Annotated in this window: 208 protein-coding genes, 3 tRNA genes and 1 riboswitch (2 of these 212 only partly in view); of the genes, 105 read left to right on the top strand and 106 right to left on the bottom strand. The window is 64.2% G+C overall.

What is annotated here, in order from left to right:
- Positions 1 to 1,280: the 3' portion of a sulfate adenylyltransferase subunit CysN gene (cysN, locus tag I6F33_RS22600; protein ID WP_225144190.1), read on the top strand. 616 nt of this gene lie to the left of the window's left edge; only the last 1,280 of its 1,896 coding nucleotides appear in the window; the start codon falls outside the window, past its left edge; the stop codon is at positions 1,278 to 1,280.
- A 49-nt stretch (positions 1,281 to 1,329) separates the two neighbouring features.
- Here cysN and I6F33_RS22595 read toward each other — a convergent pair whose 3' ends face one another.
- On the bottom strand, positions 1,330 to 1,539 hold the full coding sequence (locus I6F33_RS22595) for a DUF1674 domain-containing protein (RefSeq protein ID WP_225144189.1): 210 nt from the start codon (positions 1,537 to 1,539) through the stop codon (positions 1,330 to 1,332).
- A gap of 188 nt (positions 1,540 to 1,727) precedes the next feature.
- Between I6F33_RS22595 and I6F33_RS22590 the strand changes: the two genes are divergently transcribed.
- The 3 genes from I6F33_RS22590 (at position 1,728) to purH (ending at position 6,708) form a co-directional block, all read left to right on the top strand.
- Entirely contained in the window at positions 1,728 to 3,074 is a 1,347-nt protein-coding gene (locus I6F33_RS22590; protein WP_109141989.1) for an RsmB/NOP family class I SAM-dependent RNA methyltransferase, read from the top strand.
- 157 nt (positions 3,075 to 3,231) lie between these two features.
- Entirely contained in the window at positions 3,232 to 4,950 is a 1,719-nt protein-coding gene (locus I6F33_RS22585; RefSeq protein WP_036038852.1) for a heparinase II/III family protein, read from the top strand.
- 59 nt (positions 4,951 to 5,009) lie between these two features.
- Positions 5,010 to 5,091, top strand: a riboswitch (ZMP/ZTP riboswitch).
- A 24-nt stretch (positions 5,092 to 5,115) separates the two neighbouring features.
- On the top strand, positions 5,116 to 6,708 hold the full coding sequence (gene purH, locus I6F33_RS22580) for a bifunctional phosphoribosylaminoimidazolecarboxamide formyltransferase/IMP cyclohydrolase (RefSeq protein ID WP_225144188.1): 1,593 nt from the start codon (positions 5,116 to 5,118) through the stop codon (positions 6,706 to 6,708).
- A 120-nt stretch (positions 6,709 to 6,828) separates the two neighbouring features.
- Here purH and I6F33_RS22575 read toward each other — a convergent pair whose 3' ends face one another.
- Complete coding sequence (locus I6F33_RS22575; protein WP_036024247.1) at positions 6,829 to 8,214, bottom strand: MFS transporter; 1,386 nt, start codon at positions 8,212 to 8,214, stop codon at positions 6,829 to 6,831.
- Between the two features lie 100 nt (positions 8,215 to 8,314).
- Between I6F33_RS22575 and ggt the strand changes: the two genes are divergently transcribed.
- Positions 8,315 to 10,066, top strand: a complete 1,752-nt coding sequence (gene ggt / locus I6F33_RS22570; RefSeq protein WP_225144187.1) for a gamma-glutamyltransferase — start codon at positions 8,315 to 8,317, stop codon at positions 10,064 to 10,066.
- Between the two features lie 30 nt (positions 10,067 to 10,096).
- Here the strand turns inward: ggt and I6F33_RS22565 are convergent, their stop codons facing one another.
- Entirely contained in the window at positions 10,097 to 10,762 is a 666-nt protein-coding gene (locus tag I6F33_RS22565) for a glutathione S-transferase family protein (protein ID WP_036038860.1), read from the bottom strand.
- A 151-nt stretch (positions 10,763 to 10,913) separates the two neighbouring features.
- On the opposite strand from I6F33_RS22565, the gene I6F33_RS22560 reads away from it, so the two are divergent.
- The 4 genes from I6F33_RS22560 (at position 10,914) to panE (ending at position 14,681) form a co-directional block, all read left to right on the top strand.
- On the top strand, positions 10,914 to 11,510 hold the full coding sequence (locus I6F33_RS22560; protein WP_109141984.1) for a DUF2239 family protein: 597 nt from the start codon (positions 10,914 to 10,916) through the stop codon (positions 11,508 to 11,510).
- Between the two features lie 88 nt (positions 11,511 to 11,598).
- On the top strand, positions 11,599 to 12,948 hold the full coding sequence (locus I6F33_RS22555) for an MATE family efflux transporter (protein ID WP_225144186.1): 1,350 nt from the start codon (positions 11,599 to 11,601) through the stop codon (positions 12,946 to 12,948).
- A gap of 101 nt (positions 12,949 to 13,049) precedes the next feature.
- Positions 13,050 to 13,658 (top strand): 2-hydroxychromene-2-carboxylate isomerase, encoded by a 609-nt coding sequence (locus tag I6F33_RS22550; RefSeq protein ID WP_225144185.1) that lies wholly within the window; start codon positions 13,050 to 13,052, stop codon positions 13,656 to 13,658.
- A 99-nt stretch (positions 13,659 to 13,757) separates the two neighbouring features.
- The gene (panE, locus tag I6F33_RS22545; RefSeq protein ID WP_225113168.1) at positions 13,758 to 14,681 is read left to right on the top strand and encodes a 2-dehydropantoate 2-reductase; all 924 of its coding nucleotides are present in this window, start codon (positions 13,758 to 13,760) and stop codon (positions 14,679 to 14,681) included.
- A gap of 90 nt (positions 14,682 to 14,771) precedes the next feature.
- Here panE and I6F33_RS22540 read toward each other — a convergent pair whose 3' ends face one another.
- The 3 genes from I6F33_RS22540 to I6F33_RS22530 form a co-directional block, all read right to left on the bottom strand.
- Entirely contained in the window at positions 14,772 to 15,365 is a 594-nt protein-coding gene (locus I6F33_RS22540; protein WP_036003005.1) for a cytochrome c, read from the bottom strand.
- A 196-nt stretch (positions 15,366 to 15,561) separates the two neighbouring features.
- Positions 15,562 to 16,836, bottom strand: coding sequence for a sorbosone dehydrogenase family protein (locus tag I6F33_RS22535; RefSeq protein WP_225144184.1), 1,275 nt, complete (start codon positions 16,834 to 16,836; stop codon positions 15,562 to 15,564).
- 381 nt (positions 16,837 to 17,217) lie between these two features.
- The gene (locus I6F33_RS22530) at positions 17,218 to 18,204 is read right to left on the bottom strand and encodes an NAD(P)-dependent oxidoreductase (RefSeq protein ID WP_225144183.1); all 987 of its coding nucleotides are present in this window, start codon (positions 18,202 to 18,204) and stop codon (positions 17,218 to 17,220) included.
- A 190-nt stretch (positions 18,205 to 18,394) separates the two neighbouring features.
- On the opposite strand from I6F33_RS22530, the gene I6F33_RS22525 reads away from it, so the two are divergent.
- Positions 18,395 to 18,655, top strand: a complete 261-nt coding sequence (locus tag I6F33_RS22525; RefSeq protein ID WP_225144182.1) for a hypothetical protein — start codon at positions 18,395 to 18,397, stop codon at positions 18,653 to 18,655.
- Positions 18,656 to 18,868: 213 nt separating this feature from the next.
- On the opposite strand, the gene I6F33_RS22520 is transcribed toward I6F33_RS22525, so the two are convergent.
- From I6F33_RS22520 to I6F33_RS22505, 4 genes are all read right to left on the bottom strand, one after another.
- On the bottom strand, positions 18,869 to 19,273 hold the full coding sequence (locus tag I6F33_RS22520; protein WP_225144181.1) for a hypothetical protein: 405 nt from the start codon (positions 19,271 to 19,273) through the stop codon (positions 18,869 to 18,871).
- Between the two features lie 25 nt (positions 19,274 to 19,298).
- Positions 19,299 to 21,653, bottom strand: a complete 2,355-nt coding sequence (locus I6F33_RS22515) for a hypothetical protein (RefSeq protein ID WP_225144180.1) — start codon at positions 21,651 to 21,653, stop codon at positions 19,299 to 19,301.
- Positions 21,654 to 21,658: 5 nt separating this feature from the next.
- Positions 21,659 to 22,888 carry a triacylglycerol lipase gene (locus I6F33_RS22510; protein ID WP_225144179.1) on the bottom strand — a complete coding sequence of 410 codons (1,230 nt, stop codon included), beginning with the start codon at positions 22,886 to 22,888 and terminating at the stop codon, positions 21,659 to 21,661.
- A gap of 657 nt (positions 22,889 to 23,545) precedes the next feature.
- Positions 23,546 to 23,620: transfer RNA gene (locus tag I6F33_RS22505), tRNA-Gly, on the bottom strand.
- A 271-nt stretch (positions 23,621 to 23,891) separates the two neighbouring features.
- On the opposite strand from I6F33_RS22505, the gene trxA (I6F33_RS22500) reads away from it, so the two are divergent.
- Together trxA (I6F33_RS22500) and I6F33_RS22495 are read left to right on the top strand one after the other, a co-directional pair.
- Complete coding sequence (gene trxA, locus I6F33_RS22500; protein WP_225144178.1) at positions 23,892 to 24,815, top strand: thioredoxin; 924 nt, start codon at positions 23,892 to 23,894, stop codon at positions 24,813 to 24,815.
- Positions 24,816 to 24,920: 105 nt separating this feature from the next.
- On the top strand, positions 24,921 to 25,598 hold the full coding sequence (locus I6F33_RS22495; protein ID WP_036003016.1) for an LON peptidase substrate-binding domain-containing protein: 678 nt from the start codon (positions 24,921 to 24,923) through the stop codon (positions 25,596 to 25,598).
- A gap of 136 nt (positions 25,599 to 25,734) precedes the next feature.
- On the opposite strand, the gene I6F33_RS22490 is transcribed toward I6F33_RS22495, so the two are convergent.
- Entirely contained in the window at positions 25,735 to 28,236 is a 2,502-nt protein-coding gene (locus I6F33_RS22490) for an EAL domain-containing protein (protein WP_225144177.1), read from the bottom strand.
- Between the two features lie 353 nt (positions 28,237 to 28,589).
- Positions 28,590 to 28,940, bottom strand: coding sequence for a hypothetical protein (locus I6F33_RS22485; protein ID WP_036003036.1), 351 nt, complete (start codon positions 28,938 to 28,940; stop codon positions 28,590 to 28,592).
- Between the two features lie 91 nt (positions 28,941 to 29,031).
- Here I6F33_RS22485 and I6F33_RS22480 point away from each other — a divergent pair, with 91 nt between their 5' ends.
- Together I6F33_RS22480 and I6F33_RS22475 are read left to right on the top strand one after the other, a co-directional pair.
- Positions 29,032 to 29,562 (top strand): TetR/AcrR family transcriptional regulator, encoded by a 531-nt coding sequence (locus I6F33_RS22480; RefSeq protein WP_225127953.1) that lies wholly within the window; start codon positions 29,032 to 29,034, stop codon positions 29,560 to 29,562.
- 57 nt (positions 29,563 to 29,619) lie between these two features.
- On the top strand, positions 29,620 to 29,817 hold the full coding sequence (locus I6F33_RS22475; protein WP_036003042.1) for a Trm112 family protein: 198 nt from the start codon (positions 29,620 to 29,622) through the stop codon (positions 29,815 to 29,817).
- A gap of 61 nt (positions 29,818 to 29,878) precedes the next feature.
- Here the strand turns inward: I6F33_RS22475 and I6F33_RS22470 are convergent, their stop codons facing one another.
- On the bottom strand, positions 29,879 to 31,099 hold the full coding sequence (locus tag I6F33_RS22470; protein WP_225144176.1) for a ubiquinone biosynthesis hydroxylase: 1,221 nt from the start codon (positions 31,097 to 31,099) through the stop codon (positions 29,879 to 29,881).
- Positions 31,100 to 31,304: 205 nt separating this feature from the next.
- Here I6F33_RS22470 and tesB point away from each other — a divergent pair, with 205 nt between their 5' ends.
- Entirely contained in the window at positions 31,305 to 32,168 is an 864-nt protein-coding gene (gene tesB / locus I6F33_RS22465) for an acyl-CoA thioesterase II (protein ID WP_036003028.1), read from the top strand.
- Positions 32,169 to 32,198: 30 nt separating this feature from the next.
- Here tesB and I6F33_RS22460 read toward each other — a convergent pair whose 3' ends face one another.
- Entirely contained in the window at positions 32,199 to 33,077 is an 879-nt protein-coding gene (locus I6F33_RS22460; RefSeq protein ID WP_225127957.1) for a DUF4339 domain-containing protein, read from the bottom strand.
- Between the two features lie 260 nt (positions 33,078 to 33,337).
- On the opposite strand from I6F33_RS22460, the gene I6F33_RS22455 reads away from it, so the two are divergent.
- The 8 genes from I6F33_RS22455 to I6F33_RS22420 all read left to right on the top strand — a co-directional run bounded on the left by I6F33_RS22455 (position 33,338) and on the right by I6F33_RS22420 (position 43,104).
- Positions 33,338 to 33,676: a P-II family nitrogen regulator gene (locus I6F33_RS22455; RefSeq protein ID WP_008142802.1), complete on the top strand. Its 339-nt coding sequence runs from the start codon at positions 33,338 to 33,340 to the stop codon at positions 33,674 to 33,676.
- Between the two features lie 75 nt (positions 33,677 to 33,751).
- Positions 33,752 to 35,053 (top strand): ammonium transporter, encoded by a 1,302-nt coding sequence (locus tag I6F33_RS22450; RefSeq protein WP_225144175.1) that lies wholly within the window; start codon positions 33,752 to 33,754, stop codon positions 35,051 to 35,053.
- Between the two features lie 309 nt (positions 35,054 to 35,362).
- Positions 35,363 to 35,701, top strand: coding sequence for a P-II family nitrogen regulator (locus tag I6F33_RS22445; protein WP_008142813.1), 339 nt, complete (start codon positions 35,363 to 35,365; stop codon positions 35,699 to 35,701).
- A gap of 37 nt (positions 35,702 to 35,738) precedes the next feature.
- A complete protein-coding gene (locus I6F33_RS22440) occupies positions 35,739 to 37,187 on the top strand; it encodes an ammonium transporter (RefSeq protein WP_036003055.1) in 1,449 nt (482 codons plus the stop codon).
- 325 nt (positions 37,188 to 37,512) lie between these two features.
- On the top strand, positions 37,513 to 38,727 hold the full coding sequence (locus I6F33_RS22435) for an aminotransferase class I/II-fold pyridoxal phosphate-dependent enzyme (protein WP_225144174.1): 1,215 nt from the start codon (positions 37,513 to 37,515) through the stop codon (positions 38,725 to 38,727).
- A gap of 9 nt (positions 38,728 to 38,736) precedes the next feature.
- Positions 38,737 to 41,217: a DNA translocase FtsK gene (locus I6F33_RS22430; RefSeq protein ID WP_225144173.1), complete on the top strand. Its 2,481-nt coding sequence runs from the start codon at positions 38,737 to 38,739 to the stop codon at positions 41,215 to 41,217.
- Between the two features lie 152 nt (positions 41,218 to 41,369).
- Complete coding sequence (locus tag I6F33_RS22425) at positions 41,370 to 42,128, top strand: outer membrane lipoprotein carrier protein LolA (protein ID WP_036003066.1); 759 nt, start codon at positions 41,370 to 41,372, stop codon at positions 42,126 to 42,128.
- A gap of 160 nt (positions 42,129 to 42,288) precedes the next feature.
- Positions 42,289 to 43,104, top strand: coding sequence for an exodeoxyribonuclease III (locus I6F33_RS22420; protein ID WP_036003067.1), 816 nt, complete (start codon positions 42,289 to 42,291; stop codon positions 43,102 to 43,104).
- 148 nt (positions 43,105 to 43,252) lie between these two features.
- Here the strand turns inward: I6F33_RS22420 and I6F33_RS22415 are convergent, their stop codons facing one another.
- Both I6F33_RS22415 and I6F33_RS22410 read right to left on the bottom strand, forming a co-directional pair.
- Complete coding sequence (locus I6F33_RS22415) at positions 43,253 to 43,696, bottom strand: Crp/Fnr family transcriptional regulator (RefSeq protein ID WP_025033074.1); 444 nt, start codon at positions 43,694 to 43,696, stop codon at positions 43,253 to 43,255.
- A gap of 58 nt (positions 43,697 to 43,754) precedes the next feature.
- Entirely contained in the window at positions 43,755 to 44,441 is a 687-nt protein-coding gene (locus I6F33_RS22410) for a response regulator transcription factor (RefSeq protein ID WP_008142830.1), read from the bottom strand.
- A 203-nt stretch (positions 44,442 to 44,644) separates the two neighbouring features.
- Here I6F33_RS22410 and I6F33_RS22405 point away from each other — a divergent pair, with 203 nt between their 5' ends.
- Positions 44,645 to 45,214, top strand: a complete 570-nt coding sequence (locus I6F33_RS22405; RefSeq protein ID WP_036003068.1) for a L,D-transpeptidase — start codon at positions 44,645 to 44,647, stop codon at positions 45,212 to 45,214.
- A 79-nt stretch (positions 45,215 to 45,293) separates the two neighbouring features.
- On the opposite strand, the gene I6F33_RS22400 is transcribed toward I6F33_RS22405, so the two are convergent.
- Positions 45,294 to 45,983: a YggS family pyridoxal phosphate-dependent enzyme gene (locus I6F33_RS22400; protein ID WP_036003069.1), complete on the bottom strand. Its 690-nt coding sequence runs from the start codon at positions 45,981 to 45,983 to the stop codon at positions 45,294 to 45,296.
- 109 nt (positions 45,984 to 46,092) lie between these two features.
- Between I6F33_RS22400 and I6F33_RS22395 the strand changes: the two genes are divergently transcribed.
- Positions 46,093 to 47,796, top strand: coding sequence for a diguanylate cyclase (locus I6F33_RS22395; RefSeq protein WP_225144172.1), 1,704 nt, complete (start codon positions 46,093 to 46,095; stop codon positions 47,794 to 47,796).
- Positions 47,797 to 47,965: 169 nt separating this feature from the next.
- On the opposite strand, the gene I6F33_RS22390 is transcribed toward I6F33_RS22395, so the two are convergent.
- Complete coding sequence (locus I6F33_RS22390; RefSeq protein WP_225144217.1) at positions 47,966 to 49,012, bottom strand: GGDEF domain-containing protein; 1,047 nt, start codon at positions 49,010 to 49,012, stop codon at positions 47,966 to 47,968.
- A 187-nt stretch (positions 49,013 to 49,199) separates the two neighbouring features.
- Between I6F33_RS22390 and leuS the strand changes: the two genes are divergently transcribed.
- The 3 genes from leuS to holA all read left to right on the top strand — a co-directional run bounded on the left by leuS (position 49,200) and on the right by holA (position 53,468).
- A complete protein-coding gene (leuS, locus tag I6F33_RS22385; protein WP_225144171.1) occupies positions 49,200 to 51,836 on the top strand; it encodes a leucine--tRNA ligase in 2,637 nt (878 codons plus the stop codon).
- The gene (lptE, locus tag I6F33_RS22380; RefSeq protein WP_036003091.1) at positions 51,823 to 52,374 is read left to right on the top strand and encodes an LPS assembly lipoprotein LptE; all 552 of its coding nucleotides are present in this window, start codon (positions 51,823 to 51,825) and stop codon (positions 52,372 to 52,374) included. The genes leuS and lptE overlap by 14 nt, the downstream gene beginning before the upstream one ends.
- A 65-nt stretch (positions 52,375 to 52,439) precedes the next feature.
- Positions 52,440 to 53,468: a DNA polymerase III subunit delta gene (gene holA / locus I6F33_RS22375; RefSeq protein WP_036024285.1), complete on the top strand. Its 1,029-nt coding sequence runs from the start codon at positions 52,440 to 52,442 to the stop codon at positions 53,466 to 53,468.
- 152 nt (positions 53,469 to 53,620) lie between these two features.
- Here the strand turns inward: holA and I6F33_RS22370 are convergent, their stop codons facing one another.
- The 7 genes from I6F33_RS22370 to hemJ all read right to left on the bottom strand — a co-directional run bounded on the left by I6F33_RS22370 (position 53,621) and on the right by hemJ (position 62,382).
- Positions 53,621 to 54,508 (bottom strand): ParB/RepB/Spo0J family partition protein, encoded by an 888-nt coding sequence (locus I6F33_RS22370; RefSeq protein WP_036024286.1) that lies wholly within the window; start codon positions 54,506 to 54,508, stop codon positions 53,621 to 53,623.
- A 149-nt stretch (positions 54,509 to 54,657) separates the two neighbouring features.
- Positions 54,658 to 55,524 (bottom strand): ParA family protein, encoded by an 867-nt coding sequence (locus I6F33_RS22365; protein ID WP_225144170.1) that lies wholly within the window; start codon positions 55,522 to 55,524, stop codon positions 54,658 to 54,660.
- A 28-nt stretch (positions 55,525 to 55,552) separates the two neighbouring features.
- On the bottom strand, positions 55,553 to 56,158 hold the full coding sequence (rsmG, locus tag I6F33_RS22360) for a 16S rRNA (guanine(527)-N(7))-methyltransferase RsmG (protein WP_225144216.1): 606 nt from the start codon (positions 56,156 to 56,158) through the stop codon (positions 55,553 to 55,555).
- A 191-nt stretch (positions 56,159 to 56,349) separates the two neighbouring features.
- Positions 56,350 to 58,230, bottom strand: a complete 1,881-nt coding sequence (gene mnmG, locus I6F33_RS22355; protein WP_225144169.1) for a tRNA uridine-5-carboxymethylaminomethyl(34) synthesis enzyme MnmG — start codon at positions 58,228 to 58,230, stop codon at positions 56,350 to 56,352.
- Between the two features lie 533 nt (positions 58,231 to 58,763).
- Positions 58,764 to 60,119: a tRNA uridine-5-carboxymethylaminomethyl(34) synthesis GTPase MnmE gene (gene mnmE / locus I6F33_RS22350; RefSeq protein WP_225144168.1), complete on the bottom strand. Its 1,356-nt coding sequence runs from the start codon at positions 60,117 to 60,119 to the stop codon at positions 58,764 to 58,766.
- A 307-nt stretch (positions 60,120 to 60,426) separates the two neighbouring features.
- Positions 60,427 to 61,692 carry a transcription termination factor Rho gene (gene rho, locus I6F33_RS22345; protein ID WP_008133567.1) on the bottom strand — a complete coding sequence of 422 codons (1,266 nt, stop codon included), beginning with the start codon at positions 61,690 to 61,692 and terminating at the stop codon, positions 60,427 to 60,429.
- A gap of 255 nt (positions 61,693 to 61,947) precedes the next feature.
- Positions 61,948 to 62,382, bottom strand: a complete 435-nt coding sequence (gene hemJ / locus I6F33_RS22340) for a protoporphyrinogen oxidase HemJ (protein ID WP_036003118.1) — start codon at positions 62,380 to 62,382, stop codon at positions 61,948 to 61,950.
- A 461-nt stretch (positions 62,383 to 62,843) separates the two neighbouring features.
- Between hemJ and I6F33_RS22335 the strand changes: the two genes are divergently transcribed.
- The 4 genes from I6F33_RS22335 to dnaQ are packed head-to-tail and all read left to right on the top strand — an operon-like array spanning position 62,844 to position 65,682.
- Positions 62,844 to 63,689: a pyruvate, water dikinase regulatory protein gene (locus tag I6F33_RS22335; RefSeq protein ID WP_036003121.1), complete on the top strand. Its 846-nt coding sequence runs from the start codon at positions 62,844 to 62,846 to the stop codon at positions 63,687 to 63,689.
- Positions 63,690 to 63,698: 9 nt separating this feature from the next.
- Positions 63,699 to 64,307 (top strand): Maf family nucleotide pyrophosphatase, encoded by a 609-nt coding sequence (locus I6F33_RS22330; protein WP_057025980.1) that lies wholly within the window; start codon positions 63,699 to 63,701, stop codon positions 64,305 to 64,307.
- 23 nt (positions 64,308 to 64,330) lie between these two features.
- Positions 64,331 to 64,930: a dephospho-CoA kinase gene (coaE, locus tag I6F33_RS22325; RefSeq protein WP_036024292.1), complete on the top strand. Its 600-nt coding sequence runs from the start codon at positions 64,331 to 64,333 to the stop codon at positions 64,928 to 64,930.
- A 29-nt stretch (positions 64,931 to 64,959) separates the two neighbouring features.
- A complete protein-coding gene (gene dnaQ, locus I6F33_RS22320; protein WP_225144167.1) occupies positions 64,960 to 65,682 on the top strand; it encodes a DNA polymerase III subunit epsilon in 723 nt (240 codons plus the stop codon).
- On the opposite strand, the gene secB is transcribed toward dnaQ, so the two are convergent.
- Entirely contained in the window at positions 65,673 to 66,161 is a 489-nt protein-coding gene (secB, locus tag I6F33_RS22315) for a protein-export chaperone SecB (protein WP_036003132.1), read from the bottom strand. The genes dnaQ and secB overlap by 10 nt on opposite strands.
- Positions 66,162 to 66,558: 397 nt before the next feature.
- On the opposite strand from secB, the gene I6F33_RS22310 reads away from it, so the two are divergent.
- The 3 genes from I6F33_RS22310 to I6F33_RS22300 are packed head-to-tail and all read left to right on the top strand — an operon-like array spanning position 66,559 to position 69,366.
- Entirely contained in the window at positions 66,559 to 67,266 is a 708-nt protein-coding gene (locus I6F33_RS22310; protein ID WP_036003134.1) for a Tim44/TimA family putative adaptor protein, read from the top strand.
- On the top strand, positions 67,244 to 68,779 hold the full coding sequence (locus I6F33_RS22305; protein WP_225113150.1) for a murein transglycosylase A: 1,536 nt from the start codon (positions 67,244 to 67,246) through the stop codon (positions 68,777 to 68,779). The genes I6F33_RS22310 and I6F33_RS22305 overlap by 23 nt, the downstream gene beginning before the upstream one ends.
- Positions 68,776 to 69,366 (top strand): Smr/MutS family protein, encoded by a 591-nt coding sequence (locus I6F33_RS22300; protein ID WP_225144166.1) that lies wholly within the window; start codon positions 68,776 to 68,778, stop codon positions 69,364 to 69,366. The genes I6F33_RS22305 and I6F33_RS22300 overlap by 4 nt, the downstream gene beginning before the upstream one ends.
- Before the next feature lie 400 nt (positions 69,367 to 69,766).
- Here I6F33_RS22300 and I6F33_RS22295 read toward each other — a convergent pair whose 3' ends face one another.
- From I6F33_RS22295 to hslV, 5 genes are read right to left on the bottom strand one after another with little or no spacing between them, the layout of a single operon-like run.
- Entirely contained in the window at positions 69,767 to 70,891 is a 1,125-nt protein-coding gene (locus tag I6F33_RS22295; protein ID WP_225144165.1) for a hypothetical protein, read from the bottom strand.
- Positions 70,892 to 70,919: 28 nt separating this feature from the next.
- Positions 70,920 to 72,224: an ATP-dependent protease ATPase subunit HslU gene (hslU, locus tag I6F33_RS22290; RefSeq protein WP_036003145.1), complete on the bottom strand. Its 1,305-nt coding sequence runs from the start codon at positions 72,222 to 72,224 to the stop codon at positions 70,920 to 70,922.
- A 49-nt stretch (positions 72,225 to 72,273) separates the two neighbouring features.
- Complete coding sequence (locus I6F33_RS22285) at positions 72,274 to 72,891, bottom strand: DUF2585 domain-containing protein (RefSeq protein WP_225144164.1); 618 nt, start codon at positions 72,889 to 72,891, stop codon at positions 72,274 to 72,276.
- A complete protein-coding gene (locus tag I6F33_RS22280; RefSeq protein WP_225144163.1) occupies positions 72,888 to 73,370 on the bottom strand; it encodes a GNAT family N-acetyltransferase in 483 nt (160 codons plus the stop codon). The genes I6F33_RS22285 and I6F33_RS22280 overlap by 4 nt, the downstream gene beginning before the upstream one ends.
- A 3-nt stretch (positions 73,371 to 73,373) precedes the next feature.
- Positions 73,374 to 73,934 (bottom strand): ATP-dependent protease subunit HslV, encoded by a 561-nt coding sequence (gene hslV / locus I6F33_RS22275; protein ID WP_225144162.1) that lies wholly within the window; start codon positions 73,932 to 73,934, stop codon positions 73,374 to 73,376.
- Positions 73,935 to 74,125: 191 nt separating this feature from the next.
- Between hslV and hisB the strand changes: the two genes are divergently transcribed.
- The 8 genes from hisB to I6F33_RS22235 all read left to right on the top strand — a co-directional run bounded on the left by hisB (position 74,126) and on the right by I6F33_RS22235 (position 79,231).
- The gene (gene hisB / locus I6F33_RS22270) at positions 74,126 to 74,719 is read left to right on the top strand and encodes an imidazoleglycerol-phosphate dehydratase HisB (protein WP_225144161.1); all 594 of its coding nucleotides are present in this window, start codon (positions 74,126 to 74,128) and stop codon (positions 74,717 to 74,719) included.
- A 64-nt stretch (positions 74,720 to 74,783) separates the two neighbouring features.
- On the top strand, positions 74,784 to 75,314 hold the full coding sequence (locus I6F33_RS22265; RefSeq protein ID WP_109141959.1) for a DUF2628 domain-containing protein: 531 nt from the start codon (positions 74,784 to 74,786) through the stop codon (positions 75,312 to 75,314).
- The gene (gene hisH, locus I6F33_RS22260) at positions 75,311 to 75,961 is read left to right on the top strand and encodes an imidazole glycerol phosphate synthase subunit HisH (protein ID WP_157285169.1); all 651 of its coding nucleotides are present in this window, start codon (positions 75,311 to 75,313) and stop codon (positions 75,959 to 75,961) included. Before I6F33_RS22265 ends, hisH begins: the two co-directional genes overlap by 4 nt.
- Positions 75,949 to 76,695, top strand: coding sequence for a 1-(5-phosphoribosyl)-5-[(5-phosphoribosylamino)methylideneamino]imidazole-4-carboxamide isomerase (gene hisA / locus I6F33_RS22255; RefSeq protein WP_225144160.1), 747 nt, complete (start codon positions 75,949 to 75,951; stop codon positions 76,693 to 76,695). The genes hisH and hisA overlap by 13 nt, the downstream gene beginning before the upstream one ends.
- A 3-nt stretch (positions 76,696 to 76,698) precedes the next feature.
- On the top strand, positions 76,699 to 77,472 hold the full coding sequence (gene hisF / locus I6F33_RS22250; protein ID WP_018646048.1) for an imidazole glycerol phosphate synthase subunit HisF: 774 nt from the start codon (positions 76,699 to 76,701) through the stop codon (positions 77,470 to 77,472).
- 101 nt (positions 77,473 to 77,573) lie between these two features.
- Positions 77,574 to 77,897, top strand: a complete 324-nt coding sequence (locus I6F33_RS22245) for a phosphoribosyl-ATP diphosphatase (protein WP_036003183.1) — start codon at positions 77,574 to 77,576, stop codon at positions 77,895 to 77,897.
- A gap of 36 nt (positions 77,898 to 77,933) precedes the next feature.
- Entirely contained in the window at positions 77,934 to 78,890 is a 957-nt protein-coding gene (gene coaA / locus I6F33_RS22240; RefSeq protein WP_036003185.1) for a type I pantothenate kinase, read from the top strand.
- Between the two features lie 101 nt (positions 78,891 to 78,991).
- Complete coding sequence (locus tag I6F33_RS22235; protein ID WP_036003274.1) at positions 78,992 to 79,231, top strand: hypothetical protein; 240 nt, start codon at positions 78,992 to 78,994, stop codon at positions 79,229 to 79,231.
- A 45-nt stretch (positions 79,232 to 79,276) separates the two neighbouring features.
- On the opposite strand, the gene I6F33_RS22230 is transcribed toward I6F33_RS22235, so the two are convergent.
- The 5 genes from I6F33_RS22230 to I6F33_RS22210 form a co-directional block, all read right to left on the bottom strand.
- Positions 79,277 to 80,335 carry an AI-2E family transporter gene (locus tag I6F33_RS22230; RefSeq protein ID WP_225113145.1) on the bottom strand — a complete coding sequence of 353 codons (1,059 nt, stop codon included), beginning with the start codon at positions 80,333 to 80,335 and terminating at the stop codon, positions 79,277 to 79,279.
- Between the two features lie 71 nt (positions 80,336 to 80,406).
- Positions 80,407 to 81,036 (bottom strand): histidine phosphatase family protein, encoded by a 630-nt coding sequence (locus I6F33_RS22225; RefSeq protein ID WP_225144159.1) that lies wholly within the window; start codon positions 81,034 to 81,036, stop codon positions 80,407 to 80,409.
- An 84-nt stretch (positions 81,037 to 81,120) separates the two neighbouring features.
- Positions 81,121 to 83,364 carry a PAS domain-containing hybrid sensor histidine kinase/response regulator gene (locus I6F33_RS22220; protein ID WP_225144158.1) on the bottom strand — a complete coding sequence of 748 codons (2,244 nt, stop codon included), beginning with the start codon at positions 83,362 to 83,364 and terminating at the stop codon, positions 81,121 to 81,123.
- 201 nt (positions 83,365 to 83,565) lie between these two features.
- On the bottom strand, positions 83,566 to 84,033 hold the full coding sequence (locus I6F33_RS22215) for a hypothetical protein (protein ID WP_225144157.1): 468 nt from the start codon (positions 84,031 to 84,033) through the stop codon (positions 83,566 to 83,568).
- Positions 84,034 to 84,141: 108 nt separating this feature from the next.
- Positions 84,142 to 85,680 (bottom strand): YifB family Mg chelatase-like AAA ATPase, encoded by a 1,539-nt coding sequence (locus I6F33_RS22210; RefSeq protein WP_036003197.1) that lies wholly within the window; start codon positions 85,678 to 85,680, stop codon positions 84,142 to 84,144.
- Between the two features lie 228 nt (positions 85,681 to 85,908).
- Between I6F33_RS22210 and I6F33_RS22205 the strand changes: the two genes are divergently transcribed.
- A complete protein-coding gene (locus I6F33_RS22205; RefSeq protein ID WP_018644993.1) occupies positions 85,909 to 86,154 on the top strand; it encodes a PilZ domain-containing protein in 246 nt (81 codons plus the stop codon).
- Between the two features lie 80 nt (positions 86,155 to 86,234).
- Positions 86,235 to 87,032 carry a tetratricopeptide repeat protein gene (locus I6F33_RS22200; protein ID WP_109141931.1) on the top strand — a complete coding sequence of 266 codons (798 nt, stop codon included), beginning with the start codon at positions 86,235 to 86,237 and terminating at the stop codon, positions 87,030 to 87,032.
- Between the two features lie 119 nt (positions 87,033 to 87,151).
- On the opposite strand, the gene I6F33_RS22195 is transcribed toward I6F33_RS22200, so the two are convergent.
- From I6F33_RS22195 to rsmI, 7 genes are all read right to left on the bottom strand, one after another.
- A complete protein-coding gene (locus tag I6F33_RS22195; RefSeq protein ID WP_036003204.1) occupies positions 87,152 to 88,441 on the bottom strand; it encodes an AAA family ATPase in 1,290 nt (429 codons plus the stop codon).
- Entirely contained in the window at positions 88,438 to 89,169 is a 732-nt protein-coding gene (locus tag I6F33_RS22190; protein WP_225144156.1) for a CpaD family pilus assembly protein, read from the bottom strand. The genes I6F33_RS22195 and I6F33_RS22190 overlap by 4 nt, the downstream gene beginning before the upstream one ends.
- Positions 89,170 to 89,218: 49 nt before the next feature.
- Positions 89,219 to 90,736, bottom strand: coding sequence for a type II and III secretion system protein family protein (locus I6F33_RS22185; RefSeq protein WP_225113139.1), 1,518 nt, complete (start codon positions 90,734 to 90,736; stop codon positions 89,219 to 89,221).
- 10 nt (positions 90,737 to 90,746) lie between these two features.
- Positions 90,747 to 91,568: a Flp pilus assembly protein CpaB gene (gene cpaB / locus I6F33_RS22180; RefSeq protein WP_057030543.1), complete on the bottom strand. Its 822-nt coding sequence runs from the start codon at positions 91,566 to 91,568 to the stop codon at positions 90,747 to 90,749.
- A gap of 285 nt (positions 91,569 to 91,853) precedes the next feature.
- Entirely contained in the window at positions 91,854 to 92,798 is a 945-nt protein-coding gene (gshB, locus tag I6F33_RS22175; protein WP_225144155.1) for a glutathione synthase, read from the bottom strand.
- Positions 92,799 to 92,808: 10 nt separating this feature from the next.
- Entirely contained in the window at positions 92,809 to 93,210 is a 402-nt protein-coding gene (locus I6F33_RS22170; RefSeq protein WP_036003220.1) for a YraN family protein, read from the bottom strand.
- Complete coding sequence (gene rsmI, locus I6F33_RS22165; RefSeq protein ID WP_225144154.1) at positions 93,197 to 94,147, bottom strand: 16S rRNA (cytidine(1402)-2'-O)-methyltransferase; 951 nt, start codon at positions 94,145 to 94,147, stop codon at positions 93,197 to 93,199. The genes I6F33_RS22170 and rsmI overlap by 14 nt, the downstream gene beginning before the upstream one ends.
- Positions 94,148 to 94,501: 354 nt before the next feature.
- Between rsmI and I6F33_RS22160 the strand changes: the two genes are divergently transcribed.
- Positions 94,502 to 95,734 carry a penicillin-binding protein activator gene (locus I6F33_RS22160; RefSeq protein WP_128265735.1) on the top strand — a complete coding sequence of 411 codons (1,233 nt, stop codon included), beginning with the start codon at positions 94,502 to 94,504 and terminating at the stop codon, positions 95,732 to 95,734.
- A gap of 100 nt (positions 95,735 to 95,834) precedes the next feature.
- Here the strand turns inward: I6F33_RS22160 and hemW are convergent, their stop codons facing one another.
- Genes hemW through rph form a run of 3 tightly spaced genes read right to left on the bottom strand, consistent with a single transcriptional unit; the run spans position 95,835 to position 98,339 of the window.
- A complete protein-coding gene (gene hemW, locus I6F33_RS22155) occupies positions 95,835 to 96,992 on the bottom strand; it encodes a radical SAM family heme chaperone HemW (protein ID WP_036024335.1) in 1,158 nt (385 codons plus the stop codon).
- Positions 96,979 to 97,614: an RdgB/HAM1 family non-canonical purine NTP pyrophosphatase gene (gene rdgB / locus I6F33_RS22150; protein ID WP_225142246.1), complete on the bottom strand. Its 636-nt coding sequence runs from the start codon at positions 97,612 to 97,614 to the stop codon at positions 96,979 to 96,981. The genes hemW and rdgB overlap by 14 nt, the downstream gene beginning before the upstream one ends.
- Positions 97,615 to 97,625: 11 nt before the next feature.
- The gene (rph, locus tag I6F33_RS22145) at positions 97,626 to 98,339 is read right to left on the bottom strand and encodes a ribonuclease PH (protein WP_036024340.1); all 714 of its coding nucleotides are present in this window, start codon (positions 98,337 to 98,339) and stop codon (positions 97,626 to 97,628) included.
- A 168-nt stretch (positions 98,340 to 98,507) separates the two neighbouring features.
- On the opposite strand from rph, the gene hrcA reads away from it, so the two are divergent.
- Together hrcA and grpE are read left to right on the top strand one after the other, a co-directional pair.
- The gene (hrcA, locus tag I6F33_RS22140) at positions 98,508 to 99,596 is read left to right on the top strand and encodes a heat-inducible transcriptional repressor HrcA (RefSeq protein WP_036003234.1); all 1,089 of its coding nucleotides are present in this window, start codon (positions 98,508 to 98,510) and stop codon (positions 99,594 to 99,596) included.
- A 94-nt stretch (positions 99,597 to 99,690) separates the two neighbouring features.
- Positions 99,691 to 100,308, top strand: coding sequence for a nucleotide exchange factor GrpE (grpE, locus tag I6F33_RS22135; RefSeq protein ID WP_036003237.1), 618 nt, complete (start codon positions 99,691 to 99,693; stop codon positions 100,306 to 100,308).
- A gap of 152 nt (positions 100,309 to 100,460) precedes the next feature.
- Here the strand turns inward: grpE and pncA are convergent, their stop codons facing one another.
- Together pncA and I6F33_RS22125 are read right to left on the bottom strand one after the other, a co-directional pair.
- The gene (gene pncA, locus I6F33_RS22130; protein WP_036003240.1) at positions 100,461 to 101,183 is read right to left on the bottom strand and encodes a bifunctional nicotinamidase/pyrazinamidase; all 723 of its coding nucleotides are present in this window, start codon (positions 101,181 to 101,183) and stop codon (positions 100,461 to 100,463) included.
- Positions 101,184 to 101,413: 230 nt separating this feature from the next.
- Positions 101,414 to 102,355 (bottom strand): hypothetical protein, encoded by a 942-nt coding sequence (locus I6F33_RS22125; RefSeq protein WP_225144153.1) that lies wholly within the window; start codon positions 102,353 to 102,355, stop codon positions 101,414 to 101,416.
- A gap of 394 nt (positions 102,356 to 102,749) precedes the next feature.
- On the opposite strand from I6F33_RS22125, the gene dnaK reads away from it, so the two are divergent.
- From dnaK to I6F33_RS22085, 8 genes are all read left to right on the top strand, one after another.
- Positions 102,750 to 104,651 carry a molecular chaperone DnaK gene (gene dnaK / locus I6F33_RS22120; RefSeq protein WP_036003245.1) on the top strand — a complete coding sequence of 634 codons (1,902 nt, stop codon included), beginning with the start codon at positions 102,750 to 102,752 and terminating at the stop codon, positions 104,649 to 104,651.
- Between the two features lie 272 nt (positions 104,652 to 104,923).
- Positions 104,924 to 106,060 (top strand): molecular chaperone DnaJ, encoded by a 1,137-nt coding sequence (gene dnaJ / locus I6F33_RS22115; protein ID WP_036003248.1) that lies wholly within the window; start codon positions 104,924 to 104,926, stop codon positions 106,058 to 106,060.
- An 87-nt stretch (positions 106,061 to 106,147) separates the two neighbouring features.
- Complete coding sequence (locus I6F33_RS22110) at positions 106,148 to 106,747, top strand: class I SAM-dependent methyltransferase (RefSeq protein WP_225144152.1); 600 nt, start codon at positions 106,148 to 106,150, stop codon at positions 106,745 to 106,747.
- A 55-nt stretch (positions 106,748 to 106,802) separates the two neighbouring features.
- On the top strand, positions 106,803 to 107,381 hold the full coding sequence (locus tag I6F33_RS22105; RefSeq protein WP_036024345.1) for an NADPH-dependent FMN reductase: 579 nt from the start codon (positions 106,803 to 106,805) through the stop codon (positions 107,379 to 107,381).
- A 6-nt stretch (positions 107,382 to 107,387) separates the two neighbouring features.
- Positions 107,388 to 108,098, top strand: coding sequence for an orotidine-5'-phosphate decarboxylase (pyrF, locus tag I6F33_RS22100; protein WP_036024347.1), 711 nt, complete (start codon positions 107,388 to 107,390; stop codon positions 108,096 to 108,098).
- A gap of 26 nt (positions 108,099 to 108,124) precedes the next feature.
- A complete protein-coding gene (locus tag I6F33_RS22095; protein WP_036003256.1) occupies positions 108,125 to 108,436 on the top strand; it encodes a DUF1330 domain-containing protein in 312 nt (103 codons plus the stop codon).
- Between the two features lie 117 nt (positions 108,437 to 108,553).
- Positions 108,554 to 109,369, top strand: coding sequence for a 4-hydroxy-tetrahydrodipicolinate reductase (dapB, locus tag I6F33_RS22090; protein ID WP_225142475.1), 816 nt, complete (start codon positions 108,554 to 108,556; stop codon positions 109,367 to 109,369).
- A gap of 26 nt (positions 109,370 to 109,395) precedes the next feature.
- Positions 109,396 to 110,019 carry a 2,3-bisphosphoglycerate-dependent phosphoglycerate mutase gene (locus I6F33_RS22085; RefSeq protein WP_036003261.1) on the top strand — a complete coding sequence of 208 codons (624 nt, stop codon included), beginning with the start codon at positions 109,396 to 109,398 and terminating at the stop codon, positions 110,017 to 110,019.
- A gap of 149 nt (positions 110,020 to 110,168) precedes the next feature.
- Here the strand turns inward: I6F33_RS22085 and I6F33_RS22080 are convergent, their stop codons facing one another.
- On the bottom strand, positions 110,169 to 111,065 hold the full coding sequence (locus I6F33_RS22080; protein ID WP_225142473.1) for a bifunctional helix-turn-helix domain-containing protein/methylated-DNA--[protein]-cysteine S-methyltransferase: 897 nt from the start codon (positions 111,063 to 111,065) through the stop codon (positions 110,169 to 110,171).
- Positions 111,066 to 111,119: 54 nt separating this feature from the next.
- Complete coding sequence (locus tag I6F33_RS22075; RefSeq protein WP_109141919.1) at positions 111,120 to 111,653, bottom strand: DUF2244 domain-containing protein; 534 nt, start codon at positions 111,651 to 111,653, stop codon at positions 111,120 to 111,122.
- A 22-nt stretch (positions 111,654 to 111,675) separates the two neighbouring features.
- On the opposite strand from I6F33_RS22075, the gene nth reads away from it, so the two are divergent.
- On the top strand, positions 111,676 to 112,428 hold the full coding sequence (gene nth / locus I6F33_RS22070; RefSeq protein ID WP_225144151.1) for an endonuclease III: 753 nt from the start codon (positions 111,676 to 111,678) through the stop codon (positions 112,426 to 112,428).
- Between the two features lie 20 nt (positions 112,429 to 112,448).
- Here nth and I6F33_RS22065 read toward each other — a convergent pair whose 3' ends face one another.
- The 3 genes from I6F33_RS22065 to I6F33_RS22055 form a co-directional block, all read right to left on the bottom strand.
- Positions 112,449 to 113,189: a sulfate transporter family protein gene (locus I6F33_RS22065; RefSeq protein ID WP_225144150.1), complete on the bottom strand. Its 741-nt coding sequence runs from the start codon at positions 113,187 to 113,189 to the stop codon at positions 112,449 to 112,451.
- Between the two features lie 136 nt (positions 113,190 to 113,325).
- Positions 113,326 to 113,772, bottom strand: coding sequence for a nickel-responsive transcriptional regulator NikR (gene nikR / locus I6F33_RS22060; RefSeq protein WP_109141916.1), 447 nt, complete (start codon positions 113,770 to 113,772; stop codon positions 113,326 to 113,328).
- Positions 113,773 to 113,896: 124 nt separating this feature from the next.
- Complete coding sequence (locus tag I6F33_RS22055; RefSeq protein WP_225144215.1) at positions 113,897 to 116,347, bottom strand: heavy metal translocating P-type ATPase; 2,451 nt, start codon at positions 116,345 to 116,347, stop codon at positions 113,897 to 113,899.
- 62 nt (positions 116,348 to 116,409) lie between these two features.
- Here I6F33_RS22055 and I6F33_RS22050 point away from each other — a divergent pair, with 62 nt between their 5' ends.
- Positions 116,410 to 116,685, top strand: coding sequence for a metal-sensitive transcriptional regulator (locus I6F33_RS22050; protein ID WP_225144149.1), 276 nt, complete (start codon positions 116,410 to 116,412; stop codon positions 116,683 to 116,685).
- A 90-nt stretch (positions 116,686 to 116,775) separates the two neighbouring features.
- On the opposite strand, the gene I6F33_RS22045 is transcribed toward I6F33_RS22050, so the two are convergent.
- Positions 116,776 to 117,741 (bottom strand): YiiX/YebB-like N1pC/P60 family cysteine hydrolase, encoded by a 966-nt coding sequence (locus I6F33_RS22045; RefSeq protein ID WP_057030555.1) that lies wholly within the window; start codon positions 117,739 to 117,741, stop codon positions 116,776 to 116,778.
- A 189-nt stretch (positions 117,742 to 117,930) separates the two neighbouring features.
- On the opposite strand from I6F33_RS22045, the gene I6F33_RS22040 reads away from it, so the two are divergent.
- Complete coding sequence (locus I6F33_RS22040; RefSeq protein WP_225144148.1) at positions 117,931 to 119,319, top strand: FAD-dependent oxidoreductase; 1,389 nt, start codon at positions 117,931 to 117,933, stop codon at positions 119,317 to 119,319.
- Positions 119,320 to 119,508: 189 nt separating this feature from the next.
- Here I6F33_RS22040 and I6F33_RS22035 read toward each other — a convergent pair whose 3' ends face one another.
- The 6 genes from I6F33_RS22035 to rpmI form a co-directional block, all read right to left on the bottom strand.
- The gene (locus I6F33_RS22035) at positions 119,509 to 120,279 is read right to left on the bottom strand and encodes a sulfite exporter TauE/SafE family protein (protein ID WP_225144147.1); all 771 of its coding nucleotides are present in this window, start codon (positions 120,277 to 120,279) and stop codon (positions 119,509 to 119,511) included.
- Positions 120,276 to 122,684, bottom strand: coding sequence for a phenylalanine--tRNA ligase subunit beta (gene pheT, locus I6F33_RS22030; RefSeq protein ID WP_225144146.1), 2,409 nt, complete (start codon positions 122,682 to 122,684; stop codon positions 120,276 to 120,278). The genes I6F33_RS22035 and pheT overlap by 4 nt, the downstream gene beginning before the upstream one ends.
- Entirely contained in the window at positions 122,681 to 123,127 is a 447-nt protein-coding gene (locus I6F33_RS22025) for an endonuclease domain-containing protein (protein ID WP_225144145.1), read from the bottom strand. The genes pheT and I6F33_RS22025 overlap by 4 nt, the downstream gene beginning before the upstream one ends.
- A gap of 221 nt (positions 123,128 to 123,348) precedes the next feature.
- On the bottom strand, positions 123,349 to 124,431 hold the full coding sequence (gene pheS / locus I6F33_RS22020; RefSeq protein WP_128265094.1) for a phenylalanine--tRNA ligase subunit alpha: 1,083 nt from the start codon (positions 124,429 to 124,431) through the stop codon (positions 123,349 to 123,351).
- 214 nt (positions 124,432 to 124,645) lie between these two features.
- Complete coding sequence (gene rplT / locus I6F33_RS22015; RefSeq protein ID WP_027550107.1) at positions 124,646 to 125,005, bottom strand: 50S ribosomal protein L20; 360 nt, start codon at positions 125,003 to 125,005, stop codon at positions 124,646 to 124,648.
- Between the two features lie 80 nt (positions 125,006 to 125,085).
- Positions 125,086 to 125,286, bottom strand: a complete 201-nt coding sequence (rpmI, locus tag I6F33_RS22010) for a 50S ribosomal protein L35 (RefSeq protein ID WP_008539890.1) — start codon at positions 125,284 to 125,286, stop codon at positions 125,086 to 125,088.
- A gap of 275 nt (positions 125,287 to 125,561) precedes the next feature.
- Between rpmI and I6F33_RS22005 the strand changes: the two genes are divergently transcribed.
- The gene (locus I6F33_RS22005) at positions 125,562 to 125,957 is read left to right on the top strand and encodes a hypothetical protein (protein ID WP_036024380.1); all 396 of its coding nucleotides are present in this window, start codon (positions 125,562 to 125,564) and stop codon (positions 125,955 to 125,957) included.
- 68 nt (positions 125,958 to 126,025) lie between these two features.
- On the opposite strand, the gene infC is transcribed toward I6F33_RS22005, so the two are convergent.
- The gene (gene infC / locus I6F33_RS22000; RefSeq protein ID WP_074447655.1) at positions 126,026 to 126,565 is read right to left on the bottom strand and encodes a translation initiation factor IF-3; all 540 of its coding nucleotides are present in this window, start codon (positions 126,563 to 126,565) and stop codon (positions 126,026 to 126,028) included.
- Positions 126,566 to 126,816: 251 nt separating this feature from the next.
- Between infC and I6F33_RS21995 the strand changes: the two genes are divergently transcribed.
- Positions 126,817 to 127,605 (top strand): carboxylesterase, encoded by a 789-nt coding sequence (locus I6F33_RS21995; protein WP_225144144.1) that lies wholly within the window; start codon positions 126,817 to 126,819, stop codon positions 127,603 to 127,605.
- A 194-nt stretch (positions 127,606 to 127,799) separates the two neighbouring features.
- A complete protein-coding gene (locus I6F33_RS21990) occupies positions 127,800 to 128,267 on the top strand; it encodes a nuclear transport factor 2 family protein (RefSeq protein WP_036024382.1) in 468 nt (155 codons plus the stop codon).
- A 129-nt stretch (positions 128,268 to 128,396) separates the two neighbouring features.
- Here the strand turns inward: I6F33_RS21990 and I6F33_RS21985 are convergent, their stop codons facing one another.
- From I6F33_RS21985 to I6F33_RS21975, 3 genes are all read right to left on the bottom strand, one after another.
- Positions 128,397 to 129,194 carry an acyl-CoA thioesterase domain-containing protein gene (locus I6F33_RS21985; protein ID WP_225142455.1) on the bottom strand — a complete coding sequence of 266 codons (798 nt, stop codon included), beginning with the start codon at positions 129,192 to 129,194 and terminating at the stop codon, positions 128,397 to 128,399.
- 181 nt (positions 129,195 to 129,375) lie between these two features.
- Entirely contained in the window at positions 129,376 to 130,551 is a 1,176-nt protein-coding gene (gene queG / locus I6F33_RS21980) for a tRNA epoxyqueuosine(34) reductase QueG (protein ID WP_225144143.1), read from the bottom strand.
- Complete coding sequence (locus tag I6F33_RS21975; RefSeq protein ID WP_225144142.1) at positions 130,500 to 131,192, bottom strand: glutathione S-transferase family protein; 693 nt, start codon at positions 131,190 to 131,192, stop codon at positions 130,500 to 130,502. Before I6F33_RS21975 ends, queG begins: the two co-directional genes overlap by 52 nt.
- 169 nt (positions 131,193 to 131,361) lie before the next feature.
- Here I6F33_RS21975 and I6F33_RS21970 point away from each other — a divergent pair, with 169 nt between their 5' ends.
- The 3 genes from I6F33_RS21970 to I6F33_RS21960 all read left to right on the top strand — a co-directional run bounded on the left by I6F33_RS21970 (position 131,362) and on the right by I6F33_RS21960 (position 134,438).
- The gene (locus tag I6F33_RS21970; RefSeq protein ID WP_225144141.1) at positions 131,362 to 132,168 is read left to right on the top strand and encodes an undecaprenyl-diphosphate phosphatase; all 807 of its coding nucleotides are present in this window, start codon (positions 131,362 to 131,364) and stop codon (positions 132,166 to 132,168) included.
- 200 nt (positions 132,169 to 132,368) lie between these two features.
- Positions 132,369 to 133,694, top strand: coding sequence for an FAD-binding protein (locus tag I6F33_RS21965; RefSeq protein WP_225144140.1), 1,326 nt, complete (start codon positions 132,369 to 132,371; stop codon positions 133,692 to 133,694).
- A gap of 3 nt (positions 133,695 to 133,697) precedes the next feature.
- The gene (locus I6F33_RS21960; protein WP_225144139.1) at positions 133,698 to 134,438 is read left to right on the top strand and encodes an SDR family oxidoreductase; all 741 of its coding nucleotides are present in this window, start codon (positions 133,698 to 133,700) and stop codon (positions 134,436 to 134,438) included.
- A gap of 189 nt (positions 134,439 to 134,627) precedes the next feature.
- On the opposite strand, the gene I6F33_RS21955 is transcribed toward I6F33_RS21960, so the two are convergent.
- Positions 134,628 to 135,593, bottom strand: coding sequence for a complex I NDUFA9 subunit family protein (locus tag I6F33_RS21955; protein WP_225144138.1), 966 nt, complete (start codon positions 135,591 to 135,593; stop codon positions 134,628 to 134,630).
- Between the two features lie 151 nt (positions 135,594 to 135,744).
- On the opposite strand from I6F33_RS21955, the gene I6F33_RS21950 reads away from it, so the two are divergent.
- The 3 genes from I6F33_RS21950 to I6F33_RS21940 all read left to right on the top strand — a co-directional run bounded on the left by I6F33_RS21950 (position 135,745) and on the right by I6F33_RS21940 (position 139,116).
- Positions 135,745 to 135,831: transfer RNA gene (locus I6F33_RS21950), tRNA-Leu, on the top strand.
- An 88-nt stretch (positions 135,832 to 135,919) separates the two neighbouring features.
- The gene (locus tag I6F33_RS21945; protein WP_225144137.1) at positions 135,920 to 137,578 is read left to right on the top strand and encodes a tyrosine-type recombinase/integrase; all 1,659 of its coding nucleotides are present in this window, start codon (positions 135,920 to 135,922) and stop codon (positions 137,576 to 137,578) included.
- A gap of 272 nt (positions 137,579 to 137,850) precedes the next feature.
- Positions 137,851 to 139,116: an adenylate/guanylate cyclase domain-containing protein gene (locus I6F33_RS21940; RefSeq protein ID WP_225144136.1), complete on the top strand. Its 1,266-nt coding sequence runs from the start codon at positions 137,851 to 137,853 to the stop codon at positions 139,114 to 139,116.
- A gap of 232 nt (positions 139,117 to 139,348) precedes the next feature.
- Here the strand turns inward: I6F33_RS21940 and I6F33_RS21935 are convergent, their stop codons facing one another.
- Positions 139,349 to 139,777 (bottom strand): hypothetical protein, encoded by a 429-nt coding sequence (locus I6F33_RS21935; RefSeq protein WP_225144135.1) that lies wholly within the window; start codon positions 139,775 to 139,777, stop codon positions 139,349 to 139,351.
- Between the two features lie 119 nt (positions 139,778 to 139,896).
- Between I6F33_RS21935 and I6F33_RS21930 the strand changes: the two genes are divergently transcribed.
- Both I6F33_RS21930 and I6F33_RS21925 read left to right on the top strand, forming a co-directional pair.
- Positions 139,897 to 140,133: a helix-turn-helix domain-containing protein gene (locus I6F33_RS21930; RefSeq protein ID WP_225144134.1), complete on the top strand. Its 237-nt coding sequence runs from the start codon at positions 139,897 to 139,899 to the stop codon at positions 140,131 to 140,133.
- A gap of 94 nt (positions 140,134 to 140,227) precedes the next feature.
- Positions 140,228 to 141,091 carry a hypothetical protein gene (locus I6F33_RS21925; protein WP_225144133.1) on the top strand — a complete coding sequence of 288 codons (864 nt, stop codon included), beginning with the start codon at positions 140,228 to 140,230 and terminating at the stop codon, positions 141,089 to 141,091.
- A gap of 226 nt (positions 141,092 to 141,317) precedes the next feature.
- On the opposite strand, the gene I6F33_RS21920 is transcribed toward I6F33_RS21925, so the two are convergent.
- The 4 genes from I6F33_RS21920 to I6F33_RS21905 all read right to left on the bottom strand — a co-directional run bounded on the left by I6F33_RS21920 (position 141,318) and on the right by I6F33_RS21905 (position 144,357).
- Positions 141,318 to 142,577 carry a hypothetical protein gene (locus I6F33_RS21920; protein ID WP_225144132.1) on the bottom strand — a complete coding sequence of 420 codons (1,260 nt, stop codon included), beginning with the start codon at positions 142,575 to 142,577 and terminating at the stop codon, positions 141,318 to 141,320.
- Between the two features lie 155 nt (positions 142,578 to 142,732).
- Complete coding sequence (locus I6F33_RS21915; protein ID WP_225144131.1) at positions 142,733 to 143,359, bottom strand: hypothetical protein; 627 nt, start codon at positions 143,357 to 143,359, stop codon at positions 142,733 to 142,735.
- A gap of 142 nt (positions 143,360 to 143,501) precedes the next feature.
- Positions 143,502 to 143,873, bottom strand: coding sequence for a hypothetical protein (locus I6F33_RS21910; RefSeq protein ID WP_225144130.1), 372 nt, complete (start codon positions 143,871 to 143,873; stop codon positions 143,502 to 143,504).
- Positions 143,874 to 143,919: 46 nt separating this feature from the next.
- Positions 143,920 to 144,357: a hypothetical protein gene (locus I6F33_RS21905; protein WP_225144129.1), complete on the bottom strand. Its 438-nt coding sequence runs from the start codon at positions 144,355 to 144,357 to the stop codon at positions 143,920 to 143,922.
- 137 nt (positions 144,358 to 144,494) lie between these two features.
- Between I6F33_RS21905 and I6F33_RS21900 the strand changes: the two genes are divergently transcribed.
- From I6F33_RS21900 to I6F33_RS21880, 5 genes are all read left to right on the top strand, one after another.
- Positions 144,495 to 145,214, top strand: coding sequence for a recombinase family protein (locus I6F33_RS21900; RefSeq protein WP_225144128.1), 720 nt, complete (start codon positions 144,495 to 144,497; stop codon positions 145,212 to 145,214).
- 189 nt (positions 145,215 to 145,403) lie between these two features.
- Complete coding sequence (locus I6F33_RS21895) at positions 145,404 to 146,960, top strand: class I SAM-dependent DNA methyltransferase (protein WP_225144127.1); 1,557 nt, start codon at positions 145,404 to 145,406, stop codon at positions 146,958 to 146,960.
- Positions 146,957 to 148,102: a restriction endonuclease subunit S gene (locus tag I6F33_RS21890; protein WP_225144126.1), complete on the top strand. Its 1,146-nt coding sequence runs from the start codon at positions 146,957 to 146,959 to the stop codon at positions 148,100 to 148,102. Before I6F33_RS21895 ends, I6F33_RS21890 begins: the two co-directional genes overlap by 4 nt.
- Positions 148,102 to 151,278, top strand: coding sequence for a type I restriction endonuclease subunit R (locus I6F33_RS21885; RefSeq protein ID WP_225144125.1), 3,177 nt, complete (start codon positions 148,102 to 148,104; stop codon positions 151,276 to 151,278). The genes I6F33_RS21890 and I6F33_RS21885 overlap by 1 nt, the downstream gene beginning before the upstream one ends.
- Positions 151,279 to 151,348: 70 nt before the next feature.
- Positions 151,349 to 152,200 (top strand): hypothetical protein, encoded by an 852-nt coding sequence (locus I6F33_RS21880; RefSeq protein ID WP_225144124.1) that lies wholly within the window; start codon positions 151,349 to 151,351, stop codon positions 152,198 to 152,200.
- A gap of 406 nt (positions 152,201 to 152,606) precedes the next feature.
- On the opposite strand, the gene I6F33_RS21875 is transcribed toward I6F33_RS21880, so the two are convergent.
- Positions 152,607 to 153,551 carry a hypothetical protein gene (locus I6F33_RS21875; RefSeq protein ID WP_225144123.1) on the bottom strand — a complete coding sequence of 315 codons (945 nt, stop codon included), beginning with the start codon at positions 153,549 to 153,551 and terminating at the stop codon, positions 152,607 to 152,609.
- A gap of 74 nt (positions 153,552 to 153,625) precedes the next feature.
- Here I6F33_RS21875 and I6F33_RS21870 point away from each other — a divergent pair, with 74 nt between their 5' ends.
- A complete protein-coding gene (locus I6F33_RS21870; protein WP_225144122.1) occupies positions 153,626 to 154,501 on the top strand; it encodes a hypothetical protein in 876 nt (291 codons plus the stop codon).
- Positions 154,502 to 154,672: 171 nt separating this feature from the next.
- Here the strand turns inward: I6F33_RS21870 and I6F33_RS21865 are convergent, their stop codons facing one another.
- The 4 genes from I6F33_RS21865 to I6F33_RS21850 form a co-directional block, all read right to left on the bottom strand.
- Positions 154,673 to 157,003 (bottom strand): AAA family ATPase, encoded by a 2,331-nt coding sequence (locus I6F33_RS21865; RefSeq protein WP_225144121.1) that lies wholly within the window; start codon positions 157,001 to 157,003, stop codon positions 154,673 to 154,675.
- Between the two features lie 579 nt (positions 157,004 to 157,582).
- Positions 157,583 to 158,080, bottom strand: coding sequence for a lysozyme inhibitor LprI family protein (locus tag I6F33_RS21860; RefSeq protein ID WP_057030568.1), 498 nt, complete (start codon positions 158,078 to 158,080; stop codon positions 157,583 to 157,585).
- A gap of 295 nt (positions 158,081 to 158,375) precedes the next feature.
- On the bottom strand, positions 158,376 to 159,329 hold the full coding sequence (locus I6F33_RS21855; protein ID WP_225144120.1) for a tripartite tricarboxylate transporter substrate binding protein: 954 nt from the start codon (positions 159,327 to 159,329) through the stop codon (positions 158,376 to 158,378).
- Positions 159,330 to 159,518: 189 nt separating this feature from the next.
- Positions 159,519 to 160,784 carry an MFS transporter gene (locus I6F33_RS21850; RefSeq protein ID WP_225144119.1) on the bottom strand — a complete coding sequence of 422 codons (1,266 nt, stop codon included), beginning with the start codon at positions 160,782 to 160,784 and terminating at the stop codon, positions 159,519 to 159,521.
- Between the two features lie 275 nt (positions 160,785 to 161,059).
- On the opposite strand from I6F33_RS21850, the gene I6F33_RS21845 reads away from it, so the two are divergent.
- The 11 genes from I6F33_RS21845 to I6F33_RS21795 all read left to right on the top strand — a co-directional run bounded on the left by I6F33_RS21845 (position 161,060) and on the right by I6F33_RS21795 (position 172,868).
- On the top strand, positions 161,060 to 162,370 hold the full coding sequence (locus I6F33_RS21845) for a UbiA family prenyltransferase (protein ID WP_225144118.1): 1,311 nt from the start codon (positions 161,060 to 161,062) through the stop codon (positions 162,368 to 162,370).
- Between the two features lie 208 nt (positions 162,371 to 162,578).
- A complete protein-coding gene (locus tag I6F33_RS21840; RefSeq protein WP_225113827.1) occupies positions 162,579 to 163,193 on the top strand; it encodes a ribonuclease D in 615 nt (204 codons plus the stop codon).
- Positions 163,194 to 163,357: 164 nt separating this feature from the next.
- The gene (gene lptC / locus I6F33_RS21835; protein ID WP_036003378.1) at positions 163,358 to 164,089 is read left to right on the top strand and encodes an LPS export ABC transporter periplasmic protein LptC; all 732 of its coding nucleotides are present in this window, start codon (positions 163,358 to 163,360) and stop codon (positions 164,087 to 164,089) included.
- Positions 164,090 to 164,094: 5 nt separating this feature from the next.
- Positions 164,095 to 164,811 carry an LptA/OstA family protein gene (locus I6F33_RS21830; RefSeq protein WP_225144117.1) on the top strand — a complete coding sequence of 239 codons (717 nt, stop codon included), beginning with the start codon at positions 164,095 to 164,097 and terminating at the stop codon, positions 164,809 to 164,811.
- Between the two features lie 224 nt (positions 164,812 to 165,035).
- Positions 165,036 to 166,037 (top strand): LPS export ABC transporter ATP-binding protein, encoded by a 1,002-nt coding sequence (gene lptB, locus I6F33_RS21825; RefSeq protein WP_225144116.1) that lies wholly within the window; start codon positions 165,036 to 165,038, stop codon positions 166,035 to 166,037.
- A 90-nt stretch (positions 166,038 to 166,127) separates the two neighbouring features.
- A complete protein-coding gene (gene rpoN / locus I6F33_RS21820; protein ID WP_225128030.1) occupies positions 166,128 to 167,765 on the top strand; it encodes an RNA polymerase factor sigma-54 in 1,638 nt (545 codons plus the stop codon).
- A gap of 81 nt (positions 167,766 to 167,846) precedes the next feature.
- Positions 167,847 to 168,452, top strand: coding sequence for a ribosome-associated translation inhibitor RaiA (raiA, locus tag I6F33_RS21815; protein WP_036009184.1), 606 nt, complete (start codon positions 167,847 to 167,849; stop codon positions 168,450 to 168,452).
- Between the two features lie 219 nt (positions 168,453 to 168,671).
- On the top strand, positions 168,672 to 169,133 hold the full coding sequence (gene ptsN / locus I6F33_RS21810; RefSeq protein ID WP_008141251.1) for a PTS IIA-like nitrogen regulatory protein PtsN: 462 nt from the start codon (positions 168,672 to 168,674) through the stop codon (positions 169,131 to 169,133).
- 347 nt (positions 169,134 to 169,480) lie between these two features.
- On the top strand, positions 169,481 to 170,764 hold the full coding sequence (locus I6F33_RS21805) for an O-antigen ligase family protein (RefSeq protein ID WP_225144115.1): 1,284 nt from the start codon (positions 169,481 to 169,483) through the stop codon (positions 170,762 to 170,764).
- Between the two features lie 13 nt (positions 170,765 to 170,777).
- A complete protein-coding gene (locus I6F33_RS21800) occupies positions 170,778 to 171,797 on the top strand; it encodes a glycoside hydrolase family 5 protein (RefSeq protein ID WP_225144114.1) in 1,020 nt (339 codons plus the stop codon).
- A 231-nt stretch (positions 171,798 to 172,028) separates the two neighbouring features.
- The gene (locus tag I6F33_RS21795; protein ID WP_036009176.1) at positions 172,029 to 172,868 is read left to right on the top strand and encodes an outer membrane protein; all 840 of its coding nucleotides are present in this window, start codon (positions 172,029 to 172,031) and stop codon (positions 172,866 to 172,868) included.
- A 36-nt stretch (positions 172,869 to 172,904) separates the two neighbouring features.
- Here the strand turns inward: I6F33_RS21795 and I6F33_RS21790 are convergent, their stop codons facing one another.
- Positions 172,905 to 173,531, bottom strand: coding sequence for a GNAT family N-acetyltransferase (locus I6F33_RS21790; protein ID WP_036009173.1), 627 nt, complete (start codon positions 173,529 to 173,531; stop codon positions 172,905 to 172,907).
- A gap of 92 nt (positions 173,532 to 173,623) precedes the next feature.
- The gene (locus tag I6F33_RS21785) at positions 173,624 to 174,259 is read right to left on the bottom strand and encodes a TetR/AcrR family transcriptional regulator (protein ID WP_050991851.1); all 636 of its coding nucleotides are present in this window, start codon (positions 174,257 to 174,259) and stop codon (positions 173,624 to 173,626) included.
- Between the two features lie 303 nt (positions 174,260 to 174,562).
- Here I6F33_RS21785 and I6F33_RS21780 point away from each other — a divergent pair, with 303 nt between their 5' ends.
- From I6F33_RS21780 to I6F33_RS21770, 3 genes are read left to right on the top strand one after another with little or no spacing between them, the layout of a single operon-like run.
- Positions 174,563 to 175,366 (top strand): SDR family NAD(P)-dependent oxidoreductase, encoded by an 804-nt coding sequence (locus tag I6F33_RS21780; protein WP_225113820.1) that lies wholly within the window; start codon positions 174,563 to 174,565, stop codon positions 175,364 to 175,366.
- A 38-nt stretch (positions 175,367 to 175,404) separates the two neighbouring features.
- Positions 175,405 to 176,535, top strand: a complete 1,131-nt coding sequence (locus I6F33_RS21775) for a DUF5938 domain-containing protein (protein WP_036024411.1) — start codon at positions 175,405 to 175,407, stop codon at positions 176,533 to 176,535.
- Positions 176,536 to 176,592: 57 nt separating this feature from the next.
- The gene (locus I6F33_RS21770) at positions 176,593 to 178,131 is read left to right on the top strand and encodes a long-chain fatty acid--CoA ligase (RefSeq protein ID WP_225144113.1); all 1,539 of its coding nucleotides are present in this window, start codon (positions 176,593 to 176,595) and stop codon (positions 178,129 to 178,131) included.
- Between the two features lie 210 nt (positions 178,132 to 178,341).
- Here the strand turns inward: I6F33_RS21770 and I6F33_RS21765 are convergent, their stop codons facing one another.
- From I6F33_RS21765 to I6F33_RS21715, 11 genes are all read right to left on the bottom strand, one after another.
- Positions 178,342 to 179,262, bottom strand: coding sequence for a xanthine dehydrogenase family protein subunit M (locus tag I6F33_RS21765; RefSeq protein ID WP_225144112.1), 921 nt, complete (start codon positions 179,260 to 179,262; stop codon positions 178,342 to 178,344).
- Entirely contained in the window at positions 179,259 to 181,946 is a 2,688-nt protein-coding gene (locus I6F33_RS21760; RefSeq protein ID WP_225144111.1) for a molybdopterin-dependent oxidoreductase, read from the bottom strand. The genes I6F33_RS21765 and I6F33_RS21760 overlap by 4 nt, the downstream gene beginning before the upstream one ends.
- Positions 181,943 to 182,605: a TetR/AcrR family transcriptional regulator gene (locus I6F33_RS21755; RefSeq protein WP_225144110.1), complete on the bottom strand. Its 663-nt coding sequence runs from the start codon at positions 182,603 to 182,605 to the stop codon at positions 181,943 to 181,945. Before I6F33_RS21755 ends, I6F33_RS21760 begins: the two co-directional genes overlap by 4 nt.
- A gap of 407 nt (positions 182,606 to 183,012) precedes the next feature.
- On the bottom strand, positions 183,013 to 183,285 hold the full coding sequence (locus I6F33_RS21750; RefSeq protein WP_007598581.1) for a DUF1150 domain-containing protein: 273 nt from the start codon (positions 183,283 to 183,285) through the stop codon (positions 183,013 to 183,015).
- Between the two features lie 50 nt (positions 183,286 to 183,335).
- Positions 183,336 to 183,761 carry an Hsp20 family protein gene (locus I6F33_RS21745; protein ID WP_024338612.1) on the bottom strand — a complete coding sequence of 142 codons (426 nt, stop codon included), beginning with the start codon at positions 183,759 to 183,761 and terminating at the stop codon, positions 183,336 to 183,338.
- 331 nt (positions 183,762 to 184,092) lie between these two features.
- Complete coding sequence (locus tag I6F33_RS21740) at positions 184,093 to 185,181, bottom strand: sn-glycerol-3-phosphate import ATP-binding protein UgpC (RefSeq protein WP_109141873.1); 1,089 nt, start codon at positions 185,179 to 185,181, stop codon at positions 184,093 to 184,095.
- 6 nt (positions 185,182 to 185,187) lie between these two features.
- Positions 185,188 to 186,036: a sn-glycerol-3-phosphate ABC transporter permease UgpE gene (gene ugpE / locus I6F33_RS21735; protein WP_225128045.1), complete on the bottom strand. Its 849-nt coding sequence runs from the start codon at positions 186,034 to 186,036 to the stop codon at positions 185,188 to 185,190.
- Positions 186,036 to 186,917, bottom strand: a complete 882-nt coding sequence (gene ugpA, locus I6F33_RS21730; RefSeq protein WP_036009149.1) for a sn-glycerol-3-phosphate ABC transporter permease UgpA — start codon at positions 186,915 to 186,917, stop codon at positions 186,036 to 186,038. Before ugpA ends, ugpE begins: the two co-directional genes overlap by 1 nt.
- A gap of 47 nt (positions 186,918 to 186,964) precedes the next feature.
- Positions 186,965 to 188,281: a sn-glycerol-3-phosphate ABC transporter substrate-binding protein UgpB gene (gene ugpB / locus I6F33_RS21725; protein ID WP_036009146.1), complete on the bottom strand. Its 1,317-nt coding sequence runs from the start codon at positions 188,279 to 188,281 to the stop codon at positions 186,965 to 186,967.
- A gap of 282 nt (positions 188,282 to 188,563) precedes the next feature.
- Positions 188,564 to 189,766, bottom strand: coding sequence for a CaiB/BaiF CoA-transferase family protein (locus I6F33_RS21720; RefSeq protein ID WP_036009143.1), 1,203 nt, complete (start codon positions 189,764 to 189,766; stop codon positions 188,564 to 188,566).
- A 180-nt stretch (positions 189,767 to 189,946) separates the two neighbouring features.
- Positions 189,947 to 190,372 carry an organic hydroperoxide resistance protein gene (locus I6F33_RS21715; protein WP_036009140.1) on the bottom strand — a complete coding sequence of 142 codons (426 nt, stop codon included), beginning with the start codon at positions 190,370 to 190,372 and terminating at the stop codon, positions 189,947 to 189,949.
- Positions 190,373 to 190,527: 155 nt separating this feature from the next.
- On the opposite strand from I6F33_RS21715, the gene I6F33_RS21710 reads away from it, so the two are divergent.
- Entirely contained in the window at positions 190,528 to 190,986 is a 459-nt protein-coding gene (locus I6F33_RS21710; RefSeq protein WP_074447577.1) for a MarR family winged helix-turn-helix transcriptional regulator, read from the top strand.
- Between the two features lie 3 nt (positions 190,987 to 190,989).
- Here the strand turns inward: I6F33_RS21710 and I6F33_RS38630 are convergent, their stop codons facing one another.
- The 3 genes from I6F33_RS38630 to I6F33_RS21695 form a co-directional block, all read right to left on the bottom strand.
- Complete coding sequence (locus tag I6F33_RS38630) at positions 190,990 to 191,301, bottom strand: GIY-YIG nuclease family protein (RefSeq protein ID WP_225144214.1); 312 nt, start codon at positions 191,299 to 191,301, stop codon at positions 190,990 to 190,992.
- Positions 191,262 to 191,337 (bottom strand) — tRNA-Ala (locus tag I6F33_RS21700). The genes I6F33_RS38630 and I6F33_RS21700 overlap by 40 nt, the downstream gene beginning before the upstream one ends.
- 94 nt (positions 191,338 to 191,431) lie before the next feature.
- A complete protein-coding gene (locus tag I6F33_RS21695) occupies positions 191,432 to 191,839 on the bottom strand; it encodes a TIGR02300 family protein (RefSeq protein ID WP_036009126.1) in 408 nt (135 codons plus the stop codon).
- A gap of 158 nt (positions 191,840 to 191,997) precedes the next feature.
- On the opposite strand from I6F33_RS21695, the gene aroA reads away from it, so the two are divergent.
- From aroA to I6F33_RS21635, 12 genes are all read left to right on the top strand, one after another.
- On the top strand, positions 191,998 to 193,335 hold the full coding sequence (gene aroA / locus I6F33_RS21690; RefSeq protein WP_225144109.1) for a 3-phosphoshikimate 1-carboxyvinyltransferase: 1,338 nt from the start codon (positions 191,998 to 192,000) through the stop codon (positions 193,333 to 193,335).
- Positions 193,332 to 193,970 (top strand): (d)CMP kinase, encoded by a 639-nt coding sequence (gene cmk, locus I6F33_RS21685; RefSeq protein WP_225142423.1) that lies wholly within the window; start codon positions 193,332 to 193,334, stop codon positions 193,968 to 193,970. The genes aroA and cmk overlap by 4 nt, the downstream gene beginning before the upstream one ends.
- Before the next feature lie 267 nt (positions 193,971 to 194,237).
- Positions 194,238 to 195,944 (top strand): 30S ribosomal protein S1, encoded by a 1,707-nt coding sequence (rpsA, locus tag I6F33_RS21680; protein WP_036009120.1) that lies wholly within the window; start codon positions 194,238 to 194,240, stop codon positions 195,942 to 195,944.
- 377 nt (positions 195,945 to 196,321) lie between these two features.
- On the top strand, positions 196,322 to 197,302 hold the full coding sequence (gene sppA / locus I6F33_RS21675) for a signal peptide peptidase SppA (RefSeq protein WP_225144108.1): 981 nt from the start codon (positions 196,322 to 196,324) through the stop codon (positions 197,300 to 197,302).
- A gap of 172 nt (positions 197,303 to 197,474) precedes the next feature.
- A complete protein-coding gene (locus tag I6F33_RS21670; protein WP_025032949.1) occupies positions 197,475 to 197,780 on the top strand; it encodes an integration host factor subunit beta in 306 nt (101 codons plus the stop codon).
- Positions 197,781 to 197,862: 82 nt separating this feature from the next.
- Positions 197,863 to 198,255: a lipopolysaccharide assembly protein LapA domain-containing protein gene (locus I6F33_RS21665; RefSeq protein ID WP_036009133.1), complete on the top strand. Its 393-nt coding sequence runs from the start codon at positions 197,863 to 197,865 to the stop codon at positions 198,253 to 198,255.
- A 67-nt stretch (positions 198,256 to 198,322) separates the two neighbouring features.
- Positions 198,323 to 198,994 (top strand): phosphoribosylanthranilate isomerase, encoded by a 672-nt coding sequence (locus I6F33_RS21660; RefSeq protein WP_036024441.1) that lies wholly within the window; start codon positions 198,323 to 198,325, stop codon positions 198,992 to 198,994.
- Complete coding sequence (gene trpB, locus I6F33_RS21655) at positions 198,991 to 200,205, top strand: tryptophan synthase subunit beta (RefSeq protein WP_225144107.1); 1,215 nt, start codon at positions 198,991 to 198,993, stop codon at positions 200,203 to 200,205. The genes I6F33_RS21660 and trpB overlap by 4 nt, the downstream gene beginning before the upstream one ends.
- Positions 200,202 to 201,038, top strand: a complete 837-nt coding sequence (trpA, locus tag I6F33_RS21650) for a tryptophan synthase subunit alpha (protein WP_225144106.1) — start codon at positions 200,202 to 200,204, stop codon at positions 201,036 to 201,038. Before trpB ends, trpA begins: the two co-directional genes overlap by 4 nt.
- A gap of 171 nt (positions 201,039 to 201,209) precedes the next feature.
- Positions 201,210 to 202,151 (top strand): acetyl-CoA carboxylase, carboxyltransferase subunit beta, encoded by a 942-nt coding sequence (gene accD / locus I6F33_RS21645; protein WP_225144105.1) that lies wholly within the window; start codon positions 201,210 to 201,212, stop codon positions 202,149 to 202,151.
- The gene (locus I6F33_RS21640) at positions 202,148 to 203,491 is read left to right on the top strand and encodes a folylpolyglutamate synthase/dihydrofolate synthase family protein (protein ID WP_225144104.1); all 1,344 of its coding nucleotides are present in this window, start codon (positions 202,148 to 202,150) and stop codon (positions 203,489 to 203,491) included. The genes accD and I6F33_RS21640 overlap by 4 nt, the downstream gene beginning before the upstream one ends.
- 104 nt (positions 203,492 to 203,595) lie before the next feature.
- Positions 203,596 to 204,336: a metallophosphoesterase gene (locus tag I6F33_RS21635; protein WP_225144103.1), complete on the top strand. Its 741-nt coding sequence runs from the start codon at positions 203,596 to 203,598 to the stop codon at positions 204,334 to 204,336.
- Between the two features lie 99 nt (positions 204,337 to 204,435).
- Here the strand turns inward: I6F33_RS21635 and I6F33_RS21630 are convergent, their stop codons facing one another.
- From I6F33_RS21630 to ubiE, 12 genes are all read right to left on the bottom strand, one after another.
- Complete coding sequence (locus tag I6F33_RS21630) at positions 204,436 to 205,443, bottom strand: ATP-dependent DNA ligase (RefSeq protein WP_225144213.1); 1,008 nt, start codon at positions 205,441 to 205,443, stop codon at positions 204,436 to 204,438.
- Between the two features lie 157 nt (positions 205,444 to 205,600).
- The gene (gene trxA / locus I6F33_RS21625) at positions 205,601 to 205,921 is read right to left on the bottom strand and encodes a thioredoxin (RefSeq protein ID WP_008540017.1); all 321 of its coding nucleotides are present in this window, start codon (positions 205,919 to 205,921) and stop codon (positions 205,601 to 205,603) included.
- Positions 205,922 to 205,991: 70 nt separating this feature from the next.
- On the bottom strand, positions 205,992 to 209,501 hold the full coding sequence (addA, locus tag I6F33_RS21620; RefSeq protein WP_225144102.1) for a double-strand break repair helicase AddA: 3,510 nt from the start codon (positions 209,499 to 209,501) through the stop codon (positions 205,992 to 205,994).
- Positions 209,495 to 212,641 carry a double-strand break repair protein AddB gene (gene addB, locus I6F33_RS21615; RefSeq protein ID WP_225144101.1) on the bottom strand — a complete coding sequence of 1,049 codons (3,147 nt, stop codon included), beginning with the start codon at positions 212,639 to 212,641 and terminating at the stop codon, positions 209,495 to 209,497. Before addB ends, addA begins: the two co-directional genes overlap by 7 nt.
- A 197-nt stretch (positions 212,642 to 212,838) precedes the next feature.
- The gene (locus I6F33_RS21610) at positions 212,839 to 213,561 is read right to left on the bottom strand and encodes a nucleotidyltransferase family protein (RefSeq protein ID WP_036024455.1); all 723 of its coding nucleotides are present in this window, start codon (positions 213,559 to 213,561) and stop codon (positions 212,839 to 212,841) included.
- A gap of 119 nt (positions 213,562 to 213,680) precedes the next feature.
- Positions 213,681 to 213,998, bottom strand: a complete 318-nt coding sequence (locus I6F33_RS21605) for a PilZ domain-containing protein (RefSeq protein ID WP_036024457.1) — start codon at positions 213,996 to 213,998, stop codon at positions 213,681 to 213,683.
- A gap of 87 nt (positions 213,999 to 214,085) precedes the next feature.
- Entirely contained in the window at positions 214,086 to 215,603 is a 1,518-nt protein-coding gene (gene tsaE, locus I6F33_RS21600) for a tRNA (adenosine(37)-N6)-threonylcarbamoyltransferase complex ATPase subunit type 1 TsaE (protein ID WP_225144100.1), read from the bottom strand.
- On the bottom strand, positions 215,600 to 218,104 hold the full coding sequence (locus I6F33_RS21595; RefSeq protein ID WP_225144099.1) for a PAS domain-containing sensor histidine kinase: 2,505 nt from the start codon (positions 218,102 to 218,104) through the stop codon (positions 215,600 to 215,602). The genes tsaE and I6F33_RS21595 overlap by 4 nt, the downstream gene beginning before the upstream one ends.
- Before the next feature lie 205 nt (positions 218,105 to 218,309).
- The gene (gene dut, locus I6F33_RS21590; RefSeq protein ID WP_225135235.1) at positions 218,310 to 218,768 is read right to left on the bottom strand and encodes a dUTP diphosphatase; all 459 of its coding nucleotides are present in this window, start codon (positions 218,766 to 218,768) and stop codon (positions 218,310 to 218,312) included.
- On the bottom strand, positions 218,765 to 220,207 hold the full coding sequence (gene coaBC / locus I6F33_RS21585) for a bifunctional phosphopantothenoylcysteine decarboxylase/phosphopantothenate--cysteine ligase CoaBC (RefSeq protein WP_225144098.1): 1,443 nt from the start codon (positions 220,205 to 220,207) through the stop codon (positions 218,765 to 218,767). Before coaBC ends, dut begins: the two co-directional genes overlap by 4 nt.
- A 56-nt stretch (positions 220,208 to 220,263) precedes the next feature.
- Positions 220,264 to 221,838, bottom strand: coding sequence for a 2-polyprenylphenol 6-hydroxylase (gene ubiB / locus I6F33_RS21580; protein WP_225142412.1), 1,575 nt, complete (start codon positions 221,836 to 221,838; stop codon positions 220,264 to 220,266).
- Complete coding sequence (gene ubiE, locus I6F33_RS21575; protein WP_225144097.1) at positions 221,835 to 222,596, bottom strand: bifunctional demethylmenaquinone methyltransferase/2-methoxy-6-polyprenyl-1,4-benzoquinol methylase UbiE; 762 nt, start codon at positions 222,594 to 222,596, stop codon at positions 221,835 to 221,837. The genes ubiB and ubiE overlap by 4 nt, the downstream gene beginning before the upstream one ends.
- An 81-nt stretch (positions 222,597 to 222,677) precedes the next feature.
- Here ubiE and mutM point away from each other — a divergent pair, with 81 nt between their 5' ends.
- A complete protein-coding gene (gene mutM / locus I6F33_RS21570) occupies positions 222,678 to 223,559 on the top strand; it encodes a bifunctional DNA-formamidopyrimidine glycosylase/DNA-(apurinic or apyrimidinic site) lyase (protein ID WP_225128061.1) in 882 nt (293 codons plus the stop codon).
- Positions 223,560 to 223,793: 234 nt separating this feature from the next.
- Here mutM and I6F33_RS21565 read toward each other — a convergent pair whose 3' ends face one another.
- Both I6F33_RS21565 and I6F33_RS21560 read right to left on the bottom strand, forming a co-directional pair.
- A complete protein-coding gene (locus tag I6F33_RS21565) occupies positions 223,794 to 224,537 on the bottom strand; it encodes a ParA family protein (RefSeq protein WP_225144096.1) in 744 nt (247 codons plus the stop codon).
- 273 nt (positions 224,538 to 224,810) lie between these two features.
- Entirely contained in the window at positions 224,811 to 226,169 is a 1,359-nt protein-coding gene (locus I6F33_RS21560; protein WP_057027886.1) for a serine protease, read from the bottom strand.
- Between the two features lie 261 nt (positions 226,170 to 226,430).
- Here I6F33_RS21560 and I6F33_RS21555 point away from each other — a divergent pair, with 261 nt between their 5' ends.
- The gene (locus I6F33_RS21555) at positions 226,431 to 227,234 is read left to right on the top strand and encodes a molybdopterin-synthase adenylyltransferase MoeB (protein WP_225144095.1); all 804 of its coding nucleotides are present in this window, start codon (positions 226,431 to 226,433) and stop codon (positions 227,232 to 227,234) included.
- Positions 227,235 to 227,243: 9 nt separating this feature from the next.
- Here the strand turns inward: I6F33_RS21555 and I6F33_RS21550 are convergent, their stop codons facing one another.
- On the bottom strand, positions 227,244 to 227,527 hold the 3' end of the coding sequence (locus I6F33_RS21550; RefSeq protein ID WP_225144094.1) for an aldo/keto reductase. Its footprint extends 724 nt past the window's final position; 284 of the gene's 1,008 nt are visible here — the last part of the coding sequence; its start codon lies beyond the right edge, outside the window; its stop codon occupies positions 227,244 to 227,246.

Genomic DNA, 227,527 nt, shown 5'->3' with positions numbered 1-227,527 from the left:
GCGACAACATCGTCGCCGCGAGCACGCGCATGCCCTGGTACGAGGGACCGACCGTTACGGCCTATCTGGAATCCGTGGACGTGGCCGGGGACACCTCGCAGCAGCCGTTCCGGCTGCCGGTGCAATGGGTGAGCCGGCCGCATGCGGATTTTCGCGGCTTCTGCGGACGGATCACGAGCGGAACGATCTCGGTGGGCGATGCCGTTCGCGCGCAACCGTCGGAACACCAGACCCGCATCGCGCGCATTCTCACGCCCGCCGGCGAGCGCAATCACGCAAGGTCGGGCGAGTCCATCACCCTAACGCTCGCCGATGAGATCGACGTCAGCCGCGGCGACGTGCTGACCGCCGGATCTGCAGCGCCGGTGTCGGATCAGCTTGCGGCCCATCTCGTCTGGTTCGATGGCGAGGCCATGGTCGCCGGCCGGCGCTATTTGCTCCGGTGCGGTACCGCCTCGACCGGCGCGGTGATCACGGAACTCAAGCACCGGATCGCCATCGACACCATGGCGCGGGAAAGCGCCGCCACGCTCGACGTCAATGAGATCGGCTATGTCCATCTCGATCTCGACCGCCCGCTGGTGTTCGAGGCCTATCGCGACAACCGCGAGATGGGCAGTTTCATCCTGATCGACCCGATCAGCCATCGCACTGCCGCGGCGGGAATGATCGACATGTCGCTCCGCTGCGCCACCAACGTTCATTGGCAGCGGCTTGCGGTCGACAAATCCGTGCGAGCCCGGCTGAAGCAGCAACGGCCCTGCGTGCTCTGGTTCACGGGGCTGAGCGGCGCCGGCAAATCGACGATCGCCAATCTCGTCGACAGCCGGCTCGCCGAGCTCGGGCGCCATGCCGCGTTGCTCGACGGCGACAATCTTCGTCACGGCATCAACCGCGACCTCGGCTTTTCCAACGCGGAGAGAACGGAGAACGTCCGGCGCGTCGCGGAGATCGCGGGGCTGTTCGTCGAGGCCGGCTTGATCGCGCTGGTGGCGCTGATCTCGCCGTTCCGCAGCGAGCGGGAGCTGGCGCGCCAGCGGCTCGAAGCGGGCGAGTTCATCGAGGTCCATGTCGCGACGCCGCTTGCCGAATGCGAGCGCCGCGATCCCAAGGGGCTCTATCGCAAGGCTAGGTCGGGCCAGCTACCGGCATTCACCGGCATCGACGCCGCCTATGAAGCGCCGCTGGCGCCCGACATCACCATCGACACCTCGGAGCTGTCGAGCGAGGCGGCCTGCGAACGCATCATCCGCTACTTGCGAGCGCACAACTACCTGTGACGACCGGGACGAGATCTGCCGGCGTTATCCAGCCGCTCCGACTGCAAGCTCAGAAGTCGGAAGCGATGCCCCTGCGCTCCCAATCGCCGTAGCGGGTGGGCTCAGGCCCCTGCGGCCCCTGCAGCTCCTTCGCCTTGGTCTCGTTCTTGGCCTCATCCTTGGCCTTGGCGGCCGCAGCCTGCCGGCGCGCCTCAGCCTCGGCCAGCGCGCGCTGGGCAGCCGGCGACAGCGGCTTGCGATCGGGAACGGGGTCACTCATCGCCGCGCTTTCTAGCGCAGGACCGCGCACAACGCGATGCCCAATAACGCATTCCTGAAATCGGCTCGGAGCGCTGAAAAACCCGCAAGCGATTCTTACATTTGGCATATTCGCGTGTCAGAGATCGCCTTCTCAAGGCATGCGCCCATCGCGGCGGAACTGCCGCTCGTTCAGAACCTTGCTGCCGCATGCCATCTCAACGTTTCGTCCCTCCGTCCGAAGTGCCCGGCCTTGCGGCGCGACGGATTGCCGCCGACATCGTCGACGGCGTGCTGCACAAGCACCGCACGCTCGACGACCAGCTCGACGGCGGCGGTGCCCATCCCGGACTGAAGACGCTGGCCGACCGCGACCGCGCGCTGATGCGGCGCCTGGTCGCCACGGTGCTGCGCCGGCTCGGCACGCTCGGCCATGTGCTGTCCCGCCTGCTCGACAAGGGCGTTCCCTCCGACGCGCCACGCGCGCAGAGCGCACTTTTGATCGGCGCCGCCCAGATCCTCTGGATGGACGTGCCGGATCACGCCGCGGTCGATCTCTCCGTCCGCCTCGTGCAATCCGACCGCCGCGCCGCGCGCTATGCCGGGCTCGTCAACGCCGTGCTGCGCCGCTGTGCGCGCGAGGGCAAGGCGCTGGTCGAGGAGGTCGCGACGCAATCGCTGGATCTGCCGCCATGGCTGCTCGCGCGCTGGAGCGCTCATTATGGCGAGGCGACCGCACGAGACATGGCATCGGCGCTCGGCCACGAGCCCTCGCTCGATCTCACGGTGAAATCGGATCCCGCCCAATGGGCAAGCCGCCTGCATGGTGAGATGCTGCCGACGGGAACGGTGCGGATGCTGCTGCATGGTGCGGTAACCATGCTGCCCGGCTTCGCCGAAGGACAATGGTGGGTACAGGACGCCGCCGCCGCGTTGCCCGCCCGGCTGTTCGGCGATGTCAAAGGCAAGTCCATTGCCGATCTCTGCGCCGCCCCTGGCGGCAAGACCGCGCAGCTGGTGCTCTCGGGCGCGCAGGTCACGGCGATCGACCGCTCGCCGGCACGGGTGGCGCGTTTGCGCGAAAACCTGGCGCGGCTGTCGCTGCAGGCCGAGACCGTCGTCGCTGACGCCGTGGAATGGGCCGGCCCGGCGGAGGCGTTCGACGGTATTCTGATCGATGCTCCCTGCACCTCCACCGGCACGATCCGCCGGCATCCCGACGTCGCATGGCTGCGGCAGGACTCCGACATCGCTACCCTGGCCGCGCTCCAGCAGCGGCTGCTGCGCAAGTCGGTGTCGCTGCTCAAGCCGGGCGGGACGCTCGTCTATTGCACCTGTTCGCTGGAACCGGAGGAGGGCGAGCAGGCGGTGGCGGCACTGCTCGCCGCCGAGCCCGCGCTTCGCCGCGCTCCGATCGTGGCATCGGAGGTTGCGGGCCTCGACGAAATCCTCAACGGGGACGGCGACCTGCGCACCCTGCCCTGCCATCTGCCGAACGCCGATCCCAGGCTCGGCGGGCTCGACGGATTTTTCGCGGCCCGGCTCGTTAAATCCTGATTTTGCACTGGATTTTGCGACCACGAGCCTGATTCGCGCCGTTCAAGGTGGTGTCAGGCGTCCGATTTTGGGATTAATAAGGATTCGTCACTGATCCTCTCCCCCATCAAGGCAAGGCGTGTCGGTCGCTCAACGCAGACGTATCTCGACGCTGGTCATGAACCGCTTCGCGCGGAACATGCTCGCGCGCGCGAGCGGCGGTTCCGTTGTGCTGTCGCGGGTCTGGCCCGGCCGCACCGACCGGCTGATCATCGCGCCGCATGACCTGCGGACCGCGGATGCGACTCGCGCTGCCGAGATCTATGCCGGTCGCTTCGTCTTCGCCGGCAAGATCGTCAATTGCCACGGCCGCTCGATCTTCGACCTCGAGCCGCCGTCGGAGGATTGGGAGGTTGCGCTGCTCGGCTTCGGCTGGCTGCGGCACTTGCGCGCCGCCGATACGGCGCTGACGCGGGCGAATGCGCGCGCGCTGATCGAGGACTGGATCTCGAATCCCGCCAACAAGCGCCGCCCCGTCGCGCGCCGTGCCGACGTGCTGGCGCGGCGCGTGATCTCGCTGCTGTCGCAGGCGCCGCTGGTGCTGAGCGAGACCGACAACAAGTTCTACCGCCGTTACTTGCGGGCGCTGGCGCGCGAGATCCGCTTCCTGCGCTATACCATGGTCGACATTCCGGACGGGGTGCCGAAGCTGCAGGTGCTGATCGCGCTGTGCTATGCGTCCCTGTGCCTCGCCAACCAGACGCGTCACATCCGCAGCGCCTCCAAGAAGCTGTCCGACGAATTGCAGCGGCAGATCCTGCCCGATGGCGGCCACATCTCGCGCAATCCGGGGGCGCTGATCGAGCTCCTGATCGACCTCTTGCCGCTGCGGCAGACTTTTGCCGCGCGCAATATCGCGCCGCCGCCGGCGCTGCTCAATGCGATCGACCGCATGATGCCGATGCTGCGCTTCTTCCGGCACGGCGACGGCAATTTCGCCCTGTTCAACGGCATGAGCGCGACATCGTCCGACCTGCTCGCCACGCTGCTCGCCTATGACGACACCCACGGCGCGCCGATGGCGAACATGCCGCATACCGGCTTTCAGCGCCTCGATGCCGGCCAGACCACTGTGATCATCGACACCGGCCCGCCGCCGCCGGCCGGCGTCAGTCACGACGCCCATGCCGGCTGCCTCTCGTTCGAATTGTCGTCCGGCATCAGCCGCATCGTCACCAATTGCGGCATGCCGACCACCGGCCGCGACAATTGGCGGCCGTTCGCACGCAGCACGGCGGCGCATTCGACCCTGACCTATCACGAGACGTCGTCATGCCAGTTCGTCGAGATGTCGGCGATGAAGCGGCTCCTGCACGGCGCGCCCGTCACCAGCGGCCCGGTCGAGGTCGAGAGCTATCGCGAGGTCGTGCAGAACGGCACGCTGCTCACGACCTCACATGACGGCTATCTCGCCAAGTTCGGCGCGATCCACCGCCGCGTGCTGATGATCGCCAATGACGGCGCGCGCATCGACGGCGAGGACGCGCTGTCGCCGCCGCAGGGCGGACGCTTCAAGGGCGCCGATGCCGATTTCGCGCTGCGCTTCCATCTGCATCCCGCAGTGAAGGCAAGCCGGCTGTCGGATGCGCGCGGCGTCATGCTGGTGCTGCCGAACCGCGACGTCTGGACCTTCGAGGCATTGGACGACAAGGTCGATCTCGAGGACAGCGTATTCCTGGCCGGCAATGACGGCCCGCGCCGCACCGCCCAGATCGTGATCCGTCAGAACGCCCGCCAGGCCCCCTCGATCCGCTGGAGCTTTGTCCGCTCCACCGCCTCGCCCGCAGTGACCAATGCCCGCCGCAACGCCCGGCGCGAGCCGGAACTTCCGTTGTAAACAGGCGCGATCCGGCCCTATCTACCCGTTGAGAGCGACGCCAAAAGCTGCTATCGAGCGCTCGCTCGCGCGACTGGCGACCTTGGATGGAGCACCATCGGGAAGCGCGGGACATATAAGCCGCGCGCCTGGGCATAGACACTCCCTGAACAGAGGATCTTGCTCATGACTGACCATCCCCGCCGCGTCACCCGCGCCCTTCTCTCCGTCTCCGACAAGACCGGCCTAATCGAGTTCGCCAAGGCGCTCGCCGCGCACGATGTCGAGCTGGTCTCGACCGGCGGCACCGCGAAAGCGATCGCCGCGGCCGGCCTTAAGGTGAAGGACGTCTCGGAGCTCACCGGCTTCCCCGAGATGATGGACGGCCGCGTCAAGACGCTGCATCCGAAGGTGCATGGCGGCTTGCTCGCGATCCGCGACAACAAGGACCATGCGGAGGCGATGCAGGCGCACGGCATCGCGCCGATCGACCTGCTCGTCGTCAATCTCTATCCGTTCGAGGCCACCGTCGACAAAGGCGCGGGCTTCGAGGATTGCATCGAGAACATCGACATCGGCGGCCCCGCGATGATCCGCGCCGCCGCCAAGAATCACGACGATGTTGCCGTCGTGGTCGAGGCGCAGGACTATCAGGCCGTGCTCGACGAGCTCGCCGCCAACAAGGGCGCGACCACGCTAAAGCTGCGCCGGCGGCTCGCCGCGAAGGCCTATGCCCGCACTGCGGCGTATGACGCCGCGATCTCGAACTGGTTCAACCGTCAGCTCGAGATCGACGCGCCCGACTTCCGCGCTTTCGGCGGCAGGCTGATCCAGTCGCTGCGCTATGGCGAGAACCCGCACCAGACCGCCGCCTTCTACGCGACGCCGGACAAGCGCCCCGGCGTCTCCACCGCGCGGCAGCTCCAGGGCAAGGAGCTCTCCTACAACAACATCAACGACACCGATGCCGCCTATGAATGCATCGGCGAGTTCGACGCCAAGCGCACCGCGGCCTGCGTCATCGTCAAGCATGCCAATCCCTGCGGCGTCGCCGAAGGTCCGAACCTCGTCGAGGCCTATCGCAGGGCGCTGGCCTGCGATTCCACCTCGGCCTTCGGCGGCATCATCGCGATGAACCGCGCCCTCGATGCCGATACCGCGCGCGAGATTACCAAGATCTTCACTGAGGTCATCATCGCGCCCGACGCCAGCGAAGAGGCGATCGCCATCATCGGCGGCAAGAAGAACCTGCGCCTGCTGCTCGCCGGCAGCCTGCCCGATCCGCGTGCGCCGGGCCTGACCGCCAAGACGGTGGCCGGCGGCCTGCTGGTGCAAAGCCGCGACAACGCCGTTGTCGACGACATGACGTTCAAGGTCGTCACCAAGCGCGCGCCGACGGATGCGGAGATGCGTGATCTGAAGTTTGCGTTCCGGGTGGCAAAACACGTCAAGTCCAACACCATCATCTACGCCAAGGATCTCGCCACCGTCGGTATCGGCGCGGGTCAGATGAGCCGGGTGGACTCAGCGCGGATCGCCGCACGCAAGGCGCAGGATGCTGCCAGCGAGCTGAAGCTCGCCGAACCGCTCACCAAGGGTTCGGTGGTGGCCTCGGATGCATTCTTCCCGTTCGCCGACGGCATGCTCGCCTGCATCGAAGCCGGCGCCACCGCCGTGGTGCAGCCCGGCGGCTCCATGCGCGACGACGAGGTGATCAAGGCCGCCGACGAGCACGGCATCGCCATGGTGTTCACGGGAACGCGGCACTTCAGGCACTGAGTTGCTGTCATTCCGGGGCGCGCGAAGCGCGAACCCGGAATCCATTGTGCAGGGTCCCATGCGGAGAAATGGATTCCGGGCTCGCGCCAAGCGGCGCGCCCCGGAATGACGATGGGGATGCTAATCCCGCACCCGCATCAACAGCCCCAATCCCGCAACGAAGAACACCACCAGCACGGCCATGCCGGCCTTCTGGCTGGCGGTCAGCGCGGTGACCAGGCCGATCAGGAGCGGGCCGATGAAGGACGTCACCTTTCCCGTCAGCGCAAACAGGCCGAAATATTGCGCGATGCGATCCTTCGGCGCGAGATGGATCAGCAGCGTGCGGGAAGCGGCCTGGAGCGGGCCGCCGGCTGCACCGATCAGGCAGCCCAGCACGAGATAGGCGCGCTCGGCCGTACTCGAGAACAGGGCAGCGCCCGCTTGCGGCGGCGCGGTCTTGACGAACAGGACGCTGTCCTTGTCGACGAGGAGAATCGCGGCCACCGACAGCAGCAGGACCAGCAGGCTGCCGGCGATGACGCGCTTCGGCCCGAGACGATCATCCAGCTTGCCGCCGAACCAGGCGCCGAGCGCGCCGGCGATCGCGAGCATGATGCCGAACGTCCCGATCTGGATGGTGTGCCAGCCGAAGGTGCCCGCGGCATAGATGCCGCCGAAGGCGAACAGCGACACCAGACCATCGGTGTAGATCATGTTGGCGAGCAGGAATGCCGCGAGCGATTTCTGCCTCGGCAGACTCTTGATCGACTGCTTCAGCTCCGACAGGCCTTCGCGCAACGCCTCGCCCAGCGGGCGCTTCGCCGGATAATCCGGCGTGAACAGGAACATCGGGGTCACGAAGATGATGAACCACAGCGCGGTCAGCGGCCCCGCGGCACGATCGCCCTGACGTGTGAGGGGATCGAGGCCGAAGAGCGGCGTGACGCCGAGCAGCGTGCGGCCGGTCTCGGGATTGGCGGCGAGCAGGCCGAGCACGATGATCAGGCTGACGATGCCGCCAATGTAGCCCGTGGCCCAGCCGGTGCCGGAGAGACGGCCGATTCGCTCCGGCGGCACCAGCGTCGGCATCATCGCGTTGTTGAAGAGCGTGGCAAATTCCGCACCAACGCTGGCGAGCGCAACTGCGGTGAGCACAAGCGGAATGACCGCATGATCGCCGGGCTTGCCGATCCAGAGCGTGCAGGACGCCAGCACCAGCACCGTACCGAAACCTGCGATCCACGGTTTCCTGCGGCCCGAAGCGTCGGCGATGGCGCCGAGCACCGGCGACAACAGCGCGATCGCAAGGCCCGCGGCCGCCATCGCAAAGCCCCACAAGGATTGACCGGCGGCGGGATTTGGCGCAATGGCCGTCGCGAAATAGGGCGCGAACACGAAGGTCGTGATCAGCGTGAAATATGGCTGCGCGGCCCAATCGAAGAAGATCCAACTCACGACGGCGGCGCGCGGCGGATAGGTCCGCGCCACGCCGGCCATGCGCGCATCCGGAGCGATTGTCGTCATCACGCAGCACCCATCACGAACAGTTTTGCCTCTCTTAGAGCAAACGGTATAGCATTACAGTGACGGGTGTGAACCGGTGCAACGCCACGGCGGGAATTCGATGATGTCGTCATATTCGACACGGCGGAGATTTTTAGCCGCCATTGCCGTCCTGGTGCTCGGTCTCGCCCCTGCGACCGCTCAGGATGCAAGGCAGGGCTATGTTCCGCCCGCACGCGAGGCAGTGCGCGCCGTCGCCGCCGAGCACGGCATGGTGGTGGCGCAGGAGAAGATCTCTGCGCAGATCGGCGCCGACATCCTGCGGCGCGGCGGCAATGCCATCGACGCTGCGGTCGCGACCGGCTTCGCGATGGCCGTGACCTATCCGCGTGCCGGCAATATCGGCGGCGGCGGCTTCATGGTGATCCATTCCGCCGATCGCAATGAAGACATCACGATCGACTATCGCGAAACCGCGCCGGCCGCGACCACGCCGCAGATCTTCCTCGGCGCCGACGGCAAGCCCGACGCGACGAAGTCACGGGATTCCGCGCTCGGCATCGGCGTGCCCGGCACCGTCGCCGGCCTTGCGCTCGCGCTCGAGAAATACGGCTCGGGTCAGTTCACGCTGGCGCAACTGCTGGCGCCTGCGATCGCGCTCGCACGCGATGGCTTCATCGTCAGCGACGACATGGCCGATACATTGCCGGGCTGGCACCGGCGGCTGGCACGCTGGCCTTCTTCGGCCAGGATATTCTCGCGTCCGGATGGCACGCCGCTGGGCGAAGGCGATCGGCTGGTGCAGGGCGATCTCGCCGAAACGCTGGCGGCCGTCGCTGCACAGGGGCCGCGGGGATTCTACGAGGGGCCGGTCGCCGAGAAGCTCGCCAAGGCCGTGACCGATGCCGGCGGCATCATGACGCCGGCCGACCTCAAGGCCTATCAGCCGGTCATCCGCACGCCGGTGCGTGGCAGCTACCGCGGCTATGACATCGTGTCGATGCCGCTACCCTCATCCGGCGGCGTCGTGCTGATGGAGACGCTCAACATCCTCGAGGGCTTCCCTCTGGCCGATCTGAAGCAGGGATCAGCGGCGTCGCTGCATCTCTTGATCGAAGCCATGAAGCGCGCTTATGCCGACCGCGCCCGCTATCTCGGTGATCCCGCCTTCGTCAACGCGCCGATCGAGACCCTCATTGCGAAGGACTATGCCGCGAAGCTGCGCGCAAACATTTCCCTCGAACGCGCCACACCGTCAAAAGAGCTCGTGACCTCTCCTGCGGCGCCACGTGAGGGCAGCAACACCACGCATTTTTCCGTCGTCGACGCCCGCGGCAATGCCGTCAGCAACACCTACACGCTGAACTTCAGCTACGGCGTCGGCCTCGTCGCCGACGGCACCGGCGTGCTGCTCAACAACGAGCTCGACGATTTCACCGCGGCAATCGGCGCCTCCAACGCCTATGGCCTGGTCGGCTTCGAAGCGAATCTTCCCGGTCCCGGTAAGCGGCCGCTGTCGTCGATGTCGCCGACCATCGTGCTGAGGGACGGCAAGCCGGTGCTGGTGACGGGCTCGCCCGGCGGCAGCCGCATCATCTCGACCGTGCTGCAGGTGATCGTGAATGTGCTCGACTACAAGATGGATGTTGCGGCCGCGGTCGCAGCGCCGCGGCTGCACCACCAATGGCTGCCGGATGAAGTGCGCGTCGAGCGCGGCTTTCCCGAGGGCGTGCTGCTCGAGCTGAAGGCGATGGGGCACCTCGTCCTCGAGCCGATGGGGCAGACATCTGCCAACTCGATTCTGGTGACGCCGAACGGAACGCTGGGCGCAGCCGATCCGCGCACGCGCGGCGCGGAGGCGGCGGGGCAGTAACCTGCTCCCGGAATGACGGAGTAAGGGAGCTTACCGCCCGACCTGATACGGCCCGCCCTTCTCCAGCGCGCGCGCATAGGCAGGCCGGGCGTGGATGCGCTCCAGGAACGCCATCGCCTTGGGATGGCCCTGCTCGAGGCCGCCGCGAGCTTGGGCGGCTTCGAGCGGAAAGCTCATCTGGATGTCAGCCGCGGTGAACTCGCTGCCGGCGAACCATTCGCTCTTGCCGAGCTCGCCTTCCCAATAGTCCATGTGTTGCTTGAGCTGCGGATTGACCAGCGCGGTCAGCGCCTGGTTGCAGACCTTGCGCACCAGCGGGCGCAGCAGGGCCGGCGCACGCTTCGGCATCAGCGTGAACAGCAGCTTGAGCAGCAGCGGCTGCATCGCGGATCCTTCCGCATAGTGAAGCCAATAGGTGTAGCGCAGCCGCTCCGGCGTGTTCGGCGGCGGGATCAGCCGCCCGTTGCCGTAGGTGGCGATGAGATATTCGATGATCGCGCCTGATTCGGCGATGGTGTTGCCGTTGTCGGTGATGACGGGCGATTTGCCGAGCGGATGGATGGCGCGCAGCTCCTTCGGCGCGCGCATGTCCGGCTGACGCTGATAGCGCACGATCTCGTAGGGAACGCCCAGCTCCTCGAGCAGCCACAGCACGCGCTGCGAGCGGGAATTGTTGAGGTGGTGAACGGTCAGCATCGCGGGGTCCTCAAGGCTTGGTCTTGGTCATCGGCCGCGCCGTTGGTGCCAGCCCGGGAACACATTGTCGAGCCGTCGCTGCTGATATTTTTATCCGGGTATATTGACGCGAGTAATTTACCCGGGTATTAAGAAACCCAGCATCGTCAAAATGGCAATGATTCCAATGCAGAAATTTTTCACCGCTTTCCAGGGACAACGCCGCCTGGTGTCCGGGCCGGCTGGAGAGGTCGCGCTGGTCGTCAAGCGGGTGGCGTCACAGCCGGACGAGCCAATCATCATCTTCGAGGACGCCACGGGCCGATCGATCGACTTCGATCTGCGTGGTGGAGATCGCGAGGTGTTGGCGCGCTTGGCGAAGCTTGTCCCGCCGTCGGCTGAGGCGACCGAAGCACCCGCAGAGCCGCGCGGTCGCGGCCGGCCGAAGCTCGGCGTGGTCGCGCGCGAGGTGACCTTGCTGCCGCGGCACTGGGAGTGGCTCAACGCACAGGCCGGCGGCGCTTCGGTCGCGCTGCGCAAGCTCGTCGACGAAGCCAGGCGCGCCAGCGGCGACAAGGACCGCGAGCGGCAGGCGCGCGATGCGGCCTACCACTTCATGTCGACCATGGCCGGCGATCTGCCGCAGTTCGAGGAAGCCTCGCGCGCCCTGTTCGCGGATGACCGGCGACGCTTCACCGGCCTGATCGCCGACTGGCCGACCGACATCCGCGACCACATCGTCAAGCTCGCCTACAGCGACCGCGCTTAAACCGCGCGCCGCTTCTCACGCTCCATCGACGGCCGAGCCGCGCATTGCGCGGCAACGGCTTCGCACGCCCTGATGAAAGGCCAATGCCATGTCTGCCGCAAAGCCGCTCTGGACCACATTCCTCCGCTTTCTCGCACCCCTGATGCTGAGCAACGCGCTGCAATCGCTGTTCGGCACCGTCAGCAACGTCTATCTCGGCCAGATGGTCGGCGTCGGCGCGCTCGCCGCGGTCTCGGCGTTCTTCCCGGTGATGTTCTTCCTGTTCGCCTTCGTCATGGGCCTCAGCACCGGCGCCACCGTGCTGATCGGCCAGGCCTTCGGCGCCGGCGAGCATGGCCGGATCAAGATCATCGTCGGCACGACACTCGCCGTCGGCCTGCTGCTCTCGATAGCGATTGCACTCGTTGGCGGGATCTTCAGCCGGCCCCTGATGGTGATGCTCGCCACGCCCGCGGACATTCTCGATGAAGCCAGCGCCTATGCGCGCATCATGCTGTTGACGATGCCGCTCGGCTTCATCTTCCTGCTGATGACGGCGATGATCCGCGGCGTCGGCGATGGACTGACGCCGCTGCTGGCGCTGGCCTTGTCGACGGCGATCGGCCTGATCCTGACGCCGATGCTGATCCGCGGCACGTTCGGATTGCCGGCCGTCGGCATCACCAGTGCTGCCTGGGCGGCTGCGATCTCGAACACGCTGACGCTGATCGTGCTGGCTGCCTATCTGCTGCGGAGAAAGCACGCGCTCGCGCCGGATGCGACGCTGCTGCGTCACCTCCGGCTGAACGGCGCCGTGCTCGGCAAAGTCCTCGGGATCGGCCTGCCGAGCGCGATCGGCATGGTGGTGATGGCGATCGCTGAGCTTGTGCTGCTCGGCCTCGTCAACGGCTTCGGCTCGAATGCCACCGCGGCCTATGGCGCCGTCAACCAGGTGATGGGCTACACCCAGTTCACGGCGATGTCGATTTCGATCGCGGTCTCGATCCTCGGCGCCCAGGCCGTCGGCGGCGGCGACCGGGCCCAGCTTGACGGCATCGTGCGGATGGGCCTTGCGTTCAATATCGTCCTGACCGGCGGGTTGGTGGCGCTGATCTACCTCGCGCCACGCGCGGTGCTCGGTATCTTCATCACCGAGGGCGCCGTGCTGGATCTGGCGAAGGGATTGCTCAACATCACCTTGTGGAGCTCGGTGCCGTTCGGGCTCGCCACGGTGTTCTCGGGCGCAATGCGCGGCGCCGGCGTCGCGTTGACGCCGATGCTGCTGTCGATCTTCGCGATCGCCGCAATCGAGCTGCCGGCTGCAATCATCCTGAGCCACACGGTCGGCCTGACCGGCGTGTGGGCCGCCTATCCCATCGTGTTCTGCGCCATGTTGATTCTGCAGATGGGCTATTACCATCTGGTGTGGCGCAAGCGGGCGATGCAGCGCCTGATCTGACGGTCAAAGTATTATGACCGTCATTAAACGATAGACCTGTGGCGCGGCCTGCGCCACAATGAGAAAAAGCCGCTCAGAAAGCCAGGCCAGGGAGAATGATTTTGACCCGCACCGCCCCGCAATTCCTGTTCGATTTCGGTAGCCCCAACGCCTATCTCAGCCATCTGGCGATTCCAGCCATCGAACAGCGGATCGGCGTCAAGTTCGAATATGTGCCGATCCTGCTCGGCGGCATCTTCAAGTCGACCAACAACAAGTCGCCGGCCGAGACGCTCGCCGGCATCAAGAACAAGCGGGAGTTCCAGCAGGTCGAGACCGAGCGCTTCATCAAACGCTTCCATGTCCAGCCCTATGTCTGGAATCCGCACTTTCCCGTCAAGACGCTGAACCTGATGCGCGCAGCGATCGCAGCGCAGCTCGAGGGCGTGTTCGAGACATATGTCGAGGCCACCTTCCACCACATGTGGCGCGAGCCGAAGAAGATGGACGATCCCGAGATCGCGGCGAAGGCGCTGGCGTCGTCTGGTCTCGATGCGCAAAAGCTGTTCGCCCGCGCCGGGGAACCCGAGGTGAAGGCCAAGCTGATCAAGAACACCGAGGAGGCGGTCGCCCGCGGCGCCTTCGGCTCGCCGACCTTCTTCGTCGGCAATGAAATGTTCTTCGGCAAGGAGCAGTTGCGCGAGGTCGAGGAGATGGTGTCGGGAAAGTGAAGCGCGCGAATGGCGGGTAGCGAATAGCGAGTGGAAATCGCGCCAACTATTCGCTACTCCCTATTCGCCATTCGCTAATAATAAAAGCGGAGTTCTCCCATGCGCATCCTCGTGGTCGGCGCCGGCGCCATCGGCGGCTATTTCGGTGGCAGGCTGTTGCAGGCCGGCCGCGACGTGACCTTCCTGGTTAGGCCGCGCCGCGCCGACGAGCTCGCGAGCGCCGGCCTCGTTATCAAGAGCCCGAACGGCGATGTGACCTTGAAGAACCCGCCGACGGTTCAGGCCGACGCAATCAAGGACACGTTCGACGTCGTGCTGCTCAGCTGCAAGGCATTCGACCTCGACGATGCCATCAAGTCGTTCGCCCCCGCGGTGGGGCCGAACACCGCGATCATCCCGATGCTCAACGGCATGAAGCATCTCGACACGCTGGACACGAGGTTCGGCAAGGAGCGCGTGCTCGGCGGCCTCTGCGCCATTGCGGCCACGCTGAACGAGAAGCGCGAGGTGGTGCAGCTCCAGCCGATGCAGTCGCTCAGCTACGGCGAGCGCGACGGCGGGATGTCGGACCGGGTGAAGGCGATCGACGAGGCCTTCAAGAGCGGCATCCATGGCGCCAGCGCCAGCCAGAACATCATGCAGGACATGTGGGAGAAGTGGGTGTTCCTGTCCTCGCTCGCTGCAAGCACCAGCCTGATGCGGACGTCTGTCGGCAATATCCTCGCCGCGCCCGGCGGCCGCGATTTCCTGCTCGGCATGCTGGATGAGACCAGCGCGGTTGCCACGGCGTCCGGCTATCCGCCGGGCGGCCCGTTCTTCGATCGCGTCAAAGGCAATCTCACCACCGAGGGCTCGCCGCTGACGGCGTCGATGTTCCGCGACATCAAGGCCGGCCTGCCTGTCGAGGCCGATCACGTCATTGGCGATCTCATCGCGCGCGCCGACTCCGCCAAGGTGCCGGTGCCGAAGCTGCGCATCGCCTATACGCATCTGAAGGCGTATGAGAGGCAGCGGGCGGGGTAGGGCGTAACCACACATTCGGTGTCGTCCCGGGGCTCGCGACTGTGTCGCGCCCCGGGGATGACGAGCTGCGATTGACGAAACAGCTCAGCGCTATTTCAAGTGCGCGAGATAGTGCGAGACGGCGGTGATCTCCTCATCGCTCATGTGATAGGCGACGTCGGCCATCGCGGCGACGCCGCCGCCGACACGCTGGCCGGCCTTGTAATCGTGCAGCGCCTTGACGAGATATTCCTCACGTTGCCCCGCGAGCCGCGCCACCGCCTTGGTGCCGGCATAGCTGTCGGTATGGCATGAGGCGCAGCGGCGGCCGGCGGCCACCTGCGCCCCCTTCTTCGACAGGTCGGGATCCCCGTCTTCGGGTCCCTTCGGCGGCGCCAGCGAGGCGAAGTAAGCGCCGAAATTGCGGATATCCTCGTTGGTGATCCCTTCCACGATCGGCTGCATCTGATCGTTCTTGCGCGCGCCGGCGCGGAAGAACACGAGCTGCCATTGCAGGAATTGATCGGGCTGGCCGGCGAGCGAGGGGATGTTCTCGGTCTGCGAAATGCCGTTCTCGCCGTGGCAGCCGGAGCAGGCGGCGGCCTTCTCCTTGATCGCGGCATTGTCGGCGGCATCGGCTGGAATGAAGGCGATCACTGCTAGCGATAGCGCGCCGATTACGGACCAAGAGAACTGACGGCGCATGATTGGAAATCCGTTCTGTACTGCGTCATTCCGAAGCGCGCCACTTAGCGCGAGCCCGGAGTCCATAATCCCCGTTCGTGGTTATGAGTTCCGGACTTGCGCGCAAGTGGCGCGCAATCCGGGACGACGGCGTGGGGCTTCAAAATGGGAGAAGCTGCGGCCGTCACCCGGTCGCAGCTTTCTCCGTCAGGTCGCGCTACTTCTTGCTGTAGCTGATGCGATAGATCGCGCCGGCCCAATCGTCGGCCACAAGGATTGATCCGTCCTTGGCGATGATGATGTCGTTGGGACGGCCGAGATAGCCCTGGTCACCCTCGAGCCAGCCGGAGGCGAAGACCTCCCGCTTCGGGTTCTTGCCGTCAGGCCCGACGATCACCCGCACGATGCGCGCGCCCTGGTACTTGTGGCGATTCCAGGAGCCGTGCTCCGCGATCAGGATGTTGTTCTTGTAGTCGGCGGGGAACTGGTCGCCGGTGTAGAACTTCATGCCGAGCGGTGCGACATGGGCACCGAGGTTCAGTACGGGCGGCGTGAACTCGGAGCATTTGTGGCCCATCGCGAACTTGTCGTCAGGCAGATTGCCCTGATGGCAATAGGGATAGCCGAAATGCTCGCCGATCCGGTTGATCATGTTCAGCTTGTCCGAGGGCAGATCATCGCTGATCCAGTCGCGGGCATTCTCCGTGAACCAGAGCTTGCCGGTGCGCGGATCGACGTCGCCGCCGACCGAGTTGCGGACGCCGAGCGCCCAGATTTCGGCGTTGCCGGTCTTGGGATCGACGCGCCGGATCTGCGACACGCTGGTCGGCGGAATGCCGATGTTGAAGGGCGGGCCGAACGGCAGGAAGAACCAGCCTTCCTTGTCGACCGAGATGTATTTCCAGCCATGCGCGGCATAGGACGGCATGTCGTCATAGACGACCTTGCCCTGGCCGAGATTGTCGAGATTGGCTTCGGCGTTGTCGTAGCGGATCAGCTTGTCGACGGCGATGACGTAGAGCGCGCCGTCCTTGAAGGCGAGACCGGTGGGCATGTTGAGGCCCTTGAGGACGGTCTTGACCTCCTTCTTTCCGTTGTTGTCCTTGATGGCATAGACGTTGCCGAGGCCGAACGAGCCGACGAACAACGTGCCCTTGTCGCCCCAGGCCATCTGCCGCGCGGCCAGCACGCCCGAGGCGTAGACCTCGATCTTGAAGCCCGGCGGCAGCTTGATCTTCTTGACGATGTTGGCGAGCTCGGCGTCGGAGGCGCCGGTCGGCGGGCCCGACGGCGGCGCGAGGCCCTTCTGCGCCTCGGTCTCGTCACCGAGGAACCAGTCATCCGGCGGATGGGTCCAGAACTCCTTGGTGCTGGAGTCGTATTTCTTCAGCGGCTTGCTCTTGTCCTGCTGCTGCGCGTTGCCGGCGCCGGTCCCCGCGAGAAGGGCCACGGCCGCAAGCGCCAACACGGATCGATGGAACATCGATGTCATCGCATCACTCCCCTAAGGCAGCCGTCAGGGCTGCGCATTATTTTCTTTTGCTAGTCGAGAGGCGAAGTCTTGAGCCCGTCGGGACGACAGGCGCAAAAAGGTTAGCACATCTGCCCATCGTGAGAAGCGCGTCGGATGCAGCGCGGCTGCGCGCAGCAAAAATTGAGACGGAATGTCAATGAACGGATGAACGCTGCGACGACCGCGCCTCGCGCTGCAACGCGGAATCAACAGCGCGCGCGCAACGTCGTCAGGCGCTCCGCCGGGGTGGGCATACAAAAGTGCGAAAACAACCCCATGCACAGTAGAACTGCGCAAGTTGATCCGCGCGCGGTGACGCCGGACAATCATTTGAAGCGTCGAGCAAAATAATCGCGGCGCTCACGAGGCGACGGGGTAGGGTCCGTCGTCGAACAGCGTGTCGTGATAGCCTTTCGATCCGACCTCACGCGCCAGCGTGCTGCGGAAGTCGCGGCCATCGCGCAGGCTGCGCAGCACATGCGCGAAGTCGAATTCGGGTCGCCAGCCGAGCTCCCGCCGCGCCCGCGCGTTGACATAGACCCGGTCGATCGCGGGGAAGAGCCGCCAGCCGCGCGCTGCATAGAGCTGCGCGCACTCCGGATAGAGCTCGCGCACGACAGTGGCGGCATCGCGCGCCAGCGCTCCGAGATGACGTTGCTCGAACGGGCTCGTCGCCGAGACGATGTAGCGGGCGAAGCCGATGCCGGGCGCACGCTCGACGGCGAGCAGATGCGCGCTCACTGCGTCCGCGATATCCAGCCGGCGGTAGAGCAGCTCGTTGGCCTGCGCGTTCTCCAGCGTGTAGGTCGACCGCATCAAAGGATCATCATCGTCCTCCGGAAAGAAGCGCGAGGTCCGCAGAACCACGATCGGTAGCGCGCGCTCGCGAAAGAACAGCTCGCAGAGGTTCTCGGCCATCAGCTTGGTCGTGCCGTAGATGTTCTTCGGCACCGATGGCAGCTCCTCGCTGACCCACACCGCCGCCTGTCCCGCCTCGGGCCGCAGCTGCGAGCCGAATGCGCTGGTGGTGCTGGTGAAGACAAAGCTCTTCACGCCGGCCGAAGCGGCCGCCTCGAGCAGATTGAGCGTGCCTGAGACGTTGGTGTCGACAAAGTCCTGCTTGGAATGGGTCGCCACATGCGGCTTGTGCAGCGTCGCGGTGTGGATCACGGCGGTGACGCCGTCCATCTGGCGCCGCACGAAATCGGGATCGACGATCGAGCCGACGACGTCGGTGAAGGGGGAGGGCTTGAGATCGATTCCGCGCGCGGGCGACCCGCGCCCGCGGAGGGTCCGGAGAATGGCTTCACCGAGGTGGCCCGCGCTGCCGGTGACCAGGATTGTCATGTTAGACTGTCTCAACCACCCGCTAACGACCCCAAAACCGCGCTCCGTTCGATACGACTGGTGGAGCTTTGCTGTGAAGCCACCGGCCGAATGGAACAAAAGGCCAACAAGTTGACCACCAAGGCTGTTAGGGGGAGTGTAAGGGCTCCATGTCAATCCTATATCGACCGAGTAGCGATTAGTGACGCAGATGAAGAGCCCCGTCCTCGTTCTGACGACCGTGAACGCGCCGTATAGCAGGAAGCTAAACGCGCAGGAGCTCGTCCATTGTCTGCTGGATCCCTCTGCGGCCAAGGCCGCCTGCGGCCCGATGTCGTCGTTTTTTGGGGACGTTGAGCCCGAATTGCAGATCGCATTCGCTGAGGCGCACGGCATCAGCCACGATCAATTGGTTGCCGCAGCGAAGGCGTTTGCCGAATTTTCGGGACAATCCTTTCCGCTCGCGGCGTAAGGAATGAGCTCACTTAGATCGGGCGCAACCTTTTCGCATCACCGACCGATCTATAAACGCCCGGCTCGGCGATCCGGCGGAGTATGATCATCCCTTGAAGGTGACCCCTGCTGGGCGACTACTGCTGACTGGAAGGCAGCACCGGATCCCGTTGATTTGGCAGACAACTCTGATTTCCACATGCGTTGCGAAAGGGCCCCCAGTCCTACCTCGCTAGGCTTGCTCTCTAGCAGCCATCGGTAACTCTGACGCGTACATCATCATAAGTGTCCCATACTCATCGGATGCTTGCTCCTGAGCGATGCGCCCCAATAGAAGCCTTGTTCGAAAGACGTTTAGCTTGGTGTACATAAGTAAGTGAAATTTCCATTTCTCTCTGAAGAGAAGACTTTTCTCCGTCCCGACCAAAACCGTGGCAACGCCTGCGAGTATTGCGGCGACTTCAGATGCGCCACTCGCCGCGAAATAGGTTGCTCCCGCGGAGCAAACAAGTGTTCCGACCGTTGTAAGAACGTAGGCGCTCATAGACAGAAGACGCCAACGCTTCTGGAAAGCGAGTTGCGAAGCTAGATCCGCGAATAACGTCGAATGCACTTCTGAAGTATCAGAAATCGACATGAGAAGCTTCCTTGAAAGCTCGGAATCAGGGTTTCGTCACGGGCCTGACGGTGCTGCCGTAAATCCACTCAGGCGTAGGGCGCTGTTCGTCAAACTCGTCAGCCGAAAATGAAAAAAGCTGAACCTGCTCTGACTTGAGATACCTGAGAAGCATCAACGACGTCGAAAAGTCGCTCAGTCTCCAAAAGTCTGGATGCATTCGCTGTAGCCAAGCCAAGGGACGCCTGATCTCAGCCTCTCCCTCAACCAAATGTTCTGCTCTATCTTCATTGGCGCCAGACGCCTCATTCAGTCGAAATAGGGAAACGGCGAATCGCCCGTCTTCGTCAGCATTTCTGCTCGCGGACGTGCGCACCGCCACAGTCGGCGCTGCGCCGTTTCGGTCTAGATCAATTATCGCGTCTTGTTCAAAAAATTGCCACGTCCCGGCTCCCTCTTTGGCGGCATCAAGAGCTCTGCGCAATTTGTTTGTTGTATGCTCGTCGGCAGCGACTGAGTTAGCTTCCTCAAAGAGCCGCTCCGTATCGTTGAACCAAAAATCGATGCGGGCCGCCGACCAAGCGAGCTCGCGTCCGTGAATGGCCGGATGGAACACGATCGAACGTGGCTGTTCTCCGTGGGTCGCCTGATATTGTTTTATCGTTTCCCGAACTGCCTCTACTGCGCTTTTGGCCGCGTCAATCTCTTTAGTCAGCTGACTCAGCTTCGCCTCAAGCTTCTTGATGTCTGCTGCTGGATTGAGGGGATCAAACTGTTTGTCAAAATCGAGCCCTTGATTGGACTTCTGAGACAACAGCGAGTGTCTTGCAGCTGAGACTGTAGCATTATACGACGCGATCAAGCCTTCGTATTTCCGGATCGCATCCTGTTCCTTGTTGGCGAGTGTCTCCAATCCTGGCGGCAACACCCAAGGATTCATGCTCATTAGTACCGTGATTTCACCCTCGACGAACTGAGCTTCTGTGTTGAAAGATCCCCATAGTAGCTGATTTGCAGCCATGAAGCTGTCAACATGTAATCGCTTTGATGCTGCGACTATTGGGTCTCCGTTACACTGGCCCAGCATTTCCCAAACGAACTTGAACCAATTTTCTTTACAAGGAGCGAAGGAGATTACCAAGCGTCCAAAGCGTTCGCTTGTTTTATCTGCGATCCAATATGCCTTAAGCGGACGTCGGGCTACCTCGCTTGTCATTTCGGCGCCAACAGCGATGCCTCTCGCCGCTCTCGGTGACATGATTGCGACTCGATAACTTCGTGGTACGGGCGGCGCGCGCGATGCCCACGCCGGAAGTGGCGGCGCACTTCCTATGTTGCTTCTTCTCTGGAAACTCTGCTCAACGTATTGCTGATGTTTTTGTGCAAGCCCAGTACCCCCGGCGGCCCGCGGTTGCGGAAAAGGACCCCCACCGCCGCCCGCTGGCGGGACATCACCGGCGGACTCTGCTGCTTTAGACAGCGCTAGGGCTATCTTTGCGTCGGACGATTTGGCATCAACCGACGACTTTGCGACACCCTGATTTATATCGTGATTTTGTTGGAAAGCTGCGTCACTTTGAACGAGTCTGTGTTCGGCGACGGTGAGTTCGCTCGAGAGGCCCTGCATAACTTTGGCTACAGCCGGGTCAACAGCGAATGCACCGCTGGATCGGGCGAAGTCCTCGATGACCCGCTGAACAGCTATTTGAAGCTTGGGAGGCGGAAGGTGAGCAGTAAACGCGGCTGCTATCACGCCTTTTCTGCTCGGGGCGCTGCGTATTAGATCGTCAAACTTGCGTGCAGCATCTTTGGCGTCCTTTGTGCTATCTAGGTTCAAGTTTCGAAGGAGAACACCCCGTAGGTGCCCCAAGCCTCGCGAACTTGTGTGCTCGCTAAGGATGGTCAGAGCATCCTGGACCGCCGGCGATATTTTCTTTGCGGTGACGTTAGCATCTATGCTGGCGATATCCGCGAAAACGATAGGCCCTGACCGCCTAGGGATGCCATCAAGAAATTTGAGCCTTGGGTCTTCGGCGAGGGCAGCTGAGGAAGGCGTTAGGGCATCTTTTAAGCGGGCCAGGAATAATTCACCTTGTCCAGATCCCCCGGCTTCGGCTCTTTGGTAAAGCATTTCAATTTGCGATCGTGCCGAAAAATTATAGTATTTGAAGTCTGTTTTCTCTTGAGCATCACGCAACGCTTGTTGAACGTCGGGTCCAAGCCGGTTGAGCACTTGACTGGTTGACTGGACCCCCTGAGCGAGCGCCTGCTCAAGCACGCCGGTGAATGATGGAGCGTCAACAAAGCTCGGTTTGACCTCTGCTGAGGCGACGGTAAAGTACGCAGAGAAAATCAGAGTAGCGGCAAAAAAGATTTGGCGAATAAATCGATTTGCAAACATCGAAGTTACTCCAGGGATTCGAGAGTTCTCCTCAATTCATTGAACGCATGCACTGCGTCTGGCCCGTACAAGGCCGGATCCGGAGCGTTTGGTGCTATCGTGAATGCAGCAAGGGTTCGCCTTGATTTGTTTCCGGCAAGCGTCAAAACCTCGGTCCAGAAGTCGATGAAATTCCCAGGCGACATGCCGAGGTCGTGGGGCTCTATGAGAATTTGTTGCTCCGTGTTGTGCTCCGGATTCAGCTTAATTCGCAGGGCATTTACACCGTTGATAAAATTCCTTGCCGCGGGCAACGTCGAGTACGTGCGAGCGAACGCTTTGATCGTCTCATAAGGTATCTCGTGCGGCTTTACGGCGGGGTAGTTCTTGATCCCCAACAGCCATTTCTCACTCTCGCTTCTGCTGCACGAGAGGCGAGACGGGTTCTCCAAGGTGGGGCTGTTAACTTGTTCCTTGGAAAGCGAATCTTGCCCATTCAATTCGGTCGAGAAGCAAGTCCAAATGAAACGCTCGATGGTCACGTATAGAAGGTCTTCGCGGGACTCAGGCTTGCATATCGTGAGATGCGTGCCGTCCAGTGGTATTGCAGCAACCGCCTCAATGGTGGGATCAGCTGCAGTCTCGTCGACGACTAGAATTCCGTGCGTTGGTTGTTTCTCGTAGAATGGAAGCGTCTTGATATTCAATCCTCGGGCAGAGTTTCGGTACCATTCATTGATATCTCGCAAGCTTGGGCTGTTTTTTGCCAGTTCTGTAATCGAAACCGAAGTGCCTAGGATCGTTCCGAGCCGGCTCAAAGTCCCAGCGATGTCAGCGCCCGTGTGAGGCGTTCCCAAAAAGACGACGCCTCTTGTTTGATCAGCAATAGCGCGCCAGTTATCGATGCCGCCTGTACTGGCCAGGCGAATCATTTGCTTTACGAGAAGTCCGCCGAGACTATGACAGATGAAAACGAGCGGCTTCTCCGAAAGGGGCTCAACCCAAGTGAGCGTTTGCTTGGCTCGATCAAATATCGGCATCGTGGTGCCCAGCCAAGCTAGCGGCGCGGCCTCGTAAGATAACGAGTAGATGTCAAGCTGCGGAAAGTCGTCGGCGAGCCATTGCGGCCAGAAAAGGCTTTCTTCTTTCCCCTTTCGCCAAGTCGCGAACGCATCGCCGCCGAGTCCATGGACAAAAATTACGGTCCCGCGTGAGGGTTGTATTCGCTTCTTCGATATTCTGTGAAGCCTGCTCAAGGGTTTCACCTGCGTTCTGATTAATAAAACAACTTAGCAATATGCAGTCTATTCGATGATTGTATTCCTAGCGAGCATGCCGCCTAGATAGTAGCACACTTTAGGGTTGTTTGGCCAGACGGTCGATTCTATGGTGATCGACTGGATGGATATCCTGGAAAAACGATTGCCGCCCCCTCGCAAAAGAAGAGCTGGGCGAGGACAGCGTAGAAGCTGACGCCGCTCATTGCTCTGGCCCAAATATCGCAATCTCAGACTCAGCGTTTCGGCCGTGGCAAATCTCCGCCCATGCCCGCTGCTTCTCTTTTTCTTTGTACGCACGCGAGAACCAAAGCGGCCTCCTCGCCAACGGCTGGTCTGTCGGGAATGCCGCACTGGAGCGAGTTCGGCATCCCGAATTCGGAGAAAATTCGATTCTCAAAGCATGTCCAAGCCCTAGCGGAGCGGCAACGAGATTTCCTTGGGAGATAAGGAGTAAGAAAACGGCCGAATTCGTTAGATCATCTCTATCCCGAAATACATGGTTTGGCTGGCAGACCGAGCAACAACGTCTCGGACTGGCGATACCCCCAAGCGCAGCAACCGCTCCCCCCAAGATCAAAAAAGAAAGGATTGCGACGGGGAATTATCTAAGACGTTCGGGAACCAAGAGAAAACTGGAGCGGGCGAAGGGGCTCGAACCCTCGACCCCGACCTTGGCAAGGTCGTGCTCTACCACTGAGCTACACCCGCATCCTGTGTCGGTCGCGTGACGCGCCGGCAACGGCTGTCGTATGCCAAAAGCGGGAGGGGAATGCAACAGCTACAGGCGGCCTCAATTCGCAATTCGGACCCCGTATGGAGCCCGAAGCCGGCCAAATCGACCGGAAACGTCTCGGAACCGGCGAATCGGGGTGCCTGGATTGAAATTCGGCCCATTCGGCCCAATTTAGGAGCCGACCACAAGCATATGACGCGGCGGCGTGCTAAAGAGCCGCCATTCCAGACATGACGAGGGAATCCCGTGACGATCATCGACCAGGGTAACGGAGCGGCGGGCCCGGCTGCGGCCGACCTGATCAAGGACACCACCACCCAGACCTTCGTGAAGGACGTCATCGAGGAATCGAAGCGCCAGCCCGTGCTGATCGATTTCTGGGCGGAATGGTGCGGCCCCTGCAAGCAGCTCACCCCCGTCCTGGAGAAGGCGGTGAAGGCGGCCAAGGGCAAGGTCAAACTGGTCAAGATGAACATCGACCATCATCCGGCGGTCCCGGGCCAGATGGGCATCCAATCGATCCCGGCCGTGATCGCCTTCGTCAACGGCCAGCCGGCCGACGGCTTCATGGGCGCGGTGCCGGAGAGCCAGGTCAACGCCTTCATCGAGCGGCTGACCAAGGGCGTCACCGCGCCGGGCGAGGTCAACGTCGCCGAGATCGTGCAGGAGGCCGACGCGGTGCTCGCCGAGGGCGACGCGGCGGCGGCGGCGCAGATCTATGCCGAGGCGCTGCAGCATGATTCCACCAACATCGCGGCGCTCGCGGGCCTTGCCAAGTGCTACGCCGTTTCCGGCGCGATGGAGCAGGCCAAGCAGACGCTGGCCATGGTGCCGGAATCCAAGCGCAACGACCCGGCCGTGAAGGCGGTGCAGACCGCGATCGATCTCGCCGAGCAGGCGAAATCGCTCGGACCGGTTGCCGAGCTGGAACAGAAAGTCGCCGCAAACCCGCTCGATCATCAGGCCCGATTCGACCTCGCCACCGCGCTCAACGCCCAAGGCAACCGCGCGGCGGCGACCGAGCAGCTGCTCGAGATCATCAAGCGCAACCGCAAATGGAACGACGACGGCGCCCGCAAGCAGCTGGTGCAGTTCTTCGAGGCCTGGGGCGGCACGGATGATGCAACCGTCGAAGGCCGCAAACGTTTGTCGACGATCCTGTTTTCGTAACGGCCTTTTTTGAGCATGATCTGTTCGGAAAACCGCTCCACACTTTGCGCTAACGCGGTCCTTCGGATCCGGATCATGCGCTAGCAACGCCAGGGGACCGGGCAGATGCCGATCAACATCGAATATCGCGGGCCCGCCGACCTCCCGGAGATCATTCCGGTCTTCCCGCTGCCGGGCGCGCTGCTGCTGCCGCGCGGCCAGATGCCGCTCAACATCTTCGAGCCGCGCTACCTTTCGATGGTCGACGATTCCTTCCGCGACGGCCATCGCCTGATCGGCATGATCCAGCCCGACATCGCGCATTCGCGGAAGGATTCCGACAAGCCGGCGCTGTTCCGCGTCGGCTGCGTCGGCCGCATCACCCAGCTCGCCGAGTCCGGCGACGGCCGCTACATCCTCGAGCTCACCGGCGTTTCGCGCTTCAAGGTGGTCGAGGAGCTCGAGGTGCTCACCCCCTATCGGCAGTGCAAGGTGGACTTCTTCGCCTACGTCGACGATTTCACCGCGCGCCGCGGCGAGGAGGAGGTCGACCGCGAGGCGCTGCTGGCGGTGCTGGCGGACTTCCTGAAGGCCAACAACCTCAAGGTCGACTGGGAGGGCGTCGAGAGCGCGCCCAATGAAGCCCTCGTCAATGCGCTCGCGATGATGTCGCCCTACGGCCCCGCGGAAAAGCAGGCCATGCTGGAGGCGCCCGACCTGAAGACCCGCGCCGAGATCCTGATCGCCGTCACCGAGATGGACCTCGCCAAGAAGCGCACTAGCGGCGACCCGCCGCTGCAGTGATCGTCAAGCGACCCAAAGCGCGATGCGATTAGGATGAATCCTCATCGCGCTTTGGGTTTTTTGGTTTGAGCATGATCTTTTCGGAAAACCGCTACACACTTTGCGCTGACGCGGCCCTTCGGGTCCGGATCATGCTCTATGCGGCAAACTCGCCGGCCTCGGCCTTTCGATCCGCAAGCCGTGCGATCGTCGAGGCTCGTATCGGCGGGCTGAGGTGGAAGCCCTGGGCCTCGACGCAGCCCTCCTGGCGCAGGATGTCCAGCTGCTCGGCGGTTTCGACGCCTTCGGCGGTGGACGTCTTACCGAGACTCGTGGCGAACTGGACCACGGCCCGCGCGATCCGATGGGGCTCCTCCATCGGACTGGACAGCTCGCTGACGAAGCTGCGATCGATCTTGATCTTATCGAAGGGAAACTTCTGCAGAAAGCTGAGCGACGAATAGCCGGTGCCGAAATCGTCGAGGGCAATCCGCACCCCGAGCTCGCGCAGCTGGCTGAGTGCTGCGAATACGGTCCCGCTGTCATGCATGATGACGGTTTCGGTGACCTCGAGCTCGAGCCGGTCTGAAGCAATCCCCGACGCCGCCAGTGCGCTCACGATCGTCGACACGAGCTCCTTGCTCCTGAATTGCGCTGGAGACAGGTTGATCGCGATCTTCAGGTCGGAACGCCATTTTGCCGCTTCGGCACAGGCGGTTCTCAACACCCATTCCCCCAGCGGCAGGATCAAGCCAGTTTCCTCCGCGACGGGAATGAATTCGCCGGGCGAGACCAGACCCCGCTCGGGGTGGTGCCAACGCAGCAACGCCTCGAAGCCACAGGTCTCGCCGCTCTTCAAATTGACGAACGGCTGGTAGTGGAGCTCGAATTCGCTCCTCGCAAGCGCCTTCCGCAGATCCCGCTCCAGGTTGCGGCGCGCATGCAGGAGCCGGTCCAGCTCCGGCTCGAAGAAGCGGAATGCACCACGTCCGCCGCTCTTGGCCGAGTAGAGGGCAAGATCTGCGCTCCTGAGGATCGTGTCGGAATCGGCGCCGTCTCGGGGCGCAAGGGCGATCCCGATGCTGGTGCCGACAATGACCTGATGATCGCCGAGATCGAACGGCTCGCTGAGCGCGCCATGGATCGCCTCGGCGAGAGAGGCCGCGTCCGCAGCCGGATTGGTCACGTAGTCGACGATTGCGAATTCGTCGCCGCCCAGTCGGGCGACGAACGTCGTCTCCCTGATGCAATCCAGCAAGCGCGCCGCGACTGAGCGCAGCAGCAGGTCGCCCGCCGGATGTCCGAGCGTGTCGTTGACCTCCTTGAAGCGGTCGAGGTCGAGCAGGAGAACCGCCAGATGGAGATTTCCGCCACGCGTATCGGCGAGTGCAGGCTCCAGACGCGCCTTGAGCAGCACGCGGTTCGGCAACTCGGTGAGCGCATCGTGTTCCGCCATGTAGGTGATCTTCGCTTCGGACCGGCGTTGCTCGGTGACATCCAGATGCGTAGCCACCCAGCCGCCGCCGGCCATCGGCTGCCGCGTCACGCAGATCAGCCGCCCATCGGCGAACGCATCGATGCGGCTCGAGACGGCATGGATCGGCAGTGCTTCGAGCCTGGCGATCTGCCGTTCGGCGGCGAAATCGCTGGCCTCGCCTTCGAGTATGCCGCTGGTGACGCGATGACGGATGATGTCGCGGTGCGGAGTTCCCGCACGCAGCAATTCCGGCGGCAGCCGGTACAAACGGGCGTAACGCTCGTTGCAGATGACGAGCCGCTTCCCGGCGTCGAACATGCAAAGGCCCTCGACCATATGGTTGATGGCCGTGTCCAGCCTCAGCTTCTGTTCCTTGAGCTCGTTCTGCGACCCTTCGAGCTGCTGCCGGGCGATGGAGAGCTGGCTGATGATCTCCTCGAACCTGGCGGTTCTGGTCGCCAGACGACGATCGGCCAGCACTCCGATCAGGCTCATGCCCAGCACGGACAATGCGACGCCGGCGATGGCGAGCGCGAGGAAGGCCGGAGACAGCGAAAGCGTATCGGTCGCGAGCGCCGGATCCGGTGTGATCTGCACGGCGCCCATGGCCGTGAAGTGATGCGACACGATGGCGAGCGTCAGCAGGGTGGCGGCTGCCAGCGTGCCGCTATAACCCTGACGGGTGAGCGCTGCCGCCAGCGCAGCGTAGCCAAAACACATGCCCAGAACGATGGAGAGGAGCACGAGGTCCACGGACCAGGAGACTCGGCCCGGCACTTCGAGCGCCCACATTCCGAGATAGTGCATGCTGGCAATGCCGCCACCGATGATGACGCCGCCAGCCGCCGCGCGCCAGCGGCCGGACGTGACGACCGCGACGCCGAAGCCGACCGAGGTCAGCAGCATTGCCGCCGCGAGAGAGGACGCCGTTAACACGATGCCGTAGCCCGTCGTGACCCCGGGCTCGTAGGCGAGCATCGCGACGAAATGCGTAGCCCAAATGCCGTATCCGATGGCCGCGCCGGCAATGGCGATCCAGATCCACCGGGTTCTCCCGAGCGTTGCGATCGCGCGGTGGAAGATGCTGACCGCGACGATGCTGGCAACGAAGCAGACCAGAGCAGCGAGCACGACGAGCCGCCAATCGTGCTCGGCCGTAAGGCAGGAGAAAACGCGGAACATTCAGTTTCGCCCCATCGTCGATATTGTTGATGTTTGTCGATGCTGGACCGGCTAATCGCCCTTCGCGTTAATTTTGTGCCGCGCCTGATCGCATGCTTAGCGGCTTGCCAACACCGTCCGTAAAATTTGATCTGTGGGGCTAACACGTTCCGCGCGCCGGTCGCGCCGGAAGCCCGCTGCGCGCGTTTGCGGATGACTGGAGATGGACGCGGATGCGCTTGCGTCCGGTGATCATCGCGCTGCAGGAGTCCCATCAGCGCCACACCAGCAACGTGGAGCACGATCGGGACGATGACGGCATCCGAAGAATGCCTGGTCGATCGGTAACGGATCTGGTCCGCTTTAGATGAGTTCTAGTACCCGGCAACCGACATCACGACGACCGCACTGAGCGCCATCCAGCCGAAATGCCGGCCCCGCGTCGCCCATGCGTTGGCGAGGGCGGAGCAGCCGAACACGCAGGCCATGGTCGCGACGATCCAGTGACGAGCCGGCTCCGATTGCATCCACGGCGCCGCGATCAGCAGCACGCCACCGCCGATCCAGGCCACGGTCGAGGCCTGCCACACCAGCCGGATCAAGGTGCGGAGGCGCTCCGGCTCGATGCGCGCGCGGGCGAAGACCTTGGCTTCGCCGAGGTAGCCGTGAACGAGCGCAACGGCGATGGTCACGACGCCCGCACACTGGAGCAGCAGATCCCGCATCGACGCCTCCATACACTCATGTATGTTTCGATAGCGTCTGGCCAAGCGCTTGTCAATACACTAGTGTATGGTGCGCTTTTCGGGAAACGACATGAACCAACAGCTCTCCGCTGACGATTGGACTGGCCAGGGCCTCAAGGCCCTGGCCAAGAGCGGCTTCACGGCCTTGAAGGCCGAGCCGCTCGCCAAGGCCATGGGCGTGTCGCGCGGCAGCTTCTATTGGCATTTCGCCGATCTCGCCGCGTTTCACGCCGCGGTGCTGAGGCGCTGGCGCGAGATCGCGGCCGAGCGGATCATCGCCGACGTCGAAGCCGCCGGCGACGAGCCGGTCAAGATGCTGCTGCGGAGATCCTTCGGCGCGCGGCTCGACCTCGAACGCGCGGTGCGCAATTGGGCGGCGTTCGATGCGAGCGCGCAAGGGGCGGTGCGTGCCATCGATCGCCGCAGGCTCGATTATATCGAGGAGCTGCTGCAGAAGCGGGGACTCGCCCCGGCAACGGCGCAGGCCCGCGCGCAGATCCTGTACTGGACATTTCTCGGTTTCGCCCTGTCAGGCCCGTCAATCCCGGCCGCGCGGCTGCGGACCATGCTCGACGAGCTCCTGGCGATGGTCTCCGCCTAAAGCGCGATGGCGGGCGCGAATTTCTATGCTAAAGGCAAGCAAGTGCCGGAGACTTCCATGAACGCGCCCACCGAACGTCCCGAAGCCAGCGTCGATCCAAAATTGCTGGAGATCCTGGTCTGCCCGCTGACCAAGGGTCCGCTGGAATTCGATGCTGAGCGGCAGGAGCTGATCTCGCGCAGCGCCAAGCTCGCTTATCCCATTCGCGACGGCATCCCGATCATGCTGCCGGAAGAGGCGCGCAAGATCGATTGAGGATGGCGAATAGGGAATGGCGAATAGCGAATGGGTCCACTCGATACTCACCATTCGCCCCTTACAACGCCTCGCCCTTCAACAGCCGCGGCACCTCGCCGGTGAGGCCTGCGGCCTGGCGGATGAAGAGGTTCTTCAGCGGCGGGGCGCGGTCGACGAGGCCGAGGCCGATGTCGCGCACCGTGCGCAACAGCGTCGACTGGTTGGAGAACAGGAAGTTCAGCGAGTTGGTGGCGACGCCCATCGCCATGGTGTCGAACCGGCGCCAGCGCTGGTAGCGTTCGAGCACGTCCGCCCCGCCGATATCCAGGCCGAGCCGCGCGGCATCGACCACCACTTCCGCCAGCGCAGCGACGTCCTTCAGGCCCATGTTGAGGCCTTGGCCCGCGATGGGGTGGATGACATGGGCAGCGTCGCCGACCAGCGCGAGGCGCTCGGCGATGAAGGACCGCGCGACGAAATAAGACAGCGGAAACGCCCGCGGCTTGTCGAGCACCTTGACCTCGCCGAGATGCAGGCCGAAGCGCTGCTCGAGCTCGGCGTGGAATTCCTCGTCGCTGAGGGCGATGATGCGCGCGGCCTCAGTGCGGCGCTCGGTCCACACCAGCGAGGAGCGTTTGCCGGTGAGCGGCAGGATCGCGAACGGGCCGGCCGGCAGGAAGTGTTCCTCGGCGCGGCCCTCGTGATCGCGCTCGTGGCCGACGGTGACGACGATGCCGGACTGGTCGTACTCCCAGCCATGAGTGACGATGCCGGCGCGCTCGCGCAGCTTCGACCGCGCGCCATCGGCGGCGACCAAGAGGCCCGCCGCGATCACGCTGCCGTCGCCGAGCGTCACCTCGATGCCGTCGGTGCGCGCATCGTAGGAGGCGACCGGGGTGGCGCGAAGATCGATGCCCTCGGCCTCGGCGCGCACCACCAGCGCATCGATCAGGCGGCGGTTCTCGATCATATGCGCGAACGGCTCGCCCGGCGCGACATCGCCGGCGAAGTTCAGGAACACCGGGCGGGTGGCGTCCTCGAGCTTGGAATCGGTGACGACCATGTCGAGGATCGGCTGGGCCTCGCCCCGGACGTCGTCCCAGGCGCCGATCGTCTCGAACAGGCGGCGGCAGGCGGCGACGATCGCGGTGGCGCGGGGGTCGCGGCTCGGCCGCGTGCCGAGCGCGGGATCGGCAACGACGATTGGGATCTCGGGCCCGAGCCCCTGGCGTAGCGCCAAGGCCAGCGCAAGGCCGGCAAACGCGCCGCCACCGATGACAATGCTACCCTGTACCGACATACCAAAGCTTCCCGGACAATTCTCGGTCTTGCTAGCAGACTTGAGCTGGGCGAAACAGTGCGGTGAAACGAGGTCCGCTAGCCCTTCGTTCCGTCATTCCGGGGCGCGCAACGCGCGTACCCGGAATCCGGAGGTTTATCAGCTCGAGATTTTCGGGTTCGCACCGCGTGCGCCCCGGAATGAGGCATCACTGGAAAGCACCATCATGTCCAAAGGACTGATCGACCTCATCGGGATCCTCGACCTCGAGCAGCTCGAGGTGAACCTGTTCCGCGGCAACAGCCCGAAGACGAGCTGGCAGCGGGTGTTCGGCGGCCAGGTGATCGGGCAGGCGATGGTCGCGGCCTGCCGCACCGTGGAGGGCCGGCTGCCGCATTCGCTGCATTGCTATTTCATCCTGCCGGGCGATCCGCAGATCCCGATCATCTATCAGGTCGAGCGCCTGCGCGACGGCAAAAGCTACTCGACCCGCCGCGTCACCGCGATCCAGCACGGCAATGCGATCTTCTCGATCATGGTGTCGTTCCACGCCGAGGAGGAGACTGCGTTCGACCACCAGGACAAGATGCCGGACGTGCCGCCGCCGGAAAAGCTCACGGCGGAGGAGGTGGCGAAGCAGCCGATGTTCAAGGAGATGCCGGACTTCATCCGCCGCTACTACGAATCCGATCGGCCGATCGAGCTGCGCCCGGTCGAGCTCGGCCGTTATTTCGGCCAGAAGATCGACGACGGCCGCATCCACGTCTGGATCAAGACCGCCGCCAAGCTGCCCGACGATCCGGCGCTGCACATGTGCGCGCTCGCTTACGCCTCGGACTTCTCGCTGCTCGATGCGATCATGGCGCGCTATGGCCGCACGCTGTTCGACAAGCGCATGATGCCGGCGAGTCTCGACCACGCGATGTGGTTCCATCGCCCGTTCCGCGCCGACGAATGGCTGCTCTACGCGCAGGATTCGCCGAGCGCGCAATCGGGCCGGGGGCTGACCCGCGGCTCGATCTTCAAGCCGGACGGCACGCTGGTCGCCTCCGTCGCGCAGGAAGGCTCGGTGCGCGAACGGAAGGCCTGATCGCTTCAAGCAGCGCCTGAAGCGTTCAGATCATGCCCCGAGCGAGCCGCGCGGCGCGAGCTCGGTCTGCGAGGCGAACCAGTTCATGATCCAGCGGTACACCCACGGGATCGGGATGATGAAGCACATCAGGATGGCGGCCACGATGCCGCGCCAGAGGATATCGAGGCCGCTGCCCTTGAAGACGATCTCGCGCCGGGTGCCCTCGACGTTGCGGCAGAACCAGCGCATCTGAGCCGCGGCCACCCAGGCCCAGCCGATGATGGTGATGATGGAAATCGCGAACAGCAGATTCCAGCCGATATAGGCCCAGACCGAACCGGTGAAGCTGAGGCCCAGCGGCTGCTCGTTGGAGGCGAGGTTCGCGACCATCCATTTGATCAGGAGCCAGTAGAGCACGATCTGCACGATGAACAGCAGATTGCTCAATATCTCGCTGCCGACGAAGCCGAGCGCGATGGCGAGAACGATGAAGCCGAAATACCACGGCACCAATGTCATCGCATTGCCGGTGAAGCTGAGGTTCGGCCGCCCAGGGACCTTCACGCAGGAGACGATCCATCTGGTGTACCAGACGAAGGCCCAAGGCGCCGGGATGACGAAGATCATTCCGATCAGCAGGACGATGCTGCGCCAGGTGAATTCGAGGATGCTGAAATCGACCGAGAGCGATCCACCGCTTGCATAGCCGGCAGCGCCGCCATAGCCACCTCCGCCCGTCGGGACCATCGGCGGCGCACCGCCGCCGATCAGGCCGGGAATTTCGGCGGCCTTCTGCCAGCCGGCCATGCCCTCGGTCCAGACCAGGGTGTCCGGACGCACGACGCCCTGCGCAACGAGGTCGCGGAATTGCCCTTCCGGAAAGGGCCCCTGCTGCTTGCCCTCGGATGCGTAAAACCAACTCGCCATGGAACGTCCCCCTCGAACTTACGTATGTACCGGCCGGGACGCTTCGGTTCACGCCTGGGTTCACCGCATCCATGCCAAAAATGCATTGTGAATGATGAACAGCTGCCCTGTACAGAGGCGGCCGTTCACATGATCGCCGTTGGCCAAACGTTTTTCCGCTTCAATCTGCAACTTTTTTGTGCCATTTGCCCGGAAAGATGCCAGATTGACGCAGCGCCGGGGACATACGGCGCGGCGCATCCCGGGGAATAGGCCTGACCATGAAACTCGTCGTCGCGATCATCAAACCCTTCAAGCTCGATGAGGTCCGCCAGGCCCTGACGGCGATCGGCGTGCACGGCATGACCGTGACCGAGGTGAAAGGCTATGGCCGGCAGAAGGGCCACACCGAGATCTATCGCGGCGCCGAATATGTCGTGAACTTCCTGCCGAAGCTGCGCATCGAGATCGCGGTCGCTTCCGACGTCGCCGACAAGGCGGTCGCCGTGATCACCGCGACGGCGCGCACCGGCCAGATCGGCGACGGCAAGATCTTCGTCACGCCGATCGACCACGCGCTGCGCATCCGCACCGGCGAGACCGACAGCGACGCGCTTTAACACAAATTATTCTTCGATCGCACCGGGCAACGACGCCACAGCGTGCGACGTAACGACTGTGCTGGGGGAAACGACATGGCGGGATATTTGCGCCGCGCAGCCGCCATGGCTGCGCCGATCGGATTTGCGTCGCTCGTTGCTGCGCCGGCGCACGCGGCGGCAAACGAGATCAGCACCGCCGACACCGCCTGGATGATCGTCGCGACAGCGCTGGTGCTGATGATGACGATCCCGGGGCTTGCGCTGTTCTACTCCGGCATGGTGCGCAAGAAGAACGTGCTCGCCACCATGGCGCAGAGCCTGGCCGCGGTGATGCTGATCTCAATCCTCTGGGTGGCGTTCGGCTATTCGCTGTGCTTCGTCGGCGACGGCCCCTGGATCGGCACGCTCGATCGCTGGTTTCTCGCCGGCATGACCATGGACAGCGTCAACCCCGCGGCGAAGACGATCCCGGAATCGCTTTTCATGCTGTACCAGATGACGTTTGCCGTCATCACGGTGGCGCTGGTCGCGGGCTCGGTCGCCGACCGCATGCGGTTCTCCGCCTATCTCCTGTTCTCGGTCGCCTGGTTCATCTTCGTCTACATTCCGCTGGCGCATTGGGTGTGGGGCGGCGGCTTCCTCGCCAGCGTGGGCGTGCTCGATTTCGCCGGCGGTCTCGTCGTGCATCTGTCGGCCGGCACCGGCGGCCTCGTTGCAGCCAAGGTGATGGGACGCCGTCACGGCTACGGTACCGAGAATCTCTCGCCGTTCGATCTGTCGCTCGCAGTGATGGGCACCGGCCTGTTGTGGGTCGGCTGGTTCGGCTTCAACGGCGGCTCGGCGCTCGGAGCGAACTCACGCGCGGTGATGGCGATCATCGCGACCCATCTGGCCGCCTGCGCGGGCGCGCTGACCTGGGGCGCGATCGAATGGGCGACGCGGCGCAAGCCCTCGGTGCTCGGCATGATCTCCGGCGCGGTCGCAGGTCTCGGCACCATCACGCCGGCCTCGGGCTTCGTCGCGCCATGGCACGGCATCGTCATCGGCATCATTGCCGGTGCGCTCTGCTACTGGGCCTGTACCTGGCTGAAGCACCGCTTCGACTACGACGATTCGCTCGACGTCTTCGGCGTCCACGGCATCGGCGGCCTGACCGGCACCCTGCTCGGCGGCGTGTTCGCCACCAGCGCCATCGGCGGCACCGCCGGCCTGCTGGAGGGCAATCCGCAGCAGCTCCTGCTCCAGTTCTATGGGGTCGCCGTGACCTTCGTCTGGTCGGCGGGCGTCAGCTTCATCCTGCTCAAGCTGGTCGGCCTGTTCGTGCCCTTGCGCGTATCCCGTGAGCACGAGCTGGAGGGTCTGGATATTTCGCAGCACGGTGAAGCCCTGCAATAGGCGCCGACGCTACGTAAATACCGCCTCGTTGCCCGACACGTGAGCAACATTGTGTCGGGAGCCTGTCTTGCCCTTATTTTCAGCAGGTGTGACCACGTTTTGAGCGCGACGTAATAGCGCACTGCATCGCAACACCCGCCAAAGGCGAAAACCCCCGTCTTCATAGTCCGTTAGGCAATCCGCCTGATCTGGCACGGCATTTGATTCTAGGGGTCCGGCTGTGCCCGCGTAGTGAAACTTCTCCCTCGTGGCGAACCAGTCGAGAACGCCCGGCCACGTCCGGACCGGGCCCAAGCGGGGATAGGACCCATGAAAATTGTTATGGCGATCATCAAGCCATTCAAGCTTGAAGAAGTCCGTGACGCCCTGACCGCCATCGGCGTTCACGGTCTCACGGTGACGGAAGTCAAGGGGTATGGCCGCCAGAAGGGCCATACGGAAATCTATCGCGGCGCCGAATATGCCGTGAGCTTCCTGCCCAAGATCAAGATCGAGGTCGCTGTCGCCTCCGACCAGGTCGACAAGACCATCGATGCCATCACGTCCGCGGCGAAAACCGGACAGATCGGCGACGGCAAGATCTTCGTCATCAACCTCGACCACGCGGTGCGTATCCGCACCGGCGAGGCCGATGCCGCGGCCCTCTGATTTCGCGCTCAACCTTATCCAAGCAGGAGTAAACAATATGACGTTCAAGCGTCCCTATGGCGCGGGACTGGCGGCTCTCGCAGTCGGCCTGTTCGCTGCGACCGCAGCCTACGCCGAGCCAACGGTCAACAAGGGAGACAACGCCTGGATGCTGACATCGACAGTGCTGGTGCTGTTGATGACGATCCCCGGCCTCGCGCTGTTCTACGGCGGTCTGGTTCGTTCCAAGAACATGCTCTCGGTCCTGATGCAGGTGTTCTACACCGTCTGCGTCGTCTGCGTGATCTGGGCCGTATACGGCTACAGCCTCACCTTCACCGGCGGCTCCGACTTCATTGGCGGCTTCTCCAAGGCCTTCATGATGGGCGTCACCACCGACACGAAGGCCGCGACCTTCTCGGTCGACGCCAACATCTCGGAGCTGATTTACGTCTGCTTCCAGATGACCTTCGCGGCGATCACGCCCGCTCTCATCGTCGGCGCCTTCGCCGAGCGCATGAAGTTCGCGGCGATCGCGCTGTTCGTTCCGCTCTGGGTGACGCTGGTCTATTTCCCGATCGCGCACATGGTCTGGTACTGGCAGGGTCCGGACCTGATCCAGGATGCGGCCAAAGCGTTGGCTGCCGCTACTGACGCGGCGGCGAAGACCGCGGCCCAGGCCAAGCTCGACGAGCTCAACGCCGATGCCGGCTGGATCTTCAAGATGGGCGCGATCGACTTCGCGGGCGGCACCGTGGTGCACATCAACGCCGGTATCGCGGGCCTCGTCGGCGCTCTCCTGATCGGCAAGCGCGTCGGCTACGGCAAGGAGCTGATGGCCCCGCACTCGCTGACCATGTCGATGATCGGCGCCTCGCTGCTCTGGGTCGGCTGGTTCGGCTTCAATGCCGGTTCCAACCTCGAGGCCAGCGGCGGCGCTGCGCTCGCCATGACCAACTCCTTCGTCGCCACCGCAGCCGCCGCGCTGTCGTGGATGTTCGCGGAGTGGATCATCAAGGGTCATCCCTCCGTGCTCGGCGTGATCTCAGGCGCCGTCGCGGGCCTCGTGGCCGTCACGCCCGCCGCCGGCTTCTCCGGCGTCATGGGAGCGATCGTCCTCGGCCTCGTCGTCGGCGTGGTCTGCCTGTTCTTCTGCACCGTGGTGAAGAACGCGCTCGGCTACGATGACTCCCTCGACGTGTTCGGCGTGCACTGCATCGGCGGCATCGTCGGCGCCATCGGCACCGGCATTCTGGTCAACCCCGCGCTCGGCGGCGCCGGCATCATCGACTATTCGGCGATCCCGCCGAAGGTCGCCGATTACGACTTCGCCACGCAGATGCTCGCCCAGATCAAGGCCGTCTGCACCACGCTGGTGTGGTCGGGCGTCGGCTCGGCGATCCTCTTCAAGGTCGTCGATGTGATCGTCGGCCTCCGCGCCAATGTCGAGAGCGAGCGTGAAGGCCTCGACATCACCGAGCACACCGAGCGCGCCTACAACATGTGACCCTCTCCTCCCGGGCGCGGTCTCTTCGGGGACCGCGTCCACAACTACGGTTCGGGCACATACCCGGCAATGCCCTGACCGTTGAGGGGCTCCAGCGCAAGCTGGAGCCCCTTTCTTTTGATGGCTCCGCCTGCAGGCACCTCCAGGGGAGGGTGGACCGTCCATGTACGCCGCTATCTCCGGCCCCATTATTCCCGCTCTGGACGCGGGCGGCGGCCGATGGTTAATCGCGTCTTAACCTCGCCCTATCTATGGTGAACTGAACCGCTTCCCGCCGGCGCCTATGGTAGCGACCGGCCGTTCCAAGAGTACTGGCGCCCAACGAATGGCTCTGACCGCTTCATCCCGTGCGCCGCAGGGCGGTAATGGCTCCGATTCCGAACGCTCGCCCTTCGTCCGGCTGAACGAGCTGCTGGCCCCGCACCAGCCGGGCAAGCCCTTGATTTCGCTTGCGGTCGGCGAGCCCCAGCATCCCGTGCCCGACTTCGTCGGCCCGGTGCTGGCCAAGCACATCGCCGATTTCGGCCGTTATCCCGCGAACAAGGGTACCGATCCGTTCCGCAACGCCGCCGGGGCCTGGCTGTCGACGCGCTTCAAGCTGCCGCGGCCGCTCGACCCCGAGAGCGAGATTCTCGTCCTCAATGGCAGCCGCGAGGGGCTGTTCCTCGCCGCGATCGCGGCCGCGCGCTATGTCGGCCCGCGTCCGGGCAAGCCCGCGATCCTGATGCCGAACCCGTTCTATCCGGTCTACGGCGCGGGCGCGCTTGCGGCCGCTTGCGAGCCGGTCCATCTGCCGACCACGGTCGAGAACGGCTTCCTGCCCGACCTCGACGCGATCGACGAAGCGACCCTGGCGCGCACGGTGGCGTTCTACCTGGCTTCGCCCGCCAATCCGCAGGGCTCGGTGGCGAGGCCCGGCTACTTCAAGCGCTTGAAGCAGCTCGCCGACCGCTACGGCTTCGTGATCCTCAGCGACGAATGTTATTCCGAGATCTACACCCGCGAGGCACCCGGCAGCGCGCTGGAATGCGCCGGCCCCGACTTCACGCGCGTGGTCGCGTTCCAGTCACTGTCGAAGCGCTCCAACCTGCCGGGCCTGCGCGTCGGCTTTGCCGCCGGCGACAAGAGGTTCATCGGCATGTTCCTCGAGCTGCGCAACATCGCCGCGCCCCAGGTGCCGGTGCCGCTGCAGCATGTCGCGACGGTCGCCTATGGCGACGAGGCGCATGTCGAGGAGAATCGGCGGCTGTACCGGATCAAGTTCGACCTCGCCGACCAGATCATCGGCAATCGTTACGGCTATCGCCGCCCCGATGCCGGCTTCTGCGTCTGGCTCAACACCTCCGAGATCGGCGACGACGTGTCGGTGACGCTCAAGCTGTTCAAGGAAGCCGGCGTGCGCGTGGTGCCCGGCAGCTTCCTGGCGCGACAGCAGCCTGACGGATTCAATCCCGGCGCAGGCTATATCCGCCTCGCACTGGTGCAGGACGGCGAGGCCACGGCGCAGGCGCTGCACCGGCTGGTCGAGACTCTGGGTTAGGCGGGGCCCGTGAGCATGTCGGCAATCGAACGCGTCATTCCTCTGGTCGGCCATCTGCCGCCCTCGATCCGCGAGGGGCTGGCGCGGCGCATGCGCGAGCTCGCCGGCCTCGGCCTGATCGCGCTGGCGGGCATCGCCGCGGCGGCGCTGATGACGTGGTCGGTGCAGGATCCCAGTCTCAGCCACGCGACCTCGCGGCCGATCCGCAACATCCTCGGCTATGCCGGCGCGATCGGCGCCGATCTCGCCATGCAGATCCTGGGGCTCGGCGCGATCATGCTGGTCCTGACCGTTGCGGTCTGGGGCTGGCGTATGATGACGCATCGGCCGTTCGACCGCGAGGCGCTGCGGCTCGGCTCCTGGATTCTCTGCACGGTGATCGCGGCAGGCTTCGTCAGTTGCTTTCAGCATGGCGGGGCCTGGCCGCTGCCGACCGGCCTCGGCGGTGTGGTCGGCGATGCGCTGGTGCGCGCGCCCGCGGTGATCTTCGGGCCGGCCGGTACGATCTATCGCATCGTGCTGGGCACGATCCTGTTCGCCGCGATGACAGCGACCTTCCTGATCGCCTGCGGCCTCGGCGCGCGCGAGCAAGACGACGAGATCGCTGAGGTCGCCGATGACGACAAGCCGCTCGACGAAGACGAGGAGAGCGATCGGGGTTCGGTCTCGCTGGGCTGGCTGTTCCATGCATTGATGAGCGCCAAGGCGCGGCTGATCTGGCTGTGTGGTGCGGCCTACCGCTCGCTGGTCTCGAGCGGACCGAAGACCAAGGCCGCCCAGTTCAGCCGGCAGGAGCCGAATCTCGGCGGCGGCCGCTCGGCGCCGTCGATCTCGCCGCAGTCTCAAGACGAGGGCTACGAGGACGAGCACGAAGACGAATTGGAGGACGAGGAGGAGGAAGAGGAGGAGCCCGCCGCGCGCGCCCCGAAGAAAAAAGCCGCGCCGAAGCCCGCTTCCAAGAAATCCTCCGACAAGTTCGACCTCCCGTCCGTCTCCATGCTGGCCGCACCAAAGGCCGGCGATCGCCAGCCGCTCAGCAAGGCCGAGCTGGAGAACAATTCCCGTTCGCTCGAAGGCGTGCTGCAGGATTTCGGCGTGCGCGGCGAGATCGTGAAGGCCAATCCCGGTCCGGTCGTTACGCTGTACGAGCTGGAGCCGGCGCCCGGCATCAAGTCCTCGCGCGTGATCGGCCTTGCCGACGACATCGCCCGCTCGATGAGCGCGCTGTCGGCACGCGTCGCCGTCGTGCCCGGCCGCAACGCGATCGGCATCGAGCTGCCGAACGCGCATCGCGAGAAAGTCTATTTGCGCGAATTGCTGGTGGCGAAGGAGGCGACCGACACGGTGGCGAAGCTGCCGCTCTGCCTCGGCAAGACCATCGGCGGCGACCCCGTCATCATCGACCTCGCGCGCACCCCGCACATGCTGATCGCCGGTACCACCGGCTCGGGCAAGTCGGTCGCGATCAACACCATGATCCTCAGCCTGGTCTACCGGCTGCGGCCGGACCAGTGCCGCCTGATCATGGTCGATCCGAAGATGCTCGAGCTCTCCGTCTATGACGGCATTCCCCATCTGCTCACGCCTGTTGTGACCGACCCCAAGAAGGCGGTGGTCGCGCTGAAATGGGCCGTGCGCGAGATGGAAGAGCGCTACAAGAACATGGCCAAGCTCGGTGTGCGCAACATCGACGGTTACAACACGCGCCTGCTCGAATTGAAGGCCAAGGGCGAGGAGCCGACGCGCACGGTGCATACCGGCTTCGACAAGGAGACCGGCAAGGCGATCTACGAGGAAGAGAAGCTCTCGCTCGATCCGCTGCCCTACATCGTCATCATCGTCGACGAAATGGCCGACCTGATGATGGTCGCCGGCAAGGACATCGAAGGCGCGGTGCAGCGTCTGGCGCAGATGGCGCGCGCCGCCGGCCTGCACGTGATCCTGGCGACGCAGCGTCCGTCGGTCGACGTCATCACCGGCACCATCAAGGCGAACTTCCCGACCCGTATCGCCTTCCAGGTCACCTCCAAGATCGACAGCCGCACCATTCTCGGCGAGATGGGCGCCGAGCAGCTGCTCGGCCAGGGCGACATGCTCTACATGGCGGGCGGCGGCCGCATCAGCCGCGTGCACGGACCGTTCGCCTCCGACGAGGAAGTCGAGAAGGTGGTGCGTCACCTCAAGACGCAGGGACAGCCGGAATATCTCGAAGCCGTCACCGCCGAAGAGCCGACCGAGGACGAGGACGGTGCCGTGTTCGACGCCACCGGCATGGGCGGCGATGGCGGCGGCGATCTCTTCCAGCAGGCGGTTGCGATCGTCAAACGCGATCGCAAGGCCTCGACCAGCTACATCCAGCGCCGTCTGCAAATCGGCTACAACCGCGCCGCATCGCTGATGGAGCGCATGGAACTGGAAGGCATCGTCGGTCCCGCCAACCATGCCGGCAAGCGCGAGATTCTGGTCGAGGAAGAAGACAGCCATATGTGAGGCGAGGAGCCTCTGAGCAACATTTCACGCAAATTCGATATCTGCTTTTGCCCGAAATCACGGTAAAAGGGCGCCCAGCCACACAGGACGACGCGTTGATCAGACATCCGGACATTCGATTCGCTGCCACGATCGCCGCGCGAAGCGCGCGCATGGCCGGCGTGCTTCTCGTCACCGCCGCGATGGTGACCGCTGCGTCTTTCGCGCAGACCGTGCCGGTGCCGAAGCCCGCGCCGAAGGGGCGTGACGGCGGCGCGACCGCCGGTGGGCCGGCCGTCACCGGCGCGACGCAGGCGCCGCCCAATCCGGTGATCCCGGATCCGCGGCGCAACGTTCCGAGCAGCATCTTCCAGACCTTCGACGCCAACCAGAAAGCGCAGGCGGCCAAGGTCAGCGCCTATCTGTCGTCGCTGCAGACGTTGGTCGGGAATTTCGTCCAGGTCGGTCCCGACGGCAGCAAGACGCAGGGCGACTTCTACATCCAGAAACCCGGCAAGGTACGCTTCGAATATGATGCGCCGAGCCCGATCGACATCGTCGCCGACGGATCCTCGCTCGTGGTGCGCGACCGCAAGCTCGCGACCCAGGACGTCTACCCGCTGTCGCAGACGCCGCTGCGCTTTCTATTGTCCGACCGCATCGACCTGATGAGGGACACCAATGTCGTTGGCGTCTCGGCCGACGACGTCTTCGTCAGCGTCACCATCGAGGAGAAGCAGGCCCTGGTCGGCACCAGCCGCTTGCTGCTGATGTTCGGCGCCAAGGACGGCCAGCTCAAGCAGTGGACCGTCACCGATCCGCAGGGCTACGACACGACGATTGCGGTGTACAATCTGGACTCGAGCAAGAAGCTCGACCCCAACATGTTCAAGATCGATTTCACCAATTACAACACGCCGTCGCGGGGTTAAGCGCTCCGCTGCCGTAGGGTGGGCAAAGGCGCTCTTGCGCCGTGCCCACCACCTCTCCTCACGGCCATCACGGTGGGCACGCTTCGCTTTGCCCACCCTACGAGAGCTCGCTGTGGACAAGCATTTTCCCCACGCCAATCCATGCTAAGACGCATTTCCTATGCGTCTTTCCCTGACAACCTGGAACATCAATTCGGTGCGGCTACGCATCGACCTGGTCGCGAAATTTCTCAAGAGCGCGCGGCCAGAAGTGCTGTGCCTGCAGGAGACCAAGTGCATCGACGATGCTTTTCCGCTGAAGCGCTTCAAGCGGCTCGGCTACGAGCACGTCGCGCTGAACGGTCAGAAGGGCTATCACGGCGTCGCCATCATCTCGAAGATCCCGTTCGAATCGAAGGACATCCGCACCTTCTGCGACAAGGTGGATTCGCGCCACATCTCGGTGTCGTTCGGTGAAAAGGCGGGCATCGCAAAACCACTGGTGCTGCATAATTTCTACGTGCCCGCGGGCGGCGACATTCCCGATCCCGCGCTGAACGAGAAATTCGACCACAAGCTCCGCTTCCTCGACGAGATGAAAGCGTGCGAGCCGCTGCATCCGCGCGGTGAGGACCGCCACATCCTGGTCGGCGATCTCAACGTCGCCCCGCACGAGAACGACGTGTGGTCGCACAAGCAGCTGCTGAAAGTGGTCTCGCACACGCCTGTCGAAACGGAGAAGCTGAAGGCGGCGCTCGCGGCCGGCGAATGGGTCGACGTCGCGCGCGAGCGCATCCCGATGTCGGAGAAGGTCTATACGTGGTGGAGCTACCGCTCCGCCGACTGGACCATCGGCGATCGCGGCCGCAGGCTCGACCACATCTGGGTCTCGCGCGCGCTGAAGGATGCAGTCAGCGATTTCAGGATTCTGCGCGATGCGCGCAGCTGGGAGCGGCCATCGGACCACGTGCCTGTGACGGTGACGCTGGAGGTGTGAGCCGCCCTCGTCATTCCGGGGCGCGCCACTTGGCGCGAGCCCGGAATCCATTCATCAACTGACTCTGCCGCTCAATGAATTCTCAGGTGCGCAATTGCGCACCATAGTTCGCGACTTCGTCGCGCCCCGGAATGACGAGTGGAGAGAGCTACGACGTCAGCTTCGCACCCGCCATCAAAATATCGCTGGCGATCTGGCTGGAGCGCACCGCGAACTCGTCGCGCAGGCGCACCGCCGCAGCGGGATCGCTTTCGAGCACGCGCTGGAACAGGCTGCGGGCGACGCGGATGACGGAGGAATGCTCCAGCGCGACCGCGCTCGACGGCCGCTTCATCGGCACCACCAGCGCGAGCTCGCCGATCAACGCGCCGGGACCGGCGATCATTTCGGCGCCGGCGCCGTCTTCAACCCGGAAGGCGCCGCGCTGGACCACGAAGCCGGCGTCGGCGTCGTCGCCGAGATTGAACAGCACGTCGCCGCGGACGAAATCACGCTGCTCCGAGCCGATCGCCAGCATGCGCAACGAGGCGTCTCCCAACAGGCGCAGTGTCGGGACACGCTCGAGAAGCGCTACATCATCGTCGATTGACATTCAGGTCCGAGGCTCGAAGGCGTGCGATCTAAAACGATTCGCACGCCATCGAAGCGTATCACGGCACCAGCTTGTAGCCACCGGCTTCCGTCACCAGGATCTCCGGGTTGGCGGCGTCCTTCTCGATCTTCTGGCGGAGGCGGTAGATGTGGGTTTCCAGCGTGTGCGTGGTGACGCCGGAATTGTAGCCCCAGACCTCCTGGAGCAGGGTCTCGCGCGACACCGGCATCTGGCCGGCCCGGTAGAGGAAGCGGAGAATCGCGGTTTCCTTCTCGGTGAGGCGGACCTTGCGGGCATTGGCCGCGGTGAGCATCTTCGAGCCGGGACGGAAGGAGTAGGGTCCGACCGAGAACACCGCGTCCTCGCTGGCTTCATGCTGACGGAGCTGGGCGCGGATGCGCGCCAGCAGCACCGCGAAACGGAAGGGCTTTGCCACATAGTCGTTGGCGCCGGATTCCAGGCCCAGGATCGTGTCGGAATCGGTGTCGTGCCCGGTCAGCATGATGATCGGGGCCTTGAAGCCGCCCTTCCGCAGCGAGCGGACAACCTCGCGGCCGTCGGTGTCGGGCAGGCCGACATCCATCAGAACCAGATCGGGGGAATTGGCCTTCGCGGCGCTGGCGCCCTTGGCGCCGGTATCGACCGCAGAGGCTTCGAATTCTTCGTGTAGCGATAATTGCTCCACCAACGTGTCGCGCAGATCGGTATCGTCATCCACGATCAGGATCTTGCGGGCATTGGCCATGGGGGGTCATCCTTTTGGGGTCCGGCTCGGCGGCACATCCATGCCGCACCCAGCCGCGAGGGGAAGTTTAAGGTCGCCGTGATTATTGTTGTTCGTGTTGAAGTAGTGGGCTGTTACCGATTCACAAGCCAGAAGCACTCTAACTCAGAATAGCAGGACGTTTTGATGAATGTCCTGTAATGAATTCGACATTGCACGTTCACATGAAAAACAAAGCAGCTTCAGTCGGTTACATCAGGAATCGAGGCCCCGGGCCGCTCTCGGCGATCCGCGTTAAGCCTGCTGCCGGCAATCCGCGCCGAGGCTGGCTGACGGCGGGAGCGCTGACCATTCCGGTTGCGCTGGGGCGAGGCGGCATTCTCGCCAACAAGCGCGAGGGTGATGGCGGCACCCCCAGAGGCAGCTTCCGGCCCAGGCAATTGTGGTGGCGGGGCGACCGGCACAGCCGTCCCCGGACGTTCCTGCCGGCCCGGATGATCACCGGCGTGGACGCCTGGTGCGAGGATCCGCGGGACCGCCGCTACAACCAGAGCATCCGGCTCGGCGAGGGGCAGGGCGGCGACCGGCTCCGGCGCGCCGACCATCTCTACGACTTCATCATCGAGATCGACCACAACACGCGGCCCCGCATCGCCGGCCGCGGCAGCGCGGTGTTCCTGCACCTTGCCCGCGACAATTTCGGCCCGACCGCCGGCTGCGTCTCCATGACGAAATCCGCCATGCTGCAATTGCTGCGGCGCCTGGGCCCGCGCACAAAGATCATCATCGGGTGAGGCACACCGCCGTCATTGCGAGGAGCCCTTGCGACAATATTGACAGCGTTCGGGCGGCATCGGCCCTCGCCAACGGCAATTACCGATGCCCGAAGATCGCGCTGCCGACGCGCACATGGGTGGCACCCAGCATGATGGCGGTCGCGAAATCGGCGCTCATGCCCATCGAGAGATTCGTCAAGCCATTGCGCGCGGCGATCTTGGCCGTGAGCGCAAAGTGGGCGGCGGGCGGCTCGTCGACCGGCGGGATGCACATCAATCCGGAGATCGTCAGCCCGTAGGTGTCGCGGCAGCTTGCAATGAAGGCATCGGCCTCGCCCGGGGCAATCCCGGCCTTCTGCGGCTCCTCGCCGGTGTTGATCTGGACGAACAGCTGCGGGTGCCTGTTCTGGGATTCGATTTCCTTGGCTAACGCTTGGCAAATGCTCGGACGGTCGACCGAATGGATGGCGTCGAACAGCGCAACCGCCTCTTTCGCCTTGTTGGATTGCAGCGGCCCGATCAGATGCAGCGCGATATCGGGGTAAGCAGACGTTAACGCCGGCCACTTGGCTTTGGCCTCCTGCACCCGATTCTCGCCAAATACGCGCTGTCCTGCGGCGATAACCGGGATAATTGCATCCGCCGCGAACGTCTTGGACACGGCGATCAGCGTGACCGAGGCGCGGTCACGCTGCGCGTCCCTGCAGGCGCGTGCAATTTCGGCTTCGACCGCGGCGAGCGCGTTTGGTGAATGGCCGGTGACCGGCGCGACGTTGGCTTCCGTCATGACGTCTCTTGGTTGTGACCTTAGCCCGAGTTAGGTCCAATTTTACCGAGTTCAAGAAACAGTTTTTGAACCCTTCGCTTTACCTTAGCCCGCGGGGTGGGTAGCGAAAATGGCAAGCGTCAGTCTCAACCGCAAGCGCGCGAAACTCAAGCAGGTTCTCGGTATCCGGGCGCGGCTTGCGTTGCTCGCGGTGATTCTCGTGACGCCCTTGATGATCGAGCGCATCCGTTCCCTCGAAGACACGCGCGCGCGGCAAGTTGCGCAGGCCGCGGCTGAATTCACCACGGTGGCGAGGCACAGCGCCGATGCGCAGCGCCAGGTAATCTCGTCGGTCGAGACCATTCTGAAATCGGAGGCCTTCATCCGCGCCTCCGCCGGCGGCATCAGCAAGAGCTGCGACGTGCTGCGCGCGAGCCTGCCGTCGAGCCTGCCCTGGATCCGCACGCTTCTGATCGCCGGCCAGGACGGCCGCATCCAATGCGCCACCAACAACATGTATGTCGGCCTCGATCTCAGCGACCGACCGTACTTCCAGCAGGCCCAGGAAACCGGCCGCTTCGTGCTGAGCGACTTCATCATGTCGCGACCGGTACCGTCGCCAACGGTGATGGCGGTCTATCCGGTCTCCGCCTTCAGCGGTGTGGCTGATGCCGTCGTGCTCGCCACCGTCAATCTCGACTGGATGTCGAAGGTCATGAACAATCTGGGCGGTCGCGCCGGCATCACTGCGGTGCTGGTCGACAGCGCGGGCACCGTGCTGGCGGCCCCGGCCGATCAGCACAGCGCGGTCGGCCGTCCGCTCGACAACATGCCGCTGATGTCCGCGATCGCCGACAAGGCGCTGCGCTCCGATCAGGATGAGGGTTCGCTGTCCTTTCTCGCCGCCGACGGCTCCCGCCGCGCGGTCAGCTATATCCGCATCGCCGGCACCAATGCCCGCCTGATCGCCAGCATCGACGAAGACAAGGTATCCGCAGCGGTCAGCCGCGACATCCGCACCGCCTATCTGCAGCTCGCCTTTGTGCTCATGTTCGTCCTGCTCGGCGCGCTGATCGCCGCCGAAAAGCTCGTGATCAAGCCGATCGAGATGCTCGCCGACATGGCCAAGCGGCTCGGCGAGGGAGACCTGTCGGCGCGCGCCGCGCGCAATCGCCTGCCCGCCGAGTTCGTGCCGCTGGCCCGCGCGTTCAACGCGATGGCCGCGCAGCTGAGCCAGCGCGAGCGCGAGCTGATCGCAAGCAACGACCGCCTGACGGTAATGGCGTCGATCGACATGCTGTCCGGTCTCGCCAACCGCCGCGGCTTCCAGAGTCGGCTGGATTTCGAATGGATGCGCGCGCAGCAATATGGCAGCGAGCTGGCGCTTCTGATGATCGACGTCGACCATTTCAAGCTGTTCAACGACACCTACGGCCATCTCGAAGGCGATTCCTGCCTGACGCGGCTCGGCGAATCACTGTCCGGCATCGCCGCCGACACGATGGGCTTCGCGGCCCGCTACGGCGGCGAGGAGTTCTGCCTGCTGCTGCCGAACACCGACGTGACGCGCGCCGTCGCGATCGGCGAGCAGGTGCGTTCGGCGGTGCTGAGGCTCTGCCTGCCTCACATCACCTCGAACCACATGATCGTCACGGTCTCGATCGGCGTCGCCGCGACCAAGCCGAACGAGTCCTTGCGTCCCGGCGACCTGATCGAAGCCGCCGACGCCGCGCTCTACGCCGCCAAGCATCGTGGCCGCAACAATGTCGTCGAGCACGGCGTGCAGGCGATCGCGACCGGCACGGCCGAGATGATGATGGTGGCGAGCGCCTAAAGCGCTGGTACTTCACCTCGCTCCGCTTGCGGCGGGCTATCGCGTATGAGATGTGGGCCATGGGCACCGACTATCTCCACGTCGTCATGGCCGAGCTTGACGCCTCTCGAAAATTCAAATGCGATTGCCCTGCCGCAAGCGGGGCGAGGGAGCATACCGTCGCTGACCGCTAGCCCGCAGCCCCGGCGCGATCGAGCTCGATCTCCGTCACCACACGATTGCGGCCGCCGCCCTTGGCGAGATAGAGCGCACGGTCGCAGCGTTCGATCAGATCCGTGATCGCCTCGCCGACCCGGTATTGCGCCACGCCGATCGACACGCTGATGCCGGGCAGGGTCTCGCCGGTCGAGCGACGCGTGAGCGTGCAATCTGCGATCGCGCGCCTGATGCGTTCGGCGATCTCGGCGCAAGCGGCGAGATCGGCGTCCGGCAGCACCGCGATCAGCTCCTCGCCGCCATAGCGGGCCGGCAGATCTTGCGCGCGAACCTTCTCGCGCAGGACCTTGGCCATCAGGCGCAGCACCTGGTCGCCGACACCGTGGCCGAAATTGTCGTTGAACGACTTGAAGTAGTCGATGTCGAGCATCAGCACGCTGAGCGGCTCGCCCCATTCCGCGGTCGTCTGCGCCTTGCGCAGGAATTCGTCGAGGGCCCGCCGATTCGCCAGCCCGGTCAGCGTGTCGGTCCGGGCGCGCTGCTCGGACCGCGACAGCGAATCGCGGATCACGTCGAGCTCGCGGGTCTTTTCCGCAAAGCCCGCCTCCAGCCGCGTCGCCCGCGTGGCCGCCCGCGCCAGCTCGTTCATGAGCTGGGCAACCAGCAGCTTTGGATCGACGCCGGCCTTGCCCTGGTCAGCCACCTGGCTGATGACCTGCATCTGCGAATGATTGTCGGCGATCGCCGTCGCCAGAAACTCCTTCGCCGTCCCCATCAGCGCCTGCAGCCGCTCGGACGTGTCGACCACGACGGCACTCACCTGCGGCGCGACGTAGGTCTCGAACAGATCCTGATTGGTTTGGGCGTCGAAGGGACGATTGTGGTCGATCAGGAGATCGATCGCGTTGCGCAGATCGTCATGGCTGCCCGCGAAATACTGGAACCAGACGGCAAAGTTGGCCGGGGTCGGTGCAATCCGCTGTTCGGCCATGCTCCGCATCGCCCGCCCGGCGACGGACGCGGCATAGTCGTAATCGGGATCGTCGAAGCTGGAATCCATGTGCGGTAACGCGGCCTTGTCGGGCTGCAACTTGGCATCGACGCCTTAATCACACCCCAACGCGGACCCTCGTAGTTATGCGGAGGGGTCAAAGTTCCAAAACGCGGCAACCCATTGACCCCTTAAGGGCTTCTATGGCCTAGTCCGCCGTCTTGAGACGGCCGAACCACGAAAACCCAACGATTCCATGACCTCCGAACGCTATAACGCCCGCGACGCCGAACCGCGCTGGCAACGCCTCTGGGACGAGCAGGCGATCTTCGTCTCCAAGAACGACGATCCGCGGCCGAAATATTACGTGCTCGAGATGTTCCCCTACCCGTCCGGGCGCATCCATATCGGCCATGTCCGGAATTACACGCTCGGCGACGTGCTGGCCCGCTTCATGCGCGCCAAGGGGTTCAACGTGCTGCATCCGATGGGCTGGGACGCCTTCGGCCTGCCGGCCGAGAACGCCGCGATCGAGCGCAAGGTGGCGCCGAAGGCCTGGACCTACGACAACATCGCCGCCATGAAGAAACAGCTCCGCTCGATCGGGCTGTCGCTGGACTGGTCCAGGGAGATCGCGACCTGCGATCCCTCCTATTACAAGCACCAGCAGAAGATGTTCCTGGACTTCCTGCGCGCAGGACTTGCCGAGCGCGAGAAGCGCAAGGTGAACTGGGACCCCGTCGACATGACCGTGCTCGCCAACGAGCAGGTGATCGACGGCCGCGGCTGGCGTTCGGGCGCCGTCGTCGAGCAGCGCGAGATGAACCAGTGGGTCTTCAAGATCACGAAGTACTCGCAGGAGCTGCTCTCGGCGCTCGACGGGCTGGACCGCTGGCCCGACAAGGTGCGCCTGATGCAGCGCAACTGGATCGGCCGCTCCGAGGGCCTGTTGATCCGCTTCGCGCTGGATGCGGCGACGACGCCGGCCGGCGAGAGCGAGCTGAAGATCTTCACGACGCGCCCGGACACGCTGTTCGGCGCGAAGTTCATGGCGATCTCGGCGGATCATCCGCTGGCGCAGGCGGCGGCAGCAAAGAACCCTGAGCTTGCGGCGTTCATCGCGGAGATCAAGAAGATCGGCACCGCGCAGGAGATCATCGACACCGCGGAGAAGCAGGGTTTCGACACCGGCATCCGCGCGTTGCATCCGTTCGATCCGTCCTGGAAGCTGCCGGTCTATGTCGCCAATTTCGTGCTGATGGAATACGGCACCGGCGCCATCTTCGGTTGCCCGGCGCACGATCAGCGCGACCTCGACTTCGTCAACAAGTACGCTCTCGGCAACACACCCGTCGTGTGCCCGGAAGGCCAGGATCCCAAGTCCTTCGTCATCACCGACACCGCCTATGACGGCGACGGCCGCATGATCAATTCGCGCTTCCTCGACGGCATGACCATCGAGCAGGCGAAGGAAGAGGTGGCGAAGCGGCTCGAGACGGAGCTGCGCGGCAACGCGCCGGTCGGCGAGCGCCAGGTGAATTTCCGCCTGCGCGACTGGGGCATCTCGCGCCAGCGCTATTGGGGCTGCCCGATTCCCGTCATTCACTGTCCGAAATGCGACGTGGTGCCGGTGCCGGATGCCGACCTGCCCGTGAAGCTGCCGGACGATGCGACCTTCGACAAGCCGGGCAACGCGCTCGATCATCATCCGAGCTGGAAGCACGTCACCTGCCCGCAATGCGGCGGCAAGGCGCAGCGCGAAACCGACACCATGGACACGTTCGTGGATTCGTCCTGGTACTTTGCGCGCTTCACCGATCCCTGGAACGAGGCTTCGCCAACCACGCCTGCGGTCGCCAACCGGATGCTGCCGGTCGACCAGTATATCGGCGGCGTCGAGCACGCGATCCTGCATCTGCTCTACAGCCGCTTCTTCACCCGCGCGATGAAAGCGACCGGGCATATCGCGCTGGACGAGCCGTTCGCCGGCATGTTCACGCAAGGCATGGTGGTGCACGAGACCTACCAGAAGGCCGACGGCAGCTATGTGCAGCCGGCCGAGGTGAAGGTCGAGGTCGGCGGCAACGGACGCCGCGCCACGCTGCTGACGACGGGCGAAGACATCGCGATCGGCCCGATCGAGAAGATGTCAAAGTCGAAGAAGAACACGGTCGACCCCGACGACATCATCGAGACCTATGGCGCCGATGTCGCCCGCTGGTTCATGCTGTCGGACTCCCCGCCCGACCGCGACGTGATCTGGAGCGACGAGCGCGTCCAGGGTGCCTCGCGCTTCGTGCAGCGGCTGTGGCGGCTGGTGAACGATGCCGCCACCCTCGGCAAGGCTGCGCCGGCGGCCCGGCCGGCCAGCTTCGGCCCGGACGCCACGGCGTTGCGCAAGGCCGCCCACGGCGCGCTGGACAAGGTCACATCAGGAATCGAGCGGCTGCACTTCAACGTTTGCCTGGCGCATATCCGCGAATTCACCAATGCATTCTCGGAGGTGCTCCAGCGCGCCGGCCAGCCCGCCCCGGATCTCGCTCCAGATTTGGCTTGGGCGATCCAGGAGGCCAGCCAAATCCTGGTCCAGCTGTTCTCGCCGATGATGCCGCACCTCGCCGAGGAGTGCTGGCAGGTTCTGGACCAAAAGGGGCTGGTTTCGGAGGCCGATTGGCCGCAAATCGAACGCGATTTGCTGGTTGAAGACAGCGTGACCCTGGTGGTGCAGGTCAACGGCAAGAAGCGGGGTGAGGTCACAGTTGCAACAGCGGCCCAAAATCCGGAAATCGAGGCTGCCGTTTTGGCCCTCGATGCGGTAAAGCTGGCCCTGGACGGCAAGCCCGTCCGCAAGGTGATCATCGTTCCCAAGAGGATCGTGAATGTTGTCGGCTAGGACCCGTATCGCAGCCCGCTTGCTGGCAGTTGCCGCACTGGCGGCGCTGACGGCCGGCTGCTTCCAGCCGATGTATGCCGAGCGCAGCGACGGCACCCCGGGCCTGCGCGAGAAGCTGATGGGGGTCGAGCTGCCCCCGATCAACAAACCCAATGCTTCCCGCGAGGCCCGCGTCGGCGTCGAGATCCGCAACGCGCTGGCCTTCAAGCTTTACGGCACGGCGACGGGCATGCCCCCGACCCACCGGCTCGACATCCGTTTCACCACCAGCCGCTCCTCCCTGATCGTCAGCTCCGCAACGGGATTGCCGACCAGCGAAAATCTCGGCATCGACGCCCAGTACAATCTGGTCGAAGTCGTAACCGGCAAGTCTGTGATGACCGGCTCGACCTTCTCGCGCGTGTCCTATGACATGCCGGGGTCCTATCAGCGTTTCTCGCGCACCCGCGCCGTGCGCGATGCCGAGGATCGCGCCGCCAACGAGATCGCCGAGAACATCACCACCCGGCTCGCCTCGTTCTTCACCGCGGGAACGTAATACGCTTCCGTCATTCCGGGTTCGCCTTCTGACGAGGCATTCCGGAATGACGAGTATCGGACGATATGGTCGCACTGCGCGGAAAAGAGATCGACGCCTTCCTCGCCCGCCCCGATGCGGGCCGTCCGATCATCCTGCTCTACGGTCCCGATGCCGGCCTCGTGCGCGAGCGCGCCGACGCGCTGATCGCGTCCGGCGTCGACGATCCCAACGATCCGTTCTCGCTGGTCAAGCTCGACGGTGACGAGCTCTCCGCCGAGCCGTCGCGCCTGGTCGACGAAGCCATGACGGTGCCGCTGTTCGGCGGCCGACGCGCCATCCGCGTTCGCGCCGGCTCGCGCAGCTTTGCCTCCGGCATCGAGACTCTGGCCGAGATGAACGTGAAGGATTGCCGCATCGTGATCGAGGCCGGCGAGCTCCGTCCGGAATCGCCGCTGCGCAAGACCTGCGAGAAAGCCAAGACCGCCGTGGCGATCGGCTGTTATCCCGACACCGAGCGCGATCTTGCCAAGCTGATGGACGACGAGCTGCGGATCGCGAATTTGCGCATCGCGCCGGACGCCCGCGCGGCGCTGATGTCGTTCCTCGGCGGCGACCGTCAGGCCTCGCGTAACGAGCTGCGCAAGCTGACGCTCTACGCCCATGGCAAGGGCGAGGTCACGCTGGATGACGTCATGGCCGTGGTCGCCGATGCCTCGGAGCTGAAGCTCGATCCGATCGTCGACGGTGCCTTCGCCGGGCGGCCCGACATCGTCGAGACCGAGTTTGCGAAAGCGATGATCGCCGGGACCTATCCCGGCGTGATCATCTCGGCCGCGCAGCGCCAGGCCGCGTGGCTGCACAAATCCGCGCTGGCGATTGCAGACGGCACGCCTGCCTCCGCCGTGCTCGACGGCGGCTTTCCGCGCCTGCATTTTTCACGAAAGCCCGCGGTCGAAACCGCGCTGCGCAATTTCAGCCCGGCGCGGCTCGCCGCTGTGATCGAGCAGCTGGCGACCGCCGCCCTCGACACGCGCAAGCAGTCCACCCTCGCCGCTGCCATCGCCCAACGTGCGCTGATGGCGATCGCCGCGAATGCGAAACGGCGGGGCTAGACCTCCGCTCTCTCCACGTCATTGCGAGCGCAGCGAAGAGTCCCTCCGCGGAAAGATTCTGGATTGCTTCGCCGCTTCAGCGCAAAATTGCTTCGCAATTTTGTCGCGAGCTCCTCGCAATGACGCGTGGAGAGAGTGGCGTGAAAATGGCTCTACAGCGCGCCCTTGGCCAGCCGCTTCATCACCTCGTCGAGCTGATCGAGGTTGCGGTAGTTGATCTGCACGGAGCCGCCGGGATCGCGGTGATTGACGGTGACCTTGAGCCCGAGCGCGTCGCTGACGCGCTTCTCCAGATCGATCGTGTCGGGATCCTTCTCCTTGCCCCCGCTGGCGCGCGCCTTCTGCGGCTTGCGCTCCGGCACGCCCTCTTCATGCGCAAGCGCCTCGGCCTGGCGGACGTTGAGACCTTCCTCGACGATGCGCTTGGCGGCGGCGAGCGGATCGGGCACGCCGATCAACGCGCGGGCGTGGCCGGCCGTCAGCTCGCCGGTCGCGATGAAGGCCTGCACCTCCGCCGGCAGCTTGGTCAGCCGCATCATGTTGGCGACGTGACTGCGGCTCTTGCCGACGACCTTGGCGATGTCCTCCTGGCTGCGTTTGAACTCGTTGGCGAGCGCATGATAGCCCTGCGCCTCTTCCATCGGGTTGAGGTCCTCGCGCTGCACGTTCTCGACGATCGCGAATTCCAGCGCATCGCTGTCGCTGATGTCGACCGGGACGATCGGCACCTCGTGCAGCCCGGCCATCTGCGAGGCGCGCCAGCGTCGTTCGCCGGCAATGATCTCGAAGCGGTCCTGCGCGCCTTTCACCGGACGCACCACGATCGGCTGGATCACGCCATGCTGCTTGATGGACTCCGAGAGCTCCTTCAGCTCGGTGTCCGAAAAGGTGCGGCGCGGGTTGCGCGGATTGGCCTTGATGAATTCGATCGGCACCTTGCGCTGCGCGCGCGGACGATCGACATGCTGAGCCTCGCCGCCGACGTCACCGATCAGACTTGCAAGACCCCGGCCCAGTCGCGAACGCGCTTCGTCGGCCATCGCCAGCTCCCTTGGATTCACGGTGCAGCACTCCAGAACTGAATTTCGAATCGTAGGGTGGGTTAGCGAAAGCGTAACCCACCTCCTCTGTTTCCACTGAGATAGACCGTGGTGGGTTACGCCTTCGGCTAACCCACCCTACGGCAGCGTCAATGCGTGGTGCGCAACTCGCGCTCGCGCTGGATCACTTCGGTGGCGAGGCGCAAGTAAGCTTCGCTGCCGACGCATTTGAGGTCGTAGACCAGCACCGGCTTGCCGTAGGACGGCGCTTCCGAGATGCGCACGTTGCGCGGGATCATGGTCTTGTAGACCTTCTCGCCCATGAACTGGCGGACGTCGGCGACGACCTGGTTCGACAGGTTGTTGCGCGAGTCGAACATGGTCAGCACGATGCCGTGGATCGACAGGTTCGGATTGAGCGTCGAGCGCACCTGCTCGACCGTCTGCAACAATTGCGACAGACCTTCGAGCGCGAAGAACTCGCATTGCAGCGGCACCAGAATCGCATCCGAGGCCGCCATCGCGTTGACCGTAAGCAGGTTGAGCGAGGGCGGGCAGTCGATCAGCACGTAGGTGTAGTCGGCGTCCGGCGAGACGTTGTTGTTGAGCGCGCCGATCGCATCGCGCAACTTGAAGGCGCGGCCGGGCGTGGTGCCGAGCTCGAGCTCGAGGCCGGAGAGATCCATGGTCGATGGTGCGATGTGCAGCCGCGGCACCGCGGTCGAGACCACCGCCTCGCGCAAGGCGGCTTCGCCGATCAGCACGTCGTAGGTCGAGCAGGAGCGGTTGCGGCGATCGATGCCGAGGCCGGTCGAGGCGTTGCCCTGAGGATCGAGATCGACGATCAGGACGCGCTCGCCGATCGCCGCGAGCGCCGTGCCCAGATTGATCGCTGTGGTTGTTTTCCCCACCCCGCCCTTTTGATTCGCCAGCGCGAGGATGCGCGGATGGCCATGGGGGACCTCGTCGGTCTTTTGGGCCGTCTGTTCTCGCTGCGGTTCGTCAATCACGCTCATCGCAATTCCCCAATCACCCCTCAACGCCTCAGCTGCGCCGTTCGGCGGCATTGAGCTCCACGATCCAGCCGTCGCCCGTGCGGCTTTGGTGGAGCTGCGGCCGAATATTCCAATATTTAGCGGCTTCGGTCAATTCAGCCTCTACATCTTGACCCTTGGGAAACAACGCTTTTGCGCCCTGGCGCATCAGCGGCTCCGCAAAGCCGATGAGTTGATGTAGCGGAGCCAGCGCACGCGCGGTGACGCAATCGACGGGGCCGGTGATTCTATCCACATTATCCCCGATCTCAGCGAGATGTACGACTCCCGGAGATGTGGTGACGCGGATCGCTTCGCGCAAAAAAGCGGCCTTCTTGGCGATTCGCTCGACCAGATGGACGCTCGCGCCAGGCGTGCCGGCCATAGCGCAGGCGAGCACGACGCCGGGAAATCCGCCGCCGCTCCCGAGATCAGCCCAGCGTTTTGCAGCCGGTGCGAGATCGACGAGCTGGAGCGAGTCAGCGATGTGCCGGGTCCAAAGGTTTGGCAAGGTCGATGGCGCGACGAGATTTGTCTTGGCCTGCCACTCCCGAAGTAGCGCGATGTAGCGATCAAGCCGCTCCTCGGTTTCACGTGAAACGGGAGCGAGCTTCATAGCGGCGGTCTTGTCAGCGGCGATGATCGAATCGAGCACCTTGTCGTTGGCCGCGGCCTTGCTGATCTTCGGGCTGGCCACTCCAGGTTCACTTCGCTGCCCGGCGCCCTCACCCGCTCCGGGTCTTCGCGATGGCGGTCGATCTCCGCCCGATCCGCGCTGTTTCACGTGAAACGCCTATGCGATTGGCTTTATGCGATTGCTTTGGAAGTCTTCCGTGCCTCGCGGCGGAGATAGGCCGCGAGAATGCCGAGCGCCGCCGGCGTCATCCCGTCGATCCGGCCGGCCTGGCCGACGGTGAACGGTCGTGCCTTCTCCAGCTTGGCGCGCACTTCATTGGAGAGACCGGGAACGAGCTGGTAATCGACATCCGCCAGCACCATGCCCTCGTCGCGCCGGAAGGCTTCGACGTCGGCGCTCTGGCGCTCCAGGTAGACGTCGTACTTCGCGTCGATCTCGAGATGGGTCGCGATGACGGGATCGATCGCCGACAGCTCAGGCCAGATCGCGCGGACCTGGCTCCAGCCGATCTCCGGATAGGCCATCAGCTCGAACGCCGAGCGGCGTTGGCCGTCCCGGTTCAGCGACAGCCCGTGCTTGATGGCTTCGTTCGGGGTGATGGTCAGGGACTTCGACAACGTCCGGGCAGCGTTCAGGGCGTCCGTCTTGGCGCGATGATGCCTGATCCGGGCGCTGCCGACACATCCCAGAGCGATCCCTTTCTCGGTCAGACGCTGGTCGGCATTGTCGGCCCGCAGGGTCAGCCGGTACTCGGCCCTGGAGGTGAACATGCGATAGGGCTCGCTGATCCCGCGGGTGACGAGGTCGTCGATCATCACACCGAGATAGCCGTCGGCACGGTTGAACACGGTGAGCGCGGCACCGCTGGCGGAGAGCGCGGCATTCAGGCCGGCGACGATGCCCTGCCCGGCGGCTTCCTCATATCCGGTGGTGCCATTGATCTGCCCGGCCAGGAAGAGACCGCGCAGATGCTTGGTCTGGAGGGTCGGATCGAGCTCGCGGGGATCGATGTGGTCGTATTCGATGGCGTAGCCGGGACGGACCATCCTCACCCGCTCCAGGCCGGGGATGCTGGCGAGGATCGCGAGCTGGACCTCTTCGGGGAGCGAGGTCGAGATGCCGTTGGGATAGACGGTCGTGTCGTCGAGCCCTTCCGGCTCCAGAAAGATCTGGTGACCGTCGCGGTCGCCGAAGCGGACGATCTTGTCCTCGATCGAGGGGCAATAGCGTGGACCGGAGCTCTTGATCTGGCCGGAGTACATCGGGGAGCGATGGACATTGGCCCGGATCACCTCATGGGTCGCGGACGTGGTCCGGGTGATCCCGCACTGGATCTGCGGCGTCGTGATCCGCTCCGTCATGACCGAGAACGGCTCCGGCGGCTCGTCGCCGGGCTGCATCTCGACTGCGGACCAGTCGATGGTGGTGCCGTCGAGACGCGGCGGCGTCCCGGTCTTGAGACGTCCAAGAGTGAAGCCGGCGCGCTCGAAGGAGCTGGAAAGGCCCATCGCAGGCGCCTCGCCGACGCGTCCGGCGGGCCAGTTCTTCTCGCCGAGATGGATGAGACCGCGGAGGAAGGTGCCGGTGGTCACGACAACGGCTCCTGCCCTGAGCTCCCGGCCGTCGGCAAGACGCAGTCCCGTCACCCTGCTATCGGTCACGACTAGCTCGTCGGCTTCGCCCTCGATGACGGAAAGACCTTCGGTCTGGCGGATCGCCGCCTGCATCGCCGCCGCATAGAGTTTTCGGTCGGCTTGGGCTCGGGGTCCACGTACAGCAGGACCTTTCCGGCGATTGAGAACGCGAAACTGGATGCCGCCGGCATCGCTCACACGGCCCATCAGGCCGTCGAGCGCATCGACCTCGCGGACCAGATGCCCTTTGCCGAGCCCGCCGATGGCGGGATTGCAGGACATCGCGCCAACGGTCGAGAAACGGTGCGTTACCAGAGCGGTCGTGGCACCCATCCGGGCAGAAGCAGCCGCGGCCTCACAGCCGGCGTGACCGCCGCCGATGACGATGACGTCGAAGCTCTCTCGCTCTGTTCGCATGGACGGACTTCTAGCTTAGCGGAGAGAAAGCCGGAAGTAGAAACTCGGGTGAAGTGTTTCACGTGAAACAAGCGCGGTCCAGGTCGGAAGCACTTTTGCGAAAACAACCCCATGCACAGTAGGAGCGGCATTGAGCCACATCGCGTTTCACGTGAAACGGAACGGGGACCTAATTCCACGACCATCGAACACAACCCCCGATCCGTCCCATTGTCTCTTTGGCGGAGCTGCCAGTCGAACGCGGGGCAACCGCGTCATACTCCGTCATTGCGAGCGCAGCGAAGCAATCCAGGGTCTCGCGGCGGAGACAATCTGAATTGCTTCGTCGCAAGGGCTCCTCGCAATGACCAGACTCGAAGCACGGCCGTCGCCTTGGCGCTCTCTCTCTCTTAGATCGGAACGGCCGACCGACACTGGGCCCCCGGTGCTGTTTCATGTGAAACGACCAGAAACCACCGTGCGGAACCGGAACCCCCGTTTCACGTGAAACAGAAGAAATGGAACAGGGCCAGTTCTACAATGAAGAACTAGCGCTACTTTCCGATGCAGAACTTCTGGAAGATGGCCCCAAGGACGTCCTCGACGTCTACCCGGCCCAAGAGCCGGCCTAGGGCATAGGCGGCCGCCCGCAGCTCTTCGGCCGCGAGCTCCTCGCCGTGTTCTACAAGGTCCAGACTCCGGCGCAAGCTGGCTGAGGTCCGGCTCAACAATTCGCGCTGGCGGGCCCGGGTCACCATGGCGCCCTCGGTGGTTCCGAAGAACTCCGAAGCGAATTTCACCAGCGCCTCGACCAGCTCAGGCATGCCGTCGCCCCGGCTTGCCGAGATCCCGAACTCGCTCGGCCTGGCTGCTCCGACCCTGCCGAGATCGATCTTGTTGCGCACGATCCAGACCGAGCCGCCGGACGGAACAGCACCATCCGCCAATGTCCAGCGCGAGCGCATTGTATCCGGATCGACGGCTTGTCCGCCCTCCACCAGCCACAGCACCAGGTCGGCGTCCTCGGCGCGCGCGCGGGCGCGGCGCACGCCTTCCTGCTCGACCGGATCGTCGGTCTCGCGGATGCCAGCGGTGTCGATGACCGTGACGGGATAGCCGTCGAGGTCGAGCTGCACCTCGATGACGTCGCGCGTCGTGCCGGCATGCGGCGAGACGATCGCGACCTCGCGGCGCGCGAGCTGGTTGATCAGCGTCGACTTGCCGACATTCGGCTCGCCGGCGATGGCAACGACAAGGCCCTCGCGCAGCCGTTCAGAATGCCCCTGTGCCGCAAGCACTTTCGCGATTTCATCGTGAAGCGCTCTGATCGCTTTCACCGCCGGCGCCCGCAGCTCCGCCGGCACGTCGCCTTCATCGGAAAAATCGATGCCGGCCTCGATCAGCGCGGAGGCCTCGATGATGCGCTCGCGCCAGTCGCGCGCGCGGTCGCCAAGCAGGCCCTGCAATTGGCGCAGCGCTTGGCGGCGCTGGCGATCGGTGTCGGCGTGAATGAGGTCGTCGAGCCCCTCGGCCTCGGTCAGGTCGAGCTTGCCATTCTCGAAGGCGCGGCGCGTGAACTCGCCGGGGTCGGCCGCACGCGTATTCGGGATATCGGAAATTGCAGCGAAGAGCGCCGCCAGCACCGCCCGGCCGCCATGAACGTGAAACTCGGCAACATCCTCGCCGGTCGCGCTGGCCGGTCCTGGAAACCAGAGCACGACCGCATCGTCGATCGGCTGGCCCGCCCCGTCCCGGAGCAGCCGACGGCTCGCCTGTCGCGGCGCCGGCAGCCGGCCCGCAAGCGCGGTCAGCGCCGCGCCGGCTTGCGAGCCGGAGACGCGGACCACGGCGATCGCGCTGGGCGCCCGCCCGGATGACAGCGCGAAAATGGTCTGGTCTCGCGGATGCATAGCCTATTTGTCCGGCTGCGGCCGAAAACGCAAACGTCCGTTTCTCGCGATCGAGAGCAACCGGATTTGCTGCACCAGGTTCTGCAGCAAATCGATTTTGCACCGCAATATAACCGCAGCATTCTGCTGCAGTTGGCCTGATCGCAGGAGGAGGCCGACTAGGATTTCAAGAGTTACTTTTCATATCAACAGGTTAGTGAGAAACCTAGGTCGAGCACCGGCTGGCGCTCATGCTGCACCTTCGCTGCAGCAAAACCGCAACAAAAAGGGCGCCCGAAGGCGCCCGGAAGTCTTTATTGCAATGCACTCAGGTATTCATCGAGTCGAAGAACTCCGAATTGCTCTTGGTCGAGCGCAGCTTGTCGAGCAGGAAGTCGATCGCGTCCATCGTCCCCATCGGATTGAGGATGCGGCGGAGCACGTACATCTTCTTGAGCACCTGCGGATCGGTGATGAGCTCCTCCTTGCGGGTGCCGGAGCGCGAGATATCGATCGCCGGGAAGGTGCGCTTGTCCGAGACCTTGCGGTCCAGGATCAGCTCCGAATTACCGGTGCCCTTGAACTCTTCGAAGATGACTTCGTCCATGCGGCTGCCGGTATCGACCAGCGCGGTCGCGATGATGGTCAGCGAGCCGCCCTCTTCGATGTTGCGGGCAGCGCCGAAGAAGCGCTTCGGACGCTGCAGCGCGTTGGCGTCGACACCGCCGGTCAGCACCTTGCCGGATGACGGCACCACGGTGTTGTAGGCGCGGCCGAGGCGCGTGATCGAATCGAGCAGGATCACGACGTCGCGACCGTGCTCGACCAGGCGTTTTGCCTTCTCGATCACCATCTCGGCGACCTGGACGTGGCGCACCGCCGGCTCGTCAAAGGTCGAGGACACGACCTCGCCCTTCACCGAGCGCTGCATGTCCGTGACTTCTTCCGGACGCTCGTCGATCAAGAGCACGATCAAATAGCATTCGGGGTGATTGTGCGTGATCGAATGCGCGATGTTCTGCATCAGCACGGTTTTACCGGTACGCGGCGGTGCCACGATCAAGGCGCGCTGGCCCTTGCCGATGGGCGCGACGATGTCGATCACGCGTGCAGACAGGTCTTTCCGCGTGGGATCGTCGATCTCCATGCGGAAACGCTGATTCGGAAACAGCGGCGTGAGGTTGTCGAAATTGACCTTGTGCTTGGCCTTTTCCGGATCCTCGAAATTGAGCGTGTTGACCTTCAGCAGCGCGAAGTAGCGCTCGCCCTCTTTCGGGCTGCGGATGTGACCTTCGATGGTGTCGCCGGTGCGCAGGCCGAAACGGCGGATCTGCGAGGGCGACACGTAGATGTCGTCAGGACCCGGCAGATAATTCGCGTCGGGCGAGCGGAGAAAGCCGAAGCCGTCGGAGAGAACTTCGACGACGCCCTGGCCGACAATATCGGTCTCGGCGAGCGCCAGCTGCTTGAGGATGGCGAACAGCAGCTCCTGCTTGCGCATGGTGCTGGCATTCTCGACCCCATTCTCCTCCGCGAACGAGACGAGCTCGGCCGGCGTTTTGGACTTGAGGTCTTCGAGTTTGATTTCCCGCATTGGGGTGGTCCTGTGGGGTAACCTGAAAAGAGGGGGTGCGAGGAGGCTCTGAAATGCGGACGCGAGCAGGTGCAGGTAAGGTCCGCAGGTCTGGCAAGGTGAACGCCGGTGAGGCTTCAATCCTGATGCGGGGTCCGGCCTCTGGAAGGCTCGGACACAACCACATCCGCCTGCGTTGGGTGGGATATCGATAATATAGAAAATCGCCTAGCGCTCCGCAAGCCGAAGCGCTGAGCGAATCGTCGCGCAGTTTGCCTAGAACGGCTTCACGATCACCATGATAACGATGAAAATCATCAGGACGGTCGGCACCTCGTTGATAATCCGATAGAATTTCTGGCTTCGCGGGCGACGATCGGCGGCGAAATCCTTGACCCAGCGTGAAAAATAGCCGTGGACCGCCGAGAGCACGAGGACCAGTGCCAGTTTGACGTGCAGCCAGCCGAACGAGAACCAATGCCCGGACCAGGCGAGATAGAGCCCGGCGAGCCAGGTGACCATCATCGCGGGGTTGATGATCGCCTTGAGCAGCCGGCGTTCCATCACCTTGAACGTCTCCGACTGCTTCGAGCCGATTTCGGCCTCGCAGTGATAGACGAACAGCCGCGGCAGGTAGAGCATGCCGGCCATCCAGGAGATGACGGCGATCACGTGCAGCGCCTTGATCCAGAGATAGACGTCTTCGAACATTTTCGGGGGTCCGGCTTGCTGCCCAGCGCAGGGAACGCTGGGGATAGTAAGAACCCGTTAAGGTCTTACCCCGCACACATATCCCTCTGTAGCGCCTTCCTCAAATCTAGAATCTTAGATTCTTAAGGTTTGAGTCTATGTGACCGTGGATTGGACTCACGCAATTCCGTCCGCGCGTTCACGCGCGCTTGTTCACATCCATCCACATATTCCGGACAGCCTTTGTCGACTTCCGATAAGTCAGCCGGCTTCAAAGGCTTGCGCGATTGTATCGGCAGCTTATCAAGGGACTTGTCCGCGCAATCCCGCTTCCCTCTCGGCGAGGCGTCGGATTTGTCCTGACCGGCAGCGGTGTGAAGAAAATCACGCCTTGTCCCGCCCCTGGTGTCGCACATCCCTTTCCGAGAGGTTAAGCTCCACAGAAATCCACAAACCACCCCAACGAAATTCAAAGGGTTTTTGTGCCGACCTCGAACAATTATTTCCATCTCCACCTGGTCTCGGACTCCACGGGTGAGACGCTCATCACCGTGGCGCGCGCGGTCGCGGCCCAATACGCCAACGTGACGCCGGTCGAGCACGTCTATCCGCTGGTGCGCAGCCAGAAGCAGCTCGACCGCGTGCTTGATGAGATCGAGGAAGCGCCAGGGATCGTGCTGTTCACGCTACTCGAGAAGGATCTGGTCGCCAGACTCGAGGATAAGTGCAAGCAGATCAATGTTCCGAGCCTGTCGATCATCGGACCGGTGATGCAGCTGTTCGAGGCCTATCTGGGAGCAGCGACCACCGGCCGTGTCGGCGCCCAGCACGTGCTCAACGCGGAATATTTCAAGCGCATCGATGCCTTGAACTACACGATGATCCATGACGACGGTCAGCATGTCGAAGGTCTCGACGAGGCCGACGTGGTACTGGTCGGGGTGTCCCGGACATCGAAGACGCCGACATCGATCTATCTCGCCAATCGCGGCATTCGCACCGCCAACGTGCCGCTGGTGCCGGGCATTCCGGTGCCCCCGCAATTGGAGACGCTGACGCGGCCGCTGGTGGTCAGCCTGCACGCGACGCCGGAACGCCTGATTCAGATCCGGCAGAACCGCCTGCTGTCCATGGGCGCCGAGTCCAGCAGCGGTAGCGATACCTACACCGACAAGCAGTCGGTCACGGAGGAGGTCGCGTTCGCGCGCAAGCTGAGCGCCAAGCATGACTGGCCGCTGCTGGACGTCACGCGCCGCTCCATCGAGGAAACCGCGGCGGCGATCATGAAGCTGTATAGCGATCGCCAGCGCAACCGGCCGTCCGAGTAAGTGTCGCCGATGAGTCTGTGGCGCGGCAAAAGTCCGTTGATCCTGGCCTCGCAAAGCAGCGCGCGCAAAATGCTGCTGGGCGATGCCGGGCTCGACTTCGAAGCCGTCACCGCCGATATCGACGAGCGTGGCATCCAGGCCGCGTCAAAGCTCTCCAACCCGCGCGAGATCGCCCTGCTGCTGGCCCGCGAAAAGGCCAAGGCTGTTTCTGCCTGTTATCCCGGACATTATGTGATCGGCGCCGACCAGACGCTGGCGCTTGGGAGCCGTCTCTTCAATAAGCCGGCAGGCCGCACCCAGGCGCTGGCGCAATTGCGCGATCTCGCCGGTCAGACGCACGAGCTGAATTCCGCCGTCGCCGTGGCGCAGGATGGCAGGATTCTCTTCGAGGACGTTTCCGTGGCGCGCATGACCATGCGGGGAATGAGCGAAGCCGATCTTTCGGCCTATCTCGACGCCGCGGGCGACGCTGTGACCAGAAGCGTCGGCGCCTATCAGCTCGAGGGCCTCGGCATCCATCTGTTCGAGCGCATCGAGGGCGACCATTTCACCATTCTCGGCCTGCCGCTGCTGCCGCTGCTTGCGTATCTGCGCAGCGAGCAGCTAATTGCGGTGTAGATGCGAGAGAAGGCTGGGTGCTGATGCGAATTCTCGGACTGACCGGCTCGATCGGGATGGGCAAATCCACCACCGCGACATTGTTCGCGGAGGCCGGCGTCCCCGTCTACGACGCCGATGCCGCCGTGCATCAGCTCTATGAGGGCGAGGCCGCTCCCGCGATCGAGGCCGCCTTCCCCGGCACCACCGCGAATGGCAAGGTCGACCGGCAAAAGCTGTCGGCGCGTGTCGTGCACGATCCCGCCGCGATCAAGCAGCTCGAGCAGATCGTTCATCCCATGCTCGGCGCGTCCCGGCAGAAATTCTTTGCCGACGCCGAGGCCGCCAAGGCGCCGGTCGTGGTGCTGGACATCCCGCTGCTGTTCGAGACCGGCGGCGAGAAGCGGGTCGATGCCGTGGTCGTGGTCTCGACCTCGCCCGAGCTGCAGCGCCAGCGGGTGCTGGCGCGCGGCACGATGGACGAGGCCAAGCTCGATGCCATCATCGCCAAGCAGATGCCGGATGCCGAGAAGCGCAAGCGGGCCGATTTCGTGGTGGATACCTCACACGGACTTGACCCCGTACGGGCCCAAATCGCGCACATCCTGGCCGAGGTCGTTAAGATGCCGCAGCGGCGGACCTGATTCGCCGCCTCACACGGCTTCCAAGAGACATGCGCGAAATCGTCCTCGACACCGAAACCACCGGCCTCGATCCGCTGCGCGGCGATCGGTTGGTCGAGATCGGCTGCGTCGAGATCTTCAACCGCATGCCGACCGGACAGACGTATCACGTCTACATCAACCCCGAGCGGGACATGCCGGCGGAAGCGTTTGCGGTACACGGATTGTCGTCCGAATTCCTGGCGACCAAGCCGTTGTTCCACGAGGTCGCCGACGACTTTCTGGCGTTCATCAGCGACGCCCCGCTGGTGATCCACAACGCCTCGTTCGACATCGGCTTCATCAACGCCGAGCTCGACCGCATCAAGCGCGCTGCGATCCCGCGCGAGCGCCTGGTCGATACGCTGCTGCTGGCGCGTCGCAAGCATCCCGGCGTGTCCAACCGGCTCGACGATCTCTGCTCGCGCTATTCGATCGACAATTCACACCGTACCAAGCACGGCGCGCTGCTGGACGCCGAGCTGCTCGCCGAGGTCTATGTCGATCTGGTTGGAGCGCGGCAGTCGCAGCTGCTGCTGGCCTCGGACGCCGAGGAGATCAGGGTCAATAGCGCCGGCGATGCGCCGCGGCGGCAACGCCCGGTGCCGCTCGCGCCGCGGATTTCCGAAGCCGAGCGCGAGGCCCATCGGGCCTTCATCGCAACGCTCGGCGACAAGGCGATCTGGAACGAGTACCTGCCCGCTCCAGTCGCGCTGGCGGCGGCTCAGGCCTGACCGGCCTGTCCGCCCTGAGCGGCCATTTGCCGCTCCATGTTCTGGCGGTACAGACCGACGAAGTCGACCGGATCCAGCATCAGCGGCGGGAACCCGCCATCGCGCACCGCCGTCGCAATGATCTCGCGTGCGAACGGGAACAACAGGCGCGGGCACTCGATCATGACCAGCGGGTGCAGGTTCTCCTTGGGCACGTTGACGATCCGGAACACGCCGGCATAGGCGAGCTCGAACGAGAACATCACTTTACCGGCGGTCTCGGCTTTGCCCTCGACCGACAACGTCACCTCGAATTCCTGTTCACTGAGATTGTTGGCGTTGACGTTGATCTGGATGTTGATCTGCGGCGGCTGGCTCTGCGGCTGCAGCGAGCTCGGCGCGTTGGGATTTTCGAACGAGAGGTCCTTGGTGTATTGCGCCAGCACGTTGAGCTGGGGAGCCTGGGCCGCCTCGGGAGGGGTACCGTTACCGTTGGTCATGAAAGTGTCTCCTTACCCGATTGGGGCTGAATTTCGCGGCGGTTGGCTAACATAGGGCCGGCTCGTTCCACAAGGACGAACGGTCCCGGACCGGGAATTCGGGCCGCAATCGCGCCTTTGACGTTCCTCCTGCCTTTTCCGCGAAATTTCGCCTTAAACGATTGAAGATGCGCCATTTCCGGGCAGGATCGGGTTTCCCCTTAAGCATAAAACGCGCTACACTTGGCGCTGTGCCAAAAGGCGCCATTGGCCGGGCCAGATTTCGTGCCTACATCCCACGGACCTGACGTGGACCCAAAATGGTGATGTAGACTTGCCGTTTCCGTAAGGAACGGTCTACTGGCCGGATTGATTTTCCCGGCAACGAGCCCTGCAAAGACCAGAAAGCGAATACGACGTGGACATCTACACCATCATATTCCTGGCGCTGGCCGTCTTCATCTTCTTGCGGCTGCGTAGCGTGCTGGGGCAGCGCACCGGCAACGAGCGGCCGCCGTTCGATCGCACCGCCGCCCGCAACGCGCTCGGAGGCGCCCAGGACAACAACGTCGTGACCATGCCGGGCAAGGTGATCGACCAGGCCCCGCTGGCGCCGACGGCCGAGCCGACCGCGCCGTCCGATCGCTGGAAGGGGCTGACCGAGCCGGGCACGCCGCTGGCGCAGGGTCTCGATGCCATCGTCGAGAAGGATTCCAGCTTCGACCCGCGCCATTTCCTCTCGGGCGCGCGCGGCGCCTACGAGATGATCGTGCTCGCTTTTGCCAATGGCGACCGCCGCGCGCTGCGCGATCTGTTGTCGTCGGACGTCTATGAAAGCTTCGACGCTGCAATCAAGGAACGCGAGAAGAACGAGCAGAAGACCGAGACGCGCTTCGTGTCGATCGACAAGGCCGAGCTCGTCGGCGCCGAGTTGCGCGATCGCAGTGCGCAGCTCACCGTGCGCTTCGTCTCGCAGATGATCTCGGCCACCCGCGACAAGGCCGGCAACATCGTCGACGGCAGCGCCGACACGGTCGCCGATATCACCGATATCTGGACTTTCGCCCGCGACACCTCCTCTCGCGATCCGAACTGGAAGCTGGTTGGCACCGGAAGCGCGAATTAAGATCTTCCTGAAGAACGGCGCGACGGCGCTTTGCGCAGCTGCCGTCGCGCTGTCGTCGTTTTCGCTCGGCGCCGAGGCGGCGCGGCGTCACCATCGCAGCCACCACCACCATCTGCCGCGAACGCCTGCCGCTCCGCCACGAGCCTTGCCCTATCCGCAGCTCACCCTGCCCTTCGAAATTCCCGGCGCGCAATATCTGCCGCTGGCCTGGGCGGACGTGAAGGGGTGGGGCGACGACAATCATCTCGCCGCGTACAAGACCTTCCGCGCCAGCTGCAAGCCGATCAATGCGCAGAACGGCGAAGCCAAGGCCGAGCCCAAAGCTTTGGGCACATCGCTGGGTGAGCCCTGCCGCGTCGCTAAAACGCTCGATCTCGCCGACGACGGCAAAGCGAAGACCTTCTTCGAGGAGAATTTCACGCCGCTGCGGATCTCGCGGCTCGGCGAGCCCGAAGGCTTCGTCACCGGCTATTACGAGCCGGTGCTGGAGGGGGCGCGCACGCAGTCCGATGTCTACAACGTGCCGGTCTATCGCCGTCCCTCGAACTTGTTTGTGCGCGGCTACAAGCAGGATGCGCTCAGCCTGCCCAACAAGGGCCCGGTCTATCGCAAGATCGGCCGCCGCAAGCTGGTGCCCTATTACGACCGCGGCGAGATCGAGGACGGCAAGATCGCCGGCCGGGGGCTCGAGATCGCCTGGCTGAAGGATCCGACCGATCTGTTGTTCGCGCAGATCCAGGGCTCGGCCCGCATCAAGTTCGACGACGGCAGCTCGGTTCGACTCAATTACGACGCCTATAACGGCTATCCCTACACGGCGGTCGGTCGCATCCTGATCGAGCGCGGCATCATCCCGAGAGAGGAGATGTCGATGCAGAAGATCAGGGAGTGGATGGCGCAGAATCCCGACGGCGCCAAGGAGCTGCGCCGCGCGAACCGCGCCTACATCTTCTTCCGCGAGGTCAATCTCTCCGACAAGGAGGAGGCAGTCGGCGCGCAAGGCATTCCCTTGACCGCGGGGCGCTCCATCGCCGTCGACAAATCGCTGCATGTCTACGGCACGCCGTTCTTCATCGAGGGCGAGCTTCCGATCGAGTCAGAACGCGCCAAGACGCCGTTCCGCCGGCTGATGATCGCGCAGGACACCGGCTCTGCCATCATCGGGCCAGCACGGGCCGATCTGTTTTTCGGCGCCGGCGCGGATGCCGGCCGTGTCTCCGGCCGGCTGCGCCACCCCATGCAATTCGTGATGCTGGTGCCGAAGAGCCTCGATCCCGCCCCGCGCGCCGCGAAGCTGCCAATCCCGGACCCAAGGCCCGCCGAGAAGATCGCAAAGCTGTTTCCGCAGACCGATCCGGCAAAGACCGGCACGCCCGTCGCCGCGGCGGCGCAAGGCAAGACCGAAACAGTCGCCGTCGCCGGCCCGGTTCCGCTGCCGGTGCCGCGTCCCGCGATCGAGCCTGCCCCTGAGCCGCGCCGTCCGGCAAAGAATCGTCCTCATCGCCCGCAATGAAACGGCCGTCCCGTCCGCCCGTGCTGGAGCCTCGCTCCTCGCCGCGCCGTCGCGCGCTGAGCGAGGAGGAGCGCGAGCTGTGGGATCTCGTCGCAAAGCATGTCAAGCCGCTGCGGAAGCATCGCGGGGCCAAGGCGCATGCTACCCCGCGCGCCGAATCTTCGCCCGGGTCCCAGGTGACGAGGACTTCGCCACCGTCAAGGCCGGTTGCCGCTGCACCGGCGCCGCGCGCTGCAAAGCCGTCGATTCCGCCGCTAGCGCCGCTCGGCAAGCGCGAGCGAACCAAGCTGTCGCGCGGCCGCAGCGAGATCGAGGCGCGGCTCGATCTGCACGGCATGACCCAGATGCGCGCCCATCGCGCACTGGCCGGCTTCCTGCACCGCGCCCATCAGGACGGCCTCACCTTCGTGCTCGTCATCACCGGCAAGGGACGCAGCGGCGGCGAAAGCGGCGTGCTCCGCCGCCAAGTGCCGGAATGGCTCAGCCTGCCGGAATTCCGCGCCTTCGTAGTCGGCTTCGAGGAAGCCGCGATCGGCCACGGCGGCGAGGGGGCGCTGTATGTGCGGATCAGGCGGGCGAGAGGGTAGCAGTCTCGGCGCATGCGGCTTCCCTTGCCTCTCCCGCTTGCTTGCGGGAGAGGCCGACGCGCGAAGCGCGGCGGGTGAGGGTTCTCTCCTCTTGGGGAATCCCTCTGTGGAGACACCCTCTCCCCAACCCTCCCCCGCAAGCGCAGGGCAATCGCATATGACTTGTGGCGGCGGTCTGCGCGCACGCCTCGTCCTTCGAGACGGCGCTGACGCGCCTCCTCAGGATGAGGCTAATCGGCGTCAGTGCCCGTTGAAACTGCCACCGCGCACTCCGACCTCATCCTGAGGAGCCCGCCTCAAGCGGGCGTCTCGAAGGATGGCCGCAGGGAAAATCTCAAATGCGATAGCCCTGTCCGCAAGCGGGTGAGGGAGCTCACCTTCTCTGAGGCTGGGTCTACCTCTAAAACGGTCGGATGATTCCGACGCGTGGGATCAACGTGAGGATCAAACCGAAAATGCTGGTCTTGCGATCCTCCGCCGGAATCGGCGCTGCTTCCTGCTTGGCCGGCAGCATCTTCACCGCGTGCAGGATCAGGAACATGCAGACCGCCCAGTTCGAGATCCAGCGTGAATAGTCGAACACCATCGCGAACATCACGAGATAGGCGACACTGATGCCGACCAGTGCTGCGATGACGAGCCGCTTGTGCAGATCGCTGGCGAGCGCGCCGATCAGGCTGGCAAAGAAGCGCCACAGCGGCGCGTGCAGCCAGATCAGAGCTGCGAACACGGGCACGCCGAGGATGTTGTGCGGCAGGCGGCCCCAGGTGTCGGCAACCTCCTTCGCCAGCGGCTGGTACCAGATGTAGGCGAATTGCAAGAGGTCGATGCGCGCAGGATCGGCCATCCGGCTTTTGAGATAGGCGACGAAGTCCGCTTCGGGGACCGGCATCGTTCCCAGAAACTGCGCGGCGAAGAACAGCGCGGAGACAATGGCGAGAGCGACCCCGCCGAAGACAACATTGCTGCGGTCACAACCGTAAGCAAGGTAATGCCGGATCACGACGATGGTGATGATCGTCGGCACGTACATCAAGAGATGAATGTGGTGGATCAGCACGAGAACGATCGAGAACAGCGCAGCCGTCGCCACGAAGACCAGCGAGCCCGCCGGCATCAGCAGCAGGATGATCGCCGGCGCGCAGCCATAGATATCGAAATGGCCGAGCGTGTGCATGAAGTTCTTCAGGAAGAACGGCGAGCCCGCGGTGAAGACGAACAGCGGCAGCGTTTTCGCGGAGAAGCCGAACGTGTTCTGGAAGAGCCTGGCATAGAGACCCAGCGTTGCCAGCCACGTCGCCCCGCCGAGCGCGAACACCGGCCATACCGGCACCTTGTCGGTGAACAGCGCGACGATTGCCCCGATCAGCGCGCGCTTGATGAAGCCGAAATGATAGTCGACCAGGAGATGGATGTAGGGGACGTAGGGCGGCAGCTGGATCTTGTGAATGAGCACGCCGACGATGACCGCCGCGTTGATCGCGAGCAGGAGCCGCCAGGGATTTTGCAGGATGCGTACGGTCACGCCGCATCAATAGCGTGACCGCTCCGAATCACAAAATGAAGCGGCTCAGATCCGCATTCTTGGCGAGGTCGCCGATGTGCTTTTGCACGTAATCCGCATCGAGCCGGACCGTCTCGCCGTTGCGGTCGGGGGCGGTGAAGGAGATCTCGTCCAGCACCCGCTCCATCACGGTCTGCAGCCGCCGGGCGCCGATATTCTCGACCGTTGAATTGACGGCAACCGCAATGTCGGCCAGCGCATCGATGGCGCTGTCGGTGATGTCGAGTGTCACGCCTTCGGTCTGCATCAGGGCGACATATTGCTTGATCAGCGAGGCCTCGGGCTCGGTCAGGATGCGGCGCATGTCGTCGCGGGTCAGCGCCTGCAATTCGACGCGGATCGGCAGGCGGCCCTGCAATTCCGGCAAGAGGTCGGACGGCTTGGCGACGTGGAAGGCGCCGGAAGCGATGAACAGGATGTGGTCGGTCTTGACCGCGCCGTGCTTGGTCGAGACCGTGGTGCCCTCGATCAGCGGCAGGAGATCGCGCTGCACGCCCTCGCGCGAGACGTCGCCGCCGACGCGGCCGTCGCGGGCGCAGATCTTGTCGATCTCGTCCAGGAACACGATGCCGTTGTTCTCGACCGCGCTGATCGCCTCCAGCGTCAGCTGCTCGGTGTCCAAGAGCTTGTCGGATTCCTCGTTGACGAGGATCTCGTGCGAGCTTTCCACTGTCAGCCGGCGAGTCTTGCTGCGGCCGCCGAGCTTGCCAAAGATGTCGCCGAGCGAGATCGCGCCCATCTGCGCGCCCGGCATGCCCGGGATCTCGAACATCGGCATGCCGCCGCCCGACGACTGCGTCTCGATCTCGATTTCCTTGTCGTTCAGTTCGCCGGCGCGCAGTTTCTTGCGGAAGGATTCCCGTGTCGCCGAGCTCGCATTGGCGCCGACCAGCGCATCCAGCACGCGCTCCTCGGCGGCAAGCTGGGCGCGCGCCTGCACGTCCTTGCGCTTTCGCTCGCGCACCTGCGCGATTGCGACCTCGACGAGATCGCGGATGATCTGCTCGACGTCGCGGCCGACATAGCCGACCTCGGTGAACTTGGTCGCTTCGACCTTCAGGAACGGCGCATTCGCGAGCTTGGCGAGTCGCCGCGCGATTTCCGTCTTGCCGACGCCGGTGGGGCCGATCATCAGGATGTTCTTCGGCAGCACCTCCTCGCGCAAGGAGCCGGTGAGCTGCTGCCGCCGCCAGCGGTTGCGCAGCGCGATCGAGACGGCGCGCTTGGCGTCGCCCTGGCCGACGATGAAACGGTCGAGTTCGGAAACGATTTCGCGGGGGGAGAAGTCTGTCATGTCTGATTAGCTAGGGCGAGAGACGGCCAAGGACAAGCCGCATTTTGGGTCAGATGATCGGCGGGCCGGATTGCCACTGCTTCACGGCATCGATCGGATGGATCAGCATCAGGATATTGAGCGTCAGATTGTCGCGAATGTGGAGCGCCAGCACGATCTCGAAGGAGATGCCCAGCAGCACGGTCGCGGTGACAGGCAGCGCGCGAGCGGCCAGGAACCCCAAGATCATGGCCAGATTGTCCGAGACCGAATTGAGGATGCTGTCGCCGTAATAATCCAGCGAGATCGTGCCGGCGCGGTAGCGCTCGATGATGAAGGGCGAGTTCTCGACGATCTCCCAGGCGCCTTCGATCAGGATGGCGATGATCAGCCGTGCGGGCCAGGAGAGAGACAGCAAGGGAAACCGCGCGAACAGCAGCCAGGTCAGGCCGTAGAACAGGAAGCCGTGCAGGACGTGTGAGAACGTGTACCAGTCTGCAATCTGCTGAGAATTCTCCGAGCTGTTCACCACGCCGTGCCACAGCTTGATGGTGCCGCAGGCGCAGATCGGCACCCGCCCCATCGCCAGCAGGATCGCGGCCTGCAGCGCCAGCAGCAACAGCGCGATGCCGGCCCAGGCGAGCGGCGGGAATGTGGTCTTGGCGGCGGGGCTTGCGGCGAGCGTCATGGGTCTCGGATCATCAGGAGTGCGGGACCATCGGGCGTGACGATCTCGTGCTGCGGCACGAAGCCAGCTTTCTCATAGGCACGAATCGCGCGCGCATTGGAAGGACTCGGGTCTATCACGATGCGCGGCACACCGCGCGCGAAGAGCTGGTCGGTGAAGGCGCGGATGAAAGCGGAGCCGTGGCCGCATCCGAGCATGTCGGCCTCGCCGATGAACTGATCGAGGCCGCGAGTGCCCACGGGCTGCGGGCCGAAGCTGATATGCCAATCGCCGAGCCGGTAGCACTGCAGGTAGGCGAAAGGCCGGCCGTCAAGGCTGACGATGAACTGCGCTAGGTCAGGATGATCGAGGTCGCCGCCGACGAATTCAAGCGTCTCCGGATCATGCCACCATTCGGCAACATGCGGTGCGGCGAGCCAGCGCCGGATCAGCGGCATGTCGGCCGCGGTCATGGGACGGAAGGCGTAGGCAGGCGCCATGACCTATCCCGTCGCCAGGCTCTCGATCGTCAGATTCCGGTTGGTGTAGACGCAGATGTCCGCGGCGATGTCGAGGGAGCGGCGGACGATGGTCTCGGCGTCCTTGTCGGTGTCGAGCAGGGCCCGGGCCGCCGCCAGCGCGTAATTGCCGCCGGAGCCGATCGCCATCACGCCGGCCTCGGGTTCGAGCACGTCGCCGGTGCCTGTGAGCACCAGGGAGACGTCCTTGTCGGCCACGATCATCATCGCTTCCAGCCGCCGCAAATAGCGGTCGGTGCGCCAGTCCTTGGCGAGCTCCACCGCCGCCCGGGTCAGCTGCCCCGGATATTGCTCGAGCTTGGATTCGAGCCGCTCGAACAGCGTGAAGGCGTCAGCCGTGGCGCCGGCAAAGCCGCCGATCACGTCGCCCTTGCCGAGCTTTCGGACCTTCTTGGCATTGGACTTGATCACGGTCTGGCCGATCGAGACCTGGCCGTCGCCGCCGACCACCACCTTGCCGCCCTTGCGGACCGTTAGAATCGTGGTGCCGTGCCAGCCCGGCGAGCTGCTCTGGGAGTCCTGCATGAATACCTCACTGTCCGGCCTGATTTAGGCGGTCGGGACGAAGGGCACAACGGGCCGTTCCGGGCCGAATTTCGCTCACCATAGGCAGAAGTAGAGGTCCGGCCGGCCGTTCCCGCAGTAGCGAAGGTGTCATTTGGCTGTTAAGAGACTGGCGTTTTCGGCTCCCTAGCTAGGATGAAAGCCAGCTTTCAATGCGCACCGCGACGATCAAGCGCAACACCAAGGAAACCGACATCGAGGTCTCCGTGAACCTCGATGGCACCGGCGTGGCCAATATCGCGACCGGCATCGGCTTTTTCGACCATATGCTCGATCTTCTCGCCCGCCATTCCCGCATCGACCTCACGGTCAAGGCGGTGGGCGACCTGCACATTGATTATCACCATACCACCGAAGACACCGGCATTGCGCTTGGCCAGGCGGTCAAGCAGGCGCTCGGCAACATGGCGGGTATCACCCGCTATGCCGGCGTGCACATGCCCATGGACGAGACGCTGACGCGCGTGGTGATCGACATCTCGGGCCGCCCGTTCCTGGTGTTCAAGGCCGACTTCCCCCGGCACAAGATCGGCGAGTTCGACACCGAGCTGGTGCGCGAGTGGTTCCAGGCTTTTGCCATCAACGCCGGCGTGACTCTCCACGTCGAGACCCTATATGGCGATAACAGCCATCATATCGCCGAGTCCTGCTTCAAGGGTCTGGCTCGGGCGCTCCGCGCGGCCGTGGCGATCGATCCGAAGGCGGCGGGCGAAATCCCGTCCACCAAGGGCTCGCTCGGCGGCTGACATCTTCCGTCTTGCGGCGATCGCTGCTGGCGGCATCACTGAATTTCGAGAACGGGGCATCACCATGCCTGTCTACACAGTTCACGCTCCCTCACCCGCAGGAGCCGACCCGCGCGCGACCGACAAGTTCGTGTTCGTGCGCGACGGCTTTCATTTCTGGGCGATGATCTTCGGTCCGTTCTGGCTGTTGTGGAATCGGCTGTGGCTGGCGCTGATCGGCTATCTGATCTTCCTGGCCGCGTTCAACGCGGGGCTGTCGAGCCTCGGCGTCGGGCGCTCCTCGATCTTCTTCGCCGATTGCATCGTCGCGGTGCTGATGGGCCTCGAAGCCTCGAGCCTGCGCCGCTGGACCTTGTCGCGCGGCAAGTGGCGGCAGCTCGACATCGTCGTCGCCGACGACAGCGATACTGCGGAGCGCCGCTTCTTCGAGCGCTGGAGCCAGAAGCAGAACGGTAGCGCTGGCGATCAATGGGCCGTCGACCGCGGCGGCCCGCCGCCGACCCGGAATGTGCCGGGTCAGCCATTCTCGAACCCGCCGCCGATTCCGGCCGGCGGCATCATTGGGTTGTTTCCAGAACCGGGAGGGTCAAGATGAGCGTCGCCATCATCGATTACGGTTCCGGCAATCTGCATTCCGCCGCGAAAGCCTTCGAGCGCGCCGCGCGCAGCCTGGAGAGCCCGCAAAAGGTCTTTGTTACCAGCGATCCGGACCAGGCTTACGAGGCTGACCGCCTGGTGCTGCCCGGTGTCGGTGCCTTCGCCGATTGCCGGCGCGGGCTCGATGCCGTCAACGGCATGGTCGAGGCCATCACCGAAGCGGTGCGCGTCAAGGCGCGGCCGTTCTTCGGCATCTGCGTCGGCATGCAGCTGATGGCGAGCCGCGGCAAGGAGCATGTCGTCACCGAAGGGCTGAACTGGATCGGCGGCGACGTCGAGAAGATCACGCCGCGCGATGAAAGCCTGAAGATTCCGCACATGGGCTGGAATACGCTCGAGGTGCTCAGGGAGCATCCGGTGCTCGACAAGCTGCCGCTCGGCCCGAAGGGCCAGCACGCTTATTTCGTGCACTCCTATCACCTCAATCCCGCCAGCGAGGCGGACGTGCTCGCGCGCGCAGACTATGGCGGACCCGTCACGGCGATCGTCGGCAAGGACACCGCCATCGGCACGCAATTCCACCCCGAGAAGAGCCAGCGTTTCGGCTTGGCCCTGATCTCGAACTTCTTGCGATGGAAACCGTGATTCTCTTTCCCGCGATCGACCTCAAGAACGGCCAGTGCGTGCGCCTCGAGCAAGGCGACATGGCGCGCGCGACCGTGTTCAATCTCAATCCGGCCGCACAGGCGCAGAGCTTTGCCGCGCAGGGCTTTGAATATCTCCACGTCGTCGACCTCGACGGCGCCTTCGCCGGCAAGCCTGTGAATGCTGACGCCGTCGAGGCGATGCTGAAGACGATCGAGATCCCGGTCCAGCTCGGCGGCGGCATTCGGGATCTCGCGACCGTCGAAGCCTGGCTCGACAAGGGCATCACCCGCGTCATCATCGGCACCGCCGCGGTGCGCGATCCCGAGCTGGTGAAGTCCGCCGCGAAGACATTCCCCGGCCGCGTCGCGGTCGGGCTCGACGCGCGCGACGGCAAGGTCGCGGTCGAGGGCTGGGCCGAGACGTCGCAGGTCACGGTGCTCGAGATCGCCAAGCGCTTCGAGGATGCGGGCGTTGCCGCCATCATCTTCACCGACATCGCGCGCGACGGCTTGCTCAAGGGCTTGAACTTAGAGGCGACCATCGCGCTGGCCGATGCCATTTCGATTCCCGTGATCGCCTCCGGCGGCCTCGCCTCGATCGAGGACGTGAAAGCCATGCTGACGCCGCGCGCGAAGAAGCTCGCCGGCGCGATCGCCGGCCGCGCGCTCTATGACGGCCGGCTCGATCCCGCCGCCGCCCTCACCTTGATCCGCGACGCGCGCAGGAGCTGACCCATGTTCAAGGTGCGCGTGATCCCCTGCCTCGACGTCAAGGACGGCCGCGTCGTCAAGGGCGTCAACTTCGTCGATCTCAGGGATGCCGGCGATCCCGTCGAAGCCGCCATCGCCTATGACGCCGCCGGCGCCGACGAGCTCACCTTCCTCGACATCACCGCGACCCACGAGAACCGCGGCATCATGCTGGACGTGGTCCGGCGCACGGCGGAAGCCTGCTTCATGCCTGTGACCGTCGGCGGCGGCGTGCGCGAGGTCAACGACATCAAGACGCTGCTGCGCGCCGGCGCCGACAAGGTCTCGATCAACAGTGCCGCGGTGTCGCGGCGCGAATTCGTCAAGGAAGCCGCTGAAAAATTCGGCGAGCAGTGCGTGGTGGTCGCGATCGACGCCAAGCGCGTCAAGCGTCCGGGCGGCGACCGCTGGGAGATCTTCACCCATGGCGGGCGCAACTCGACCGGCATCGACGCGATCGAATACGCGCAGGAGGTGGTTTCGCTCGGCGCCGGTGAAATCCTGCTCACCTCGATGGACCGCGACGGCACAAGGCAGGGATTCGATATTCCGCTGACCCGCGCGATCGCCGACAGCGTTCCCGTTCCCGTGATAGCCTCGGGCGGCGTCGGCAATCTCGACCATCTCGTCGACGGTATCCGCGACGGGCACGCCACCGCGGTGCTGGCGGCTTCGATCTTCCATTTCGGGGAATTCACCATTCGTGAGGCCAAGGAGCACATGGCGCGGCGTGGGCTGCCGATGCGCCTGGATGCCTGACGACTCCGGTTCGTAACGATGCTACATTGGCGGATGTGGATGGCCGCCGTGGCCAAATGTGTTGCCAAGCTTGCTTTCAAGCGTGTTTCCGAGTGAGTCCGATGCCGCGTTTCACGATCCATGATCTGGCCGAAACCATCGACGTCCGCGCAGCGTCCGGCGGCGAAGCATCCTATACCCGCAAGCTGCTCGACAAAGGCCCCGAGCATTGCGCCAAGAAGTTCGGCGAGGAAGCAGTCGAAACCGTAATCGCTGCAGTCGAAAACGATCGCGCGCATCTGATCGCTGAAAGTGCCGACCTGCTCTATCATTTCCTTGTGCTGCTGAAGGCGCGCGGCATAAAGCTGGAAGAGGTCGAGGCCGCGCTGGACAAGCGGACCTCGATGTCGGGGCTGGAAGAGAAGGCGTCGCGCAAGGGCGGCTAGGCAAGGGCGAATAGATCGCAACGGAAAGGCGGCGTCATGGATATCCGCGCACCCGAGCAGCAGTACAATCCCTACCGCGTTTATACGCGTGAGGAATGGGCGCGACTGCGCGACGATACGCCGATGACGCTCGAGCCGGGCGAGTTCGACCGGCTGCGTTCGCTGCACGATCGCCTCGACCTGCAGGAGGTCGAAGACATTTATCTGCCGCTGTCGCGCCTGTTGTCGATCTACGTCGATGCCATGCAGCGGCTGTATTACGCCGAGCGCCAGTTCCTCAACATCAGGGACCGCAAGGTGCCCTACATCATCGGCGTCGCCGGCTCGGTGGCGGTCGGGAAATCCACCACGGCACGCGTGCTCCAGGCCCTCTTGGCGCGCTGGTCGCCGCGGCCGAAAGTCGAGCTGATCACCACGGACGGATTTCTCTATCCCAATGCGGTGCTCGAGCGGCACGGCATCATGCAGAAGAAGGGTTTTCCGGAGAGCTACGATCTGCCGATGCTGCTCAACTTCCTCTCCGACATCAAGGCTGGCCGTCGCCACGTCCGCGCGCCGGTCTATTCGCATCTGACCTACGACATCGTGCCGAACCAATGGGCCGAGATCGACCAGCCCGACATCCTGATCGTCGAAGGCGTCAACGTGCTGCAGACCGGCAAGCTGCCGCGCGACGGCAAGGCGGTGCCGGTGGTTTCCGACTTCTTCGATTTCTCGGTCTATATCGACGCCGACGAGGCGGCGCTGCGGCAATGGTACATCAAGCGCTTCCTGGCGCTGCGCGACACCGCATTCACCAATCCAAAATCCTACTTCAACCGCTATGCTCTGTTGTCGGACGAGGAAGCCACCGCGACCGCGATCGCGATCTGGGAGCGTACCAACCTCGCCAATCTCGAGGACAACATCCTGCCGACCCGGCCCCGTGCGACGCTGATCCTCAAGAAGGGCGCCGACCACACGGTGGAGAGCGTGGCGCTCAGGCGGCTGTAATCGCCTTGGTGCCCGGGCCCTGCCCATTCGCGCAGAGTATCTTTTGATGCAGACCAACGATGGGTATTCCGCTATTCCTTGGAAAACGGCGGGGGCACACCATGGTTGATCGTCTCAGGAGCGCTGCGGAGCAGCTGGAAGCTCCGGTCTGCCCGGACTGCCATGTCGAGATGAAGTGGTTCCGCTCGGAATTGCTCACGGACGAGCCGACCCCGGTCATCGCGCATCTCTTCGTGTGCCCCCATTGCAAGCGCGCCGCGCAGGCAAATACCGTCTTCCGGGGAGGCCAGACGACGCCGGACAAGCTGTCTGCACCGCGCTTTATTGTCTCTGCTGCATGAGATTGCGCATCGGCCGGATCGCCCGCTCCAGGCCCGGCATGACGATCATTTCGGGGCCCCCTGTTTCGACTTCGAGACGACGAAGATGTGCCACGTCGTCAGAAACATTGCAGCGACGAGCGGGCCGATCACGAACCCGTTCGCTCCGAACGTCGCAAGGCCGCCCAGCGTGGCGAGCAGCACGATATAGCTCGGCATCTGGATCGACTGGCCGACCAGGATCGGGCGGAGAAAATTGTCCGCAAGGCCGATCACGAAGGTGCCGAAAGCGAGCAGGATGAGTCCCTTCGTGACCGAACCTGCCACAAGCAGGTAAAGCGCAACCGGAACCCAGACCAGCGCGGAGCCGAGCACCGGCAGCAGCGAGAGCAGCGCCATCAGCGCGCCCGCCAGCAGCGGCGCGGTGAGGCCGAGCAGCCAGAAGATGAGCCCGCCGAGTGCTCCCTGTATCAACGCGACGAGAACGATCCCCTTGATCGTTCCACGAACCGCCAGGGTGAAGACATCGAGAATTTCCGCGGTATGGTTCGGGCTCAGCGGGAGCGCCTCGCGAATGCGGGCATTGAGCTCGTCACCGTCGCGCAGCAGGAAGAACAGCAGGTACAGCATCACGAGCAGGCTTGCGACGAACTCCAGCGTCACCTGACCGATGTTGATCGCATGCCCGGCCAGCTGTTGGCCGGCAGGGACGACCAGACCCGACAGGCGCTCCCTCAGGGCCGAAAAATCGATGCCGGCCAGACGATCCCCGAGCGACGCAGCCCAGGCGGGCAGCGCGGATTTCAGCTGCTGCAGGGGATGAGCGAGGCTGATCTCCCCGCTCTGAACGCGCTGATACAGCTCCCCGCCCTGGTCGATGAGCGACGCGATGATGATCGCCACGGGGATCAGGACCATGACGACCACCACGATGACGGTGACGAGGGCGGCAAGGTTGTGCTTTTCGGGCACGGATTTCAGGATCCGTCGATAGAACGGGGCGAAGATGATGGCCAGCAGCGTGGCCCACAACACGGCACCGGAGAACGGCCAAAGCACCCAGACGAACGCGACGGAGATCGCGCCGAGCAGGATGAGGAATGAACGATTCTCCGATGTTCTCACGTGTTCGCCAGCTCTTCGCTCGTTCGCCAGATGATGTCCGTAGCACAACATCGTGGCGGAGCGGCAGGTCCTCACCTGCCCGCTTTTGCGATCCAATCCGCAAGCGTGATGCGCCCTGCGAAGGTGGCCGGACCCGAGCTGCCGGCCTTGTAGACGAAGGCCTCGCCTTCCCCGACGTTGCCGGCGTCCTTGCCGAAGGCATCGGCGATGTTGGTCTTGTGGGTGACCAGGACGGTGTTGGTGCCGGCTTGCGGCGGCGCATCGACGAGCTGACGCACGGCCTGCCCGGCCCTGGCATTGGCGCCGGTCGGGTTTGCCATTCCCGATGCGCTGGCGTTGCTGCTGTCGGTCAGGGCATCGACCGGCTTGACCTCACGGCCGGAGATCAGCTTGCCGGCCTCGACCGCGCGGTTCAGGCGGCTGGTGTAGACGTCGCCGATGGGGATCGCGAGGTCCTTGACCGCCGTCCCGATCTGGCGCGCCGCGTCCCTGCCCTTCTCGCTGAGCTGACGCTGGGCACTCATGTCGTCGAACTTGAAGGGATAGACATCCTTCTGGCTGTCGTCAGTCGCGGTGTGTCGGAAGATCAGGACGTAGCCGCCCTGCTTGAGCGACGAGATGAGGTCCGGTGTGTCGGCGGCTGCGTGGCGGGAGATTCCAGCCAGGAGAACAATCAGGGCGAGGCGGCAAAGCACGTTCATGCGCAAATCCTTTGGTTGCAAAATGCCCCCGGTGGGATCGTGACGCGCAACGCGCTCAATTTCAATTGCGATCGTCAGACGAGATCAGGTTCCCGTGAGATCCGGAACCGTCTGGTGCCGGGATGCGGCGAGGCCCGCCAGAGCCTCCTCGAGTTTCTCACGGTCGACCGGCTTGATCAGAAATCCGTTCATGCCTGCCTCGAAGCAGGCATAACGATCCTCCACCAGCGTGTTGGCGGTGAGCGCCAGGATCGGCGTCTGGGAATCGCCCAGCGCGGCCTCGTGCGCGCGGATGCGCTTTGTCGCCTCGATGCCGTCGAGCTGCGGCATCTGGATGTCCATCAGCACGAGATCGTAGGGCGTGCCGGCCGATGAGGCGGCGAGCCAGGATTCCAGCGCGGCCTCGCCTTGGACGGCAATGACGACGCGGTGGCCGAGCTTGGTCAGCAGCGAGCGCATCAGCAAGGCGTTGATCTCGTTGTCCTCGGCAACGAGGATCGACAGGCCTTTCACCGGCGCGGGGCCGGCGGAGGCCGGCGGCGGCTCCGGCGCGAGATCGGGCGAGGCGACCTCCGGCGTCAAAGCGAGGCGTGCGGCAAGCGAGGCCGCGCGCAGCGGCTTCACCAGAAAGCCGGTGAAGGCCGCCGACAGCTTCTCGTGCCGCGAGCTCGACGTCAGCAGCACGAGGCGCTGCAAGGCATGCGCGCGGGCGGCCTCGCCGAGCTGATCGGCCGCGGCGGGGCCGATCGCCCGATCGATCAGCACCGTGTGCCAGGAGCGTTCCGGCAGCAATGCTTCGGCGACCGCCGCATCTGCAACCAGGCAGGTCTGGCCGCCCCAGCGTTCGAGGCGCCGCGCGATGAGCGAGGCTTCGATGCCGTCGGCGACGAGGAGCATCGACTTGCCGGTGAGGTCGGGACTCGGAAAGGCGGTCTGCCCGGCGCCGCCTTGCGACGGCGGAAGCGGCACCGCGACCTCGAAGGTCGAGCCCTTGCCCGGCTCGCTCGTGAGAGTGATCCGGCCGCCCATGCGCTTGACGATGCGCTCGCTGATGGCGAGGCCAAGTCCGGTGCCGCCATAGGTGCGGGCGACGCGCTCGTCGGCCTGCTCGAATTCGCGGAAGATGCGCTGCTGGGCTTCGGCTGCGATGCCGATGCCAGTGTCGCGAACCAGGAAGCTGATCTCGTTCGGCCAGATGCCGGGCTCGACGATCAGCGCCACGCCGCCGCTGCTCGTGAACTTGATGGCGTTGCCGGCTAGATTGAGCAGCACCTGGCGCAGCCGCGCGGCGTCGCCGACCACTTCGAGCGGCAGGCGCTCGTCGACATAGGCGGCGATCTCGAGCGACTTCGCCTGCGCGCGGGGCGCGAGCAGCTCGGTGATCTCCTCGACCAGGGTCGAGAGCGCGAAGGGACGTTGATCGAGGTCGAGCTTGCCGGCCTCGATCTTGGAATAGTCGAGCAGCTCCTCGATTAGCGCCATCAAGGCTTCGCCCGAGGTCTTCACCGCCCTGGCATAGGTCGCCTGCTCCGGCGTCAGATCGGTGTCGAGCAACAGGCCGCCCATACCGATGATGCCGTTCAGGGGGGTGCGGATCTCGTGCGAGGCCATCGCCAGGAAGCGCGACTTGGCGCGGTTGGCGGCGTCGGCCTGGTCGCGCGCGTCGGACAATGCGCGCTCGGTCTCGGTGCGGTCGGTGACGTCGCGTCCGACGCTCTGCAACTCGGCGGGCTGGCCGGCATCGAGGCGGACATAGCCCTCGCGCCAGGCGATCCAGCGCGCGCCGAGCGGGGTTGCGATCTTCTGGTCGTGGATGCGCGTGCCGCTGCTCTCGCGGGCACTGTCGCCCTGCTCCAGCACGTCGAAATCGAATCGCGTGCCGACCAGCGCGCTGCGCGCCTGTCCCGCGAGCGCGCAATAGGCCTCGTTGGCAAAGGTGATGCGGCCGTCGGTAGCGCGCAGCACGATGAGGTCGCCCTGCTGCTCGAACAGGCTGCGGGCGCGCTCTTCCGCTTCCTTCAGCTCCCAATTGCGGTCGATCAAGGCTTCGTTGTGGGCGGCGAGCGTCCGCAGCCGCTTATTGACGAAGCGCAGACGCATGCTCAGCGTCGCAAGGCCGAGGCAGGCGAGCGCGAACAGGAAGCTGGCACCGATCGCAAAGGTATGGGGATCGTAGCCGGAATTGTCCGACCGGCTGCCGGAGACGAAACCATAGGCGCCGCCAAACGTCGCCGAGAAGATCATGAAGGAGCGGATCGCGAAAGCGAGCCTCGGATGCCGTCGCCTGAAACGACGCATGCGCACCTTGATCCGGAACGTCCGACCCATCGCAACCGACCCTTGCCTGAAACCCCGCCGCCGCGTGCGACGATGGCCCGCCGACCTTGCGAACAAATTGCGGCGGTGGCGCCGCCTCCGAACAGGGTTGACGAGACGTTAACGGGTCAGAGCATGATCCGGACCCGAAGGGCCGCGTTAGCGAAAAGTGTGCAGCGGTTTTCCGATCAGATCATGCTCAAACACAAAGCTCTAAAGCGATGCCGCCTGGAAGCGGCCATGGCCGCCGCGGGCGCCGACGATCAGCGCCGCCGCCTCGCGCGGCGAGAACGTCTTTGAGCGCACATAGATGCGGTAATCCGCCGGTCCTTCGCTGGAGAGATAGACCACCTGGCCGCCGTCGACCGGCTGCGCGGCGATCGCGACGAGACGCGTCGAAGGGCTGGCCTGGCAGGTGTCAGGCTCGGAGCCGAGGCCGTCGTCGACCACGGCAAAATCCGCGGCGTCGGCATCCTCGGTGATCTGAACCCGCACCGTTGCCCGCGCGGGATCGTCGGTGAAGGCGACATGCACACCGGCGGTCCAGAACAGCGAGGTGAGCTCGACCGATGTGTCGCCGAGCGCGATGCAGGGATGCGACACCGATCCGATCTCGGCGCGGGCGAACACCGCAGCCGCCAACAGGGGAACAGCCGAGGCCAGGAACTTGAAACGCAACATGACGCTCTACTCGCTAGGCCCCGGGAACTCACAACCGAAACGCGTCGGGCCTTATGGTTTGCAGAGCGTAAAGGAAAGTCGTTACCGCCGGGTTGATGCGCGGAATGATCAAGCCAGCTGGCGCACATCCTCCGCGAGTGCGCGGTACGACAGCGCTTCGGCGAGGTGCAGCCGGCCGATCTTGTCGGCATGGTCGAGGTCGGCCAGCGTGCGCGCCACCCGCAGCACGCGGTGATAGCCGCGCGCCGACAGGCGCATGGTCTCCGCGGCGTCGCGCAGCAGTTTTTGGCCCTGCGCGTCCGGCTTTGCGATCTCCTCCAGCACGGAGGCGGGGGCTTCAGCATTGGTGCGGACATGGGGCAGGCCTGCATCCGCATAGCGCGCCAGCTGGATGTCGCGCGCCGCCGCCACGCGGGCGGCGACCTCAGCTGATCCTTCCGACGGCGGCGGCAGGATCAGGTCGGCGGCGGTCACCGCCGGCACCTCGATGCGCAGATCGATGCGGTCCATCAGCGGACCGGAGATGCGCGCCTGGTAATCGCCGGTGCAGCGGTCGATGCGGCCGCGCTTGCAGGCATAGCCAGGCTCGAACGCATTGCCGCAGCGGCAGGGATTCATCGCCGCGACGAGCATGAAGCGGGCAGGGTAGGTGACGCGATGATTGGCGCGCGACACCGCGACCTCGCCGTTCTCCAGCGGCTGGCGCAGCGAATCCAGCACGCGCGGATCGAACTCCGGCAATTCGTCGAGGAACAGCACGCCCTGATGTGCCAGCGAGATCTCGCCGGGCTTGGCGCGCGCGCCGCCGCCGGTGAGCGCGGCCATGCTGGCGGAATGGTGTGGCGAGCGGAACGGGCGCCGCGCCGTCAGCGCGCCGCCTTCGATCTCGCCGGCGACCGAGGCGATCATGGAGACCTCGAGCAGCTCGCTCGGCGACAGCGGCGGCAGGATCGAGGGCAGGCGCGCGGCCAGCATCGATTTGCCCGCGCCCGGCGCGCCGATCATGAGCAGGTGGTGCCCGCCGGCGGCCGCGATCTCGAGTGCGCGCTTGGCGCTTTCCTGGCCCTTGATGTCGCGCAGGTCGAGGGTCGAGGCGGCGGCCTCGTGCACCTTCGGCGTCGGCCGCGACAGCACCTGGGTGCCCTTGAAATGGTTGGCGATCTGGATCAGCGAGTGTGCGGCAATGATCTGGATGTCCGGGCTCGCCCACGCCGCCTCGGAGCCGCAGGACGCCGGGCAGATCAGACCTTCCTCGCGCATATTGGCGCCGATCGCGGCGGGAAGGACGCCGGCCACCGGCGCGATCGAGCCGTCGAGGCCGAGCTCGCCGAGCACGGTGAAGCCGGTCAGCGCATCCGGCGGGATCGCGCCGATCGCGGCCATCAGCCCGAGCGCGATCGGCAGGTCGTAATGGCTGCCCTCCTTCGGGAGGTCGGCCGGGGCCAGATTGACGATGATCCGCCGCGCCGGCAGCGCCAGCCCTGAGGCGATCAGCGCCGAGCGCACCCGCTCGCGCGCCTCCGACACCGCCTTGTCCGGCAGGCCGACGATAGCAAAGGCCGGCAGGCCGGGCGCGACCTGCACCTGTACGTCGACCGCACGGGCCTCGATCCCCTCAAAGGCGACGGTAGAAACCCGCTGAACCATGCCGAACCAGCCTGCCCATTGCTGCAATTAGGGGTAGCAGAGCGCGGCCGTTTCCGCAAGAACAATACGGGAACAATCGCTTGGCGGCCGGTCAAATCCTAACCAGGCGTAAACGCGGTCCCGACACTACGTCTCGAATGCCACCTTCTCTCCTCAGCACATTCCAACGAATGTCCGCTACTCCTAGGGCTGCGGGATGGGCCGTGGTCTAACGGGTGAACAGTTCAAATGCTTGCAAATCGCCGGAGAAGCGAACGTCGGGTGTGCAGCCGACTCGCCAAGATCCATTTTGGCGCGGGCTCGCTGCCGCGGGATTGCACGATCACGGACATTTCGGACGGCGGCGTGAAGGTGGTGGCGGAATTTCTGGAAGTGCCGCCGCAATTCACCATCATCTTCGCGCCTGATTATTCCCGCCAATGCCGCCTGCGCTGGCGCATCGGCTGCGAATTCGGCGCCGAGTTTGTCGACTGAACCTCAACAGGCGCGCCTCCTTAACGGGACTTTAGCGTTAATGGGTAAGCATCTCTGATCAGTTGCCGAGTGATCAGAGTATGCCCAAGCGTTCGTTCCTCGCCTTATCCCCGGCGGGATATCTGTGTTCCGCCGTCCTGATCCTCGCCCTCGGCGGCTGTCAGACGGCCGGCATCGACGACGTCACCGGTGCGCTCGGCGGCAAGCGGGAGTCCGCCGCCAAGTTTGACGGCAAGTCCGACAGCAAGGCCGACCCCACGCCGGAGATGGACGCACTTCGCGAGCGTTATCGCGCCAAGCCGAGCGATCCCGCCATTGCTCTCGAATACGGCAAGGCGCTGCGTGGCAGCGGCCAGCGCGCGCAGGCGGTCGCAGTGCTGGAGCAGGCCGTGCTCGCCCGTCCTGGCAACAAGGCACTGCTCGCCGGCTACGGCCGCGCGCTCGCCGACAACGGCAATTTCCAGCAGGCCTTCGACGTCCTCGGCCGGGCGCATTCGCCCGAGGATCCCGATTGGCGCATCCTGTCGGCGCAGGGCGCTGTGCTCGACCAGCTCGGCCGCAACGAGGAAGCCCAGCAATATTACGCTGCGGCGTTGAAGATCGTGCCGAACGAGCCGACCGTGCTGTCCAATCTCGGCCTGTCCTACATGCTGCAGAATAATCTATCGAAGGCCGAACAGGTGCTCGGCCGCGCCCATCAGCGCAATCAGAACGATGCGCGGGTCCGCGCCAATCTGGCGCTCGTGCTGGGATTGCAGGGTCGCGAGGCCGAGGCCGAAATCCTCGTCAAGGCAGATCTGCCGCCGGACCAGGCCGCGGCCAAGGTCGCGGCGCTGAAGCAGCTGCTGGCGAAAAAGCAGCAGCGGGCGGACAGGTAGTCCGCCCTAGAGCATGATCCGGACCCGAAGGGCCGCGTCAGCGCAAAGTGTGAAGCGGTTTTCCCTCGCGACAAACGCGGAAGGCGTTTGCGCGGAGATCATGCTCAAATAAGCCGCGCCTACGACGCCTTGCGATGCGGGGCCGAGCTGCGCCCCGACTTGCCCTTCAGCTTCTTCAAAAGCGGCTCGAGCAGCGAGCGCTTCGGCTTCTTCACCTCGCCGCGGCCGGCGAGGCGGTTCGCCATATTCTGGAACAGAACGGTGGTGCGGTGGGTCCTGGAGACCTCCGCGATCATCTGGCCGTTATTGGCCGCGGTCGAGAACAGTTTCGAATCGAACGGGATCACCGCGATCGGCTGGCTCTCCATGGTCTTGGCGAAGGCCTTGACCTCGATCTCCGCACGCTTGTGCATGCCGACCTGGTTGAGGCAGTACAGCGGCGGCCGGTCGTTCGGTCGCGCCGCCTTCAGCACGCTCAGCATGTTCTTGGTGTTGCGCAAGTTGGCGAGATCGGGCTCGGCCACGATCACGATGTCGTCGGCGTTCACCAGCGCGCGCCGGGTCCAGCCGGACCATTGATGGGGCACGTCGAGCACGATGCAGGGCGTCGTCATGCGCAGCGTGTCGAACACGGCATCGAAGGCTTCAGCACCGAAATCGTAGACGCGGTCGAGCGTGGCGGGCGCTGCCAGGAGGCTGAGGCGATCGGTGCATTTGGCGAGCAGGCGCTCCATCAGCGCCGTGTCCGGCCGGTCCTGCGACAGCACCGCGTTGGCGATGCCCTGCACCGGATCCTGGTTGTAGTCGAGGCCCGCGGTGCCGAAGGCGAGGTCGAGATCGATCACGACGGAATCGAGCGAGAGATCGCGGGCGATGGTCCAGGCCAGATTATGCGCGACGGTGGACGCGCCGACGCCGCCTTTGGCGCCGACCACGGCGATGACGCGGCCGGTGATGATGGCTTCCGAGGCCGAGAACAGGCTGCAGATCGAGCGGACCACGTCGATGGTTTCGACCGGGCCGACCACGTAGTCGTTGACGCCGCGGCGCACCAGCTCGCGATAGGGCGCGGTGTCGCTGGGGCTGCCGATCACGACCACGCGTGTGCCGGGATCGCAGACGCCGGCGAGGTCGTCCAGTCCTTCGAGGATGTCGCGCGTGCCGTCGGACTCGATGACGATCACGTTCGGCGTCGGCATCGATTCATAGGCTTCGATCGCCGCGGCGAGGCCGCCGTCCTTGGCGCTGAGATGGGCCTTGGCGAGCCGGCGATCCTGGCCAGCCGCCGTCACCGCCTTGAGCGTCTGCTCGGTCTCGCAGAAGGCTTGCACCGAAATGCGAGGAACCGGCGCGATGTGTTCCTCGGGGTGCTGCGGATCGTCCGCGTCTTCGTCGTGGATGCCTGTCATTTGGCGGTATCGCTGAGTTTGGCCTTGTCGGATTCGGGATAGGTGGTCGTCGTCGTCGTGCCCTTGCGATAGCGATCGAACGCGATGTCGCGCCGTGCGGTATAGGCGGGCGTCTCGGCGCGCGGTTGCTCGAGGTCAGCCGGGTTGTCGATCATCGCGGCGAGATTGCGCTGGCTGGCGCAGCCCAGATTGAAATAGGGGCGGTTCTCAGTGTAGCCGGAGTTGAGGATGTTGGGGCCGACATCTTCGGGCCACAGCCCGCAGGGGCCGGCGACCGCGGTGATCTTCGAATAGCTCAGGCGGATGGTGGGCAGCAGCCCCGGATCATCAGGGCGATAGGGCCGCTGGGCGATGGCGCGCGACGGCACGCCGCCGGACGTGAGCACCGAGCGGATCTCCTGATAGGTTGCGGCGGCCGCTCGCGAATTGGCGGTGTCGACCGGCACATCGACGACGACCGAGCCGGTGCCTTCGCGCATCCAGTCCCGCGCGATGCCCGCGACGTCCGAATGCTGCGCAGCCGAGAGGCCGCCTCTGCTCTTGCCGACGAAGATCACGATCGACTTCTTGCCTTCCTGCACCGCAATCGGATGGCGCTGGCGATAATCGGTCGGCACCGTCTGGGTGACGATCTCGGTGGTGTTGCAGGCGCCGAGCATGACGGAGAGGCTCGTCAGTGCCAGCGCGAGCCGCAAATTGCGCCGTCGATCGGCTGATGTTGTCGTCATCCCCTGATCCCTCCTGCCCCTGCCTTGCCCGGTCCCCAAACCGTTCGTCTCAGTCGATGATGAAGCCGAAATCGCCCGGCGTGCCGGCCACCGGATCGACACGGCTCGCGATGCCATAGAGGCGGTTGACCCTGCCGAGCAGCGCCCTCTGTGCGTCCGAGGCCGGCGCGAAGCCGTCGTCGGGCCGCGACAATTCCTTCTGGGCAACCGCGCGCACCACGTAAGGCGTCACGATCACCATCAGCTCGGTCTCGTTGTTGACGAAGTCCTGGCTGCGGAACAGCGCGCCGATGATCGGCACCTGGTCGACACCAGGCAGTCCGTTGATCGCCTGCTTGGTCTGCTGCTGGATCAGGCCAGCCATCGCCATCGAGCCGCCCGAGGGAATCTCCAGGGTCGTTTCGGCGCGGCGGGTCTGGATCGATGGAATGGTGATCGAGTTGGTCGAGGACCCGGTCACGGCCTGCGTTAACGTGATCGAGTTGGTGTTCGACAGCTCCGAGACCTCGGTCATCACGCGCAGGCTGATGCGGCCTTCGCTGAGCACGACCGGGGTGAAGTTCAGCGAGATGCCGAACTTCTTGTAGGTGACCTGGGTGGTACAGACGTGAGTGACCGGATCGCAGGCATAGCCCCCGGGAATCGGGAATTCGCCGCCGGCGATGAAAGTGGCGGATTCGCCCGAGATCGCGGTCAGACTCGGTTCGGCCAGGGTCCGCATGACGCCGGCGCTTTCCATTGCCCGCATCGTGGCGTTGACGGTGGCGACGCCCTTGGCGAGGCCGGTGACGCCGAGCCCATTACTGCTGACGATCGGTCCGCCAGAGACCGAGAACGGGTTGGAATTGTTGAAATTCACCACCGCCGTGCCGGCATTCAGGCTGGCGCTGAGATCGACGCCGAGCTGCTTGACGATGTCGCGGCGGACTTCGCCGACCACGACCTTGAGCATGACCTGGTCGCGGCCGCGCACGACGATGTTGTTGACGACCTTGTCCGCGCCGCCGACCAGCTTTGCGGCAACGTCGCCGGCCTGCTGGGCCTCGACCGGGCTTGACACCGAGCCGGTCAGCATCACGCTGTCGCCGACGCCCTCGATCTGGACGCCCGGCAGCGACTGGCGCAGTGCCGAACGCATGCCGTTGAGGTCGCGCTTCACCGCGATGTCATAGGAGGCGACCTGCTGGCCATCGGCCGCGAAGAACACGACGTTGGTCTGGCCGACCTGGCCGCCGATGATATAGGCGCGCTGGGCCGAGCGGATCACCGCATTGGCGATCTTGGGATCGGCCACCAGCACGTCCTTGACCTCGCGCGGCAGGTCGATGACGACGGACTTGCCGATGCCGAGCGACAGAAAGCGCGACCGCGCCGGTGCGATAGTCCCAACCGACGATAAGCCGAGATCCGACGCCTGCATCGGCGCCTGGTCGCCGACCGGCGCCTCCGCAGCACTGAGGACGCCGGAAGCCGCGAGCAGCCCTAGCACCAACATCGTCCCCGCCAGGACCGAGCGCACGCGCTTCCCCCGAATGCGCAAGCCCGTCCGATCACCCCCGTAGTTCATGCTGTCCCCATCACTTCTGTGACGTCAGTTGCCGTGCCTGGACGCCGTAACGGATTACGTTCACGCCGCCTGGGCGCTTGATCGCCTGGTCCTCGGGCGTGCCGTCGACTGCGTTGGCATCGACGATGCTGCGCAGCGCGAGTGTCAGAGTGCCGCCCTGCCGTGCGGCCGAAAGCGTAGCGATCTGGTCGGGCCGCAGCTCGAGCGTGACGGTCTTGCCGACCACCGCGTTCTGGCCCTCCTTTTCCTTCGGGGCCTGGTCGATCGCGAGCACGCGGATGTTGGTGAGAATGACCTCGGACAGGATGAGGTCGTTGCCGCCGGTCGGGCCGTTGGTGTTGCCGCCGTCCGGATTCTTCAGCCGGCGGGTCAGGACGATGTCGACGCGGTCATTCGGCAGGATGAAGCCGCCGGCGCCGGTTTCGGCTGAAATCTCGGTGGAGACGGCACGCATCCCGGACGGCAGGATCGCGGCCATGAAGCCGGAGCCTTCGGCCTTGACCAGCTTCTGCTCGCGGATCGGCTCGCCCTGCATCAACGGCACGCGCGCGATCGAGCCCGCGATCTGGGTCGGTGCCTCGGGCCTGCTGTCGCGGCGGATGAAGGCGCTGCTGGCGGTTGCCGCGGGCCAGGCCTGCCATTGCAGGTCCTCGGGCTTGACGGGCTGGCCGAGCTGGATGTCGTTCTTGGCGATAAGGACCTCGACCGTCGGCAGCTTCTCGGCGACGGGCAGGACGGCCGCGGGCGGATTCTGATAGCCGCTCGCCAGATATGCAGCGACGCCGCCGGCGCCGAGAGCGATGACGAGAACGACAATGCGTGCGGTATTCATACGCTTCTACTCTTACGCGGGGCACTCGAACCGCACCTGGCGTGTTCCCCCGCATCGATGAGTAGGCAGCAAAAAGTATAAGGGGTGTTGCGAGGCCGAACGTGATCGCCGGCCGCGATGCTGGTTTTCGGCAGATGGTGAACGCGGCGTTATTGGGTCGGCCAACAGCCCCGTAGTTTCACCTACGCGGGCACGTACGTTCGCACGGCGCGCGCGGCGTCATGGTGAATACGTCGTTAGCATCCCGGACTTCGCTAACGCTCCATCCGGGCTGCGCGCAGAGCTCTACTTCTTCCGCTTCGCTTCGATCACGTCCCAGATCTTCGCCGCGACATCCGGGCCGCCGAGCCGTGCGATGGCGCGGATGCCGGTCGGTGAGGTCACGTTGATCTCGGTGAGATTGCCGTTGATGACGTCGATGCCGACGAACAGCAGGCCGCGCTCGCGCAGCGCCGGGCCGACCGTGGCGCAGATCTCGCGCTCGCGCGGGGTGAGCTCCGTCTCCTGCGCCGCGCCGCCGCGCACCATGTTGGAGCGGAGGTCATCGGCGGCCGGCACGCGGTTCACCGCGCCGGCGAACTCGCCGTCGACCAAGATGATGCGCTTGTCGCCGTGCTTCACCTCGGGGATGAATTGCTGGATCACCCAGGGCTCCCTGAACGTCACCGAGAACATGTCGAACAGCGAGCCGAAATTCATGTCCTGCGGTATCACGCGGAACACCGCCGCGCCGCCATGGCCGTGCAGCGGCTTCATGACGACCGCGCCGTACTTGTCGCGGAACGCGTTGATCTCATCCAGGTCGCGCGAGATCAGCGTCGGCGGCATCAGTTGCGGAAAATTCATCACGAACAGCTTTTCCGGCGCGTTGCGCACCGAGGCGGGATCGTTGACGACCAGCGTCTTCGGATGGATGCGCTCCAGGAAATGCGTCGAGGTGATGTAGGCGAGGTCGAACGGCGGATCCTGGCGCAGCAGCACCACGTCGAACCCGTTCAGCGCCTCGCGCCTGGGCTCGCCAAGGGTGAAATGGTCGCCGGGCTCGTCGCGCACGGTCAGGAGCTGAACCGGCGCGACCAGCTCCTCGCCGACCATCGAGAGCTTGTCGGGCGTGTAATAAGACAGGCCATGGCCGCGCTTCTGCGCCTCCAAGAGCAGCGCGAAGGTGGAATCGCCCTTGATGTTGATGCGGGCGATGGGGTCCATCTGGACGGCGACGTTCAGTTTCATGGGCTGCCTTTCAGGTCGAGGCGTCGAATGCCGCCAACACATGGCGCGGAAGCGAGCGCGGCGCAATCAGCATGGCGTCGAATCGCAATTCGAATTCGGCATGCTCGGGATGCGCTGCGAGCCAGCCTTGGGCGGCGTCGATGATGCGCTGCTGCTGGCGCGGCGTCACGGCGAATGCGGCCTCGTCCAGCGTGGCGCGGGCCTTAACCTCGACGAAGGCGATCAGATTGCGGCGCCGCGCCACGATATCGATCTCGCCATGCGGCGTGCGGTAACGTTTGGCGAGAATGCGGTAGCCCTTGGCCATGAGGTAGGCGGCGGCACGGCTCTCAGCGGAAATACCGGTCTGGAACGCTGCGACGCGCTCGGGCGACGCGACCTTCGGTTCCGCAGGAATCTCAGTCTTCGCCATCGCTGCCCCGCGAATCCTTTGCGAGCTCGAGCGCGCGGGCATAGACCTCGCGGCGCGGCCGGCCCGACAACGCGACCGCGTGCGCCACGGCATCCTTGACGCTGTGCGCGGAAAGCTGCTCGCGCAACAGACTATCGAGCGCGTCCGATGTCAGAACCTCGGCGTCGGCCGCGGGCGGAGCGATCACCAGCACGAATTCGCCGCGTGTCTCCAGCGTTGCAGCCTCGCGCGCCAGCTCGCTCAGCGTGGCGCGCGAAATCTCCTCATGCAGCTTGGTCAGCTCGCGGCAGATCGCGGCCTCGCGCGGCCCCATGATCTCGGCGAGATCGGCCAGCGTATCCTGCACTCGGTTGCCTGACTCGAACATCACCAGCGTCGCGTCAATGCGGGCGAGCTCGGTGAGACGGCTGCGCCGCGCGGCTGATTTCGCCGGCAAGAAGCCTTCGAAGAAGAAGCGGTCGGTCGGCAGCGCGGCGACCGACAGCGCGGCCAGCACCGAGGACGGGCCGGGCAGCGCATACACCGCATGGCCGGCGGCGCAGACCTCGCGCACCAGCTTGAAGCCGGGATCGGAGATCAGCGGCGTGCCGGCGTCCGACACCAGCGCGACCGAGCCGCCTTGCCCGAGGGCTTCGAGGATTTTGGGACGCGCGGCCTCCGCATTGTGCTCGTGATATGGCTTGAGCTGGGCCGTGATCGCATAGCGCTCGGTCAGGCGGCGCGTGATGCGGGTGTCCTCACAGGCGATGACGTCGACGCCGGCGAGCGTCTGCAGCGCCCGCAGGGTGATGTCGCCGAGATTGCCGATCGGGGTCGCGACCAGATGGAGGCCCGGCGCGGCCTTCGGCGCCGCGAGCCGATGGGCATCGATGGAGAAACCGCGCGAGGCGGCGTCTTGAGCTTCAGGCGTATTTATCGGGGCCGGCTTTGCGCGCATAATGGAGCCAACTTAGGCACGATCGCTAAGGCTGGGAACCGGCTCGCCGAAAAAGATCGTGCCCAAAGATCGTATCCAGGTGAGGGGCGAGGAACGGACGGGAATGTGATCGGTCGAGATCGCGCCGGGAGGCAGGAGCGGCCCTCGCGCCATATTCGCGACGGAAACGCCGCCTTGATGAGTGAATGAGTGACGGCGAAGAGCTGCCGGGACGGGATTGCGGCCGCGTTAAGCGGTTGTTATCCTTTTGTTTTGGTTAACTATTTGCCGACACACTGCCTGAATCCGCGGCTCCCCGTCGCGGAAAGCAATGTCGTGATCAGCCGGCGACGGCGGGTCGGAAGAGAAGCTGCCATGGTCGGCCCGCGTCATCCAAAGTCTCACCTTCCGGGATCCCGATCGCCAGGGGCGACCCGGCGGACTGCGCTCGGCCTGTTGCTCGGCGCGCCCGTGCTGTCGGCCTGCGCCGGCGTGCAGCAAAGCCTCAGCCAGTTCTCCAACCCGTTCTCGAGCTCCGCGCCGCCGGCCCAGCCGGCAGGACCGCAGCAGCAGGCGACGACCGCCGGCACCGGCGGCGTGAAGGTCGGCCTGATCCTGCCGCTCTCCGCGGCCGGCAATGCCGGGCTCGCCGCGCAATCGATGCGCAACGCCGCCGAGATGGCGTTGGCCGAGTTCCAGAACCCGAACATCCAGCTCCTGATCAAGGACGACAATGGCAGCCCGCAAGGCGCGCAGGCCGGCGCGCAGCAGGCGGTCGACGAGGGTGCCGAGATCATCCTCGGGCCGCTGTTCGCGCAATCGGTGCCGGCGGTGGCGCAGGTCGCGCGCACGCGCGGCATTTCCGTCATCGCCTTCTCGACCGATTCCAGCATCGCCGGACGCGGCGTCTATCTGCTCTCGTTCCTGCCGGAGTCCGACGTCAACCGCATCGTCGAATATTCCGCCGGCATCGGAAAGCGCTCCGTCGCGGTGCTGGTGCCCGACAACGCCTATGGCAATGTCGTCGAGGCCGCGGTGAAGGCGGCGGTGCCGCGGCGCGGCGGGCGCATCGTTGCGTTCGAGAAATACGGTGCCGATCGCGCCACGCCCGCGCGCACCGTGGCGCAGCAGCTCGGCAGTGCGGACGCGCTATTCATTGCCGATGACGGCGATGCCGTCGTGTCAGTGGCGGATGCGATGACGGCCGCGGGCGCGAACCTGCGCAACATCCAGCTGCTCGGCACCGGCCTGTGGGACAATCCGCGCGTCTATGCCAGCGCCGCGCTGCAGGGCGGCCTTTACGCCGCGCCCGATCCGGCCGGCTTCCGCGCCTTCTCCGGCCGCTACCGCACGAAATACGGCGCCGAGCCGATCCGCACCGCGACCCTTTCCTATGACGCGGTCGCGCTCGTTGCCGCGCTGGCGCGCACGCAAGGCGGCCAGCGCTTCTCCTCCGACGTGCTCACCAACCCCTCAGGCTTCGCCGGCATCGACGGCCTGTTCCGCTTCCGTGCTGATGGCACGAATGAACGCGGACTTGCCGTGATGAAGGTGACGCAAGGCGGCGGCGTTGCGGTGGCGGGCTCGCCGAAGAGCTTTGGGGCGTAATGGTTTCGTAGCCCGGATGGAGCGCAGCGTAATCCGGGTTCTGTCCACGCGGTGAGACCGTCCCGGATTGCGCTACGCTCCATCCGGGCTACGAGATCCGCTAAGCCGCCAAATCCGCGACCACGGCATCCAGCACCGGAAAACCGCTGCTGGTCACGCGCAGCCGTCCCGTCGCATCCACGGTGATCGCGCCTTCCTCGCGCAAGAGCGCGATGCGGCGGGGGTCGAGCGGGCGGCCGGCGAGGGCCTTGTAGCGTTCGGGATCGATGCCTTCGGCGAGCCGCAATCCCATCAGCAGGAATTCGTCGGCGCGTTCCTCGCTGTTGAGGAGCTCGTCGCTGACGACACCGTCGCCGTTGGTCTCGACCCGCATCAGCCAGGCCTCGGGACGCTTCTCGGTGGCGGTGGCGTGGCGCACGCCGTCGATGTCGAGACGGCCATGTGCGCCGGGGCCGATGCCGGCATATTCCTCGCCGCGCCAGTACACCAGATTGTGCCGGCATTCGGCACCGCGCCGCGCGTGATTGGAGATCTCGTAGGCGGGCAGCCCGAGCTTGTCGCAGGTCTCCTGCGTGACGTCGTAGAGCGCGCGGGCGACCGCTTCGTCCGGCGTCTTCAGCTTGCCGGCCTGGTGCAGGCCGAAGAAGGGCGTGCCTTCCTCGATCGTCAATTGATAGAGCGACAGATGCTCGGCCGCTTCATCGATGGCGTGCCGCAGCTCGCCCGCCCACATCGCCGGCGTCTGGTCGGGGCGGGCGTAGATCAGGTCGAACGAATAGCGGTCGAACGCGCGGCGCGCGATGGCGACGGCATCGAGCGCTTCGCGCGCGCTGTGCATGCGGCCGAGCGCCTTGAGCGAGGCGTCGTCGAGCGCCTGCACGCCCAGCGAGACGCGGTTGACGCCGGCGATGCGATAACCGGCAAAGCGCGTGGCTTCGACGCTGGTCGGGTTCGCTTCCAGCGTTACCTCGACGTCGCCTGCGACGGTCCAGTGCTTGCCGATCGCGTCTAACACCGCGCCGACGGTGGCGGGCTGCATCAGTGACGGCGTGCCGCCGCCGAGGAAGATCGAGGTGACCTCGCGGCCGGGCGCGCGCTCGGCGGTCGTTGCGATCTCACGCGCGAAGGCGGCGGCGAAGCGCGTCTCGTCGATCGCGGCATGGCGGACATGGCTGTTGAAGTCGCAATAGGGGCACTTCGACAGGCAGAACGGCCAGTGCACATAGACGCCAAACGCATCCTTGTTAGCGCGGCTCAAGGCAGATCTCCGCCAGTTTCCGAAAAGCGCGGGCGCGGTGCGACAGGCCGAGGCCAAGCGGCGGCAGGCCGTGCTTCTCGATGCTGGTCATCTCGCCGAAGGTGCGGCTGTGCCCGTCCGGCAGGAACATCGGGTCGTAGCCGAAGCCGGCCGTGCCGCGCGGTGGCCAGATCAGCGTGCCGTCGACGCGCGCCTCGACCTCCTCGCGATGATCGTCGGGCCAGGCCACGCAAAGCGCGGAGACGAAGTGGGCCTTGCGCTTGTCCGGCGTGGTGGCGCCGCGCTCCTGCAGCAGGCGCTCGATCTGCGCCATCGCCGCGTTGAAATCCTTGGATGGACCGGCCCAGCGCGCGCTGTAGATTCCCGGCGCACCGTCGAGTGCGTCGACGACGATGCCGGAATCGTCGGCGAAGGAGGGCAGCTTGGTCGCCTCCGCCGCGGCGATCGCCTTGATCGCGGCGTTGCTGCGGAAATCGTTGCCGGTTTCCTCGGGCTCGTCTAGGCCGAGCTCGCCGGCCGACACCGCCTCGATCCCGTACGGCGCGAGCAGCTCCCTCATCTCGGCGAGCTTGCCGGGATTGTGGGTGGCGATGACGAGCTTGTCGGTGATTCGGCGGTGCATGGGCCTATTGACTACGCCACGGCCAGTTTCTGCAAGTCCACCAGACGCGCAATGCCCTTCTGCGCCAGGGCGATCAGCTTCAGGAACTCGTCCTGCGTGAACGGCTCGCGTTCCGCGGTGCCCTGCACCTCGATGATGCGGCCATCGCCGGTCATGACGAAATTGGCGTCGGTCTCGGCTTCCGAATCCTCGGCATAGTCGAGATCGAGCACCGGCGTGCCGTTGTAGATGCCGCAGGAGATCGCGGCGACGTTGTCGCGCATCACGTTGGCCTTCACCATGTTGCGCGCCTTCATCCAGTTGAGGCAATCGGCAAGCGCGACCCAGGCGCCAGTGATCGAGGCCGTGCGCGTGCCGCCGTCGGCCTGGAGCACGTCGCAATCGACCGTGATCTGGCGCTCGCCAAGAGCTTCGAGATCGACGATGGTGCGAAGCGAGCGGCCGATCAGGCGCTGGATCTCGACGGTGCGGCCGCTCTGCTTGCCGGCGGAGGCCTCGCGGCGGGTGCGTTCGGAGGTCGCGCGCGGCAGCATGCCGTATTCGGCGGTGACCCAGCCGCGGCCCTGCCCCTTCAGCCACGGCGGCAGGCGATCCTCCAGTGTGGCGGTGACCAGCACATGGGTGTCGCCGAATTTAACGAGGCACGAGCCTTCCGCATATTTGACCACGCCGCGCTCCAGCGTCACGGGGCGCAATTCGTCGGGCGCACGGCGGCTTGGCCGCATGGGAAATCTCCAAAACTCACGGGAATAGGCTGTTCGCGGTGCTTGTAGGTGGGGCGGGGGTGGGCGGCAAGGGCTTATTCACCCCCTGACCGTCGGCCTGCAAACGCCACGCTTGTCAGACGCGGCCCGGATGGACAAATTATAAGGATCCGAGAGGAGTTACCGTCTGTGGCCCATCACGATCCGATCCATCTGATCGCGCCGCGCGCAGGCCTTGCCCAGCTCAACGAGCGTTCCCGCGACATCTTTCGTCAAATTGTCGAAAGCTATCTCGCGACCGGTGAGCCGGTCGGCTCGCGCAACATTTCCCGCCTGATTGCGATGCCGCTGTCGCCGGCATCTGTGCGCAACGTCATGGCCGATCTGGAACAGCTCGGCCTGATCTATGCCCCGCACACCTCCGCCGGCCGGCTGCCGACGGAACTGGGCCTGCGCTTCTTCGTCGATGCCCTGATGCAGGTCGGCGACCTCAACGAGGCCGAGCGGCAGGCGATCCAGAGCCAGCTCTCGTCCGTCGGCGAGGCGCAATCGGTCGAGGCGGCGCTGGACCAGGCCTTGATGCGGCTCTCCGGCCTGACCCGGGCCGCCGCCGTCGTGCTGACGCCGAAATCCAATGCGCGGCTGAAGCACATCGAATTCGTCCGCCTGGAACCGGAAAAAGCGCTGGTGATCCTGGTCGGCGAAGACGGCCAGGTTGAAAACCGCGTGTTGACGCTGCCGCCCGGAGTTCCCTCTTCGGCGCTGACAGAGGCCGGCAATTTCCTCAATGCGCGGATCCGCGGCCGGACTTTGGCCGAAGCGCGGCTCGAGCTCGAGACCGCACTCGGCGAGGCCCGTGCCGAGCTCGATCAGCTGACACAGAAAGTGATCTCGGCCGGCATTGCCAGCTGGTCCGGCGGCGAGAGCGAGGACCGTCAGCTCATCGTCCGCGGCCACGCCAATCTGCTCGAAGATCTGCACGCGCTGGAGGATCTGGAGCGGGTTCGCCTGTTGTTCGACGACCTCGAGACCAAGCGCGGCGTGATCGATCTGCTCGGCCGGGCCGAGACCGCCGAAGGCGTGCGCATCTTCATCGGCAGTGAGAACAAGCTGTTCTCGCTGTCGGGGTCCTCCACCATCATCTCGCCCTATCGGGATGCCGCCGGCCACATCGTCGGCGTTCTCGGCGTGATCGGCCCGACGCGGCTGAATTATGCCCGCGTGATCCCGACCGTGGACTACGCCGCCCGCATCGTCAGCCGCCTGTTGGGGGGCTGACCGGCCTTTCTGCCGATCACGGGCGCTTGATTTTCGCGGGCTTAAGCACGATATCCGGGCCAACATCCCTGAAACGAGTTCGAGATCAGAGCCGATGACCGAGCAAGACCGGCAACCCCAAGACACGACTGCAGCGACCGGCGAGCCCGTGGTGTCGAAACCCTACATCATGCCCGACGATCCCGAGCCGGGTTCGGTCGAAACCCTGCAAAAGGAAGCGGCTGAAGCGCGCGACCGCATGCTGCGGACGCTGGCCGAGATGGAGAATTTGCGCAAGCGCACCGCCAAGGAAGTCGCCGACGCCCGCCTCTATGGCATCACCGGCTTCGCGCGCGACGTGCTCGACATCGCCGACAATCTCCAGCGCGCACTCGATGCCGTTCCGGCGGAGGCGCGTGCTGCGGCTGATCCCGGCCTGGTCTCGTTGATCGAGGGCGTCGAGCTCACGGAGCGCGCGCTGCTCAACGCGCTGGAAAAACACGGCGTGAAGAAGCTGGATCCTCAGGGCCAGAAGTTCGACCCGAACTTCCACCAGGCAATGTACGAAGTGCCTGACGCGTCGGTGCCGTCGGGCACCGTGGTGCAGATCATGCAGGCCGGCTACACCATCGGTGACCGCGTGCTGCGCCCGGCGCTGGTCGGCGTCGCCAAGGGCGGCGCGAAGACTGCGCCCGCGGCGAACAACAACGAATCGAGCAGCGCGGCGAACTGAGTGTTGGCGTCATTCCGGGGCTCGACGAAGTCGAGAACCCGGAATCCATTGAACAGCAGAGACAACCGCACAATGGATTCTCAGGTGCGCAAATTGCGCACCATAGCTCGCGCTGAAGCGCGCCCCGGAATGACGGAAGGATAGCGCGCCGCCTACGCGCTCACCGCGATATCCGCAGACTGAATCCGCTTCACGCCCGCCTTGGCCATGTCGGCCCAGGCCTTGGCGAGCGAGCCCTGCGTGTCGATGCCGCGGCAGGCGTCTTCCACCACATAGACCTCGAAGCCCGCCTTGCGCCCGTCGAGCGCGGTCCAGGCGACGCAGAAGTCTGTCGCAAGACCAGCGACGAAGACGCGCTTGATCTTGCGGCCCCTCAGGTAGCCGGCGAGCCCGGTCGAGGTCTTGCCGTCGGCCTCGAGGAAGGCCGAATAGCTGTCGACGTTCTTGTGAAATCCCTTGCGGATGATGAGCTCGGCGTGCGGGATCGACAGGTCCTTCGACAGCGCCGCGCCCTCGGTGCCCTGCACGCAATGGTCCGGCCACAGCACCTGCTTGCCGTAGGGCAGGTCGACCGTTTCGAACGGCTTCTTGCCGGAATGAACCGACGCAAACGAAACGTGGCCCGGCGTGTGCCAGTCCTGCGTCAGCACCACATTCGCAAATGCCTTCGAGATCTTGTTGATGACCGGCACCACCTGCTCGCCTTCCTTCACCGCGAGGCTCCCGCCGGGCAGGAAGCAGTTCTGCACGTCGATCACGAGCAGCGCGGACGCTTCGTCCGGCTTGATCGGTGCGGCCGCGAACAGCGCGCTTGGCGCGAGCGTCGCCAGCGCCGTCGTTCCAAGCATTGCCAAGACCTGTCGCCGAACCAGCATGTCTACCTCCCCTCCAGGATGATCCAACGGGAGGAAGCCTAGTTCCGTTCGTGTACGAACAGAAGCCCGAAAATGCGGCCGGTTCTGTCCAGCGCGTGGGCTGACAAAGCCCATAGCGCCGTCATCCCGGGGCGCGCAAAGCGCGAACCCGGGATCCATAACCACAGGGAGAAGTTGGGCGAAGGTTCTTCGTGAAACTGCGACCAACCACGATTAGCGCCGGCTTCGCCCTACCCCTTCGGCTGAATCCCGTCGCGCACGGCACGGAAGCGGGTGAAGGCGACTTGCCATTGGTCGCGCGGGGCGCTGGCGATGATGCGCAATGAAGCGCCGCCGCTCGAGAAGCGGATCCACTGCACCACCGTCACCGGGACCTTGTCCTTGCCGCTGACGCCGTCGATCCGGGTCTCGAAGCCTTGCTGGCCGTTGATGCGGATCGGCTCGGACATGGTGATGCGCGACTCGCGCACGCCGGGAATCTGGAGCGCCGCCTCCTGGGCGAAGCGGGCGCGGTCGTCGGCGGCTTGCGGGGTGGCGCCGATCAGGCCGAGGATCATGAACGGCCTCGCCTCGTAGCCCACGCTCTCATCGCCGTCGGCCAGGATGATGCTCGAGCCCGGTGCCAGGGTCTTGATGTCCTTGAAGTCGGCGAGATCGGTGATCTTGAACGGCAGCAGCGCGATCTGCTCCTCGGCCGAGACCTGCCTGCGGGTGGTGGCGCTCGCGAACATCTGTCGCACCGCCTCGTCCGTGTAGATCTTGGTCGCATTCTCCGGGATCTGTACCGCGACATAGCCGGAGAAGCCGGCGCCGGGCACGATCATCGAATACCGCTTCACCGGGGTATCGCCGGCCTTGCCGCTTTCGGTGGTGAAATAGGCAAGGCCAGCGGGGGTCTCGACCTTGTCCTGCTTGACGCCGCCGGTCCCGCCGGGATTGGAATTGAAGGCGCTCACGACCTCGCCATAGGCGGCCGGCGGCAGCTCGGTGACCAGCACCTTGACGTTGCCGTCCTCGCTCTCGAAGCCCGGAAAGGTCTTGGCCGTGCTGAGGCCGATCAACGGCACCATGCCGAGACGCAAGCCGGGTGGGAAAACGACGTCGGCGGCGAAGGCCGGAAGCGCTGTTACGGCGAGGAGGGCGAGCGCGGCGAGGGGGCGGGTCAGCTTCATGGCCACTCTGATTGGTTCACATTGAGGCCGTTCGATGGTCGGCCACCGGGCCGCTTTGTCGCGCGAAGCAGCTGCGCTGGCTGTGCGGTCGGTCCGCCTTTTAGCCGGTTTGGCCTCGCCGCAACAGGGCGGGCGGGCTTGCGGGTGCGGGGGCTTGCCGACGCCCGGACCTGTTAATAATTCCTCACCCGCAAGGGCGGTTGAGCCCGGATATCACCTTCCAAAACCCGATGTTTTAGCGGCAGAAACCTAGCTTCGGTCCTTGCGGGCCCCTCCCCCCCTCCTATATGAGCCTCAATCATCGCAATATCGCGGATGTTTGATCTTAGGGGGTTTCGGTTCGGGTGCCTCTTGGGCCCAGCCAACCTGCCGCAAAAAGAAGGATATCAGGACCATGGGAAAGGTCATTGGGATCGACCTCGGCACCACGAATTCGTGCGTCGCCGTGATGGATGGCAAGAACGCCAAAGTCATCGAGAATTCCGAAGGCATGCGCACGACGCCTTCGATCGTCGCCGTCACGGATGACGGTGAGCGCCTCGTCGGCCAGCCGGCCAAGCGCCAGGCCGTCACCAATCCCGAGCGCACCTTCTTCGCAGTGAAGCGCCTCATCGGCCGCCGCTACGACGACCCGATGGTCGAGAAGGACAAGAAGCTCGTTCCCTACAAGATCGTGAAGGCTTCCAACGGCGACGCCTGGGTCGAGGCCGACGGCCAGACCTACTCGCCCTCGCAGGTCTCGGCTTTCATCCTGCAGAAGATGAAGGAGACCGCGGAAGCCCATCTCGGCCAGAAGGTCGAGCAGGCCGTCATCACCGTTCCCGCCTACTTCAACGACGCTCAGCGCCAGGCGACCAAGGACGCCGGCAAGATCGCGGGGCTCGAAGTGCTGCGCATCATCAACGAGCCGACCGCGGCCGCGCTCGCCTATGGCCTCGACAAGACCAAGGCCGGCACCATCGCGGTGTATGACCTCGGCGGCGGTACGTTCGATATCTCCATTCTCGAAATCGGCGACGGCGTGTTCGAGGTGAAGTCGACCAACGGCGACACCTTCCTCGGCGGCGAAGATTTCGACATGCGCCTCGTGGGTTATCTCGCCGACGAGTTCCAGAAGGAGCAGGGCATCAACCTGCGCAACGACAAGCTCGCGCTGCAGCGCCTGAAGGAAGCCGCTGAAAAGGCCAAGATCGAGCTGTCCTCGACGACGCAGACCGAGATCAACCTGCCCTTCATCACCGCGGACCAGACCGGCCCGAAGCATCTGACGATGAAGCTCACCCGCGCCAAGTTCGAGGCGCTGGTCGACGACCTCATCCAGAAAACCGTCGAGCCCTGCCGCAAGGCGCTGAAGGACGCCGGCGTCACCGCCGGTGAGATCGGCGAGGTCGTGCTGGTCGGCGGCATGTCGCGCATGCCGAAGGTCCAGGAAGTCGTGAAGCAGCTGTTCGGCAAGGAGCCGCATAAGGGTGTCAACCCGGACGAAGTCGTGGCGATCGGCGCTGCGATCCAGGCCGGCGTGCTCCAGGGCGACGTCAAGGACGTGCTGCTGCTCGACGTCACCCCGCTGTCGCTGGGCATCGAGACGCTGGGCGGCGTGTTCACCCGCATCATCGACCGCAACACCACGATCCCGACCAAGAAGAGCCAGGTGTTTTCGACGGCTGAGGACAACCAGAACGCCGTCACCATCCGCGTCTTCCAGGGCGAGCGTGAAATGGCGGCCGACAACAAGATGCTTGGTCAGTTCGACCTGATGGGCATTCCGCCGGCGCCGCGCGGTATGCCGCAGATCGAGGTGACCTTCGACATCGACGCCAACGGCATCGTCAACGTCTCGGCCAAGGACAAGGCCACGGGCAAGGAGCAGCAGATCCGCATCCAGGCCTCCGGCGGTCTGTCGGAAGCCGACATCGAGAAGATGGTCAAGGACGCCGAGGCCAATGCCGAGGCGGACAAGAAGCGCCGCGAGGCCGTCACCGCCAAGAACGAGGCGGATGGCCTGGTGCATTCGACCGAGAAGGCTTTGGCCGAGCACGGCTCGAAGGTTGCCGAGAGCGAGCGCCGCGCCATCGAGGATGCCGTCAGCGACCTCAAGGAAGCGCTGAAGGGCGACGATGCCGAGGCGATCAAGGCCAAGACCCAGACGCTGGCGCAGGCTTCGATGAAGCTCGGCGAGGCCATGTACAAGCAGCAGGCCGAGGCCGACGCCAAGAAGGATGCGGCCAAGGACGACGTCGTCGACGCGGAATTCACCGAGGTCGACGACGACAAGAACAACAAGAAGTCCGCTTAAGCCCCGAGAGGGTGACGATGCGGACGGCTTGGACCCCACACACGCTACCGGCCTCCTCCCTCGCGGGGGAGGCCGTCGTGTCGGGACGGACGGGCCAGGACTCCTTTCAAGGCTCCTTCAAAGTCGGCCCCGTTACGATCGATCAATTCCCAGCCGTTATTCTCAGCGCTGCCAGGCTGCCCTCTGCCGCAAGGTCGAAGGGCGCTCATTCCGCCGCATGTCAGCGTTGTTCCGCGCCAACTTGAATCGCGATTGGATAGACCGAGCTCATCATGTCCACGTCCACCAAGCGCTGCTATTACGAGACCCTCGAAGTCGAACGCGACGCCGACGAAGGCAAGCTGAAATCGTCGTTCCGCAAGCTGGCGATGAAATTCCATCCCGACCGCAATCCCGGGGATGAGACCAGCGAAGTCAAGTTCAAGGAAATCAATGAGGCTTACGAGGTCCTGAAGGACAAGGACAAGCGCGCCGCCTATGACCGTTACGGCCACGCCGCGTTCGAGCAGGGCGGCGGCTTCGGCGGTGGCGCCGGTTTCGGTGCCGGCTTCGCCTCCTCTTTCTCCGACATCTTCGAGGACCTGTTCGGCATGGCCGGGCAGCGCGGCCGCGGCGGCCGCGAGCGCGGCGCCGATCTGCGCTACAACATGGAAATCACCCTCGAGGAAGCCTTTGGCGGCAAGACCGCGCAGATCGAGATTCCTGTCTCGGTCACCTGCGAGGCCTGCTCGGGCATCGGTGCCAAGGCCGGCACCAAGCCGAAGACCTGCTCGACCTGCGGCGGCGCCGGCCGCGTGCGGCAGTCGCAGGGCTTCTTCACGCTGGAGCGGACCTGCCCGGGCTGTCAGGGCCGCGGCCAGATGATCGAAGACGCCTGCCCGTCCTGCGCGGGACAAGGGCGGGTCACCCGGGAGCGGACGCTCTCGGTCAACATTCCGCAAGGTGTCGAGGACGGCACACGGATCAGGCTCGCCGGCGAGGGCGAGGCGGGGGTCCGCGGCGGGCCGCCCGGCGATCTCTACATCTTCCTGTCGCTGGCCCAGCACCAGTTCTTCCAGCGTGACGGCGCGGATCTGCATTGTCGCGTGCCGATCTCGATGGTGACCGCCGCGCTCGGCGGCGAATTCGAGGTGCCGACCATCGAGAAGGGCAAGACCAAGGTGAAGGTGCCCGCCGGCACCCAGTCGGGCCGTCGTTTCCGCATTGCATCAAAGGGCATGCCGGTGCTGCGGTCGCGCCAGATGGGCGACATGTACGTTCAGGTCATGGTCGAGACCCCGCAGAACCTCACCAAGAAGCAGCAGGAATTGCTGGCCGAGTTCGAAAAGCTTTCCTCCGGCAACACCCAGCCGGAAGCCGAGGGCTTCTTCGCCAAGGTCAAGGATTTCTTCGGCAATCGGGCGAATTGACGCGTCTTGACCGTATCGCCTCCGGCCTATACGTCTTTATGACATTTTCTGACACGCCGCGGTCCTGCGGTTCCGTCCGGTCCCGACATGCCATTGCCATCGTCCGCGCGTGCGTTGAAGAAGCCTCGTCTCGATGACGAGGTGCGCTTTCTCAGGTCGTGGATCGAAAAGCCCTTGCACATGGGCGCGGTGATGCCGTCCGGCAAGCTGCTGGCGCGGACCATGGCTCATTATGTCGATCCCGATTCCGACGCACCGGTGGTCGAGCTCGGACCCGGCACCGGCGCCATCACGTCCGCGCTGATCGAGCGCGGGATCGACCAGAAACGTCTCGTTCTCGTCGAATACAATCCCGGCTTCTGCGCGCTGCTGCGCGACCGCTACCCGCAAGCCAAGGTGGTGCAGGGCGATGCCTACCGCCTGCGCGACACGCTCTGGAATGTCTTGAGCGCGCCGGCCAGCGCGGTCGTGTCCGGCCTGCCGCTCGTCACCAAACCGATGCTGACGCGGCTGCGGCTCATCCGCGATGCCTTCACCGCGCTCGCGCCCGGTGCGCCCTTCATCCAGTTCACCTATGCGGTGGTGCCGCCGATCCCGAAATCGCTATCCGGCGTGTCCACAGAGGCCTCGGAACGGATCTGGATGAACCTTCCGCCGGCCCGCGTCTGGGTGTATCGCAAGCATTAAATCCGCCGGCTCCTCTTTGCGCGGCGGGCTCGTTTCGCCGAATGCATGAGATTGGATGCCAGCCCCCAAGATCCTGATCATTCCCGGCTCGCTGCGCACCGGCTCGCACAATGCGAAGCTGGCGGCTGTGGCTGCTTACGAATTCGTCCAGGCCGGCGTCGACGTCACCCGCATCTCGCTCGCCGATTTTCCGCTGCCGATCTATGACGGCGATCTCCAGGCCAAATCGGGCGTGCCCAAGCACGCGATCAATCTGAAGCGCATGATCGGCGCGCATCACGGTGTCCTCATCGTCTCGCCTGAATACAACGCCTCGGTGCCGCCGCTCCTGAAGAACGCGATCGACTGGGTCAGCCGCGTGCACGAGCTGCACGAGGCGCGCGGAGAGGTGTTCCGCAACCGGGTCTTCGCGCTTGCCGGCGCGTCCCAGAGCCGGTTAGGTGCCGCCCGCGCGCTGCAGGCGCTGCGGCTGATCCTCTCCGCCTGCCACGCCAACGTGATTGCCAGCCAGCTCACGCTCGCCTTTGCCGACCAGGCCTATGACGACAGGGACAGGCTGAAGAACGAGGGCGATATCGCCGCGCTGAAGGAGCTGGTGACGCAGTTGATCGACGTTTCCCAACGCATGATGTGAGGTGACATGACGCCAGCCGAGATCGCCCCGAAGGACCGCCTGATCGTTGCGCTCGATCTGCCGAGCGTTGATGCCGCGGAGGCGATGATCGCGAAGCTCGGCGACAGCGTCACGTTCTACAAGATCGGCTATCAACTCGCTTATGCCGGCGGCCTGCCGCTGATCGGCAAGCTCGCTGATGCGGGCAAGAAGGTGTTCGCCGATCTCAAGATGCACGACATCGGCAACACCGTGACGCGCGGCGTGGAGAGCGTCGCCAAGCTGGGCGCGACCTTCGTCACCGTGCACGCCTATCCGCAGACCATGAAAGGCGCCGTCGAAGGCCGCGGCAGCGCCAGCCTGAAGATCCTCGCCGTGACGGTGCTGACGTCCTACGACGACGACGATTTGCATGCAGCCGGTTATCGGCTCAGCGTGTCGGAGCTGGTCGAGGCGCGTGCGCAGCAGGCGCAGGTGCTCGGTGTCGATGGCCTCGTGTCCTCGCCGGAGGAGGTGGGTAGCCTGCGCAAGATCGTCGGCCACCAGATGAGCCTCGTCACCCCCGGCATTCGTCCGGCGGGCGCCGCCAGCGGCGACCAGAAGCGCATCATGACGCCTAGCCGTGCGATCGCCGCCGGCGCGGATTATCTGGTCGTCGGGCGCCCGGTTGTGGAAGCCGCCGATCCCAAGGCCGTCGCGGACACCATCCACGCCGAGATCGCGCAAGCGCTCGGCTAACCCACTAAACAACAGGGAGAAGAACAATGGCAAAAGGCTACTGGATCGGGCGTGTCGACGTCAGCAATGACGAGGGCTATAAGCCCTACGCCATCGCCAACGGCCCGATCTTCAAGAAATGGGGCGGCCGCTTCGTCGTCCGCGCCGGCAAGTTCACCGCCGTCGAAGGCGCCAGCCGCAACCGCAACGTCGTGATCGAATTCCCTGACTACGAGACCGCGCTCGCCTGCTACAACTCGCCGGAATACCAGGCCAACATCAAGGTGCGCCAGCCGCACTCGATCGCCGACCTCATCGTCATCGAAGGCTACGACGGCCCGCAGCCGCAGGACGGCTGAAGGCTCTCGTTCTTACCCTCCCGCTCCAGGGGAGGGTAAAGGCACGCGTCGCGCGCGTGGGCCTCGGTTGCCGGAACTGCCTCCCCCCGCTACAACGGCCTCGAAGAGGATCACACCATGTCCGACATGCGCTTGATTGTTGCGGGAGCCGGCGGCCGGATGGGCCGGGCGCTGGTGCGGGCGATTGCCGAAAGCGAGGGCGCCGTGCTGGCGGGCGCGTTGGAGGCGCCGGGCTCCGAGCTGCTCGGCAAGGATGCCGGCGTGCTCGCCGGCCTGCCCGCCAACGGCATCAAGCTCTCCGCCGATCTCTGGGCGATGTGCAAGGAGGCCGACGGCATCCTCGATTTCACGGTTCCTGCGGCGACCATCGCCAACGTTGCGATCGCCGCCGAGCGCGGCCTCGTGCACGTCGTCGGCACGACCGGCCTGTCCGGCTCGGACAATGCCGTGATCAAGAGCGTCACCAATCGCGCCGTGGTGGTGCAGTCGGGCAATATGAGTCTCGGCGTCAATCTGCTCGCCGCCGTGGTCAAGCGCGTTGCCAAGGCGCTCGACCAGAGTTTTGATATCGAGATCGTCGAGACCCATCACCGCATGAAGGTCGATGCACCCTCGGGCACCGCGCTGATGCTGGGGCAGGCCGCAGCGAGCGGCCGCGGTGTTACTCTCGATGACCATTCCGAGCGTGGCCGTGACGGCATCACCGGCGCGCGCCGGCCGGGCAATATCGGCTTCGCCTCCTTGCGTGGCGGCACCGTGGCCGGCGACCACAGCGTCACCTTCCTCGGCCCGTTCGAGCGCCTGACGCTGTCGCATCAGGCCGAGGACCGCATGCTGTTCGCCCATGGTGCGCTCAAGGCGGCGCTGTGGGCGCACGGCAAGAAGCCGGGGCACTACACCATGGCCGACGTGCTCGGCCTCGACGATATCTGATCCAATCAAGCAACGGAAAGCAGTCAATGAGCGAACGCCTTCTCGTGCTCGTGCGCCACGGCCAGAGCGAATGGAATCTGAAAAACCTGTTCACGGGCTGGAAGGACCCTGACCTCACCGAGCTCGGCGTGAAGGAAGCCAAAGAAGCCGGCCGCAAGCTGAAGGCACAGGGCCTGGTGTTCGACGTCGCCTACACCTCGGTGCTGACGCGCGCGCAGCACACGCTCGATCTCATCCTCGCTGAGCTCGGCCAGGAGGGTCTGCCGACTTCGAAGGACCTCGCGCTCAACGAGCGCGACTACGGTGATCTCTCCGGTCTCAACAAGGACGACGCCCGCAAGAAATGGGGCGAGGAGCAGGTGCTGATCTGGCGCCGCTCCTACGACGTGCCGCCGCCCGGCGGCGAAAGCCTGAAGGACACGCTCGCGCGCGCGTTGCCGTACTACGTGCAGGAGATCCTGCCCGGTGTGCTCAACGGCAAGCGCACGCTGGTTGCCGCCCACGGCAACTCGCTGCGCGCGCTGATCATGGTGCTGGAGAAGCTCTCGCCCGAAGGCATTTTGAAGCGCGAGCTCGCCACCGGCGTGCCGATCATCTACCGCCTCAACGCGGATTCGACCGTGGCCTCGAAGCTGGATCTGGCGGGGTAGACTTTGCCGCAAGCGCGGTGCCGTAGGGTGGGTTAGACGGCGACTGCGCAAAGCGCAGTCGCTGGCGTAACCCACCACTTCTGTTCTGCGGAAACCAGAGAGGTGGGTTACGCTGCGCACCCACCCTACGAAATCCTACTGCATCTTGCCTACTGCAGCCCAAGCCGCCCGGCCTCCCAGCCCAGCATCGCCTGCTTGCGGGTGATGCCCCAATGATAGCCGGTGAGCGTGCCGCTCTTGCCGAGCGCGCGGTGGCAGGGCACGACGAACGAGACCGGGTTCTTGCCGACCGCAGCACCGACGGCGCGTGAAGCCTTGGGATTCCTGATGTTGCAGGCGATGTCGGAATAGGACACTGCGCGGCCCATCGGAATCTTCAAGAGCGTCTCCCACACCCGCACTTCGAAATCGGTGCCGATCAGCACCACGCGCAGCGGCTGATCCGGCCGCCACAATTTTGGATCGAAGATGCGCGCGGCGAGCGGCGCGGTGCCTTCGTGATCTTCCACATAGGTGGCGTTCGGCCATCGCCGCGTCATGTCGGCGAGCGCGATCTTCTCCTCGCCGTGATCGGCGAAGGCGAGGCCCGACAGGCCGCGATCGGTGGCGATCACGATCGCGGTGCCGAACGGCGAGGAATGGAAGCCGTAGCGCAGGGTGAGGCCGGCACCGCCGTTCTTCCATTCGCCCGGCGACATCGCTTCATGGGTGACGAAGAGGTCGTGCAGCCGGCCCGGCCCGGACAGGCCGGAGTCGAGCGCCGCGTCAAGGATGCTGGCGGAATCCCTGAGCAGGTTCTTGGCGTGGTCGAGGGTGAGTGCCTGCATGAAAGCCTTCGGCGTGATCGAAGCCCAACGGCGGAACAGATGGTGCAGCTCATCCGGCGTGACGCCAGCGGCATCCGCCATCGCCTCGATGGTCGGTTGCGCGCGCCAGTTCGCCGAGATGAAGGCGATCGCCCGCCGCACCGAATCATAGTCGCGCAACGCGGCGTTCTGGGTGCCCGGCCTGGCCAGGCGCTGGTCATGTATCGCAAGGGTCATCATGACCGGAAATGTAGGGGAGGCGCTGGCGCGAAACCACCCGATTTCCGACTGTGCTCAGGTCGCCGGATGATAGGTCGGGCCGCGCCGCGCGGCGTTGAGAGCCCCCACTAAGGCATTGTAAAAGCTGGCCTTTTCTGCCGGCCCGAGAAAGCCCGCGATGAGCAGGCGGCGGCCGCGGGAGATCAGATAAAGGTGCTCGATGCCGTATTCCTCATCGACCTCCTGGTCGAGCCGGACCCAGAGCGGATTGAAGGTCCATTCGGAAACCTGGCCACGATGGCTGACGCGCCGCACCCGCAATTCCGACGGCGTCACCACGATTTCCTCGCTGGCCCGTGCGGCGCGAAAATTGACCTTGAAGGCCCACCAGATCACGAGCACGTCGAGACCGAAGAAGCCGAACACCGGCCAGGCGCCCATCATCAGGAAAGCGAGGCCCGTGACGAAGCCGACGGCGCTCAGGAACAGCATCACGGCGAGAAAGCCGGTGCGGTTCAGCGAGCGGTGCGGCGTCAGCAGCGCGGAGAAGATCTGAGGCTCATCCTCGCTCTCGGATCGCGACCGCGCTATTTCGTTGCCTGTGCTCATCGTCCATCAGTATATCCCGATCATGGCGAAAATCACCCGCAAGCCGGTCCCGCGCAAAGCGGCGGTGCCGAAGAGAACGGCAAGACCGGTCGCGACCAAGCCGAAAGCGCCCGCGAAGAAATCACTCAAAGCCACAAAGCCGTGGACGCCGGCCGAGGTCCACGAGGTCTTCAGCCGCTTCCGCAAGGCCAATCCGGAGCCCAAGGGCGAGCTCGAGCACGTCAACCCGTTCACGCTGCTGGTCGCGGTGGTGCTGTCGGCACAGGCGACCGATGCCGGCGTCAACAAGGCGACGCGTGCGCTGTTCGAGGTTGCCGACACCCCGCAGAAGATGCTCGATCTCGGCGAGGAGCGCTTGCGCGACTACATCAAGACGATCGGCCTCTACCGCACCAAGGCCAGGAACGTGATCGCGCTGTCGGCCAAGCTGCTCAGTGAATTCGGCGGCGAGGTGCCGCGCACGCGGGCCGAGATCGAGTCGTTGCCCGGCGCAGGTCGCAAGACCGCCAACGTCGTGCTCAACATGGCCTTCGGCGAGCACACGATGGCAGTCGACACCCACGTCTTCCGCGTCGGCAATCGCACGGGCCTAGCGCCCGGCAAGACGCCGCTCGAGGTCGAGCTCGGCCTCGAAAAAGTGATCCCGGCCGAGTTCATGCTGCACGCGCATCATTGGCTGATCCTGCACGGCCGTTATACGTGCCTCGCGCGCAAGCCACGCTGCGACGTCTGCCCGGTCAACGATCTCTGTCGCTGGCCGGAGAAGACGGTGTGAGGCAACGCCGCCCCGGGCCGCTATCGCACCTGCCGCGCCGGCTCGATCAGCTCGGGCCGCGGGCCTGACAGGCGCTTGTGCATGTGGACCATGAAGGCCATGCCGAAGATCGGTGTCGCCAGGTTCACGATCGGAATCGAGACGAAGGCGGCGATGAACAGGCCGGCGGTGAAGACCGTCGCGGCATTGTCGCGCCGCATCGCCTTGGCTTCCTCCGGCGGGCGGAAGCGCATCGCGGCGAGCTCGAAATATTCACGGCCAAGCAGCCAGGCGGCGGCGAGGAAGAAGATCAGGAAACCGGCGCCGGCGAACAGCACCAGCGGCAGAGCGGCGAGATAGACCAGGATGGCCACGAGCGCGGTCTTGATGCCCTCGAGCATCGCCCGGCTGAACGGCAGTGCCGCGCCCGGCCGCTCGGCCGGATAATGCTCGCGCTCGACGATGTCGGCGACGTCGTCGACGAACAGGCTCGCCACCAGCGAGGTGATCGCCGGCATCAGGAAGATGCCGCCGAACACGACGCCGAGACCCGTCACGATCGAGACGATCCAGGAGAGAACCTCGATCGAAGAATGCCAGCCCGGCCCGAGCAGGCCTTCCAGCCACACCTCGCCGGAGGTCGCAAACCAGCTGAGCAGCCGCTGCAAGCCGATCGCCAGCACGGTGATCAGCACCAACGCGAGCCCGATCGACCGCCACAGGATCGAGCGCATCGGCGGCGAGATCAATTGCGACAGCGCCTTAATGGCGGCATCCAGCATGGGGGACCCTCTGAGATAGACACTGCGCGAGAGGTAGACACCGGATGCGGCTTCGGCAAGGGCGGTGGCCGTCTCGCCTTGTCGGTGAAGGTGGCGCGATTTCTTCTTTACCCTCCCCTGGAGGGTAAGATTCAGCCTAGTCGTGTCTATGCCCGTGCTTGCGCGCCTTCGCCGACTTGCCGTCCCCCGTCGGGATCATCACCACGCGGCCGTAGCGCACGCCGCGTTCGGCGATGATGTGATCGGCGAAATGCCTGACCTCGGAGGCCGCGCCGCGCAGCGCCGTCATCTCCATGCAATTGTTGTCGTCGAGGTGGACATGCAGCGTCGCCAGCGCGAGGTCGTGGTGGCCGTGGAATTCCTGCACCAGCCGTTTCGACAGATCGCGCGCTGCGTGGTCATAGACGTAGATGAGGCCGGCAACGCATTGGCCGGTTTGCGCGGTGTCCTCGGCGCTCTGCTGCAGGCCGGCGCGCGCGAGGTCGCGGATGATCTCGGAGCGGTTCTGGTAACCGCGCGCTTCGGCCGCGGCGTCGATCTCCGCCAGGAGATCGTCCTCGATCGTGATGGTAATCCGCTGCATCAGATGCTCCCGCTTATGTCCTCTGAACCGTAGCCCGGATGGAGCGAAGCGCAATCCGGGACGGTGCAATATGAGGCAGGACCCCCGGATTTCGCTTACGCTCCATCCGGGCTACACAGCGTCCTTACAGCCGCGTCGCACGCAGCCGCAGCGCGTTGCCGACCACGCTCACCGAGGACAGCGCCATCGCCGCCGCGGCGATGATCGGGGAGAGCAGCAGACCGAACGCCGGATAGAGAACGCCGGCGGCGATCGGAATCCCGGCGGCGTTGTAGATGAAGGCGAAGAACAGGTTCTGCCGGATGTTGCTCATCGTCGCCTGCGACAGTTTTCGCGCGCGGACGATGCCGACGAGGTCGCCCTTGAGCAGCGTCACGCCGGCGCTCTCCATCGCAACGTCGGTGCCGGTGCCCATGGCGATGCCGACCTCGGCCGCCGCCAGTGCCGGCGCGTCGTTGACGCCGTCGCCGGCCATGGCGACGCTGCGGCCGGCCTTCTGCAGCTTGGTCACTACCGCGCTCTTCTGGTCCGGCAGCACTTCGGCCTCGACCTCGGCGATGCCGAGCCGGCGCGCCACGGCCTCGGCCGTGGTGCGGTTGTCTCCGGTCAGCATGATCACCTTGATGCCTTCCGCCGCGAGCGCCTTCAGCGCCTCCGGCGTCGAGGCCTTGACCGGATCGGCGATCGCGAACAGGCCGGCAAGCCGGCCGTCGACGGCCATGTTGATCACGGTGGCGCCGTCACCGCGCAGCCGCTCGGCTTCGGCGGCGAGCGAATGGGTGTCGACGCCGATCGACGACAGATATCTGGCATTGCCGAGCACGATGGTCTTGCCGTCGACCTTGCCCGTCGCGCCCTTGCCCGTCGGCGAGTCGAACTGCTCGACCTGGCCGAGGGTGAGCTGCTTTTCCTTGGCCGCGCGCACGATGGCGTCGGCCAGCGGATGCTCGCTGGCGCGCTCGACGGTGGCCGCCAGCCGGAGGATGTCTTCTTCCGCGAAGCCGGACGCCGGCGCGATCGTCACCACCTTGGGCTTGCCTTCGGTCAGCGTGCCTGTTTTGTCGACCACGAGCGTGTCGATCTTCTCCATACGCTCCAGCGCCTCGGCGTTCTTGATGAGCACACCGCCTTGCGCGCCGCGGCCGACGCCGACCATGATCGACATCGGCGTCGCGAGGCCGAGCGCGCAGGGACATGCGATGATCAGCACGCTGACAGCCGCGACCAGGCCGAAGGCCAGCCGCGGCTCCGGTCCGAACCAGGCCCAGGCACCGAAGGCGGCGAGGGCAACGACGATCACGGCCGGCACGAACCAGCCGGAGACTTGGTCGGCCAGGCGCTGGATCGGCGCGCGCGAGCGCTGCGCATCCGCGACCATTTGCACGATCTGCGACAGCATCGTCTCGCGCCCGACCTTGTCGGCACGCATGATGAAGCTGCCGGACTGGTTCAGCGTGCCGGCAATGACCTTGGCGCCAGTCTCCTTGGTGACCGGCATGGATTCGCCTGTCACGAGTGATTCATCTAGCGACGAGCGGCCTTCGAGGATGACGCCGTCGACCGGCACCTTCTCGCCGGGACGCACGCGCAGGCGATCGCCGGCGTGCAGCGTGTCGATCTCGACCTCGTGCTCGCTGCCGTCGGCGTCGACGCGGCGCGCGGTCTTCGGCGCGAGCTGCAGCAGCGCTTTAATCGCGCCCGAGGTCGCATCGCGGGCGCGCAGCTCCAGCACCTGGCCGAGCAGCACCAGGATGGTGATGACGGCGGCCGCCTCGAAATAGACTGCGACCGCGCCCTCATGGCCGCGGAAGGTGGCGGGGAAGATCTGCGGCGTGACCGTGCCGAGCACGCTGTAAACATAGGCAACGCCCGTACCCATCGCGATCAGCGTGAACATGTTGAGATTGCGCGTCAGCAGCGATTGCCAGCCGCGAACGAAGAACGGCCAGCCGGCCCACAGCACCACGGGCGTTGCAAAGACGAGCTGGATCCAATTCGACACGGTCGGATCGATCCAGCTGTGGGGGCCTGCGAGATGGCCGCCCATCTCCAGCGCGATCGGCGGCAGGGACAGCACGCCGCCGATCCAGAACCGCCGCGTCATGTCGGCGAGCTCGGGATTGGGGCCGGTCTCAAGGCTTGCGACCTCAGGCTCCAGCGCCATGCCGCAGATCGGGCACGTGCCCGGACCGACTTGGCGGATCTGCGGGTGCATGGGACAGGTGTAGATCGTGCCCGGGGGCATCTCCGGTTCGGGCGCCTTGTCCTTGGCAAGATACTTGGCGGGATCGGCGGCGAACTTGGTGCGGCAGCCGGCCGAGCAGAAATGGAATGTCTCGCCGCGATGTGTGATGCGATGCTTCGAGGTCGCGAGATCGACCATCATGCCGCAGACGGGATCTTTGACCTTAGTTGCGGCGTCGCCGTGGTGATGGTCGTGGCCGGCATGATCGCCGTGGCCGCCGCAGCACGAGGAAGCCTCGGGTTTCGCCGCCGGCGCTGCAGCTTTCGTGGAACAGCCGCACCCGGAATGCGTTTGCGCGCTGTGACGATGCTCGTGCTCGTTGTTGTTCATTGCCATGTTCGGCCCTTGCGCCTGCTCTTGAAACCCATACCCGGTAGGGGTATATAGACCCCATGCGCAAGGACATCAAGGCATCCGTCGGAAAACGTCTCGGCCGGATCGAGGGCCAGGTTCGTGGTCTCTCGAAAATGGTAGAGGAAGACCGCTACTGCATCGACATCGTGACGCAAATCGCGGCGGTGCGCGCCGCGTTGCGCCGGGTCGAGGAAGAGGTTTTGAAGGATCACGTCGCCCATTGCGTCGAGCACGCCATCACGAGCGGCGACAAGGCCGACCAGCGCGCCAAGATCGCGGAGCTGATGGCGGTGATCGGACGGGCGGAGCGGTAGCGCGTGCGCTCTCCACCATCGGTCAGTGATCGCGCCAGAACGTGGGCACGGCGCATCGGGCCTTTGCCCACCCTACGAGACCGTGCGAACCTAAGCCGTCATCTCCCGCGCCCGCGCGCGATACATCGCGAGCTCGCTCAGTTGTACAAAATGCTCGGAGAAAGCCACGCTGGCTCGCGCAGGCGGCGCGCTCACTTCTTGAGCCGGAATTTCACCCGACGTCGCTTCGTCAGCCGCTTCAGGAGCGAGCGGCGGCGCCACGAGCGCTTCTGGAAACACACTGAATGAGCCCGCCACCTCCTCGAGCGGCTTCTGCTTGTCTGCCCAGTGCAAGGCGGTGTAGTCGAACCCGTGCACGATGGTGGGTTTGACGACTTCGAAATAGGGCGAGATATCAAAGTCGCGGGGCATGTAGAGCGAGGAATCGCGGATGTGCAGGATCTCGCGCCGTGCGGCGCGGCTGCCGGCCTTGGTGATCTTCGGCAGGATCGGGTAGCGCACGGCGTCGAAGGCCTGCGCGATCAGCGCCGAGCAGATGATCTTGGTCGGGTCGCCCGAGCCGATCGCGATCATGCGCCGGCGCCAGCGCTGCGGTATCGGCAGCGGGAACAGATAGCGCATGAGGTCGACGATGTTCTTGGTGTCGTAGCCGAAGCCGATGCGGTTGATCGCATAGCGGCACACCGTGGTGCGATCCTCATAGGACAGCCCGACCGGGCGGCAGACGCGGGTGTGATAGGGGAAATATTTCGACAGCGGCGCCGAGGTGACGCCCTCGCCGATATTGGCCTCGATCAGAACATGCGGCTCGCCATTGGGCTCCTCTGCCCCATCGATCGGACCGACATAGAGCGCGGCGTGCGACCAGGTCGACTGCGTCAGGTATTTGATGATGCCGGAGATGCGGTTGTTGCCCTCGACCAGCAGCACGTCGCCGGGCTCGATGATGCCGCGCAGATGCTCGGGGTCGCTCGGCGTGAACGGCTCATAGCCCGGCACCTCCTTTGAGAGGTACGCGGCAATCACCTTGCCGACAGAATCCAGGACCGTCCCCATCTCAACCCCCCACGGCCTTTTCCGGCCGTCTTTTTCCCTTCTCTATCATGGTCGAAACGTGTTGCAATTCGGTTCATCACTCTGTGAGATCAAGCATGGTTGATTCACCATCCTGGTTGCTGCGCAACATCGGATACGGCAAGGTTCGCGGGCTGTTCACGTTCGCCGCAAGTCCCCGGAAACCATGACATGACAATCACGCGCCGCGGCTTTCTTTCGGCGTCGGCGGCCCTTGCGGCGATGCCGGTGCTGCGCGCATCGGCCGCGCCCCTGCCGCGCGAGGCTGACATCGTCGTGATTGGCGCGGGGGCGGCGGGAATTGCCGCGGCGCGGCGCATCATCGCGACGGGCCGCAAGGTCATCGTGGTGGAGGCGGCCGCGCAGGTCGGCGGCCGCTGCATCACCGACAGCACCACCTTCGACACGCCGTTCGACCGCGGCGCGCGCTGGATGTACAATCCCGACACCAACCCGATGATCCGGCTGGCGCGCAGTGCCGGGCTGGACGTGCTGCCGGCGCCCTCGGGCCAGAAGATGCGCATCGGCCGCCGCAATGCCCGCGCGGGCGAGACCGAGCAGTTCCTGGCCGCCCTGGTGCGCGCCAACCGCGCCATCGACGAGGCCGGACGGGGCAAGCTCGACACCTCCTGCGCATCGGTGCTGCCGAAGGATCTCGGCGACTGGGCCGGCGCGGCCGAGTTCATGCTGGGTGCGAGCTTCGCCGGCAAGGACCTCAAGGAGCTGTCCGCCATCGACAAGGGACGCGCGCAGGACCGCAACGCGGCGATCGCCTGCCGCCAGGGTTTGGGCACACTGATCGCTAGGCTCGCCGAGCAGGCGCCAGTGGCGCTGTCCACCCCAGCGAGCCGCATCGCCTGGAGCAACCGCGACGTCAGCGTCGAGACGCAAGCCGGCAGGATCGCGGCGCGCGCCGCCATCGTCACGGTCTCGACCAATGTGCTGACATCGGGCGCGATCAAATTCGCGCCCGACATTCCCAAGCGGACGCTGGATGCGGCATCGAAGCTTAGCCTCGGCAGCTACGATCGTATCGTGCTGCAGCTGCCGGGCAATCCCCTCGGCCTGTCGCGCGACGACATCCTCATCGAGCAGAGCAACTCGACCCGCACGGCGCTGATGTTAGCCAATATCGGCGGCTCCTCGCTGTGCTCGATCGATGTCGGCGGCTCGTTCGGCCGCGATCTCGCCGAGCAGGGCGAGAAGGCGATGGTGGCTTTCGCCAGGGAATGGATCACGAAGCTGTTCGGCAGCGAGGCCGCTTCCGTGGTGCAGAAGACCAGCGCCACGCGCTGGAACGCCTCGCCTTACGTCATGGGCGCGATGTCGGCAGCCTCGCCGGGCGGCCAGCTGTCGCGAAGGACCCTGGCCGAGCCGATCGGCAATGTGTTCCTCGCCGGCGAAGCCACGCACGAGACGCTCTGGGGCACCGTCGACGGCGCCTGGGAAAGCGGCGAACGCGCCGCGGACGCCGCCTTGCGCAAGATCGGCGCGCTGAAGGACGAGCCGGCCGACGTGCCGACCCAGTCGACGAAGAAGCGGCGCGTGCCGAAGCAGTAAGACGATCAAGCCGCGATAAATTCCACTGTCGTCCGGACAGGCGCAGCGAAGCGGAGCGCAGATTCGGAACCCATACTCACAGGGAGTGGTTTGGCGAGACTCGGAGTTGCCACCTTGCCCCATAACCACTCCCCGGGGTTATGGGTCCCGGGCTCGCGCTACGCGCGCCCCGGGACGACAGCGGAGATGTTACCGCAGCACGCCATCCAGTACCGGCAATCCAAAGATCACCGCCATCGCAATCAGCGCGTAGCAGATGCCGCGAAACACCTTCTCGCTGGCGCGGCCGAACAATGAGCTGCCGAACCCAACGCCAACCGCATAGACCGGGCCGACGATCAGCGACAGCACCAGCGATTCGCGGCTGATCAGGCCGGTCGCCGCGTAGCTGATCATCGAGAAGAAATCCGAGGCGCCGAAGAACAGCACGATGTTGGCGCGCGCGACCATCGGCGCGATCGGGCGGCCGAGCCAGTAGCCGACGATCGGCGGGCCGCCGGTTTGCGCGAGCCCGCTGCAGAAGCCGGAGAGGCCGCCGATGCCCACCGACAGCCAGGCATGGTCCTTGCCGCGATAGCGCCAGCCCGACAGCAGCAGAAGGAGCAGCGCCGCTACGAAGCAGGAGATGATCCAGCGCGTGGTAACGGGTTCGAGCACGCTGAGGAAATAGGTGCCGATGGGTACGCCGATCAGCGCGCCCAGCACTATCACGGCCGTGGCCTTGCGATCGGCCTTCCGCCATGCATCCGGCAGCAGCGGCGCGGCTGCGACGAAATCGATGACGAGAAGCAGGGCAGCAACGAGCCGCGGTGCCGCGATGCTGCTCGCCAGCGGCATGAAGATCAGCGCCGAACCGAAGCCGGAGAAGCCGCGCGCTGTGCCCGAAACGAAAGCGACGGCGCAGAGCGCCGCCGCGATCGTGAGGCTGACGTCCTTCGGAAGGAAGTCAGCAGGACTCATCCGCGCAACGTGCCGCCGGTCTTCTTGGTGACCTCGGCCACGATGTTCGTGGCGACGGCCTCGATCTCCTGATCGGTCAGGGTCTTCTCGCGCGGCTGCAGCGTGACCGCGATCGCGATCGACTTCTTGCCGTCATCGATGCCCTTGCCTTCGTAGATATCGAAGACATTGACGCCGGTGATCAGCTTCTTGTCGACGCCTTGCGCCGCGCGAACGATGTCGCCGGCCTTGACGGCGCGGTCGACAATGAAAGCGAAGTCACGCGACACCGGCTGGAACGCCGAGAGCTCGATCAAGGGCTTGGCGCGCGTCGGCTTCTTCTTCGCCTCGGGGATGCGATCGAGGATCACCTCGAAGACGACAAGCGGCCCGTCGGCACCGAGCGCCTCGAGGGCTCTCGGGTGCACTTCGCCGAAATATCCGAGCACGTTCTGCGGCCCGATCTGGATCGTGCCGGAGCGGCCCGGATGCAGCCAGCCGGGACCACCCGCCACGATCTGCAGCGCCTGCATCGGCGCGCCGGCGGCCCCCAGCACCGCCAGCGCATCGGCCTTGGCGTCGAACACGTCGGCCTGCGCCGAGCCGGTCCAGTGCCGGCCGAGCCCTTCGGACGAAGCAAGGCCGCGGCGCACGCCACTCGCCGCCATGAACTGGTCCTGCGGGAGATCGCCCTTGAACACCTGGCCGACCTCGAACAGCGCGACATCGCCGAAGCCGCGATCGGCATTGGCCTGCGCCGCCGCGATCAGGCCGGCCAGCAGGGTCGGGCGCATGTCGGAGAGATCCGAGGCGATCGGATTGGCAACCTCGAGCTCGCGCTGTCCGCCGCCGAACAATTCGGCCGCAGATTTTGCGATGAACGACCAGGTCACGGCTTCGACCATGCCGCGGCTCGCGAGCGCGCGCCGCGCGCGGCGGTTGCGCAGCTGCAGCGGCGTCAGCACCGGCTTGCGCGGCTCGTCGCCGCGCTCGAACGGCGTCATCGGCACCTTGTCGACGCCGAAGATGCGGACGATCTCCTCGACGATGTCGGCCTTGCCGTGCACGTCGGAGCGCCAGGACGGCACCGCGACCTTCACCACCGGGCCGGGACCCGCCATCATGAAGCCGAGATGGGTCAGGATGCGCTTCATCTCAACCTGCGGCACCTCAATGCCAGACAGGCGCTTGACTTCGGTGATCGGGAATTCGATCAGGCGGTCGTCGCCAAAGGTCTTGCCGACCAGGACGGTTTCAGAGGGCGCGCCGCCGCACATCTCCATCACCAGCTTGGTCGCGAGCTCGATGCCGGGCACCATGAAGGCCGGATCGACGCCGCGTTCGAAGCGGTAGCGCGCGTCCGAATTGATGCCGAGCTTGCGGCCGGTCTGGGCGATGTTGATCTCGTTCCACAGCGCCGATTCGATCAGCACGTCTGTGGTGTTCTCGTCGCAGCCCGATGCTTCGCCGCCCATGATGCCGGCGAGCGATTCGACGCCGTGCTCGTCCGCGATCACGCAAATGGCGGGATCGAGATTGTAGGTGCGGCCGTCGAGCGCCAGCAGGCTCTCGCCCTCGCGCGCGCGGCGCACGACGAGATTGCCCTTCACCTTCTTGGCGTCGAACACGTGCAGCGGGCGCGCGCGGTCGTAGGTCATGAAATTGGTGATGTCGACCAGCGCGTTGATCGGACGCAGCCCGATCGCGGTCAGCCGCTTCTGCAGCCATTCCGGCGACGGCCCGTTCTTGACGCCGCGCACGAGACGGAGCGCAAAGCCCGGGCACAGCGTGGCATCCTCGACCGTCACTTTCACGGGACAGGGGAATTCGCCCTTGACCGGCTTGATGGTGGGATCCTTGAACTTGCCCATGTCGGCGGCGGCGAGATCGCGCGCGATGCCGTGCACGCCGGTGCAGTCCTGCCGGTTCGGCGTCAGATTGATCTCGATGACGGGATCCCCGAGGCCGGCCCATTCGGCATAGGCCGCACCAATGGGCGCGTCCGCCGGCAATTCCATGATGCCGTCATGATCATTGGAGATCTGCAGCTCGGCCGCCGAGCACAGCATGCCGCGGCTCTCGACGCCGCGGATGGTGCCGACACCGAGCGTGATATCCTTGCCGGGAATGTAGGTGCCGGGCGGCGAGAACACGCTGACGAGCCCGGCGCGCGCATTCGGCGCGCCGCACACCACCTGCACCGGCGCACCACCGTCGCCGGTGTCGACCATGCAGACGCGCAGGCGATCCGCATTCGGATGCTGCTCGGCCGAGATCACCTTCGCAATGGTGAACGGCTTCAGCGCCTTCGCCTTGTCCTCGATGTTCTCGACCTCGAGCCCGATCATGGTGAGCTTGTCGGCGAGTTTTTCGAGCGGCTCGTCGGTCTCGAGATGATCCTTCAGCCAGGAGAGGGTGAATTTCATGGCTGCTTCTTCTCCACGGAGACGGTCTGCTCCCTCCCCCGCTTGCGGGGGAGGGTTGGGGAGAGGGCTCTCTCCGCAATGGCAGTGACGATTGTTTCAAGAACACCGGAACGGTTTGTCATGACATCGAGATTGCTGAAGCGGAGCACCTTGAAGCCCTTCGCTTCGATCGCGGCTGAGCGGCGCGCGTCGGCGCGCTCGCCTTCATCCGAAAAGTGCTGGCCGCCATCGAGCTCGATGACGAGCTTGGCCGCGTGGCAGATGAAATCGGCGATGTAATTCTCGATCGGCACCTGGCGGCGGAAACTCGCGCCGCTCAGCCGCCCCGCGCGTAGCTTCTCCCAGAGGATTCGTTCCGCATCGGTCGAGTTGCGTCTGAGCGCGCGCGCATTGGCGCGCAGCTTGTCCGATATTTTCCAGTCCGGATGCTTGGGATCGACCATTGGCAGCCCCATCGCGGAGAAACCCTCTCCCCAACCCTCCCCCGCAAGCGGGGGAGGGAGTCCGACCTGTCGGGCGGACAGAGAATACGCCCCCATGAAGCAAACGCCACGCGCACGCTCTATCCGTTCCCTCCCCCGCTTGCGGGGGAGGGTCAGGGAGAGGGTTGTCTCCGCGACGGGAACGGAGAGAGTCTTCGCAGACTCAATGTCGAGTGCCGCCCTCACGTGCTCAGCCCCCCCGCCAGCGTCGGCACCTCCAGCGGCTTGAAGCCATAGTGGCTCAGCCAGCGGACGTCGCTGTCGAACAGCTGGCGCAAATCGGCGATGCCGTATTTCAGCATGGCGATGCGGTCGATGCCCATGCCCCAGGCGAAGCCCTGGTACTCGTCGGGATCGATGCCGCAGGCGCGCAGCACGTTCGGATGCACCATGCCGCAGCCGAGAATCTCGAGCCAATCCTCGCCCTCGCCGAAGCGGATCTCGCCCTTGTCGCGGCGGCACTGGATGTCGACTTCGAGCGAAGGCTCGGTGAACGGGAAGAACGAGGGCCGGAAGCGCATGTTGATGTGGTCGACCTCGAAGAACGCCTTGCAGAACTCGTGCAGGATCCATTTGAGATGGCCAAGATGCGAGCTCTTGTCGATGACGAGGCCCTCGACCTGGTGGAATTGCGGCGTGTGGGTCGCGTCCGAATCGATGCGATAGGTGCGGCCCGGGCAGATCACGCGGATCGGCGGCTTCTGGCTCAGCATGGTGCGCACCTGCACCGGCGAGGTGTGGGTCCGCAGCAGCATGCGCGAGCCGTCCTGCTTCGGATGGAAGAAGAACGTGTCGTGCATTTCGCGCGCCGGATGGCCTTCCGGGAAATTCAGTTTGGTGAAGTTGTAATCGTCGGTCTCGATGTCGGGGCCTTCGGCCACCGAGAATCCCATGTCGGCGAAGATGGTGGTGAGCTCGTCCCAGACCTGGCTCAGCGGATGGATGCGGCCGGCCTCAGCCGGCGCATCGCGCAGCGGCAGGGTCACGTCGACGGTCTCGGACGCCAGCCGCGCATCGAGCGCCGCCGACTTCAGCACATCGCGCCGTACCGCGAGCGCCTGGCTGACTTCGTCCTTGGCCTGGTTGATCGCCGCGCCTTGCGTCTTGCGCTCGTCCGGCGACATCTTGCCGAGCGTGGCGAGCAGCGCCGAGATCGAGCCCTTCTTGCCGAGGGCTGCAACACGCACGGCCTCGAGCGCGGCCTCGTCGGCAGCGGCGGCGATGTCGGCGATGATCTGGGCTTGGAGCTGGGCAAGATCGGTCATGGCAATCCCTTTTGGCCAGGATGCTGAGCCGATGATCCTAGCCCGTCACGCCCGGCCAAAAGCGCGAAGCGCATCTTCGCGTTAGATTCGCCGGGCATCCACGTCGGAGAAGTGTATGCGCGAGAGATGACGGCCGGGGCGATGAACGCGCGACACGCGCCTCTGCCCGGGCCATCACAAGCTGAACGCTGCGCAAGTCGCGCAGTGGGGCGGCTTACGCCGCCAGCGCGGCTTTGGCCTTCTCGGCGATCGCTTGGAACGCGGCGGGCTCGCGGATCGCGAGATCCGACAGCACCTTGCGGTCCACGGTGATGCCCGACTTAGCAAGGCCGTCGATAAATCGGCTGTAGGTCAGGCCGAACGGACGGACCGCGGCGTTGAGGCGCTGGATCCAGAGCGCGCGGAAGGTGCGCTTGCGACGCTTGCGGTCGCGGAAGGCGTATTGCTGGGCCTTCTCCACGGCCGGCTTGGCGGCGCGGATGGTGTTCTTGCGGCGGCCATAGAAGCCCTTGGCGGCCTTGTAGACTTTCTTGTGCTTGGCGTGGGCGGTCACACCGCGTTTGACGCGAGACATGACGAGATCCTTCAGAGATGACTTTGGTTATCGGATCGCCGCGGGATGCGCGGCAGAGGTGGCAATGATCGTGGACCCGATCAGGCGTTCGGCAAGAAGTACTTCTTGACGTTGTCGCCGTCGGTCTTGAACAGCACGCGGGTGCCGCGGAGCTGACGGATCTGCTTCTTCGTCCGCTTGATCATGCCGTGACGCTTGCCGCGCTGGGCGTGCATCACTTTGCCGGTGGCAGTCACCTTGAAGCGCTTTTTAGCGCCCGATTTGGTCTTCAGCTTGGGCATTTGGCTCTCCTAATGGCCACAGAGATCCGCCCGCGAAGGCGGCTGGACCGTCAAAAATGCTCGTTAGAGCGTTGATTGTGCTCAAGTTTTGCGAACAGGCGCGAAACCCGCACGAGACACCGCCACGGCAGCCCGTAAATCAGCCGGGCGGTGAAGGCTGGGCTTATGACAGAGGACAGGCCAATTGGCAACGATGAACCGCCGCAACCTGCCCGCCGACTATTGAACGCTGCCACCCCTCATGTCCAAGCCTTCTCGCCTGAAGCAGGTCCAAAATGGCTCATTTCCCGCAACTTCTGATTTCATTCGCCCGCCCGCGCCCTCTGGCGCTGTTCGCCGTGCTCGCCGCGGCTGCGCTGCCACAGGCGGCTGACGCCCGCGCCGGCGGCTATGACGGCATCTGGAACGTCACCTTCGCCACCACCCGCGGCAATTGCAGCTCGGGCTACAGCGTTCCCTTCACCGTGACCGGCACCCGCGTCTCCTCCGCCGGCGGCGGCCGGGTCTCGGGCCGGGTCAACCGTTCCGGCGCTGTCGCCGTGCAGGTCTCGGTCGGCGCCTCCCACGCCAGTGGTGGTGGCCGGCTCGCCGGCGTGAACGGCGCCGGGTCGTGGAAGGGAATTATCTCCGGCGACCAGTGCAGCGGAACCTGGCAGGCGACGAGGACCTGACACACAAAACGGCCCGCCGGGGATCCGGACGGGCCGTTGAAATTCTCGAGGTCCTAAAGCGTTGCGCGTCAGCGCGGCGCCAGCACCATTACGACCTGGCGACCTTCGAACCGCGCGTCCTGCTCGACCTTGGCGAGCTCGGCGACGTCGGTCTTGATCTTGTCGAGCAACTTGGTGCCGATCTCCTGGTGCGCCATTTCGCGGCCGCGATAGCGCAGCGTGATCTTGACCTTGTCACCCTCTTCGAAGAAGCGCTGCATCGCGCGCATCTTCACGTCGTAATCGTGGTCGTCGATCATCGGACGGAGCTTGATCTCCTTGATCTCGACGGTCTTCTGCCGTTTGCGGGCTTCCGCGGCTTTCTTCTGAGCGGAATACTTGTACTTCCCGTAATCCATGATCTTGCAGACGGGAGGGCTGGTATTCGGCGAAATCTCGACCAGATCCATCCCGACTTCCTGCGCCATGCGGATGGCGACGACGGTCTCGACCGTGCCTTTGTTGTCACCGGTCTGGTCGATCAGCTGGATCTGCGCATTGCGGATATCATCATTGATGCGCGGCCCGTCTTTGCTGGCAGCGGGCGGAGCTTTATTAGGACGGCGAATGGGTGGTTCTCCAAAGTTGTGAAAGAAGCGGCTATTTTGAAGGAAGATGCGTTTGCCGGCAAGCAAGTCGCTGGTGCGAGGCGCGAAAAACCCTCAAATGCGAGGCATTTTGGTCACGGCCCTCGGCACGCTGACCGACATAGACACCTTGCCTCTGTTCCGCAAGCGTCCCAAAGGACCAATACCGATGCCGGTCGTACTTTCGGAACAGGTCCGGACAGCTCAAACCGCACAGCCAGAGTAAACGTTCCATGACCGATGCAATTCCCGATGCCGTGCTTGAGTTCATCGAGGTGGGCGAGGGGCCGTCCGCACGCAGAATCGCGGTGCGCCGCCGTCCCGGAAAAGGCCCCGGCCTGGTCTGGCTGGGCGGATTCAAGTCGGACATGCAGGGCGGCAAGGCCGTGGCGCTGGATGCCTGGGCCCACGAGCACGGCCGCGCAATCGTCCGGTTCGATTATTCCGGCCACGGCGAATCCAGCGGCGATTTCGCCATTGGGACGATCGGCAGCTGGCTCGAGGACAGTGTTGCGGTGTTCGAACGCTTCTGCGACGGCCCGCAAATCCTGATCGGCTCGTCGATGGGCGGCTGGATGGCGCTGCTGCTCGCGCGCGAGATCAAGAAGCGTGCCGGCAAAGCGTCGCTCGCAGGGCTCGTGCTGATCGCGCCGGCGCCCGATTTCACCGAAGAGCTGATGTGGAAGAATTTTCCGCCCGCAGTGAAGAAGGAAATCGAGACCAAGGGCTTCTGGCTGCGCCCATCGGAATATGGCGACGGCTCGCCCTATCCGATCACGCGGAACCTGATCGAGGAGGGACGCAACCACCTCGTGCTGGGCAGCGCCATCGATCTCGGCTGCCCCGTCCGCATCCTTCAAGGCGCGAAGGATCCTGATGTGCCCTGGCAGCACGCGTTTGCGCTGACCCATCGCCTGCCGGCCGACGACGTCGTGCTGACCATGATCCAGGACGGCGATCACCGCCTCTCCCGCCCGCAGGACATCGCGCGCATTCTTGCGGCGGTGGCTGAGATCGGGTGATGTGTCCTCTTCCTTCTCCCCTTGCGGGAGAAGGTGGCTTCGCGAAGCGAAGTCGGATGAGGGGTTCTCTCCACGGGCCCGAATGAGAGTTGGACTCGCGGAAGCAACCCCTCACCCGAACGAAATGCGCGTCAACGAGCGGAGCTGGCCTCTCCCGCAAGGGGAGAGGGCATAACAACTGGGAGGCAACGCCAATGACCACCACCGCCATGCTGCGCGCCTTCTGCGATGCCGTCGAGCAGCGCAACGGCGAAGCCTTCGCCCAGCTGTTCACCGAGGACGGCGTCTATCACGATGTCTTCTACGGCGCCTTCGCCGGCCGCGCGAAGATCGCCGCGATGATCGACGACTGGTTCTACCGCACGGCGACCGATTTCCGCTGGGACATGCATGATCCCGTCACCGACGGCACCACGCTCTATGCGCGCTACACCTTCAGCTATAGATCGACCCTGCCGGAAGCAAACGGCGCGCGGGCGATGTTCGAGGGCGTTGCGATCATGACGCTGAAGGGCGGCAGGATCGCGAGCTATCACGAGGTCGCGAACACCGCGCCGGCGTTCGTCGATTTGAACTTCGCCCCGGAGCGGATCGCGAAGATCGTCGCCAAGCAGGGTGCCGAACTGAAGGCGCGGCCGGAGATGCAGCGGCATTTGGACTAGGTCGTCATTCCGGGGCGCGCGAAGCGCGAACCCGGAATCCATTTCAACTCTTGGCCTGCGGCCCGATGGATTCCGGGTCTGCGCCTGACGGCGCATCCTGGAATGACGACCGGAGAGAGGCGCGCGCTCCTACCGCTTCGACGGATTCACCATCGGCTTGCGCTGCGCCAGCGCGGCCACCGTCGCGGTGCCGATCGGACCCTGTTCGTCATAGAGCCAGCATTCGCCGATCGCGACGCCGTCGGTGGCTTGGTGGTTCACCACCTCGAAGCCGATCCACTCTGTCACGGGCAGGCGGTGCAGATAGATCGTGACATCGCTGTTGATGTAGCCGAGCCCCTGGTCGCCGGCATTGGCAAACGGGCTCGCAAAATCGGCGCCGGTGGCAACGCGGACGAACGGCGTCATCGGGGTGCCCGCGACGAGCTCACGCACCTCGCTCATCCACAATCTGCGCGGGCCGAGCGAGCCCATATGGCCGACGATCGGGCGTGTCGCCCATTTGCCGTTCATGCCGAGCCTGGGATCGGTCGGCTTGGGGATCTCGGCCGGCTTCGGTGCGTCCCAGTTCGGCGGCGACCAGACATTGCCATCGGGATTTTGCGTCTTGCGCAGCAGTTGGCACGAGGCGCGCGCCATGCTGACCCCGCCGGAAAAGAACTCCGCTTCCACCACGCGGATGCGCATGCCGTCGCGCACCAGCCGCGTCGTCACTTCAATCGGCTTGTCGATGGTCGGCAGCCGGAACATGTCGACCGTGAGCCGCGCCGGCACGAATTCGGGCCCGGAATGGCGCTCCTCGATGACGAAGCCGAGCAGGCCGACGATGACGCGTCCGTGCAGCGATTTCGGATCCCATGGACCGTTGGCGACTTCCGTCGGATGGAATGTATCGCCGTCGCGGGTGAAGAAAGGCATGCTTGTCATGACGCGCGAGATTGCGGGAATGGGCGGGGAAATCAAGGGTGGTGAGAGCATGTGCCAGCCACAACACGAGTGTCATCGCCCGGCTTGACCGGGCGATCCAGTACTCCGCGGCAGTTGTGATTGAATCGATAGGCCGCGGCGTACTGGATTCCCCGCCCTCGCGGGGAATGACTACGGTGAGCTAGGAAGCGGCGCGCCACTCCTTGCGCACACTCTCGTCGTGCTCGTTACTGATCGCAGCACCCTTCATCGCCTCAAACTCTTCGCGCGCCAGCAACTGGCCCAGCGCCCACACCGCCGCGCCGCGCACCAGCGGACTTGCGTCATCCAACAATCGCCGCGCCGCCTCAGCCAGCGCCACCTCGCCTGAGTTGCCGATCGCAATCAGCACATTGCGCACGAACCGGTCGCGGCCGATGCGCTTCACCGGCGATTTCGTGAACAGCGCACGGAAGGCCGCGTCGTCCAGCCGTGCCAGCTCAGCGAGCGAGGGCGCGCGCAACTCGTCGCGCGCGGCGAGTTTTGCCTCACGCCCCTCTTGCGCAAACTTGTTCCAGGGGCAGGCGGCAAGGCAATCATCGCAGCCATAGATGCGGTTGCCGATGCTCTTGCGAAACTCGTGCGGGATCGGGCCCTTGTTCTCGATGGTGAGATAGGAGATGCAGCGCCGCGCATCGAGCTTGTAGGGCGCTGGAAACGCCGCGGTCGGGCAGATGTCGAGGCAGGCCCGGCACGAGCCGCAATGATCGATCTCGGGTTCGTCGCGTGGCAGCTCCAGCGTGGTGTAGATAGCCCCGAGAAACAGCCACGAGCCGAACTCGCGCGAGACGAGATTGGTGTGCTTGCCCTGCCAGCCCAGATGCGCGGCCTGCGCCAAGGGCTTCTCCATCACCGCCGCAGTGTCGACGAACACCTTCACCTCGCTCGGCGCGGTCGCGACCAGCCAGCGCGCCAGCGCCTTCAGCCGCTTCTTGATGATGTCGTGATAGTCGTCGCCTTGCGCATAGACCGAGATCGCCGCGCGCGTGCGCTGCTTCAGGATCGCGAGCGGATCGGAATCGGGGCCGTAATTGACGCCGAGCATGATCACGCTGCGCACGTCGGCCCACAGCCCGCGCGGGTCGACGCGGCGCTCAGGCTGGCTGGCGAGCCAGTCCATGTCGCCATGGCCGCCCGAGGCGATGAATTCGAGGAAGTGTTTTCCGGCCGCATCGATCGTGCCGGGTGCGGTGACGCCGATGCAGTCGAAGCCGAGCGCGTGCGCTTCGCGCGCCAGCGCCGCCTTCAGTTCAGTCGGATCAAGGCTCAGAAATCCAGGTCCACATAGGTCCGCGACGCCGGCACGCCGGCCAGCCATTCGCTTAGCAGCGGACGGAACGACGGGCGGGATTTCACCCGCGCGTACCACGCCTTTGCTGCGTCGTCCTCGCTCCATGGCACGTCGCCCAGATAGTCGATCGCCGAGAGATGCGCCGCGGCGGCGAGATCCGCGTAAGTGATCCGGTCGCCGGCGAGGAAATTGCGGGTCTGCGCCAGCCAGCCGATATAGGCCAGATGATAGCGCACGTTGGCCTTTGCTGCGCGCATCACGTCGGCCGAAGGCGGCCCGCCGCCGTTCTCCTCGCTCATGAAGCGCTTGTAGATGCGCTCGGTGACGAGAGGATGCGAGACCTCCTCGAAGAACTTTTCGTTGAACCAAGCCATCAGCCGGCGCACCTCGACACGCTCGGCAAGCGTCTCCGGCATCAGGCGCTTGACGCCCATCCCGCCGCCATAGGCCTCGTCGACATATTCGGCAATGATCGCCGCGCCCGGAATCGGCGGCTGCTCGTCGTCCACCAGCACAGGCGTGGTGCCGGCCGCATTGAGCAGCAGAAACGCCTCGCGCCGCTCCCAGCTGCGCTCTTCGATCAGCTTCAGGTCGAGCCCGTATTCGCCCGCGATCAGGCGGATGAAGCGCGAATGCGGACAGAACGGATGATGAAACAGCGTAAACATGAAGCCTTTGACTATTTGATGGTGCTTAAGAATCCATCAATGTTTGTGCGGCGCCACACTAGCCCTTCAAAACCGCGAAGCAAGGGTGTGATTTGGCATTTTGCGATTGCGGCATGGGGTCGAATAGGCGAGAAGGGCCCCGCTTTTCCAGCCGAAATGGACCGTAAATATGTCAGATGCAATACGGGCAGTGATCCTCGGCATCATCGAGGGCGTGACCGAGTTCCTTCCCGTATCCTCGACCGGCCACCTCCTGCTCGCCGAGCGCTTCTTTCATCTCGGCGAAGGCGCGTTCTGGGATTCGTTTACGGTCCTGATCCAGCTCGGCGCGATTCTCGCGATCGTGGGGCTGTACTTTCGCAAGCTCTGGGACGTCGTGATCGGCCTGTTCACGGGCGATGCCTATGCGCGCCGCTTCGTGATCGGCGTGCTGGTCGCATTTCTGCCGGCCGTGATCGTCGGCCTCGTCGCCGGCAAATACATCAAGCTCCTGCTGTTCAATCCGTGGGTCATCTGCTTCACGCTGATCGTCGGCGGCGCCATCCTGCTCTGGGTCGACAAGCTCGAGCTCAAGCCGCGCGAGCATGATGCCACCAGATTTCCGCTCTTGATGTATCTCTATATCGGCATCGCGCAGTGCGTGGCGATGATCCCGGGCGTGTCGCGCTCCGGCGCCAGCATTGTCGCTGCGATGCTCTTGGGAGCTGACAAACGCGCGGCGGCGGAATTCTCGTTCTTTCTGGCGATCCCCACCATGATCGGCGCGTTCGCCTATGATTTCTACAAGAGCCGCGCCGAAATGACGATTGACCACATTAACATCGTCGTGATCGGCTTCGTGGTGTCCTTTATCACCGCGATCATCGTGGTGAAGACATTCCTGACCTACGTCACCCGCCACGGCTTCGTGCTGTTCGCCTGGTGGCGCGTCATCGTCGGCACCCTCGGCCTGATCGCGCTGGCGCTGGGACGGTAGGCTTTATTGCCCATAGCCCGGATGGAGCGAAAGCGTAATCCGGGATCGTGCCACAAGGCGCTGCCGGCCCCGGATTGCGCTGCGCTCCATCCGGGCTACGCGGCCGCGCAATCTCGCTCGCGCCTTCAACGCAATATAAGCTTTTGCTCGGTACTCAGTTTCTCCATGCCGGGCGGCGCGCCCGACACAGGAGCTGAACCATGACCCTCGTCAGCGGCTGGGGGCGCTTCCCGGTCGTCGATACCGAGATGCTGCGTCCGCGCGCGTTCGCGGCGGTTGCCGACGCCGTCGTGTCCGGCACCGTCGCGCGCGGCAATGGCCGTGCCTATGGCGATGCCGCGATCGGCGCCGTCAGGACGGTGACGATGACGGGCTTCGACCGCATCAGGTGGTTCGATCCCGTGACCGGCCGCATCCGCCTCGAGGCCGGCGTGCTGCTCTCGGACCTGATCGAGACTTTTGGCCCGCGCGGCTTTCTGCCCTTCGTGCTGCCTGGCACGCGCTTCGTCTCGATCGGCGGCGCCATCGCCGCCGACGTGCACGGCAAGAACCATCATTGTGAAGGCGGTTTCGGCCGCTACGTCGACGCCATCCTGCTGCGCACGGGCGGGGGCGAATTGATCGAGGCCACGCGCGAGCAGAGCTCCGATGCATTCTTTGCGACGATCGGCGGCATGGGCCTGACCGGGGTCATCCTCGAAGCGACCTTGCGGCTGCGCAAGGTCGAAACGGGGTGGATTCGCGAGCGCGTGATCTCGGCATCCGATCTCGATGCCGCGATGCGCGCGCTCGATGCAGGCGATGCCGCGACCTATTCGGTGGCGTGGATCGATTGTGCCGCGCGCGGCAAGGATCTCGGCCGCTCGCTGATCTATCTCGGCGAGCACGCCGGCAAGGACGAGCTCCCTGCCGGCGCCGCGGCGTTTCCCGCCGGCAAGCATCCCGGTCTTGGCGTGCCCATCGATTTGCCCTCGATGACGCTGAACCGCTTCAGCATCCGCGCCTTCAACGAGCTGTACTACCGCATGGGCGCGCGCCGCGCCGGGGGCAGCCATGTGGTCTCGCTCTATCCCTATTTCTTTCCGCTCGACAGCCTTGCCGACTGGAATCGCATCTACGGCAAGCGCGGCTTCCTGCAGCATCAATGCGTGATCCCTGAGAACGGCGCGCGCGACGTGCTCGGCGAGATCCTCGATCGTGTCGCGCGGCGCGGCGATGCCTCCTTCCTCGCGGTGCTGAAGAAGCTCGGCGAGGGCGAGGGCATCCTGTCGTTTCCGCTGCCCGGCTACACGCTGGCGCTGGATTTCCCTGTGCGCGGCGACATCCTGAATTTTCTCGACGAGATCGACCGTCTCGTTGTCGCGGCCGGTGGCCGGCTCTATCTTGCCAAGGATGCACGCCAGTCGCGCGAGACGCTCGAAGCCGGCTATCCCGCCCTGCCGCGCTTCAACGCGATCCGCAAAGCGCTCGACCCCGCCGGCAACATCCGCTCCAAGCTTTCACAACGTCTGTTCGATGAGGTCTAGGCCGTGACGTCGCGCAAGTCTGTACTGGTGCTGGGCGGCTCATCCGACATCGGCCGCGCCACGGCGCGCGCCTTTGCCAAAGCGGGATACGATGTGGGGCTCGCCGGCCGCGACGTCGGCGCGCTGGAGCCTGACGCCGCCGATCTTCGCGCGCGCTACAATGTCGAGGTCGGTGTTCACACATTCGACGTGCTCGACACCGCCTCGTTCGAGGGCTTCGTCGGCGGCCTGCCCGCGCTGCCCGATGTCGTCATCTCGATCGTCGGCCTGCTTGGTGTGCAAGAGAGCGCGCAGAGCGATCTCGCCCAGGCCACCGCGATCATGCGCTCCAACTACGAAGGTCCGGCGCTGATCCTCGGCCTGTTCGCGGAGAAGTTCTTGGGCCGCGGCAGCGGCACGCTGGTCGGCGTGTCCTCGGTCGCCGGCGATCGCGGCCGCGCCTCCAACTATGTCTATGGCTCGGCCAAGGCCGGCTTCTCCGCCTTCCTGTCCGGCCTGCGCGCCCGCGCCAGCCGTGGCGGCGTCCACGTCGTCACGGTCAAGCCCGGCTTCGTCCGCACCAGGATGACCGAAGGCATGAAGCTGATCGGCCCGCTCACCGTCGAAGCCCCCGTCGTCGGCGCTGCGATCCTTCGCGCCGTCGAGAGCAAGACCGACATCGTCTATGTCAGCGGCAGATGGCGTCTGGTGATGCTGATCATCAAGACGCTGCCGGAAGCGGTGTTCAAGAAGCTGAAGTTTTGAAAGTCGTGTAACAGGCCAGTCTTCGCTCCAGCGACAGTGCACCCCCCTCGCCCCGTTCTTACGGGGAGAGGGTTGGGGTGAGGGGCCTCTCTCCGCACGAGCGGTCTTCGAGAGACCTGTACCCCCTCACCCGGATTGCTGCGCAATCCGACCTCTCCCCGCAAAGCGGGGCGAGGTAAAGAAGATCCCTCACACGCTCATGCGCTGGAACTGGCCCTGCGGGCGGAAGCGCCAGAGATATTGCGGGGCGATCGCTTCCAGCGAGTCGGCCTGGATGCCGAGGCCCTCCAGCGTCAGCCCAGCCGCCTTCGCCGCGTCCGACACGATATTGTCGCGCTCGAGCAGCGTGACCTGGTCCGGCGTCAGCTTGAACGCGCCCGGCGCGAATTGCAGGAAGTTGGCCTGGAAGCGGGCGAGGCCGAACGTCAGCGGCACCAGCATGCGCTTGCGGTCGGTGATTTCGAGGATCGCCTCGATGATCTCGCGCATGGTCAGCACTTCCGGCCCGCCGAGCTCGTAAGTGGCGCCCGCCTTGGCTTTGCCGTCGGCCGCATCCGCGATCGCGCTGGCGACGTCGCCGACATAGACCGGCTGCATCTTGGTCTCGCCGCCGATCAGGGGCAGCACGGGCGACATCCGGGCCAGCGCGGCAAAGCGGTTGGTGAACTGGTCCTCGGGGCCGAACATCACGGACGGGCGGAAGATCGTGGCGGAGGGAACCGCGGCCAGAACCGCGGCTTCGCCGGCCGCCTTGGCCCTGGCATAGCGTGAGGGCGACTGCGCATCGGCCCCGATCGCCGAGACATGCACCAGCGCGCTACCTGCGGCGGCCGCCGCCTTGGCGACGGTCTCGGCGCCCCTGGCCTGGACGGCGTCAAACGTCTGCCCGCCGCTCTCGGTGAGCACGCCGACCAGATTGATCACGACATGCGAATCACGCAGCGCCGCCTCAACCGAGGCCGGATAGCGCAGATTCGCCTGCACGGTGTGGATCTGCCCGACCCGGCCGAGCGGCTGCAGGTATCCGGCGAGTTCCGGCCGCCGCACCGCGACCCGAACCCGGTAATCCCGCTTGCACAGGGCGCGGACGACGCTGCGGCCCAAAAACCCAGATCCGCCGAAAACCGTGACCAGCGTGTCCAGATTCGATGCCATGGGAGCCATTCCTGCGGAAAAGAGTGCGTCTTGTCAGGCTTGTATCGGGCCGGTTTGCGATGCGCAATCGGCATCCCGACCCCGGCCTCACGCATGAATTGACAACGGCGTCACCGAACCGTAGTAACCGCCTCCGTGCCCCAAACGGCATGCCCAGGTGGTGGAATTGGTAGACGCGCTGGCTTCAGGTGCCAGTGGCTTAACGGCCGTGAAGGTTCGAGTCCTTTCCTGGGCACCATGCTTTTCTGGATTGCAAACAAATCCAGATAGATAAGCCCTTTCAGAGTGTTGCGTTGGCCCCGACTGTGTAACAATGGGGTGTAACATTGCTGTTCAGGGTTGTTCGGCCGATGCGCCGGGACGGGTCTCAAAACAAGTGGTTCGCTCAGCGCATCCCTGCTGATGTCCGCCGCAAAGCAATCGGCGTCGAACTCGCAATCCCGCTAGGCAATAGCTTCGTTTTCGTGACGCCCAGCGAGAGTACCCAAGCCATTCGTTTCTCCCTCCGCACTGCCGATCCCAGTGAGGCCAAGACGCGTAACGCCATTGCGGCGGCCTATCTGGAGGGTGTCTGGCAAGCTCTCCGCAATGATGCCCCCGTGCATCTGAGCCACCGACAGGCGACGGCCTTGGCGGGCGAACTTTATCGCGTTTGGGCGGACAGCGAGAGCCGGGCCCGGAGTGTCGCCATGGTGCACACTCCCGGAGTTGGCTGGGCGCCAGACACCGACAGCCAGGACGAGCAGGAAGCGCAATGGGCGGCCATCGTCGCAATGTGGGAGAAGGTCGGCAAGGATGGCGACTCCAAGCACTTGGAGAAGCCGCTTGGCCCAATCGTGGACCGCCTCTTGCTGACCAAGGGCATTCGCCGCGCGGACAGCGAATCGCGCGCCATGTTGCTCGTCGCTTTTTGGATGGCGTTGCGAGACGCCTTCATGAGCCGTCAGCGCAATGCGGAAGGGGACTATGCGCCGGACCCCAAGGCCGCCCGCTTTCCGGAGTGGCAGGCACCTGAAGGTGCGCCGAAGGAGAAGCAAAAGCGGGAGCCCTCTAAGAACTCCCTCACCGGGCTCGTCGAAGACTGGTGGAAGGAAGCCAAGCAGGCTGGCCGCAAGCAGAGCACCTACGAGAGCTATCGCAACTCAATGGCTCGCCTCGTGACGTTCCTGAAGCACGACATCGCCAGTCGCGTGACGCCTGACGATATCGTTCGTTTCAAGGACTATCGCGTGCAGAGCGGGGTGAGCCCCAAGACCGTGAAGGATAGCGACTTGGCGGGGATGAAGACGGTGTTTGGCTGGGCGGTGGTCAATCGGCGGCTGCCCAGCAATCCGGCCGAAGGGGTCACCATCAAGGTCGGCAAGTCGCGCAAGCTCCGGTCCAAGGGCTTCTATGATTCAGAGGCTATCGCCATTCTGAAGCATGCCCGCGAGTTCGTGCCCGGCCGGGAGGCTCCGAAGCTGGCGGCCGCCAAGCGGTGGGTGCCGTGGCTATGTGCCTTCACGGGGGCCCGAGTGGGCGAGATGATCCAGATTCGGAAGGAGGACCTACGGCGCGAAGGCAAGCTCTGGGTGTTGCATGTGACGCCCGAGGCGGGGCCGGTGAAGACGGATGAAGCACGTGATGTCGTGCTCCATCGGCAGGTCATCGAAGAAGGCTTTTTGGAGTTCTCTGAGACGTCGAAGGGCGGCTATCTCTTCATCGACCCCAAGGCCGGAGAGTTAGGCGTGCGCAACGCGGTCAAGACGGCGCGTAACAAGGTCAATGAGTTTGTACGTGAGGTGGTGAAGGATAAGAACGTTGATCCGAGCCATGGTTGGCGCCATCGCTTCAAAACGGTTGGCATTGAGCAGAGCATTGAGACGCGCGTTCTCGATGCCATTCAGGGGCATGCTCCGCGTAATGTCTCGGAGGGCTATGGCGACGTGACCACTAAGGCAAAGGCGAACGCCATAGCTCGGTTTCCGGCCATCGAGGTCGAATAGCGGGCGAAGCAGACAAACCCTTTGGGCCTGTAAGGGTCTCAATGAGACCTCGCTGCTTTGTCCCACTCGCAGATATAGAGACAAATATCTCAGGATAGCGTGTTTTGTCAGGAGTTTTAGAGCTGCGTAATACGCTCCGAAGCATGGCGATCGGAATCCAAAGGCGGCTTCGGCAACAGCCGCGCGGAAGTAGATTCAAGCTGGCGGCCTATTCTGGCGCCGGCATCTTATGCTTAGATACATTGCAACGTACTCACCTAGGAGAAAGCTCGTTGACCGCAGCACGCACCGACCGACGACTGGCCGCGATACTTGCGGCTGATGTCGCCGGCTATAGCTTGCAAATGGGAGTGGATGAAGAAGGCACATTAGCCCGTTTGAAGGCCGTACGAAAAACTCTCATTGATCCTACGCTCGTTCAGCATCGCGGCCGAATATTTAAGACCACGGGAGACGGGCTGCTGGTTGAGTTTGCAAGCGCGGTGGATGCGGTGCGTGCGGCTGTCGATATTCAACGAGCCATGGCAAAACAAAACGGGGCCGTGTCAAAGACGCAAAGGATTGAGTTTCGTATCGGGATTCATCTTGGGGATATCATTATTGATGATGACGATATTCTGGGGGACGGCGTGAATATCGCGGCGCGGCTGGAAAACAGTGCTGAACCTGGAGGCATTTGCGTTTCCGGTGCTGTGCACGACCAGGTTCGCGACAAGTTGTCGTTCCCCTTTGCTGATCTCGGTGAAAAAACGCTGAAGCACATCGCGCGGCCGATTAAGAGCTACGGTATTGCGGCCAAAGACATGGTCCAGCGGAAAGAAATGCAAAAGGATGACAAGATCGCTAAGCCGATTGTGGTCATCGTGACTGGGGCTAGAAGTCGAATCGGGAAAACGACTGTAGCCAAGACATTATTGGACTATTGGACCGCCAACCAACTTTCCTTCCGGATTTTCGACGCAAGTGGGTCTGCTAATAACGGTCTGGCTCGCTTCCACCCAGAAGTTACGCGCGTCGTTGATCTAACATCGGTCGACGACCAAATGGCCGTTTTTGACACCCTTCATAAAGGGCCAAAGATCACCTTAATTGAAATCGGAAGCGATCAAGTGATCACCGTCCTCAGGACCTTGGACCGCATAGGTTTCATCGCAGCGGCTAACAGTGGAGCGATCGACTTCAAGTGCCTGTATGTCTACGATGAGAAGGAGCCAAATTTTTCCGACGTTCGGAGTTACTTTAAGGATGGTTTTTTTCATCCGGTCTTTAATGAGTTGGCAAGCCACAACCCGGCAGACCTTGAGAAAGCGCGATCTGCGTCCGGGAATATCGCAATCCCCGCTTTGCCCAAGCAAGCAATAGGAAGCGCTGAAAACGAATCCGTTGGCTTTTTAACGTACGTTGCCAACAAATTGCCGAACGGCGCAGCCGCAGATTACTCCTTCGTTTTGCGCGGCTATGTTAGAGCTTGGTTGGCCGAGATATGGACCTATTACGACAAGGTGGAAATGTGGAAAAATTCAAAGGTGTCAAAGTAAGTGCTCTAGAGCAACGGATGCGCGGGTTTGCAACTTGATGCGCCGCTAGTTCGGAAGCAGTCTGGACGCAGTGGCGCGGAATTGCTGCCGCAGAATAAGGCTTCCCGCATGAGTCCTCAGCATGCGCTGTAGGGAGATAGACAAGCAACCGCAGCGGCAAAGCTCGATTGAGGTTCGCCTCGGGTCACAAGCGGCCCTGTCACTTACCTGTAAGCCAACATCGACCTAGCCATTAACGCGTGTTCGCATATTCAGTAGCTGCCGCTTTACAGGCCTCCATCTTCGAGCAAGCAAGCACAGCGCCATCCCGCAAGGCATTCTCGTACGAATCGTCTCGGTGGTTCGCGTGAAGATATGCCCCGAGCAAGGCTGCAGCGACCAAGACCACGACGTAACGGGCCCGCTCCAAAATCAACCGCGCTCTGAGGTTCTTCTGAATGCGAGTGACCGTCGCCAAGAATATGGCCGGTGTGCTCACGAGGAGGATGGCAACTCGAACGCTGGCCGAGTCGATATCCAGCCGGTTGAGAACCTCATGTTCGAACCAGAGGCAGAGCGCGATGAGGCTCCAGATGGTGGCCCAGTAGCTGGCCATATCGAAGAGAACCTTGATGGGGTCGTCCTCACGCAACTTTGGGGCGGTGCCCTCCGTGCTGGTCATTGTGCGTTCCTTCATTGCTGCTCGGGACCGATTGTAGACGATAGTCATCACTTCTCAACCGAAGAAATGGGACTCATAGTCCGTAGACCCAAAGTCATCATGACGGCCTGCTACAGGGCATGGATGACGAGACAGGGATCGTTGATGTGGTGGCAAGGGCCGTGCGGAAGGCCCGTAAAGGTCTCGGGCTGTCCCAAGAGGATTTGGCCCTAGAGGCGGGGCTAGATCGGACCTACGTCAGTCAGGTGGAGCGGGGCACCCGCAACTGCACCATCATCGTCCTGGCCCGCTTGGCTCGCGCTCTGAAGACGACCCCTGACCGGTTGCTCGTCTCCCAAAAGAAGGGCCGGTCTTAGAGCCGAATCCGTCCGGTGCGGGGCCGATGATTCTGAGCACGGGCCGCCAGGATGTGGCTCACGAGAGCTGCCAATCTATGGAGAGAGACTGCGCATGACGGTTGTTATTTGTAAACGCTTCGACGAGACGATCGTCATACTCTCGGATACGATGATCTCGGACGCAGATTCTGGGCACAGCAACGCACTGCCGGGTCGTCTGAAGGCAATCGTCGTCGCAGACTTCATTTCGATTGCATATGCAGGACACTCGGATCCTGCTCTGCATGCTATTCGGCAAACCCCCCATGCCTACTTGAAGGGCGGAGTGCCAGCGGTGCTGGAGGCGCTTCGCGCATTCACGAGCTCTGGCGACCACGATGTTGATTTTGTCGTGGCCTCGCACAACCCCACTGCGGAATTACACCGAGTTTGGAGTGGACGAGTGTCAGACCCTTTGGAGGAGGCCTGTATAGGCAATAGCTCAATCCTATCCGAGGTCTTGAGGCGATTCTCGCCTAGTGGCGAAGCGAAGACTGATGCTAAGGCGTTTCAGGCTGCCTTTCTTGAGGCCTTCACTGATCCTCGCGTTTTTTCGGGAAGCGGGGTTGGCGGCTTCCCAATAGTCTTGGAAGCTCGACCCGAAGGACACATCTACAAGGGCCACACTTTTAATGTTTCTTGGAAGCCAATCGAATTCATACCTGGCGCAACAATCTATGAGGATGAAAACGATCTCTTAACAGGTGAGTGGAGTTTTCGGCACGATATTCTAACCACTGAGCGATCTGGTCTGGCCGTTCTCGCAGCTGAGGTGCCGCAGGCGAAAATTGGCTTCGTCTATGCTCCTTTGATTGAGGACGATCCCGCTCCCGTTAAGCTTCTTGGCACAGACGAAAAGTGGACACAGAGTCAAGGCCGAATGCACACTGCCATGCGGCAGGCGCTAGAGGATACGATCGCAAGACTCCTTGCCTAGGATAGAGTAATGGCCGGAGCTGCACATACAACGTACTGGACCCCCCCCTCAGCGAACATTTGGGTCCTTGGTCGTGGTCGATGAGTAAATGGGGGCTGCTACTCTTAGATGGGGGGTGAGCGATCATCCTCCCTTCAAAGAAGCCCACCGAGGAGGCACCCGCTAAGCCCCCCCCTCTACTGCTCCTCCATTAGCGGAGGCATAAGGGGTTAACTCATTGTCATCACTACCAAAATGTGGTCGAAACAATCGCGCAGGGGGAGCCCGTATCACGCGTGAAAATGGCCTGCATCTCCTTTGCTGCAACATCGGCTTTGGATTTCGCGACCAGCACCGCATCATGGAGTGGCAATGCGGTAATCCCAGCTTGGGCGAGGTAAGTAATGACCTCGATGAGCATGTCGCTCTCTATGCGCATCAATTGAAATCCCAGGCCGGCACCGAACAAATGCTTGATGGGCTCGTGCATCGCTTCAAGCAATTCAATGGCCTCCCGCAGTTTTGTGCCGGCAGGAAAATGCTGGCGCGTGTCTTCCGGCCAGTTCCTCAGCTGCCCGTTCGTGAATAGCAACGCGTTCATCAGCTTTTTCCAACCATCCCGTCCAGTGCCGTCTCCGGCCACGTTGTAGATGTCGCCCTGAGGCTGGGCCTCCCGGGCTCGCACATAGGCAAGCCGTGGAAAGAGTTGCCTATAATCGACGTTGGCGATGTGCTCGCCGTCAATCCGGATGCGGCCTCGCTCGGCTCTCTCCATCGACATCCAAAAGCCGCCGGCGAGACGGCCGCCGTGCTGCCACGTGCCATTGTTGAAGATGCGCCGAAGCGAACGGCGATACGGAGCAATGATATGCCCATCCTTACCTAAGGAGAGGCCCGTATTCCGGCCGGTGATCTCGATATCTGCCTCGTGCAGGAATTTATTTATGTACCGGACTTGGTTCGCGAACTTGCGAGATTGAGCAGTTTCCCGAAAGGCGATAGCGGCGGCGTGCCCGCCTGCGGCCTTACCTTCCTTTAGGATGACCAATCTAGGGTCATCGATCTGTTGGATGCCTCGCCACTCCGGTGGAGCTAGCGGCAGATGCTGGCCGAGGCCATCTGTTGGTCCGATGAGCGATGGCATTCTGGACTTGGCGGAGATCCTGTAGCCGCGCCGCTCCTCCGCAATGAGGCCCAGCGATGCCATCAGGTGGATAGCCGTCAAGAAATGCTGCCCATAAACGGGCCTTAAGTTGGCCTTGCCTTGCCACAGAAAGGCGTGCGAGCGAGGTACAGCAAGCTTGGCATCAGTGCCGGTGGCCTTCAGGAGGATGAGGTTGCAGGCAAGCGCCTCAACGGCCGCTTGGAAGTTTTTCCGATCTACGTCCTTCCGCGCCCGCTTGCGGAGGCCCATAGCGGTCTCGCGTGCTAGAAGAGTGCCGGTCAGCTGCGTGACTGCACTCTGCAGGTCCACGCTCTTCGCGCGAAGCTGAGGATCGAACATCATACAGACCGGCTTAGGAATCATCAGAGGATTGGGTGGTATGTTGTGGCAGGTGTCCAAAGTGACCTGCTCTTACATCGATTATTGACGTACCGCTGAGGTCGAACCTGATCTCTCGATAAAACGCGCGACATCAAAAAACTCTGACGCCTGCGGCCTTAACCCAAAGCCTTTCGCCGCCGGCGCCCATAGAGCTTCTTATGCCTTAGCACACCGGCGAGATGCTTTTCGATGACCCACTCGCACGTCCCTTCAAGCATCTGCCCCATCAAGCGCAATACGGGACCAGATGACCGAGGATAGGCACGGGCTTTGGACCGGTGCTCGCGGCCCTGAGAGTCATAGATCACCCATCCTGTACCGCTAGCCAAACGGTGGACAGCCTTGCAGACTTGCACTGTACGAAACTCTTTCGACCGGTGCCCCTTCTGATCGGCAAGTGCGGTCACAGCTAGGACGATTGAGAGAATGCGCTGGGGCTTAACGTTGGCGGCTCTGAGCCGAGCTAGACCGATCTTCGCCCGCTTGGCGGCCGACATGCCTTTCAGCCGCGTGGCAATCTCGACCGGTCCAGATTCGTCCAGCGCAGACTGGAGCGCCGCAATTGCCGCGACGATAAACTTATCAGAAGCTGCTCGCAGCCGGACGTAAGTGGTCGCTGCTGAAAGATAGGGCTTCAGCTCGGCCGCCGTGTAGGTCCTGAACCAATAGCTTCCGTGTCGAGCACGGTGTTCAACGTGTCTGCGACAATGATGCGGTGCCAACCCCGCACGGACGGCCTTCATAGTTGGCCGCCCGCAGCCTGGGATCAAGCAGATGGAAGTGGAAAAAAGCGGGCCGAGACGGATGCGCTCCTTCAAGGCCCGACTTCGCTCGTAGCGGTCAGTCATTGCAAGCTGATTTTTTGCTGCCATTTTTTAAGGGACGTCACTCCTCATCTTCGACTGGCAAACAAATTGGAAAACCCATCTTTGACTTAAGTTGCCGGATTTTGCGCCGGGCCTCCTCAAAGAGCTGCCTCTTCGCAGTCCGCATTTCGCTTACGACCAGGTTCTCTAAGCACACCAAGTCGCGACCCGCGATAACCAGTTCATAGTGGGGCTTCCTAGAAATCCCGGCCGGTGCAAATGGGCCAGATGGGGTTCGGTCTACCCCGAGCGCAGCCGCTATTGCTTCGAGCCTGTCGGGATAGGCCGACTTGAATTTTGCAAAAGTCTTCAGGCCTTTGATTCCGATTTGGCCGAAAGAGTCCATGACGCCGGCCAGCCAAATGGCGTCTTTTTTAGTAGGGGCTGACATATTGTTTCCTTTTTACTCGAGCGCTCAATGCGCATTTCGATTGCCGCTATTCAGCGCGGCGAGAGAGAATGTTGCGTGTCGGGTCTTTTCGAATTTCGTCTATGAAGTGGTCCTTTCCTTCTTCGTCGGTGTATCTCCAGTTCAGCCAAGCATTTTCGGTGCCGCCGGGATTCACCGACTGAGATAACTTGTTGAGCGAGTGGTACGATTTCCCTGTTGAGGGCACGAACCATCGATCCCGCTCGGCGATCGCCTCGTATTTTCGTCCTTTGTAGACGCGGAATATCCGCATCCCTTCGGGGAAATGTGCGCCGCTTCGCTCATCGTAAAACCCGCCCATTCGCCCCCCGCTATGAGCAACTGCCGCGGGAGCTGGAGGAAGCTTGAAAACTCGACGCAAGATAGCGTCTTCAGTCTCGTCTCCTTCTTTGTGGGCCTTCCAGATGGCGGCGAAGACGTCGCTAGAGACCGTGATGGTCTTCATATCCTTCCTCTCTGCGAAAACTAGTTCCTCAGAAAGTAGTAGTAAATATAGTTTCTGCAAGGTAGTGTGTGCGAAACTTTCAGTCGAAGTCGAAATTCCAAAACGGCCTAACGACCATTGCGCGGGGATGGATAGACGTGAAAGAGTTCAAGCTTGTGGCTTACATGCGCGTGTCTACGCAGAAGCAGGGGCGGAGCGGGCTTGGCCTAGAAGCCCAAAGGGCCGACATAGAGAAATTCGCGCTGGGGAGGGGCGGGCGGATCGTCGCTGAATTCACCGAAGTCGAAAGCGGCAAAAACAGCGAACGTGGCGAGCTGCTGAAGGCCATTCGTCATGCGAAGATTACAGGAGCGACCCTGGTCATCGCTAAACTCGATCGGCTTTCGCGCTCGGCTTCATTCACGCTGACCTTGCGTGATAGCGGGGTGAAATTTCTTTGCTGTGACATGCCCGAAGCCAATGATCTGACGATTGGAGTGCTGGCCGTGGTTGCCCAGGCAGAAGCGGAAGCCATCTCGCGGCGGACACGCGATGCTCTGGGAGCAGCCCGAAAGCGCATTGCCGAAACGGGGCAGCGGTCACGTCCGGAGATCAAGCGCCTAGGCAACCCGAATGGGGCAGAAGCGCTGCGTCGGGCGCAGAAGGGTAACGCGGCGGCGGTCGCCTGTATACGCCATTCCGCCGATCAGAGAGCGAAGGACCTCGAATCCGAAATCAGAGCCATCCGCGAAGGCGGCGCGGTAACGTTGGCGGCGATTGCGTCGGAACTCAATAGGCGGGAGATCGTGACACCGCGTGGCCGGAAATGGCACGCTTCGTCAGTGGCAAATCTGGAGCGTCGTCTAAAGGCCCAGTAACGAGAGGCGACTCTGCCTAGGGGGTACGGGGGAAGCCCGAATGCCGTTGCCACCAGGTCACCTCTTGCATTTGTGACCCTTCGCGGAATTAGTCCGGAAGAGCGCCAGCCTCGGAGCTATCCGACTTGGCGTGTCGCCTCTAGATTGTGTAACGTGCTGCGTCTGCTTCGCACGACTTCTGGGGGATCAGTGCCGACCGACCTGCGAGACTTTTCATCGCGCCTATTCAAGGCCGCGGACCAGCTATGGACCAACACCGATCTTCGACCTGACCAATATGCTCAGCCCGTGCTGGCTCTCATTGCATTGCGTCAGATGGAGGCGAAGTTCGAACAGATTCACTCCGTGCTGGCTCCGCAATACAAGGGCCGTCTAAAGCCCGCTCCCGAAGACTATCAGGCAAGAGGCGCGGTGTTCCTGCCGGATAACGCTCGCCTGTCGCGTCTTCTTGCGTTGCCCGGAACGGCGGACTTGGGGGCCGAGCTGAATGCGGCCATGAAGGCTATCGCGGAGAACAACCCCGATCTCGCGGGCGTGCTCCCGCAGGGCTATGCGGGCCTCCCGAATGATGTGTTGCAGGAACTCTTGCGGCTGCTTGCCCCGCTGAAGATCGAGGGCGATGCCTACGGCCTCATCTTCGAATACTTCATGGGCCAGTTCGCTTCCAATTACATGCAGAAGGGCGGTGAGTTCTTCACGCCCGCTTCCATCGTCAGACTCATCGTTAATATAATCGAGCCCTATCATGGCGCGATCTTCGATCCAGCCTGTGGCTCCGGCGGCATGTTCACCCACTCGGCGCAGTTTGTCGCTCGTCACCATAAAGAGCCATCGAAGGAAATCAGCATCTACGGCGTGGAGAAGATGTCCGACACGCTGAAGCTCTGCCGGATGAACCTCGCGGTGCATGGATTGTCCGGGGAGATTCGTGTTGCGAACAGCTATTACGACGACCCCCACAAGCTGATCGGTCGATTCGACTTTGTCATGGCAAATCCACCGTTCAATCAGCCGGAGGTGGATCGCGCCAAGCTGGTCAACGATGCGGGCAAGGTCGATGCCCGTTTTCCGCTTGGGCTGCCCACCGTCAACAACGCCAACTACATCTGGATCAACCTGTTTTATGCCGCGCTGAATGAGAAGGGCCGCGCTGGGTTCGTCATGGCCAACAGTGCGTCGGATGCCAGCAGCGAACTTGAGATCAGAAAAAGGCTGATAGAGACCGGTGCAGTGGACTGCATCGTAGCGGTCGGCCCGAATATGTTCCTCACCGTCACCCTGCCGGTCACGCTATGGTTCCTTGACAAGGGAAAATCAAAAGGCCCGCGCGGCGATCAAGTTTTGTTCGTCGATGCACGTCATATTTTCCGACAAATCGACCGGGCGCATCGCGCGTTCGATCCCGACCATATTGAGTTTCTCAGCAACATCGCCCGTCTCTGGCGTGGCGAGGAGATCGAGACGGAAGCCGGTAGCGGGCCGCGCCTTGCCCAAGCCTTTCCAGGCGGCAAATACAACGACGTTGCAGGCCTTTGCAAGGCAGTATCGCGGAAGGAGATCGAAGCGGAGGAGTGGAGTCTCAATCCCGGCCGCTATGTCGGCGTTGCCCCGGGGGAAGCGCAGGATGATGGGCAGTTCAAGGAAAAACTGGAGGCGTTGCAGGAGGAGCTGGAAGGTCTCAACGCTCAAGCGGCTCAGCTGCAGGCGCGGATTGCACAAGACGTAGCGGAGCTGTTGGACACATGAATGATTGGCAGCGCATTCGGCTTGGTGACGCGATTGAGCTATTTGATCACATTCGCGTCCCGCTGAATTCAAGAGAGCGAGAAACTCGGCCCGGCCCGTTTCCATACTATGGGGCACAGGGTGTCATCGACCACATTGATGGATTTCTCTTCGAGGGACGCTATCTGCTCATCCCTGAAGACGGGGAAAACCTTAATAGCCGGAAGCAACCTATTGCTTTCTTCGCGGAAGGAAAGTTTTGGGTAAACAATCATGCACACATTGTGCGAGCTCGAACCGGCGTTGCCGATGATGTTTTTCTAAAGCAGTGGCTCAATAACGCCGACATTCGCCCATACGTCACCGGAGCGGCGCAGCCTAAACTCTCTCAAGCGAACCTCAGAAGAATCGAAATCTTACTACCGCCTCTTCACATTCAATGTCGTATTGCATCCATCCTTGGAGCGTATGACGAACTAATCGAGGTTAATCGACGGCGGATTGCTTTGCTTGAGGAAATGGCGCGGCGATTGTTCGAGGAATGGTTTATCCACTTCCGCTTTCCGGGACATGAAGACATCGCGTTGGTCGAGACGCCGGACGGGCCGTTGCCAAAGGGCTGGCAACGTTGTCCTTTAGAAGAAATGCTTGTGTTACAGCGTGGCTTCGATCTCCCTAGTTCAAAAAGGAGGGAGGGGCCTTATCCCGTCATTTCTGCATCGGGAAAGCACGGCACGCACTCGGAGGCGAAAGTTCAAAGTCCAGGAATCGTGACAGGTAGGTCCGGTACAATCGGCAATGTGATGATAGTTCATGAAGATCATTGGCCGCTAAATACCACATTGTACATCAGGGAGTTTCGTAAAGCGCCGCCGGCCTATGCGTTACATCTCCTGCGCGGTCTCGATCTCGCTTCTCGTCGTGGGGGCGCAGCAGTTCCGACGCTGAACCGTAATCATCTTCACAATGTTCCGGTCGTCTGTCCGCCGGCTGATCTTATCGCTCGATATGAACGGGTGGCGCTGACTCAGCTTAGAGCCGCTCATGTAATGCAACAACAGCAAGTCGCCTTGGCAGCGTCTCGTGATCTGCTCCTTCCCCGCCTAGTCTCCGGCGAACTCTCCATCGGAACCGCCGAGCGAGAATTGGAGGCGGTGGCCTGATGACGCCAGCGGGCTCCGGCAAATCTCTTTCTAGCGTCATCACCAGCGAGGATGAGCTGGTTGAGACGCCGGGCCTCGGCCTCTTGGAGGAGATCGGTTGGAGCCGCACCGATCTGATGGATGAGGAGCCAGGGCCGGGTAATCCAACCGGACGCCTGTCCTTCCGCGAATTCGTGCTGCCCGCGAGACTTCGTGCCGCGCTCCGCCGACTTAATCCATCGATACCGGACGAAGCATTGCGACAGGCCGAAACAGAATTCACGACGAATCGCTCCGCGATGCTGCCGATTGCCGCCAACCGCGAAGTCTACCGGCTTTTGCGGGATGGCGTTGTCGTGCAGGTGAAGCAGCTGGACGGCTCCCTAAAGGATGAGCGTGCCTTTTTCATGGACTGGGTGAATCCCTCAGCCAACGATTTTCTGATGGCGTCTCAGGTCTGGATCGAGAGCCCGCTCTATTCGCGCCGCCCGGATGCCATCGGTTTCGTAAATGGCATTCCTTTGCTGCTGATCGAATGGAAAGACATTACCAAGCCGGTACAAGAAGCCTTCGAGGCGAACTTGCGGGACTATCGTGACACGATCCCGGGACTATTCGATTTCAACGGCTTCGTCATTCTTTCAAATGGTCTCGAAGCTCTGATGGGGCCGAGCCATGCAGAGTTCGAAACCTTCGCGCCGTGGAAACGCTTGGAGGAAGACGGCCCGGAGAGCGTCGCGCTGGAAACGATGCTTCGCGCCACCTGCGAGCCGACGCGCTTTCTCGACCTGGTCGAAAATTTCCTGTTGTTCGATGATGCGAAGGGCGGGCTCCGCAAGGTCGCTGCCAAGTACCATCAGGTGCTAGGCGTCAACCGCGCCATAGAAGCCGTAGAGGAGATCGGCGAGAACCGTGGACGGCTCGGTGTGTTTTGGCACACCCAGGGCAGCGGCAAAAGCCTGTCTATGGTGATGTTCGCGGAGAAGGTGCTGCGGAGATTTGGCGGTAACTGGACCTTCGTGATCGTCACCGACCGGCAGGAGCTGGACGGTCAGATCGCGGAGAATTTCGCGACCACGGGGGCGTTGACTAAGCACGTGAAGGACTGTCAGGCGCAGAGCCGCGCTCACCTGCGCGAGCTTCTCTCCGGGCAGGAGCGCTACATCTTCACGCTCATTCATAAATTCACTACAGCGGACCGCGAGCCGATGCCTGTGCTTTCGGACCGCAGAGACATTATCGTCATCACCGACGAGGCGCACCGCAGCCAGTATGACCAGCTTGCGGCGAACATGCGCCGGGCGCTCCCCAACGCGGCATTTATCGGCTTCACCGGCACGCCACTGATTGCCGGGCAGGAGCAGAGGACCAAGGAAGTCTTCGGCGACTACATCTCCGTATACAACTTCGCCCAGTCCATCGCCGATGGCGCAACCGTGCCGCTCTATTACGAGGCGCGAAAGCCCGAGTTGCAGCTCGCTGCCGATGAGCTGAAGGACGAACTGGACGACCTGCTGGATGAGGCGGCACTTGACGAGGAGCAGGAGAAAAAGCTCCAGCGAACCTTTGCCACGCAATATCACCTCATTACCCGCAATGACCGTTTGGACGAGATAGCAAGAGATTTAGTCCGCCATTTCGCGGCGCGGGGCTATCTCGGCAAGGGCATGTTCGTGGCCATCGACAAGGCCACGGCCGTTCGGATGCACGACAAAGTAAAGGCCGCATGGACGGACGAGCTGAGGGCCCGCGACGCGCAACTTACGAAAGCATCCGACCTGGAGCGCCCGGCGCTTGCCGAACGGCTGGACTGGATGCGCTCCGTGGACATGGCGGTTGTCGTTAGCCAGTCGCAGAACGAGATTGACGATCGCAAACAGAAAGGTCTCGACATCCTACCGCACCGCGAGCGGATGCAAAGGGAAGACCTTCAGACGAAATTCAAGGACGCGAACGACCCGCTGCGGCTCGTGTTTGTCTGTGCGATGTGGATCACCGGCTTCGATGTGCCCACTTGCAGCACAGTTTATCTCGACAAGCCCATGAAGAACCACACGTTGATGCAGACCATCGCGCGAGCCAACCGCAGGGCTCCAGGCAAGAATGCAGGCGTCATTGTGGATTACGTGGGCGTGTTCCAGAGTCTGCAAAAGGCACTCGCGATCTACGCCACAAAAGGCAGCGGCGGCGACTCGCCGATCAAGGATAAGCAGACACTGGTCGATGCGCTGGAGGTTGCATTGAAGGCGGCCCGCGAGTTCTGCTCCACCGTGGGAGTGGAGGTAGACGCGATCTACAAGGCCGAGAAACTTCAGCGACTGGCGCTCATCGGGCAGGCCGTGGAAGAGCTCGTCGCACCAGATGATCGCAGGCGCAGTTTCTTCCGTTTGGTGAGCGCGGCGGAGCGGGCCTACAAGGCCTTGCTGCCGGACGAGCGGGCGACACCTTATCTGAAGCCGGTTGCGGCGCTTCACGTCCTTGCAGAAGCGGTTCGCGGCAAGCTCGGTCCGGTGGACATCTCGGCAGTCGCAGCAACGATCGAAGCGCTGCTAGATGAAAAGATCGAGGGTGTAGCGATCACGGCTCCGATTATCGAGGGCGACGCGGCAGCCGGGCGCGTCGATCTCTCTGCTATCGATTTTGAGAAGCTCGCTAAGCTGTTCGCCAAGCAGCCCCGCACGGCCACCGAGGCGCTGCGGGAGCAAGCCGAAGACACAGCCCGCAAGATGGCGGTACAGAATCCTTTGCGTGTGCGATTCGTCGAGAAGCTAGAGAAGTTGATTGAGCAATATAATCTCGGGAAGCTAGATGTGCAGGCGTTCTTCGAAGCCTTGAAGGCGCTCATTGCGGCGATGGACGAAGAGCAGCGCCGGGCCGCGCGGGAAAATCTCACCGAGGATGAACTAGCAGTTTTCGACCTCCTGACAAAACCCGAGCCGAAGCTGACTAAGGCGCAGGAGGCCGCTGTAAAGAAAGTAGCGCGAGACCTGCTGGAAAAGTTACAAGATCAACTCGGCATCGACGACTGGCAGGTCAAGCAGCAGACGCGCGCTGCTGTTCAAAGCACCATCCGGTTCACGCTCAACGAACTCCCTGAAGAGCCATACCCCGAAGCAATTTGGAAAGATAAGGTGGACGCGGTGTGGGCGTTTATTTTTTCGAGGCGGAGTGAGGTAAGCGGATCGGCTCGGAGCTAAGCGTCACGAATCACTCGTGTTCGCCACGGTAGTGGTACAACGATCTTTGCTATGAATAGACGGAGTCACTATGGCCGCGCGGCGCGACCCGCTAGCTTTACCTGAGTGGCATGCGCTCCATCGGGAGGCGACATTGGTAAGTCAATTGATTGGTGCGGGCACGACCGCCCTCGGCCGTGCTAGCTATGCTTCAAGGTTCGGGGATTATTACACTGCGTTCTTCGGGCTTTCGATCGGCATCGAACGTTTGGCAAAGCTGATTCTGATTGCAGATTACGTTCTTGAACATTCTGGGAAACTTCCGGACCAGGCGGCCGTCAAGCGATATGGGCACAAGCTCGGGATGCTGGTCGAAGAGGCGGATCGGATTGCTAAGAAGCATAATCTTAAGCTTGAGACGCCCAAGCCGGACGGACCAATCCCCAAAGCCATCATCTTATGCCTAGATGCTTTTGCTGATGCTTCAAAGGGCCGCTATGCGAATTTTGAGGCCATCGGAAATCCGGCGTTCAATCCCGCAAATGAGCCGGTCGCAATGTGGTGGCGCGAGGTTGTCGAGCCAATTCTTAAAAAGCACTATCGGGGCACCCGAGCAGAAGCGGGCGTAAAGGCGAGGGCTCAAGTCATCGACGCCATGATTGGCGGCATGTCCTCGGTGAACTTCTTCGATGAAAGCGGCGGCACCATGGATAACGTAGCGACTGCCTCCGAGCGAACGGGGCAGACTAGATGGGCGCAGAAATACGGACGGTTTTACACTCTCTCAATTGTAAGATGGTTGTCCGAGGTCTTTTCTGTGCTCACCCAAATCAATGGTTACAAGTTCGGTTTGGAGGTGCTTTTCGGCCATTATGAATTCTTCAACACCTACCGAGTCGATGACAACTTCTTGCTGACTCGCAGGAACTGGCCGCTCTCGTAAAACGGTCCACGGGGATGTTTGCCTTCCTCTGACTCCGCGACGACTTCCATCTGTTCGCGCGCGAGGCGACCTACTTGTCCTCCATTGTCACGACTGTTCACCTGCGAAACGCGCGGCTGCATACTGCGAGCTTCGCCCTGAAAAGTTGCCTTACGGCGCATTCCCTCGGTGATTTAGCTGTGCTGCAGCATGTGACGCCTTCCGCACAGAGCGGACAATATATCAGCTGTCGATTGGCGGATGGATCGCCATCAACACTCAGGGTTCGCCTCGCCGTCAGCTCAAACTGCTTCAATTCGGTCTTCGGTGAGGACGAGAAGTCCGCCAGTGCCCCTTATCGGATAAAGTTGCCGGCAATTGGAGACCTCCGCTTTAGCGGGCTGAGCATACCTTGGGAAGCCACCGCTCATTCACTAGCTGCCGCCGAACCCAACTGCGAAAAGCGTCGGCCAAATATCGCAAGCATGAGACAAAACGAGATAAGAACTGAAGTCGAACGATCTAGAATGGGCTGCACACCGAGCGACACCCATGGCAAAGGGAGCCCATGAAAAAGCCAATTGCTCATCGCGATGGTCATAGTGGAGATCAGTCCTAGACTGCTGTGCAGCAATAGGACGAAGAACAGTACAACCATCAAAGGTGTTGTGGTGGCACGTGGGAATCTCCAGCCACAGGCCCAAAGGATTCCGAAAAGGGTTACAAGCTGTAGCGAATGCTGAAGCAGCTTACCGGCATCTAGCCTAATTACGTTACCTAACGTGAGTGAAGTTGGGCGCGCGGAAACGGGAAACTCGGCTGGACTAAAAGTATATAGGGGCGGGATAGACGCAAGATAGAAATCAACTAGCGGTGGAACCGCCACTAAAATGAAAAATGCAAGAAAACGAGTTCTGGGTATTCGGGTGATAGTTTCTAGAATAGAGGCCAGTTTCGCTCGGAAAATAAGTTTGAGCACAATGTACCAGATAAAGATCGCCGGAAGACCAACTAAGATGCGCCCTGCTTGCTTGAAGCCGTATGTGAGCACCACAAAGAAAAATGAAATGGACTCCGGTGTGTAGGACAGGTTGTCAAGAGCAAGCGCTGACATGGCCGTCAAATACAAGGACCCACGCGATGAAGAAAGAAAATCGCGATAATGATAGATGTAGAAAATGGCGCCTAACACCGGAGCGATAGTGCAGGCTGCACCGAGTCGCTGATAGTGCTCAGAATGTTGATCGGAAGTCGTATCAAGCATGGGGACTAGAAATCCCAACATGGGAGGAGGCGCAGCGCAGACTACTGCGATGACGCCAATAACGGCGATCCCCCGGAACGTTGGACGCTCAGTATTGATCTCGCCCATTGATTTTATGGTCCACCTCAGCGGACTCGGTAAGTGTCATTGTCCAAACCATTCTTGGACGCGCAACGCTCTGGATGGCCGCCGTATTTCCATCCCTGACACCAGAGTGGCCGGTAGCTAACCGAGTCTTTTTTTGCTATCTTACGGATGTAATCTTATTTCAACTCGATCCAGAGATGCTAGTCGCGCAATTATCGGAGGCGAGCGTGTTTGTATGCCGTCGCTTAATTGTGTTGGTCACTGCGTTGCTCCTCGCCTCCTGCATAGACGACGCTGAGAATAAACGCATCGAGGCAAAGAGTACCCCTCAGGCTAACGAGCTACAAAAGCCTCTGGCAAAAGCGATCGAGTCGGATCGATCGGGTTTGACTAAGAGCAGCGAAGAGCTAGCCAGTTTGCTCGCCAGCCACATGAGAGATGCTGTCGCCAAGTTCAAGCGGCCGCGTTCGCTTTTTCTTGGAAATTCTTATCCCGTCCAGCTTGAGTTGAGCACAAACCTTGGAAAGGTGGAGCGGGACGAGTGGAAGGGATTTGAGGGAGAGTTAAAGACGGTGCAATTGCGCGTCTCGCAAGGTGTATCGGCTCAGCTAACTGGCCCGCCAGACATGCTGCGGATCACTGCCCGTGATGAGAAGATGAAGTCGCTTCGATTCAATGAGACGGTTTATTGGATCTGGGACGTTGAACCCTTGAAACCGGGGAAGGCCACAATCACCTTGGAGGTGGTTTCCTACATCCAGGATGGCAAAGATCGTGCCCCCTACCCAATTCGAGTTTTGCAAGATACATGGGACATCGAAGGCCTCGGTATAGAATGGGTGAGGTATCAAATTGCGCAGATAGAACCGATCCGAGCGTTCGTTTATTCCACCACAGCGGGTTTAGCCGCAGTTCTCGCATGGCTCGGTATAACCGGTAGGAAACGACGCCGACCGGACTTCGAAACCTGAGCTAGTGAGGTGTTCGTTTTCGACGGCTGACAGAGCTGCCGCGTCCCTGCTTGCCGTGTCACATCCAACGAGTGAGTCTGTCTAATGAAGCTCATCAAAGGTGAGCGGAGCTGACGTCCAGAGATTGGACACGGGGGACAACCCTCTCAGACAATTCCGCCGGAGCGTCAGCTACATTTTCCAGCGGATAGCATCGCAGTCGCACCTAAAATGATGGTCCTTGACGGCGGCATCCCAAACCGGGTGCTCGCAGGTCTCGCAGGTGAGTGAGGCTATCGCTGCCTCGCAAGCATCGATCAAACGCTCAGCTTCGCTCCTCGACACGTAGCGGCCGTGGGTCCCGGCATTCGCAAATGGAAGCAACAGTCCATGTGCTACTTTGGCCTTGTGTGTAGGCACATCCCAGGCCGTGTATTCGTCACCGTTTTTCCTGCGCATTTTGCGGTCGCAGTCTTTTGAGAGCCGTTCAAGCAGATCGCCAGCGAACCTAAGGTCATTTTTCGGACCTTTTATGAACGGCACCAGAACACCAAGCACCTCAGCAATTGCTGCTAGCTGCGTGTCCATTACTGCCCTAGCCTTCGCGGCAGCGCTCGCGGGATCGCTCTCTAAGAGCTCTCTAGCCAAATCAAATCCCCCGGCGTTGCTCGCCCAGCGAATGCCGATAGCCGGCTCCTTCCAAGGCAACAGAATCTTAAAGCGCCAAAGCTTGGCTGCGAGGCGGGTTCGAAGCTCCACGAACCAATCGTAGTCGTGCGTAAATATGAAAACCTGTCTGTCGGAGAACTCTTGAGAAAGCAGGTCCGTCACATAGCTCCGGTGCTCTCGATCAAAGCTACTAACCACGTCATCCAATACAAGCGGGCCGTCTTTACCATCTCGTTTCGCGAGGGCAAGAAAAACGCAGAGACCCAAGCTGTTTCGGTGGCCCTCTGATAGGGTTAGTCGTGGGCTTAGCTGCTTCCTTCCATAGAACCGCAGTGCGATATCGACAGCTTTGTCTAAGCCGTCCGGCTGATAGAGATGAACTCCGTCTATTGGCTCTGCAGGATGCAGAACGGCCCACATTCTCTGGATGTCGTCGCTTATGCCTTTAACCACCGACTTCGTCTGAACCTTAATCTCTTCGCGTGTTTCATTCTCCATGCTCGTGATGAAGTTCGTGAGCAGATCGATTTGTTCAATCCTGGATTTTAGCCTCAGTATCTCAGGAAAGTGGCTCGCAGCGTCGAGCATACCCAGATCAGCAACGAGCTTCTCTATGGAGGGTGGAACGTGGTTTGCTGCTGTCTCAAGTTCGTCTGCGACGCAGTGAATGATTTTGGTAAACGCCGTGGAGGATGCGTCTAGCTTGCCCTCTCGGACCGCTTCGATCTGCAGGGCGCGAAACTGGCTAAAGTGTTCCTTGATGTGCTCAGCAACAATCGCACTGTGCCACCCCTCCAGCTCAGGGCGGCCGAGACTACTTTGAACAATAGCGATGCTGTCCGCGAGCAAGTTGAGTGCCGCATTTCGCTCGCCAAAAATCGCGATGGCTGCTTCCAGCCTCAACTTCTCGCTGGCAACGTGGGCCTTCAGATGGCTAGCTAAGACGCTCTGGCCACATGCGGGACAGTCAATGTTGCCATCGGCGTTGAGCTGCTCTGCAAACAGCTGGGTGCTTTCAAGGATGGCAAGCCGGGTTTCGATAAGTGGTTCCGAAAGCTTTAGGGCTTCACCCGCCAGACGCTGAACCTCGCTGAGATATTTCTTAAGCGGCTGATCCGCGGCTGTCTTTATCGCTAAGTGAGTGGCCTGCTCCGACTGAAGCCCACTCACGACCCTTTCTAGCACCGGCCGGAGTTCATTCACCAAGGCCTTCAGGCTAGTCGGCTCTGACCCATCAGACATATATGCACGATAGATGGCCTTCAGTTTCTCCTTTACGATTTCCCAATCATTTGATCCGAACTTTGCTCGCCAATCTAGTTCCAACTGCGAGAGGCGACCCTGGAGCCCAGCATAGTTCGCGATCTCGTAGACCTTGCGCCCGAGTGCCCTGAGATTGACGGCAACGTTCTCTAAAGAATTGAGCCCGAGCAATGGCAGCAGGACGGAATACTTATCTCCTGCGCTGGCCTTGATGAACTCGCTCACTTCGTCTTGTCGCAGGATGATACGGCGAGAATTCCAGTTCGCTATGATCTCCCGGTTGGAAATGCTGCATGCGCCGTTCGGAGCAATGGTCCCTTTAATAGAGGCGCCTTTAAAGCGTAGCTCAACGTGTCGATCTGCGTCTGGCGCGGCGCCGGTGTTGATAACTCCCAGTTCCTGCCTGCGGCCGCTGTACGAGTGGGCGAGATGCTGAAGCCTGCCTTGAGAAAGCAGGTATTCGATGCCGTCAACGAATGACGACTTCCCTGATCCGTTCGGCCCGTGAATTACGACACTCTTGTTTTGCGTCTCTAGCGAAACCTTGATCGACGCGCCCCGAAACCAGCTAAGCGCAATCTCTTCGAGCATCAGGATTCCCCAAGACTATTCAGCAATTGCTCGGCTAGGGCCGCCAACCCTCCGGGGGAAAGCCTGCGTTCGGCTAAAGGCCCTCGCATTTCGGCCTGAAGCAGAGCCGCCGTCTTAGTAGGGACGGACATGTCAGAAACCGCGTTAGCCATCCTAGTGGCAATCCAGTCAGACTCAGCCATGGCGGGCTCGTGTGGCGAATGGCCTGGCTGAGCTTCGTCTTCCGACACGTTCCATTTCCCCCTGGTGCCCTTTGATTCTCAAAGGGGACTATACGAAAAATTGAACCAACAAGATCAAACAACTGCTCTCCCGTCCTGCAGTGCGAACAGCACTGTGTAACAATGCCTCGACGAGGTCAGAAAAATGCGATAAGCATCAATACGTTGCAGTTTCGCCAAGGCAATCCTTTCCTGGGCACCATCCCCTGCTCAAGCGATTGAAATCGCTCATCCGCAGGACATCGAGCTGCTGACCGGTCCGCGACACCGAAGCACGGCGCTCATGGCGCCGAATGGCCGTCGTCGCCACGTCGGAAGGTGCCGGCAAGGCCGGTGACCCGAGCCCCCCTAGGAAGCCTCAGTGCTCGTTGACCGCAGCGCCCAGCTTGATCAGGCTCAGCGAGCGGTTCGCGGTCTCGCGCAGGCGGCAGTAGCTCGCGCCGCCCCGGTACATGCCGGGGTCGACGTTGTCGAAGACCGCGCAGAGGCGATCACGCGAGGCGGCGAAAACTTTCTGCGAGTCATTGACGGCCTTGATCGCGTCGGCGAACCCGCCGGCCTGAACCTTCTTCAGCGCCTCACTGGTTTTCTGCGTCCAGACGGCGAGTTCGCGCGCCGCGCAGGCCTTCCATCTGGCGACATCGTCATTCGCGCCCTCTGCCGCCTTGATGCAGGGGTCGGCGACGAGCCCGACGCAGGCGCTGCCGAAACCGCCGGTTTTCTCCACCTTCTTCAGGCAGGCATCGATCACGGCAAGGTCGGCTGGCGCGGTGCTCTGGGCGGTGTCTTGGGCGAAAGCCATCGATGCCAGCGGGAGGCCTGCGGCGAGAATCGCGGCGGCAAGCTTGAATTTCACGGGAGATCTCCGTTCGGCGCATCGATGCAACCTTGGTCACCGGAGGCCCGGCGTGGGTTCACCCGAATGTGGAGCAGGAGCCGTTCCTCACACCACCTTCTTCCCGGTCCGCTCCGCCACCGCCTTCTGCACGTCATATCTGGAAACCATCTGGGCGGCTCCGCAACGACGACCGTGCATTTGACACGCCGGCAGACGCCCGGAGTGTCGCCATGATCCGCTCGATGTCGGCTGGGCGCCGAATACGGAGAGCCACGACGAGCAAAGCGGGCTGGGCTACTAGGCCGCGACGCGGCTAATCCGACGGCTTGACGCCGAGATCGCCCAGGATGCGGAGCATCACGTCGCTGTCGCGCTTGAAGATCCGATTCGTCGTTTCGAAATCGGCCGGCGATGACAGGATGAAGTTGTTCAGCATCTGCTGAACTTTCGGATCGGTTCCGGCTTGGATCAGCAGCGGCGAGAGGCGATCGACGATATCCCGCGGCGTGCCGGACGGCACCGCAAACGTCGTGAAGGGACGCAGATTGTAGAAGTCGCCGATGGCGCCTTGTTCGGTCATGGTCGGCGTGTCCGGATGGGGCGGCAGGCGGGTGCCGACCACGCCGATCAGGTTGCCGGTGCCGGCCTGGATGACGGGCGCGGCTGCGGCATAGCTCCCGGCGGCGCCATCAAGCGTCTGTCCGGCGACGTCATTCCACATCGGCGCCTCGCCGCGATACTGGATGACCTGAACCTTTATGCCGTATTGCTTGGCGATCGTCTCGATCAGGACGTGCGGCGTCGAGCCCACGCCGTAGGATCCCCAGTTCACGCTGCCGACTTTCTTGCAGTATTCGATGAACTCGCGCAGATTGGTCGCACCGGTCTTCTTCGCCGCCACGACCGGACCGCCAGCGCCGATGACCATCGTCAGATAGGTAAAATCATTTTCGGGATCGTAGGGCAGGTCTCTTACCGTGACGCGGTTCTGGATCAGCGACGACGAGATCGTGCACAGGATGGTGGTGCCGTCCGGATCGGCGCGTTTCGCTTCTGCCACGCCGATGACGCCGCCGGCGCCGCCCTTGTTCTCGACGATGACCGGCTTGCCCACCTGCCGCGCCAGGAAATCGCCGAACGCGCGCGCGATGCCGTCGGTCTGGCCGCCCGGTGGATAGGGCACGATGATCCTGATCGATTTGGACGGCCACGCGGATTGCGCCTCGGTCCTTACAGCCGGCGCGCACAACGCGACGGCCGAACCCATCACGAATGTTCGTCGTGTCAGCTTTCTCATTTCCCGCCCTTGGTCTTGTTGTTTCTTGTCGAGTCGCGAGGACCGATCGGATGAAACTAGCGAAGAACGTGGCTGCGTGACGTGCGGCACTGTGTCCGCAACAAAGCAGGTGACTTCCACCACGCGGAAAACGCATTCGGACGGCGGCTCCTCTCCCCCTCACACCACCCGCTTCCCCGTCCGCTCCGCCACCGCCTTCTGCACGAAGTACATCATCACCAGCGTGATGATCGTCGTGGTCACGACGACGTAGCCGATCCGGTCGAAATGGAGCAGCGCGCCGTCCGCGCCTTGCGCGATGATCGCGCTGGCGAGCACCGAGCCGAGCCCACCGGAGAGTTGCTGGAGCGAGGCGCTGACCGCGCTGAACGAGCCGCGCTGGCCGGGCTCCGGGATCGCCGACATCAGCGCCTGCGAGGGGATCATGCGCGAGAAGATGCCGACGAACATCAGCACGTTGACGATGATTGCGGTCGCGAGCGAGACGTGGCCGAGATGGGTGTAGATCAGCACCATGAGCACGGTCATGGCGCAGCCGAACACGAAGGTCGGATATTTGCCGAACGTGTCGCTCGCCCGGCCGACCAGCGGCCCCGTGACGATGCTGAACAGGCCGGAGACCAGATAGATCGTCGGCAGATGCGTGATGTCGATGCCGAGATTGTGCACAGTGTAGGCGCTGGAGAACGGCATCAGCATGTAGCCGCCGGTCGCCAGCAGCGTCGTGACGGCGAAGGCGAGCGTGTAGCGCGGCTCACCGACCGTCGCGACCAGATGGCGGAACGGGTTTCTGTCCTGTTTCAGCTTCAGATGCGCGTCGACCGGCTCCATGGCAAAGGCGATGATGGCGATCGTCACGATCGACAGCACGACGATGGCGATGAAGCAGACATGCCAGCTCCAGTGATTGGCGAGAAACAGGCCGGCGGGAATGCCGAGCACCTGGCTGGCGGCGAACGCCGTCTGGATGATTCCCATCACGCGGCCGCGCATCTGCAACGAGAACAGGTCGGTGATGATGGCGAGCACGACCGCGCCGATCACGCCGCCGAACAATCCGGTCACGATCCGGCCGATCAGCAGCACATGGTAGTTCGGCGCCACCGCGCACAACAGCGTGCCGAGCGTGAAGCCGACATAGAAGAACAGCAGGAGGCGCTTGCGATCGAAACGATCGGCAAAGCCGGCGGCGAGGATGCCCGATAGTCCCGCACTGAACGCATAGGCCGATACGGCAACGCCGAACTGCCCCGCCGTGATGCCGAGCGCGGGCATCAGGATAGCGCCGAGCGGCGACATGATGATGAAATCGAGGATGATCGTGAACTGCGTCAGCGCCAGCAGCGCGATGAGGAGCGCCTGGTAGCGCGAAAATCCGCGCGGACGCTGGTCGTCGATCGGCGCAGCGAGCGTTGGTTCGGTCATGGCACCTGATCCAGGGTGGGACCCCCGGGGAGGGAAATTGGCAGATAGGGTGGGCCGGGACGATATCCACGGCGCGCGAAGCAAAAGTTCTGACGGTACAGGAAGCTCGCGCCGGATTGTGGGATCCGGGCAACAGCGCCTCGGGCGGAAGCCGCCCCCATCTCTCCAGGTGAATTAAGCCGCCTTTAGTGAATGTTCCCATAGGGTTGGCCGTCCAATTTCCTGCTCCCCCGGCCGAATGCCGGTCATGTCACGGCAAGTCAGAGCGTTTTCGGATGGAGCAGCGTGCCTCCCAGTATGATCCTGGCCTGTCCGAGCCGTCGGCGGCCCGGACCCTCGTCATCGACCTCGAAGGCGCGCTGCTGCGTTCCGAACTGCTGATGGAGGCGCTGTTCTCCAGCCCCGGCCGCATGCTGGCGCGCTTCGGTGCGGGCGGACGGGCGGGGATGGCGGCGCTCACGGCGATCCTGGCGCGAGCCGAGATCGACTACGCCCATCTGCCCTATGATTCCGATGTGATGAACCGGGCGCTGGCGGCACGGGCGCGCGGTGAGAAGATCTATCTCGTCGCGGATCGGCTCGCCGCTCATGCCGCGGCGATCTCAGCGCATCTCGGCTTCGATGGCGTCGTCACGCACGCCGATCTCGCGGCGGGGCGCGTGCCGTTCGATTGTGCCTCCATCACGCGCATCGAAAATCGCGAGGTCCGCAGAGCCGGCCTCGCCACCTGGGTGAAGGCGCTGCGGGTCCATCAATACGCCAAGAACACGCTGGTGTTCGTGCCTGCGCTCACGGCGCATCAGCTGAACCTTTCGACACTCGGCTACGCGCTGCTCGCATTCCTGGCGTTCTCGGCCTGCGCCTCGGGCGCCTATCTGATGAACGATCTGCTCGATCTCGCCGCCGACCGGCAGCATCCGAGCAAGCGCCACCGCGCGCTCGCGGCGGGCGATTTGCCGATCTCCTCGGCGCTGTCGGCCATTCCTGCATTGTGGTTGTTCGCGCTTGCCGCCAGCCTCTGCATCTCGCCGCTGTTTCTCGGCGTGCTCGGCCTCTATCTCGCCACCACGATCGCCTATTCGCTCGTGCTCAAGCGCAAGATGCTGGTCGACATCGTCACGCTCGCCGGCCTCTACACGCTTCGCATCGTCGCCGGCGCAGTCGGCGTCGGCGTGGTGCTGTCGGAATGGCTGTTGATCTTCTCGCTGTTCGTGTTCACCTCGCTCGCCCTGATCAAGCGCTTCAGCGAGCTCAGCATGCGCGAGAGCGTGGGCCTCGCCGATCCCTCCAACCGCGACTATCGCGTCACCGACCTTAACGTCATCGCCGCGATGGCGGCGGCAAGCGCCATGAACGCGGTGACCGTGTTCTCGCTCTACGTCTCGTCCTCGGCGGTGACGCCGCTCTACAGCCGCCCCTGGATGCTGTGGCTGCTCACGCCGCTGCTGCTGTACTGGTTCGGCCGTGCGCTGATGATGGCGCATCGCCGCGAGATGCCGGACGATCCGATCCTGTACGCGTTCCGGGACGGCCCCAGCCGCACCGCAGTCGTGGCGATGATCTGCATCATGCTCGCCGCGATCTGACCGACCCGTAAGATCACGGCCGCTTGCGTGACCTGTTGCGACTGGCTACATCGCGATCCATTCGACTAAAGCGCGATGCGATTAAGATGAATCGTCATCGCGCTTTAGGTTATTGATTGAGCATGATCTTTTCGGAAAACCGCTGCACACTTTTCCGGATCATGCTCTAGCCTATGATATCGACGCACCGATTCGACCCGAGGGTTTCATGACCGTACGCCTGCACCGCGGCGACCTGCCCGACCTGTCCCGCTACACCGGAGCGGTCGCGATCGACACCGAGACCATGGGGCTGAACCCGCACCGTGACCGGCTCTGCGTGGTGCAGCTCTCGCCCGGCGACGGCAGCGCCGACGTGGTGCAGATCCCCAAGGGCCACACCGACGCGCCGAACCTGAAGGCGCTGCTGGCCAACCCGGCGGTCACGAAGATATTCCACTTCGCGCGGTTCGACGTCGCGGTGCTGTACCAGACCTTCGGCGTCATGACCGGGCCGATTTATTGCACCAAGATTGCGTCCCGCCTGACCCGCACCTACACCGACCGCCACGGCCTCAAGGACCTCGTCCGCGAGGTGCTCAACATCGACCTCTCCAAGCAGCAGCAGTCCAGCGACTGGGGTTCCGACAGCCTGAGCGAGCCGCAGCTCGCCTACGCCGCCTCCGACGTGCTGCATCTGCATGCCTTGCGCGAGCGACTGGACGCCATGCTGGTGCGGGAAGGCCGCAGCCAGCTGGCGCAGGCCTGTTTCGACTTCCTGCCGACCCGCGCCCTGCTGGACCTCCAGGGCTGGGCGGAAGAGGACATTTTCGCGCACTCCTGAAGGCCACCCGTGGCGGTTAGCCCGGGATTGCCGCCCCGTTTCGGACACTTTCGTAACGGCCTGTCGCCGGCTGCATATTTGGGCGGCGCCGGATAGAATGGGGTGCGCCCCCTCGACCGGACAAGGCGAGCGATACGTCAGGAGACAGGTAAGCAGGAACCCCGGTGAATTCGGCCCAGAACCCCACCTACGACGCCGCGCTTGCGGCGAAGTTTGCCAGCGCGGCCCGCCACAGCCGCCTGGTGCGGATTCTGCGCATCGCGGTCCCGGGTGCTGTGGTGCTGTCCATGGCTGTCATCGTCGGCGTCTCGATCTTCAATCCGTTCCGCATGCTGATGCCGAAGCTGCCGCTCGACTCCGGTAATCTGGTGGTGTCGGGCACCAAGATCACGATGGAATCGCCGCACCTCGCCGGCTACACGCCGGACCAGCGGCCCTACGAGCTCTGGGCCAAGACCGCGACGCAGGACATCACCGATCCCGATCATGTCGATCTCAATGACCTGCGTGCGAAAGTGCTGATGGAGGACAAGTCGACCCTGTTCCTCGATGCCCGCACCGGCCGCTTCGACAACAAGCAGCAGCAGCTCGATCTGCGCAAGGACATCTTGCTGCGCACCTCGACCGGCTACGAGGCGCGGCTCAATTCCGCCTTCGTCGACATGGGCAAGGGCACGGTCTCCTCGGACGAGCGCGTCGACGTCAAGCTGACCAACGGCACGCTGAGTGCGGATCGCCTGCGAATTACCGAAGGCGGCGACGTCATCCGCTTCGAGGGCAATGTGGTGATGCATCTGGACAAGCTGGATGAACCCGCCGCTGCTCAGCCTGGACCAACCGAGCCTGCGCCGACGAAGACGCGCACGCCTCAGAACAAGTCTGCCAATTCGAAGTGATTTTCATGATGAAGTTCTTCTCGCGCAACGACAACAGGCGCAGCGCGATCGTCAGCGCAGCCGCGCTTGCCTTTGGTGTCTTGATCGCATCCGGTGAAGGCCGCACGCAGAGTTCGGCGACTGCGCCCAACAACGCGCTGCAGGGCTTTACGCAAAACCGCGATCAGCCAATTCAGATCGAAGCGGCCTCGCTCGAGATGCGCGACAAGAAGAAGGAGGCGACCTTCTCCGGCAATGTGAAGGTCGTGCAGGGCGACACCACCATGACCTCGAAGACGCTGGTGGTGTTTTACGATTCGGGCGGCGGCGACAAGCCGGCCGCGCCGCAGCCTGCGGCGAAAGCGACCAAGAACGCGCCGATGCAGTCGGCGCAGCCGGGTCCGGGCGGCAGCTCCTCGATCAAGCGGCTCGAGGCGCGCGGCAATGTCGTGGTCACCCAGAAGGACCAGGTGGTGACGGGGGAGACCGCCGTGTTCGACACCAAGACCAACCTGATCACCATGTTCGGCGGGGGCTCGGGCCAAGTCGTCATGACCCAGTGCAAGAACGTCATGCGGGGCGATCGGCTGACTGTCGATATGACGACCGGCGTGTCACGTGTGGAATCCGACAGCGGCCGGGTTCAGGTCCTGCTGCCGCAGGGCTCCAGCAACGATTGCGGTTCGGGCAAGCCCGGCGGCGCGCCGCCTTTGCAGTTACCCGGTGCAAGTAAACCAAAATGAATTCAACGGCTTGGTTCGGATGCGGCCGAACCGAGGGTTGAAGCCTGCCCGGCGAGCCTGTATCTAGCGCGCAGGGCTTTCGAAGCGGGGTCCGCCGCTTTTCGGGCGTGTTTCACTGGGCATGAGACATTCCTTCACCCATGCTGCGTCGGCCAATCGCTCAGGCTGGCGCGACAGATCGCGCGGATTTCGCGCAAGACGACGCCAAAGGCTAGAAGGCGGGGATGGTCGATCTCTTCAGCATGTTCCGTCGGCGCCCCGCCAAGCGCGGCCGGCCAGGATTTGCGCGTCAGGACATCACTGCGCTCGGGGACAGCGTCGGCGGCCTCGTGCCCAGTCCCGTCAGGGACACGCCGATTGCCCGCGACCAGCCCCGCGGGCCCGACCAGTTCCAAGGTGACTACGAGGCCGACTATCAGGCCGAGCCGCGTCCGCAGGCGGTTCATCCCGTCCGAACGGCCGCCAGGTCCAACGGTGCCGGCGCGCCGCAGCTGTTGAAGCGGCCCGGATTCCTGGCTGTGCATAGCGTGGAAAAGGCCTTTGGCAGCCGCCAGGTGGTGCGCGGCGTCAGCATCTATGTGCGCCGCGGCGAGGCCGTCGGCCTGCTCGGCCCGAACGGCGCCGGCAAGACCACCGTGTTCTACATGATCACCGGCCTGATCAAGGCCGATCGCGGCGCGATCGAGCTCGACGGCCACGACGTCACCAAGCTGCCGATGTATCAGCGCGCGCGGCTCGGCATCGGCTATCTGCCGCAGGAAGCCTCGATCTTCCGCGGCCTCACCGTCGAGCAGAACATCCGCGCCGTGCTCGAAGTGGTCGAGCCCTCGCGCAAGAAGCGCGAGCAGCAGCTCGACTCGCTGCTCGACGAGTTCAACATCACGCGCTTGCGGAAATCACCGTCGATCGCGCTGTCCGGCGGCGAGCGTCGCCGCGTCGAAATCGCGCGCGCGCTGGCGACGCGGCCGAACTACATGCTGCTCGACGAGCCCTTCGCCGGCATCGACCCGATCGCGGTCGGCGACATCCAGGACCTCGTCCGCCATCTCACCAATCGCGGCATCGGCGTGCTGATTACCGACCACAATGTCCGCGAGACGCTCGGCCTCACCGACCGTGCCTATATCGTCTATGCCGGGGAAATCTTGACCGAGGGAACCCCGGATGAGATCGTTGCCGATCCGGACGTGCGCCGCCTTTACCTTGGCGAGGAATTCCGCCTCTAGCCCTTTTTTCCAATTCGTCAACCCGTGTACATCGGGCTGAGACTAGGATAAGCAAAAATCGGACCAACTTTTGGGATCGGTTCTTGCTTCATGGCGCTTACGCAGAGATTAGAGTTCCGGCAATCGCAGTCGCTGGTCATGACGCCGCAGCTGATGCAGGCGATCAAGCTGCTGCAATTGTCCAATCTCGATCTCACGACCTTCGTGGAAGAGGAGCTCGAGCGAAACCCGCTGCTGGAACGGGCCAGTGACGAGGCCCCCGCGGGCGAAGCTTCGGCCGAGGCCGGCAGTTACGGCGATTCCGGGGGCGGCCAAGGTGACGGTCATGGCGATGGCCAGGGCGAGGACGGCTTCGGCGGCAGCGCGGAAGGCTTCGAGCCGGGCCAGGAAGAATGGATGAGCAAGGATCTCGGCACCCGCGCCGAGATCGAGCAAACCCTGGACACCGGCCTCGACAACGTCTTCTCCGAGGAGCCGGCCGAGGCGGCCGCGCGCAACGCGCAGGATGCCGCGCCAACCACCTATACCGAATGGGGCGGCGGCGCCTCCGGTGACGAAGACTACAATCTCGAAGCTTTTGTCGCGGCCGAGACGACGTTGTCGGGCCATCTCGCCGAGCAGCTCTCGGTTGCCTTCACCGCGCCCGCGCAACGCATGATCGGCCAGTACCTGATCGACCTCGTCGACGAGGCCGGCTATCTGCCGCCCGATCTCGGCCAAGCCGCCGAGCGTCTCGGCGCGTCGCAGGCCGAGGTCGAAAGCGTCCTCGCCGTGCTGCAAAAATTCGATCCGCCCGGGGTCTGCGCGCGTTCCTTAAGCGAATGCCTGGCGATCCAACTGCGCGAGCTCGACCGCTACGACCCCGCGATGCAGGCGCTGGTCGAGCATCTCGATCTGCTCGCCAAGCGCGACATCGCGGCTCTTCGCAAGATCTGCGGCGTCGACGACGAGGACATCGCCGACATGATCGGCGAGATCCGCCGCCTCAATCCCAAGCCCGGCATGAAGTTCGGCTCGGCGCGCCTGCAGACCATGGTGCCCGACGTCTATGTCCGCCCGGGTCCCGACGGCGGTTGGCATGTCGAGCTCAACAGCGACACCTTGCCGCGCGTGCTGGTCAACCAGACCTATTATTCCGAGCTGTCGAAGAAGATCGGCAAGGACGGCGACAAGTCCTATTTCACGGATGCGTTGCAGAACGCGACCTGGCTCGTGCGCGCGCTCGACCAGCGCGCCCGCACCATCCTGAAAGTGGCGACCGAGATCGTGCGCCAGCAGGACGGGTTCTTCACCCACGGTGTCGCCCATTTGCGCCCGCTCAATCTGAAGGCCGTCGCCGACGCCATCCAGATGCACGAATCCACGGTGTCGCGTGTCACCGCCAACAAATACATGGCGACCAACCGCGGCACGTTCGAGCTGAAATATTTCTTCACGGCCTCGATCGCCTCGGCCGACGGGGGCGAAGCGCATTCGGCGGAAGCGGTGCGTCACCACATCAAGCAGCTGATCGATTCGGAGGAGCCCTCCGCGATCCTGTCGGACGACACCATCGTGGAACGCTTGCGCGCCTCGGGCATTGATATTGCCCGCCGCACGGTCGCGAAGTACCGCGAAGCCATGCGCATACCTTCCTCGGTGCAACGCCGCCGCGACAAGCAGAGCGCTCTTGGTAACGTCCTCTCTACCGCCTTGTCCGATCGCTCCCGCAATCCCGAACCGGCCTGATTGCGCTGGCGCCAAATCGCGCTACTCTCGATGCCCCATCGAGACCGATCCAAGCTGGGCACCAACCAAGCGAGGCATCACATGACTCTCAGAATCTCGGGAAAGAGCATCAGCGTCGGCGAGGCGCTGCGCGGCCGCGTTGCCGACCGCACCGACGAGGTGCTGCGCAAATATTTCGACGGCAATTATTCCGGCCACATCACGCTGAGCAAGGACGGCTTCGGCTTTCGCACCGATTGCGCCCTGCATCTCGATTCAGGAATCACGCTGGAAGCCGATTCGAACGCACCGGATGCCTATGCCAGTGCCGACCAGGCGCTGGTGATGATCGAGAAGCGGCTGCGGCGCTACAAGAACCGGCTCAAGGACCGCTCCGCGCGCAAGGCCCATGCCGCCTCCGAGGCGATGGCTGCGCTCGACGCCACCAGCTATGTGCTGGAAGCGCCCGGAGAGGGCGAAGAGGAAGTCGCCGGCTACAGCCCCGTCATCATCGCGGAGCAAACCACGTCGCTGAAGCGGCTCTCGGTCAGCGAAGCCGTCATGGAACTCGATCTCAGCGGGGCACCCTGCCTGGTATTCCAGCATGGCTCGTCCGGTCGGGTGAACATCATTTACCGCAGGGCGGACGGCAATGTGGGTTGGATCGACCCGCCGGGAGCCAAGGTGGACGGCCAGGGCGGTGGCTAGGCCCGCCAGCCGGCGCCCGTACCATCCCGGCCCTTAACAATGACGGGGGCAAAGCCGCACGCGGGAGTTGGCACCGGGATTGCGTTGGAGTAGAAGCCCCCCACATCTGGATCGGGGCTAAGTCCGCCTCCTGCTTCATGTTATTGACGCCGGCCGAGCTTGGTCTATCAAGCTGGCCAAATCGGAACCTGACGGTTTAATTCACCTCGGAAAGCTTCCATGCCGATTACCGATCTGGTCGCGCCCGAGGCGATTCTCCCGGCATTGAAAGTCAACAGCAAGAAGCAGGCGCTGCAGGAGCTGGCGGCCAAGGCCGCCGAGCTGACCGGGCAGAACGAGCGCTCGGTGTTCGAGGTGCTGCTGCAGCGGGAGAAGCTCGGCACCACCGCGGTCGGCTATGGCGTCGCCATTCCGCACGGCAAGCTGCCCAAGCTGGAGAAGATCTTCGGCCTGTTCGCGCGGCTCGATCGTCCGATCGACTTCGAGGCGATGGACGGCCAGCCGGTCGATCTCGTCTTCCTGCTGCTCGCCCCTGAAGGCGCCGGCGCCGATCACCTCAAGGCGCTCGCCCGCATCGCCCGCCTGCTGCGCGACCAGGACATCGCCAAGAAGCTCCGCGCCTCGCGCGATGCGCAGGCGATTTATTCCGTGCTGGCGCTGCCGCCGGCAACGGCGGCGTAACCTTTCTTTTTTCCCGCCCGGCAAGGGCCCAATCGTGTCTCGCACCTGATTGTGAGGGCGGCGTCCCGTCATGCCACCTTGATCTCAAAGGTAGAAGGTACGACAATCTTCCCGCCTGAGACGCACGGCACAGTGGGCGGCGCCAACATCCGCTGAGAGCCGTTCGAAGCCGTGGACCGAGCGGACGTGACTGGGAATGGAATGACGCCGTTGCGCCTCGCCGCCGCGGCGGGAGAGCGGCTCTGGGAATCAGGCCTCGACCGGCCGATGCCCGCGGTAGGCGCGCGTGCGAAGGCGCTCGTAGTGCACGGTGTGGGAAGATCCGCCGCGCTTCAGGCGGTCCGCTCATGACCAGCCTGCACGATTCCGAGGAGGACGCCAGCGCGATCTGGACAGCGCCCCGCGTCGGCGTGGAGAAGCTCGCCAGAATCGTGATGCGTGGCTCGATCACCGTCAATGTGATCGCGTCGATGGGTGTCCTGCAGCCCGCGCTGCTTCCCGCAGAATGGAGCTTCGTGCAACAGGCCGTTGCGCTGTTGATGTGGGTCATCCTGATCTACGCCAGTGCCTTCGTGCGACCCTGCCTGCGCGTGCAGCCCAATCCCGATTTCATCGCGCTGGTCGCATTCTATGCTCTCGCCGCTGTTTCTGTGCTCTGGACCGGCCTCGCCACCGCGGCGATCATGAAGAGCGCGGCCCTCGTGATGACGACCTTTGGTGCGTACTGCCTGATCACGCGGATCGACATCGACGAGATCGTCGGAGCGACGGCGCTGGGACTCTTCATCTTGGTCGCCGCCTCGGCCCTGTGCGCGGTTTTCGTGCCCGAGATCGGCGTCGATCAGAGCTGGATGCACAACGGCCAGTGGCAGGGAATCTACGAATCGAAGCAGACCCTCGGTTTCATCAGCGCCTATCTGATGTTCTTTGCCTGCTATCAGAAGATGACGGGCCAGGGCTGGACAGTTTTTCTGCTGACGTTTCTCCTGGCATCGACATGCGTCATCGCCTCGGAATCGCGTGGTGCCGGTGCCGTTGCAATTGCCGCCGGTGCACTACTCATGACCTCCCTATGGTCGATCCGCTGCATGAGGATTTACGCGGTGCTGCCGGTCGTCATGTGCATCCTGGCTGCGCTCCTGATCCTGTATTTCTATGTCACGGGCTACGATTCCATCCATCTCGGCGAATCGACCATCAATCTGACCGAGCGGACCTTCATCTGGCAGTACGCCATCGGCCATTTCGACGATGCGCCGCTGCTGGGCTTCGGCATCAACGGGTTCTGGACGCGCCCTGCGATTTACGACTATTTCAACCAGAACCACGGCTGGGTGCTGGACAATTATCATAGCGGCTATATCGCGGTGGCGATGGAAACCGGATTCCTGGGATACGTGCTGTTCGTGGCGAGCGTCTATCTGTTCTCGGAAAAGGTCCTGTACCTGATCGCCACGCGGACGATCGACCGTCGCCACTGCGCTCTCATCATCGGATTCGTCGTCCTCAGCTTTCAATCGAATTTCACGGAGACGATGTTCCTTCGCTCGACGATGTTCACTTCGGTGCTGCTCGTCGCATTCTTCTTCGCGGTGTGCAGGCCGGTGCCACAGCAAGGCCTGCAGCAATGATGGGGCAGCCAGGATGAATGCCATCTGCGTCCGCTGGGCTGTGACTTTCGGTCTCGCCTTCGCGCTCTCCGTGCTTGCAATCTGCTCCCCGGCAGAAGCAGCCGGACAGGCCGCGTCCGCGCCCCCAAAACTGGGGCGCGGCGTCAACATCCTCGGCTATGACGGCATTTGGGAGGGAGGCCGGAACGCGCCATTTCGTCTGGACAACCTCACCGCGATCAGGCGCGCCGGGTTCTCGCACGTCCGGATCAATTTCTTCGGCTTCAAGTTCATGGACCCGGAGAATGCGCTGGATGAGATCGTCTTGAGGCGGCTCGATGCCGTGATCGAGGAGGTGCTCGCCCGAAATCTCATCCCCATCCTGGACGAGCACGATACCCATATCTGTCAGCGCGACGTCTCCGCGTGCGCCGGGAAGCTGAAAGCGTTCTGGACGCAAATCGCCGCGCGCTATGCCGGAAAATATCCGAGGCTCGTCTTCGAGGTGCTCAATGAGCCGGGCGGGCAGATGACGTCCGCCGCCTGGAACGCCCTTCTGAACGAATGTCTCGGCATCATCCGCGCCACCAACCCCCGGCGGCCGGTGATCGCCGCGGTTCTCAACGTCGACGAGATGCCCGTCGAGGACTTGGTCCTGCCGCCGGATGACCGAAATATCATCGTCACGTTTCACTATTACGCGCCGATCCGCTTCACCCATCAGGGCGCACCGTGGTCGCCGACGTTCTCGCAAATAGGCCCGCTCGATTGGGGCACGCCGGAGGACGAGCAGAAGGCGCGCGCCGATTTCGACAAGATCCGGTCCTGGTCCGAACGGGAGAAGCGTCCGATCTATCTCGGTGAGTTCGGCGTATACGAGGCCGCGCCAGCCGAAGCACGGACGAGATATCTGTCGTTCGTGGCGCGAAGCGCGGAGCGGCTCGGCTGGGCCTGGGCCTATTGGCAATTCGATCATGATTTCGCAGCCTTCGACAGCGCGCGTCAAAGCTGGAAGCCGGAGATCATGCGGGCGCTGATTCCGGCGGGGCGGTGAGGCAGGGGCGTGACCTGAACTCGGCCGCGCCGGTGCGAAGCCATCCGACGATCGGATAGTTCAGCCTGGAGCGCCGTCATCAGGCTTAAGGCGCCGTGTTGCGGCGCGTTGTGATCAAACAGTATCGAAGTACCAAATGTATCGGAGTGTTGCTCCTCGAATACAGCGCGCGGAGGCCAGCCGATGTACCTTACCGGAGATTTCTATCGCTGATTGCTTCGGGGGTGACGAATGAAACGACTGCTGCTGGCGACGTCGGCTCTGATTGTCGCAGGCTCCGCTCAAGGTGCCGATCTGGGAGCTCGTCCCTACACGAAAGCGCCGGTTGCGGCGGCCGTGCCTTTCAGTTGGACCGGCTGCTATGTCGGGGGTCATGTCGGCGGCGGTGCGAGCCGAACGGGCTTCACGGATCCCGGCATCGGAACGGGGGCGGTCATCTCGCCTGCAATGACTATAGGCAGTGTGCCTGGTGATCGCATTGGGGTGAACGGAGACGTCGGAATTGTAGGAGGCGTTCAGGTAGGTTGCGACTACCAATTTGCCAGCAATTGGGTGCTCGGGATTGCCGGCGATTTCACGGCCACCGATCTTCACGGCACCGCCAACGATCCCTTCTTCGCCGGAAAGACCGGCGCGCCCGCCACTCTATCGAGCCGCACCGACTGGGTCGCCAGCGTCACGGGTCGGGTCGGCTACACATGGGATCGCTTGCTCGTTTATGGCAAGGGCGGCGTCGGGTTTGCGCATGACCGATACAATCTGAACAATTTCTCGTCGATTGGCGGCTTCTTTTGTCCCGGTGTGGGATTCCTCGTTTTTGAGCCCTGCAATTCAAGCGCCAGCACCGATCGTGTCGGCTGGGTGGCAGGTGCCGGTGTCGAGTGGGCCTTCGCCCCGAACTGGTCGGCCTTGGTCGAGTACACTCACTACGGCTTCGACAGCAAGCGCGTGGGATTCGCCAATCCAGCCGCCGCCACCACCGCGTTGATCGATATTCGTCAGGACATCGATATCGTGAAGGTAGGTATCAACTATCGGTTCGGCGGGTCACCCGTCGTCGCGAAGTACTGATTGATCGCTTAAGCAGACAAAGGGAGCGGCCGGGGCTCAACCTCGCGCCGCTTCCATGCGATTCACGATCCGCTGCCCGATCGGGCTCTTCAACCAGGCCTGGAAACCGGGCCGGTCCCAGATCATCCGACGCAATACCAGAAGCGATCCATCCGTATGCGATCGCACCGGTTTTTCGGGTTCGGGCTCGAGCGTCCATCCGAGCTTGGACAGATATTGAATGGTCGTCTGATTGCGCTCCAGCACGAACGCGCGGATGCGGCTCAGCTTGAGATCGTCGAACACGAACCTGAGCAGCGGAATGAAGGTGTTCACCGTCGCTCCGGCATTGCGGTGCTCCTTTTCTCCGATCACGGCGCTGACGAGCGCCTCGCTCGCCGCCGCGTTGATGTCGAGGCGGATGAAGCCGACATGGATGCGGCTGCCGCGCTCGAATATCCCGAGCAGGAGCCGTTCGCGCTGATCGAAGGATTTGATGTAGTCGGCGATCTCCGCCTTGGTCATCGCGCGCGGTGACGTGTTGAGGACATGCACGGTCCAGGGATCGGACAACCAGTCCGCCCAGCGCTGCGAGGCGTCATCGCGCTTGATGGTGCGCAGAAAATAGCGCCCGGCCGGAAACCACAATTGCTGCTTGGGCAGACGTTCGACTTTCGGCGGCATGCCGCATCTAAGCAGTTTCGAGACGGACGATCAATTTGGATGGCGCTAACGTGCAGGTCTCGTGCGGCGACGGTGGGCGCCGCTTCCGCGCTTCAGCAGACCGTCGGCAGCAGGCGCCGGACTTCGTCGAGCAGTTCGGGGACCGCCCTCTTGTCACCCGCGAGGTGCTTGAGCAGCGCACTCTGGAACAGACCGTCGAACAGCGCGTAGAGCGCGCCTGGCGACGACGCCGGCCGCTTGCCGCCGAGCTCGGCATAGCGCGAGGCAATGCGCCAGATCATCGCTTCCAGGCTCTTGTCGATCTCGAGGACATCCTTGCGAAACGCCGCCTCGAACATCGCCTGCGAGCGCAAATCGTACCAAAGCCGGTGCATGCGGGCTTCGTTCTGCAGCGTTGCTGCGAGCTTGGCGAGGAAGCCCTCCGTCAATTCGTCGCGGCTCGTCGCTGTCGCGACGACCTCGTCATAGCGCGTCACGCACTTGGCCTTGTAGTGGCGAACGCAGCAGCAGATCAGGTCGAGCTTGTCGCTGAAATAATAGTGGAACACGCCGTGCGTGAACGCCGAGTTCTGCGCGATCTCCCGCAGGCTGGTCCGGGCGAAGCCGAGCTCTCCAAGCGTTTCGAGCGCGGCCTCGGCAAGCTCGATGCGTCGCGCGTTGAACTTGTCGTCTCGCACGATCTCCGCCACGGCCTCTCGCTTCGCCGCTCCTGTCGCTTGCCGCGCCATCGTCGCGCTGTCTCCCGTCTCTTGGTCACCACGATCCCGTCGTCGGTCATCGTCTACAGACCATCCTCTTTGACAACTGTCAAATTTTGTCCTTGACAACTGTCAAGTTCCGGGAGGAGTGTGCGCGCCAAGAAATTTGGACAGTCGTCAAGACGTCAGCAAATGGAGGAAATGCACTCGCCGGCGCCGCGCCGCCGGAACGGACTCGCATGCCGTTGCGCAACCGCGCCGGCACCGTGCTGCCAACCCAGCACGCACCGATCATCAGCGAACAGATCAGTCCAAGCCAAGGGAGGACGTGCGATGAGTGAGAAGAGTCTTGATGGCCGCAAAGCCCTGGTCACCGGCGGAGCCCGCGGGATAGGAGCGGCTATTGCAGAAGCACTGGCGCGCTCCGGTGCGGCGGTCATGATCGGCGACATTCTCGATGACGTCGGCAAGGATAGCGCCGGCGAGATCGCCAGGCTCGGAGTGAAGACCGGCTTCGTGCATCTCGATGTCGCCGACGATGCGCAGTGGGAGAAAGCGACTGCTGCGACGGTCGCCACCCTCGGCGGCTACGACATCCTCATCAACAATGCCGGCATCGAGATCACGTCGCTGGTCAGCGAGATCAGGGCCGAGGATGCGCGGCGGATGTGCGACGTCAACATCGTCGGCACCGTGCTCGGCATGAAGCACGCCTTCCGCGCGATGCGGCCGGGTGGACCGGCGGGCAAAGGCGGCGCGGTCGTCAACATCGCGTCTGTCGCGGCGACGATCGCCTTCCCGAGCATCGCGGTCTATTCCGGCACGAAATCTGCGGTCGATCGCATGACGCGGGTCGCGGCGATGGAGGCCGGCAAGCTCGGTTATGGCGTGCGCGTCAACTGCATCTATCCTGGCTTGATCCCGACCGACATGGGCCTGCAGCTCGCCAACGACATCGTCAAGATCGGTCTCGCGCCCGACGTCAACGCCGCGGTCGGCTCGGTGGTGGAGCAGACGCCTCTCGGCAAGCTCGCGGAGGTCGGCGACATCGCCAATGCTGCGGTGTTCCTGTGCTCGAACGAAGCCCGCTTCATCACCGGCATCGGACTGCCGGTCGATGGCGGCATGGGAATGTGAGCTGCAAACCCGACAACGAACATTTCGGAGGAACGACAATGAGCGCGAAGAAGCCCGTCATCGTCTATGGCGCGTCCGGCTACACCGGCCGGCTGGTCTGCGAATACTTACGCGAGTACAACATCCCCTTCATCGCCGCGGGGCGCAGCGCGGAGAAGCTCAACGCCGCAATGAAAGCGAACGTGGCCGGTATCGAGACCGCCGACTACGAGGTGGTGGAAGTGCCGCACACCGTGAGCGCACTGACGGAGCTGTTCAACGGCGCCTCGGTGGTGCTCAACACCGTGGGCCCCTTCGCCAGGTTCGGTGCCGAGGTGGTGCAGGCTTGCTGGGCGTCCCGATGCCACTACACCGACACGACAGGCGAGCAGGACTGGCTGATCACGCTCGAGCAGGAATGGGGCACGAAGTTCGCCAATGCCGGCCTGCTGCTCGCGCCGGGCATCGCGCAGATGTACACCACCGGTGAGATTGCGGCGCAGCTGTGCCTGGAGACGCCCGGCCTCGACACGCTCGATATCGCCGTGTTCTGGGGCGGCAGCCCGACCATCGCCTCGACGCAGACCATCCTGGTCAACGCCGCGATGGCAAAGGCCTACTATCTGGAGCAGAACAAGTATGTCGAGCATCAGGCGGATGCCGGCCTCTACAACCTCGCCATCCCCGGCCAGCATGAGCTCGCACTGGCGCTGCCCTGGGGCGGCACCTCGCACCCGGTGTGGTTCAAGCGCGATCCGCGCGTGGCCAACGTGAAGGTGCTGGGCGGCGTGTTCAACCGCGCGCTGATGCTGGGCGTGCCGCAGATCGTCGCCGCCGCGCTGGACGCGACCAAGAACATGAACCCCGACGACCGCTACACTGCTTTGGCGCAGACCGCCGCCGGCGTGATGAACACCATGCCGCCGCGCGAGAACCCGCGCGTCAACAAGTCGCTGGATTCGGTGCATGCCTCTGGCCCGCTCGGGCGCGCGCACTGCGTCATCAACGGCAACAGCAATTACAAGCAGACCGGCTTGTTGCAGGCCTATGCCGCGGCGCATCTGCTGCAGCAGCCGCCCAAGCGCGTGGGTTTCGCCTCCGGTTGCCAGGCGTTCGGTCATCACGAGCTGCTCGGCCAGCTGCGCAGCTTCGGGCTGGTCAGCAGACCGATCCTCACCGTGCACGACTGAGCAAGATCACGGGTGGCGCGGCCGCGCGCCACCCGCCAGCTGCTTCCGGGATTGATCATGCGCTTCATCGATTACCTCGACAAAGGTGCCTCGCTCGGCCCCGATGCGCCGTGCCTGACCATGGACGGGCGCGATCTCAGCTACCGCGAGGTGCAGTTGCTGAGCTATCGCGTCACGCGCGGGCTCGCGCGATCGGGTATTGCTGCCGGCGAGAAGGTCGCAATCCTTTCCGGCAACGATCCGGTCGCGTTTGCATGCGTGTTCGGGATTTCCCGCGCGGGCTCGGTTTGGTGCCCGATCAATCCGCGCAACGAGGCGGCCGAGAACCGGCTCATCCTCGACCAATTCGACTGCAGCCTGCTGCTGTTTCACTCGAGCTTCGCGCCGATGGTCGAGGCGGTGCGTGCAGAGCTGCCGAAGCTGCGTGTCCTCGTCTGCCTCGATGCCGAGTTGCCCTTCGCGCCCTCGTTCGACGGCTGGCTCGCGGGCCTGTCCGCCGACCAATATCAACGCGAGACGGTCGACGATCTCGCGATGCTTCCCGGCACCGGCGGCACCACCGGAAAGCCGAAGGGAGTCATGCTGTCGGGTCGCAACATCGAGGCCATGACGGCACTGACGCTGATGGGCTATCCCTTCAAGGGTCGTCCGGTCTATCTCGCGCTCGCGCCGTTGACCCATGCGGCCGGTGTGCTGTGTTTCCCGATCATGGCGCTCGGCGGCCGCGTCGTGATCATGCATCGCCCCGACATCGCCGAATTCCTCGATTTGATCGAGCGCTACCATGTCACGCACACCTTCCTGCCGCCGACATTGATCTACATGCTGCTCGATCATCCCAAGCTCGACTCGGCGAAGCTCGGGTCTCTGCAATGCTTCTGGTACGGCGCGGCACCGATCTCGGCCGCACGGCTTGCGGAGGCGCTCCGGCGCATCGGGCCCATGGCGCAGTTGTTCGGTCAGACTGAAGCGCCGATGATGATCTCGATGATGGCACCGGATGAGCATTACAATGCCGATGGCACGATCGCGATGGAGCGCCTCGCCTCGGCGGGGCGGATCAGCCCGTTGGTGCAGGCCGGCATCATGGATGGCGACGGCAATTTGCTGCCGACCGGCTCACGCGGCGAGATCGTGGTTCGCGGCTCGCTGGTGATGGAAGGCTACTACAAAAATCCCGAAGCCACGGCGGAGGCCTCCGCGCATGGCTGGCACCACACCGGCGACATCGGCTACATCGACGACGATGGCTACCTCTACATCGTCGATCGCGCCAAGGACATGATCATCACCGGCGGGTTCAACGTCTATTCGATCGAGGTCGAGAACGCGCTGCGGGCGCATGAGGCGGTACAGGATTGCGCCGTGATCGGCCTTCCGGACGAGAAATGGGGTGAGCGTATCGTCGCCGTGGTGCAGCCCCGTGCCGGCCAGAGCGTCGATGCGACGGCGCTGGCGGCCTTCGTCAAGCAGCGGATCGGCAGCGTCAAGACACCGAAGCAGATCGAAGTCTGGGACGATCTGCCGCGCTCCAAGGTCGGCAAGGTGCTGAAGCCGGATATCCGCGCGCGGCTGGCAGATCGCTCAGGCGGTTAGTTAGAGCGAAATGGCTTTAGGTTGAATCGATTGTCGCGGCTTGTTCACCTCTCCCGCTTGCGGGAGAGGTCGCGCCGAAGGCGCGGGTGAGGGCTTTCTCCTCTTGGGGATTGTCCCATTGCGGAAGCACCCTCTCCCCAACCCTCTCCCGCAAGCGGGAGAGGGAGCGCACCTCCGGCGTTGCGTGATCAAGCCACATCTCATCGCGCTTCAGCCCGAAAGCCGCTCCAGCACGTCGCGCACCAGCCCTTGCAGGAGATCGAGCTTGTAGGCCGTCATCGGCAATGGTTTGGCACCCGAGCTCGCCGCTTTCGCCGCTTCTGCGATCGATGCCGCATTGGCAAGCTTGCCGCTGAGCTGGACTTCCACGGCGGTGAGGCGAAGCGGCACGGGCGCGACGCCGCCGGCAGCGAGACGCACCAGCTGGAACTTGCCGCCGGCGATCACGACGCGGGCGCAGAGTTCCACCAGCGGCCATTCCGCATAGGTCCGGCTGATCGCCCGCTTGTAGGAAGCGCGCTCGCCTTGAAGCGGAGCAGGAAGCGCAATGCTCTTGATCATCTCGCCTGCTGCGAGTGTATGATCGGCGTGCGCGACCGAGCCGTCGCCGAGGAGACCGCTAATCGTCAATCCGCTGCGCCGGTCCGTGGTGATGGTCGCATCATAGGCGAGCAGAGCCGCCGCCATGGTCGAGGGATGCGGCGCGATGCACGGTCCGAGATCGAAGGCAACGCCATAGAGATGATTGCCGGAACGGGCAGGGCAGGTGCTGCCGCCTTTCTTCAGGCAATCGATGTCGGCCCGGCGGAAATACCAGCAGCGTGAACGCTGCGCGAGATTGCCGCCGAGCGTGGCAACGTTGCGCACCTGTGGCGTGGCGAGTCCCTGCGCGCTCGCCGCAATGCCGGGATAAGCGGCGAGGATGCGCGCGTCGGTCGCGATCGTGGCGATGGTGGCGAGCGCGCCGATCCGGGCCGCTCCATCGGCTCCCCAGCTGATCGTCTTGTCGCCGCTGGTCGAGATATCGATCAGCATTCCCTGCGACACCCCGCTGCGGCGGCGTTCGCTGAAGTCGGTGCCTCCGGCGCGGAATTCAGGCGTGGGATTGGCGGTGATGACGGCGACACTCATGCTGCATCCCTCCCTTTCAGCGCGGCCACAAGACGATCGGGCCGGAACGGAATTTCAGTCAGTCTCACGCCGATCGCATCGCGGATGGCGTTGGCGATCGCGGGCGAGGTCGGCACGGTGGCGACTTCACCGATGCCGACGCTGCCGCCCGGCACATGCTCGAAACCGGCCTCGTCGAAATGCACGTCCAGTTTCGGCATGTCGGCAATCCCCGGGATGCGGTAATCCTCCATGCTGCCGCTCAGGATGTGGCCGCTCGAGGGATCGGTCTCCCGCGACTCATAGAGTGCGTAGCCGATGCCCTGAATCACCGCGCCCGCGGCCTGGCTTCGCGCCAGCGCCGGCGCGGCGAGCTTGCCGACCGCGAGGCCCGTATAGGCGTTGAGCACGCGCACATGGCCGAGCCAGGTGTCGACCTCGACTTCCATCACCTGCACCGAGCTCGGCACGCCGGCGCCGACCACCATGTGGCTCATCAGACGCAGCACCCAACCGAACACCCGGCCCATGATGCCCGCCTCGTGCAGCGCGGGCCTGACGCCGGGCGGCGGCTTGCCGTCCTCCTGGCGCTTGGCCGACACGGCGATATCAGGGGAGGCCGCGATCATCTCGCGCCACGGCGCGTTCGAGCCCGGAGCAGGTGTGCGAGAGGCGGTGCGCCTGATTTCCGCTTTGAGCTTGTCGATGGCGAGCAAGGTCGGCGGCACCACCGAGGCGGTGACGCGGCTGCCGCCGGAGCCCGGTCCGCGCGGCAGGCTGGAGCGGCCGATGCGAACGTCCACATCATGCGGCTCGAGATCGAACGCCTTCGCGACGGTGTTGGCGATCACGCTGCGTGTGCCCGTGCCGATATCCTGGACCGCGCAGCTTGCGACGATGCGGCCGCCCTTGATCGCGAGTTCGACCGAGGAGCCGGTCTGCCAGAGATAGAGCCAGTAACCGGTGGCGACGCCGACGCCGCGCCGGTAGCGGCCGGTCTGCGATGCGGCTGGCTTGCGGCTCTTCCAGACGTCGAGGCCGGCAGCCCAGTCGTACAGTCGCTGGCGGTTGGGATCGGGGTCCCAGAGCTTGCGCAGCTGAATCGGATCGACCTTCATGCGCAGCGCCGCTTCGTCGACCGCCTGCTCCAGCGCAAACGACATCGGCGGACCGCCGGGGCCGCGGAACGGCGCGCCGGGCGGCAAATTGCTGAGCACGTCGAAGTCGACGAGCTCCTTTGCTTCGGCCGGATAGATCAGCCGCGCCAGGCCCGCGATCAGCGAGTTCACGGCGGCGCCGGTGTCTGCATGGGCAGTGAGCGACAGCGCCTTGAGGCGGCCTTCCGCAGAAGGCAGCAAGGACAGCTTCAGCTCGGCGGCCGGACGATAGCCGGTGACGGAAAGCTCCTCTTCACGATCGAAGGCGACGCGCACCGGCGCTTTCGCGGCGCGCGCAAGCTCGATCGCGGCGATGGTCTCCAGCCCAACGCTGCCTTTGGAGCCGAATCCGCCGCCGACATGATCGGCGATCACACGCACCTTGTCGTGCGGAAGGCCATAACGCTTGGCGAGCTTCTCCATGCTCTCGTGGATGGCCTGGGTCGAGATGTGCACAATGAGCTGATCGCCATCGAACCTGGCCACGGCGGCATGTGGTTCGAGGCTTGCGTGCTGTTGCGTCGAGACGCGAAAGGTCTCCTCGACCAGCAGCGGATTGCGTTGCTGGCGCGCCTCGTCAAGCCAGCTCTTGGCGCGCTTGGCTTTCTGCGAGAACGGCGCCGAGGGCCCGCGCACATTGCCCTTCCACGACACCGGAGCGCCGCCTGCGCCCTCGGACACGTTGCCGGCACGCTTGCGGTCCTTCTTTTCGAATACGACCGGCGCATCGTCGCGTCGCGCTGCATCGAGCCCGATCACCGCGGGCAAAGGCTCGGCCTTGAAGTTGATCGCGGCGATGGCCTGCAGCGCGGTGCGGCGATCCTTGGCCGCGACGGCCGCAATCGGCGCGCCGACGTAGCGGACCATGTTGTCATCGTCGAGCAGCGGAACGACCGCGGCGACGCCGGCAATGGCGCGCGCCGGCGCCAGATCAAGCCCGGTGATCCTCGCATGCGCGACGTGCGCGCGCAGGATGACGCCTTCGAGCTGGCCGTCATGGTGGACGTCGACGGTGTAGCGGGCCAGTCCCGTCACCTTGTCGCGGGCTTCCAGCCGCGGCGCGATGGGCTCGTTGCCGTCGAAGCGGCCTGAACAAGCCTCCGCCACCGCGCGAAAAATGCCTTCATAGGCGCCGCAGCGGCAGAGATGCCCTGAGAGCGCGGCGGCGATCTCCTCGCGCGAGGGTGTCGCCGCGCCCTTGGTCGCGCGCCAGCCGTCATGGAAGGCGGCGGCTTCGACGACGAAGCCGGGCGTGCAGAAGCCGCATTGCAGGGCGTCGTGCGCCATGAACGCTTTCTGTACAGGATGCAATCCGGTCGCTCCGACACCCTCGATGGTCGTCAGCGATTTGTCGGCGGCCGCCTGCGCTGGCAACAGGCAGCTCACGACGGGCGTGCCGTCGAGCAGCACGGTGCAGGCGCCGCAGACGCCGGAGCCGCAGACGAGTTTGGTGCCGGTGAGGCCGCCATCGCGGATCACGTCGATCAAGAGCGCATCCGGATCGTCGGGCAGCGGGAGAGGCCGTCCATTGATGGTCGTGCTGGTCATTTTCGAACTCCCGTTTTTCGGTGGGACTTCTTTGCGGACGGCGCCATCGCGCCGGCGATCAGCATGCGCAGCATGGTCTCGAGCTGTTTCAGGAATGCGTCGACCGGCTGCATGGCAGGGAAAGCGGATTTGGTGCCGTGGATCGCCATCTCGACGCAGCGCGCGAGCTCGCGCACGCTGACGCCGCTTTCGAGGTTAAGCTTTCGCTTGCGGCACACCCGCGCGATCGTGGTTGCGATCTCGTCGGCGAAACGGTTGGAATAGCTCTGGTAGAGGTCGCGCGCCTGCGCGAGGTGCTCGGAAAACAGCTCCTCGGTATGGGGCGAGTCCTTGAGCGAAGCGAGCAGCGACTGCATTCGCGCGCCGATCTCGGCGACCAGGATGTCGGCAAGATCGAGGCCCGCTTCTTCCGCCGCCTTCGCTGCCGCAATTTCGGCAGCGAGCCCCTGCGCGTAAATCCGCTCGAGCACGGCGCGAAACAGCGCCTCCTTGGAGGCGAAGTGATGATAGAGCGCCTGCCGCGTCAGTCCGGCCTCTTCCGCCGCCTGCTCGATCGAGGAGCGGCGGAAGCCGTGGCGCCGGAACACGCGCAAGGCGGCGTCGAGGATCCGGTCCTGGGGAGGGGCCTTGGCCTGCATTTTGTCAGATTTGACAAACACGAATGAAATGTCAAATCACGGATTGATGACGGTCTCGTGCGCGGCAAGAGGCAAGGCCGCACCCGCAGGGATATCGCATTTGAGAGTTTTTCCTGCGGCCATCCTTCGAGACGCCCGCTTGAGGCGGGCTCCTCAGGATAAGGTCGGAGTGCGCGGCAGCAACGGGACCTGACGCTGATTAGCCTCATCCTGAGGAGGCGCGTCAGCGCCGTCTCGAAGGACGAGGCGTGCGCGCAGACCGCCGCCACAAGTCACATGCGATTGTCCCGCCGCACGCGGGCGGGGATGTCACCGAATTCCCGTCGGCTGGCGATGGCGACGCGAATACCTCGCCGCCCAAATGAAAACGGGCACGCCTTCTTGCGAAGGCATGCCCGTTTTAAACCCTATTCGTGCGACGCGCGTGCTTAGTGCACGCTCACCGCTTGCAGCTCGTTGCTCCAGGCGTTGGCGATCGCAGCTTCGCGGCTGTCGGTCAGCATGATCGGCGTGCCGTCGGCGGCGTGGAGCGCGAAAAGCTTGAGGCCCGGCGCGATCTTGGGCGCCTCGGGGAACAGGCCCGGCACGTCCTCGGAGCGGATCTGCTTCACATAGGCGATATGGCCTTCGCCCAGGGTTGCCAGTGTCTCCGGAGAGACGTTCTTGGCTTCGTATTCGAACGCAACGTGACCTTCACTCATGGTCTCGACTCCTCTGGAACACTAAGCGGTCGAGTCCGCTACTCGTTCCATTATTCGTGCTCATTGATAGCGATTGTCTTAACGATCCGCTCCGGTTCAGGCCGGGCCAGATCGATCGACAACAACCCGTTCTTCAGATCCGCACCCAGCACCAGCATCCCCTCCGCCAGCACGAAGGTGCGCTGGAAGTGGCGCGCGGCGATGCCGCGATGGATGTATTGCCGGGTCTTGTCGTCCTGCTGCCGCCCGCGGATCACGAGCTGGTTTTCCTCAATGGTTACATCGAGTTGGTCGCGCGTAAATCCGGCGACCGCCAGCGTGATGCGCAAACGCTCGGGCTGGCCGTCCGTGCGGTCGCACCTCTCGATATTGTAGGGAGGATAACCGTCGGCGCCTTTGACGACCCGATCGAGCACGCGCTCGATCTCGTCAAAGCCCAGCAGGAAGGGACTGGAGAGCGTTGGAACACGAGACATAGTTTACAAAGTCCTCTCGAAGCGACTTTGGTGCATCAGGGCCCGCGAGCGGCGCCCCTTGATCAGCAATATGGGCATGTTCCCCTGTGGGTTCAAGCAGGTAGCGGGGGAGGCTGTGGACGGGTATTGCCCGCTCCGATGCTCGCGGTTCGTCATGGCCGGGCTTGTCCCGGCCATCCACGAACTTTGCTCACGGCACGAAGAACGTGGATGCCCGGGACAAGCCCGGGCATGACGAATCCTGTCGCTGAATATTCCCTAATGAAAACAGAGCCCCTTCTACTGTGCATGGGGTTGTTTTCGCACTTTTGTCGTCGGGCCCCGGAGCTGCTCAGCCCTTGAGCCGCGTCCGCCCGTCGTCGCTGAACAGATGCAGCTTGGCCCGCACCGCCGCGACGCGGATTCTCGCGCCGATGGCGGGCGCTTGGGTTCCGGGAATGCGGACGATGACCTCGCCGGGCGGCAGCTCGCCGGGCGTGGCGGCGACGCGCTGGTCCTCCTGCTCGCGGGAGCCGTAGACGAAGGTCTCGGCGCCGACGCGCTCGATGGCTTCGACGGTGAGCGGCAGGGCGAGGCCGCCGGCCGGCGTCTCGTCGGTGATGACGAAATCCTCCGGGCGGATTCCGACGATGCCGGCATCGGCCGCGGCGCTGCCGGCGAGCTGCGACCGGATCTCCTCGGGCCGCGTCGACATCAAGTTCATCGGCGGCGCGCCGATGAAGGAGGCGACGAAGGTCGTCGCCGGTTTCTCGTAGATATCAAGCGGATTGCCGACCTGCTCGACCTGGCCGCCGTTCATCACCACGAGGATGTCAGCCAGCGTCATCGCCTCGAGCTGGTCATGGGTGACGTAGATCGACGTCGTGTTGAGCCGGCGCTGCAATTTGCGGATCTCGACCCGCATCGCGATGCGCAGCTTGGCGTCGAGGTTGGACAGCGGCTCGTCGAACAAAAAGACTTTCGGCTGGCGCACGATGGCGCGGCCCATGGCGACGCGCTGGCGCTGGCCGCCGGAGAGCTGGCGCGGCTTGCGCTCCAGCATGGCGGAGAGCTCGAGCACACGCGCGGCTTCCTCGACGCGGGTCTTGATTTCGGCCTCGGCCATGCCGCGGTTGCGCAGGCCATAGGCCATGTTGTTGTAGACGCTCATATGCGGATAGAGCGCGTAGTTCTGGAACACCATCGCGATGTCGCGATCGGCGGGCTCTACTCCGTTGACGACGCGGCCGCCGATGTCGATCTCGCCGCCGGTGACCGTCTCCAGCCCCGCGACCATGCGCAGCAGCGTGGACTTGCCGCAGCCGGAGGGGCCGACCAGCACGCAGAACTGTCCGTCGCCGACATCGACGTCGACGCCCTTGATGGCCTCGAAGCCGCCGGGATAGGTTTTGCGGACGCTGCGCAGGGTGACGTTGGCCATAAGTCTCTACTTCTCCGTCTCGACCAGGCCGCGCACGAACAATTTCTGCATGACGACGACGACGAACACCGGCGGCAGCATGGCCAGCACGGCGGTTGCCATCACGATCGGCCATTCGGTCAGCGCGTCGGTGGTGGTGATCATCTTGCGAATGCCGATCTGGATGGTCTGCATGTCGTCGCGCGTGGTGATCAACAGCGGCCAGAGATATTGATTCCAGCCGAGAATGAACAGGATCACGAACAGCGCCGCCATGTTGGTGCGCGACAGCGGCAGCAGCGTATCCCAGAAGAAGCGGAAGGGGCCGGCGCCGTCGATGCGCGAGGCTTCCAGCAGCTCGTCCGGCACGGTCATGAAGAACTGGCGGAACAGCAGCGTCGCGGTGGCCGATGCGATCAGCGGCAGCGACAGGCCGGCATAGCTGTCGAGCATGTGCAGATCGGCGACGATCTTGTAGGTCGGATAGATGCGGACCTCGACCGGCAGCATCAAGGTGATGAAGATGAGCCAGAAGATCGACATCCGGAACGGGAAGCGGAAGTACACGATCGCATAGGCCGAGATGATCGAGATCGCGATCTTGCCCAGCGCGATCAGCAGCGCCATCACCAGCGAGTTCAGCATCATGTTGCCGACCGGCTCGCGGGTCGAGCCACTCGTGCCCACGAAGATGGTCTGGTAGTAGGTTTCGAGAAAATGGCCACCCGGCAGCAGCGACATCTGCCCGTTGGCGATTACCGCGTTCTCCTGGGTCGACGCCACGAAGGCGAGATAGACCGGGAAGGCGACGATCGCGATCCCGATCCAGAGGATGATATGGGCAATGTAGCGCCGAAAGCCTTCTTCCTCGACCATCAGTAGGTCACCTTGCGTTCGACGAAGCGGAACTGGATGCCCGTCAGCACGATCACCATGATCATCAGGATCACCGATTGTGCCGCGGAGCTGCCGAGGTTTCCGCCGAGCAGGCCGTCGGTATAGACCTTGTAGACCAGCGTCTCCGTCGACTTGCCCGGACCGCCGCGGGTCATGGTGTCGATGATGCCGAACGTGTCGAAGAAGGCGTAGACGATGTTGACGACCAGGAGGAAGAAGATGGTCGGCGACAGCAGCGGGAAGATCACGGTCCAGAACCTGCGCATCGGGCGGGCGCCGTCGATCGCAGCCGCCTCGATCACGCTTCTGGGGATGCTCTGCAGGCCGGCGAGGAAGAACAGGAAGTTGTAGGAGATCTGCTTCCAGGCGGCGGCCAGGATGATCAGCGCTGCGGCTTGGTCGCCGTCGAGCAGCGGATTCCAGTCGATCCCCAGCGCTCGCAGGTAGCGCGAGAGCACGCCGAGCGAGGGATGCAGCATGAAGATCCAGAGCACGCCGACGACCGGCGGCGCCACCGCATAGGGCCAGATCAGCAGCGTGCGGTAGAGCATCGAGCCGCGCAGCGGCTTGTCTGCCATCACGGCCAGCAGCAGCGCGAACGACAGCGACGACACCGCGATCGCGAATGAGAAGAAGAAGGTGCGCAGGATCGCCTCGAAATAGGCGGGCTCCTTGAACAGCTCGATGTAGTTCTCGAACCAGACGAAGCTGGTCGACAGGCCGAAGGCGTCCTGCAGCAGGAACGACTGGATCATCGCCTGCAAGGCCGGCCAGTAGAAGAAAATCAGGACGATCGCGAGTTGCGGCGCCACCAGCGCATAGGGCAACAGCTTCGATTGGAAAATGGCTTGCTTTTGCATGATGCCCCAGCGCGGCAGGCCGGGCGACCGGCCTGCCGCTTGTCGCCTTACTTCACGGCGGTCTTTTCGAACTGGCGCAGCATGGTGTTGCCGCGCTCGACGGCCGCGTCCAGCGCCTGCTTGGCGGTCTTCTTGCCGGCCAGCGCCTGCTCGATCTCCTCCGCCCAGACGTCACGGAGCTGCACCATGTTGCCGAGGCGCAGGCCGCGCGAATTCTCGGTCGGCTCCTTGTTGGTCAGCTCGAGCAGCGGCGTCTCCAGATAGGGCTGGTCCTTGTAGAAGCCATCCGCCTTGGCCTTCTCATAGGCCGCCTTGGTGATCGGCAGATAGCCCGAGGCCTTGTGGATGTAGACTTGGCGATCGGTGTCCGAGAGGAAGGAGAAGAATTTGGCGACGCCCTTGTAATCGTCCGCCGGTTTGCCGCCCATTACCCAGAGCGAGGCACCGCCGATGATCGAGTTCTGCGGCGCGCCCTTAGCGTCCGGGTAATAGGGCATCGGCACCGCGGTGAAGGCAAACTTGGCCTGCGCCTTGACGTTGCCGAAGAACGCGGACGAGGTCAGGTAGAGCGGACATTCGCCCGACGTGAAGCGGCCTTCGCCGGTGTTGGTGCGGCCGGCATAGTCGTAGGTCTTGTCCTTCTGGAGCTCGACCAGATTTTCGAGATGCTTGACCTGGAGCGGACCGTTGAAGGACAGCACGGTGTCGAAACCGTCGAGGCCGTTGGCCTTGCTGGCGAGCGGCACGTTGTGCCAGGCGGAGAGCTGCTCGAGATTGACCCAGGTGACCCAGGAGTTGGAGAAGCCGCAGGTGGCGTGGCCGGCCGCCTTCAGCTTCTTGGCGGCGTCGAACACTTCGGGCCAGGTCTTCGGCACCTCGACATTCGCTTTCTTCAGTGCGTCGAGGTTGACCCACATCACGGTCGAGGACGAGTTGAACGGGAAGGACAGCATCTCGCCCTTCGAGGTCGAGTAATAGCCGGTGATCGCAGGCAGATAGGCCTTCGGATCGAACTTCTCGCCGGTCTCGGCCATCAGCTTGTAGACCGGCTTCACGGCGCCGGTCGCTGCCATCATGGTGGCGGTGCCGACCTCGAACACCTGCATGATGTGCGGCGCGTTGCCGGCGCGGAACGCGGCGATGCCGGCGTTCATCGTGTCGGCGTAGTTGCCCTTGTAGGTCGGGATCACCTTGTAGTCGCTCTGCGTGGTGTTGAAATCGTTGGCGAGCCTGACGATGACGTCGTTGTTGGCGCCGGTCATCGCGTGCCACCACTGGATTTCGGTCACGGCAAGCGCCGGCGACGCGCCGAGACCAATTGTGAGTGCGACGGCCGCCGCCGTGCCAAAATGTCGAAGAGCCATCAAGAACCTCCCTTGCCCGTCACTAAAGAAGCGCTTGCGCTAGCAGCGCCATATGACGTTCACATGACTGTGTAAGCGGGAGAAACGAAAGCAGCAAGCGCGGCCAAATGGGAAGTTGTCAAATAGGCCAAGACGGAGCCGTCAGCCAACTCGTTCGCGCTGCACATGCGTGCGCGCGCCGCAGTGCGGCATTGAGATGAGGCATTATCGTGCCGCGGGCTCCGAACCTCTCCCACTTGCAAGCGGGAGAGGGAGCGCACCACCGTTGACGCTCGCCTTAGCTCAGCGTTTCCGCTCGGGACCGCAGACCGTGCCTTTTTCGACCATCGCGTCGATCTCGGCCTTGGAGTAGCCGAACTCGCCCAGCACCTCGGCCGCATGCTGGCTGAATTTCGGCGGCACGCGGCGCAGGCTCGGCTTGCTGCGGTCGAGCCGGATCGGCGAGGCAACGCCCTTGTACCAGTCCTTCTCGATAATATCGCCACGCGCGATCGTGTGCGGATTGGTCAACGCCTGGTCGATCTTCTGCACGGGACCTGCAGGCAGGCCGGCCGCGAGCAGGCGGTTGCACAGCGGCTCGGCCTCGTGCTGGCTGAACACGGCGGCAAGCTCGGCGCGCAGTGCCTCGCGATTGGCGATGCGGTCCTTGTTGCGGGCAAAGCGCGGATCGGTGCCGAGCTCGGGCTTGCCGATCTCCTTCGCCAGCTTGCGGAAGGTGCCGTCATTGCCGACGCCGATGAAGATGTTGTCGGTCTTGGTCGGGAAGATCGCGTAAGGCACGAGGTTCGGATGCTCGTTGCCGGTGAGACCCGGCGGCTTGCCATGCATGAAATAATTCGCGGTGTGCGGATGCATGATGGCAAGGCCGGTCTCGTACAGCGTCGTCTCCAGGAACTGGCCCTTGCCCGACCGCTGCCGCTCCGACAGCGCCATCAGGATGCCGATCGCCGCATAAAGTCCGGTGGTGATGTCGACCAAGGGAACGCCGATCCGCATTGGCCCGCTCTCGGGCGAGCCGGTCGCCGCGATCATGCCGGTCATGGCCTGGATGATGGCATCATAGCCGGGGTTGCCGCCGCGCGGGCCGTCGGCGCCGAAGCCGCAGATCCGGCAATGCACGAGGCGGGGATATTTCTTGCTGAGGACGTCGTTGCCGATGCCCCATTTCTCCAGCGTGCCCGGCTTGAAATTCTCGATCAGGACGTCGGCGGTCTCCAGCATCTTGAGCAGCACGATTCGGCCGCCCTCGGAGGCGAGGTCGAGGCCGATCGAGCGCTTGTTGCGGTTGATGCCGACGAAATAGGCCGCATCCTCCTCGTGGAACGGAGGGCCCCATTCGCGCACCTCGTCGCCCGCGGGCGGCTCAACCTTGATCACGTCGGCGCCGTGGTCGGCGAGGATCTGGGTGCAGTAGGGACCGCCGAGCACGCGCGTGAGATCGATGACGCGCAATCCGCTCATGGCGCCCGTTGCTGCTTCAGTCATGCCTTCGCTTCCCTGTGTCGATCATTGGCTCACAGGCCTAGCGAGGTTTGTTTGCGCCAGCAATGGCGCCGAGCGTGGAGCCGCATGCGCCGCCGTGCAGCCATGCCGCGGGGTGGCAAATTCCCTCGGATGCGGCCGGCCCGAGGGGGGATTCCCGGGCCAGCCAATCCGCGCTGCCGATCAGACCACCGTCAGGCGAACGTCGACATTGCCGCGCGTGGCATTGGAGTACGGGCACACCTGATGCGCCTTCGCCACCAGCGCCTCGGCGTCTGCGCGGGCAAGGCCCGGCAGCGAGACCGCGAGGTCGATATCGAGGCCGAAGCCGCCCTCGGAGCGCGGGCCGATGCCGACGGTCGAGGTGACCGAGGCGTCGGCAGGCACCTTCGGGCCGCCCTGCGAGGCCACGAACTTCATCGCGCCGATGAAGCAGGCGGCATAGCCGGCCGCAAACAGCTGCTCGGGATTGTTGCCAGCGCCGCCGCCACCGCCGAGCTCCTTCGGCGTGGTGAGCTTGACGTCGAGCGCGCCGTCGAGGGTCGCAGCATGGCCGTCGCGGCCGCCGGTGGCCTTGGCGCTGGTCTTGTAGAGGACGTTCACAGACATTGTCGTCTCCTCGGGTCTTTCCGGGTTGGGGTGTAAGCTTTATCGCAGACAATTAGATTGCGCGCAATCTAATTCGTCGCGCCTCACATTTAATTGTTCGCAATTGAATCTGGCGCCGGCCGGGCCCAGAATGGGAGAAACGCGCAGGATTCTTCATGGCCCGGAAATCAACGGCGGTAGACCCGCTTCGTCTCGACAACCAGATCTGCTTCGCGGTCTATTCCGCTACGCACGCCTTTAACCGTGTCTACAAGCCGCTGCTCGATCGGCTCGGCCTGACCTATCCGCAATATCTGGTCATGCTGGTGCTGTGGGAGCGCGACGACGTGCCGGTCAAGGAGATCGGCGAGAAGCTGTTCCTGGATTCGGGCACGCTGACGCCGCTGCTGAAGCGCCTCGAGGCCGCCCATCTCGTCAGGCGCACCCGCTCGCGTGAGGACGAGCGCCAGGTTCTGATCGCCCTGACGCCGCAGGGCCATGCGCTGAAGGAAAAGGCCCGCAGCGTGCCGCAATCGATCCTGGCGGCATCGGACTGCTCGGTGTCGGAGCTGGTCGCGATGAAAGACGAGATCGTCGCGCTGAGGGATCGGCTGAATGCGGTGATCGGGGAGTAGGGGCTAAAGCCGCTTCTTGGCGAAGGAGCGGCCTGATGCTGACTTCAAGTACTTTTCGAATGCGACGGCCTGCTTCTCGTCGCTGAATGCGACGTAAGTCTTGAGCCGCCAAGGTCCGTATTTCGAAGTGTGGGGCACCTCGCCAGCATTGTGCTTTGCCAGTCGGGCGCGGAGGTCGTCAGTGATCCCGACATCGCCGCGGCAGCCTTCGCTAGCTTCGCCACGAGGGAGCGGAGCTGGCTTGCCGAGCCGTAGCTGGCGAAGCCAGCGAAGGCTGGTGGAGCCAGGCGGGATCGAACCGCCGACCTCTTGCATGCCATGCAAGCGCTCTCCCAGCTGAGCTATGGCCCCTTAACCCTAGACGGAGTGAACCTGGTCGATCACCCCGGACCGGCGAGCCTTCCGACTCGCGCGGTGCACCCTTTTTCACAGATCAGGGCTGATCTCAAGTCTCTTCATCACCGCCGACATCACCAATGATGTCGGTCACGTCCTCATCGCCCTCTTCTTCGTCGGCAATGAAGGTCGAATCGTCGTCATCATCGTCATCGAGGGTCTCGTCGACCTCGATATCGTCCTCCGATTCGGGCACGACCGCCTTGACCTTGCCGGTGTTCTCCTCGGCATCGGCCTCCTCGAGCGAGACCAACTCCTCGGTCTCCGCCGGCTCCGGCGCGTTGTCCTGGGCCATGTTGCGGGCCTCGGCCGCACGGGGGCCGCGGGCAGGAGCGACCGGGGCGATCGGCACCACTTCGCCGGTATAGGGCGAGATCACCGGATTCTTGTTGAGGTCATAGAACTTCTTGCCCGTGGTCGGGCAAATACGTTTGGTTCCGAGTTCGGACTTGGCCACGGCAGGAATCCTGGGAATGTCTGAAAAGCGGTGCTTCACTTGGCTAGTTGGCGGCCCGCTGTCAATAGCGCATTACGGGAGAACGACATGCCCGTGACGGGGCGCGGACCATGTGGTACCTGCGCGCCAGCCCACCGGGCCTATTCAAGGACACAATCTTGACCCATTCCGATCAACCGAGGCCGCTCCAGTCTCGCGCCAGCGGTCCCCTGACCGGGAAAGTACGGGTGCCCGGCGACAAGTCGATCTCCCACCGCGCCCTCATCCTGGGCGCGCTCGCGGTCGGCGAGACCAGGATTTCGGGCCTGCTCGAGGGCGAGGACGTCCTCAACACCGCCAAATCGATGCAGGCGCTGGGCGCCAGCGTCGAGCGCACCGGCGATTTCGCCTGGACCGTCAACGGCGTCGGGGTCGGAGGCTTCGCCCAGCCCAAGGCAGCACTGGATTTCGGCAATTCCGGCACCGGCTGCCGGCTGGTCATGGGCGCCGTCGCCGGCTGCCCAATTTCGGCGGTGTTCGACGGCGACGCCTCGCTGCGCAGCCGTCCGATGCGCCGGATCCTCGATCCCCTGGAAAAGATGGGTGCCAGAGTCACCGCCGGCGGCGAGGGCGGGCGCCTGCCGCTGACCCTCCAGGGCGCGCGCGCCCCCCTGCCGATCGTCTACAAGACCCCGGTCGCCTCGGCCCAGATCAAATCGGCCGTGCTGCTGGCGGGCCTCGCCGCTCCCGGCACCACCACGGTCATCGAGACCGAGGCCAGCCGCGACCACACCGAGCTGATGCTGAAGCATTTCGGCGCCGACATCACCTCGGTCCAGGAAGGCCGGCACGGCCGCCGCATCACGCTGGTGGGCCAGCCCGAGCTGCATGGCGCCAATGTCGTGGTGCCCGCCGATCCCTCTTCGGCTGCCTTCCCGATCGTCGCGGCGCTGATCGTGGAGGGCTCCGATGTCGTGCTGTCCGACGTCATGACCAATCCGCTGCGCACTGGGCTGTTCACCACGCTGCGCGAAATGGGCGCCTCCATCGAGGAGAGCGAAGTGCGCGGCGATGCCGGCGAGCCGATGGCGCGCTTGCGCGTGCGGGCGTCGAAGCTGCGCGGCGTCGAGGTGCCGCCCGAGCGCGCGCCGTCGATGATCGACGAATATCTGGTGCTGGCGGTGGCGGCGTCGTTCGCCGAAGGCACCACGATCATGCGCGCCCTGCAGGAGCTGCGCGTCAAGGAATCCGACCGGCTTGAAGCCACCGCCGCCATGCTGCGCGTCAACGGCGTCAAGGTCGAGGTCTCCGGCGACGATCTGATCGTGGAGGGCCGCGGCCACGTCCCGGGCGGCGGCACTGTCGCCACCCATATGGACCATCGCATCGCGATGTCCGCGCTGGTGATGGGCTGCGCCTCCGATCAGCCCGTGACCGTCGACGACACCGCCTTCATCGCCACCAGCTTTCCGGATTTCATTCCGATGATGCGTTCGCTAGGGGCCGAGTTTTCATGATCATCGCCATCGACGGGCCCGCGGCTTCGGGCAAGGGCACGCTCGGCAAGCGTCTCGCCCACCATTACGGCTATCGTCATCTCGATACCGGCGTGATCTATCGCGCGGTCGCCTACTCCTTGATGCAATCAGGGCACGATCTCAACGATGAGGCGGCCGCGGTGCAGGCCGCGTTGGAGCTCGATCCCGAAAAGTTCGGCAATCCTGCGCTGAAGACCCAGAAGGCCGGCGAGGGAGCCTCGATCGTGTCGGCAATCCCTCGGGTTCGCGAGGTCCTGGTCAATTTCCAGCGCCAGTTCGCCGCCGATCCGCCCGGCGCCGTGCTCGACGGCCGCGATATTGGAACCGTGATCTGCCCCCATGCCGACGTGAAGATCTTCGTGGTCGCCGACCCCAAGGTCCGCGCCCGGCGCCGCACCATGGAGGCCAAAGCGCGGGGCGAGGAGGCGGACGAGGCGGCCGTGCTCGCCGACATCCTCCAGCGTGACGAACGTGACAAGAATCGGCCGATTGCGCCTTTGAAACCGGCCCCGGATGCTTACTTGCTAGATAACTCCCAACTGGATATAGAAGGCGGCGTCCGGGCCGCCATCGACATTATCGAGGCTGTCCGAGCGGGCCGGTCGCGGGGTTAAGCCGCCGCCGTCATTGGAGGAAGTGCCCGCTCCCGCTCTTTGAGGTCGATACGCTTCGTCCCGGTTTCGGGACCGGCGCGATCCAGGTTCCGGACAAAGCTTTCAACGTATCGAACGCGCGGGCCTCAGCCGGCCCGCTTCCGCTGTTCTGGTCGCTAGATCGGGGCAACGAGCGGTCGCTCGAAGGTCTTGCGGACCTTCCGACACTGCGCGCGCGATGCGCCCATGAACCCAACGGCCGGCAAGACATCCGCAACTGGAGAACAAATGGCTTCGACTTCTGCTGATACCTATAGCCCGTCGCGCGACGATTTCGCCGCGATGCTCGACGAGTCCTTCGCAGGTGGCAACCTGCAGGAAAGCTCCGTCGTCAAGGGCAAGGTGGTTGCAATTGAAAAGGACATGGCCGTCATCGACGTCGGCCTGAAGACCGAGGGCCGCGTCGCGCTGCGCGAATTTTCCGGCCCCGGCCGTGAGAGCGACCTCAAGGTCGGCGACGAGGTGGAAGTGTTCCTCGATCGCATTGAAAACGCCCTCGGCGAAGCCGTGCTGTCGCGCGACAAGGCGCGCCGCGAAGAGAGCTGGGGCAAGCTGGAGAAGGCGTTCCAGAACAACGAGAAGGTCAACGGCGTCATCTTCAACCAGGTCAAGGGCGGCTTCACCGTCGACCTCGACGGTGCCGTGGCCTTCCTGCCGCGCTCGCAGGTCGACATCCGTCCGATCCGCGACGTTGCGCCGCTGATGAACAACTCGCAGCCGTTCCAGATCCTGAAGATGGACCGCCGCCGCGGCAACATCGTCGTGTCCCGCCGCACGGTGCTCGAAGAGACCCGGGCCGAGCAGCGCCAGGAGCTGGTGCAGAACCTCGAAGAGGGTCAGGTCATCGACGGCGTGGTCAAGAACATCACCGATTACGGTGCGTTCGTCGACCTCGGCGGCATCGACGGCCTCCTGCACGTCACCGACATCGCCTGGCGCCGCGTCAACCACCCGACCGAGGTGCTCTCGATCGGCCAGACCGTGAAGGTCAAGATCATCAAGATCAACCACGAGACGCACCGCATCTCGCTGGGCATGAAGCAGCTGCTGGACGATCCGTGGCAGGGCATCGAAGCCAAGTACCCGCTGGGTGCCCGCTTCACCGGCCGCGTCACCAACATCACCGACTACGGTGCGTTCGTCGAGCTCGAGCCGGGCATCGAAGGCCTGATCCACGTCTCCGAGATGTCGTGGACCAAGAAGAACATGCACCCCGGCAAGATCGTGTCGACCTCGCAGGAAGTCGACGTGCAGGTGCTGGAAGTGGATTCCGTCAAGCGCCGCATCTCGCTCGGCCTCAAGCAGACCATGCGCAACCCCTGGGAGGTCTTCGTCGAGAAGCACCCGACCGGTTCGGTGGTCGAGGGCGAGGTCAAGAACAAGACCGAGTTCGGTCTGTTCCTGGGCCTCGAGGGCGACGTCGACGGCATGGTCCACCTCTCCGATCTCGACTGGAAGCTTCCGGGCGAGCAGGTGATCGACAACTACAAGAAGGGCGACATGGTGAAGGCCGTGGTGCTCGATGTGGACGTCGAGAAGGAGCGCATCTCGCTCGGCATCAAGCAGCTCGAAGGCGATCCCTTCGCCGAGCCGGGCGATGTCAAGAAGGGTGCGGTCGTGACCTGCGAAGTGCTCGAAGTGAAGGAAAGCGGTATCGAGGTTAAGATCGCCGGTACCGACTTCACCACCTTCATCAAGCGCTCCGAGCTCGCCCGTGACCGCAACGACCAGCGCGCCGAACGCTTCGCCGTCGGCGAGAAGGTCGATGCCCGCGTCATCCAGTTCGACAAGAAGGCCCGCAAGGTCCAGGTGTCGATCAAGGCGCTCGAAGTCGCCGAAGAGAAGGAAGCCATCGCGCAGTACGGCTCCTCGGATTCGGGTGCGACGCTGGGCGACATCCTCGGCACCGCGCTGAAGAACCGCGACAGCAAGTAAGCGAAACGTCCGTTTTGCGACATCAAGGCCCCGGCGCAAGCCGGGGCTTTTTTGTTGCTGTCTCCACGAACTCCGCTGTCGTCCCGGACAAGCGACGCGAAGCGGAGCGCCGATCCGGGACCCATAACCCCAGGGAGGAGTTTGACGAAGACTCGGAGTTGCCAGCTCGCTCGACGACTCCTCCTTGGGGTTATGGATCCCCGCCCCCGTGCGCAATTGCGCACTAGGCGGGGATGACGACCGAGTCTGCGACGACTTGCTTGCCCCACACGAGGCCTTGTTTTCTTCAAATTGCGCCGCAATTGATGTATCGAGATAGGCCAATGGTCACGCCGTGACGGCACAACGCGCCTGATCTTTCATTTGGAGATATTCCGATGTCGCTCGATTCGGACATCATCGTCGATCGCCGCAGGATCCGCCGCAAGCTGACGTTCTGGCGGGTGATGGCGGCGCTGATCGCGATCGCGGCGATTGCAACCTTCGCGCTGATTGCGACGCCCGGTGCACGCGGCACCCTCGCATCCGCCGGCTCGATCGCGCGCGTCCAGATCGAGGGATTGATCCGCAGCGATTCCGACCGCACGCAGGCGCTGGAGCGGCTCGAGAATTCGCAGGCCGCCGCCGTCATCGTTCACATCAACTCGCCCGGCGGCACCACCGCAGGCTCCGAGCAGCTCTATGACTCGCTGGTCCGTCTCAAGGCGAAAAAGCCGCTGGTGGTGGTGGTGGAGGGGCTGGCCGCCTCCGGGGGCTACATCACCGCGATTGCGAGCGACCACATCGTCGCCCAGCAAAGCTCCCTGGTCGGCTCCATCGGCGTGCTGTTCCAGTACCCCAACCTCTCCGAGCTCATGAAGACGATCGGCGTCAAGGTCGAGGAGGTGAAGTCCTCGCCGCTGAAGGCGGCGCCCAACGGTTTTGAGCCGACCAGCCCCGAGGCGCGCGCCGCGCTCGATGCGCTGGTGAAGGATTCCTATGCCTGGTTCAAGGGGATGGTGAAGGAGCGGCGTGGCATGGATGACACGCAGCTCGAAAAAGTCGCCGATGGCCGCGTCTTCACCGGGCGCCAGGCGATCGATCTCAAGCTGATCGACCAGATCGGCGACGAGAAGACGGCCGTGACCTGGCTGGTCGAGCAGAAGGGCGTCAAGAAGGGGCTACCGGTGCGCGACTACAAGCTCCAGCCGCGCTTCGGCGACCTGCCGTTCCTGAAGACGGCGGCCGCATTGACGCTGGAAGCGCTCGGTTTGGGCTCGATCGCGCACCAGATCGGGCAAACCGGCGTCGCGCAGGCGGTGGATCGGCTCGGAATGGATGGAATGCTGGCCTTGTGGCAGCCGGCTGCGTCCAACTGACCGTCGGCAGGCGAGTTTCAGAGCTTTTTCGCGTCTGACGCGTGCTGGCGCAGCCCGCTTTTTCGGCATTTGTCACGCATTTTCACGACGCCCATCCTTGATTTAGCGTCTTGACAGATCACGGTATTTTCACGGAAATGGTCATCCGCACGCTCCCGGGTCCTATCTCTCGATGATCAAATCCGAACTTGTTCAGCGTATCGCCGAGCACAACCCGCATCTGTACCAGCGGGATGTCGAGAACATTGTGAATGCGATTCTCGAAGAGATCGTAGCGGCGCTTGCACGCGGTGACCGCGTCGAGCTGCGCGGCTTCGGTGCCTTCTCGGTCAAGCATCGCCCTGCGCGCGCAGGGCGCAATCCACGCACCGGCGCCCATGTGCCCGTCGATCAGAAGAGCGTTCCGTTCTTCAAGACCGGCAAGGAAATGCGCGAGCGGCTGAACCGCGACCATCCGGATCCCGGCGGCGTAGACTAGAGCGCGATGTGAGCGCGCTTTGGGGTTTTTCGCGGTCGCACAGGATGCGGCCGCAAGCTTGATTCAAGGCGAGCGAAGCCAGATGCGAAAGTTCCTGACCGCGCTGATCGTACTTCCGCTGGGCCTGATCCTGGTGGCGTTCGCCGTCGCCAACAGGCATTTCGTCACGGTCTCCTTCGACCCCTTCATTGCCGACGACCCCTCGCTGTCGATCACCCTGCCGCTGTTCCTGTTGCTGATCCTGGCGGCGGCCCTGGGCGTTGTCGCGGGCGGCTCCGCCGTCTGGCTCGGCCAGCGGCGCTGGCGGCGCGCGGCGCGCCGGAATGACGCGGAGGCCCGGGCCGTCAGGGCCGAACTGGCCGATCTGCGGGCCCAGGCGACGGCAGCGAAGGCGGAGTCCCAGCGCCTTCCCGTTCCCTCCGGGATGGGCCTGTACGGGCCCGTCGGGCGAGACAAGCAGCGCGCGACGTTGTAGAAGCGGCCCCGACCGAAAAGCCCCGTTTTCCGGCCGCGGACCCGCGGCCTCTACCCGCTTTGAGACCATGTCCCTGCTCGTCAAGATCTGCGGCCTGTCCACGCCCGAGACGCTCGAAACGGCGCTCGAGGCGGGCGCCGACATGGTCGGGTTCGTGTTCTTTCCGCCGTCGCCCCGGCACCTGTCCCTGGAACTCGGCCGTGACCTCGGCCGTCAGGTCAAGCGGCGCGCGCTCAAGGTGGCGCTCACGGTCGATGCCGATGACGCAACGCTCGACAACATCATGGACGCGCTGTCGCCGGACATCTTCCAGCTCCACGGCGGGGAGAGCGTGGCGCGGCTGCGCGACCTCAAGCAACGCTTCGGCCGCCCGGTGATGAAGGCGGTCCCGGTCGCGACAGCGGCCGATCTCGCGGTGCTGCCCGGCTACGCCGCGGTCGCCGATCGCATCCTGTTCGATGCGCGCGCGCCGAAGGACGCGACGCGGCCCGGCGGCCTCGGGGAGCCCTTCGACTGGCACCTGCTCGAAAAGCTCGATCTGAAACTGCCCTATATGGTTTCGGGGGGGCTGCACGCCGAGAATCTCGCCGAGGCCCTTCGTGTCACCCGCGCCAGCGGCGTCGACGTGTCCTCCGGTGTCGAGAGCGCTCCCGGCGTGAAAGACCCAGAGATGATCAAGGCCTTCATCCGCGCCGCGCGCGCCAGCAAAGATGCCAGTCAAGAGTTGAGCGTCCGATGAACATTGCCAAGCCAAATTCCTACCGCAGCGGCCCCGACGAGCGCGGCCATTTCGGCATTTTCGGCGGGCGCTTCGTCGCCGAAACCTTGATGCCGCTGATCCTCGACCTGGAGAAGGCCTACACCGCGGCCAAGGCCGATCCGGCGTTTCAGGCCGAGATGAACGGCTACCTCAAGAACTATGTCGGCCGGCCCTCGCCGCTCTATTTCGCCGAGCGCCTGACCGAGCATCTCCGCGGCGCCAAGATCTACCTCAAGCGTGAAGAGCTCAACCACACCGGCTCGCACAAGGTGAACAACGTGCTCGGCCAGATCATGCTGGCACGGCGCATGGGCAAGAAGCGCATCATCGCCGAGACCGGCGCGGGCCAGCACGGCGTTGCCACCGCGACGCTGTGCGCGCGCTTTGGCCTCGAATGCGTGGTCTATATGGGCGCCGTCGACGTCGAGCGGCAGCAGCCCAACGTCATCCGCATGGAGATGCTGGGCGCCAAGGTGATGCCGGTGCAGTCGGGCACGCGCACGCTGAAGGACGCCATGAACGAGGCGCTACGCGACTGGGTCACCAACGTGCACAACACGTTCTATTGCATCGGCACGGTGGCCGGTCCGCATCCCTATCCGACCTTGGTGCGCGATTTCCAGTCGGTCATCGGCGACGAGACCAAGGCGCAGATGCAGGAGATCGAGGGGCGCCTGCCGGATTCGCTGGTGGCCTGCATCGGCGGCGGCTCCAACGCGATGGGCCTGTTCCATCCGTTCCTCGATGATCCCTCCGTCGAGATCTTCGGCGTCGAAGCCGCCGGCCATGGCCTGACGCAGCTGCATGCGGCCTCGATCGCGGGCGGCCGTCCCGGCGTTCTCCACGGCAACCGCACCTATCTCTTGATGGATGCCGACGGCCAGATCCAGGACGCGCATTCGATCTCGGCCGGTCTCGATTATCCCGGCATCGGCCCCGAGCATTCCTGGCTGCACGAGGTCGGCCGCGTCAATTATCTCTCCGCGACCGATGACGAGGCGCTCGCCGCGTTCCAGCTGCTGTCAAAGCTCGAAGGCATCATCCCCGCGCTCGAGCCCGCGCATGCCATCGCCAAGGTGATGGAGCTCGCGCCGAAGCGGCCGCGGGACCACCTGATGGTCGTCAATCTCTCCGGCCGCGGCGACAAGGACGTCCCGCAGGTCGGCGACATCCTGAGGGGCAAGAAGTGACCACGCGTATCGATACCCGTTTTGCCGAGCTGAAAAGCCAAGGCCGCGCGGCCTTTGTCACCTATGTGATGGCCGGCGATCCCGATCCCGCGACCTCGCTCGAGATCGTCAAGGCGCTGCCGAAGTCCGGCGCCGACGTCATCGAACTCGGCATTCCCTTCACCGATCCGATGGCGGATGGTCCTTCGATCCAGGCTGCAGGCCTGCGTGCGCTCAAGATCGGCATGACCTTGAAGAAGACGCTGGAGCTGGTGCGCGACTTCCGGAAGGACGACAATGTCACGCCGCTGGTGCTGATGGGCTATTACAATCCGATCTACATCTATGGCGTCGACAAGTTCTTGGCTGATGCCAAGACGGCCGGCGTCGACGGCCTGATCATCGTCGATTTGCCGCCGGAGGAAGACGACGAGCTCTGCATTCCCGCGCTGAAGGCGGGGCTTAACTTCATTCGCCTGGCGACGCCGACCACTGACGACAAGCGCCTGCCTGCGGTGCTCGCGAACACATCAGGCTTTGTCTATTACGTCTCGGTCGCCGGCATCACCGGTGCAGCGGCGGCGGACGCCAATGCCGTCGGCGAAGCTGTCGCGCGCATCAAGCGGCATACCAGGCTGCCGATCTGTGTCGGTTTCGGCATCCGCACGCCGGAGGCGGCGCGCGCCATTGCCGAGAAGGCCGATGGGTCGGTGGTCGGCACCGCGCTGGTGGACGCCCTCAAGAACAGCCTCGATGCCGAGGGACGGGCGACCGCCAAGACCGTTAACGCCGTCGCCGAATTGACGGCCGCTCTGGCCCAGGGCGTCAAGGGCGCGCAGCAGGCGGCGGAATAGGCCATAATTCCGCTGTAGCTCTTTAGTTTGGGCATGATCTGGTCGGAAAACCGCTTCACACTTTTCCGGATCATGCTCTAACGCGGGCGACACGGCGGCTTGCCGGGCAGATGTCCGGCCGCCATATATCCTTCAGGCGATTCCCAGCGGGATCGCACATCGGAGCAAACCATGAACTGGCTTACCAATGTGGTCCGGCCGAAGATCCGCAACATGCTGCGGCGGGAGACGCCGGAGAACCTGTGGATCAAGTGCCCGGATTCCGGACAGCTCGTGTTCTACAAGGACGTCGAAGCCAACCAGTTCGTCATCCCCGGCTCGAACTACCACATGCGCATGGGCGCGGTGGCGCGTCTCAAGTCGATCTTCGACAACGAGACCTGGTTCGACGTCGCGCTGCCGGAGGTCACGCCTGATCCGCTCAAGTTTCGCGACGAGAAGAAATACGTCGATCGCATCAAGGATGCGCGGGCGCGCACCAATCTGAACGATGCGGTCAAGGTCGGCTACGGCAAGCTCGAAGGCGCCGCCGTCGTCGTCGCCGTGCAGGATTTCGACTTCATGGGCGGTTCGCTCGGCATGGCCGCGGGCGAAGCCATCGTGCGCGGGATGGAGCTCGCGGTCGAGAAGAAGTCGCCGTTCATCGTGTTCGCCGCGAGCGGCGGCGCACGCATGCAGGAAGGCATTTTGTCCCTGATGCAGATGCCGCGCACCACCGTTGCGGTGCAGATGCTGCGCGAGGCAAAGCTGCCCTACATCGTCGTGCTGACCAATCCGACCACCGGCGGCGTCACCGCGTCGTATGCGATGCTCGGCGACGTGCAGATCGCCGAGCCCGGCGCGCTGATCGGCTTCGCCGGCGCGCGCGTGATCGAGCAAACCATCCGCGAGAAGCTGCCTGAAGGCTTTCAGCGCGCCGAGTACCTCAAGGAGCACGGCATGGTCGACATGGTCGTGCATCGCCACGAGCTGCGCCCGACCCTGGCGCGGCTCTGCCGCCTCTTGACCAAGGCGCCGGCGCAGGAAGGTGCATCGAAGTCCGTGCAGCCGGTCGCGAGCCCGGCGCAGATCGTATCCGCCGCCGAGACGGCGCCGGCAGCGCCGCACGCGTGAACGTCTCCCCTGACAGTGCAAAGACACCGCTCGAGGACGTGATCGGGCGGCTGTCGGCCCTGCATCAGAAGCGCATCGATCTCGGGCTGGAGCGGATGCACCGTCTGCTCGAGCGGCTCGGCCACCCCGAGCGCAAGCTGCCGCCGGTGATCCACATTGCCGGCACCAACGGCAAGGGCTCGACCCTCGCTTATCTGCGCGCGACGCTGGAGGCCTCAGGTCTTCGCGTCCACGCCTATACGTCCCCTTATCTCGTCCGCATCAACGAATGTTTCCGGCTTGGCCGCCTCAGTGGCGGCGTGCTCGTCGGCGACGACGAACTGCGCGCGGCGTTGGAAGAGGTCGAGCGCGTCAATGCCGGCGAGGCCGCGACATTGTTCGAACTGAAGACGGCGGCTGCCTTCTTGCTGTTCGCGCAGAACCCGGCCGACATCGTGCTGCTCGAAGTCGGCCTCGGCGGCCGGCTGGATTCGACCAACGTGGTCGATCAGCCGGCGGCCTCTGTGATCACGCCCGTCAGCATGGATCACATGGATTTCCTCGGCGATACGTTGGCGTCGATTGCCGGCGAGAAGGCCGCGATCATCAAGCGCGGCGTGCCCGTGATTTGCGCTGAGCAGATGCCGGAGGCGATGGCCGTGATCGAAGCGCAGGCGCGGCGCATGCGCGCGCCGCTGTTCGCCGCAAACGAGAGCTGGCACGTCAATGTCGAGCGCGGGCGTCTGGTCTATTCCGACGACCGCGGCTTGATGGATCTGCCGGCGCCGCGTCTGTTCGGGCGCCACCAGTTCGCCAATGCCGGGCTCGCGATCGCGACGTTGCGCGCGCTGCCGACCATCAAGGTCAATCACGCCGCGTTCGAGGCCGGCATCGTCGGTGCCGACTGGCCGGCGCGGATGCAGCGCCTCACCTCGGGCGAGTTGCTGTCCTGGGGTCCGCAGGGCTCGGAGATCTGGCTCGACGGCGGCCACAATGCCGAGGGCGGGCGCGTTGCGGCGGCCGCGCTCGGGGACCTCGAGGAGCGGGTGTCGCGGCCGCTGGTGATCATCGCCGGCATGATGGCCAACAAGGATGCGCACGCCTTCCTCGCCAATTTCGCCGGCCTCACCCGCCACATCATCGCAGTGCCGATTCCCGACACGGAGAATGCGATGCCGGTCGACCGTCTCGCCGATGCCGCGCGCAGCCTCGGCATGCGCGTCGAGCCTGCCCCCGGCGTCGAGGCCGCCCTGCGCGCGCTGGCGCAGCTCGCCTACGAGCTGCCGCCGCGGATCCTGATCACCGGCTCGCTGTATCTCGCCGGCCACGTGCTGGCCATCAACGGCACGCCGCCTGCATAGAGGTTGCCGTAGCCCGGATGGAGCGAAGCGCAATCCGGGATCGTGCCACAAGCAAGGAAGGTCCCGGATTACGCTGCGCTCCATCCGGGCTACAGGAAATGCCAATGCGCTTCGCCGCGATTGCCGATGTCCACGGAAACTATCTCGCGCTGGAGGCCGTGCTCGCCGACATCCGCGCGCTCGGTATTGCCGACATCGTCAATCTCGGCGACATGCTGAGTGGCCCGCTCGATGCGCGCCGCACCATCGAGATCCTGATACCGCTCGACGCCGTGCACGTCCTCGGCAATCACGACCGCTATCTGCTCGACCGTCCGCCGGAGAAAATGGGCTCGTGGGATCGCCCCGCTTACGAACAGCTCGACGCCGCCCACCTCGATTGGCTGCGCGCGCAGCCGATGACGCGTGTCTTCCGTGAGCAGGTGTTTCTCTGCCATGCGACGCCAGACAATGACGAGGTGTACTGGCTCGACAGCGTGCATCCCGACGGCACGGTGGCGCTGTCCGCGCTCGACCACATCGAGCCACTCGCCCAAGGCATCACGCAATCGCTGATCCTGTGCGCCCACACCCATCTCGCCCGCGCGGTGCGCCTGCGTGATGGCCGGCTGATCGTCAATCCCGGCAGCGTCGGCAGCCCTGGCTTTCGCGACAAGCATCCGTACCCGCATGTGGTCGAGGCCGGCACGCCGCACGCGCGCTATGCGATCCTCGAACGTGCCGATGCTGCCTGGCAGGTGACGTTCCGCCACGTCGCCTACGATCACGAGGCCATGGCCGCGCTGGCGCGCCGCAATGGTCAGCCGGAGCTTGCGAACGCGCTGGCGACGGGGTGGATCAAGTAGGTGTTGCTGCGTAGCCCGGAGGGAGCGGAGCGCAATCCGGGGCCATCGTTGCTTGGGGCATGATTCCCGGATTACGCTCCGCTCCATCCGGGCTACGGGCTACTTCAACAGCTTCATCGGATCGGCCGCCTTCTGCTTCAGCTGCTCGAACGTGCATTGCCGCGGCGCCTTGTCCGGGCGCCAGCGCAGGATTGAGGTGCCGTGACGGAAGCGTTCGCCGCTGAAATGGTCGTAGCAGACCTCAATCACCAGCTTCGGCTTGAGCGGACACCACTTTGCGGAACGCTCGGTCGACCAGCGGCTCGGCCCGCCCGGCGCGTTGCCGGTGAAGCCGGGCTCGCCGATCAGTGCTTCGAGCCGATCGGTCATACCAGGCTTCGCCTCCGCCTTGATCGCCGAGGTGAAGCCGACATGGTGCAGCAGGCCGTCATCGTCGTGGAGCCCGAGCAGCAGCGAGCCGACGACGTTCCGGCCGGCGATCTTGTTGGTGGCATAGCGGAAGCCACCGACCACGCAATCGGCGCTGCGGAATTTCTTGATCTTCTGCATGCCGTCGCGATTTCCCGCCTGATAGGGCAGATCGATCCGCTTGGCGATGACGCCGTCCGAGCCGCCGCCCGATTGCGCGAGCCACTTTTTGGCTGTGGCGTAGCTCGTCGTCGTCGGCGAAAGACGGAAGAGGCTGCCCTTGAGGTTGGCTTTCGCGAAGGCTTCCAGCGCCGGCCGCCGTTCGCGCAGCGTCTTCTCAGCCAGGCCCTTCTGTCCGGATGTCGCGAGCAGATCGAAGACGAGGTAGAGCGCCGGTGTCTCCACCGAGAGCTTCTTCACGCGGCTTGCCGCCGGATGAATGCGTTGCAGCAGCGCGTCGAAGGAAAAGCTCTTGCCGTGCGGCACGACGATTTCGCCGTCGAGCGTGAAACGGTCGGCCTTCAGCTCCAAGGCAGCAGTGACGACTTCCGGGAAGTAGCGCGCGAGGTCTTCGCCGGATTTGGAGCGCAGGTCGACGTTGCTGCCGTTGCGCGCCAACAGGCAGCGGAAGCCGTCCCACTTGGGTTCATATTGCCATTCACCGCCGCGCGGGATCGCGTCGACCGAACGCGCCTCCATTGCGGCGAGAGCGGTGGGCTTGCGGTCGCGCTTTCGGGGAGGAGCAGGCAAGGGCGGGACTCGTCATACGCTGAACACGCCCCATCAACGCCAAACGGCCGGCTTTCGCCGGCCGTTGTCGAAAATAATCTTGCGCCAATAATCCTGCGCCAGTGGATCAGACCGCGGAGGTGATCCATTGCTGCAGCTTCGCCTTCGGCGCAGCGCCGACCTGGCGCGAGGCCATCTCGCCGCCCTTGAAGATCATCAGGGTCGGGATCGACATCACGCCATACTTCGAGGCGGTCTTCGGGCTCTCGTCGACATTGAGCTTCACGATCTTGACCTTGTCGCCCATCGCGCCGGCGATCTCGTCGAGTGCGGGTGCGATCATGCGGCAGGGGCCGCACCATTCGGCCCAGAAATCGACGACCACGGGGCCGTTCGCCTTGAGCACTTCGGCTTCGAAATCGGCGTCGGAAACCTTGCTAACGGCCATTGGGAGTACCTCACTCGGTTGAAAGAGAATCGGCGCGACCTGGAATCGCGCCCGGGATCATGGGGTCAACCTATGAACGGCCCCTTGCCGGGTCAAGGACGCTCACACCGAGATGAAGGGATGCCAGCGCCGCGTCCAGCGCGGGGGGCGAAATCTCCATATATTCAAGGGCCTCGGTCCAGAGCAGGACGGCCCTGACCGGCTTTTGGGGATAAAGCCGCGACAGCACCGCCCGGTACAGCGCAAGCTGGAGGACATAGGTCGCCGGCGCCTCGGCCGCGCTTTTAGGCGCTGCTTGGTTGGTCTTGAAGTCGACGATCAGGACCTCCTCGGGGCGCACGACCAGCCGGTCGATCTGCCCCGACACCAGGGCCGGCGTGCGGCCCGGCCGCTCCAGCCGCCCGGCGATCGCGACCTCCGCCCGGCTGCCGGCGGCAAAGACGGGCGCGAAACGCGGCTCCGTGATCAGGGCGAGCACCTTGTCGGCCAGTGCGATGCGATCGGCCTCCGGCCAGTCCGCGGCGTTGCGCGCCATGAAGCCGAGCGCGGCCTCGCGCCGGCGCTCGCCGGCGATCTCGGGCAGCGATTGCAACAGGCGATGCACCAGCGTGCCGCGTTGCAACGCCAGCGCGCGCGACTGCACCGATTCGCCCGATCGGACGCTGCGGCCCTCCTCGGCAGGCTGGCCCGAGGGGCGCACGGGATCCTCGTCGATGGTCTCGCGCGGGGCCGGTGTCCGCAGCCACTCCGGCAGCGCGATGGTCTGGTGCACGGAGGCCGCCGGCGCGCCCAGCGCCGCGACGTCCTCGGGACGGGCGAACCGGGTGACCTTGCCGAGCGGCGTCTCGATCACCTGCTTGTCGAGGCCCGAGCCTTTGAGCCCGGTGTCGACGAGGTCGTACCAGCTCAGCTTGCGCACCGTCTTCATGTTGCCGGGCATGCAGCCGCCGACGATCAGCCGATCGGCCGCGCGCGTCATCGCGACGTAGAGCAGGCGGCGATATTCGTCCTCGGTCTCCTCCAGCATCGCCTTGCGCGCCTCGGCGACAGGCCTGGGATCGTCGGCCTTGCGGCCGGCCCAGACCACGACCTCGCCGCCATTACCGCGCGGTACCTGGATCAGCCGCAGCCGCTGCGAGTCCGCGGGCGAGGACGTGGTGTCGACCATGAACACGACCGCGGCCTCGAGGCCCTTGGCGCCGTGCACGGTCATGACCCGCACCTCGTCGCGCGAGATCTCCATGTCGCGCTTCACTTCGGTGTCGGCCGAGCGGAGCCAGGCCATGAAGCCCTGCAGCGAAGCCGGCGCCTTGCGCTCGTAGTTCAGCGCGAGCTCCAGGAATTCGTCGAGCGCGTCATTGGCCTCGTGGCCGAGCCGGCGCAGGATGCGCGCACGCCCGCCATCGCCGCCCAGCAGCCAGGCGTAGAACGCGAACGGCGTCTCCTCGCGGGCGCGGATCTCGCAGGATTCTAGGCGTCGCAACGCCGTGGTGAATTTCTCGCTTGTGGCCGCATGGTCGCCCAGCGCGCGGCGCAGCGATCCCTTGCGGTCCCACGCAAGCTGGAACAAATCGTCGTCATCGAGCCCGAACAGCGGGCACTTCAGCGCCACCGCGAGCGCGAGATCGTCCTGCGGCAGCAGCAGCGCGTCGGCCAGGTTCATCAGGTCGATGATGGCGATGTGCTCGGTCAGCTTGAGGCGGTCGGCGCCGGCGACCGGGATACCAGCGTGCTTCAGCGCCTGGATCACGGCGTCGAATGCGTTGCCGCGCCGGCGCACCAGGATCAGCATGTCGCCATAGCGAAGAGGACGACGCTCGCCCTCGTGCCCGGTCAGCGTGCCGCTCTCGACCAGCCGCTTGATCTCGGCCTGGATGCGTCGGGAAAGCTTGACCTCGGGGCTGGTGACGGCGACGCCGTCGAATGGCGCACGCCAGCCCTCGATGTCCTGCCGATCGTCGGCCTCGGCGAGATCCCACAGCTCGATCACGCTCGGGCCGGCATCGCTCAGCGAATTGTGCAGGGGATGGCCGATGTCGACCGAATGGATGCTCTTGTAGATCGCGGGATCGCGGAAGACGTGGTCGACCGAATGCAGGATCGTCGCGCCCGAGCGGAACGAATAGGTGAAGGCGACCGGATCGAATTTCAGGCCGGCGGCGGTGAACTTGCGATGCAGCTCGCGCCTGCGCGCGTCGAACTCGTGGGGAGCTGCGCCCTGGAACGAGAAGATCGACTGCTTCTCGTCGCCGACAGCGAAGATGGTGCGGTTCAGCCCCTCGCGCGCACCTTCGCCGGCGGTGAACTCGGAGATGATGTGCGCGATGATTTCCCACTGCCGCGGGCTGGTATCCTGCGCCTCGTCGATCAATACGTGATCGACGCCGCGGTCGAGCTTGTAATGCACCCAGCCCGAGGCGATGCGGTCCAGCATCGCCAGCGTCTTGTCGATGAGGTCGTCGTAGTCGAGCAGGCCGCGCTCCTGCTTCTCGCGGCGGTAATTCGCGGCGGCCGCTGTCGCGATATGCAGCAGGGCCGCGGTGCGGTCCCGAACCGTCACGGCGCGGCGCTTTTCGATCAGCCCTGCAAGGCGCTGCGCCTCGGCTTCGAACAGGCGGGCCACGGACGGATTGTGATCGCAGAACTTCTTGGTCAGCACTGCCTTGCGCGGCAGCTTGTCGTCGGTGAGGAAGACGGACATATAGACATCGACCTGATCGCTGCCGGAAAACATCTTTGCCGCGCGCAGCCGCCCCGCCTGGTCATTGTCGGATTTGCTGCCGTCCTCCAGCGCGAAGGCAATGTCGTCCCAGCGCGCGCGCGGCAGGAACGGGCCGTCGAGAATTTCCGTCTCGACGGCTTCGATACGGTCGCCGATGTCAACGCCCAGCACCGCAGCCATCTGCGCCGCTGCGGCTTCCGCATTGCCGGCCCGGTCGGTCCAGGCCATGAAATGATCGCGGCTGAGGCACGCCTCGCGCACGACCTCCTTGAAGGTGACATCGGCGGCGCTCGCCATCGCCGTCAGCAGCGCGCGGCCGGTAACGCTCTCCGGATCGCGCGCGGCTTCCAGCAGCACCTTCAGATTGGCACGCTCCATCATGTCGGTCTGGTCGCGCTCGTCGATCACGGCGAAGCGCGCGGGAACGTTGGCCTCGAACGGAAATTGCTGGAGCAGGCGGGTGCACAGTGCGTGGATGGTCTGCACCTTCAGCCCGCCCGGCGTCTCCAGCGCGCAGGCGAACAGTTTTCTCGCGTCGCGGCGCAGCTTTGCGCCGGGATGCGGGATGCCGACCGCGCGGATCGCCGCGTCGAGCGCGTCATCGTCCAGCGTCACCCAATGACCGAGCGTGGTGAACACGCGCTCGGCCATGTTGGCGGCGGCAGCTTTTGTGAAGGTGATGCAGAGGATCTTCTCCGGTGGCACGCCCGAGAGCAGCAGGCGGATCACGCGCTGCACCAGCACATGCGTCTTGCCCGAGCCGGCATTGGCCGAGACGAAGGCCGATGCAGTCGGATCGGAGGCGCGCGCCTGCCGCGCTCGCACCTCGTCAGGGATGGGACGCGGCGCCTTCACCATTCCTCGATCCCCAACCCGCCGGCCGCGGACCATTCCTTGATCCGGGCAAGGTCGTCATAGGTGCCGTAGCGATTCGCCCACATCGGCAGGTTCAGCGATGTATAGGCCTGGTTCTCGTCCTCGAAGGCGCGGATCAGCGCTTCCAGCTTTGCCCTCGCCTCGGCGGCCGCGGTGTCCGGCGGCTGCGGCTCGTCGCCGGGCTTGTACTTGAGCTCAAGGATGCGCTCCTCGCCGGGTGGATTGTTGCCGCTGAGGCGGACATAGACGAGCTGGCTCACGGAGGCGCCGGCGTCGATGTCGGGAAAGCCGCCCTCGCGCAGGATCGCGGCTTCCAACGTCAGCTGCGGCGACAGGCCCATGCGGACCTGCTTGCCGGTCGGCGGCTGGCCGGTCTTGTAGTCGAGGATGGCGTAGCCGCCGCCCTGGCGGCGTTCGACGCGGTCGGCGCGCGCAGAAAGGCGGAAGCTGCGCTGAGGATCGAGCATGATCGAGATCTCGCCACGGGTCTCCGCGACGATCGCCACGATCGCCTCGCGCCGCGCCATCTCCCATTCGCCGAACCAGCGCGCGATGCGCTGGAAGCGCGGCCACCACAGCGCCCGTGCCTCGGGCCGCTCCATCAGCGGTGCAAAGTGCTTCTCGCCGATCGCGCGCAGCACCCGCGCGGGATCGTCGGGCAGACGCGCCGCATAGCTCTCCGTGAACTCGCCGATGGCATCGTGAATCGCCGAACCGCGATCGGCGGCCGAGAGCGGCATGTCGACCGGGTCGAGCGCATCGAGCCTCAAGATGCGTTTGGCGTAGATCGTGTAGGGATCGCGCAGCCAGTCTTCGATCTCGGTGACCGACATCTTGAGCGGCCGTGTCGCGCGCGGCGGCCGGGGCTCCGGCTGCTTGATCGGCTTGACGTCGTCGGGCTGGTCGAGCGCCGCGGCGAACTGCACATATGTCTCGCCGGCGCGAACCGCCGCCTTCCAGAGCTCATCGCCGGCCACCGCCTCCAGCCGATGAAGGAAGCGCGAGGCCACCGCCGGCGCGCCGCCGGCCTTTGCGGAATGAGTGAGAATGACCTCGTCGCCGCCGAGCAATTGCGCGAAGTCATGGGCGGACAGGCCGATGCGGCGCTCCGGCAGATCGAGCCCGAGCTCGTGGCGCATCGGCCGGCTGAGCCAGGGATCGATGCGCGGCGCCGGTGGCCAGACGCCTTCGATCAGGCCGCCAATGATGATGCGGTCGGCCTGCATCAGGCGCGATTCCAGCGGGCCGTAGATTTGCAGCCGCGCGCCCGGCCTGTCGCGCCGCCGCACCGCGCGATCGCTGAACGCGGTCTGGAAGACGTCCGGGTAATCCGCTAGCTGCACCAGCAATCCGCTGGTCGTGCCGCCGCGCAAGAGATCGTCGAAGGCGCCGGCGAGCGCGAGTCCATCGCGATCCTCGAAGGCGAGCGGAATGCCCTGATCGTCGCGCGACAGCTCGATCATGATCTCGCGATGCCGATGCGCAAGCTCCGCGAAATCATACGGCTTCGCCGGCGGCAGGCTCTCGATCGGCGCCAATGCTTCTTGCAGGGCGTCGATCAGAGCCTGGATGCGATCGAGATCCTCGGCCTTGAGACGCGCCCGCGGCTCGGCGCGATGCAGTGCGGAGACCTCGCTGCGCCACAGCTTTGCCAGCTCCTCGCGGAAGCGGTTGAACTCGCGCAGGAGGCCGGCCGTGCCTGCCGGCGGGCGCGTGCCGCGCAGCAGCGCAAGCTCCAGGCTCTCGATTGCCATCTTCCACGCGCCCGGCGCGCGGCCGAGCCGGCACAGCGGATGCTTCAGCATCGCCAGCAGCGTCGGCGGCTCCAGGCCCTTGGTCGCCGCCTCCGCCGCGAGGCGCGCAAACGTGCCAGCGGATGTCTCCATCAAGACGTCGCCGCCGGAATCATCGAAGGCGAGATCCCATCGGGTCAGCGCCGCCATCACCCGCCGCGCCAGGGCGCGGTCGGGCGTGACCAGCGCCGCGGATTTGTCCAGGTGTCTGGCCTCGCGCATGGCGATGGCGATGGCGAGCGCTTCCATTTCAGGATTGGGCGCTTCGACCACCGCGAGGTTCTTCATGCCGCCCGCGATCTTCGCGGCGACATCGGGCTGCTTCAGCCGGTCGTGCCAGACCTCGGTCTTGGCGGACGGCCGCATCGATTCCGACGCGAGCAGGTCGCGGCCGTCTTCCGCTGGCGGCTGCAAAATCTCGACGTCGCTGCGCTTGATGCCGAAGCGTTGCAGCAGCGCATTCATGGCGTATTGCGGATGGTTCGAGGCCGGATGTTCCGCGAACTTGCCGAGCGCATCGCGCACGCCGCCGATGCTGCGCCAGGAATCGTCGTCGAGATCGGTGTCGAGGCCCGGCAACACCACCGCGCCATGCGGGAGCGAAGCGACCGCGCGCAGGAATTTTGCGGTGGCCGGCATCGAGCCGGTCGAGCCGGCCGCGATGACGGGGCCATGCGGATCCGCGATCAGCCGTTTGGCTTCCGCTTCGATCAGTTGGTCGCGCCGCGCGGCCGGCTCGATCCGGTTGATCTCGGTGAGATGATTGGGCCAGGCGATGCGGGCGATGCGCAGGAATTCGAGCGAGTGCTGCCAGTAGCGGTCGAGGTTATCAGGCACGAGGCCGTCGAGCGCGCTCCAGTCGACGCCGCGCGTCACCATGTCGTCGATCAGGCGCGCGAGATCGGACGCCAGCGCCAGCGTCGAGGCGGGGCCGCCCACCACCAGCGGCGCCAGCACCGGGCCCTTGGCCCAGGCGGCGACGAGCTGCGCCAGCGTCAGGCGCCGTTCGAGCTCGCCCAGGCGCGGCGGAATGTCGAGCGGCGCGGTCCCGGAAAACTGCTCGCTCTCGCCCGCGAAAGCGAGCTCGTCCTCGTCGATATCGCCGAGCGCGACGATGCGCGGCAGCACGACGGCATCCGCCTTCATCTCGTCGAGGAAGATCTCGCGCACGATCCGCATGGCGCGCCGCGTCGGCAGATACAGCGTGGCGTCCGCCAGCCGCGCCGGTTCCTTGCGCGCCTCGAATCCCTCGACCAGCCGCCCATCGAGCAGGGCGGTGACGACCGTGCGCAGGAACGGAACTGAGATGGGAACGCTGAAGACGCGCATGGGCTGCCTGATTCGAAGGATCAGGCAATATAGGGAGGCGGGGTCAAATGGTCATGGGTGGAGGAGGAGTCGTCCCCGCTGTTCGCCGAGGTTCGTAGCCCGGATGGAGCGCAGCGCAATCCGGGATGCTGCTCCGCGGCGAGAGGCCCCGGATTACGCTACGCTCCATCCGGGCTACGGCCTCTTCGAGGCAGCCCCTACGCCACGCTCTCCAAAAACGCCTCTTCCGCGGCGTGCACGGCGTCGGGCGTGCCGACATGCATCCAGACGCCGTCGAGGCGCAGGCCGAACAGCCGTTCCTGCTCGCCCGCGCGATCGAACATCTTCGTCAGCGAGAATTCGCCCTTGGGTGCGTCCACGAAGATCGCGGGCGACATGATCGCCGCGCCGGCATAGACGAACGGAACGACCTCCTTCTCCTTGCGCTTGCGCAAGGCGCCGTCGGGCAGCATGCCGTAATCGCCGCGGCCGCCATAGCCGATGCTGGTCGCGGTCGGCGCCATCAGGAGCAGGATGTCCATGCGATCAGGGTCGAAATTTTCCGCGAGCCGCGTCAGGTTGGAGCGCACACCGTCGATCCACAGCGTGTCGGAATTGACGTGGAAGAACGGCGCATCGCCGAGCAGCGGCAGCGCCTTGACGACGCCGCCGCCGGTGCCGAGCACCTGGTCGCGTTCGTCGGAGATCGTCACGCGCGGAAGCTGGCGTGATGCGACGTGGTCGATGATCTGGTCCGGCAAATAGTGCACGTTGACCACCGCCTCGGTCACGCCGGCCTGGCCGAGCTTGTCGAGCACGTGGTCGAGCAACGGCTGGCCTGCGACCGGCACCATCGGCTTCGGCATCTTGTCCGTCAGGGGGCGCATGCGCAGGCCAAACCCTGCGGCGAGCACCATGGCTTTGGTCGGCTTGACGGACATCCTTCCCCTTCTCAGGATCTTTCGCGTTCGCAGCAATCCTAACACGAGGCTCGATCTGCCGCACCGCATCTCAACCGCCTTAACCACCCGCCGTGACGGTTGTACGACGGGTGTTGCCGTCACGCCCCAACGGCTGTGGAACGTAGCTTTTTCTTCTTGTCGCCCACTTTCAGGAAATTGACACCGATCTGGTCGCCATTGACCCAGGCCAGCTCGCAACGCCGGTAGGCGAGCCCCGTGGAGGACAGCAGGAGAAAGAATTCCTTCAGATGCAGGCCTTCGACCGAGCCGTCGATGGTCAGCTTGGCGCCGGTCTCGGAGACGTCCTCCATGGTGCAGTCGCGCCGCCAGGTGCCGTCGATTCCCATCATCTGGGCTGAAAACCCGCGCTCGAAAATAACCCGGCTATTTCCGCGCTGATCCGCTTTCGCTGCCATCTGCTCCGCTCCAGCCCCGCAATGTTCCGGCTCCCTCGGCGCCAGAATAGCGACATCTTGGCTAACGGCCGGTAAATCGGTCCTGAATCAGCCCGGCGGCGGGACGTTGGCGAGATACCAGTCGCGCAGATGGGCGAGCGCGGGATGCGCCAGCGAGCGCTGGAGATAGGTCCAGATCCGCGGCTGATGGCGCAGGTAATGCGGCTTGCCATCGCGTCGGTTGAGCCGGGCGAAGGTGCCGAGCAGGCGCGTGTTCCGCTGCGCCGACATGATCGCGTAGAGCTCGGCGAAGCCGGCGGCGTCGAAGCTCGTGTCCTGCGCCCGCCGCGCCTTGATGTAGCGCGACAGCAGCGTCAGCTCGATGGTCTCGGGTACGTCGATGCGGGCGTCCTGGAGCAGCGACACCACGTCGTAGGATTGCGGCCCCAGCACGGCGTCCTGGAAATCGATCACGCCGACGCGCTCGATGCCGCTGCGCTCGCCGAGCCAGATCAGATTGGGCGAGTGATAATCGCGGATGATCCACGTCCGCGGCGCCGCCAGCGGCCTCTTCAGCAATTCGCGCCACATCGCAAAAAATTCCGCGCGCGCCTCATCGCTCAGCGGCGCGTTGCGATCGGGCAAATACCATTCCGGCATCAACCCGATCTCGATCAGCAGCGCCTCGACGTCGAAGACGGGGATCGCGTAGGTCTGCCCGTCCAGCGGCAGCGTCTCCGGTAGCGTCTTGCCGTGCAGCATCGCCAGCACGTCGGTGGCGGCTTCGTAGCGCTCGAGAATCGGCCGCGGCGGATCGCCCTCGATCACGCCCTCGCTGCCGAAATCCTCGGAGATCAGAAAGCCCTGGTCGAGATCGAAATGATGGATCGCAGGCGCGGAGATCCCCTGCGCCCGGAGGCCTTCGTCGATGGCGACGAAGGGTTTTACGTTCTCGGCCAGATGCACCGCGGCGCTGTAGGATTTTCCGTCGTAGAGCGCCGCGCCATCGGGCCGCTGCGGGAAATTCATGAGGATGACGATGTCCTCATCGCGCACGAGCCGCGCATAGGAGCGCGTCGAGGCGTCGCCCGGCATGCGCTTGCGCGTCGCATCGATATAGCCGGATGCGTCGAGGAATTCGCGCAGCGCCTGCAGCCGCGCAACGATGGCGGCGGCCTTGCCATGGCCTGTGATGTCGGCGGCACGCGCATTGGAGCCCAGCGCCGGCCGGTGCGTCAGCGCGATGTCGATGCGGTCCTCGGGCATCGCCGACGGAGCGCGCTCCGGCCATTCGATCAGCACCAGCGTGGCATCGGGCAGCGGCGACAGCCCGATCTCCTCGAGCTCGCTCTCGTCCTCGACGCGGTAGAGATCGGCATGCAGCACCGGGAAGGGCGGCAGCTCGTAGCCCTGCACCAGCGTGAAGGTCGGGCTCGGCACCTCCAGCGCGTCGTCGGCGGCGAGATAGCGGATCAGGCTGCGCGCCGCCGCGGTCTTGCCGGCGCCGAGATCGCCGGTGAGGGTGATGACGTCCCCGGGGCCAAGCAGCAGCGCGAGGTCGGCCATGAGCTGCGCCGTGGCCGTCTCGTTGTGAAGCGCGACGGAGAATGTGGTTGTTTCCGTCATTCGGCGGCGTCGCGATGCGCCGCCTGGTCGGTCGGGAAATCGCAGATCACGACCGTGCCGCGGCCGACGATCGAATCCACCCGCACCTTGCCGCCATGCAGCTCGACGAAGGAGCGCACCAGCGACAGGCCGAGCCCGGCGCCGCGGTGACGCGAGCCCTGCGAGCGGCTTTCGAACCAGTTGAACACCTTGTCTTTCATGTCGGCAGGTATTCCAGGGCCCGAATCTGTCACGGTGAAGACCACGCTGCGTTCGGTGCGCCGCGCGCTGATGCCGACGGTGGAATCCTGTGGAGAAAACCCGACGGCGTTGGCGAGGAGGTTATAGAGCACCTGCACCACGCGCTTCTCGTCGCCGACGAAGCTGCCGACGTCGGGCGCGATCTCGACCTTGAGGCGGATGCGGTCGGTGGCGAGCCGGTCCTGGATGCCCTCGGCGGCAAGCTCGATGGCCTTGCTGACGTCGACCTGCCCGAGTTCCAGCTTCATCGCGCCGGCGTCGATGGTGGCGAGATCCAGGATGTTGTTGGTGAGCGCGAGCAGAGCGTTGGTCGATTTGGTGACGTAGTCGAGATATTCGGCCTGCTTCGGCGTCAGCGGTCCGGTCGAGGGATCGCTGAGGAAATGCGCAAAGCCGATGATAGTGGTGAGCGGCGAGCGCAGCTCGTAGGAGACGTGGTGGACGAAATCCACCTTCATCTGGTCGGCCGCCTCCAGCGCCTCGTTGCGCTCGCGCAGCGCGCGCTCGACATTCTCGGTGTCGGTGATGTCCTGGAAGGTCAGCATGGTGGCGCCGTCCGGCAGCGGCCGGATCATGCCGTCGAGCACGCTGCCGTCCTTGCGCTCCAGCTTCAGCGGCAGGTCGGCGCGGTTCTCGATCGCGGTGATGGCCTCGCGGATCTGGCGCCAGACTTGCGGATCGTCGAACAGCTGATGGCACCAGCCTTCGACGGTCTGGATATGCGGCTCGTCGCGCATGGCATCGCTCGACAGCTTCCACATCCGCACGAAGGCCGGATTGAACAGCTGCGCCTTGCCGTTGCTGCCGAACACCGCGACCCCCTCGGCGAGGCTGTCCAGCGTCTCGCGCTGGACGCGGATCAGGCCGTCGAAGCGGCGGGCGAGGTCGAGGCTTTCAGTGACGTCGTCGAACAGATAGGTGACGCCGCCCTCGGGATTCGGCGTGGTGACGACCGAGAGCGCGCGGCCGTCAGGCAGGAACCAGGTGTCCTTGGCGGTCTCGACCGCGCGATAGGCCTCGTGCAGCTTGGCCTTCCAGGCGCGGAAATCCGGCTGCTCCGGTAATTTGCGCGCGGCGCGGAGCTGGTCGAGCACGCTGGAATCGTCGGGATGAGCGTCGAGGAAGTTGCGATCGAGATCCCACAGCCGGCGATAGGAATCGTTGTAGAAGGCAAGGCGCCGCTGGCCGTCGAACACGGCAACGCCGGAGGAGAGCTGGTCGAGCGTGCGGCGGTGCGCCTCCGCCATGCGCACCAGCGCCGAGCTCAGCGCATCCGCCTCGCTGGCATCGATGGCGACGCCGACGCTGCCGCTGCCGACATTGACGGCGCGCACATCGTAGATGCGCCGTTCGCCGCCGACCACGATCGGCAGCCGCGAGGTGAAATTGGCGGCTTCCTTCAGCCTCCGCTCCATCGCATTGCGGTCGTCGCTGTCGAGCAGCTCGAGCTTGCGCTCCTGGGCATCGATGGCGCTGGTCGCTTCGGTGGCGCGCACATAGGCCGGGTTGGCGTAGGTCAGCGCGCCGTTCTCGCCCTTCGCCCAGATCGGCCACGGTGCGGCCGCGGCAAAGCCGCGAAGCATCTCGGTCTCGTCGGAGAGCGCCTTGTAGCGCAGATTGGTCTCGGCCAGATCGCGGCGGAGGCCCGAGAGCTCGCGAATGCGGACGATGGCCTGGCCGCCGATGGCGCGCCCGATCGCTTCCAGCATATGGCCGTGCGCGGTGGTCAACGTCAGCTGGAATCCGTCGCCGCGCTCGCGCAGCGCATCGACCGCATGGTCCATCAGCAGCGCCGGTTCCGGCGGCAGCCAGGTTCCGAACGCCAGCACGCGCTGCGGCGAGGAATCGCGCGGCAGCACCAGCGCGATATCGCCGGAAATCTGCGCGCGGTTGTCGCCCGCCGGCCATGAGATCAGGATCTGCGGCTCGGCGAACAACAGTGCGCCGAAGCGGTCGGCCTGGAGCTGAAGTTCCCCGATCCGCGCGCGCAGCCGCGCCTCGTTCTTCGCCGTGCGCACCCGCGTCCGCATCAACAGGATCGCGGCCATCACCGAGAAGCCGAGCAGGGCCAGCGCGGTGGCGAGCACCGCGAGTTCCTGCCGGTTGAGATCCATCACGAGGGCGAGGGTGTCGATGAGGTCGGCGGCCTTGGCCGGCGCAGCCGGCAGCAGCGCTGCGAGAGCGCCTCCCACCAAGCCGTTGCGCGCCAGCGATGTGCACGACAACAGCGTCCGACGCATCGACACGATCACGCCTGACATAGTTGCCCCAAGACGCGGAAATTCAAGACCGCACGAATCTGCGCGCGGCGACCCCCGTCGCGCGCGAATCAAAAGACAATACCCTCACCGCGACTCCGCCGGTAAGAGTCCAGATCGTGAACGCAAAGGCGGCCCCAAAAAAATGCGGGCCGCGCGGTTCCAAGGCGCGTGGTTCTGCGGATGATTCGGCTGGAGTTGTCTTGGGTTAGCGCCCGGTCGAGCCAAAACCGCCGGCGCCGCGGTCGGTCGCCGACAATGTGACGACGGGAACCAGCGCGGCCTGCAGCACCGGCGCGATCACCAGCTGGGCGATGCGCTCGCCGCGCTTGATCACGAACGGCGCGGTGCCGTGATTGATCAGGATCACCTTGATCTCGCCGCGGTAGTCCGCATCGATCGTGCCCGGCGAATTCAGCACGGTGACGCCGTGCTTGGCCGCCAGCCCCGAACGCGGCCGCACCTGCGCCTCGTGTCCGGGCGGCAAGGCGATGGCAAGGCCCGTCGGCACCAGCGCGTATTGGCCTGGTGCGAGCGTCATGGGCTCGTTGTCCGGCACCGCGGCCATCAGATCGAGGCCGGCGGCCTCGCTGGTCTGATAGGCCGGCAGCGGCAGGCCCTCAGCGTGGGCGAGGCGTTGCAGCTCGACGGTCACCTTCGTGCTCAAGATGCGGACTCCAGGGATTTGCCGGTCACGCTCTTCGCGATCTGCGCGACCAGTTCGATCGCGACCTGTTCCTTGGTCATCGCCGGCCAGGAATCAACTGCAATCTCGCCGTCCGGCGCACCGGTCTTGCGGCTGAGCAGGTGGACCGTGTTGCGGTCGCCGCCCATCACGCCGGTGGCGGGCGAGACGTCGTTGGCGACGATCCAGTCGCAGCCCTTGCGCGCGAATTTTGCTTTGGCGTTGTCGATTAGGTGCTCGGTCTCGGCGGCAAAGCCGATCACGAGCCTCGGGCGCTGCTCGGCGAGCTTGGAGATGGTGGCGAGGATGTCGGGGTTCTCGACCAATTGCAGCGGCGGCATGCCGGCTGCGGTCTTCTTCAGCTTCTGCTCGCCTTCATTGGCGACGCGCCAGTCGGCGACCGCGGCGGCGAAGATCGCGACGTCGGTGGGAAGCGCGGCCTTGACCTGCTCCAGCATCTGCCGCGCCGATTCGACATGCTTCACCGTCACGCCCGGGGGATCGTCGAGGTCGACCGGACCGCTCACCAGAGTAACCTCGGCGCCCGCGGCCTGCGCAGCGGCGGCAATGGCAAAGCCCTGCTTGCCGGAGGAGCGGTTGGCGATGTAGCGCACGGGATCGATCGCCTCGTGGGTGGGACCGGCGGTGATCAGCACGCGCTTGCCGGCGAGCGGCTTCGGCGTCGGCGGCCGCAGCAGGCGCTCGGCGGCATTGGCGATCTCGATGGCTTCCGACATGCGGCCCGTTCCGGCTTCGCCGGCTTCGGCCATCTCGCCCGCGTTCGGGCCGATCAGCACAACGCCGTCGCGCTGGAGCTGGGCGACGTTGCGGCGCGTCGCCGCGTTGCTCCACATCAGCGGATTCATCGCCGGCGCCAGCAGCACCTTGCGGTTGGTCGCGAGCAGGATGGCGCTGGCGAGGTCGTCGGCATGGCCGTTCGCCATCTTCGCCATCAGGTCGGCCGTGGCCGGCGCCACCACGATCAGGTCGCAGTCGCGCGCGATGCGTATATGGCCGGCATCGAACTCGCTCTGCGGGTCGAACAGGTCGGTATAGACGCGCTCATGCGACAGGGCGCTCGCGGCCAGCGGCGTCACGAATTGCTGCGCCGCCTTGGTCAGCACGCAGCGGACCTCGATGCGGCGCTCCTTCAGCCTGCGGATCAGGTCGAGCGACTTATAGGCCGCGATCCCGCCGCCGATGATCAGGGTGACGCTGACCTCGGGAACGGCGCCGCTGCGCTGCGGCGTCGGGGCGGCGGAGGGCACCGCAAACGGCGTCAGCGGCTCCTCGCGGCCCTCGATCAGCTCCCGCAGGATGACCCGGACCTCCTCCTCGACCGACCTGTGGTTCTTGGCCGAGCGCAGCCGCAGATAGGTTTTGACGGCATCGTCGAGCTTGCGGATGGTCAGGCTTGCCATGACGCCCTCCGGCACGGAATGATAGCGATGCTATCACTCCAGTGATTGCAATGCAATCACAGATTCCGGACGGCGATCAGAATCCCGATGAAGGTCGCGGCAATGATCCAGAGCGCCACGGTGCGCCAGCGGTTCTTGCGGCCCTCGCTGCGTCCCATCGCCGCGATGCTCTCCGGCGACAGCCTGATGCCCTCCCGCGTCATGGTCTCGAGCTGCTCGAGCACCTTCACCGACCGCTCGGCGATCTCCGGCAGGCGCATCAAGACCCGCGCGATGTCCCCGGTCCCTGTGAGCGCGCCCTCGATGCGGCCGATCGGTCCGAGGTTGCGCTCGATCCATTCGCGCACCACGGGGTCGGCGATCCGCCAGATGTCGAGCTTGGGATCGAAGCCGCGCGCCACGCCCTCGACCACCACCATGGTCTTCTGCAGCAGGATCAGCTCGGGCCGCGTCGTCATGTCGAACAGGCCGGTGACCTCGAGCAGCAGCGTGAGCAGCCGCGCCATCGAGATCTCTTCCGCCGTGCGGTTGTGGATCGGCTCGCCGATGGCGCGGATGGCTTGGGCAAAATTCTCGACCGAATGATGCGCGGGCACATAGCCGGCCTCGAAATGCACCTCGGCCACGCGGCGATAATCGCGGGTGATGAAGCCGAGCAGGATCTCGGCGAGGAAGCGCCGCTCCTTCATGCCGAGCCGGCCCATGATGCCGAAATCGACCGCGACGAGGCGGCCGGCGTCATCCAGGAACAGATTGCCCGGATGCATGTCGGCGTGGAAGAAGCCGTCGCGCAGCGCGTGGCGCAGGAAGCTCTGGATCACCTTGCGGCCGAGATCGGGCAGGTCGACCCGCGCCTCGGCGAGGCGCTTGTGATCGTTCAGCGCGATGCCGTCGATCCATTCCATCGTCAGCACGTTGTGCGTGGTGCGGTCCCAGTCGACGGCGGGCACGCGAAAATCGGGATCGTCGCGCGTGTTCTCCGCCATCTCCGACAAGGCGGCAGCCTCTAACCGTAGGTCCATCTCCATCGCGACCGAGCGCGACATGGTGTTGATGACCTCGATCAGGCGCAGGCGCCGCGCCTCGGCCGAATAAGCCTCAGCCTTGTGCGCGACGTAGAAGAAATCGGAGAGATCGCGGCGGAAGCGCGCGGCGACGTTGGGTCTCAGAACCTTGATCGCGACGGACTTGCGGATGCCGTCGCGCACCACCTCGCCGCGATGCACTTGCGCGATCGAGGCCGCCGCGACCGGCGGGCCGAAGCTCACGAAGATGTCCGTCAGCGGCCGTTCCAGCGAGGTCGCGATCGTGGCCTCGGCTTCCTGCTGCGGAAACGGCGGCAGGCGGTCCTGCAGGCTTTCGAGGTCGCGCGCCATGATGACGCCGACCACGTCGGGGCGCGTGGCCAGGAACTGGCCGAGCTTGAGATAGGCCGGGCCCATCCGCGTCAGCGCGCGCGAGATCCGCGGTCCCTGCTTGGCGCCACGGCGCTCGATGATGCGCGCCAGCTTCAGCGCGAGCTGTCCCGGCGGCGGCACCAGGCTCGGATCGACCGCGCCGAACACGCCTTCGTGCGCAAAGACGAACGCGGCGCGGATCAGGCGCGCAATGTGGGTGACGGCAGAGATCACAAACGCCAGCCCGAATGCAGTGCGACGATGCCGCCGGAGAGTGTCTGCCAGCTGACGCGGGTAAAGCCGGCCTCGCGGATCATGTCGGCGAAGGCGGCCGGCTTTGGAAATTTGCGGATGGACTCGACGAGATACTGGTACGATTCGGCGTCGCCCGTGACCATGCGCCCGAGCGGCGGGATCACCTTGAACGAGAACAGATCATAGAGCTTGTCGAGGCCGGGCATCTCGACAGTGGAGAATTCCAGGCACAGGAAGCGGCTGCCGGGTCTCAGCACGCGATAGGCCTCGCGCAGCGCAAGGTCGATCCGGGGCACGTTGCGGATGCCGAAAGCGATCGTATAGGCATCGAAGCTGCGGTCGGCGAAGCCGAGCGATTCGGCATTGCCTTCGACGAAATCGACCTGGGTGTCCAGATGACGCTTGGCGGCGCGTTCGCGCCCCACGGCCAGCATGTCCGCATTGATGTCGCACACCGTGGCGTGGAAGCCGGGGCCGGCGGCCTTGGCGGCACGGAACGAGATGTCGCCGGTGCCGCCGGCGACGTCAAGCAGCGCGAACGGCCGGTCGCCCCTCGGCGGATCCAGCGCGGTGATCATGATGTCCTTCCAGACCCGGTGCAGGCCACCGGACATCAAATCGTTCATCAGGTCATAGCGCGACGCCACGCTGCGAAACACATCGTTCACCAGCGTCTGCTTGTCCCCGAGGGGAACGTCCCTGAAGCCAAAATGCGTGGTTTCGCCCGGCCGATCCATTACTCTACTCCACTCGGCGGACCATAGCCCGCCCGCCGCAATGGCGCTATCACACCGCCTTCATAAGGTGAATGCCCGACCATGCCTGAATTGCCCGAAGTCGAGACCGTCCGCCGCGGCCTTCAGCCCGTGATGGAGGGCGCGAAAATCCTCGATGCGGAGGCCCGCCGGCCAGATTTGCGCTTTCCGTTCCAGCCCGACTTCGTGGCCCGGCTCAAGGGGCAAGTCGTCACGGGCCTCGGGCGCCGTGCAAAATATCTCATGGCCGATCTCGCCTCCGGCGACGTGCTCTTGATGCATCTGGGCATGTCGGGCTCGTTCCGCGTCATCAAGCCGGACAACGAGGCTCAGCCAGGCGAGTTTCATTATCCGAAGGCCAAGGATTCCGCGCACGATCACGTGCTGTTTCGGATGTCCTCAGGCGCCGACATCGTCTTCAACGATCCGCGCCGCTTCGGATACATGAAAGTTATTGCGCGTGGCGCGCTCGAAGACGAGCCGCTGCTGCGCGGGCTCGGCCCCGAGCCGCTCGGCAACGAATTCGACGCCGCGATGCTGGCGCGCTCCTGCCAAGGCAAGACCACGAGCCTGAAGGCCGCGCTGCTCGACCAGCGCGTGGTGGCCGGGCTCGGCAACATCTATGTCTGCGAGGCGCTGCACCGCTCGCATCTGTCGCCGCGCCGCATTGCTGCGACGCTATCCACCAGGAAGGGCGAGCCGACGGACCATGCGCAGCGCTTGGTCGGCGCGATCCACACCGTGCTGAACGATGCCATCAAGGCCGGCGGCTCCAGCTTGCGCGACCATCGCCAGACCTCGGGCGAGCTCGGCTATTTCCAGCATTCGTTCAGGGTCTATGACCGCGAAGGCGAAAAATGCACGACGCCGCGCTGCGGCGGCACGATCAAGCGGTTCGTGCAGAACGGTCGTTCGACCTTCTGGTGCCCGAAATGTCAAAAGTGACCCTCGGGATTGCCGCAGCGTCGTAGCCCGGATGGAGCGCAGCGTAATCCGGGGCCGGCCTCTCCGCGGAGAGACCTTCCTGGATTGCGCTTCGCTTCATCCAGGCTACGGGAGCCCTCGCTACAACGCACGAGGCGAAGCAATCCGGCCGGGCTGGTGGCCGAACTGCTTCGTCGCTTGGGCCCGTTCACCGGATGGCGAAGAGCCCGACTGTCGTCCGAGCGATCGCCCCGCTCAGGACGCCAGTGCCGTGGTCTCGTCCGCCGCCTGTTCCGCAACGATCTGCAGCATGCCGTGCGCAGCCGAGATGACCTGGTCGATCAGGACATTGGTGGTGGCTTCGAGCTCGAGCCGGGTCTCGATCCAGCGCCAGAGGCCGCGGATCTCGTCCGCCGATTTGCCGTTCGGCGCGAATTCACTCACGGCAAGGCCGCTCGCAAGCGCGTCCTGGTGATCGTTGCGCATCACGATCAGCGGCCGCGCGAGCACATCAGCAAGATCGAGCGCGGCCTCCTCGGCGAGCGCGGTCGCGGCGTTGTCGATGCGCTGACCGCGGATCGGCGTCTGGTTCAGCACGAAGCTGTAAGGCCGCTTCCAGGCGCGGGCGACACTCAGCGTCGAGACGGTCGCTTCGATGTCGGCGACGCTGGGACGGGCCGGGATCAGGCAGAGGTCGGAATGGCGGATCGCGGCGGTGGTGGCGGCGCTGAGGCCGGCGGCGGTGTCGACGATCGCGAGCTGGAGGCCGCTGTCGGCGAGCATCTTGAGACGCGGCGCGATATCGGCGGCGTGATAGATCGGCTCGACGACGAGATCGTCGGTCAAGCGGCGGCGCTGCCAGTTGGAGAGGGTGCCCTGCGGGTCGGTCTCGATCAGGCGGACGGTGAAGCCGGCCTGCTTGGCGGCCAAGGCGAGGCCGACGGCGAGCGTGCTCTTGCCGCTGCCGCCCTTTTGGGTGGCCAGTACGATCGTGTGCATTGAAGGTCAATCCTTTGGAGTGCTGGGTCAGGGATACGCCACGCGAACGTGCATCGCTTCTGGATGCTGAGCGCTTCTCGCTCAGGACGTGCCGGCCCGATCCAAAGGGGATCGCGGAGGTCCGAATCAACGGTAACGATGATGGCGGAATCGCGAATACCAGCGAATCCGTACCATTACCGGCTCCGTAGTCGTACGTAAGATGGCCCGCACGGCCGTGCCCCGGCTCTGCGCGGCAGCGCAAGCGCTGCAACGCGTCCAGGGGCACGAGACCTACTTGCGCACGCAGATCACGCGCACGACGGCGGCTTTGGCGTCGGTCGACGTGCCATTCGGGCTGACGCCCTTCGCCTTGAGAAACCCGCGCACCGCCTCGGCAGAGACCATCATCGCCTGTGATGCCGGCACCGACGTCGCGGGTCCCGCGACCACCGCCGGCTTCAGCAGCGCGATGCCGGCGAACTTGCCGTCGCCGTCGACGGCTGGGCTGCCGGAGAAGCCGACCGCTGGCGGCGGCGAGAGCGCGGAATTGCTGCTCATCGCCGGCGTCAACGCGGCCTTGAGGTTCGACACGGCGGCGGCGCCGCCCTGGCTTTGCGGATCGGCGATGCCGACGACATCGACATTGGTCTTCGCGGCCCCTCCGGCGAGGCTGAGCGGCCTCAGGTCGCGCGCGCCGTAGATGCGCAGCAGCGCGAGATCGTGCTCCTTGTCCTCGGCGAGACGGTCGGCGCTGCCATGGCCGGCGATCGTGATCGCAAGGCAGCCGTCGGTGACGAGGCGGTCGGTGACGATCGCGCCGTCCTCGCTGACGACGATGCCGGTGCCGTATTCAACGGTCTTGCGCGGCGGCGGCCCGGCCAGCGGTCCCGACGGAAACGCGTTGAACGCGCTCGACATCGCGATCACGACCGGCTCGACCGTATTCTCTGTCGCCTGGTCGTAGAGGATCGTCATGGTGCGGACCTCGTCACCCTTGAAGGTGCCGCGGACGTAGAACTTCTTCTGGCCCTGCAAGCCCGACAGCACGAAGAAATCCGGCTTCACCACGGTGTAATCGACCTTGCGGCCGGACGGCTCCTTCTCGAGATCGGCGAGCTTGGCCGAGGTCGGGCTCACTTCCTTGCGGCGGCTGAGAACCACCTGCACCGTCCCTGTCGGCGAGGTCCATTTCGAGCCGTTGGCGTCGCTTGCCTGCTGCGGCACCAGCTTGCCGGGAATGCCGAGCCGGGCGCCGCTGGTCGGCTCCGTCACGATCTTCCAGCCGACGCTCTCCTGCTTCTTGCGTGCCGCCTCAGTGAGCGCGGTGCGCTCCTGCGGATTGAGCACGCCGGTCGGCTTGCCGCCCTTGGCCTTCTGGTACTCCTTGATGGCGTTGACCATGCGCTCGCTGACGTCGCCGGTGATGGCGCCGTTATATTGTCCGACCCAGGCGAGGTCGGACTGGAGCGCCAGCCGCTCGGCTTTGGCCATGCCATCGGCCGTCGCGGACGGCGTCTGCATCGCAGGGGGCTTGACCGGAACGGTCTGGACCGTTTTCGGGGTGGCGCCTGGCACTTGGGGCGTCGTCATCTGGGCGTGCGCGCCCGTGGCAGCCGCCAACATCAGTGTTGCCGCAAGCATCGATCTCATGACAAATCCAGCCAGCCCGTTGAACGCCAAAACATTGAAAAGCATGCGATTGAAGCACATCTCGTTGGTCGCGAACAATGTTGCGGTGGTTCAGTGGCGTAGAGGCCGCGAGCTGAGATCCTCATCCTGAGGAGCGGCCTCGAGGCCGCGTCTCGAAGGATGGCCGCGGCGAAATCGGGACCTGCATGGTTCGAGACGGCGCTTTGCGCCTCCTCACCATGAGGGTTGAGAGCGGCGGCTTGGTAGGAGAGGCGTACGACGATGCTGAGCCCGGACGAACTCGAACGCTATGCCCGCCACATCGTGTTGCGCGACGTCGGCGGCCCCGGCCAGGCGGCGCTGAAGCGGGCCTCGGTGCTGGTGATCGGCGCCGGCGGGCTCGGCGCGCCCGCGCTGATGTATCTGGCCGCCGCCGGCGTTGGCACGCTCGGCGTGGTCGACGACGACGTGGTGTCGCTGTCCAACCTGCAGCGTCAGGTGATCCATACGACGCCCGATATCGGGCGGCACAAGGTCGAGAGTGCCGCCGAGCGGATCGCGGCGCTCAACCCACATGTCCGCTTCATCGGTCACGCCACCTGGCTCAACGCGGATAACGCGCTCGGCCTGATCGGCGATTACGACCTGGTGCTCGACGGCTCCGACAATTTCTCGACGCGCTATCTCGTTTCCGATGCCTGCTTCTTCGCCAAGCGGCCGCTGATATCAGCGGCGCTCGGCACCTTCGACGGCTCGCTGACCACCATCCGCGCGCATGAGACGAACGAGCAGGGCGAGTTCAATCCGACCTACCGCTGCCTGTTTCCGGAAGCGCCGCCGCCCGGCACGGTGCCGGCCTGTGCAGAGGCCGGCGTCATGGGCGCGCTCGCGGGCGTGCTCGGCTCGATGATGGCGCTGGAGGCCATCCGCGAGATCGTCGGCTTCGGCGACGGCCTCGTCGGCCGCCTCCTGATGATCGATGCGCGCGCGATGCGCTTCGAGACGCTGCGCTATTCACGCGATCCCGCCAATCCGCTCAACGGCGACGGGCCCGTGTTCGAGGATCTCAGCGTCCATCGCACCTGATCGCCGCGGTTACGCCGTCGCCGGCTTCTCGCTGTCGAGATGCGCCATATGCTCGGCCGGGTAGCGCGTGCCGGCCGCGATATTGGGTGGAAACGCCTTGGCCAGCGCCGCGACATGCACCGGCGTCAGCGTCACCTTCGTTGTGCCAAGCGCTTCGCTGAGGCGGTTGCGGGTGCGGGCGCCAACCAGCGGCACGATCGCGTTGTTCTGTGCAGCGACCCAGGCGATCGCAACCTGTGCCGGCGTTGCGCCGATCTCGTTCGCGATTGCGCGCAGCTGCTCCACCAGCGCGA

The organism is Bradyrhizobium sp. BRP20 (assembly GCF_020194215.1).
GTDB lineage: Bacteria > Pseudomonadota > Alphaproteobacteria > Rhizobiales > Xanthobacteraceae > Bradyrhizobium > Bradyrhizobium yuanmingense.
This window is presented reverse-complemented; position numbering and strand designations above follow the sequence as displayed.

Coding starts and splice junctions, on each gene's coding strand:
- I6F33_RS22595 (WP_225144189.1), bottom strand. CDS start 1,539: ATGAGTGACCCCGTTCCCGATCGCAAGCCGCTGTCGCCGGCTGCCCAG.
- I6F33_RS22590 (WP_109141989.1), top strand. CDS start 1,728: ATGCCATCTCAACGTTTCGTCCCTCCGTCCGAAGTGCCCGGCCTTGCG.
- I6F33_RS22585 (WP_036038852.1), top strand. CDS start 3,232: ATGAACCGCTTCGCGCGGAACATGCTCGCGCGCGCGAGCGGCGGTTCC.
- purH (WP_225144188.1), top strand. CDS start 5,116: ATGACTGACCATCCCCGCCGCGTCACCCGCGCCCTTCTCTCCGTCTCC.
- I6F33_RS22575 (WP_036024247.1), bottom strand. CDS start 8,214: ATGACGACAATCGCTCCGGATGCGCGCATGGCCGGCGTGGCGCGGACC.
- ggt (WP_225144187.1), top strand. CDS start 8,315: ATGATGTCGTCATATTCGACACGGCGGAGATTTTTAGCCGCCATTGCC.
- I6F33_RS22565 (WP_036038860.1), bottom strand. CDS start 10,762: ATGCTGACCGTTCACCACCTCAACAATTCCCGCTCGCAGCGCGTGCTG.
- I6F33_RS22560 (WP_109141984.1), top strand. CDS start 10,914: ATGGCAATGATTCCAATGCAGAAATTTTTCACCGCTTTCCAGGGACAA.
- I6F33_RS22555 (WP_225144186.1), top strand. CDS start 11,599: ATGTCTGCCGCAAAGCCGCTCTGGACCACATTCCTCCGCTTTCTCGCA.
- panE (WP_225113168.1), top strand. CDS start 13,758: ATGCGCATCCTCGTGGTCGGCGCCGGCGCCATCGGCGGCTATTTCGGT.
- I6F33_RS22540 (WP_036003005.1), bottom strand. CDS start 15,365: ATGCGCCGTCAGTTCTCTTGGTCCGTAATCGGCGCGCTATCGCTAGCA.
- I6F33_RS22535 (WP_225144184.1), bottom strand. CDS start 16,836: ATGACATCGATGTTCCATCGATCCGTGTTGGCGCTTGCGGCCGTGGCC.
- I6F33_RS22530 (WP_225144183.1), bottom strand. CDS start 18,204: ATGACAATCCTGGTCACCGGCAGCGCGGGCCACCTCGGTGAAGCCATT.
- I6F33_RS22525 (WP_225144182.1), top strand. CDS start 18,395: ATGAAGAGCCCCGTCCTCGTTCTGACGACCGTGAACGCGCCGTATAGC.
- I6F33_RS22520 (WP_225144181.1), bottom strand. CDS start 19,273: ATGTCGATTTCTGATACTTCAGAAGTGCATTCGACGTTATTCGCGGAT.
- I6F33_RS22515 (WP_225144180.1), bottom strand. CDS start 21,653: ATGTTTGCAAATCGATTTATTCGCCAAATCTTTTTTGCCGCTACTCTG.
- I6F33_RS22495 (WP_036003016.1), top strand. CDS start 24,921: ATGCCGATCAACATCGAATATCGCGGGCCCGCCGACCTCCCGGAGATC.
- I6F33_RS22490 (WP_225144177.1), bottom strand. CDS start 28,236: ATGTTCCGCGTTTTCTCCTGCCTTACGGCCGAGCACGATTGGCGGCTC.
- I6F33_RS22485 (WP_036003036.1), bottom strand. CDS start 28,940: ATGCGGGATCTGCTGCTCCAGTGTGCGGGCGTCGTGACCATCGCCGTT.
- I6F33_RS22480 (WP_225127953.1), top strand. CDS start 29,032: ATGAACCAACAGCTCTCCGCTGACGATTGGACTGGCCAGGGCCTCAAG.
- I6F33_RS22475 (WP_036003042.1), top strand. CDS start 29,620: ATGAACGCGCCCACCGAACGTCCCGAAGCCAGCGTCGATCCAAAATTG.
- I6F33_RS22470 (WP_225144176.1), bottom strand. CDS start 31,099: ATGTCGGTACAGGGTAGCATTGTCATCGGTGGCGGCGCGTTTGCCGGC.
- tesB (WP_036003028.1), top strand. CDS start 31,305: ATGTCCAAAGGACTGATCGACCTCATCGGGATCCTCGACCTCGAGCAG.
- I6F33_RS22460 (WP_225127957.1), bottom strand. CDS start 33,077: ATGGCGAGTTGGTTTTACGCATCCGAGGGCAAGCAGCAGGGGCCCTTT.
- I6F33_RS22455 (WP_008142802.1), top strand. CDS start 33,338: ATGAAACTCGTCGTCGCGATCATCAAACCCTTCAAGCTCGATGAGGTC.
- I6F33_RS22450 (WP_225144175.1), top strand. CDS start 33,752: ATGGCGGGATATTTGCGCCGCGCAGCCGCCATGGCTGCGCCGATCGGA.
- I6F33_RS22445 (WP_008142813.1), top strand. CDS start 35,363: ATGAAAATTGTTATGGCGATCATCAAGCCATTCAAGCTTGAAGAAGTC.
- I6F33_RS22440 (WP_036003055.1), top strand. CDS start 35,739: ATGACGTTCAAGCGTCCCTATGGCGCGGGACTGGCGGCTCTCGCAGTC.
- I6F33_RS22435 (WP_225144174.1), top strand. CDS start 37,513: ATGGCTCTGACCGCTTCATCCCGTGCGCCGCAGGGCGGTAATGGCTCC.
- I6F33_RS22425 (WP_036003066.1), top strand. CDS start 41,370: ATGGCCGGCGTGCTTCTCGTCACCGCCGCGATGGTGACCGCTGCGTCT.
- I6F33_RS22420 (WP_036003067.1), top strand. CDS start 42,289: ATGCGTCTTTCCCTGACAACCTGGAACATCAATTCGGTGCGGCTACGC.
- I6F33_RS22415 (WP_025033074.1), bottom strand. CDS start 43,696: ATGTCAATCGACGATGATGTAGCGCTTCTCGAGCGTGTCCCGACACTG.
- I6F33_RS22410 (WP_008142830.1), bottom strand. CDS start 44,441: ATGGCCAATGCCCGCAAGATCCTGATCGTGGATGACGATACCGATCTG.
- I6F33_RS22405 (WP_036003068.1), top strand. CDS start 44,645: ATGAAAAACAAAGCAGCTTCAGTCGGTTACATCAGGAATCGAGGCCCC.
- I6F33_RS22400 (WP_036003069.1), bottom strand. CDS start 45,983: ATGACGGAAGCCAACGTCGCGCCGGTCACCGGCCATTCACCAAACGCG.
- I6F33_RS22395 (WP_225144172.1), top strand. CDS start 46,093: ATGGCAAGCGTCAGTCTCAACCGCAAGCGCGCGAAACTCAAGCAGGTT.
- I6F33_RS22390 (WP_225144217.1), bottom strand. CDS start 49,012: ATGGATTCCAGCTTCGACGATCCCGATTACGACTATGCCGCGTCCGTC.
- leuS (WP_225144171.1), top strand. CDS start 49,200: ATGACCTCCGAACGCTATAACGCCCGCGACGCCGAACCGCGCTGGCAA.
- lptE (WP_036003091.1), top strand. CDS start 51,823: ATGTTGTCGGCTAGGACCCGTATCGCAGCCCGCTTGCTGGCAGTTGCC.
- holA (WP_036024285.1), top strand. CDS start 52,440: ATGGTCGCACTGCGCGGAAAAGAGATCGACGCCTTCCTCGCCCGCCCC.
- I6F33_RS22370 (WP_036024286.1), bottom strand. CDS start 54,508: ATGGCCGACGAAGCGCGTTCGCGACTGGGCCGGGGTCTTGCAAGTCTG.
- I6F33_RS22365 (WP_225144170.1), bottom strand. CDS start 55,524: ATGAGCGTGATTGACGAACCGCAGCGAGAACAGACGGCCCAAAAGACC.
- rsmG (WP_225144216.1), bottom strand. CDS start 56,158: ATGAAGCTCGCTCCCGTTTCACGTGAAACCGAGGAGCGGCTTGATCGC.
- mnmG (WP_225144169.1), bottom strand. CDS start 58,230: ATGCGAACAGAGCGAGAGAGCTTCGACGTCATCGTCATCGGCGGCGGT.
- mnmE (WP_225144168.1), bottom strand. CDS start 60,119: ATGCATCCGCGAGACCAGACCATTTTCGCGCTGTCATCCGGGCGGGCG.
- rho (WP_008133567.1), bottom strand. CDS start 61,692: ATGCGGGAAATCAAACTCGAAGACCTCAAGTCCAAAACGCCGGCCGAG.
- hemJ (WP_036003118.1), bottom strand. CDS start 62,382: ATGTTCGAAGACGTCTATCTCTGGATCAAGGCGCTGCACGTGATCGCC.
- I6F33_RS22330 (WP_057025980.1), top strand. CDS start 63,699: ATGAGTCTGTGGCGCGGCAAAAGTCCGTTGATCCTGGCCTCGCAAAGC.
- coaE (WP_036024292.1), top strand. CDS start 64,331: ATGCGAATTCTCGGACTGACCGGCTCGATCGGGATGGGCAAATCCACC.
- dnaQ (WP_225144167.1), top strand. CDS start 64,960: ATGCGCGAAATCGTCCTCGACACCGAAACCACCGGCCTCGATCCGCTG.
- secB (WP_036003132.1), bottom strand. CDS start 66,161: ATGACCAACGGTAACGGTACCCCTCCCGAGGCGGCCCAGGCTCCCCAG.
- I6F33_RS22300 (WP_225144166.1), top strand. CDS start 68,776: ATGAAACGGCCGTCCCGTCCGCCCGTGCTGGAGCCTCGCTCCTCGCCG.
- hslU (WP_036003145.1), bottom strand. CDS start 72,224: ATGACAGACTTCTCCCCCCGCGAAATCGTTTCCGAACTCGACCGTTTC.
- I6F33_RS22285 (WP_225144164.1), bottom strand. CDS start 72,891: ATGACGCTCGCCGCAAGCCCCGCCGCCAAGACCACATTCCCGCCGCTC.
- I6F33_RS22280 (WP_225144163.1), bottom strand. CDS start 73,370: ATGGCGCCTGCCTACGCCTTCCGTCCCATGACCGCGGCCGACATGCCG.
- hslV (WP_225144162.1), bottom strand. CDS start 73,934: ATGCAGGACTCCCAGAGCAGCTCGCCGGGCTGGCACGGCACCACGATT.
- hisB (WP_225144161.1), top strand. CDS start 74,126: ATGCGCACCGCGACGATCAAGCGCAACACCAAGGAAACCGACATCGAG.
- I6F33_RS22265 (WP_109141959.1), top strand. CDS start 74,784: ATGCCTGTCTACACAGTTCACGCTCCCTCACCCGCAGGAGCCGACCCG.
- hisH (WP_157285169.1), top strand. CDS start 75,311: ATGAGCGTCGCCATCATCGATTACGGTTCCGGCAATCTGCATTCCGCC.
- hisA (WP_225144160.1), top strand. CDS start 75,949: ATGGAAACCGTGATTCTCTTTCCCGCGATCGACCTCAAGAACGGCCAG.
- hisF (WP_018646048.1), top strand. CDS start 76,699: ATGTTCAAGGTGCGCGTGATCCCCTGCCTCGACGTCAAGGACGGCCGC.
- I6F33_RS22245 (WP_036003183.1), top strand. CDS start 77,574: ATGCCGCGTTTCACGATCCATGATCTGGCCGAAACCATCGACGTCCGC.
- coaA (WP_036003185.1), top strand. CDS start 77,934: ATGGATATCCGCGCACCCGAGCAGCAGTACAATCCCTACCGCGTTTAT.
- I6F33_RS22235 (WP_036003274.1), top strand. CDS start 78,992: ATGGTTGATCGTCTCAGGAGCGCTGCGGAGCAGCTGGAAGCTCCGGTC.
- I6F33_RS22225 (WP_225144159.1), bottom strand. CDS start 81,036: ATGAACGTGCTTTGCCGCCTCGCCCTGATTGTTCTCCTGGCTGGAATC.
- I6F33_RS22220 (WP_225144158.1), bottom strand. CDS start 83,364: ATGGGTCGGACGTTCCGGATCAAGGTGCGCATGCGTCGTTTCAGGCGA.
- I6F33_RS22215 (WP_225144157.1), bottom strand. CDS start 84,033: ATGTTGCGTTTCAAGTTCCTGGCCTCGGCTGTTCCCCTGTTGGCGGCT.
- I6F33_RS22210 (WP_036003197.1), bottom strand. CDS start 85,680: ATGGTTCAGCGGGTTTCTACCGTCGCCTTTGAGGGGATCGAGGCCCGT.
- I6F33_RS22205 (WP_018644993.1), top strand. CDS start 85,909: ATGCTTGCAAATCGCCGGAGAAGCGAACGTCGGGTGTGCAGCCGACTC.
- I6F33_RS22200 (WP_109141931.1), top strand. CDS start 86,235: ATGCCCAAGCGTTCGTTCCTCGCCTTATCCCCGGCGGGATATCTGTGT.
- I6F33_RS22195 (WP_036003204.1), bottom strand. CDS start 88,441: ATGACAGGCATCCACGACGAAGACGCGGACGATCCGCAGCACCCCGAG.
- I6F33_RS22190 (WP_225144156.1), bottom strand. CDS start 89,169: ATGACGACAACATCAGCCGATCGACGGCGCAATTTGCGGCTCGCGCTG.
- I6F33_RS22185 (WP_225113139.1), bottom strand. CDS start 90,736: ATGAACTACGGGGGTGATCGGACGGGCTTGCGCATTCGGGGGAAGCGC.
- cpaB (WP_057030543.1), bottom strand. CDS start 91,568: ATGAATACCGCACGCATTGTCGTTCTCGTCATCGCTCTCGGCGCCGGC.
- gshB (WP_225144155.1), bottom strand. CDS start 92,798: ATGAAACTGAACGTCGCCGTCCAGATGGACCCCATCGCCCGCATCAAC.
- I6F33_RS22170 (WP_036003220.1), bottom strand. CDS start 93,210: ATGGCGAAGACTGAGATTCCTGCGGAACCGAAGGTCGCGTCGCCCGAG.
- rsmI (WP_225144154.1), bottom strand. CDS start 94,147: ATGCGCGCAAAGCCGGCCCCGATAAATACGCCTGAAGCTCAAGACGCC.
- I6F33_RS22160 (WP_128265735.1), top strand. CDS start 94,502: ATGGTCGGCCCGCGTCATCCAAAGTCTCACCTTCCGGGATCCCGATCG.
- rdgB (WP_225142246.1), bottom strand. CDS start 97,614: ATGCACCGCCGAATCACCGACAAGCTCGTCATCGCCACCCACAATCCC.
- rph (WP_036024340.1), bottom strand. CDS start 98,339: ATGCGGCCAAGCCGCCGTGCGCCCGACGAATTGCGCCCCGTGACGCTG.
- grpE (WP_036003237.1), top strand. CDS start 99,691: ATGACCGAGCAAGACCGGCAACCCCAAGACACGACTGCAGCGACCGGC.
- pncA (WP_036003240.1), bottom strand. CDS start 101,183: ATGCTGGTTCGGCGACAGGTCTTGGCAATGCTTGGAACGACGGCGCTG.
- I6F33_RS22125 (WP_225144153.1), bottom strand. CDS start 102,355: ATGAAGCTGACCCGCCCCCTCGCCGCGCTCGCCCTCCTCGCCGTAACA.
- dnaK (WP_036003245.1), top strand. CDS start 102,750: ATGGGAAAGGTCATTGGGATCGACCTCGGCACCACGAATTCGTGCGTC.
- dnaJ (WP_036003248.1), top strand. CDS start 104,924: ATGTCCACGTCCACCAAGCGCTGCTATTACGAGACCCTCGAAGTCGAA.
- I6F33_RS22110 (WP_225144152.1), top strand. CDS start 106,148: ATGCCATTGCCATCGTCCGCGCGTGCGTTGAAGAAGCCTCGTCTCGAT.
- I6F33_RS22105 (WP_036024345.1), top strand. CDS start 106,803: ATGCCAGCCCCCAAGATCCTGATCATTCCCGGCTCGCTGCGCACCGGC.
- pyrF (WP_036024347.1), top strand. CDS start 107,388: ATGACGCCAGCCGAGATCGCCCCGAAGGACCGCCTGATCGTTGCGCTC.
- I6F33_RS22095 (WP_036003256.1), top strand. CDS start 108,125: ATGGCAAAAGGCTACTGGATCGGGCGTGTCGACGTCAGCAATGACGAG.
- dapB (WP_225142475.1), top strand. CDS start 108,554: ATGTCCGACATGCGCTTGATTGTTGCGGGAGCCGGCGGCCGGATGGGC.
- I6F33_RS22085 (WP_036003261.1), top strand. CDS start 109,396: ATGAGCGAACGCCTTCTCGTGCTCGTGCGCCACGGCCAGAGCGAATGG.
- I6F33_RS22080 (WP_225142473.1), bottom strand. CDS start 111,065: ATGATGACCCTTGCGATACATGACCAGCGCCTGGCCAGGCCGGGCACC.
- I6F33_RS22075 (WP_109141919.1), bottom strand. CDS start 111,653: ATGAGCACAGGCAACGAAATAGCGCGGTCGCGATCCGAGAGCGAGGAT.
- nth (WP_225144151.1), top strand. CDS start 111,676: ATGGCGAAAATCACCCGCAAGCCGGTCCCGCGCAAAGCGGCGGTGCCG.
- I6F33_RS22065 (WP_225144150.1), bottom strand. CDS start 113,189: ATGCTGGATGCCGCCATTAAGGCGCTGTCGCAATTGATCTCGCCGCCG.
- nikR (WP_109141916.1), bottom strand. CDS start 113,772: ATGCAGCGGATTACCATCACGATCGAGGACGATCTCCTGGCGGAGATC.
- I6F33_RS22055 (WP_225144215.1), bottom strand. CDS start 116,347: ATGAACAACAACGAGCACGAGCATCGTCACAGCGCGCAAACGCATTCC.
- I6F33_RS22050 (WP_225144149.1), top strand. CDS start 116,410: ATGCGCAAGGACATCAAGGCATCCGTCGGAAAACGTCTCGGCCGGATC.
- I6F33_RS22045 (WP_057030555.1), bottom strand. CDS start 117,741: ATGGGGACGGTCCTGGATTCTGTCGGCAAGGTGATTGCCGCGTACCTC.
- I6F33_RS22040 (WP_225144148.1), top strand. CDS start 117,931: ATGACAATCACGCGCCGCGGCTTTCTTTCGGCGTCGGCGGCCCTTGCG.
- I6F33_RS22035 (WP_225144147.1), bottom strand. CDS start 120,279: ATGAGTCCTGCTGACTTCCTTCCGAAGGACGTCAGCCTCACGATCGCG.
- pheT (WP_225144146.1), bottom strand. CDS start 122,684: ATGAAATTCACCCTCTCCTGGCTGAAGGATCATCTCGAGACCGACGAG.
- I6F33_RS22025 (WP_225144145.1), bottom strand. CDS start 123,127: ATGGTCGATCCCAAGCATCCGGACTGGAAAATATCGGACAAGCTGCGC.
- pheS (WP_128265094.1), bottom strand. CDS start 124,431: ATGACCGATCTTGCCCAGCTCCAAGCCCAGATCATCGCCGACATCGCC.
- rplT (WP_027550107.1), bottom strand. CDS start 125,005: ATGTCTCGCGTCAAACGCGGTGTGACCGCCCACGCCAAGCACAAGAAA.
- rpmI (WP_008539890.1), bottom strand. CDS start 125,286: ATGCCCAAGCTGAAGACCAAATCGGGCGCTAAAAAGCGCTTCAAGGTG.
- I6F33_RS22005 (WP_036024380.1), top strand. CDS start 125,562: ATGGCTCATTTCCCGCAACTTCTGATTTCATTCGCCCGCCCGCGCCCT.
- I6F33_RS21995 (WP_225144144.1), top strand. CDS start 126,817: ATGACCGATGCAATTCCCGATGCCGTGCTTGAGTTCATCGAGGTGGGC.
- I6F33_RS21990 (WP_036024382.1), top strand. CDS start 127,800: ATGACCACCACCGCCATGCTGCGCGCCTTCTGCGATGCCGTCGAGCAG.
- I6F33_RS21985 (WP_225142455.1), bottom strand. CDS start 129,194: ATGACAAGCATGCCTTTCTTCACCCGCGACGGCGATACATTCCATCCG.
- queG (WP_225144143.1), bottom strand. CDS start 130,551: ATGGCTGGCCGGCGTGCCGGCGTCGCGGACCTATGTGGACCTGGATTT.
- I6F33_RS21975 (WP_225144142.1), bottom strand. CDS start 131,192: ATGTTTACGCTGTTTCATCATCCGTTCTGTCCGCATTCGCGCTTCATC.
- I6F33_RS21970 (WP_225144141.1), top strand. CDS start 131,362: ATGTCAGATGCAATACGGGCAGTGATCCTCGGCATCATCGAGGGCGTG.
- I6F33_RS21965 (WP_225144140.1), top strand. CDS start 132,369: ATGACCCTCGTCAGCGGCTGGGGGCGCTTCCCGGTCGTCGATACCGAG.
- I6F33_RS21955 (WP_225144138.1), bottom strand. CDS start 135,593: ATGGCATCGAATCTGGACACGCTGGTCACGGTTTTCGGCGGATCTGGG.
- I6F33_RS21935 (WP_225144135.1), bottom strand. CDS start 139,777: ATGACCAGCACGGAGGGCACCGCCCCAAAGTTGCGTGAGGACGACCCC.
- I6F33_RS21930 (WP_225144134.1), top strand. CDS start 139,897: ATGGATGACGAGACAGGGATCGTTGATGTGGTGGCAAGGGCCGTGCGG.
- I6F33_RS21925 (WP_225144133.1), top strand. CDS start 140,228: ATGACGGTTGTTATTTGTAAACGCTTCGACGAGACGATCGTCATACTC.
- I6F33_RS21920 (WP_225144132.1), bottom strand. CDS start 142,577: ATGATGTTCGATCCTCAGCTTCGCGCGAAGAGCGTGGACCTGCAGAGT.
- I6F33_RS21915 (WP_225144131.1), bottom strand. CDS start 143,359: ATGAAGGCCGTCCGTGCGGGGTTGGCACCGCATCATTGTCGCAGACAC.
- I6F33_RS21910 (WP_225144130.1), bottom strand. CDS start 143,873: ATGTCAGCCCCTACTAAAAAAGACGCCATTTGGCTGGCCGGCGTCATG.
- I6F33_RS21905 (WP_225144129.1), bottom strand. CDS start 144,357: ATGAAGACCATCACGGTCTCTAGCGACGTCTTCGCCGCCATCTGGAAG.
- I6F33_RS21890 (WP_225144126.1), top strand. CDS start 146,957: ATGAATGATTGGCAGCGCATTCGGCTTGGTGACGCGATTGAGCTATTT.
- I6F33_RS21885 (WP_225144125.1), top strand. CDS start 148,102: ATGACGCCAGCGGGCTCCGGCAAATCTCTTTCTAGCGTCATCACCAGC.
- I6F33_RS21880 (WP_225144124.1), top strand. CDS start 151,349: ATGGCCGCGCGGCGCGACCCGCTAGCTTTACCTGAGTGGCATGCGCTC.
- I6F33_RS21875 (WP_225144123.1), bottom strand. CDS start 153,551: ATGGGCGAGATCAATACTGAGCGTCCAACGTTCCGGGGGATCGCCGTT.
- I6F33_RS21870 (WP_225144122.1), top strand. CDS start 153,626: ATGGCCGCCGTATTTCCATCCCTGACACCAGAGTGGCCGGTAGCTAAC.
- I6F33_RS21865 (WP_225144121.1), bottom strand. CDS start 157,003: ATGCTCGAAGAGATTGCGCTTAGCTGGTTTCGGGGCGCGTCGATCAAG.
- I6F33_RS21855 (WP_225144120.1), bottom strand. CDS start 159,329: ATGGGTTCGGCCGTCGCGTTGTGCGCGCCGGCTGTAAGGACCGAGGCG.
- I6F33_RS21850 (WP_225144119.1), bottom strand. CDS start 160,784: ATGACCGAACCAACGCTCGCTGCGCCGATCGACGACCAGCGTCCGCGC.
- I6F33_RS21845 (WP_225144118.1), top strand. CDS start 161,060: ATGGAGCAGCGTGCCTCCCAGTATGATCCTGGCCTGTCCGAGCCGTCG.
- I6F33_RS21840 (WP_225113827.1), top strand. CDS start 162,579: ATGACCGTACGCCTGCACCGCGGCGACCTGCCCGACCTGTCCCGCTAC.
- I6F33_RS21830 (WP_225144117.1), top strand. CDS start 164,095: ATGATGAAGTTCTTCTCGCGCAACGACAACAGGCGCAGCGCGATCGTC.
- lptB (WP_225144116.1), top strand. CDS start 165,036: ATGGTCGATCTCTTCAGCATGTTCCGTCGGCGCCCCGCCAAGCGCGGC.
- rpoN (WP_225128030.1), top strand. CDS start 166,128: ATGGCGCTTACGCAGAGATTAGAGTTCCGGCAATCGCAGTCGCTGGTC.
- raiA (WP_036009184.1), top strand. CDS start 167,847: ATGACTCTCAGAATCTCGGGAAAGAGCATCAGCGTCGGCGAGGCGCTG.
- ptsN (WP_008141251.1), top strand. CDS start 168,672: ATGCCGATTACCGATCTGGTCGCGCCCGAGGCGATTCTCCCGGCATTG.
- I6F33_RS21805 (WP_225144115.1), top strand. CDS start 169,481: ATGACCAGCCTGCACGATTCCGAGGAGGACGCCAGCGCGATCTGGACA.
- I6F33_RS21800 (WP_225144114.1), top strand. CDS start 170,778: ATGAATGCCATCTGCGTCCGCTGGGCTGTGACTTTCGGTCTCGCCTTC.
- I6F33_RS21795 (WP_036009176.1), top strand. CDS start 172,029: ATGAAACGACTGCTGCTGGCGACGTCGGCTCTGATTGTCGCAGGCTCC.
- I6F33_RS21790 (WP_036009173.1), bottom strand. CDS start 173,531: ATGCCGCCGAAAGTCGAACGTCTGCCCAAGCAGCAATTGTGGTTTCCG.
- I6F33_RS21785 (WP_050991851.1), bottom strand. CDS start 174,259: ATGGCGCGGCAAGCGACAGGAGCGGCGAAGCGAGAGGCCGTGGCGGAG.
- I6F33_RS21780 (WP_225113820.1), top strand. CDS start 174,563: ATGAGTGAGAAGAGTCTTGATGGCCGCAAAGCCCTGGTCACCGGCGGA.
- I6F33_RS21775 (WP_036024411.1), top strand. CDS start 175,405: ATGAGCGCGAAGAAGCCCGTCATCGTCTATGGCGCGTCCGGCTACACC.
- I6F33_RS21770 (WP_225144113.1), top strand. CDS start 176,593: ATGCGCTTCATCGATTACCTCGACAAAGGTGCCTCGCTCGGCCCCGAT.
- I6F33_RS21765 (WP_225144112.1), bottom strand. CDS start 179,262: ATGAGTGTCGCCGTCATCACCGCCAATCCCACGCCTGAATTCCGCGCC.
- I6F33_RS21760 (WP_225144111.1), bottom strand. CDS start 181,946: ATGACCAGCACGACCATCAATGGACGGCCTCTCCCGCTGCCCGACGAT.
- I6F33_RS21750 (WP_007598581.1), bottom strand. CDS start 183,285: ATGAGTGAAGGTCACGTTGCGTTCGAATACGAAGCCAAGAACGTCTCT.
- I6F33_RS21745 (WP_024338612.1), bottom strand. CDS start 183,761: ATGTCTCGTGTTCCAACGCTCTCCAGTCCCTTCCTGCTGGGCTTTGAC.
- I6F33_RS21740 (WP_109141873.1), bottom strand. CDS start 185,181: ATGGCCAACGTCACCCTGCGCAGCGTCCGCAAAACCTATCCCGGCGGC.
- ugpE (WP_225128045.1), bottom strand. CDS start 186,036: ATGGTCGAGGAAGAAGGCTTTCGGCGCTACATTGCCCATATCATCCTC.
- ugpA (WP_036009149.1), bottom strand. CDS start 186,917: ATGCAAAAGCAAGCCATTTTCCAATCGAAGCTGTTGCCCTATGCGCTG.
- ugpB (WP_036009146.1), bottom strand. CDS start 188,281: ATGGCTCTTCGACATTTTGGCACGGCGGCGGCCGTCGCACTCACAATT.
- I6F33_RS21720 (WP_036009143.1), bottom strand. CDS start 189,766: ATGACTGAAGCAGCAACGGGCGCCATGAGCGGATTGCGCGTCATCGAT.
- I6F33_RS21715 (WP_036009140.1), bottom strand. CDS start 190,372: ATGTCTGTGAACGTCCTCTACAAGACCAGCGCCAAGGCCACCGGCGGC.
- I6F33_RS21710 (WP_074447577.1), top strand. CDS start 190,528: ATGGCCCGGAAATCAACGGCGGTAGACCCGCTTCGTCTCGACAACCAG.
- I6F33_RS38630 (WP_225144214.1), bottom strand. CDS start 191,301: ATGCAAGAGGTCGGCGGTTCGATCCCGCCTGGCTCCACCAGCCTTCGC.
- cmk (WP_225142423.1), top strand. CDS start 193,332: ATGATCATCGCCATCGACGGGCCCGCGGCTTCGGGCAAGGGCACGCTC.
- rpsA (WP_036009120.1), top strand. CDS start 194,238: ATGGCTTCGACTTCTGCTGATACCTATAGCCCGTCGCGCGACGATTTC.
- sppA (WP_225144108.1), top strand. CDS start 196,322: ATGTCGCTCGATTCGGACATCATCGTCGATCGCCGCAGGATCCGCCGC.
- I6F33_RS21670 (WP_025032949.1), top strand. CDS start 197,475: ATGATCAAATCCGAACTTGTTCAGCGTATCGCCGAGCACAACCCGCAT.
- I6F33_RS21665 (WP_036009133.1), top strand. CDS start 197,863: ATGCGAAAGTTCCTGACCGCGCTGATCGTACTTCCGCTGGGCCTGATC.
- I6F33_RS21660 (WP_036024441.1), top strand. CDS start 198,323: ATGTCCCTGCTCGTCAAGATCTGCGGCCTGTCCACGCCCGAGACGCTC.
- trpB (WP_225144107.1), top strand. CDS start 198,991: ATGAACATTGCCAAGCCAAATTCCTACCGCAGCGGCCCCGACGAGCGC.
- accD (WP_225144105.1), top strand. CDS start 201,210: ATGAACTGGCTTACCAATGTGGTCCGGCCGAAGATCCGCAACATGCTG.
- I6F33_RS21635 (WP_225144103.1), top strand. CDS start 203,596: ATGCGCTTCGCCGCGATTGCCGATGTCCACGGAAACTATCTCGCGCTG.
- I6F33_RS21630 (WP_225144213.1), bottom strand. CDS start 205,443: ATGGAGGCGCGTTCGGTCGACGCGATCCCGCGCGGCGGTGAATGGCAA.
- trxA (WP_008540017.1), bottom strand. CDS start 205,921: ATGGCCGTTAGCAAGGTTTCCGACGCCGATTTCGAAGCCGAAGTGCTC.
- addA (WP_225144102.1), bottom strand. CDS start 209,501: ATGGTGAAGGCGCCGCGTCCCATCCCTGACGAGGTGCGAGCGCGGCAG.
- addB (WP_225144101.1), bottom strand. CDS start 212,641: ATGCGCGTCTTCAGCGTTCCCATCTCAGTTCCGTTCCTGCGCACGGTC.
- I6F33_RS21610 (WP_036024455.1), bottom strand. CDS start 213,561: ATGTCCGTCAAGCCGACCAAAGCCATGGTGCTCGCCGCAGGGTTTGGC.
- I6F33_RS21605 (WP_036024457.1), bottom strand. CDS start 213,998: ATGGCAGCGAAAGCGGATCAGCGCGGAAATAGCCGGGTTATTTTCGAG.
- tsaE (WP_225144100.1), bottom strand. CDS start 215,603: ATGACGGAAACAACCACATTCTCCGTCGCGCTTCACAACGAGACGGCC.
- I6F33_RS21595 (WP_225144099.1), bottom strand. CDS start 218,104: ATGTCAGGCGTGATCGTGTCGATGCGTCGGACGCTGTTGTCGTGCACA.
- coaBC (WP_225144098.1), bottom strand. CDS start 220,207: ATGGCAAGCCTGACCATCCGCAAGCTCGACGATGCCGTCAAAACCTAT.
- ubiE (WP_225144097.1), bottom strand. CDS start 222,596: ATGGATCGGCCGGGCGAAACCACGCATTTTGGCTTCAGGGACGTTCCC.
- mutM (WP_225128061.1), top strand. CDS start 222,678: ATGCCTGAATTGCCCGAAGTCGAGACCGTCCGCCGCGGCCTTCAGCCC.
- I6F33_RS21565 (WP_225144096.1), bottom strand. CDS start 224,537: ATGCACACGATCGTACTGGCCACCCAAAAGGGCGGCAGCGGCAAGAGC.
- I6F33_RS21560 (WP_057027886.1), bottom strand. CDS start 226,169: ATGAGATCGATGCTTGCGGCAACACTGATGTTGGCGGCTGCCACGGGC.
- I6F33_RS21555 (WP_225144095.1), top strand. CDS start 226,431: ATGCTGAGCCCGGACGAACTCGAACGCTATGCCCGCCACATCGTGTTG.